Origin of the sequence: Citrobacter sp. CK181, from assembly GCF_030333595.1 — a bacterium.
Taxonomy (GTDB): domain Bacteria; phylum Pseudomonadota; class Gammaproteobacteria; order Enterobacterales; family Enterobacteriaceae; genus Citrobacter_B; species Citrobacter_B koseri.
The window spans coordinates 227236-427202 of record NZ_JAOWFN010000012.1 but is presented as its reverse complement, the minus strand read 5'-3'; the positions used below and the strand labels follow the sequence as shown (position 1 = coordinate 427202).

General features: G+C 53.6%; 186 protein-coding genes and 2 tRNA genes (1 of these 188 running past the window's edge). 121 read left to right on the top strand and 67 right to left on the bottom strand.

Features of this window, described 5'->3' with window-relative positions:
• Window positions 1-37 precede the first annotated feature (37 nt).
• Window positions 38-664 carry an isochorismate family cysteine hydrolase YcaC gene (ycaC, locus tag OGW17_RS11365; protein WP_071258295.1) on the bottom strand — a complete coding sequence of 209 codons (627 nt, stop codon included), beginning with the start codon at window positions 662-664 and terminating at the stop codon, window positions 38-40.
• A 313-nt stretch (window positions 665-977) separates the two neighbouring features.
• Between ycaC and OGW17_RS11360 the strand changes: the two genes are divergently transcribed.
• Window positions 978-2126: an MFS transporter gene (locus OGW17_RS11360; RefSeq protein ID WP_012133025.1), complete on the top strand. Its 1149-nt coding sequence runs from the start codon at window positions 978-980 to the stop codon at window positions 2124-2126.
• A 78-nt stretch (window positions 2127-2204) separates the two neighbouring features.
• Here the strand turns inward: OGW17_RS11360 and pflA are convergent, their stop codons facing one another.
• The 4 genes from pflA to ycaO form a co-directional block, all read right to left on the bottom strand.
• Window positions 2205-2945, bottom strand: a complete 741-nt coding sequence (gene pflA / locus OGW17_RS11355) for a pyruvate formate lyase 1-activating protein (protein WP_024130479.1) — start codon at window positions 2943-2945, stop codon at window positions 2205-2207.
• 191 nt (window positions 2946-3136) lie between these two features.
• Complete coding sequence (gene pflB, locus OGW17_RS11350) at window positions 3137-5419, bottom strand: formate C-acetyltransferase (protein ID WP_012133023.1); 2283 nt, start codon at window positions 5417-5419, stop codon at window positions 3137-3139.
• A gap of 51 nt (window positions 5420-5470) precedes the next feature.
• The gene (focA, locus tag OGW17_RS11345) at window positions 5471-6331 is read right to left on the bottom strand and encodes a formate transporter FocA (protein WP_024130478.1); all 861 of its coding nucleotides are present in this window, start codon (window positions 6329-6331) and stop codon (window positions 5471-5473) included.
• A 405-nt stretch (window positions 6332-6736) separates the two neighbouring features.
• Window positions 6737-8497, bottom strand: coding sequence for a 30S ribosomal protein S12 methylthiotransferase accessory factor YcaO (gene ycaO / locus OGW17_RS11340; protein ID WP_024130477.1), 1761 nt, complete (start codon window positions 8495-8497; stop codon window positions 6737-6739).
• A 409-nt stretch (window positions 8498-8906) separates the two neighbouring features.
• Here ycaO and serC point away from each other — a divergent pair, with 409 nt between their 5' ends.
• The 12 genes from serC (at window position 8907) to OGW17_RS11280 (ending at window position 23163) form a co-directional block, all read left to right on the top strand.
• The gene (gene serC, locus OGW17_RS11335) at window positions 8907-9995 is read left to right on the top strand and encodes a 3-phosphoserine/phosphohydroxythreonine transaminase (RefSeq protein ID WP_071258293.1); all 1089 of its coding nucleotides are present in this window, start codon (window positions 8907-8909) and stop codon (window positions 9993-9995) included.
• A 70-nt stretch (window positions 9996-10065) separates the two neighbouring features.
• Window positions 10066-11349: a 3-phosphoshikimate 1-carboxyvinyltransferase gene (gene aroA / locus OGW17_RS11330; RefSeq protein ID WP_114647423.1), complete on the top strand. Its 1284-nt coding sequence runs from the start codon at window positions 10066-10068 to the stop codon at window positions 11347-11349.
• Between the two features lie 181 nt (window positions 11350-11530).
• Window positions 11531-12214, top strand: coding sequence for a (d)CMP kinase (gene cmk, locus OGW17_RS11325; RefSeq protein ID WP_012133018.1), 684 nt, complete (start codon window positions 11531-11533; stop codon window positions 12212-12214).
• A 113-nt stretch (window positions 12215-12327) separates the two neighbouring features.
• Window positions 12328-14001: a 30S ribosomal protein S1 gene (gene rpsA / locus OGW17_RS11320; RefSeq protein WP_012133016.1), complete on the top strand. Its 1674-nt coding sequence runs from the start codon at window positions 12328-12330 to the stop codon at window positions 13999-14001.
• Between the two features lie 157 nt (window positions 14002-14158).
• A complete protein-coding gene (ihfB, locus tag OGW17_RS11315) occupies window positions 14159-14443 on the top strand; it encodes an integration host factor subunit beta (protein ID WP_000167332.1) in 285 nt (94 codons plus the stop codon).
• A gap of 395 nt (window positions 14444-14838) precedes the next feature.
• Entirely contained in the window at window positions 14839-17103 is a 2265-nt protein-coding gene (locus tag OGW17_RS11310; RefSeq protein WP_286452195.1) for a ComEC family protein, read from the top strand.
• A 36-nt stretch (window positions 17104-17139) separates the two neighbouring features.
• Complete coding sequence (msbA, locus tag OGW17_RS11305) at window positions 17140-18888, top strand: lipid A ABC transporter ATP-binding protein/permease MsbA (RefSeq protein ID WP_012133012.1); 1749 nt, start codon at window positions 17140-17142, stop codon at window positions 18886-18888.
• On the top strand, window positions 18885-19862 hold the full coding sequence (gene lpxK / locus OGW17_RS11300; protein WP_012133011.1) for a tetraacyldisaccharide 4'-kinase: 978 nt from the start codon (window positions 18885-18887) through the stop codon (window positions 19860-19862). The genes msbA and lpxK overlap by 4 nt, the downstream gene beginning before the upstream one ends.
• Window positions 19863-19905: 43 nt before the next feature.
• Complete coding sequence (locus OGW17_RS11295; RefSeq protein WP_071258289.1) at window positions 19906-21138, top strand: winged helix-turn-helix domain-containing protein; 1233 nt, start codon at window positions 19906-19908, stop codon at window positions 21136-21138.
• 51 nt (window positions 21139-21189) lie between these two features.
• Window positions 21190-21372 carry a protein YcaR gene (gene ycaR, locus OGW17_RS11290; protein WP_012133009.1) on the top strand — a complete coding sequence of 61 codons (183 nt, stop codon included), beginning with the start codon at window positions 21190-21192 and terminating at the stop codon, window positions 21370-21372.
• On the top strand, window positions 21369-22115 hold the full coding sequence (gene kdsB / locus OGW17_RS11285) for a 3-deoxy-manno-octulosonate cytidylyltransferase (RefSeq protein ID WP_012133008.1): 747 nt from the start codon (window positions 21369-21371) through the stop codon (window positions 22113-22115). The genes ycaR and kdsB overlap by 4 nt, the downstream gene beginning before the upstream one ends.
• Before the next feature lie 154 nt (window positions 22116-22269).
• The gene (locus OGW17_RS11280; RefSeq protein WP_012133006.1) at window positions 22270-23163 is read left to right on the top strand and encodes a YcbJ family phosphotransferase; all 894 of its coding nucleotides are present in this window, start codon (window positions 22270-22272) and stop codon (window positions 23161-23163) included.
• On the opposite strand, the gene elyC is transcribed toward OGW17_RS11280, so the two are convergent.
• On the bottom strand, window positions 23140-23919 hold the full coding sequence (gene elyC, locus OGW17_RS11275; protein ID WP_071258287.1) for an envelope biogenesis factor ElyC: 780 nt from the start codon (window positions 23917-23919) through the stop codon (window positions 23140-23142). The genes OGW17_RS11280 and elyC overlap by 24 nt on opposite strands.
• A gap of 135 nt (window positions 23920-24054) precedes the next feature.
• On the opposite strand from elyC, the gene cmoM reads away from it, so the two are divergent.
• The 7 genes from cmoM to OGW17_RS11240 all read left to right on the top strand — a co-directional run bounded on the left by cmoM (window position 24055) and on the right by OGW17_RS11240 (window position 34854).
• On the top strand, window positions 24055-24834 hold the full coding sequence (gene cmoM / locus OGW17_RS11270) for a tRNA uridine 5-oxyacetic acid(34) methyltransferase CmoM (protein WP_071258284.1): 780 nt from the start codon (window positions 24055-24057) through the stop codon (window positions 24832-24834).
• 3 nt (window positions 24835-24837) lie between these two features.
• The gene (mukF, locus tag OGW17_RS11265) at window positions 24838-26160 is read left to right on the top strand and encodes a chromosome partition protein MukF (protein WP_058668967.1); all 1323 of its coding nucleotides are present in this window, start codon (window positions 24838-24840) and stop codon (window positions 26158-26160) included.
• Window positions 26141-26845, top strand: coding sequence for a chromosome partition protein MukE (gene mukE / locus OGW17_RS11260; RefSeq protein WP_024130476.1), 705 nt, complete (start codon window positions 26141-26143; stop codon window positions 26843-26845). The genes mukF and mukE overlap by 20 nt, the downstream gene beginning before the upstream one ends.
• A complete protein-coding gene (mukB, locus tag OGW17_RS11255) occupies window positions 26845-31314 on the top strand; it encodes a chromosome partition protein MukB (protein ID WP_071258283.1) in 4470 nt (1489 codons plus the stop codon). The genes mukE and mukB overlap by 1 nt, the downstream gene beginning before the upstream one ends.
• Window positions 31315-31586: 272 nt before the next feature.
• Window positions 31587-33449: a L,D-transpeptidase gene (gene ldtD, locus OGW17_RS11250; RefSeq protein WP_071258280.1), complete on the top strand. Its 1863-nt coding sequence runs from the start codon at window positions 31587-31589 to the stop codon at window positions 33447-33449.
• A gap of 180 nt (window positions 33450-33629) precedes the next feature.
• Window positions 33630-34178 carry a peptidoglycan L,D-endopeptidase MepK gene (gene mepK / locus OGW17_RS11245; protein WP_012132998.1) on the top strand — a complete coding sequence of 183 codons (549 nt, stop codon included), beginning with the start codon at window positions 33630-33632 and terminating at the stop codon, window positions 34176-34178.
• A 28-nt stretch (window positions 34179-34206) separates the two neighbouring features.
• Window positions 34207-34854, top strand: a complete 648-nt coding sequence (locus tag OGW17_RS11240) for an MBL fold metallo-hydrolase (protein ID WP_012132997.1) — start codon at window positions 34207-34209, stop codon at window positions 34852-34854.
• Between the two features lie 72 nt (window positions 34855-34926).
• Here OGW17_RS11240 and aspC read toward each other — a convergent pair whose 3' ends face one another.
• The 4 genes from aspC to pncB form a co-directional block, all read right to left on the bottom strand.
• Window positions 34927-36117: an aspartate transaminase gene (gene aspC, locus OGW17_RS11235; protein ID WP_047457753.1), complete on the bottom strand. Its 1191-nt coding sequence runs from the start codon at window positions 36115-36117 to the stop codon at window positions 34927-34929.
• A gap of 184 nt (window positions 36118-36301) precedes the next feature.
• Window positions 36302-37420 (bottom strand): porin OmpF, encoded by a 1119-nt coding sequence (gene ompF / locus OGW17_RS11230; RefSeq protein WP_047457749.1) that lies wholly within the window; start codon window positions 37418-37420, stop codon window positions 36302-36304.
• A 595-nt stretch (window positions 37421-38015) separates the two neighbouring features.
• Window positions 38016-39416, bottom strand: coding sequence for an asparagine--tRNA ligase (gene asnS, locus OGW17_RS11225; RefSeq protein WP_071258279.1), 1401 nt, complete (start codon window positions 39414-39416; stop codon window positions 38016-38018).
• A gap of 215 nt (window positions 39417-39631) precedes the next feature.
• Window positions 39632-40834, bottom strand: a complete 1203-nt coding sequence (gene pncB / locus OGW17_RS11220) for a nicotinate phosphoribosyltransferase (RefSeq protein ID WP_071258278.1) — start codon at window positions 40832-40834, stop codon at window positions 39632-39634.
• A gap of 685 nt (window positions 40835-41519) precedes the next feature.
• On the opposite strand from pncB, the gene OGW17_RS11215 reads away from it, so the two are divergent.
• Window positions 41520-42527, top strand: coding sequence for a stealth family protein (locus OGW17_RS11215; protein WP_012132987.1), 1008 nt, complete (start codon window positions 41520-41522; stop codon window positions 42525-42527).
• A gap of 214 nt (window positions 42528-42741) precedes the next feature.
• Window positions 42742-45354, top strand: a complete 2613-nt coding sequence (gene pepN, locus OGW17_RS11210; protein ID WP_071258276.1) for an aminopeptidase N — start codon at window positions 42742-42744, stop codon at window positions 45352-45354.
• Between the two features lie 72 nt (window positions 45355-45426).
• Here pepN and ssuB read toward each other — a convergent pair whose 3' ends face one another.
• Genes ssuB through ssuE form a run of 5 tightly spaced genes read right to left on the bottom strand, consistent with a single transcriptional unit; the run spans window position 45427 to window position 49678 of the window.
• Entirely contained in the window at window positions 45427-46194 is a 768-nt protein-coding gene (gene ssuB / locus OGW17_RS11205) for an aliphatic sulfonates ABC transporter ATP-binding protein (protein ID WP_012132984.1), read from the bottom strand.
• Complete coding sequence (gene ssuC, locus OGW17_RS11200; protein ID WP_012132983.1) at window positions 46191-46982, bottom strand: aliphatic sulfonate ABC transporter permease SsuC; 792 nt, start codon at window positions 46980-46982, stop codon at window positions 46191-46193. Before ssuC ends, ssuB begins: the two co-directional genes overlap by 4 nt.
• An 11-nt stretch (window positions 46983-46993) precedes the next feature.
• Window positions 46994-48139, bottom strand: coding sequence for an FMNH2-dependent alkanesulfonate monooxygenase (gene ssuD / locus OGW17_RS11195; RefSeq protein ID WP_012132982.1), 1146 nt, complete (start codon window positions 48137-48139; stop codon window positions 46994-46996).
• Window positions 48136-49110: a sulfonate ABC transporter substrate-binding protein gene (locus OGW17_RS11190; protein WP_012132981.1), complete on the bottom strand. Its 975-nt coding sequence runs from the start codon at window positions 49108-49110 to the stop codon at window positions 48136-48138. The genes ssuD and OGW17_RS11190 overlap by 4 nt, the downstream gene beginning before the upstream one ends.
• On the bottom strand, window positions 49103-49678 hold the full coding sequence (ssuE, locus tag OGW17_RS11185) for an NADPH-dependent FMN reductase (protein WP_071258275.1): 576 nt from the start codon (window positions 49676-49678) through the stop codon (window positions 49103-49105). The genes OGW17_RS11190 and ssuE overlap by 8 nt, the downstream gene beginning before the upstream one ends.
• A gap of 243 nt (window positions 49679-49921) precedes the next feature.
• Here ssuE and pyrD point away from each other — a divergent pair, with 243 nt between their 5' ends.
• Both pyrD and zapC read left to right on the top strand, forming a co-directional pair.
• Complete coding sequence (gene pyrD, locus OGW17_RS11180) at window positions 49922-50932, top strand: quinone-dependent dihydroorotate dehydrogenase (protein WP_049009865.1); 1011 nt, start codon at window positions 49922-49924, stop codon at window positions 50930-50932.
• A 170-nt stretch (window positions 50933-51102) separates the two neighbouring features.
• Window positions 51103-51645 carry a cell division protein ZapC gene (zapC, locus tag OGW17_RS11175; protein WP_024130474.1) on the top strand — a complete coding sequence of 181 codons (543 nt, stop codon included), beginning with the start codon at window positions 51103-51105 and terminating at the stop codon, window positions 51643-51645.
• Here zapC and OGW17_RS11170 read toward each other — a convergent pair.
• Window positions 51642-52751, bottom strand: coding sequence for a YcbX family protein (locus OGW17_RS11170; RefSeq protein ID WP_049009867.1), 1110 nt, complete (start codon window positions 52749-52751; stop codon window positions 51642-51644). The genes zapC and OGW17_RS11170 overlap by 4 nt on opposite strands.
• A 153-nt stretch (window positions 52752-52904) precedes the next feature.
• On the opposite strand from OGW17_RS11170, the gene rlmKL reads away from it, so the two are divergent.
• The 6 genes from rlmKL (at window position 52905) to rmf (ending at window position 60830) form a co-directional block, all read left to right on the top strand.
• A complete protein-coding gene (rlmKL, locus tag OGW17_RS11165) occupies window positions 52905-55013 on the top strand; it encodes a bifunctional 23S rRNA (guanine(2069)-N(7))-methyltransferase RlmK/23S rRNA (guanine(2445)-N(2))-methyltransferase RlmL (RefSeq protein ID WP_012132976.1) in 2109 nt (702 codons plus the stop codon).
• Between the two features lie 12 nt (window positions 55014-55025).
• Complete coding sequence (locus OGW17_RS11160) at window positions 55026-56933, top strand: ABC transporter ATP-binding protein (protein ID WP_071258274.1); 1908 nt, start codon at window positions 55026-55028, stop codon at window positions 56931-56933.
• A 14-nt stretch (window positions 56934-56947) separates the two neighbouring features.
• Complete coding sequence (gene pqiA, locus OGW17_RS11155) at window positions 56948-58201, top strand: membrane integrity-associated transporter subunit PqiA (protein WP_047457723.1); 1254 nt, start codon at window positions 56948-56950, stop codon at window positions 58199-58201.
• Between the two features lie 4 nt (window positions 58202-58205).
• Window positions 58206-59846 carry an intermembrane transport protein PqiB gene (pqiB, locus tag OGW17_RS11150; RefSeq protein WP_047457720.1) on the top strand — a complete coding sequence of 547 codons (1641 nt, stop codon included), beginning with the start codon at window positions 58206-58208 and terminating at the stop codon, window positions 59844-59846.
• On the top strand, window positions 59843-60406 hold the full coding sequence (pqiC, locus tag OGW17_RS11145) for a membrane integrity-associated transporter subunit PqiC (protein WP_012132972.1): 564 nt from the start codon (window positions 59843-59845) through the stop codon (window positions 60404-60406). The genes pqiB and pqiC overlap by 4 nt, the downstream gene beginning before the upstream one ends.
• A gap of 256 nt (window positions 60407-60662) precedes the next feature.
• The gene (rmf, locus tag OGW17_RS11140; RefSeq protein ID WP_012905338.1) at window positions 60663-60830 is read left to right on the top strand and encodes a ribosome modulation factor; all 168 of its coding nucleotides are present in this window, start codon (window positions 60663-60665) and stop codon (window positions 60828-60830) included.
• Between the two features lie 142 nt (window positions 60831-60972).
• Here rmf and fabA read toward each other — a convergent pair whose 3' ends face one another.
• Together fabA and OGW17_RS11130 are read right to left on the bottom strand one after the other, a co-directional pair.
• The gene (fabA, locus tag OGW17_RS11135; protein WP_012132970.1) at window positions 60973-61491 is read right to left on the bottom strand and encodes a bifunctional 3-hydroxydecanoyl-ACP dehydratase/trans-2-decenoyl-ACP isomerase; all 519 of its coding nucleotides are present in this window, start codon (window positions 61489-61491) and stop codon (window positions 60973-60975) included.
• A 68-nt stretch (window positions 61492-61559) separates the two neighbouring features.
• Complete coding sequence (locus OGW17_RS11130) at window positions 61560-63320, bottom strand: AAA family ATPase (RefSeq protein WP_071258273.1); 1761 nt, start codon at window positions 63318-63320, stop codon at window positions 61560-61562.
• A gap of 185 nt (window positions 63321-63505) precedes the next feature.
• On the opposite strand from OGW17_RS11130, the gene matP reads away from it, so the two are divergent.
• Window positions 63506-63958: a macrodomain Ter protein MatP gene (gene matP / locus OGW17_RS11125; RefSeq protein WP_012132968.1), complete on the top strand. Its 453-nt coding sequence runs from the start codon at window positions 63506-63508 to the stop codon at window positions 63956-63958.
• A gap of 74 nt (window positions 63959-64032) precedes the next feature.
• Here the strand turns inward: matP and ompA are convergent, their stop codons facing one another.
• A complete protein-coding gene (gene ompA / locus OGW17_RS11120) occupies window positions 64033-65079 on the bottom strand; it encodes a porin OmpA (RefSeq protein WP_047463714.1) in 1047 nt (348 codons plus the stop codon).
• Window positions 65080-65434: 355 nt separating this feature from the next.
• Window positions 65435-65944: an SOS-induced cell division inhibitor SulA gene (gene sulA, locus OGW17_RS11115; protein ID WP_012132966.1), complete on the bottom strand. Its 510-nt coding sequence runs from the start codon at window positions 65942-65944 to the stop codon at window positions 65435-65437.
• 216 nt (window positions 65945-66160) lie between these two features.
• Between sulA and OGW17_RS11110 the strand changes: the two genes are divergently transcribed.
• Complete coding sequence (locus OGW17_RS11110) at window positions 66161-66784, top strand: TfoX/Sxy family DNA transformation protein (protein WP_071258272.1); 624 nt, start codon at window positions 66161-66163, stop codon at window positions 66782-66784.
• Here OGW17_RS11110 and yccS read toward each other — a convergent pair.
• Both yccS and OGW17_RS11100 read right to left on the bottom strand, forming a co-directional pair.
• On the bottom strand, window positions 66753-68900 hold the full coding sequence (gene yccS / locus OGW17_RS11105) for a YccS family putative transporter (protein WP_024130467.1): 2148 nt from the start codon (window positions 68898-68900) through the stop codon (window positions 66753-66755). The two genes, OGW17_RS11110 and yccS, sit on opposite strands and share 32 nt — an antisense overlap.
• An 18-nt stretch (window positions 68901-68918) precedes the next feature.
• The gene (locus tag OGW17_RS11100) at window positions 68919-69365 is read right to left on the bottom strand and encodes a YccF domain-containing protein (RefSeq protein WP_012132963.1); all 447 of its coding nucleotides are present in this window, start codon (window positions 69363-69365) and stop codon (window positions 68919-68921) included.
• A 123-nt stretch (window positions 69366-69488) separates the two neighbouring features.
• On the opposite strand from OGW17_RS11100, the gene helD reads away from it, so the two are divergent.
• Window positions 69489-71543, top strand: a complete 2055-nt coding sequence (helD, locus tag OGW17_RS11095) for a DNA helicase IV (protein ID WP_058668974.1) — start codon at window positions 69489-69491, stop codon at window positions 71541-71543.
• A gap of 31 nt (window positions 71544-71574) precedes the next feature.
• Here the strand turns inward: helD and mgsA are convergent, their stop codons facing one another.
• Window positions 71575-72033 (bottom strand): methylglyoxal synthase, encoded by a 459-nt coding sequence (gene mgsA, locus OGW17_RS11090; protein WP_012132960.1) that lies wholly within the window; start codon window positions 72031-72033, stop codon window positions 71575-71577.
• A 115-nt stretch (window positions 72034-72148) separates the two neighbouring features.
• Window positions 72149-72811, bottom strand: coding sequence for a DUF2057 family protein (locus tag OGW17_RS11085; RefSeq protein WP_012132958.1), 663 nt, complete (start codon window positions 72809-72811; stop codon window positions 72149-72151).
• A gap of 173 nt (window positions 72812-72984) precedes the next feature.
• On the opposite strand from OGW17_RS11085, the gene OGW17_RS11080 reads away from it, so the two are divergent.
• Entirely contained in the window at window positions 72985-73398 is a 414-nt protein-coding gene (locus OGW17_RS11080) for a CoA-binding protein (protein ID WP_049008447.1), read from the top strand.
• Between the two features lie 60 nt (window positions 73399-73458).
• On the opposite strand, the gene hspQ is transcribed toward OGW17_RS11080, so the two are convergent.
• Window positions 73459-73776, bottom strand: a complete 318-nt coding sequence (hspQ, locus tag OGW17_RS11075) for a heat shock protein HspQ (protein ID WP_012132956.1) — start codon at window positions 73774-73776, stop codon at window positions 73459-73461.
• Window positions 73777-73833: 57 nt separating this feature from the next.
• A complete protein-coding gene (rlmI, locus tag OGW17_RS11070) occupies window positions 73834-75024 on the bottom strand; it encodes a 23S rRNA (cytosine(1962)-C(5))-methyltransferase RlmI (protein WP_071258271.1) in 1191 nt (396 codons plus the stop codon).
• Between the two features lie 94 nt (window positions 75025-75118).
• On the opposite strand from rlmI, the gene yccX reads away from it, so the two are divergent.
• The gene (gene yccX, locus OGW17_RS11065; protein ID WP_058668976.1) at window positions 75119-75400 is read left to right on the top strand and encodes an acylphosphatase; all 282 of its coding nucleotides are present in this window, start codon (window positions 75119-75121) and stop codon (window positions 75398-75400) included.
• Here yccX and tusE read toward each other — a convergent pair.
• Both tusE and yccA read right to left on the bottom strand, forming a co-directional pair.
• A complete protein-coding gene (tusE, locus tag OGW17_RS11060) occupies window positions 75397-75726 on the bottom strand; it encodes a sulfurtransferase TusE (protein WP_071258270.1) in 330 nt (109 codons plus the stop codon). The two genes, yccX and tusE, sit on opposite strands and share 4 nt — an antisense overlap.
• 90 nt (window positions 75727-75816) lie before the next feature.
• Window positions 75817-76476 (bottom strand): FtsH protease modulator YccA, encoded by a 660-nt coding sequence (gene yccA, locus OGW17_RS11055; RefSeq protein WP_012132952.1) that lies wholly within the window; start codon window positions 76474-76476, stop codon window positions 75817-75819.
• 369 nt (window positions 76477-76845) lie between these two features.
• Here yccA and OGW17_RS11050 point away from each other — a divergent pair.
• Window positions 76846-76933, top strand: a tRNA-Ser gene (locus OGW17_RS11050).
• Between the two features lie 135 nt (window positions 76934-77068).
• On the opposite strand, the gene pgtP is transcribed toward OGW17_RS11050, so the two are convergent.
• Window positions 77069-78460, bottom strand: coding sequence for a phosphoglycerate transporter PgtP (gene pgtP / locus OGW17_RS11045; protein WP_024130464.1), 1392 nt, complete (start codon window positions 78458-78460; stop codon window positions 77069-77071).
• A gap of 394 nt (window positions 78461-78854) precedes the next feature.
• On the opposite strand from pgtP, the gene pgtC reads away from it, so the two are divergent.
• From pgtC to OGW17_RS11010, 7 genes are all read left to right on the top strand, one after another.
• Window positions 78855-80087, top strand: a complete 1233-nt coding sequence (gene pgtC, locus OGW17_RS11040) for a phosphoglycerate transport regulator PgtC (protein ID WP_175479746.1) — start codon at window positions 78855-78857, stop codon at window positions 80085-80087.
• An 11-nt stretch (window positions 80088-80098) separates the two neighbouring features.
• Window positions 80099-82093, top strand: a complete 1995-nt coding sequence (pgtB, locus tag OGW17_RS11035; protein WP_371320446.1) for a two-component system sensor histidine kinase PgtB — start codon at window positions 80099-80101, stop codon at window positions 82091-82093.
• Window positions 82083-83330, top strand: a complete 1248-nt coding sequence (gene pgtA / locus OGW17_RS11030; RefSeq protein ID WP_071258267.1) for a two-component system response regulator PgtA — start codon at window positions 82083-82085, stop codon at window positions 83328-83330. Before pgtB ends, pgtA begins: the two co-directional genes overlap by 11 nt.
• Window positions 83331-83455: 125 nt before the next feature.
• The gene (locus OGW17_RS11025) at window positions 83456-83896 is read left to right on the top strand and encodes a DUF2946 domain-containing protein (protein ID WP_047457698.1); all 441 of its coding nucleotides are present in this window, start codon (window positions 83456-83458) and stop codon (window positions 83894-83896) included.
• 84 nt (window positions 83897-83980) lie between these two features.
• On the top strand, window positions 83981-86023 hold the full coding sequence (locus OGW17_RS11020) for a TonB-dependent copper receptor (RefSeq protein WP_071258264.1): 2043 nt from the start codon (window positions 83981-83983) through the stop codon (window positions 86021-86023).
• A gap of 164 nt (window positions 86024-86187) precedes the next feature.
• On the top strand, window positions 86188-86766 hold the full coding sequence (locus OGW17_RS11015; protein ID WP_012132942.1) for a PhoP regulatory network YrbL family protein: 579 nt from the start codon (window positions 86188-86190) through the stop codon (window positions 86764-86766).
• 93 nt (window positions 86767-86859) lie between these two features.
• The gene (locus tag OGW17_RS11010; RefSeq protein ID WP_012132941.1) at window positions 86860-87966 is read left to right on the top strand and encodes an acyltransferase family protein; all 1107 of its coding nucleotides are present in this window, start codon (window positions 86860-86862) and stop codon (window positions 87964-87966) included.
• A 54-nt stretch (window positions 87967-88020) separates the two neighbouring features.
• Here the strand turns inward: OGW17_RS11010 and OGW17_RS11005 are convergent, their stop codons facing one another.
• From OGW17_RS11005 to OGW17_RS10995, 3 genes are read right to left on the bottom strand one after another with little or no spacing between them, the layout of a single operon-like run.
• Complete coding sequence (locus tag OGW17_RS11005) at window positions 88021-88887, bottom strand: ABC transporter permease (RefSeq protein ID WP_047457694.1); 867 nt, start codon at window positions 88885-88887, stop codon at window positions 88021-88023.
• Window positions 88859-89701, bottom strand: a complete 843-nt coding sequence (locus OGW17_RS11000; protein ID WP_058668979.1) for an ABC transporter ATP-binding protein — start codon at window positions 89699-89701, stop codon at window positions 88859-88861. Before OGW17_RS11000 ends, OGW17_RS11005 begins: the two co-directional genes overlap by 29 nt.
• A gap of 21 nt (window positions 89702-89722) precedes the next feature.
• Entirely contained in the window at window positions 89723-90730 is a 1008-nt protein-coding gene (locus OGW17_RS10995) for an ABC transporter substrate-binding protein (RefSeq protein WP_012132938.1), read from the bottom strand.
• 242 nt (window positions 90731-90972) lie between these two features.
• Between OGW17_RS10995 and OGW17_RS10990 the strand changes: the two genes are divergently transcribed.
• From OGW17_RS10990 to OGW17_RS10965, 6 genes are all read left to right on the top strand, one after another.
• Window positions 90973-91995 (top strand): malate/lactate/ureidoglycolate dehydrogenase, encoded by a 1023-nt coding sequence (locus OGW17_RS10990; protein WP_071258263.1) that lies wholly within the window; start codon window positions 90973-90975, stop codon window positions 91993-91995.
• 253 nt (window positions 91996-92248) lie between these two features.
• Window positions 92249-93262: a D-cysteate sulfo-lyase gene (gene cuyA, locus OGW17_RS10985; RefSeq protein ID WP_071258262.1), complete on the top strand. Its 1014-nt coding sequence runs from the start codon at window positions 92249-92251 to the stop codon at window positions 93260-93262.
• Complete coding sequence (gene cuyB / locus OGW17_RS10980; RefSeq protein ID WP_071258261.1) at window positions 93259-93978, top strand: cysteate racemase; 720 nt, start codon at window positions 93259-93261, stop codon at window positions 93976-93978. The genes cuyA and cuyB overlap by 4 nt, the downstream gene beginning before the upstream one ends.
• 28 nt (window positions 93979-94006) lie before the next feature.
• Complete coding sequence (locus tag OGW17_RS10975; RefSeq protein WP_012132932.1) at window positions 94007-95014, top strand: taurine ABC transporter substrate-binding protein; 1008 nt, start codon at window positions 94007-94009, stop codon at window positions 95012-95014.
• Window positions 95011-95781, top strand: a complete 771-nt coding sequence (locus OGW17_RS10970) for an ABC transporter permease (RefSeq protein ID WP_047457674.1) — start codon at window positions 95011-95013, stop codon at window positions 95779-95781. The genes OGW17_RS10975 and OGW17_RS10970 overlap by 4 nt, the downstream gene beginning before the upstream one ends.
• Complete coding sequence (locus tag OGW17_RS10965) at window positions 95781-96557, top strand: ABC transporter ATP-binding protein (RefSeq protein ID WP_012132930.1); 777 nt, start codon at window positions 95781-95783, stop codon at window positions 96555-96557. The genes OGW17_RS10970 and OGW17_RS10965 overlap by 1 nt, the downstream gene beginning before the upstream one ends.
• A 33-nt stretch (window positions 96558-96590) precedes the next feature.
• On the opposite strand, the gene OGW17_RS10960 is transcribed toward OGW17_RS10965, so the two are convergent.
• The 3 genes from OGW17_RS10960 to cbpA all read right to left on the bottom strand — a co-directional run bounded on the left by OGW17_RS10960 (window position 96591) and on the right by cbpA (window position 99157).
• The gene (locus OGW17_RS10960; protein WP_071258260.1) at window positions 96591-97697 is read right to left on the bottom strand and encodes a 4Fe-4S binding protein; all 1107 of its coding nucleotides are present in this window, start codon (window positions 97695-97697) and stop codon (window positions 96591-96593) included.
• A 234-nt stretch (window positions 97698-97931) separates the two neighbouring features.
• A complete protein-coding gene (cbpM, locus tag OGW17_RS10955; protein ID WP_047457663.1) occupies window positions 97932-98237 on the bottom strand; it encodes a chaperone modulator CbpM in 306 nt (101 codons plus the stop codon).
• A complete protein-coding gene (gene cbpA / locus OGW17_RS10950) occupies window positions 98237-99157 on the bottom strand; it encodes a curved DNA-binding protein (protein ID WP_047457661.1) in 921 nt (306 codons plus the stop codon). Before cbpA ends, cbpM begins: the two co-directional genes overlap by 1 nt.
• Window positions 99158-99386: 229 nt before the next feature.
• Here cbpA and OGW17_RS10945 point away from each other — a divergent pair, with 229 nt between their 5' ends.
• From OGW17_RS10945 to agp, 14 genes are all read left to right on the top strand, one after another.
• Window positions 99387-99752: a hypothetical protein gene (locus tag OGW17_RS10945; protein WP_047457658.1), complete on the top strand. Its 366-nt coding sequence runs from the start codon at window positions 99387-99389 to the stop codon at window positions 99750-99752.
• Window positions 99753-99800: 48 nt separating this feature from the next.
• Complete coding sequence (locus tag OGW17_RS10940) at window positions 99801-101687, top strand: cytochrome c biogenesis protein CcdA (RefSeq protein WP_071258259.1); 1887 nt, start codon at window positions 99801-99803, stop codon at window positions 101685-101687.
• Complete coding sequence (locus OGW17_RS10935) at window positions 101684-102307, top strand: DsbA family protein (protein ID WP_286452190.1); 624 nt, start codon at window positions 101684-101686, stop codon at window positions 102305-102307. The genes OGW17_RS10940 and OGW17_RS10935 overlap by 4 nt, the downstream gene beginning before the upstream one ends.
• A complete protein-coding gene (locus OGW17_RS10930) occupies window positions 102297-102803 on the top strand; it encodes a protein disulfide oxidoreductase (protein ID WP_012132917.1) in 507 nt (168 codons plus the stop codon). Before OGW17_RS10935 ends, OGW17_RS10930 begins: the two co-directional genes overlap by 11 nt.
• A gap of 182 nt (window positions 102804-102985) precedes the next feature.
• A complete protein-coding gene (locus tag OGW17_RS10925) occupies window positions 102986-103801 on the top strand; it encodes a Na(+)-translocating NADH-quinone reductase subunit C (protein WP_071818862.1) in 816 nt (271 codons plus the stop codon).
• Window positions 103802-104150: 349 nt separating this feature from the next.
• Window positions 104151-106037 carry an FTR1 family iron permease gene (locus tag OGW17_RS10920; RefSeq protein WP_012132915.1) on the top strand — a complete coding sequence of 629 codons (1887 nt, stop codon included), beginning with the start codon at window positions 104151-104153 and terminating at the stop codon, window positions 106035-106037.
• 40 nt (window positions 106038-106077) lie between these two features.
• The gene (locus OGW17_RS10915; protein WP_071258255.1) at window positions 106078-106605 is read left to right on the top strand and encodes an iron transporter; all 528 of its coding nucleotides are present in this window, start codon (window positions 106078-106080) and stop codon (window positions 106603-106605) included.
• 103 nt (window positions 106606-106708) lie between these two features.
• Window positions 106709-108088: a Fe-S-containing protein gene (locus tag OGW17_RS10910; protein ID WP_000119836.1), complete on the top strand. Its 1380-nt coding sequence runs from the start codon at window positions 106709-106711 to the stop codon at window positions 108086-108088.
• A gap of 2 nt (window positions 108089-108090) precedes the next feature.
• Window positions 108091-109374: an ABC transporter permease gene (locus tag OGW17_RS10905; protein WP_071258253.1), complete on the top strand. Its 1284-nt coding sequence runs from the start codon at window positions 108091-108093 to the stop codon at window positions 109372-109374.
• Entirely contained in the window at window positions 109364-110494 is a 1131-nt protein-coding gene (locus OGW17_RS10900; RefSeq protein ID WP_071258251.1) for an ABC transporter permease, read from the top strand. Before OGW17_RS10905 ends, OGW17_RS10900 begins: the two co-directional genes overlap by 11 nt.
• Window positions 110495-110498: 4 nt before the next feature.
• Window positions 110499-111194, top strand: a complete 696-nt coding sequence (locus OGW17_RS10895) for an ABC transporter ATP-binding protein (RefSeq protein WP_071258250.1) — start codon at window positions 110499-110501, stop codon at window positions 111192-111194.
• Window positions 111181-111666, top strand: coding sequence for a TlpA family protein disulfide reductase (locus OGW17_RS10890; RefSeq protein ID WP_071258248.1), 486 nt, complete (start codon window positions 111181-111183; stop codon window positions 111664-111666). Before OGW17_RS10895 ends, OGW17_RS10890 begins: the two co-directional genes overlap by 14 nt.
• Before the next feature lie 24 nt (window positions 111667-111690).
• Window positions 111691-112176 carry a hypothetical protein gene (locus OGW17_RS10885; RefSeq protein ID WP_000874189.1) on the top strand — a complete coding sequence of 162 codons (486 nt, stop codon included), beginning with the start codon at window positions 111691-111693 and terminating at the stop codon, window positions 112174-112176.
• A 121-nt stretch (window positions 112177-112297) separates the two neighbouring features.
• The gene (gene agp, locus OGW17_RS10880) at window positions 112298-113539 is read left to right on the top strand and encodes a bifunctional glucose-1-phosphatase/inositol phosphatase (protein WP_114647418.1); all 1242 of its coding nucleotides are present in this window, start codon (window positions 112298-112300) and stop codon (window positions 113537-113539) included.
• A 36-nt stretch (window positions 113540-113575) separates the two neighbouring features.
• Here the strand turns inward: agp and OGW17_RS10875 are convergent, their stop codons facing one another.
• Window positions 113576-113803 (bottom strand): YccJ family protein, encoded by a 228-nt coding sequence (locus tag OGW17_RS10875; protein ID WP_047457633.1) that lies wholly within the window; start codon window positions 113801-113803, stop codon window positions 113576-113578.
• A gap of 20 nt (window positions 113804-113823) precedes the next feature.
• The gene (wrbA, locus tag OGW17_RS10870; RefSeq protein WP_047457630.1) at window positions 113824-114420 is read right to left on the bottom strand and encodes an NAD(P)H:quinone oxidoreductase; all 597 of its coding nucleotides are present in this window, start codon (window positions 114418-114420) and stop codon (window positions 113824-113826) included.
• Between the two features lie 385 nt (window positions 114421-114805).
• Here wrbA and OGW17_RS10865 point away from each other — a divergent pair, with 385 nt between their 5' ends.
• Both OGW17_RS10865 and rutR read left to right on the top strand, forming a co-directional pair.
• Window positions 114806-114979 (top strand): con-10 family general stress protein, encoded by a 174-nt coding sequence (locus OGW17_RS10865; RefSeq protein WP_012132907.1) that lies wholly within the window; start codon window positions 114806-114808, stop codon window positions 114977-114979.
• A 201-nt stretch (window positions 114980-115180) separates the two neighbouring features.
• Complete coding sequence (gene rutR / locus OGW17_RS10860) at window positions 115181-115819, top strand: HTH-type transcriptional regulator RutR (protein ID WP_012132906.1); 639 nt, start codon at window positions 115181-115183, stop codon at window positions 115817-115819.
• On the opposite strand, the gene OGW17_RS10855 is transcribed toward rutR, so the two are convergent.
• Both OGW17_RS10855 and putA read right to left on the bottom strand, forming a co-directional pair.
• The gene (locus tag OGW17_RS10855; protein ID WP_071258246.1) at window positions 115816-116211 is read right to left on the bottom strand and encodes a lysozyme inhibitor LprI family protein; all 396 of its coding nucleotides are present in this window, start codon (window positions 116209-116211) and stop codon (window positions 115816-115818) included. The two genes, rutR and OGW17_RS10855, sit on opposite strands and share 4 nt — an antisense overlap.
• Before the next feature lie 127 nt (window positions 116212-116338).
• Window positions 116339-120301 carry a trifunctional transcriptional regulator/proline dehydrogenase/L-glutamate gamma-semialdehyde dehydrogenase gene (gene putA / locus OGW17_RS10850; RefSeq protein ID WP_058668989.1) on the bottom strand — a complete coding sequence of 1321 codons (3963 nt, stop codon included), beginning with the start codon at window positions 120299-120301 and terminating at the stop codon, window positions 116339-116341.
• On the opposite strand from putA, the gene OGW17_RS10845 reads away from it, so the two are divergent.
• The 3 genes from OGW17_RS10845 (at window position 120300) to phoH (ending at window position 123583) form a co-directional block, all read left to right on the top strand.
• Window positions 120300-120566, top strand: a complete 267-nt coding sequence (locus tag OGW17_RS10845; RefSeq protein ID WP_123907508.1) for a hypothetical protein — start codon at window positions 120300-120302, stop codon at window positions 120564-120566. The two genes, putA and OGW17_RS10845, sit on opposite strands and share 2 nt — an antisense overlap.
• A 157-nt stretch (window positions 120567-120723) precedes the next feature.
• Window positions 120724-122232 (top strand): sodium/proline symporter PutP, encoded by a 1509-nt coding sequence (gene putP / locus OGW17_RS10840; RefSeq protein ID WP_024130454.1) that lies wholly within the window; start codon window positions 120724-120726, stop codon window positions 122230-122232.
• A gap of 562 nt (window positions 122233-122794) precedes the next feature.
• On the top strand, window positions 122795-123583 hold the full coding sequence (gene phoH, locus OGW17_RS10835; RefSeq protein ID WP_012132901.1) for a phosphate starvation-inducible protein PhoH: 789 nt from the start codon (window positions 122795-122797) through the stop codon (window positions 123581-123583).
• A gap of 727 nt (window positions 123584-124310) precedes the next feature.
• On the opposite strand, the gene OGW17_RS10830 is transcribed toward phoH, so the two are convergent.
• Window positions 124311-124398 (bottom strand) — tRNA-Ser (locus OGW17_RS10830).
• Window positions 124399-124633: 235 nt separating this feature from the next.
• Between OGW17_RS10830 and ghrA the strand changes: the two genes are divergently transcribed.
• The 4 genes from ghrA to OGW17_RS10810 all read left to right on the top strand — a co-directional run bounded on the left by ghrA (window position 124634) and on the right by OGW17_RS10810 (window position 127558).
• Window positions 124634-125572 carry a glyoxylate/hydroxypyruvate reductase GhrA gene (ghrA, locus tag OGW17_RS10825; RefSeq protein ID WP_071258245.1) on the top strand — a complete coding sequence of 313 codons (939 nt, stop codon included), beginning with the start codon at window positions 124634-124636 and terminating at the stop codon, window positions 125570-125572.
• Between the two features lie 86 nt (window positions 125573-125658).
• A complete protein-coding gene (locus tag OGW17_RS10820) occupies window positions 125659-126396 on the top strand; it encodes a phosphatase (protein ID WP_012132897.1) in 738 nt (245 codons plus the stop codon).
• 23 nt (window positions 126397-126419) lie between these two features.
• Window positions 126420-126974, top strand: a complete 555-nt coding sequence (locus OGW17_RS10815) for a TorD/DmsD family molecular chaperone (RefSeq protein ID WP_012132896.1) — start codon at window positions 126420-126422, stop codon at window positions 126972-126974.
• A 101-nt stretch (window positions 126975-127075) separates the two neighbouring features.
• Window positions 127076-127558 carry a DUF1097 domain-containing protein gene (locus OGW17_RS10810; protein ID WP_065422796.1) on the top strand — a complete coding sequence of 161 codons (483 nt, stop codon included), beginning with the start codon at window positions 127076-127078 and terminating at the stop codon, window positions 127556-127558.
• A 117-nt stretch (window positions 127559-127675) separates the two neighbouring features.
• Here OGW17_RS10810 and csgG read toward each other — a convergent pair whose 3' ends face one another.
• From csgG to csgD, 4 genes are read right to left on the bottom strand one after another with little or no spacing between them, the layout of a single operon-like run.
• Entirely contained in the window at window positions 127676-128509 is an 834-nt protein-coding gene (gene csgG, locus OGW17_RS10805) for a curli production assembly/transport protein CsgG (protein ID WP_024130452.1), read from the bottom strand.
• A 26-nt stretch (window positions 128510-128535) separates the two neighbouring features.
• The gene (csgF, locus tag OGW17_RS10800; protein WP_012132893.1) at window positions 128536-128952 is read right to left on the bottom strand and encodes a curli production assembly/transport protein CsgF; all 417 of its coding nucleotides are present in this window, start codon (window positions 128950-128952) and stop codon (window positions 128536-128538) included.
• A gap of 25 nt (window positions 128953-128977) precedes the next feature.
• A complete protein-coding gene (gene csgE, locus OGW17_RS10795; protein ID WP_286452188.1) occupies window positions 128978-129373 on the bottom strand; it encodes a curli production assembly/transport protein CsgE in 396 nt (131 codons plus the stop codon).
• Window positions 129374-129377: 4 nt separating this feature from the next.
• Window positions 129378-130028, bottom strand: coding sequence for a biofilm master transcriptional regulator CsgD (gene csgD / locus OGW17_RS10790; RefSeq protein ID WP_012132891.1), 651 nt, complete (start codon window positions 130026-130028; stop codon window positions 129378-129380).
• A gap of 769 nt (window positions 130029-130797) precedes the next feature.
• Here csgD and csgB point away from each other — a divergent pair.
• The 6 genes from csgB to OGW17_RS10760 all read left to right on the top strand — a co-directional run bounded on the left by csgB (window position 130798) and on the right by OGW17_RS10760 (window position 134676).
• The gene (gene csgB, locus OGW17_RS10785; protein ID WP_047457584.1) at window positions 130798-131253 is read left to right on the top strand and encodes a curli minor subunit CsgB; all 456 of its coding nucleotides are present in this window, start codon (window positions 130798-130800) and stop codon (window positions 131251-131253) included.
• A gap of 40 nt (window positions 131254-131293) precedes the next feature.
• On the top strand, window positions 131294-131749 hold the full coding sequence (csgA, locus tag OGW17_RS10780; RefSeq protein WP_024130450.1) for a curli major subunit CsgA: 456 nt from the start codon (window positions 131294-131296) through the stop codon (window positions 131747-131749).
• A gap of 60 nt (window positions 131750-131809) precedes the next feature.
• Window positions 131810-132142, top strand: coding sequence for a curli assembly chaperone CsgC (gene csgC / locus OGW17_RS10775; RefSeq protein WP_024130449.1), 333 nt, complete (start codon window positions 131810-131812; stop codon window positions 132140-132142).
• A 156-nt stretch (window positions 132143-132298) separates the two neighbouring features.
• Window positions 132299-132622, top strand: a complete 324-nt coding sequence (locus OGW17_RS10770) for a YmdA family protein (protein WP_047457582.1) — start codon at window positions 132299-132301, stop codon at window positions 132620-132622.
• Window positions 132623-132719: 97 nt separating this feature from the next.
• Window positions 132720-133253, top strand: a complete 534-nt coding sequence (gene ymdB / locus OGW17_RS10765) for an O-acetyl-ADP-ribose deacetylase (protein WP_047457580.1) — start codon at window positions 132720-132722, stop codon at window positions 133251-133253.
• On the top strand, window positions 133246-134676 hold the full coding sequence (locus OGW17_RS10760; RefSeq protein WP_080975442.1) for a phospholipase D family protein: 1431 nt from the start codon (window positions 133246-133248) through the stop codon (window positions 134674-134676). The genes ymdB and OGW17_RS10760 overlap by 8 nt, the downstream gene beginning before the upstream one ends.
• Window positions 134677-134694: 18 nt before the next feature.
• Here the strand turns inward: OGW17_RS10760 and mdoC are convergent, their stop codons facing one another.
• Window positions 134695-135855: a glucans biosynthesis protein MdoC gene (mdoC, locus tag OGW17_RS10755; protein ID WP_071258244.1), complete on the bottom strand. Its 1161-nt coding sequence runs from the start codon at window positions 135853-135855 to the stop codon at window positions 134695-134697.
• A 271-nt stretch (window positions 135856-136126) separates the two neighbouring features.
• Between mdoC and mdoG the strand changes: the two genes are divergently transcribed.
• From mdoG to OGW17_RS10740, 3 genes are all read left to right on the top strand, one after another.
• Window positions 136127-137662, top strand: coding sequence for a glucans biosynthesis protein MdoG (mdoG, locus tag OGW17_RS10750; RefSeq protein ID WP_077956924.1), 1536 nt, complete (start codon window positions 136127-136129; stop codon window positions 137660-137662).
• Window positions 137655-140183 (top strand): glucans biosynthesis glucosyltransferase MdoH, encoded by a 2529-nt coding sequence (gene mdoH, locus OGW17_RS10745; protein WP_047457577.1) that lies wholly within the window; start codon window positions 137655-137657, stop codon window positions 140181-140183. Before mdoG ends, mdoH begins: the two co-directional genes overlap by 8 nt.
• A gap of 124 nt (window positions 140184-140307) precedes the next feature.
• The gene (locus OGW17_RS10740) at window positions 140308-140535 is read left to right on the top strand and encodes a YceK/YidQ family lipoprotein (RefSeq protein WP_024130446.1); all 228 of its coding nucleotides are present in this window, start codon (window positions 140308-140310) and stop codon (window positions 140533-140535) included.
• Here the strand turns inward: OGW17_RS10740 and OGW17_RS10735 are convergent, their stop codons facing one another.
• The 3 genes from OGW17_RS10735 to OGW17_RS10725 all read right to left on the bottom strand — a co-directional run bounded on the left by OGW17_RS10735 (window position 140536) and on the right by OGW17_RS10725 (window position 143297).
• Window positions 140536-140910, bottom strand: a complete 375-nt coding sequence (locus OGW17_RS10735) for a MysB family protein (RefSeq protein WP_012132878.1) — start codon at window positions 140908-140910, stop codon at window positions 140536-140538. It lies immediately after the preceding gene.
• 81 nt (window positions 140911-140991) lie between these two features.
• Window positions 140992-142212, bottom strand: a complete 1221-nt coding sequence (gene mdtG / locus OGW17_RS10730; protein WP_071258243.1) for a multidrug efflux MFS transporter MdtG — start codon at window positions 142210-142212, stop codon at window positions 140992-140994.
• Between the two features lie 164 nt (window positions 142213-142376).
• Entirely contained in the window at window positions 142377-143297 is a 921-nt protein-coding gene (locus OGW17_RS10725) for a Kdo(2)-lipid IV(A) acyltransferase (protein ID WP_047457570.1), read from the bottom strand.
• Window positions 143298-143515: 218 nt separating this feature from the next.
• Between OGW17_RS10725 and trhO the strand changes: the two genes are divergently transcribed.
• Entirely contained in the window at window positions 143516-144568 is a 1053-nt protein-coding gene (gene trhO / locus OGW17_RS10720; RefSeq protein WP_071258242.1) for an oxygen-dependent tRNA uridine(34) hydroxylase TrhO, read from the top strand.
• A gap of 186 nt (window positions 144569-144754) precedes the next feature.
• On the opposite strand, the gene OGW17_RS10715 is transcribed toward trhO, so the two are convergent.
• The 10 genes from OGW17_RS10715 to mdtH all read right to left on the bottom strand — a co-directional run bounded on the left by OGW17_RS10715 (window position 144755) and on the right by mdtH (window position 152257).
• Complete coding sequence (locus OGW17_RS10715; RefSeq protein ID WP_012132872.1) at window positions 144755-145330, bottom strand: YceI family protein; 576 nt, start codon at window positions 145328-145330, stop codon at window positions 144755-144757.
• Window positions 145327-145899, bottom strand: a complete 573-nt coding sequence (locus tag OGW17_RS10710; RefSeq protein WP_012132871.1) for a cytochrome b — start codon at window positions 145897-145899, stop codon at window positions 145327-145329. Before OGW17_RS10710 ends, OGW17_RS10715 begins: the two co-directional genes overlap by 4 nt.
• Window positions 145900-146161: 262 nt before the next feature.
• Complete coding sequence (locus OGW17_RS10705) at window positions 146162-146275, bottom strand: YceO family protein (RefSeq protein ID WP_047457560.1); 114 nt, start codon at window positions 146273-146275, stop codon at window positions 146162-146164.
• Between the two features lie 50 nt (window positions 146276-146325).
• Complete coding sequence (gene solA, locus OGW17_RS10700; RefSeq protein WP_071258240.1) at window positions 146326-147444, bottom strand: N-methyl-L-tryptophan oxidase; 1119 nt, start codon at window positions 147442-147444, stop codon at window positions 146326-146328.
• Window positions 147445-147638: 194 nt separating this feature from the next.
• A complete protein-coding gene (gene bssS, locus OGW17_RS10695) occupies window positions 147639-147893 on the bottom strand; it encodes a biofilm formation regulator BssS (RefSeq protein ID WP_012132867.1) in 255 nt (84 codons plus the stop codon).
• A 289-nt stretch (window positions 147894-148182) separates the two neighbouring features.
• Entirely contained in the window at window positions 148183-148428 is a 246-nt protein-coding gene (dinI, locus tag OGW17_RS10690) for a DNA damage-inducible protein I (RefSeq protein WP_012132864.1), read from the bottom strand.
• A gap of 78 nt (window positions 148429-148506) precedes the next feature.
• Window positions 148507-149550 (bottom strand): dihydroorotase, encoded by a 1044-nt coding sequence (gene pyrC / locus OGW17_RS10685; protein ID WP_058668995.1) that lies wholly within the window; start codon window positions 149548-149550, stop codon window positions 148507-148509.
• 104 nt (window positions 149551-149654) lie between these two features.
• Complete coding sequence (locus OGW17_RS10680) at window positions 149655-150215, bottom strand: lipoprotein (protein ID WP_024130445.1); 561 nt, start codon at window positions 150213-150215, stop codon at window positions 149655-149657.
• 122 nt (window positions 150216-150337) lie between these two features.
• Window positions 150338-150985 (bottom strand): glutaredoxin 2, encoded by a 648-nt coding sequence (gene grxB, locus OGW17_RS10675; RefSeq protein ID WP_024130444.1) that lies wholly within the window; start codon window positions 150983-150985, stop codon window positions 150338-150340.
• A gap of 63 nt (window positions 150986-151048) precedes the next feature.
• Window positions 151049-152257, bottom strand: coding sequence for a multidrug efflux MFS transporter MdtH (gene mdtH, locus OGW17_RS10670; RefSeq protein WP_071258238.1), 1209 nt, complete (start codon window positions 152255-152257; stop codon window positions 151049-151051).
• A 360-nt stretch (window positions 152258-152617) separates the two neighbouring features.
• Here mdtH and rimJ point away from each other — a divergent pair, with 360 nt between their 5' ends.
• The 4 genes from rimJ (at window position 152618) to murJ (ending at window position 156561) form a co-directional block, all read left to right on the top strand.
• Window positions 152618-153202 (top strand): ribosomal protein S5-alanine N-acetyltransferase, encoded by a 585-nt coding sequence (gene rimJ, locus OGW17_RS10665; protein WP_024130443.1) that lies wholly within the window; start codon window positions 152618-152620, stop codon window positions 153200-153202.
• 10 nt (window positions 153203-153212) lie between these two features.
• Complete coding sequence (locus OGW17_RS10660) at window positions 153213-153860, top strand: YceH family protein (protein ID WP_071258235.1); 648 nt, start codon at window positions 153213-153215, stop codon at window positions 153858-153860.
• Between the two features lies 1 nt (window position 153861).
• Window positions 153862-154785, top strand: coding sequence for a Gfo/Idh/MocA family protein (locus OGW17_RS10655; protein ID WP_071258234.1), 924 nt, complete (start codon window positions 153862-153864; stop codon window positions 154783-154785).
• A gap of 240 nt (window positions 154786-155025) precedes the next feature.
• Complete coding sequence (murJ, locus tag OGW17_RS10650) at window positions 155026-156561, top strand: murein biosynthesis integral membrane protein MurJ (protein ID WP_024130442.1); 1536 nt, start codon at window positions 155026-155028, stop codon at window positions 156559-156561.
• Window positions 156562-157021: 460 nt separating this feature from the next.
• Here the strand turns inward: murJ and flgN are convergent, their stop codons facing one another.
• From flgN to flgA, 3 genes are all read right to left on the bottom strand, one after another.
• A complete protein-coding gene (gene flgN, locus OGW17_RS10645) occupies window positions 157022-157444 on the bottom strand; it encodes a flagella biosynthesis chaperone FlgN (RefSeq protein WP_012132851.1) in 423 nt (140 codons plus the stop codon).
• Between the two features lie 4 nt (window positions 157445-157448).
• Window positions 157449-157742: a flagellar biosynthesis anti-sigma factor FlgM gene (gene flgM / locus OGW17_RS10640; RefSeq protein WP_049010762.1), complete on the bottom strand. Its 294-nt coding sequence runs from the start codon at window positions 157740-157742 to the stop codon at window positions 157449-157451.
• A 92-nt stretch (window positions 157743-157834) separates the two neighbouring features.
• Window positions 157835-158494: a flagellar basal body P-ring formation chaperone FlgA gene (flgA, locus tag OGW17_RS10635; protein ID WP_058668999.1), complete on the bottom strand. Its 660-nt coding sequence runs from the start codon at window positions 158492-158494 to the stop codon at window positions 157835-157837.
• A gap of 157 nt (window positions 158495-158651) precedes the next feature.
• On the opposite strand from flgA, the gene flgB reads away from it, so the two are divergent.
• The 11 genes from flgB (at window position 158652) to flgL (ending at window position 168471) form a co-directional block, all read left to right on the top strand.
• A complete protein-coding gene (gene flgB, locus OGW17_RS10630; RefSeq protein WP_012132848.1) occupies window positions 158652-159068 on the top strand; it encodes a flagellar basal body rod protein FlgB in 417 nt (138 codons plus the stop codon).
• A gap of 3 nt (window positions 159069-159071) precedes the next feature.
• Complete coding sequence (gene flgC, locus OGW17_RS10625) at window positions 159072-159476, top strand: flagellar basal body rod protein FlgC (RefSeq protein WP_012132847.1); 405 nt, start codon at window positions 159072-159074, stop codon at window positions 159474-159476.
• An 11-nt stretch (window positions 159477-159487) separates the two neighbouring features.
• Window positions 159488-160186 (top strand): flagellar hook assembly protein FlgD, encoded by a 699-nt coding sequence (flgD, locus tag OGW17_RS10620; protein ID WP_012132846.1) that lies wholly within the window; start codon window positions 159488-159490, stop codon window positions 160184-160186.
• A gap of 26 nt (window positions 160187-160212) precedes the next feature.
• Window positions 160213-161418, top strand: coding sequence for a flagellar hook protein FlgE (gene flgE / locus OGW17_RS10615; protein WP_012132845.1), 1206 nt, complete (start codon window positions 160213-160215; stop codon window positions 161416-161418).
• 20 nt (window positions 161419-161438) lie between these two features.
• Entirely contained in the window at window positions 161439-162194 is a 756-nt protein-coding gene (flgF, locus tag OGW17_RS10610) for a flagellar basal-body rod protein FlgF (protein WP_012132844.1), read from the top strand.
• Window positions 162195-162207: 13 nt separating this feature from the next.
• A complete protein-coding gene (flgG, locus tag OGW17_RS10605) occupies window positions 162208-162990 on the top strand; it encodes a flagellar basal-body rod protein FlgG (protein WP_012132843.1) in 783 nt (260 codons plus the stop codon).
• A 54-nt stretch (window positions 162991-163044) separates the two neighbouring features.
• The gene (gene flgH / locus OGW17_RS10600; RefSeq protein ID WP_024130441.1) at window positions 163045-163743 is read left to right on the top strand and encodes a flagellar basal body L-ring protein FlgH; all 699 of its coding nucleotides are present in this window, start codon (window positions 163045-163047) and stop codon (window positions 163741-163743) included.
• 12 nt (window positions 163744-163755) lie between these two features.
• A complete protein-coding gene (locus tag OGW17_RS10595; protein ID WP_012132841.1) occupies window positions 163756-164853 on the top strand; it encodes a flagellar basal body P-ring protein FlgI in 1098 nt (365 codons plus the stop codon).
• Window positions 164853-165803, top strand: a complete 951-nt coding sequence (gene flgJ / locus OGW17_RS10590; RefSeq protein ID WP_047457531.1) for a flagellar assembly peptidoglycan hydrolase FlgJ — start codon at window positions 164853-164855, stop codon at window positions 165801-165803. Before OGW17_RS10595 ends, flgJ begins: the two co-directional genes overlap by 1 nt.
• Before the next feature lie 64 nt (window positions 165804-165867).
• Window positions 165868-167502 (top strand): flagellar hook-associated protein FlgK, encoded by a 1635-nt coding sequence (gene flgK, locus OGW17_RS10585; protein ID WP_012132839.1) that lies wholly within the window; start codon window positions 165868-165870, stop codon window positions 167500-167502.
• A 15-nt stretch (window positions 167503-167517) separates the two neighbouring features.
• The gene (gene flgL, locus OGW17_RS10580) at window positions 167518-168471 is read left to right on the top strand and encodes a flagellar hook-associated protein FlgL (RefSeq protein ID WP_058669000.1); all 954 of its coding nucleotides are present in this window, start codon (window positions 167518-167520) and stop codon (window positions 168469-168471) included.
• A gap of 162 nt (window positions 168472-168633) precedes the next feature.
• On the opposite strand, the gene rne is transcribed toward flgL, so the two are convergent.
• Window positions 168634-171837 (bottom strand): ribonuclease E, encoded by a 3204-nt coding sequence (rne, locus tag OGW17_RS10575; RefSeq protein WP_071258233.1) that lies wholly within the window; start codon window positions 171835-171837, stop codon window positions 168634-168636.
• A 687-nt stretch (window positions 171838-172524) separates the two neighbouring features.
• On the opposite strand from rne, the gene rluC reads away from it, so the two are divergent.
• Window positions 172525-173478, top strand: a complete 954-nt coding sequence (gene rluC, locus OGW17_RS10570; protein ID WP_012132836.1) for a 23S rRNA pseudouridine(955/2504/2580) synthase RluC — start codon at window positions 172525-172527, stop codon at window positions 173476-173478.
• A gap of 151 nt (window positions 173479-173629) precedes the next feature.
• Here rluC and OGW17_RS10565 read toward each other — a convergent pair whose 3' ends face one another.
• Complete coding sequence (locus OGW17_RS10565; protein ID WP_012132833.1) at window positions 173630-174214, bottom strand: Maf family protein; 585 nt, start codon at window positions 174212-174214, stop codon at window positions 173630-173632.
• A 198-nt stretch (window positions 174215-174412) separates the two neighbouring features.
• Between OGW17_RS10565 and yceD the strand changes: the two genes are divergently transcribed.
• The 14 genes from yceD to ptsG all read left to right on the top strand — a co-directional run bounded on the left by yceD (window position 174413) and on the right by ptsG (window position 186961).
• Window positions 174413-174934 (top strand): 23S rRNA accumulation protein YceD, encoded by a 522-nt coding sequence (gene yceD, locus OGW17_RS10560; RefSeq protein ID WP_012132832.1) that lies wholly within the window; start codon window positions 174413-174415, stop codon window positions 174932-174934.
• 16 nt (window positions 174935-174950) lie between these two features.
• The gene (gene rpmF, locus OGW17_RS10555; protein ID WP_000290727.1) at window positions 174951-175124 is read left to right on the top strand and encodes a 50S ribosomal protein L32; all 174 of its coding nucleotides are present in this window, start codon (window positions 174951-174953) and stop codon (window positions 175122-175124) included.
• A gap of 79 nt (window positions 175125-175203) precedes the next feature.
• On the top strand, window positions 175204-176283 hold the full coding sequence (gene plsX / locus OGW17_RS10550; RefSeq protein ID WP_071818860.1) for a phosphate acyltransferase PlsX: 1080 nt from the start codon (window positions 175204-175206) through the stop codon (window positions 176281-176283).
• Between the two features lie 76 nt (window positions 176284-176359).
• Window positions 176360-177313 carry a beta-ketoacyl-ACP synthase III gene (fabH, locus tag OGW17_RS10545; RefSeq protein ID WP_012132830.1) on the top strand — a complete coding sequence of 318 codons (954 nt, stop codon included), beginning with the start codon at window positions 176360-176362 and terminating at the stop codon, window positions 177311-177313.
• 15 nt (window positions 177314-177328) lie between these two features.
• Window positions 177329-178258 (top strand): ACP S-malonyltransferase, encoded by a 930-nt coding sequence (gene fabD / locus OGW17_RS10540; protein WP_058669003.1) that lies wholly within the window; start codon window positions 177329-177331, stop codon window positions 178256-178258.
• A 12-nt stretch (window positions 178259-178270) separates the two neighbouring features.
• Complete coding sequence (gene fabG, locus OGW17_RS10535) at window positions 178271-179005, top strand: 3-oxoacyl-ACP reductase FabG (RefSeq protein ID WP_012132828.1); 735 nt, start codon at window positions 178271-178273, stop codon at window positions 179003-179005.
• A gap of 151 nt (window positions 179006-179156) precedes the next feature.
• On the top strand, window positions 179157-179393 hold the full coding sequence (acpP, locus tag OGW17_RS10530; protein ID WP_000103754.1) for an acyl carrier protein: 237 nt from the start codon (window positions 179157-179159) through the stop codon (window positions 179391-179393).
• Window positions 179394-179478: 85 nt separating this feature from the next.
• A complete protein-coding gene (fabF, locus tag OGW17_RS10525; protein WP_058669004.1) occupies window positions 179479-180720 on the top strand; it encodes a beta-ketoacyl-ACP synthase II in 1242 nt (413 codons plus the stop codon).
• Between the two features lie 116 nt (window positions 180721-180836).
• The gene (gene pabC, locus OGW17_RS10520) at window positions 180837-181646 is read left to right on the top strand and encodes an aminodeoxychorismate lyase (RefSeq protein ID WP_071258232.1); all 810 of its coding nucleotides are present in this window, start codon (window positions 180837-180839) and stop codon (window positions 181644-181646) included.
• 2 nt (window positions 181647-181648) lie between these two features.
• Window positions 181649-182671, top strand: a complete 1023-nt coding sequence (gene yceG / locus OGW17_RS10515; RefSeq protein WP_049008934.1) for a cell division protein YceG — start codon at window positions 181649-181651, stop codon at window positions 182669-182671.
• Complete coding sequence (gene tmk, locus OGW17_RS10510; RefSeq protein ID WP_012132824.1) at window positions 182661-183302, top strand: dTMP kinase; 642 nt, start codon at window positions 182661-182663, stop codon at window positions 183300-183302. The genes yceG and tmk overlap by 11 nt, the downstream gene beginning before the upstream one ends.
• Window positions 183299-184303, top strand: a complete 1005-nt coding sequence (gene holB, locus OGW17_RS10505; protein ID WP_071258231.1) for a DNA polymerase III subunit delta' — start codon at window positions 183299-183301, stop codon at window positions 184301-184303. Before tmk ends, holB begins: the two co-directional genes overlap by 4 nt.
• Before the next feature lie 10 nt (window positions 184304-184313).
• Window positions 184314-185111, top strand: a complete 798-nt coding sequence (locus tag OGW17_RS10500) for a metal-dependent hydrolase (protein ID WP_071258230.1) — start codon at window positions 184314-184316, stop codon at window positions 185109-185111.
• A gap of 416 nt (window positions 185112-185527) precedes the next feature.
• A complete protein-coding gene (gene ptsG / locus OGW17_RS10495; RefSeq protein WP_024130440.1) occupies window positions 185528-186961 on the top strand; it encodes a PTS glucose transporter subunit IIBC in 1434 nt (477 codons plus the stop codon).
• 192 nt (window positions 186962-187153) lie between these two features.
• Here ptsG and fhuE read toward each other — a convergent pair whose 3' ends face one another.
• Window positions 187154-189352, bottom strand: a complete 2199-nt coding sequence (fhuE, locus tag OGW17_RS10490; protein ID WP_071258300.1) for a ferric-rhodotorulic acid/ferric-coprogen receptor FhuE — start codon at window positions 189350-189352, stop codon at window positions 187154-187156.
• 354 nt (window positions 189353-189706) lie between these two features.
• Here fhuE and hinT point away from each other — a divergent pair, with 354 nt between their 5' ends.
• The 8 genes from hinT (at window position 189707) to OGW17_RS10450 (ending at window position 195833) form a co-directional block, all read left to right on the top strand.
• Entirely contained in the window at window positions 189707-190066 is a 360-nt protein-coding gene (hinT, locus tag OGW17_RS10485) for a purine nucleoside phosphoramidase (RefSeq protein WP_047463701.1), read from the top strand.
• Window positions 190067-190068: 2 nt separating this feature from the next.
• Complete coding sequence (locus OGW17_RS10480) at window positions 190069-190443, top strand: YcfL family putative periplasmic lipoprotein (protein ID WP_071258229.1); 375 nt, start codon at window positions 190069-190071, stop codon at window positions 190441-190443.
• A gap of 13 nt (window positions 190444-190456) precedes the next feature.
• The gene (gene lpoB / locus OGW17_RS10475) at window positions 190457-191098 is read left to right on the top strand and encodes a penicillin-binding protein activator LpoB (RefSeq protein ID WP_012132815.1); all 642 of its coding nucleotides are present in this window, start codon (window positions 190457-190459) and stop codon (window positions 191096-191098) included.
• The gene (gene thiK / locus OGW17_RS10470; protein ID WP_071258227.1) at window positions 191079-191903 is read left to right on the top strand and encodes a thiamine kinase; all 825 of its coding nucleotides are present in this window, start codon (window positions 191079-191081) and stop codon (window positions 191901-191903) included. The genes lpoB and thiK overlap by 20 nt, the downstream gene beginning before the upstream one ends.
• Before the next feature lie 10 nt (window positions 191904-191913).
• A complete protein-coding gene (gene nagZ, locus OGW17_RS10465; RefSeq protein ID WP_024130435.1) occupies window positions 191914-192939 on the top strand; it encodes a beta-N-acetylhexosaminidase in 1026 nt (341 codons plus the stop codon).
• 23 nt (window positions 192940-192962) lie between these two features.
• Window positions 192963-193505: an alpha/beta hydrolase YcfP gene (gene ycfP / locus OGW17_RS10460; protein ID WP_012132812.1), complete on the top strand. Its 543-nt coding sequence runs from the start codon at window positions 192963-192965 to the stop codon at window positions 193503-193505.
• A 248-nt stretch (window positions 193506-193753) separates the two neighbouring features.
• Window positions 193754-195058 (top strand): NADH-quinone dehydrogenase, encoded by a 1305-nt coding sequence (ndh, locus tag OGW17_RS10455; protein WP_024130434.1) that lies wholly within the window; start codon window positions 193754-193756, stop codon window positions 195056-195058.
• Window positions 195059-195293: 235 nt separating this feature from the next.
• Window positions 195294-195833, top strand: a complete 540-nt coding sequence (locus OGW17_RS10450; RefSeq protein WP_024130433.1) for a glycine zipper 2TM domain-containing protein — start codon at window positions 195294-195296, stop codon at window positions 195831-195833.
• Between the two features lie 73 nt (window positions 195834-195906).
• Here OGW17_RS10450 and comR read toward each other — a convergent pair whose 3' ends face one another.
• A complete protein-coding gene (comR, locus tag OGW17_RS10445) occupies window positions 195907-196542 on the bottom strand; it encodes a TetR family copper-responsive transcriptional repressor ComR (RefSeq protein ID WP_024130432.1) in 636 nt (211 codons plus the stop codon).
• Between the two features lie 240 nt (window positions 196543-196782).
• Between comR and bhsA the strand changes: the two genes are divergently transcribed.
• Window positions 196783-197040, top strand: a complete 258-nt coding sequence (bhsA, locus tag OGW17_RS10440; RefSeq protein WP_047457498.1) for a multiple stress resistance protein BhsA — start codon at window positions 196783-196785, stop codon at window positions 197038-197040.
• Window positions 197041-197119: 79 nt separating this feature from the next.
• Here the strand turns inward: bhsA and ldtC are convergent, their stop codons facing one another.
• Complete coding sequence (ldtC, locus tag OGW17_RS10435; protein ID WP_024130431.1) at window positions 197120-198085, bottom strand: L,D-transpeptidase LdtC; 966 nt, start codon at window positions 198083-198085, stop codon at window positions 197120-197122.
• 217 nt (window positions 198086-198302) lie between these two features.
• Window positions 198303-199967: the 3' end of a transcription-repair coupling factor gene (gene mfd / locus OGW17_RS10430; RefSeq protein WP_071258226.1), read on the bottom strand. Its footprint extends 1782 nt past the window's final position; 1665 of the gene's 3447 nt are visible here — the last part of the coding sequence; the start codon falls outside the window, past its right edge; it ends in the stop codon at window positions 198303-198305.

The window sequence follows — 199967 nt, the reverse complement described above, 5'->3', positions numbered from 1 at the left end:
GGCGCGAGCCGCCATCAGGCAATATGTCCCTGGTTTTTTACTCCTGCTTAGTTAACGTGTCGTAGCTGGTCATCAGATTGCGATAATCAGGAATGTGATTAGAGAACAGCGTCGCCAGACCTTCGATATCATTACGCCAGTCGCGGTGTAACTCACACGCCACGCCAAACCATGTCATTAATTGTGCGCCAGCCTGCGACATGCGATCCCAGGCGGAGTGACGGGTAATTTCATTAAAGGTGCCTGACGCATCGGTCACGACAAACACATCGAACCCTTCTTCAATCGCAGAGAGGGCGGGGAAGGCCACGCACACTTCCGTGACAACCCCCGCAATGATGAGCTGCTTCTTACCTGTCGCCTTAACAGCTTTCACGAAATCTTCATTGTCCCACGCGTTGATGTTTCCGGGGCGTGCAATGTAGGGGGCATCGGGGAACTGTGCTTTCAATTCCGGCACCAACGGCCCGTTTGGCCCCGTTTCGAAACTGGTGGTAAGGATAGTGGGGAGGTTGAAGTATTTGGCTAAATCGCCAAGTGCGAGAACGTTATTTTTGAATTTGTCAGGATCGATGTCTCGTACAAGAGACAGCAGCCCCGCCTGGTGATCAACTAAAAGAACCGCAGCATCATTTTTATCGAGACGAACGTAAGGCTTAGTCATTATCTTCTCCTGATGAGAGTTAGCGTTACATCAAAAGCCATTCCGGTGTGTTGTCTTCCCCAAAAGCATAGACCGGAAAAATGATGTTGCAGGAACCATGAAATTTTTCGACTGAACGAAACGCGGCAGTTTTGTTTTAGGTCAATTAAAACAATAACATGATGTTTATCGGATGCTGCTCTTTCATGCCATGAATCAGTATTTCAAATCGAAGGGCGGGAAAGCGCGTAATGCCGCGATTCGGGTAGATTGACAATGTTTTTGTTGGTGGCATGATGCGCATGAAATTTGAACTTCCTCACGGTTTTTATCCATGTCCATCTATACCCGGCCCGTCATGCTTTTGCTGTGCGGCCTGCTTTTGTTGACTCTGGCGATCGCAGTATTAAACACGCTCGTCCCCTTGTGGCTTGCCCAGGAAAGCCTGGCAACCTGGCAGGTCGGTATGGTCAGTTCGTCCTACTTTACCGGGAATCTGGTTGGGACGTTGCTTACCGGGTATTTAATCAAGCGCCTGGGATTTAACCGCAGCTACTATATTGCCTCGCTCATTTTTGCGGCGGGTTGCGTAGGGCTGGGCATGATGATTGGTTTCTGGAGCTGGCTGGCCTGGCGCTTTGTTGCCGGCGTGGGCTGCGCCATGATTTGGGTCGTGGTGGAAAGCGCTTTGATGTGCAGCGGAACATCCCGTAATCGTGGGCGGTTACTGGCTGCGTACATGATGGTCTATTACGTGGGAACGTTTTTGGGGCAACTGCTGGTCAGTAAAGTTCCGACAGAATTAATGAGCGTTCTGCCGTGGGTAACCGGCATGATTCTGGCGGGCATTTTGCCGCTGCTCTTTACCCGTATCCTGAACCAGCAGTCGGAAGAACACGATACGACGCCGATTACGTCAATGCTGAGACTGCGTCAGGCGCGGTTAGGTGTAAACGGATGCATTATTTCCGGGATTGTACTGGGATCGCTGTATGGCCTGATGCCGCTGTACCTTAATCATCAGGGGATTAGCAATGCGAGCATCGGTTTCTGGATGGCCGTGCTGGTGAGCGCCGGTATTTTAGGCCAATGGCCGATTGGTCGTCTGGCCGATAAGTTTGGCCGTCTTCTGGTGCTGCGTGTACAGGTCTTTGTGGTGATCCTCGGCAGTATTGCCATGCTGACTCAGGCTGCGATGGCGCCCGCCTTATTCATTCTGGGGGCGGCAGGCTTTACGCTCTATCCCGTCGCGATGGCCTGGGCTTGTGAAAAGGTAGAACGTCATCAGCTTGTGGCAATGAACCAGGCGTTGCTGCTCAGCTATACCGTAGGCAGCCTGCTGGGGCCGTCATTTACCGCGATGCTGATGCAGAATTACTCTGATAATCTGTTGTTTATTATGATTGCCAGCGTCTCGTTTGTTTATTTGCTTATGCTGCTGCGCAACGCAGGACATACGCCGACCCCTGTGGCGCACGTTTAATTTATGTGATCAGGTATGAAGTCTGTAGGCCGGATAAGACGTTTTCGCGTCACCATCCGGCGATACCGACAAAATAACTCAGTACATCACTTTATGACCGTACTGCTCAAGAATACCTTTTACGCGCTCCATGGTTTCTTTCTTCGGCGGTTTAACGCCATCAAGCTTGTATTCTTCGCCCATTGCGACCCATTTGTGTTTGCCTAACTCGTGATAGGGCAGCAGTTCGATTTTTTCAACGTTGCCCATATCGCGGGTGAATTCGCCCAGACGGTGTGCTGAGTCGTCATCGTCAGACCAGCCCGGCACCACAACGTAGCGAATCCAGGTCTTAATGCCCTTTGCGGAGATGTATTTGGCGAACTCCAGCGTGCGATGGTTGGATACGCCAACCAGATTCTGATGAATCTCGTCATTCATCTGCTTCAGGTCAAGCATCACCAGGTCGGTGACTTCCAGCAGTTCATCGATGACCGGATCGTAGCGGCGAACAAAGCCGTTGGTATCAAGACAGGTATGGATGCTTTCTTTCTTACAGGCGCGGAACCAGTCGCGAACAAACTCTGCCTGTAAGATCGCTTCGCCGCCGGAAGCCGTTACGCCGCCGCCGGATGCGTTCATAAAGTGGCGGTAGGTGACGACCTCTTTCATCAGATCTTCAACGGTAACTTCTTTGCCGCCATGCGTATCCCAGGTGTCGCGGTTATGGCAATACAGGCATCGCATCAGACAGCCCTGGAAGAACGTAATAAAGCGGATGCCCGGGCCGTCAACGGTACCACAGGATTCAAAGGAGTGAATGCGACCAATAACTGACATTGCGGTGTTTCTCCAGATGTGGCCCATCCGGGGCCGTGTTAGTGCACAGTTATTAACTGTGTCGAGTCTGTTTTGGCAGTCATCCATTGAGTATAGATAGCTGGCGAAAGAGACTTAGTTGTTAAAAAGGCCCCACTTACGTGGAGCCTTTATTGTACGCTTTTTACAGTACGATTTCAGTCAAAACCCAATTACATGGTCTGAGTGAAGGTACGAGTAATAACGTCCTGCTGTTGTTCTTTAGTCAGGGAGTTAAAACGTACTGCGTAACCTGATACACGGATGGTCAGCTGCGGATATTTTTCCGGGTGTTCCATCGCGTCCAGCAGCATTTCACGGTTCATCACGTTCACGTTCAGGTGCTGACCACCTTCGATGGACGCTTCGTGGTGGAAGTAACCATCCATCAGACCCGCCAGGTTGGTTTTACGTACTTCGTCGTCTTTACCCAGTGCATTCGGAACGATAGAGAAGGTGTAAGAGATACCATCTTTAGCGTAAGCAAACGGCAGTTTTGCAACGGAGGTCAGAGAGGCAACAGCACCTTTCTGGTCACGGCCGTGCATTGGGTTAGCACCCGGTCCGAACGGCGCGCCAGCACGACGACCGTCTGGGGTGTTACCGGTTTTCTTACCATACACAACGTTAGAAGTGATGGTCAGAACAGACTGAGTCGGGATAGCGCCACGGTAAGTGGTCAGTTTCTGAATTTTCTTCATGAAACGTTCTACCAGGTCAACCGCCATGTCATCAACGCGAGAGTCGTTGTTACCAAACTGCGGGTATTCGCCTTCGATTTCGAAGTCTACAGCCAGGCCGTCTTCGTCACGAATCGGTTTAACTTTCGCATATTTGATTGCAGACAGGGAGTCAGCAGCAACGGACAGACCTGCGATACCACACGCCATAGTGCGGATAACGTCACGGTCGTGCAGCGCCATCAGAGAGGCTTCGTAGCTGTACTTGTCGTGCATGTAGTGGATCACGTTCAGCGCGGTGACATACTGTTTAGCCAGCCAGTCCATGAAGTGATCCATGCGGTCCATCACTTCGTCGAAGTTCAGAACGTCGCCTTTGATCGGTTCAGATTTAGGACCAACCTGCATTTTCAGTTTTTCATCAACGCCGCCGTTGATTGCGTACAGCATGGTTTTCGCCAGGTTTGCACGCGCACCGAAGAACTGCATTTGTTTACCAACAACCATCGGGCTTACGCAGCAAGCAATAGCGTAGTCATCGTTGTTGAAGTCTGGACGCATCAGGTCATCGTTCTCGTATTGCAGAGAAGAGGTGTCGATGGACACTTTAGCGGCGAATTTCTTGAAGTTCAGCGGCAGTTTTTCAGACCACAGAACGGTGATGTTCGGCTCAGGAGACGGACCCATGGTGTACAGGGTGTTCAGGAAGCGGAAGCTGTTTTTGGTAACCAGAGTACGGCCGTCAACGCCCATACCGCCGATAGATTCAGTTGCCCAAATCGGGTCGCCAGAGAACAGTTCATCGTATTCCGGCGTACGCAGGAAGCGAACCATACGCAGTTTCATGACCAGGTGGTCAATCATTTCCTGTGCGTCTTGTTCGGTGATTTTGCCTGCTTTGATATCACGTTCGATGTACGCATCCAGGAAGGTGGATACGCGACCGAAGGACATTGCTGCGCCGTTCTGAGACTTAACAGCGGCCAGGTAGCCGAAGTAGGTCCACTGGATAGCTTCCTGAGCGTTGGTAGCCGGACCAGAGATATCGCAGCCGTATTTAGCCGCCATCTCTTTGATCTGACCCAGCGCGCGGTGCTGTTCAGCAATTTCTTCACGCAGACGGATAGTCGCTTCCAGGTTTACGCCGTTTTCCAGGTCAGACTGCAAAGAGACGAACTGGGCGTATTTGTCTTTCATCAGGAAGTCGATACCGTACAGCGCAACGCGACGGTAGTCACCGATGATACGGCCACGGCCATACGCATCTGGCAGACCAGTCAGAACACCGGATTTACGGCAGTTCAGAATGTCTTTGGTATAAACATCGAATACGCCCTGGTTGTGGGTTTTGCGGTATTCGGTGAAGATTTTTTTCAGCATCGGGTCCAGCTCGCGATTGTACGCTTTGCAGGAACCTTCAACCATTTTGATACCACCGAACGGGATGATCGCACGTTTCAGCGGAGCTTCAGTTTGCAGACCAACGATTTTCTCAAGCGCTTTATTGATGTAGCCAGCGTCGTGAGAAGTGATGGTAGAAGCAACGGAGGTGTCAAAGTCAACAGGCGCGTGAGTGCGGTTTTCCTGTTTAACGCCTTCCATTACGCTGTCCCACAGTGCAGTGGTCGCATTCGTCGCGCCAGCCAGGAAGGACTCATCACCCTCGTACGGAGTGTAGTTTTTCTGAATGAAGTCACGGACGTTTACTTCATTCTGCCAGTCACCTTTGGTAAAACCTTCCCAGGCTGTGGCTAACTTTTCATTAAGCTCGGACATGTAACACCTACCTTCTTAAGTGGATTTTTTATTTACTGCGTATAACGCTCATCAGCAATGATGATCGTCGCCACGCAGGTAAATGACCCAGTATGTCAACCCGACCAATAAACCGCCGCCGATAATGTTACCGATTGTGACCGGAATCAGGTTATCGGTGATGAAATTCATCACGGTCAGGTGAGAAAAACTTTCCGGACTGGAGCCCACTGCGGCCCAGAATTCCGGTGTGGCGAAGTCACGGATTACAATCCCCATCGGAATCATAAACATGTTTGCGATGCTGTGCTCAAAACCGCTGGCAACAAACATGGCGACGGGCAATACCATGATAAACGCTTTGTCCATCAGGCTACGACCCGAGTAGCTCATCCACACGGCCAGGCAAACCATCAGGTTAGCCAGGATACCCAGGCAGACAGCTTCAATAAAAGTATGATGCATCTTGTGGTCGGCGGTTTGCAGGACGTTAAGCCCCCATCCGCCGTTGGCGGTCATATACTCGCCGGAAAGCCACATCAACAACACAAAGAGCAGACAACCGATCAGGTTACCAAAATAAACGTTGAGCCAGTTTTTTGCCAGTTGGCCCCATGTGATTCGGCCGCTCGCTTTCGCGACAACAATCAGCACTGTTGATGTGAAAAGATCTGCGCCGCAGATAACACAGAGAATCAGCCCCAGCGAGAAGCAGATGCCTCCAACCAGTTTCGCCATACCAAAAGGCATTGTGCCTGTACCGGTTGTGGCGGTGATATAGAAAACAAAGGCAATGGAAATGAACACACCCGCGGTAATCGCCAGATAGAAAGTCTTCAGCGGATGTTTCGTTGCTTTATAGACACCTGCCTCTTCGGCCACTTTGGCCATTGCAGCAGGGAGTAATAGATCAAAAGGGTTGTCAGCTTTCACACTAACTCTCTCTTTATTAAGTCGGCGACGAGATACTAACAAAGCATTATAGATGAGAATTTGATATAGATCATATCTCGCCTGGCTTATAGGCCCGCAAGATGCGTGGTTTTTACGCGATTGCGGTGTAAATATTTGATTATCCAAATAAAAATAAATTTTAAAAATTATAAAGTGAGTTGAATTTTTTCGCTGAGCCTCCCCGGTGGCAGTTAATTAAAATGGAGTAATTGGCAAATAAAGTAACACCAGCACATTAATATCTGTAATATCAACTACCAATATTTAACCTTGTTATTACATTTATTTTCGTTTGCCAAAAAAATAAAAAAACAGGGCGCATAAAGCGCCCCGTAATATAGCTCAGTCGATTGTTTAAACCTACCTATAGTGGGTTATTCGCTTCTATTTTGACCAGTGAGCGGCCTTGGCGCGCTGCAATTTCTCATAGGCTTTCAGCAGGGACTGATGTGATGCGAAAGCATGCAGATCGCTATCAACCGCTTGCAGCCCATAAAATGCCGCTTCGCCGCTCAGTGCCGCGCTGGCCGCTTCAACAGCTTCGGCGCCATACATCCGAACGAAAGCATTCAGGTATTGCAGCGGTTCGCGGTCTTCTTCCTGCGCCAGAAGCAGCAGCGTTTGCAGACAGCGGTAGTAGTTCGCACGTTCAGCGCTAAAGATGGAGGCGTTGAATTCCATCGTCCACTCTGTCCAGATCAGCGCCTGCTCCAGATCGCCGCCAGCCAGCGCCAGCATTGCTTTAAGCTCACCGATGCGCAGGGTATACCAGCCATTATCCGGGCCTGTCGCCAGGCCAAGTAACTCGCGCACGCGGGTAAAGTCATCAAAGCCTTCTTCATCTAATTGTTCAATCAGATTGAGGTAAGCCTCTTTCTCCCATGCGCTGCCCGGCAGGGCAAGGAGGGTTTCGCGCAGATGGCTTCCCATGCTGTTGTTGGCGAGCCACAGATCTTCTGCCGGATAAATATCAGACATGCCCGGTACAATAATGCGGCAGGCATAAACGCCGAGGTGCTCATAGTCGGCAATATAGACCTCTTTATCTTCCGCATTGAAGATTGCCATCAGCGTGGCGAACTCTTCTTCCGTGGTGCCGGAGAAACTCCAGTCAGCAAACGGATAGTCGGCATCCTGCTTGAACAGATCCCAGGAGATCAAACCGCTGGAGTCAATGAAGTGCGTCTCAAGGTTAGTATGTTCAGCCACTTCTTCGTCGTCGAACGTTGGCGGGGTAAAGACATCAAGATCTTTCAGTCCACGGCCCTGCAACAGCTCGGTGACGGTACGCTCCAGCGCAACGCCGAAATCAGGATGCGCGCCGAAGGAGGCGAAGCAGGTGCCGTTGGCCGGGTTGAACAGGACGACGCAGATAACCGGATACTGACCGCCCAGCGAGCCGTCATAAGCGAAGATTGGGAAACCTTCCGCCTCCAGCTTAGCGATGGCCTCTACCACTGCCGGGTAGCGTGCCAGCACATCGGCTGGAATTTCCGGCAGGCTAATGCTTTCGGCGATGATGCGGTTTTTAACATGACGTTCGAACACTTCAGACAAACCCTGCACACGCGCTTCGTTGCGGGTGTTACCGGCCGACATCCCGTTGGAAACGTACAGGTTGCCGATAATGTTCATCGGAATATACACGGTGTGATTATCAGACTGGCGGGTAAACGGCAGGCCGCAGATACCGCGATCTTCGTTACCGGATTGCAGGTCTATAAGCATGCTTCCGGCCAGCTCGTTTTCCGGGTCGTAGAACGCGCGCAGACGGTCATCCAGTAACCCTTCCGGCAGGGCGTCGTCATCGGTTAGCGGGAACCATTTTTCATTCGGATAATGCACGAACGGGCCATTGGCGATGGTTTCACCCAGCCAGAAATCGGCGAAGAAATAGTTGGTGGACAGACGCTCAAAATATTCACCCAGCGCGGAAGCCAGTGCGGCTTTTTTGGTTGCGCCTTTGCCGTTGGTAAAGCACAACGCGCACTCTTTGTCGCGAATATGCACAGACCAGACGTTAGGCACCGGATTCAGCCAGGAGGCCTCTTCAATATGAAAACCGAGGTCGAGCAGTTTTTGCTGGAAGCGAGCGATGGAATCTTCCAGGGCGGCGTCTTTGCCGGGGATAAATGTTTGCGTCATGAAAATCACTTTTGTCGTACGGAAAGCGCGCAATGATACGGGTTTTATGTTGACGGCGCTATCGCCGCCGCCCCGGCAGCGTAAATAAAAGTGCGTAGTAGCGTCGTTCCTGTGAATGCCGGGGATCGTCAATGACGCCCGCGCGGCGCAAATCCAGAATGGTCGAAGGCCAGCCGGGTAAAACGGGCTACCTGACAGCGAATCTATCGGTTTTATGTCGTCAATCCGATAGATTCTGTTGTGTGACGTAGCGCGCATTTTTGGCCTGATGAGTTTTACCCATTGCGGCGCGTGTCACTGAATGATAAAACCGATATCCACAGGAATAACTTATACCCAATATCCGTCGTCCTGCCTTGCGCAGACGTCCGGGTGCTGAGGCGATAATAACGCAACGTGGTGAGGGGAAATGGCTCAGGTCTTCAATTTTAGTTCAGGTCCGGCAATGCTACCGGCGGAAGTGCTTAAACTGGCTCAACAGGATCTGCGTGACTGGCACGGTCTTGGCACGTCAGTAATGGAAATTAGCCACCGCGGCAAAGAATTTATCCAGGTCGCAGAGGAAGCGGAACAGGATTTTCGCGATCTCCTTAGCATCCCCTCCAACTACAAAGTATTGTTCTGCCACGGCGGCGGCCGTGGGCAGTTTGCGGCAATTCCGTTAAATATTCTGGGCGATAAAACGTCGGCGGATTACGTTGATGCCGGTTACTGGGCGGCCAGCGCCATCAAAGAAGCGAAAAAATACTGTTCGCCAAACGTGATTGACGCCAAAGTCACGGTTGACGGTCTGCGTGCGGTCAAACCGATGAGCGAGTGGCAGCTTTCTGATAACGCCGCTTACGTTCATTATTGCCCGAACGAGACTATCGACGGCATCGCAATTGATGAAACGCCGAATTTTGGTTCGGATGTCGTTGTGGCTGCGGATTTCTCATCCACAATTCTTTCCGCGCCGCTGGATGTGTCGCGTTATGGCGTGATCTACGCCGGGGCGCAGAAAAACATCGGCCCGGCGGGGCTGACAATTGTGATCGTGCGTGAAGATCTGTTAGGTAAAGCGAACATCGCTTGCCCGTCTATCCTTGATTACACCGTGCTGAACGACAACGACTCGATGTTCAATACCCCGCCGACCTTTGCCTGGTATCTTTCTGGCCTGGTGTTCAAATGGCTGAAAGCGCAGGGCGGCGTTGCGGCGATGAACAAAATCAATCAGCAAAAAGCGGAACTGCTGTATGGCGTGATTGATAACAGTGATTTCTACCGTAACGATGTGGCGAAATCGAATCGTTCACGTATGAACGTGCCTTTCCAGCTAGCGGACAGCGCGCTTGATAAAGTCTTCCTGGGGGAATCTTTCGCTGCGGGTCTGCATGCGCTGAAAGGTCATCGCGTGGTGGGCGGAATGCGCGCCTCTATCTATAACGCAATGCCGCTTGAAGGCGTGAAGGCGTTGACGGATTTCATGGTCGATTTCGAGCGTCGCCACGGCTAATTCGTTTTCTTTTTTCATCCCCACAGCCAGCCTGTGGGGTTTTTATTTCTGTTTTTGAGAGTTGAGTTTCATGGAATCCCTGACGTTACAACCCATCGCGCGGGTCGATGGCACCATCAATCTGCCTGGCTCCAAGAGTGTTTCGAATCGCGCTTTGTTACTGGCGGCATTAGCAAGCGGCACCACTGTTCTGACAAACCTGCTGGACAGCGATGATGTTCGCCATATGCTGAACGCGCTGAGTGCGTTGGGGGTCAGTTATACCCTTTCCGCCGACCGTACCCGTTGTGAAATTACCGGGCTGGGCGGCGTATTACATGCCGAAGGCGCGCTGGAACTGTTCCTGGGCAATGCGGGAACGGCGATGCGTCCGCTTGCCGCCGCGCTGTGCCTGGGGGCAAATGATATCGTGCTGACCGGTGAGCCTCGCATGAAAGAGCGCCCGATCGGTCATCTGGTCGATGCGCTGCGTCAGGGCGGTGCGAAGATTGATTATCTGGAGCAGGAAAACTATCCGCCTCTGCGTCTGCGCGGCGGTTTTAGCGGCGGTCACGTTGAGGTTGATGGCAGCGTCTCCAGTCAGTTCCTCACCGCGCTGCTGATGACCGCGCCGCTTGCGCCGCAGGATACGACGATCGTAATTAAAGGCGATCTGGTGTCCAAACCGTATATCGACATCACGCTGAACCTGATGAAAACATTCGGCGTTGAGGTTGAGAACCAGAATTACCAGCGTTTTGTGGTGAAAGGGGAGCAGCAGTATCGTTCACCGGGTCAATATCTGGTGGAAGGCGACGCGTCATCCGCTTCTTATTTCCTTGCCGCTGGCGCCATTAAAGGCGGAACGGTAAAAGTGACGGGGATTGGGCGCAACAGTATGCAGGGCGATATCCGCTTTGCCGACGTACTGGAGAAGATGGGCGCCACTATCACCTGGGGCGATGACTTCATTGCCTGTACGCGCGGTGAACTGAACGCTGTGGATATGGACATGAACCATATCCCGGATGCGGCGATGACCATCGCCACGGCGGCGTTGTTTGCTAAAGGCACCACCACGCTGCGTAATATCTATAACTGGCGTGTGAAAGAGACTGACCGCCTGTTTGCGATGGCGACGGAACTGCGTAAAGTCGGCGCTGAAGTGGAAGAGGGGCATGATTTCATTCGTATCACGCCACCGGCTCAGTTGCAGTTTGCCGAAATCGGCACCTATAACGATCACCGTATGGCGATGTGTTTCTCGCTGGTCGCGTTGTCGGATACGCCGGTGACGATTCTCGATCCGAAATGTACCGCTAAAACCTTCCCGGATTACTTCGAACAACTGGCGCGTATTAGTACGCCTGCCTGATAAAAGTAAAACATTGTCATCTTTTGGGCTGGCTCTTCGCCAGCCCGCTATAATTGCGCAAATCTTCCTCATCTGATGACAGACAAAATGGGTTTTTGCATACAAAGATAACGATTGTGAGCGTTGGCGCGTATAATGCGCGGCGTTCACGTTAACGGTATGCCTGTTTAAGGAGAAAAAGATGACGGCAATTGCCCCGGTAATTACCATTGATGGCCCAAGCGGTGCAGGTAAAGGCACCTTGTGCAAGGCAATGGCGGAAGCATTGCAATGGCATCTGCTGGACTCGGGCGCGATTTATCGTGTACTGGCGCTGGCGGCCTTACATCATCATGTTGATGTCACCTCTGAAGACGCTCTTGTACCGCTTGCGTCTCATCTGGATGTTCGTTTTGTCTCAACCAATGGCAATCTGGAAGTCATTCTGGAAGGGGAAGATGTGAGCGGGGAAATCCGCACGCAAGAAGTCGCGAACGCGGCATCTCAGGTCGCTGCGTTCCCGCGCGTGCGCGAAGCGCTTTTGCGCCGCCAGCGTGCGTTTCGCGATGCGCCAGGGTTGATTGCCGATGGCCGCGACATGGGAACGGTGGTATTCCCTGATGCGCCAGTAAAAATTTTCCTGGATGCGTCTTCTGAAGAACGCGCTCACCGCCGTATGCTACAGTTGCAGGAGAAGGGCTTTAGTGTTAACTTTGAACGCCTTTTGGCCGAGATAAAGGAACGTGACGACCGCGATCGTAATCGCGCTGTCGCGCCACTGGTTCCTGCTGCCGATGCTTTAGTTCTGGATTCTACCCGATTAAGCATTGAGCAAGTGATTGAAAAAGCGTTACAATACGCGCGCCAAAAACTGGCACTCGCTTAAGTGCGACCGAATTTGTAGTACCCCCGCTGCAATGGATTGACAGTGGGTATGTGAAACAACCCCATCCGGCATGGAGCCAGGTGGACGTTAAATATGAAACCTGAAGATTAAACATGACTGAATCTTTTGCTCAACTCTTTGAAGAGTCCTTAAAAGAAATCGAAACCCGCCCGGGTTCCATCGTTCGCGGCGTTGTTGTTGCTATTGATAAAGATATCGTACTGGTTGACGCTGGTCTGAAATCTGAATCCGCCATTCCGGCTGAGCAGTTCAAAAACGCCCAGGGCGAACTGGAAATCCAGGTTGGCGACGAAGTTGACGTTGCTCTGGATGCAGTAGAAGACGGCTTCGGCGAAACCCTGCTGTCCCGTGAAAAAGCGAAACGTCACGAAGCCTGGATCACGCTGGAAAAAGCTTACGAAGATGCTGAAACTGTTACCGGTGTTATCAACGGCAAAGTTAAGGGCGGCTTCACTGTTGAGCTGAACGGTATTCGTGCGTTCCTGCCAGGTTCCCTGGTAGACGTTCGTCCGGTGCGCGACACGCTGCACCTGGAAGGCAAAGAGCTTGAATTCAAAGTCATCAAGCTGGATCAGAAGCGCAACAACGTTGTGGTTTCCCGTCGTGCCGTTATCGAATCCGAAAACAGCGCAGAACGCGATCAGCTGCTGGAAAACCTGCAAGAAGGCATGGAAGTTAAAGGTATCGTTAAGAACCTCACTGACTACGGTGCATTCGTTGATCTGGGTGGCGTTGACGGCCTGCTGCACATCACCGACATGGCATGGAAACGCGTTAAGCATCCGAGCGAAATCGTAAACGTTGGCGACGAAATCACTGTTAAAGTGCTGAAGTTCGACCGCGAGCGTACTCGTGTATCTCTGGGCCTGAAACAGCTGGGCGAAGATCCGTGGGTAGCTATCGCTAAGCGTTATCCAGAAGGTACCAAACTGACTGGTCGCGTGACCAACCTGACCGACTACGGCTGCTTCGTTGAAATCGAAGAAGGCGTTGAAGGCCTGGTTCACGTTTCCGAAATGGATTGGACCAACAAAAACATCCACCCGTCCAAAGTTGTTAACGTTGGCGATGTAGTGGAAGTTATGGTTCTGGATATCGACGAAGAACGTCGTCGTATCTCCCTGGGTCTGAAACAGTGCAAATCCAACCCGTGGCAGCAGTTTGCGGAAACCCACAACAAGGGCGACCGTGTTGAAGGTAAAATCAAGTCTATCACTGACTTCGGTATCTTCATCGGCCTGGACGGCGGCATCGACGGCCTGGTTCACCTGTCTGACATCTCCTGGAACGTTGCAGGCGAAGAAGCAGTTCGTGAATACAAAAAAGGCGACGAAATCGCAGCAGTTGTTCTGCAAGTTGACGCAGAGCGTGAGCGTATCTCCCTGGGCGTTAAACAGCTCGCAGAAGATCCGTTCAACAACTGGGTTGCTCTGAACAAGAAAGGCGCTATCGTAACCGGTAAAGTCACTGCTGTTGACGCTAAAGGCGCAACCGTAGAACTGGCTGACGGCGTTGAAGGTTACCTGCGTGCTTCTGAAGCATCCCGTGACCGCGTTGAGGATGCGACTCTGGTTCTGAGCGTTGGCGACGAAGTTGAAGCTAAATTCACTGGCGTTGATCGTAAAAACCGCGCAATCAGCCTGTCTGTTCGTGCGAAAGACGAAGCTGACGAGAAAGATGCAATCGCAACTGTTAACAAACAGGAAGATGCAAACTTCTCCAACAACGCAATGGCTGAAGCTTTCAAAGCAGCTAAAGGCGAGTAATTCTCTGAAACTTCGGGTGTTTTATCCCGAAGTTTGATGAGTTTACTTGACAGATTACAAGATTCGTCCTGTAATCAAGCACTAAGGGCGGCTACGGCCGCCCTTAATCAATGCAATAACAGCAGCAGCCAATTTGCTTACAGGAACCGGAGGAATCATGACCAAGTCAGAATTGATTGAAAGACTTGCAACCCAGCAATCTCACATTCCCGCGAAAGCGGTTGAAGATGCAGTAAAAGAGATGCTGGAACATATGGCCTCGACTCTTGCGCAGGGCGAGCGTATTGAAATCCGCGGTTTCGGCAGCTTTTCTTTGCACTACCGCGCACCTCGTACCGGACGTAACCCGAAGACTGGCGATAAAGTAGAACTGGAAGGAAAGTATGTTCCGCACTTTAAGCCGGGTAAAGAACTGCGCGATCGCGCCAATATTTACGGTTAAGTTTTAACGAAAAACTTGATCCAGAAAAAAGCACCTGAACGGTGCTTTTTTCATTTCTGAGTTCCGACCGGAAAAGAGACTTTAACGCCGCCATCAGGCATAAACCTATGCCTGATGGCGCTACGCTTATCAGGCCTACAGATATGCTCCCGTGACTCCCGTAGGCCGGATAAGACGCTTTGCGTCGCCATCCGGCACAAAGCAGCGCCTGATGGCGCTACACTCATCAGATCTACAGATGCGTTCTCGTAGGCGTAACTGGAAAGCCTCTCGCATTTTTATGTGCATCTTGCATTCCCAACGCGAAAACCACGGAATTTGCGCTGAATAACCACAAATTGTCGCCAGACAAACGTTAGCTAAATCTGCACACTTCCTGTAACAGGGAGGTGTCTATGAAAATAACAACGGTCAGCGTGTGTGCATTATGCGGAATTCTTCCGCTAATATTCTTACCTGTACTTCCCGGTTCGTTGTGTCTCATTGGCATATTTTGTTTTGCCTGCGCGCTGTCCTTTGTTCCATATAAATATACGCAGTACGCCAGCTTGACCCTGCTGTTTTTTCTCTGGGGAATACTTGCTGCAAAGCAAGCTGTCTGGCCGGGTAATACCTTGCCTGGCGCAACACAAGAAGCCGTGGTGCAAATTACGGCGACCGATCATGCCACCACACATTACGGGCAAATTACCCATGTACAGGGGAAACGCCTGTTTCCCTCGGTGGGCGTTGTTCTTTATGGGCAATATTTGCCCGGCGAACTGTGTGCAGGTCAACGTTGGGCGATGAAACTAAAAGTCCGTGCCGTGCATGGTCAGCTTAATGAGGGGGGATTTGATAGCCAGCGTTATGCGCTCGCGCAACATCAGCCTCTGAGCGGCCGGTTTCTGCATGCGACGGTCATCGAATCGTCATGTAGTTTACGCGCGCGTTATCTTGCTTCCCTCAATACCACGCTGGCGCACTACCCCTGGCAGCAGGTTATCCTGGCATTAGGCATGGGCGAGCGTTTATCAGTATCGCAAGAAGTCAAAAATATTATGCGTGATACTGGTACGGCGCACCTGATGGCCATTTCAGGGTTGCATATCGCCTTTGCCGCACTGCTGGCGGGAGGATTGATTCGTGGCGCGCAATTTTTACTTCCCACCCGCTGGATTCACTGGCAAACGCCGTTAGTGGGAGGGATTGTGTGCGCGACGTTTTACGCCTGGCTCACGGGGTTACAACCACCCGCGTTACGTACGGTTATGGCGCTGGTAGTGTGGGGGTTACTGAAGCTGAGCGGTCGACAATGGAGCGGTTGGGAGGTCTGGTTCTGCTGTCTGGCGGCAATAGTGATTGCCGATCCGATTGCTGTTCTGTCGCAAAGTCTGTGGCTTTCGGCCTTTGCTGTCGCTGCGCTTATTTTCTGGTATCAGTGGTTTCCTGTACCGGCCTGGGCGTTGCCTCGGGCAGGGAAAGTCGTGTTGGATCTCGTTCACTTACAGTTGGGCATTACGCTTCTGCTCTTACCTGTGCAAATAGCGCTTTTTCATGGCGTAAGTGTGACCTCTTTTCTGGCGAATCTGTTTGCTGTTCCTTTGGTTACATTTATCTCTGTACCACTGATACTGGCGGGAATGATCGGCCATTTGACCGGTCCGCTGATGGCTGAAGAAGGCCTCTGGGCGCTGGCTGACGCCTCTCTGGACGTGTTGTTCCGGGCGCTGAAAAGTCTGCCGGAAGGGTGGATTAATATTGATTATCGCTGGCAATACCTGTCTTTGGCTCCCTGGTTAACGCTTATGGCATGGCGATTGAATGCCTGGCGAACTTACCCGGTGATCTGTTTGTCTGGCGTGTTGCTGTTGAGCTGGCCGTTATGGCGTACGCCGCGCACGGAGGCGTGGCAGGTTCATATGCTGGATGTCGGACAGGGGCTGGCGATGGTTATCGCGCATAATGGGAAAGCGATACTTTATGATACGGGACGCGCCTGGCCGGATGGCGATAGCGCACAGCAGCTCATCATTCCCTGGCTACGCTGGCACAATCTGGAACCTGAGGGGATTATCCTGAGCCATGAACATCTGGATCATCGGGGTGGCCTGTCATCATTACAGAAGACGTGGCCTTCGCTCTGGATACGAAGCCCATTAGGCTGGAAGGGCCATCTGCCGTGCTTTCGTGCGGAGCAGTGGACGTGGCAGGGGCTATCCTTCAGCGCACACTGGCCGATTAAAGGAAACAGGGAAAAGGGCAACAACCATTCCTGCGTGGTTAAAGTGGATGACGGAAAGCAGAGTATTTTGCTGACGGGCGATATTGAATCTCCGGCTGAACAAAAAATGCTAAGTCGTTATTGGCGTCATTTGCAGGCGACAATCATTCAGGTTCCGCATCATGGCAGTAATACATCGTCGTCATTAGCGTTAATTCAACGGGTTGAGGGCCTGGCCGCGCTGGCGTCGGCATCGCGCTACAACGCCTGGCGTCTGCCTTCCTGGAAGGTAAAACAGCGCTATCAACAGCAAGGTTATCAGTGGCTGGATACCCCGCATCAGGGGCAAATTTCGGTGGATTTTTCCCCGCAAGGCTGGCGCATACGAGGTTTACGGGAGCAAATTTTACCTCGTTGGTATCATCAGTGGTTTGGCGTGTCAGAGGATAACGGGTAGAATATGCGGCTATTTCAACAAATGCTGGTTTTTTGAATGCATAACGATAAAGATCTCTCTACGTGGCAGACGTTCCGCCGACTGTGGCCTACCATTGCGCCTTTCAAAACTGGGCTGATCGTGGCGGGTGTCGCGTTGATCCTCAATGCGGCCAGCGATGCTTTTATGTTATCGCTCCTCAAACCATTGCTGGACGATGGTTTTGGTAAAACAGATCGATCGGTGCTGCTTTGGATGCCGCTGGTGGTTATTGGCCTGATGATATTACGTGGTATCACCAGCTATATTTCCAGCTACTGTATTTCATGGGTATCGGGCAAAGTGGTGATGACCATGCGCCGTCGTCTGTTTGGTCATATGATGGGGATGCCTGTTGCATTCTTTGATAAACAATCAACGGGGACACTGCTTTCTCGTATTACCTATGACTCAGAACAGGTTGCGTCATCGTCTTCCGGGGCGTTGATTACGGTCGTGCGTGAAGGTGCATCGATCATCGCTTTGTTTATCATGATGTTCTATAACAGCTGGCAACTGTCGATCATTCTGGTCATTTTGGCGCCTGTTGTGTCTATTGCGATTCGCGTGGTATCGAAGCGTTTTCGTAGCATCAGTAAAAACATGCAGAACACGATGGGGCAGGTGACCACCAGTGCAGAGCAGATGCTGAAAGGCCACAAAGAAGTGCTTATCTTTGGCGGTCAGGAAGTTGAAACGAAGCGTTTTGACAAAGTCAGCAATAAAATGCGTCTGCAAGGGATGAAAATGGTGTCTGCATCATCCATCTCTGATCCGATCATTCAGCTGATCGCGTCTCTGGCGCTGGCCTTTGTTCTCTATGCGGCTAGCTTCCCGAGCGTAATGGACAGCCTGACTGCGGGTACGATTACCGTCGTATTCTCATCAATGATTGCCCTGATGCGTCCTCTGAAATCGCTGACCAACGTCAATGCGCAGTTCCAGCGTGGTATGGCGGCATGCCAGACGCTGTTTGCTATTCTGGATAGCGAGCAAGAGAAAGACGAAGGCAAACGCGTAATTGAACGTTCGACGGGCGATCTGGAATTCCGCAATGTGACCTTTACCTATCCGGGGCGTGAAACGCCTGCGCTGCGCAATATCAATCTGCATATTCCGGCGGGTAAGACGGTTGCACTGGTCGGGCGTTCCGGTTCAGGTAAATCAACCATTGCCAGTCTGATCACGCGCTTCTACGACATCAATGAAGGGAATATCCTGATGGATGGACACGATCTGCGTGAATATACCCTGTCTTCATTGCGTAATCAGGTCGCGCTGGTTTCGCAGAATGTGCACCTGTTTAACGATACGGTTGCGAACAACATCGCCTATGCGCGTACTGAAGAGTACAGCCGCGAGCAAATTGAAGAAGCGGCGCGTATGGCGTATGCCATGGACTTTATCAGCAAGATGGATGACGGTCTGGATACGGTTATCGGCGAGAACGGCGTACTGCTTTCCGGTGGTCAGCGTCAGCGTATCGCGATTGCCCGTGCGTTGCTGCGTGACAGCCCAATCCTGATTCTGGATGAAGCCACTTCTGCGCTGGACACCGAATCCGAACGCGCGATTCAGTCCGCGCTGGATGAGTTGCAGAAAAACCGTACTTCGCTGGTTATCGCGCACCGCCTCTCAACGATTGAACAAGCTGATGAAATTGTCGTGGTGGAAGACGGGATTATTGTTGAGCGTGGAACCCATCGCGAATTGCTGGAGCAGCGCGGTGTGTATTCGCAACTGCATAAAATGCAATTTGGCCAATGATCGCCCGCATCTGGTCTGGTGAATCGCCCCTGTGGCGTCTGTTGCTCCCACTCTCCTGGCTGTATGGCCTGGTGAGTGGGGGGATTCGCTTGTGCTACCGGCTGGGAATTAAACGCGCCTGGCGTGCGCCGGTGCCAGTTGTTGTCGTCGGTAACCTTACGGCGGGGGGCAACGGAAAAACGCCGGTCGTTATCTGGCTGGTCGAGCAACTGCAACAGCGCGGCATTCGCGTAGGGGTTGTTTCGCGGGGGTATGGCGGTAAAGCGGCGTCTTATCCGCTGTTGCTTACTCCACAAACGTCCTCTGCGGAAGCGGGCGATGAGCCGGTACTGATCTATCAACGAACCGGCGCGCCTGTTGCTGTCTCGCCGGTTCGCTCAGACGCAGTAAAAGCGATTCTCGCGCGTCACGATGTACAAATTATCGTAACGGATGACGGGCTACAGCATTATCGTCTGGCGCGCGATATTGAAATCGTTGTCATCGACGGCGTGCGCCGGTTTGGCAATGGCTGGTGGCTGCCCGCAGGGCCGATGCGTGAGCGCGCCAGCCGACTTAAATCGGTAGATGCGGTGATCGTCAACGGCGGCGTTGCCAGACCAGGAGAAATTCCGATGCAGCTGGCGCCAGGGCTGGCGGTCAATTTATGCACCGGTGAGCGCCGTCATGTCGCGGAGTTAAGCAACATTGTCGCGATGGCGGGGATTGGCCATCCTCCACGTTTCTTTGCTACGCTCGAAGCGTGTGGGGCATCGCTACAGAAATGCGTTCCGTTGGCCGATCATCAGTCTCTCGCCTTTAACGATGTGAAGGCGTTAGTAACCGACGGGCAAACGCTGGTCATGACGGAAAAAGATGCCGTTAAATGCCGGGGATTTGCCGAGGACAACTGGTGGTATTTACCTGTAGACGCGCGTTTGTCGGGTGAACAACCTGACGCACTGCTTGAACAACTCATCTCGCTGGCTCGCTAGCACAAATTGATGTGGCGGCAGCGAACGATTCCCGGAGTTATACATGTCGTTGCCGCATCTCTCTCTTACGGATGTTCGTCATCTCCATCTTGCTGCGCAAGGTTTGCTGAAAAAGCCCCGCCGTCAGGCATTGCCTGCGGATATTCTCGCGACGATTTCGCGCATGTCTTTATTGCAAATCGATACGATCAACGTTGTGGCGCGCAGCCCCTATCTGGTGCTGTTTAGCCGTCTGGGCCACTACCCGCAACAGTGGCTGGACGACTCGTTGTCGCGTGGCGAACTCATGGAATACTGGGCGCATGAGGCCTGTTTCTTACCGCGTAGCGACTTTACGCTAATTCGTCACCGTATGCTGGCGCCTGAGAAGATGGGCTGGAAGTACAAAGCATCGTGGATGCAGGAACATGCCGATGAGATCGCGCAGTTGATCCAGCATATTCATCATAACGGCCCTGTGCGCTCAGCGGATTTTGCGCATCCACGCAAAGGCGCCAGTGGATGGTGGGAATGGAAGCCGCATAAGCGCCATCTTGAAGGATTGTTCACTGCCGGGAAAGTCATGGTTGTAGAACGGCGCAACTTTCAGCGCGTGTATGACCTGACGCAACGCGTGATGCCGCACTGGGACGATAAACGCGATTTACTGTCGCAGGCAGAAGCAGAAATCGCCATGCTGGATAATAGCGCGCGCAGTCTGGGGATTTTTCGCGAGCAGTGGCTGGCGGATTACTATCGCCTGCGGCGACCTGAAGTGAAAACGTGGCGTGATATCCGCGTTGAACAAGGGCAACTGGTTCCCGTTCAGGCCGACAGGCTGGGGGCAATGTGGCTACACGCCGATCTGTTGCCGCTACTGGAGCAGGCGCTGAACAATAAGCTCACCGCTACGCATAGCGCGGTTTTATCCCCTTTTGATCCCGTCGTCTGGGACCGGAAACGGGCAGAGCAGTTGTTCGATTTTAGCTACCGCCTGGAGTGCTATACCCCGGCGCCTAAACGCCAGTACGGCTATTTTGTTTTGCCGCTGCTGTATCGGGGGCAGTTGGTTGGGCGCATGGATGCCAAAATGCATCGCAAAACGGGCGTACTGGAAGTCATATCGCTCTGGTTGCAGGAGGGGGTTAAACCGGGCCCGACGCTGCAAAAAGGGTTGTTACAGGCGATTAATGCGTTCGCTCGCTGGCAACAGGCCAGTCGCGTCACGCTAGGGAGCTGCCCATCCGGCTTGTTTGCAGAAAATCGTCATGGCTGGGAAATAGACGCGGTCTCATAAACGATTATGTTAATATTGATGGATTCACAATCCGGTCCATCTGGAGGAACTATGGATCATCGTCTACTTGAAATCATTGCCTGCCCGGTATGCAACGGCAAACTCTGGTATAACCAGGAAAAACAAGAACTGATTTGCAAACTGGATAACCTGGCTTTCCCATTGCGCGATGGCATTCCGGTATTGCTGGAAACGGAAGCGCGTTCCATTACTGCTGATGAGAGTAAATCATGAGTTTTGTGGTCATTATTCCCGCTCGTTTTTCGTCCACGCGTCTGCCCGGTAAGCCTTTACTGGATATCAACGGCAAACCGATGATCGTGCATGTTCTGGAACGCGCGCGCGAATCTGGCGCTGAACGCATTATTGTCGCGACGGACCATGAAGATGTCGCTCGCGCGGTAGAAGCGGCGGGTGGAGAAGTTTGCATGACGCGCGCTGACCATCAGTCCGGGACGGAGCGTCTGGCGGAAGTCGTTGAAAAATGCGGTTTTAGCGACGATACCGTTATTGTGAACGTACAGGGTGATGAGCCGATGATCCCGGCGGTGATTATTCGTCAGGTGGCGGAAAACCTGGCGCAGCGCCAGGTTGGTATGGCGACGCTGGCGGCGCCGATTCACGGTGCTGAAGAAGCCTTTAATCCTAATGCAGTGAAAGTTGTGCTGGACGCTGAAGGCTATGCGCTTTATTTCTCGCGTGCGACGATCCCCTGGGATCGCGATCGTTTTGCGAAAAGCCTTGAGACCGTGGGCGACACGTTCCTGCGCCATCTGGGAATTTACGGCTATCGCGCCGGGTTTATTCGCCGCTACGTGAACTGGCAGCCCAGCCCGCTTGAGCATATTGAGATGCTGGAGCAGCTTCGTGTGCTGTGGTATGGCGAAAAAATCCATGTTGCCGTCGCCAAAGAAGTCCCGGGAACGGGCGTTGATACAGCCGAAGATCTTGAGCGCGTTCGCGCCGAAATGCGCTGATATCCGCTATCGCACTCCTCTCACAAATGGGAGGAGTGTCGTATCGTTACGATTTTCCCTTCATTTTTCTTTTCATCAATTGATCTCATCCGGGTGACATCTGTCCATACGGCGCTCATTATAAAAGCAGTGGCGTTTATGAGGGCAATCTGAAATGGAACAGCTGCGAGCCGAACTGAGTCATCTGCTGGGCGAAAAACTCAGCCGTATAGAGTGCGTGAGTGAAAAGGCGGATACGGCCTTGTGGTCGCTGTACGACAGTCAGGGAAACCCGATGCCGCTAATGGCGAGAAGTTTTACGACCCCTGGCGTGGCGCAGCAACTGGCATGGAAAACGACCATGCTGGCGCGTAGCGGCACGGTACGCATGCCGGTTGTCTATGGCGTGATGACGCATGAGGAACACCCCGGGCCTGATGTCCTGCTGCTGGAGCGTCTGCGTGGCGTCTCTGTGGAAGCGCCCGCCCGCACGCCTGAGCGCTGGGAGCAGTTGAAGGATCAGATTGTAGAAGGGTTGTTAGCCTGGCATCGGCAGGACAGCCGGGGTTGCGTGGGCGCGGTGGATCATACGCAGGAAAATATCTGGCCGTCCTGGTATCGCCAGCGTGTTGAAGTGCTATGGACGACGTTAAACCAGTTCAACAACACCGGGTTAACCATGCAGGATAAACGCATTCTGTTTCGTACCCGGGAGTGCCTGCCTGCGCTGTTTGAAGGATTTAATGATAATTGCGTGCTCATCCACGGCAATTTTAGCCTGCGCAGTATGCTGAAAGACGCCCGCAGCGATCAGCTTCTGGCGATGGTGGGGCCTGGCGTTATGCTGTGGGCGCCACGAGAGTATGAACTGTTCCGGCTGATGGACAATGCGCTGGCGGAAGGGTTGCTCTGGCATTATCTGCAACACGCGCCAGTGGCGGAATCGTTCATCTGGCGGCGTTGGCTTTATGTGTTATGGGACGAAGTCGCGCAGCTGGTCAATACCGGGCGTTTTAGCCGCTCCAACTTTGACCTCGCGACAAAATCACTGCTGCCCTGGCTCGCCTGACGCGCCTTTCAGCCACTGCCAGATGCGCCCCAGCGTTTCATAACCGACGCGATCGCTATGCATCAACCATACCGGGGAGGGAATTGCTCGCTCCCACGGATTTAACGGTGAATCTATCGCCAGTTGATTGGCTGGCGCAGGCAGCGGATGTAACCCAACATGCTGGAAGAAGATCATGGCGCGCGGTAAGTGGGAGGCGGAAGTGACCAGCAGGAAAGGGGCATCGCCGATGGCCTGTTTCACCGCTTCCGCCTCTTCTTCGGTATCTTTTGGCTGATCCAGCGTGATGATATCGCTGCGCGGCACACCCAGCGATTGTGCCACTCTTGCGCCCGCTTCTGCCGTACTCACGCGATTGGTTTTTGCCGCCGCGCCCGTAAAGATCAGTTTCGATCCCGGATTGGCCAGCCAGAGGCGTACGCCTTCGTTCAGACGTGGGAGGCTGTTATTGATCAGATTCGAACTGGGCGCCCACTGGGGGTTCCAGGTGTAGCCGCCGCCCAGCACCACGATATAGTCTACTTTTTGCGTTCCCTGCCAGGTGGGGTAACTGTCTTCAATCGGTTTGAGTAAACGGTCAGCAACAGGTTGCAGGCTTAACAGAAATATTGCCAGCCATCCCAGGCTGATAAACGCCTTCCCGGTTTTCTGAAAGTGGCTAAACCATACCAGCGCCAGCCCCACGCCCATGATGAGCAGCATAAAGGGAAGCGGCAGCAACAGACCGCCAGTCACTTTCTTCAGAGTAAAAAGCATCCTTTTTGGTTCCTTTTTTGACCATACAGCAGGGGATCAGCAGGGATATTACACCAGACAGGTTAAATATCGCCGCGACTATGACAAAATAGCTTCTTTTTAAAAGCACACCTGAGCCAGCCTGTGGAGAGTCCGATGCGGGACCGCAATTTTGATGACATTGCTGAAAAGTTTTCCCGTAACATCTACGGAACCACCAAAGGACAGCTGCGACAGGCGATTCTGTGGCAGGATCTTGATCGGTTGCTGGCGGAATTCGGCGAGCAAAAACTGCACATCCTGGATGCTGGCGGCGGAGAGGGGCAAACGGCCATCAAAATGGCGGAGCGTGGGCATCAGGTTACATTGTGCGATCTGTCCGGCGAGATGATCGCGCGTGCGCAGCAGGCGGCAGAAGCAAAAGGTGTGAGCGGAAACATGCATTTTATACAATGCGCCGTTCAGGATGTCGCTTCGCATTTGGAAACCTCCGCTGATCTGATATTGTTTCATGCTGTGCTGGAGTGGGTGGCGGAACCGGTCGGCGTGTTAGAGGCGCTTTGGTCAGTTTTGCGCCCCGGCGGAGCACTGTCGTTAATGTTCTACAATGCTAACGGCCTGTTGATGCATAACATGGTGGCAGGGAACTTTGACTATGTGCAGGTGGGGATGCCAAAACGCAAAAAGCGTACGCTTTCGCCAGACTATCCACGTAAACCCGAGCAGGTTTATCAGTGGCTGGAAGATATTGGCTGGCAGATTACCGGTAAGACCGGCGTACGCGTATTTCATGATTATCTGCGTGAGAAGCATCAACAGCGTGACTGCTATGAGATGTTAGTTGAATTAGAAACGCGTTATTGCCGCCAGGAGCCGTATATTAGCCTCGGCCGCTACATTCATGTCACCGCGCGCAAACCGCAGATGCAAGGATAACTTATGAGTGAATTTTCCCAGACAGTCCCCGAACTGGTTGCCTGGGCCAGAAAAAATGACTTTTCCATCTCTCTGCCGGTAGACCGACTTTCGTTCCTGCTGGCGGTAGCCACGCTGAACGGCGAGCGCCTGGACGGGGAGATGAGTGAAGGCGAACTGGTGGATGCGTTCCGCCATGTCAGTGATGCGTTTGAGCAAACCAGCGAAACCATCGGCGTGCGCGCCAACAACGCGATCAACGATATGGTACGTCAACGTCTGCTGAACCGCTTTACCAGCGAGCAAGCGGAAGGCAACGCCATTTATCGCCTGACGCCGCTCGGGATTGGCATTACCGATTACTACATCCGCCAGCGTGAGTTTTCCACGCTGCGCCTCTCCATGCAGCTATCCATTGTCGCGGGTGAACTGAAGCGGGCGGCGGATGCGGCAGATGAGGGCGGCGACGAGTTTCACTGGCATCGCAACGTTTATGCGCCGCTGAAATATTCGGTCGCGGAAATTTTCGACAGCATCGACCTGACCCAGCGCATCATGGATGAGCAGCAGCAGCAGGTAAAAGACGACATTGCGCAGTTGCTGAACAAAGACTGGCGCGCGGCGATTTCGAGTTGCGAACTGCTGCTTTCTGAAACATCCGGCACGCTGCGTGAGTTGCAGGATACGCTTGAAGCGGCTGGCGATAAATTACAGGCTAATCTGTTACGCATCCAGGACGCCACGATGGCGCATGACGACCTGCATTTTGTGGATCGTCTGGTGTTCGATCTGCAAAGCAAACTCGACCGCATTATTAGCTGGGGTCAGCAATCCATCGACCTGTGGATTGGCTATGACCGACACGTACACAAATTTATCCGTACCGCGATTGATATGGATAAAAACCGCGTCTTTGCCCAGCGACTGCGCCAGTCCATCCAGAGCTATTTTGATGAGCCGTGGGCGCTGACCTATGCCAACGCCGATCGTCTGCTGGATATGCGCGATGAAGAGATGGCGCTGCGCGATGAAGAGGTGACCGGCGAACTGCCGCCGGACCTGGAATATGAAGAATTTAACGAGATCCGCGAACAACTGGCGGCGATCATCGAAGAACAGCTGGCTATCTATAAATCCAGACAAGCCCCACTGGATCTCGGCCTGGTAGTGCGCGAATATCTGGCGCAATACCCACGAGCGCGTCACTTCGACGTGGCGCGTATTGTTATCGATCAGGCGGTACGTCTTGGCGTAGCGCAAGCAGACTTCACCGGACTGCCAGCCAAATGGCAGCCGATTAATGATTACGGAGCCAAGGTACAGGCGCATGTCATTGACAAATATTGAACAAGTGATGCCGGTTAAGCTGGCGCAGGCGCTGGCAAACCCGTTATTTCCGGCGCTGGATAGCGCATTACGCTCCGGCAGACATATCGGTCTGGATGAGCTGGATAATCATGCCTTCCTGATGGATTTCCAGGAGTATCTGGAAGAGTTTTACAGTCGCTATAACGTCGAACTGATTCGCGCGCCGGAGGGTTTTTTCTACCTGCGCCCGCGTTCCACGACGATTATCCCGCGCTCCGTCTTGTCTGAACTGGACATGATGGTGGGTAAAATCCTCTGTTACCTCTATCTCAGCCCGGAGCGGTTGGCAAATGAGGGGATTTTTACCCAGCAGGAACTGTACGATGAGCTGCTCGCCCTGACAGACGAAGCCAAATTGCTGAAACTGGTCAACAACCGCTCAACGGGGTCTGACGTGGATCGTCAGAAACTACAGGAGAAGGTGCGCTCGTCGTTAAACCGTCTGCGTCGCTTAGGGATGGTGTGGTTTATGGGCCATGACAGCAGCAAATTCCGCATCACGGAATCGGTGTTCCGCTTTGGCGCGGATGTGCGTACCGGTGACGATCCGCGTGAAGCGCAGCGTCGCTTAATCCGCGATGGGGAAGCCATGCCGGTTGAAAATCACCTGCAACTCAACGATGAGACCGAAGAGAATCAGCCGGACAGTGGAGAGGAAGAATAATGATTGAACGCGGTAAATTTCGCTCACTAACGCTGATTAACTGGAACGGCTTTTTTGCCCGCACCTTTGACCTCGATGAGCTGGTCACCACGCTGTCCGGCGGGAACGGCGCCGGTAAATCCACCACGATGGCGGCGTTCGTCACGGCGCTGATCCCGGACTTAACCTTACTGCATTTCCGTAACACCACGGAAGCCGGGGCCACCAGCGGATCGCGCGATAAAGGCCTGCACGGTAAGCTGAAAGCGGGCGTCTGTTATTCCATGCTCGACGTCCTCAATTCCCGCCATCAGCGTGTTGTGGTGGGCGTACGTTTGCAGCAGGTCGCCGGACGCGATCGCAAAGTTGATATCAAACCGTTTGCCATTCAGGGCTTGCCGATGTCGGTGCAGCCGACGCAGCTGGTGACCGAAACGCTGAACGAGCGCCAGGCGCGCGTGTTGACCCTCGCGGAGCTGAAAGAGAAGCTCGATGCGATGGAAGGCGTGCAGTTTAAGCAGTTTAACTCGATCACCGATTATCACTCGCTGATGTTCGATCTGGGCATCATTGCCCGCCGTCTGCGTTCTGCGTCCGATCGCAGCAAGTTCTATCGTCTGATTGAAGCCTCGCTGTACGGCGGGATCTCCAGCGCGATTACCCGTTCCCTGCGTGACTACCTGCTGCCGGAAAATAGCGGCGTGCGTAAAGCGTTCCAGGATATGGAAGCCGCGCTGCGTGAAAACCGTATGACGCTGGAAGCGATCCGCGTAACCCAGTCGGATCGTGACCTGTTCAAGCATTTGATTAGCGAAGCCACTAACTACGTGGCGGCGGACTACATGCGCCACGCCAACGAACGCCGGGTTCATCTGGATAAAGCGCTGGAGTTTCGTCGCGAGCTGTACACATCGCGTAAGCAACTGGCGGCGGAACAGTACAAACACGTCGACATGGCGCGTGAACTGGGCGAGCACAACGGTGCGGAAGGGGATCTGGAAGCGGATTACCAGGCCGCCAGCGACCACCTGAACCTTGTGCAGACCGCGCTGCGCCAGCAGGAGAAGATCGAGCGCTACGAAGCGGATCTCGATGAGCTGCAAATTCGTCTCGAAGAGCAAAATGAAGTGGTGGCTGAAGCCGCCGACATGCAGGAAGAGAACGAAGCCCGTGCGGAAGCCGCCGAGCTGGAAGTGGATGAACTGAAAAGCCAACTGGCGGACTATCAGCAGGCGCTGGATGTGCAGCAGACGCGCGCGATTCAGTACAACCAGGCGATCCAGGCGCTCGACCGCGCCAAAGCGCTTTGTCATCTGCCTGACCTGACGGCGGACAGCGCCGCAGAATGGCTGGAAACGTTCCAGGCGAAAGAGCAGGAAGCAACGGAAAAACTGCTTTCGCTGGAACAGAAAATGAGCGTGGCGCAAACCGCGCACAGTCAGTTTGAACAGGCATATCAGCTGGTGGCCGCCATTAATGGCCCGCTGGCGCGTAATGAAGCCTGGAGTGTGGCGCGCGACCTGCTGCGCGAAGGTGTGGAACAGCGTCACCTGGCGGAGCAGGTTCAGCCGCTGCGTATGCGTCTGAGTGAACTGGAACAGCGCTTGCGCGAACAGCAGGAAGCTGAACGCCTGCTGGCGGAATTCTGTAAACGTCAGGGCAAACATTTCGACATTGATGAGCTGGAAGCGCTGCACCAGGAGCTGGAAGCCCGCATCGCCGCCCTGTCGGATAGCGTTTCTAACGCCCATGAACAGCGTATGACGCTGCGTCAGGAGCAGGAGCAACTCCAGTCCCGCATTCAGCACTTAATGCAGCGCGCCCCGATCTGGCTGGCGGCGCAAAACAGTCTGAATCAGCTGTGCGAACAGAGCGGCGAAGAGTTTACCTCCAGCCAGGAGGTAACCGAGTATCTGCAACAGTTGCTGGAGCGCGAGCGTGAAGCGATTGTAGAGCGTGACGAAGTTGGCGCGCGTAAGAACGCGGTTGACGAAGAGATTGAACGCTTAAGCCAGCCGGGTGGCTCGGAAGACTCGCGTCTGAACGCGCTGGCGGAGCGTTTTGGCGGCGTGTTGCTGTCGGAAATCTATGATGACGTCAGCTTCGAAGACGCGCCGTACTTCTCCGCGCTGTACGGCCCGTCCCGTCATGCTATCGTGGTGCCGGATCTGTCGCTGATCGCCGAACAGCTTGAAGGGCTGACGGATTGCCCGGAAGATCTCTATTTCATCGAAGGGGACCCGCAGTCGTTCGATGACAGCGTCTTCAGCGTTGATGAGCTGGAAAACGCGGTGGTGGTGAAAACCGCCGAGCGTCAGTGGCGTTATTCCCGTTTCCCGACGGTGCCGATCTTTGGTCGCGCCGCGCGTGAAAACCGTATTGAAAGTCTGCATGCTGAGCGCGAAGGGCTGTCTGAACGCTTTGCGACGTTGTCCTTCGACGTGCAGAAAACTCAGCGTCTGCATCAGGCGTTCAGTCGTTTTATCGGCAGCCATCTGGCGGTCGCGTTTGAGGCCGACCCGGAAGCGGAAATTCGCCAATTGAATGGCCGTCGCGTTGAACTGGAACGCGCGCTGGCTACGCATGAAAACGACAACCAGCAGCAGCGTATTCAGTTTGAACAGGCGAAAGAGGGCGTCTCCGCTCTGAACCGCTTACTGCCGCGCCTGAACCTGCTGGCGGACGACACGCTGGCTGACCGCGTGGATGAAATTCAGGAACGTCTGGATGATGCGCAGGAAGCGGCGCGTTTTATACAGCAACACGGTAATCAGTTAGCCAAACTGGAGCCGATCGTCTCGGTTCTGCAAAACGATCCCGAACAGTTTGAGCAACTGAAAGAAGATTACGCATACTCCCAGCAAACGCAGCGGGATGCGCGTCAGCAGGCTTTTGCGCTGACCGAGGTCGTACAGCGTCGGGCGCACTTCAGCTATTCCGACTCGGCCGAAATGCTGAGCGGCAACAGCGATCTGAACGAAAAACTGCGTCAGCGTCTGGAACAGGCGGAAGCCGAGCGTACCCGTGCCCGTGAAGCGTTACGCGGTCATGCCGCGCAACTCAGCCAGTACAATCAGGTTCTGGCCTCACTGAAAAGCTCGTATGACACCAAGAAAGAGCTGCTGGGCGACCTGCAACGTGAATTACAGGATATCGGCGTGCGTGCCGACAGCGGTTCGGAAGAGCGCGCGCGTATCCGCCGTGACGAACTGCATACGCAACTGAGCAATAACCGCTCACGTCGTAACCAGCTGGAAAAAGCGCTGACCTTCTGTGAAGCGGAGATGGATAACCTGACCCGCAGACTGCGCAAACTGGAACGCGATTATCATGAAATGCGCGAGCAGGTGGTCACCGCGAAAGCCGGGTGGTGCGCGGTGATGCGGATGGTGAAAGATAACGGGGTAGAGCGCCGTTTACATCGTCGCGAGTTGGCTTATCTGTCGGCAGATGAACTTCGCTCCATGTCGGATAAGGCGTTGGGTGCGTTGCGTCTGGCGGTGGCGGATAACGAACACCTGCGTGATGTATTACGTATGTCGGAAGATCCAAAACGACCGGAACGTAAGATCCAGTTCTTCGTGGCGGTTTACCAGCATCTGCGGGAGCGTATTCGCCAGGATATCATCCGTACCGATGACCCGGTTGAGGCCATCGAACAGATGGAAATTGAGTTGAGTCGCCTGACGGAAGAGTTGACCTCCCGCGAACAGAAGCTGGCGATCAGCTCGCGCAGCGTGGCGAACATTATTCGTAAGACGATTCAGCGCGAACAAAATCGTATTCGTATGCTGAACCAGGGACTGCAAAACGTCTCATTTGGTCAGGTGAACAGCGTGCGTCTCAACGTCAACGTGCGGGAAACGCATGCGACCTTGCTGGATGTTCTTTCCGAACAGCATGAGCAGCATCAGGATCTGTTTAACAGCAACCGCCTGACCTTCTCTGAAGCGCTGGCGAAGCTGTATCAGCGCCTGAATCCGCAGATTGATATGGGGCAGCGTACGCCGCAGACCATTGGCGAGGAGCTGCTGGATTACCGTAACTATCTGGAGATGGAAGTCGAGGTCAACCGCGGTTCAGACGGCTGGCTGCGTGCGGAGTCCGGCGCGCTGTCTACCGGTGAAGCGATTGGTACCGGGATGTCCATTCTGGTGATGGTAGTGCAAAGCTGGGAAGACGAAGGCCGCCGCTTGCGCGGAAAAGATATCTCCCCATGCCGCCTGCTGTTCCTTGATGAGGCTGCGCGTCTGGATGCGCGTTCCATCGCGACGCTGTTCGAACTGTGCGAACGTCTGCAAATGCAGCTTATCATCGCAGCGCCGGAAAACATCAGCCCTGAGAAAGGCACCACCTATAAGCTGGTGCGTAAGGTTTTCCACAATACCGAACACGTTCATGTGGTCGGACTGCGTGGCTTCGCCCCACAACTGCCGGAGACCCTACCTGGCACTGGCACCGAAGATGCCTCGTCGCAGGCCGCCGGGTAAGTAAGATGAAGACGGCCTTCGCGCCGTCTTTTTTCATCATAAAATCGATCAATAGAAGTCTGAAAAGCACCTTACACCAGGTGCTTTTTCTTTAAACTTCTTTACATTAGGTTAGGCAAAACCTTTTTGATGTTTATATACTGAAGGTAAGCCTGACGAGTAAGCAGGCTTGCTCGTCATACTTCAGAAGGTATTGGCGTTTTCAGGTTTTTACCCAATGTGAGCGGGCAACCTGGCTATTCAAAGTATGATAAAGAAACAGGGGGCAAGGGATGTTGCTTAACAAAATTTGTAGTCGTCGGCTGTCGGCAATCAGTTTATGCCTGGCCGTAACATTTGCTCCACTGTTCAGTGTGCAGGCCGATGAGCCTGAAATGATTCCTGGCGACAGCTCAGCGACCGTCAGCGAACAGCCTACCGCGTTGTCACAGCCGCAAGCGCAATCGCCTGCGACAGCGGTAATGGCGGGGATTCAGCCGCTGCCGGAGGGGATCTCTGCGGAGAAAGCCCGGGCTGAATTACAATCGCAACTTCCTTCTGGTTATACGCCGGTTTATCTGAATCAACTGGAACTGCTGTATGCCGCCCGCGATATGCAACCAATGTGGGAAAATCGCGATGCGGTGAAAGCGTTTCAGCAGCAGCTGGCGGAAGTGGCCATCGCCGGGTTCCAGCCGCAATTCACCACCTGGGTCGCGCTGCTGACCGACCCGTCAGTCACCGGTCTGGCGCGAGATGCTGTTTTATCCGACGCCATGATGGGCTATCTCCATTTCATCGCCAATATTCCCGTAAAAGGGACGCGCTGGCTGTACAGCGACAAACCTTATGCGCTGGCAACACCGCCGCTTTCGGTGATCAACCAGTGGCAGGTTGCGCTGGACAACGGTCAACTGATGACGTTTGTCGCCAGCCTTGCGCCACAGCATCCGCAATACGCCGCGCTGCATGATTCACTGAAAAAGCTGGTTAGCGACGCTCGTCCCTGGCCGCAGTTGACCAGTACCGCGACGTTGCGTCCTGGTCAGTGGAGCAATGATGTGCCTGCGCTGCGTGAGATTTTACAGCGCACCGGTATGCTGGAAGGCGGGCCTAAGATAGCGCTCCCGGGGGATGACGTGGCGGCCGATGTGGTTGTCAGCCCTTCCGCCGTCGCAGTGGAGCCTGCCGCCGTGAAACCTGTCGCCCGGCAATCCACTCAGCGCAGCCAACCCGCTCCGGCAGTCCGTGCGGCTTATGATCGTGAGCTTGTTGATGCGGTGAAACGTTTTCAGACCTGGCAAGGACTGGGAGCGGATGGCGCTGTCGGCCCGGCGACGCGCGAATGGTTGAATGTGACGCCTGCGCAACGTGCGGGGGTGCTGGCGCTGAATATTCAGCGTTTGCGTTTACTGCCAGGAGAATTATCAACGGGCATTATGGTCAATATTCCGGCCTATTCGCTGGTTTATTACCAGAACGGCAACCAGGTGTTGGCTTCCCGGGTGATTGTTGGCCGCCCCGATCGGAAAACGCCAATGATGAGCAGCGCGCTTAATAACGTGGTGGTGAATCCGCCCTGGAATGTGCCGCCAACGCTGGCCCGAAAAGATATTCTGCCCAAAGTCTGGAATGATCCGGGGTATCTGGAACGCCACGGTTATACCGTTATGCGCGGCTGGAACAGCAAAGAGACGATTAACCCGTGGCAGGTGGACTGGTCGACCATTACGCCATCGAACCTGCCGTTCCGCTTCCAGCAGGCGCCGGGCGCGCACAACTCTCTGGGGCGTTACAAATTTAATATGCCAAGTTCAGACGCGATTTATCTGCACGATACGCCGAATCACAATCTGTTCCAGAAAGATACGCGAGCGCTCAGCTCCGGCTGCGTGCGTGTGAATAAGGCCTCTGAGCTGGCAAATATGCTGCTTCAGGATGCAGGCTGGAACGATACGCGGATTTCGGATGCGCTGAAGCAAGGTGATACCCGGTACGTCAACATCCGTCAGAATATTCCGGTGAATCTTTATTACCTGACGGCGTTTGTGGGAGCAGACGGACGCACTCAGTATCGTACAGATATTTACAATTATGATCTGACTGCGCGATCCAGCGCACAAATTGTGTCAAAAGCAGAACAATTAATCAGGTAAATGAAGAAGTTCTGATAAATCTGTTGTCGTAATATTGGTCATCGGCAGGGCTGATTCGCTGCAAGCCCCGCCGTTGCTGGGGATGGGCCACCTTGACGTCGGCTTTTTTGCCAGTTAAGGTGCCCCTCGTGCGCCAGAAGTGCATATTAACGAAAACATTTACCTGTAGACCTGATTATCATGGACAAATTTGACGCTAATCGCCGCAAGTTGCTGGCGTTTGGTGGCGTTGCTCTCGGAGCCGCCATCTTGCCTACGCCAGCATTTGCCACACTCTCCACCCCACGTCCGCGTATTTTGACACTGAACAACCTCCATACCGGAGAGTCAATTAAAGCGGAGTTTTTCGACGGAAGAGCCTATATTCAGGATGAATTAGCAAAACTAAACCATTTTTTCCGTGATTTTCGCGCGAATAAAGTGAAAGCCATCGACCCAGGATTGTTCGACCAGCTCTTCCGCCTGCAAGGCCTTTTAGGCACCCGTAAGCCCGTACAGCTCATCTCGGGTTACCGCTCACTGGATACCAATAACGAACTGCGTGCGCACAGTCGTGGAGTGGCGAAAAAAAGCTACCACACGAAAGGGCAGGCGATGGATTTCCATATTGAAGGCGTTTCGTTAAGTAATATTCGCAAAGCTGCGTTATCTATGCGCGCAGGTGGTGTAGGATACTACCCACGCAGTAACTTTGTGCATATTGACACCGGGCCGGCACGGCACTGGTGATCCGCAGACTTAACGAAACAGGAGCAGTATGAACTATCGTATTATTCCGGTCACCGCATTCTCCCAGAACTGTTCATTGATCTGGTGTGAGCAAACCCGTCTGGCCGCGCTGGTCGATCCCGGCGGCGACGCACAGACCATCAAACAGGAAGTGGACGCCAGCGGCGTGACGTTGATGCAGATCCTGCTTACGCACGGTCATCTCGATCATGTTGGCGCGGCGGCGGAACTGGCGAAGCATTATGGCGTGCCAGTGATCGGCCCGGAAAAAGAAGATGAGTTCTGGCTACAGGGTTTACCGGCGCAAAGTCGCATGTTTGGTCTGGAAGAGTGTCAGCCGCTGACGCCTGACCGTTGGCTGAATGAGGGAGATCGTATTAGCGTGGGGAATGTGACTTTACAGGTGTTGCATTGTCCTGGGCATACGCCGGGCCATATCGTCTTCTTTGATGAGTCTTCACGGCTACTGATTTCCGGTGACGTGATCTTCAAAGGCGGCGTTGGGCGCAGCGATTTCCCGCGTGGCGATCACGCTCAGCTGATTGATTCGATCAAGCGTAAATTATTGCCGTTGGGCGATGATGTGACGTTTATTTCGGGTCATGGGCCGATGTCGACGCTTGGCCATGAGCGGCTGCATAACCCGTTCCTGCAAGATGAAATGCCGGTCTGGTAATTCTTGTCCGGTCTGCAATGGGAAACCACTGTAGGCCGGGTAAGCGCCAGGCACTACCTGGCGCTATGATACTTACAGTACGGCGACAATGGCTTCGCACAGCGGAGCCATGTTATCCGGCGTCATTCCAGCCACGTTGACGCGACCAGAAGCCACCGCATATACGCCAAACTCTTCACGCAGACGCAGTACCTGCTCTTTCGTCAGGCCGCTGAATGAGAACATGCCATTCTGTTTGGTGATAAAGCTGAAATCGCGATCTGCGCCTTTTTCCTGCAACGTATTGACGAACAACAGACGCATGCGCTGAATACGCTGGCGCATATCGGTCAGTTCCTGTTCCCAGATAGCACGCAGGGCATCGTTGCTCAGGATAGTCGCTACAACGGATGCGCCGTGTGCCGGAGGGTTAGAGTAGTTGGCGCGAATGGCGGATTTCATCTGGCTGAATGCGCGGTCAACGGTTTCCGCATCTGCGGCAACCAGCGTACAGGCACCGACACGCTCGTTATACAGGCCAAAGTTTTTAGAGTAGGAACTGGCGACGATCAGCTCTTTATGCAGCGCTGCGAACGCACGCAGACCTTCCGCGTCCTCTTCCAGACCGCGAGCAAAACCCTGATAGGCGAAGTCAAACAGCGGCAGCCAGCCCTTTTCGACAGAAAGCTGAGCCAGCGTTTGCCACTGTTCCAGCGTAGGATCGATACCGGTTGGGTTATGGCAGCAGCCATGGAACAGAACGACGTCACCAGCCTGCGCGTTATTGAGGCTTGCCAGCAAGGCATCGAAATCAAGCGCGTGATTTTCTGCATCGTAATAAGCGTATTCGCACACTTCCAGACCGGCGGAATTAAATACGCCCTTATGGTTTGGCCAGCTTGGATTACTTACCCACACGCGTTTTACCGCCGTATTTTTTGCCAGGAAGTCCGCGGCAACACGGAGCGCGCCAGTACCGCCTGGCGTTTGCGCGGTGCGAGCGCGTTTGTCATTGATCAGCGCGCTACCTTTGCCAAACAGTAATTCCTGCGTGCAACGGCCGAATTCTGGAATACCATCAATACCGAGATAGTTTTTGGTGGTTTCATTTTCCAGTAAATACTGTTCGGCTTTTTTAACGCTGGTTAACACCGGCGTTTTGCCTGTCTCATCTTTATAAACGCCGATACCAAGGTTAATTTTTCCGGGACGGTCATCGACACGAAACAGATCGGCCAGGCCCAGAATAGGGTCGGCAGGGGCGGCGGTAATGTTCTCAAACATGACGAGGTTCCATTGTGGTTACAGAAGGGAAATCCGTAATCAGGTTAACGGCAGATTTACAAAATGCCAACTGTTAGTGACAAAAAGGCTGAGTGTTTTTTTAAGACGCCAGATTTTGCTGGCAGACATAAAAAAACAGGACCGAAGTCCTGTTTTTTAGGCATTTAACAAAGAGGTCTGCTGATTAGAACTGGTAAACGATACCTACAGCAACCGTGTCGTCAGAGCCTACGCCCAGTTTGTTGTCAGAATCAATCTGGTTGATGATGTAGTCAACATAGGTGGACATGTTTTTGTTGAAGTAGTAAGTCGCGCCAACTTCTACGTAGTTGACCAGATCTTCGCTACCCACGCCTTCAACGTTTTTGGCTTTGGACTTGGTGTAAGCGATGGACGGACGCAGACCGAAGTCGAACTGATACTGAGCAACTAACAGGATGTCCTGAGTTTTGTTGGCGAAGCCGCCGTCGATAGCCGTGGCGTTACGGGTTTCACCGTAGTTGGCTGCCAGGTAGATATTGTTGGCGTCGTATTTCAGACCAGTAGCCCACTGCTCAGCGGTTTTACCACGACCAGCAAGGCGAGAATCTTGCTGAGCGTTGGTGCGGTCAGCGGCACCGTAAGCACCAACGATACCAAAGCCTTCGAATTCATAGCTCAGAGATGCACCCCAGCCGTCGCCGTTAGAGCGCTGTACGTCGCTGAAGTTACTGGAATCGTCTGCGTTAACAACGTAGTTGCTTGCGCGCTCGTTTTTGCCCAGATACTGAACGCCGAAGTTCAGGCCGTCAACCAGACCGAAGAAGTTGGAGTTACGGTAGGTTGCCACACCGCCAACACGGCCAACGAAGAAGTTATCGCTGTATGCGGTGTCACCACCAAATTCTGGCAGCATATCGGTGTAGCCCAGTGCATCGTAAACGATACCGTAGTTACGACCGTAGTCCAGAGAACCCGCATCGCCGAGTTTCAGACCTGCGAATGCCAGACGGGTTTTGTTGCCTTTCTGAGAGTCAGAACCACCTTCGGATCTGTTACCGCTGAACTGGTATTCCCACTGGCCGTAACCGGTCAGTTGATCGTTGATCTGGGTTTCACCTTTAAAACCCAGACGTGCATAGGTCTGGTCGCCATCACCGCCGTAGCTGTTTTTGCCGTTGTCTTTAGAGAAGTAGTGCAGACCTACCGCTTTACCGTAGAGGTCCAGTTTATTGCCATCTTTATTGTACACTTCGGCTGCGTTTGCGGCGCCAGCTGCCAGCAGGGCAGGGATTACCACTGCCAGGATATTACGCTTCATCATTATTTATTACCCTCATTGGTTTTTATATGACACCTGCCACTGCCGCCAATAAATTCTGTCAATAAAAATTTACGGAACTATTGATGAGAGTTTGGTGTCTTTATGTGTCTGACAAGCATCTTTCCATTCAAACCACCGTTTCGCTACCGTGAAAGTGCTACAAAGATAAAGAATTGGTTTCAAAAAGAAAAAATGTGTAACTAAATGTTTTATTTTTGGCGCTTTGTGAACGACTTCAAATTTCGGGCCAATTTCAGCCACCATTTCCCATTTTTATTTCTATTTATATGATTTCCTTATGTTTAATTTTTCTAAACATAGCACTTACTGCAAATGTGATTGAACGAGGGTGTGATTGATAACTTTTTTCAGACGTCTGGAATGCCGTGCGATTGATTAAAAATTATGCTATCAGGTGAGGAAAAACTAATCCGCAATAACCGGAGGGATTATTTTTTGTACTGAGATGTTGCAATGAAATATCAGGTAACAGGAAGGGAGAACTGAGGGTCTTGTTTTTAGATTTGTTTACTTCTTATCCATAAAACTTGACATTCTGAGAGAGAAAAAGGCCAGCAAAGCTGGCCTTTTAAAATCAGAAACTGGCGTTACGTGGAGTACGCGGGAACGGAATCACATCACGAACGTTTTGCACGCCGGTGACATAAGCGATCAGACGTTCGAAGCCGAGACCGAAACCTGAATGCGGAACAGTACCGTAGCGGCGCAGATCGCGATACCACCAGTAATCTTCTTTATTCAGGCCCATTTCCGCCATACGGGCATCCAGTACCTCCAGACGCTCTTCACGCTGGGAACCCCCAATGATTTCACCAATGCCCGGCGCCAGAACATCCATTGCCGCCACGGTTTTACCGTCTTCGTTAAGGCGCATATAAAACGCTTTAATGTCTTTCGGGTAGTTTTTCACTACCACTGGCGCTTTAAAGTGCTCTTCTGCCAGATAGCGTTCGTGCTCAGAGGAGAGATCCACACCCCAGTAAACCGGGTTTTCGAATTTCCTACCGCAGTTTTCCAGAATTGTGACCGCATCGGTGTAATCAACCTGGGCGAAGTCTGCATCAATAAAATGTTCCAGACGAGAAATCGCATCTTTATCGACACGCTCGGCGAAGAATTTCATATCATCCGCGCGTTCATCCAGTACGGCTTTGAAGACGTATTTCAGCATCGCTTCGGCAAGGCCAGCTACGTCATTCAGGTTGGCAAAGGCGACTTCCGGCTCCAGCATCCAGAACTCAGCCAGGTGGCGGCTGGTGTTGGAGTTTTCTGCACGGAATGTAGGGCCAAAGGTATAGATTTTGGACAGGGCGCACGCATAGGTTTCGCCGTTCAACTGGCCGGATACGGTCAGGAAAGATTCTTTACCAAAGAAGTCTTTATCAAAATCGACTTTGCCCTGGTCGTTACGCGGCAGGTTTTCCAGATCCAATGTTGATACACGGAACATTTCACCCGCGCCTTCGGTATCGGAGGCGGTAATCAGCGGCGTCGAAACCCAGAAGAAACCCTGCTCGTCAAAGAAACGGTGCAGCGCTTGCGCCAGCGTATGGCGCACGCGCGCGACTGCGCCAATCATATTGGTGCGCGGACGCAGGTGCGCGACTTCACGCAGATATTCGATACTGTGGCGTTTCGCCGCCATCGGATAGGTATCAGGATCTTCAACCCAACCGGTTACTTCAACCGTGGTGGCCTGAATTTCAAAACTTTGCCCTTGTCCTGGAGACGCAACGACTTTACCCGTGACGATAACTGAGCAGCCGGTTGTCAGACGCAATACGTCTTCATTGTAATTGGGCAGAGAATTATTAATGACAGCCTGTACAGGATCAAAGCAGGAACCGTCATAAACGGCGAGGAAGGAGATGCCAGCTTTTGAATCTCGGCGGGTACGCACCCATCCGCGCACGGTGACTTCGCTGTCAACGGCTACGCGGCCCTGGAGTACGTCGGCTACAGGCACAACGCTCATAATATTCTCTCTGTTAATAGTCGGAAAAAATAAACACTTGTCCACCCTGCTTGGGGGGATACCTATGTTACCTGGCATCTGCAATCAGACAAGCAGAATTCGCAGCTGGAGCGAAAGATTTCGGAAATAAACATGAAAAGGGAAGCAAAGTCGCGATAAGACGCACTTTCTGTAGACCGGATAGCGGCGCAAGCGCGTTATCCGGCCAACAATGATTAACTGGCTTTCTTTATATGAGGAAGGTCAAAAGCTTTACGTAATGCACGCACAAAAGCTTTGTCATGACAGATTGTTTTCCCCGGGCTGTCTGACAATTTGGCGACCGGTTTGCCGTTACATTCCACCAGCTTGATGACAATATTGAGCGGCTTCACCTGCGGGATATCGCAGGTCAGACGGGTGCCAATACCAAAGCTCAACTGCACGCGTGAAGAGAAGTGACGATAGAGATCGACTGCTTTCTTCAGATCGAGGTTATCTGAGAAGACCAGCGTCTTACTCAGCGGGTCAATGCCCAGCTTCTGGTAATGGGCGATGGCTTTTTCACCCCATTCAACCGGATCGCCAGAATCGTGGCGTAAACCCTGATAACGCGTGGCAAATTCGGTGCCGAAGTCGCGTAAGAAAGCATCCATCGTGATGCAGTCCGTCAGCGCGATACCGAGCTGGTTAGGGTATTCATTCAGCCAGGCGGCGAGAGCTGCGCGCTGACTGGTTGCCAGATCCGGGCTGATTTGCTGATGTGCCTGGAACCATTCATGCGCCTGTGTGCCCATAGGCGTAAGCGACAGCCGACGGGCGAGATCGTAGTTACTGGTGCCGACAAACCATGGTTCCTGCTGAAGGCGTTTGACGATGGCCTGCTGCACTTCGCGAGAGAAACGGCGACGGGTGCCGAAATCCATCAGATGGAAGCGGGACATATCGAGATCGGCGGTTAATGCAGAGAAATCGACGAGTTTACTTTCCAGCGCATCAAGCGCCTGCGCCACACCCATTTCCGGCGAGCGGTAACGGTGCACCAGTTCGCTGATCACCGCCAACAGCGGGACTTCCCACATGATGACTTCGCGCCACGGACCGGTTAAGCGGATGTTTAGCTTCCCGTTATCGTTGGTCACGCAGACCTGTTCCGGGTTATAGCGGAAGTCACGTAACCAGTTGAGATAATCAGCTTTAAAGAAGGGCAGGCCGGAGAGCCACTGGAACTCGTCCTCCTGAAGTTGCAGGTGTTGCATTGCATTCACCTGCTCGCGAATAGCGTCGGCGTAAATACCGAGCAGGTCGTCACCACGGCAACGAAATTCAGCCGCTACATGCACATCATAGTAGTGGTGAAAAACGGCTTGCTGCATATGCAACTTATAAGCGTCTGTATCCAGCAACGAGTGCAGAACAGGAGAAGCGAATTGTGTCATAGGTGCGCAGTAGCATCCTCTCACGGGAGCGTTTAGTACAATAAACAACTAAGAAAACCGCTGGAGTATACCTTGTTTAGCGATTTATTGAACCCCGATCACAACATAAGCTGTCTTTGCGGTCGAGTGCATTTCGTGCCGCGTGTTATGAAAATGTAGAACGTATGCTATTAACTCTTTGAATTTAATCACTGTTAGCCCCCGATGCCGCGCCCCGAGGGGCTGGTGGAGACAATGTTCATCCCGCCCCCAATAATCAAATTGATCAGATCGTGAAATATCGACGCGTAAGAATCATCTTATCGTTTATTTTTTCTTCAAAAATCATTCTGCATTACCGGATAACAGGGCGATTCTATGACTTCTGTCCTTGATTTCATCTGAATCCGTCATGTATCATTTTCGCGATAAAGTATCGCAGAGCCTGTTCGAACCCAGGAAAACCCTCTATTACCTGGGCTTATCAATATTGAATCTTTATTCTCAAAGGCTTAAAGGGTATGAAAACGTGCCCGGCTGATGCTTTTATTACCTGATTATTTATGCGCGACTCACCGCTCCGGCGGGTTCATCGTCAGGCAATTTAACCATGCTCATCTTGTTTGCCTTTGCCTTGATGGGGTTAAAAATAGCCTTTCGGACTTGTTATATTTTATGAGCGCAATGATTATTTGAGATAAAAACGATGAGTGATATTGATTTTGTTGTTTTATGGGTTGATTCAACCGATGTAGCCTGGCAAGAAAAGTTTACTGAGTTCAAAGGAAAAGGTAGCCACGGTGAGAGAGCCGTCCACCCTGCGCGGTTCAGGGATATGGGTATCTTTAAATATTGGTTCAGATGTGTCGAAAAATATGCGCCATGGGTAAGAAAAGTACATTTGGTTACCTGTGGACAAATTCCGTCATGGATCAATGTAGAACATGAAAAATTAAATATTGTCTTTCATGATGAGTTTATTCCGTCGGAATATTTACCAACGTTCAACTCTAATACGATAGAGCTAAATCTTCATCGGATAAAAGATCTCAGTAATAAATTCGTTTTATTTAATGACGATACGTTCATTACCTCTCCTTTGCGGGAAGATTTTTATTTTGATAATGGCTATCCTAATGACTTCCTCATCATAAAAAAACAATCACCTAAAAATAAAGACGAGATCATAATGAGGTCGTCAGAATTTCTTAATGTCAGTGTTTTAAATACGCATATTAATAAAAAAACAATAATCAAAGAAAACAGACGTAAATACTATAGCTTACGTTATAAAAAAGGTCTGTTGAAAAATTTTATGAACCGCCGTGCAAGTTATTTTGAAGGCTTCTACGGTAAGCATCTTCCGCAGCCATTCCTGAAAAGTACATTCACTGAGATATGGCAGGCCGAAGAGGAGTTGTTGAAAAAATCATCAAGCAAAAGGTTCAGAGAGCCATTATGTTTAACGCAGTATTTATTCAGGTACTGGCAACTGGCCCACGGTAACTTTAATCCTAAGAACCCGGAAGGGCGTGGAGTATATTTCAATTTGTCGTCCAGTAACATAAACGAGGCCATCAAGACGCTGTCAAATGGCACCGCGCAGGCCTGTTTTAATGACACTGAAAAGTTACACGATTTTGAAAAGGTAACGACTACGCTAAGAAATGCCTTTGAAATGAGGCTTGGTCATAAATCAAGTTTTGAGATTTAAGCCTGTGGTTCTCATTGTACTGGCGATGTGACGTTTTCATTTGGCTGGCGGGCGCCTGAACGGCCTCCGTGATTTTAAACGTGATGCCTTTATGTTATAAAAATGTAGCAAAAAGAGTGTTTGTGTCTGAAAAGATGAACATTCTGCATAGCGCGATTTCGACAACAGGAATAGACTGGAGTCGGGACTCTACAAAAGATGCTAAAGGTTTTTTATGACACAACAGCCACAAGCCAAATACCGTCACGACTACCGTGCCCCGGATTACCAAATTACTGACATTGATTTGACCTTTGACCTGGATGCTGAGAAAACCGTCGTTACAGCACTGAGTCAGGCTGTCCGTCATGGCGCATCTGACGCGCCCCTTCGCCTGAACGGTGAAGATCTGCGACTGGTATCCCTCCATGTAAACGATGCGCCGTGGACCAACTACAAAGAAGAAGAGGGCGAGCTGGTGATCGGCAGCCTGCCCGAGCGCTTTACTCTGCGCATTGTGAATGAGATCAGCCCGGCGGCGAACACGGCGCTGGAAGGCCTGTACCAGTCAGGCGACGCGCTGTGTACGCAGTGTGAAGCGGAAGGTTTCCGCCACATAACCTGGTATCTCGACCGCCCGGATGTGCTGGCGCGTTTTACCACCAAAATCATCGCCGATAAATCCAGATATCCGTTCCTGCTTTCCAACGGCAACCGTATTGCGCAGGATGAACTGGATAATGGCCGTCACTGGGTGCAGTGGCAGGACCCGTTCCCGAAACCCTGCTACCTGTTTGCGCTGGTGGCGGGCGATTTCGATGTACTGCGCGATACCTTCATCACGCGTTCTGGCCGGGAGGTGGCGCTGGAACTGTACGTTGATCGCGGCAATCTGGACCGTGCGCCGTGGGCGATGACTTCGCTGAAAAACTCCATGAAATGGGATGAAGAGCGTTTCGGCCTGGAGTATGACCTCGACATCTACATGATCGTGGCGGTGGACTTCTTCAATATGGGCGCGATGGAGAATAAAGGTTTGAACGTCTTTAACTCCAAATATGTGCTGGCCCGCACCGATACGGCGACCGACAAAGATTATCTCGACATTGAGCGCGTTATTGGTCACGAATATTTCCACAACTGGACGGGTAACCGCGTTACCTGCCGCGACTGGTTCCAGTTGAGTCTGAAAGAAGGCCTGACCGTTTTCCGCGACCAGGAATTCAGTTCCGATCTCGGCTCCCGCGCGGTGAACCGCATCAGCAACGTGCGCACCATGCGCGGTCTGCAATTTGCTGAGGACGCCAGCCCAATGGCGCATCCTATCCGCCCGGATAAGGTCATTGAGATGAACAACTTCTACACCCTGACCGTCTACGAGAAGGGCGCGGAAGTGATTCGCATGATCCACACGCTGCTGGGCGAAACGAATTTCCAGAAAGGGATGCAGCTTTATTTTGAGCGTCATGACGGCAGCGCCGCTACCTGTGATGACTTTGTGCAGGCAATGGAGGATGCGTCGAATGTCGATTTGTCTCACTTCCGCCGCTGGTACAGCCAGTCCGGCACGCCGGTTGTCAGCGTACGGGACGACTATAACCCGGAAACGGAACAGTACACGTTGACCATTAGTCAGCGTACGCCTGCGACGGCGGATCAGGCAGAAAAGCAAGCGCTGCATATTCCGTTCGCGATTGAGCTGTACGACAACGAAGGCAACGTTATTCCGTTGCAGAAGGGCGGTCATCCGGTCAATTCCGTGTTGAACGTGACCCAGGCGGATCAAACCTTTGTCTTTGACAATGTGTATTTCCAGCCGGTGCCAGCACTGCTGTGCGAATTCTCCGCGCCGGTGAAACTGGAGTACAAATGGAGCGATCAACAACTGACGTTCCTGATGCGTCATTCGCGCAATGACTTCTCACGTTGGGACGCGGCGCAAAGCCTGTTGGCGACGTATATTAAGCTGAACGTTGCGCGCCACCAGCAGGGGCAGCCGCTGTCGCTGCCGGTACATGTGGCGGATGCCTTCCGGGCGGTTCTGCTGGATGAGAAAATCGATCCGGCGCTGGCGGCGGAAATTCTGACGTTGCCTTCGGTGAATGAGATCGCGGAACTGTTCGAGATCATCGATCCGCTGGCGATTGCCGAAGTCCGCGAAGCGTTGACCCGCACGCTGGCGGCGGAACTGGCAGACGAGTTCCTGGCAATCTATAACGCGAATCATCTTGATGAGTACCGCGTTGAACACACCGACATTGGCAAGCGTACGCTACGCAATGCCTGCCTGCGCTTCCTGGCCTTTGGTGAAACCCACCTGGCGGATACGCTGGTGAGCAAGCAGTACCATGAAGCCAATAATATGACCGATGCGCTGGCGGCGCTGTCGGCGGCGGTCGCGGCGCAATTGCCGTGCCGTGACGCGTTGATGCAGGAGTATGATGATAAGTGGCATCAGGACGGACTGGTCATGGATAAATGGTTTATCCTGCAATCCACCAGCCCGGCGGATAACGTGCTGGAAACGGTGCGTGGCCTCCTGAAGCATCGTTCTTTCAGTATGAGCAACCCGAACCGTATTCGTTCGTTGATTGGCGCATTTGCCGGGAGCAATCCGGCGGCGTTTCATGCTGAAGACGGCAGCGGCTATCAGTTCCTGGTCGAAATGCTGACGGACCTCAACAGCCGTAACCCACAGGTGGCATCACGCCTGATTGAACCGCTGATTCGTCTGAAACGTTACGATGCGAAGCGCCAGGAAAAAATGCGCGCCGCGCTGGAGCAACTGAAAGGGCTGGAAAACCTCTCTGGCGATCTGTTCGAGAAGATTACCAAAGCGTTAGCCTGATAATATTGCCGGATGCGTCCGGCCTACCATTTACGTGTAGGCCGGATAAGCAACAGCGCCATCCGGCATTTTTTAACCGTGCTTGCGTAGCGGAGCCTCATTTTCGCCACGTTGCATCACCCGACCCAACACTTCTGCTTCCAGTTCCGCTAAACGTACCGTCCCCAGACGGCGCGGCCTCGCGATATCCACCGTCAAGTCCAGACCAATTTTCCCGTCCTCGATCAACAGAACCCGATCGGCCATTGCCACGGCCTCGCTGACGTCATGCGTGACCAGCAGCACTGTAAAACCGTGCTCTTGCCATAACGAGACGATCAAATCCTGCATCTCCAGCCGGGTCAGGGCATCCAGCGCGCCGAGAGGTTCATCCAGCAGCAATAATCCAGGCCGGTGGATCAGCGCGCGGGCCAGCGCGACACGCTGTTTCTGCCCGCCGGACAGCGCCGCAGGCCACTCCGTCGCCCGGTTTTCGAGACCGACCGCCGCCAGCGCCTGACGCGCCGCATCCCGCCAGCCGCCTTTCAGACCCAATCCAACATTATCGATCACCGACTTCCACGGCAGCAGGCGCGCATCCTGGAACATCATACGCGTGTCGTCCTGGATCTCGGCCAGCGGCGTTGTTCCGGCAAGCAATTCGCCAGCTGTAGGGGATTCCAGACCGGCCAGCAGACGCAGCAGTGTACTTTTCCCGCCACCGCTGCGTCCAACCACCGCCACAAATTGCCCGGCGGGAATATGCAGATCCAACTGGTTCAGCACCGTGTTGTCAGCATATTGTTTGGTTACCGCGTTGAGCAGTAGCGGCGTTCCCTGATTAAGACGAGCGGTATTCATACGGTTGCCTCTTTCGTGTAATAAGCAGGATTCCAGCGCAGCCAGACGCGCTCTAACAGCTGCGCGCTGACGTCGGCGAGTTTACCGAGCAGGGCATACAAAATAATCGCGACCACGACGATGTCCGTTTGCAGGAATTCCCTGGCGTTCATCGCCAGATAGCCGATCCCGGCGTTCGCCGAAATGGTTTCCGCCACAATCAGCGTCAGCCACATCAACCCGAGCGCAAAACGGACGCCAACCATAATAGAGGGCAGGGCGCCGGGGAGGATCACATGCACAAACAGCGGGAAGCCGGATAAGCCATAGCTGCGAGCCATCTCCACCAGACCCCGATCGATATTACGAATCCCATGCCAGGTATTGATATAAATCGGAAACAGCGTTCCCAGCGCCACGAGAAAAATCTTCGCGCTTTCATCAATCCCGAACCATAAAATCACCAACGGGATCAGCGCCAGGTGCGGCACGTTACGCAGCATTTGTACTGAAGTATCCAGCAGACGTTCTCCCCACCGCGACAAACCGCTGATCAGCCCCAGCGTCAGACCGATAGAACCGCCAATTGAAAAGCCGATGAAAGCGCGCCACGAACTAATGGCCAGATGCTGCCAGAGTTCGCCGCTGGCGGAGAGTGTCCAGAATGCCGCGATCACCCCTTCAGGAGAGGGTAGTATGCGGGTTGATAACCAGCCCATCGAAGAGGCTATTTGCCAGACCGCCACGATGCCCACCGGTAAAAACCAGGGGGCAACGCGCAATAACCATTTGTTTGTGGGCGTTGCCATTGGCGTACTCCTTAACTCTGCGCGGCTTTACGGGGGATAAATTCATTGGCAACCGCTTCGCCTTGCTGATGCAGAGGCTGCGGCTGTGGAATTTCCGGGATGGCGACGTCCAGATGCGGGAACAGCAGTTCGCCTACGTTGTAGGCCTCTTCCAGATGCGGATAACCGGAGAGCACAAAACTGTCGATACCCAGCGCCGCGTACTCATTAATACGTGCGGCGACGGTCGGGCCATCACCCACCAGGGCGGTTCCCGCGCCGCCGCGCACCAGCCCGACGCCAGCCCACAAGTTAGGGCTGATCTCCAGTTGATCACGCTTACCGTTATGCAGCGCGGCCATCCGGTGCTGACCGACAGAATCCGTTCTGGCGAATGCGGCTTGTGCCTTGGCGATCGTATCGTCATCCAGGTGAGCAATCAGGCGATCGGCCGCACGCCAGGCCTCTTCATTGGTTTCACGCACAATGACGTGCAGGCGGATGCCGAAACGGATTTTACGCCCGCGAGCCGCCGCTTTGGCGCGTACCTGTTCAATTTTCTCTTTTACCTGCGCAGGCGGTTCGCCCCAGGTGAGATAGAGATCGACCTGCTCAGCGGCGAGATCCTGTGCGACATCCGATGAACCGCCAAAATAGAGCGGTGGATACGGTTGCTGAATGGCAGGGAAGAACAATTTTGCGCCACGAACATGAATATGTTTACCGTTGAAGTCCACCGTCTCGCCTTGCAGCAGGCGTCGCCATACCTGCGTAAACTCGGATGAGGCTTCATAGCGTTCGGTGTGGTCAAGGAAGACGCCGTCACCGGCCAGCTCCTGCGGATCGCTACCGGTAACCAGATTAAACAGCGCGCGGCCATTGGAGAGTCTGTCCAGCGTTGCAGCCTGACGGGCGGCAACCGTTGGCGACGTGACGCTTGGGCGCAGGGCGACCAGGAATTTCAGTCGCTGTGTGACCGGAATCATTGAGGCGGCAACCAGCCAGGCGTCTTCGCAGGAACGCCCGGTTGGGATCAATACGCCCGTAAAGCCCAGGCGGTCCGCCGTTTGCGCGATTTGTTGCAGGTAACCGTGATCGACCGGGCGCGAGCCTGCTTCGGTTCCCAGATAATGCCCGTCACCGTGGGTAGGTAAAAACCAGAACATATTCAGGCTCATAATTTTGCTCCTTCTTGTTGAGTGGGCTGCCAGATACGCTGGCGAATATCAATTTTTTTCGGCACCAGACGGTTGTCGTAAAACAGATCGGCGGTTTGCTGCTGCAAGGTAGCGACAGAGGCGCTCACCGGCGTAATGGTGGTTGGCGGGCGGTGATCCAGATAGGTGGCAATCACCGGTTCAGGCAATCCCATCGTTTTCGCCAGCAGGGTGATACTTTGTTCACGCTGGCTTATCGTTAACGCATCGGCCTGGCTGAAGGTGTCCAGAACGCCCTGAATGAAGCTGCCGTTCTTTTCGGCATAAGGGCGCGCCGCCAGATAGAACGAACCGGTTTGTTTCAGGTCGGTCCCGTCTTTCAGGACGCGAACGCCACCCTGTAACAGCGCAGCGGAATAGTAAGGATCCCAGATTGCCCACGCATCGACATTCCCCTGCTGGAACGCGGCGCGGGCGTCTGCTGGCGTCAGGTATGTGGCCTGGATATCGGTAAATTTAAGTCCGGCCTGTTGCAGTGCGCGCAACAGCAGATTGTGCGAACTGGAACCTTTCTGGAAGGCGACTTTGTGTCCTTTCAGATCTGCGACGGTTTTTATCGGACTGTTTTCAGGGACGAGAATGACCTCGGCTTTTGGTTTGGGAGGCTCAACGCCAACATAAACCAGGTCCGCCCCGGCAGCCTGCGCAAAAATAGGGGGGATATCTCCGGTACTGCCGAGATCGATACTGCCGACATTCAATGCCTCCAGCATTTGCGGGCCCGCCGGGAACTCAACCCAGGAGATTTTGGTTTGCGGGTAACGCTTCTCCAGCAGTTGGTGGCTTTTCGCCAGCACCATACTGATGCTGCCTTTCTGATAGCCGATACGCAGTGCGTCAGGCGCTGACTCTGCCGCGTGTGACCAGGCAGAAAGCGAGAGCAATCCGGCCAGCGCCAGCCATTGAGGACGATGTCTGAAAAATTTAAACATGGGCAACGCCTCGTGGTGAATGAATGACGGGAACCGGCACATCGCGGCGGTGCAACGCTTGCCAGAATGTTTCAAGCGCGCTGTCAAGGCGATGTTGTAAATTGGGGGTGAACTGCGGTTTATGCTGGTAATCAATCACCTGGGAATCGTCGGCAAACACGCCGTGCAGGATCTCTTGTGATTTCAGCGCGCTCAGCACCGGCTTGAGCGCGTAGTCAACGGCCAGTAAATGGGCGACAGTACCGCCGGTTGCCAGCGGTAATACGGCTTTGCCTTCCAGCGCTCGTTCAGGAAGCAGGTCGAGCAGCGTTTTTAACGCCCCGGAATAGGCGGCTTTATAAACCGGCGTTGCGACGATCAGCCCGTCTGCATCCTGCAATTGTTCAATAAATGTTTTTAACGCCGGGCTGTCGAAACGCGCATATAGCAAGTCTTCGGGGTCAAAGTTATGCAAATTCCAGTGGCTGACTTCGACATCCAGACTGTTCAGTTTTTCCCGGGAATATTCCAGTAACGCACTGGAACGAGAGGGAAAGCGTGGGCTTCCCGCCAGAGTGATGACGCGCATAATCTCAATCTCCCCTTATAACTAATTATTCGATTTTCATTAACATTGATAACAATTTGTGCAGTCTGACAGAGAGATTTTGTTTACCGAAATGATTTATGCGGGATAGAAAAGTTGGAAATTGAATAAAAAGAGGACAACAAGGAAAACGATTGCTATTTATTGCCGCAAGTCAATTCCCTTTTCGCTGGATATCGCACATAATACGCCCCCGGTCTGCACACCGGGAATCCAGGAGAGTTCATGTACTACCCCTTCGTTCGTAAAGCCCTTTTTCAGCTCGATCCAGAGCGCGCTCATGAATTTACGTTTCAGCAATTACGCCGTGTAACAGGCACGCCGCTGGAAGCGCTTGTCCGACAGAAAGTCCCTGCGAAGCCAGTAAGCTGCATGGGGCTGACATTTAAGAATCCGCTCGGCCTTGCTGCGGGTCTGGATAAGGACGGAGAGTGCATCGACGCTCTGGGCGCAATGGGATTCGGATCGATTGAGATCGGAACCGTGACGCCGCGCCCTCAGCCTGGTAACGATAAGCCGCGCCTTTTCCGCCTGGTTGATGCCGAAGGGTTGATCAACCGGATGGGCTTTAATAATTTGGGCGTTGATAACCTGGTAGAGAATGTCAAAAAAGCGCATTTCGACGGTATCCTCGGAATTAATATCGGCAAAAATAAAGATACGCCGGTAGAGAATGGCAAAGATGACTATCTGATTTGTATGGAAAAAATCTATGCATATGCCGGTTATATCGCCATTAATATCTCTTCGCCAAATACCCCAGGGTTACGTACGCTACAATATGGCGAGGCGCTGGATGATTTGCTGACGGCAATTAAAAATAAGCAAAATGATCTCCAGACGATCCACCATAAATATGTTCCGATCGCGGTAAAGATCGCCCCGGATCTTTCTGAGGACGAATTGATCCAGGTGGCCGACAGTTTAGTTCGCCATAATATTGATGGTGTGATTGCGACAAATACGACGCTCGATCGTTCTCTGGTTCAGGGAATGAAAAATTGCGATGAAACGGGTGGTTTAAGCGGTCGACCATTACAGTTAAAAAGTACAGAAATTATTCGCAGACTGTCCCAGGAATTGAAAGGACAGTTACCGATTATTGGCGTCGGCGGGATAGATTCTGTCATCGCGGCGCGTGAGAAGATGGCTGCTGGCGCTACGCTGGTACAAATTTATTCCGGCTTTATTTTTAAAGGCCCGCAACTGATTAAAGAAATCGTTACCCATATTTGATTCTTTTCTCTCATTATCAGACAACCAGGGCTTTATTTCCGGCCCTGGTTGTTTTATATTCCTTCATTGTTGCTTATTTAAACATTTTAGGCTTTGCTTATTAAGGTAATAAACGAAGCGGTGAAAAAGGACATTTTTGCAACAGGGTGATAGAAACGGGAGAGAGTACAATGCGAATTAAACCTGACGATAACTGGCGCTGGTATTATGATGAAGAGCATGACCGAATGATGCTCGATTTAGCCAATGGCATGTTATTTCGCTCGCGCTTTGCTCGCAAAATGCTCACGCCGGATGCATTTTCGCCGTCTGGTTTTTGTGTCGATGATGCCGCGCTCTATTTCTCTTTTGAAGAAAAATGTCGCGATCTCGAATTATCGAAAGAACAAAAAGCGGAACTGGTGCTCAATGCGCTGGTGGCGATCCGTTATCTGAAACCACAGATGCCAAAAAGCTGGCATTTTGTCGCACACGGCGAGATCTGGACGCCAACGGTGGGTGATGCCGCCTGCGTGTGGCTTAGCGATACCGAAGAGCAGGTGAATTTACTGGTGGTTGAGCCGGGTGAAAACGCGGCGCTGTGCCTGCTGGCCCAGCCCGGTGTCGTCGTGGCTGGACGCACTATGCAGCTTGGCGATGCGATTAAGATCATGAACGACAGACTGAAGCCGCAACAGCGACTCGCCAGCTTCAGCCTTGAACAAGCGGTTTAATTTCCCAGCCTGAGCGCGGTTTTTGGCACGCAGCTACAGCTAAGAATCGTTCCGTCATCGTTAATCGCTGATTTTTTCAGCGGACTCACTTCGCCTTCCAGCAGCGTTATCCGGCAACTGCCGCAGATCCCGGCCCGACATGAATAAGGGATGCGGATACCCTGATTCTCCAGTTGTTCAAGCAGCACCTGTTGGTTATTCCCACGAAAGGTTTGCCCCTGCCAGTCGATAGTGACTGTTGTATCAGGCTGTTTTTCCGGCGCCACCGCATCATCAGAATTTGCGGCGCCATAAGGTTTGGCGGGGGCGGTTGCGAGAATGTCAACCTCATCGCCTACGCGAATGACGCCGCTGTTACGCGCAATCAGGTTCTGCCCGAAATCAACATCGCCGTTGTCCTGCGCCGTGCGAAAGGTTTGCAAGGTTGCCAGCGGCTCACCCGTTGGGTGCTTTTGCCCTTTCTCAGGGCTGACGGTGGTGAAAATACAACGGCTGCACGGTTTTGCGACATCAAAGATGACGTCGCCGATACGAATGACTTTCCAGGTGTCTTCTTCCCAGGGCGCCGCGCCGGAAACGACCAGATTGGGACGAAACTGTTCTATTTTCACGCCAGCCGGGCAACGCTGCTGTAAGTCGCGCAGTGAGGCTTCGTTGGCCAGCAGAAAGGGATAACCATCGGCAAATGACAACGGCACGTCGTCGCGGCGTTTGACTCTACGCGTAAGTTGGGGGCCGACCCAGCGTAATTGCACGTCACGGGAAAAGAATCCGCTTAACCACTGATTTATCGCGTCCGGGGCGATACGGGCAGTAAAATGGTTTCCCCAGACTTCGGTTGGCGCATCCTGCGCGGCGAAATCAGCAAAGCGCACCACCACGCTGCTGCCATCCGGGGCGCTAAGATGTAATCCGTCGTGTAGCGGAGAAGGCGTAAAGCGCACCATTTGCGGAAACTGGCGGGCGGTAATAAAGGTGCCATCAGGTTCAGTAACCATAAAGATACGATCGAAAGCCAGGCCACTGATGTCTGCCAGCGCATGCGTCAGGCCGATGCCGCGCATCGATTTGACCGGATGAATAAAAAGCCGGGTTAACGTCACCACTGTACAGCCCTCGAACGGAAATAAGCCTTCAATCTTATGACATGAGCGCCAGATTAGCTATATAAGCCCCATCCTTCACGCTTGTCGCTGCGAGGCAACGCGAAAGATTTTGTGTATAATGCGCAGCAATTTTCTTAGAGTAAAAGTGACAATATGAATTCTCTGTTTGCCAGTACGGCCCGCGGGCTGGAAGAGCTGTTAAAAACTGAACTTGAAAACCTGGGCGCTGCGGATTGCCAGGTGGTTCAGGGTGGTGTCCATTTTCAGGGCGACACGCGGCTTGTGTACCAGAGTTTAATGTGGAGCCGCCTGGCCTCGCGCATTATGCTGCCGATGGGAGAGTGCAAAGTCTACAGCGATTTAGACCTGTACCTCGGCGTGCAGGCAATCAACTGGACAGAGATTTTTAATCCAGATGCCACCTTTGCCGTGCATTTTAGTGGGCTGAACGACACCATTCGCAACAGCCAGTATGGTGCAATGAAAGTAAAGGATGCGATTGTTGATGCGTTCACGCGTAAAAACCTGCCGCGTCCTAATGTCGATCGTGAATCTCCAGATATTCGCGTTAACGTCTGGCTGAACAAAGACACTGCCAGCATTGCCCTCGATCTGAGCGGCGATGGTCTGCACCTGCGCGGCTATCGCGATCGTACCGGTCTGGCACCAATTAAAGAGACGCTGGCGGCGGCCATCGTGATGCGTTCCGGCTGGCAGCCGGGAACGCCGCTGCTCGACCCGATGTGTGGTTCCGGTACGCTGCTGATCGAGGCCGCAATGTGGGCGACCGATCGCGCGCCGGGTCTACATCGTGGTCACTGGGGCTTCAGCGGCTGGGCGCAGCATGATGAGGCTATCTGGCAGGAAGTCAAAGCAGAAGCGCAAACCCGCGCCCGTAAAGGGCTTGCGGAATATAGCTCGCATTTTTATGGTTCTGACAGCGATGCCCGCGTGATTGAACGTGCGCGTAGCAACGCCCGTCGCGCAGGCATCGGTGAGTTGATTACCTTCGAGGTAAAAGATGTCGCTCAACTGAGCAACCCGCTGCCGAAAGGGCCGTACGGTACGGTAATCAGCAACCCGCCGTATGGTGAGCGTCTGGACAGCGAACCGGCGCTGATTGCGCTGCACAGCCTGCTGGGGCGCACCATGAAAAATCAGTTCGGCGGCTGGAGCCTGTCGCTGTTCAGCGCCTCGCCGGATCTGCTGAACTGCCTGCAACTGCGCGCGGATAAGCAATTCAAAGCCAAAAACGGCCCGCTGGACTGCGTGCAGAAAAACTATCATCTGGCGGAAAAAACGCCAGACAGCAAGCCTGCGACGGTGGCGGAAGATTACGCCAACCGCCTGCGCAAAAATATTAAGAAGCTGGAGAAATGGGCGCGCCAGGAAGGGATCGAATGCTATCGCCTGTATGATGCCGATCTGCCGGAATACAATGTGGCGGTCGATCGCTACGGCGAGTGGGTGGTGATTCAGGAATATGCGCCGCCGAAAACGGTTGATGCGCAGAAAGCGCGTCAGCGTCTGTTCGACATCATCGCCGCCACGCTGTTGGTACTGGAGATTGCGCCGAATAAACTGGTGTTAAAAACCCGTGAGCGCCAGAAAGGCAAAAGCCAGTATCAAAAGATGAACGAGAAAGGTGAGTTCATTGAAGTCAGCGAATATAACGCGCGTTTATGGGTTAACCTGACCGACTATCTTGATACCGGTCTGTTCCTCGATCACCGTATTGCGCGCCGGATGCTGGGTCAGATGAGCAAAGGCAAAGATTTCCTTAACCTGTTCTCCTATACCGGTAGCGCCAGCGTACATGCTGGGCTGGGCGGCGCACGCAGCACCACTACGGTGGACATGTCGCGTACCTATCTGGAGTGGGCTGAACGCAACCTGCGTCTGAACGGGCTGAGCGGCCGTGCGCACCGCCTGATTCAGGCCGATTGCCTGGGCTGGCTGCGTGAGGCGAATGAACAGTTCGATCTGATTTTTATCGATCCGCCGACGTTCTCCAACTCAAAACGGATGGACGAGTCGTTTGATGTGCAGCGCGATCACCTGGTGTTAATGAAAGATCTGAAACGTCTGCTGCGCAAAGGGGGCACGATCATGTTCTCCAACAACAAACGCGGATTCCGTATGGATCTGGACGGCCTGGCGGCGCTGGGACTGAAAGCACAAGAAATTACGCAAAAAACGCTTTCTCAGGACTTTGCCCGTAATCGTCAGATCCACAACTGCTGGCTGATTACCGCAGCCTGAAAGGAAAAGTAAATGTCATTAATCAGTATGCATGGCGCATGGCTGTCGTTTAGCGACGCGCCGCTTCTCGATAACGCAGAGCTGCATATCGAGGATAACGAACGCGTGTGCCTGGTGGGCCGTAATGGCGCCGGGAAGTCAACGCTGATGAAGATCCTCAACCGCGAACAGGGACTGGATGACGGACGCATCATTTACGAGCAGGATTTGATCGTCGCGCGTCTGCAACAGGATCCGCCGCGTAATGTCGAAGGCAGCGTTTATGATTTCGTTGCGGAAGGGATCGAGGAGCAGGCTGAATACCTGAAACGTTACCACGATATTTCCCGCCTGGTGATGACCGACCCCAGCGATAAAAATCTCAATGAGATGGCGCGAGTGCAGGAACAGCTCGACCACCACAACCTGTGGCAACTGGAAAACCGTATTAATGAAGTGCTGGCGCAGCTTGGGCTCGATCCTAACGCGGCGCTCTCTTCGCTTTCCGGCGGCTGGCTGCGTAAAGCGGCGCTGGGCAGGGCGTTGGTCAGCAACCCTCGCGTATTGTTGCTGGATGAGCCGACCAACCACCTGGATATTGAAACGATCGACTGGCTGGAAACGTTCCTGAAATCTTTCAACGGGACGATTATTTTCATTTCCCACGACCGTTCGTTTATCCGCAATATGGCTACCCGCATCGTCGATCTCGATCGCGGGAAACTGGTTTCTTATCCGGGAGATTACGATCAGTATCTGCTGGAGAAAGAAGAAGCCCTGCGCGTGGAAGAGTTACAGAATGCCGAGTTCGATCGCAAACTGGCGCAGGAAGAAGTCTGGATCCGCCAGGGTATTAAAGCGCGCCGTACCCGCAATGAAGGTCGCGTACGTGCCCTGAAAGCGATGCGCCGCGAGCGTAGCGAACGCCGTGAAGTGATGGGGACGGCGAAGATGCAGGTCGAAGAAGCGGCCCGCTCCGGCAAGATTGTTTTCGAAATGGAAAACGTCAGCTATCAGGTTGACGGCAAGCAGCTGGTAAACGATTTCTCCGCGCAGGTGCAGCGTGCCGACAAGATTGCTTTAATTGGCCCTAACGGCTGCGGGAAAACCACGTTGCTGAAACTGATGCTGGGCCAGCTTCAGGCGGACAGCGGACGTATTCATGTCGGCACGAAGTTGGAAGTGGCTTATTTCGATCAGCATCGCGCGGAACTGGATCCCGATAAAACCGTGATGGATAACCTTGCTGAAGGTAAGCAAGAGGTGCTGGTTAACGGTAAGCCGCGTCATGTGCTGGGCTATCTTCAGGACTTCCTGTTCCATCCCAAGCGCGCCATGACGCCGGTTCGCGCCCTGTCTGGCGGAGAACGTAACCGCCTCTTACTGGCGCGTTTGTTCCTGAAACCCAGCAATTTGCTGATTCTCGATGAACCGACCAACGATCTGGACGTTGAAACGCTGGAACTGCTGGAAGAGTTGATTGACGGCTATCAGGGAACTGTCCTGCTGGTGAGCCATGACCGTCAGTTTGTGGATAACACCGTGACCGAGTGCTGGATCTTCGAAGGCGGCGGTAAGATTGGTCGCTATGTCGGCGGATATCATGATGCGCGTGGTCAGCAGGAACAGCATCTGGCGTTTAAACAACCCGTCGTCAAGAAAACTGAGGAAGTGGTTGCCCCGAAAGCAGAAATTGTAAAGCGCGGCAGTAACAAACTAAGCTATAAACTGCAACGCGAACTGGAACAGCTCCCCCAGTTACTGGAAGAGCTGGAGGCCAAACTGGAAGCGTTGCAGGCGCAGGTGGCGGATGCCGCCTTTTTCAGCCAACCGCATGATCATACGCAAAAAGTTCTGACCGATTTGAGTCACGCAGAGCAGGAACTTGAACAAGCCTTTGAGCGCTGGGAGTATCTTGAAGCCTTGAAGAATGGCGCATAATTAAAGGAGCGCATATGTGCGAACATCATCATGCTGCGAAGCACATTTTATGCTCGCAATGTGACATGCTGGTGGCGTTGCCCCACCTTGAGCATGGGCAGAAAGCGGCATGTCCAAGATGTGGCACAACGCTGACGACCGAGTGGGACGCGCCAAGGCAGCGTCCTACCGCCTATTCGTTAGTGGCGTTGTTTATGCTGCTGCTTTCCAATCTTTTCCCTTTCGTAAATATGAACGTCGCGGGTGTGAGGAGCGAAGTTACGCTGCTTGAAATCCCCGGCGTCATGTTTTCGGAAAATTACGCCAGCCTTGGCACCTTCTTTTTGCTGTTTGTCCAGCTGGTTCCGGCTTTTTGTCTGGTAACGATATTATTGCTTGTGAATCGCGTCGAATTGCCGCTACGTGTGAAAAAGGTTCTGGCGCGCGTGCTGTTTCAGCTAAAAACCTGGGGGATGGCGGAGATCTTCCTCGCAGGCGTGCTGGTCAGTTTTGTTAAGCTGATGGCTTACGGGGATATCGGGGTTGGAAGCAGTTTTATTCCGTGGTGCTTCTTCTGCATCCTGCAATTGCGCGCGTTTCAGTGCGTCGATCGCCGTTGGTTATGGGACGATATTACGCCGATGCCTGTGCTGGCGCAGCCGCTGAAACCTGGCGTTACCGGCATCCGCCAGGGACTGCGTTCCTGCTCCTGCTGTACGGCCATTCTCCCGGAGAATGAATTAGTGTGTCCGCGCTGTCATGCAAAGGGTCATGTGCGACGCAAAAACAGCCTGCAATGGACGCTGGCCCTGTTATTTACGTCGATCATGCTTTATCTGCCCGCGAATATCATGCCGATCATGATTACCGATTTATTGGGATCGAAGATGCCTTCTACGATCCTCGCCGGGGTCGTTTTGCTCTGGAGTGAAGGGTCTTATCCGGTGGCGGCGGTTATTTTTATTGCCAGTATTATGGTGCCAACGCTAAAAATGATTGCGATTGCCTGGCTGTGCTGGGATGCGAAAGGGCATGGCACACGCGACAGTGAAAGAATGCACCTGATTTATGAGGTGGTGGAATTTGTTGGTCGTTGGTCAATGATTGATGTGTTTGTAATTGCCGTACTCTCTGCGCTGGTGCGCATGGGGGGGTTAATGAATATTTATCCAGCGATGGGTGCATTGATGTTTGCTTTAGTCGTCATTATGACAATGTTTTCTGCGATGACCTTTGATCCGCGTCTGTCGTGGGATCGTGAACCTGAACCAGGCCATGAGGAGTCCTGACAGTATGGAATCTAAAAATGGGGAAGCCAAAGTGCAGAAGGTAAAAAACTGGTCTCCCGTGTGGATATTCCCTATCGTCACTGCGCTGATTGGGGCATGGGTGCTGTTTTATCACTACAGCCATCAGGGGCCTGAAGTCACCTTGATCACCACGAATGCCGAAGGTATTGAAGGCGGTAAGACCACCATCAAGAGCCGTAGCGTGGATGTGGGGGTGGTGGAAAGCGCGACGCTGACCGACGATCTTACGCATGTAGAGATCAAGGCCAGATTGCATTCCGGTATGGAAAAACTGCTGCACAAAGATTCGGTCTTTTGGGTGGTGAAACCGCAGGTCGGGCGTGAAGGGATCAGCGGCTTAGGCACGTTGCTGTCCGGGGCTTATATTGAGTTGCAGCCGGGGACGAAAGGTAACAGGCTGGAGGATTACCAGTTGCTGGATTCCCCACCTCTGGCGCCGCCAGATGCGAAAGGCATCCGCGTTATTCTTGACAGCAAAAAAGCCGGGCAGCTCAGTCCGGGCGATCCGGTGCTTTTCCGTGGCTACCGCGTTGGCTCGGTTGAAACCAGCACCTTCGATCCGCAAAAACGCTCCATCAGCTATCAACTCTTCATTAATGCGCCAAACGATCGGCTGGTGACCAGCAACGTCCGTTTCTGGAAGGATAGCGGTATTGCGGTGGATCTGACTTCCGCCGGTATGCGGGTTGAAATGGGATCGCTAAGCACGCTGTTTGGCGGTGGCGTGAGCTTTGACGTGCCGGAAGGGCTTGAACTGGGGCAGCCGGTTGCGGAAAAAACCGCTTTCAGCCTGTATGACGATCAGCGAAGCATTCAGGATTCGCTGTATACCGACCACATCGACTATCTGATGTTCTTTAAAGATTCGATTCGCGGCCTGCAACCGGGCGCACCGCTGGAGTTTCGCGGGATTCGCCTGGGGACGGTCAGCAAAGTGCCTTTCTTTGCGCCGAATATGCGTCAGGTGTTTAACACTGACTACCGTATTCCGGTGCTGGTACGCATTGAACCGGAACGCCTGAAAGCACAATTGGGCGAAGAGACGGATGTCGGCGCGCATTTGGCCGAACTGCTCAAACGCGGCCTGCGCGGTTCACTGAAAACGGGCAATCTGGTGACCGGCGCGCTGTATGTTGATCTGGACTTCTATCCGAAAGAGCCGCCAATTACGGGCATTCATGAGTTTAATGGTTATCAGATCATCCCGACGGTAAGCGGTGGTCTGGCGCAAATCCAGCAGCGTCTGATGGAAGCGCTGGATAAAATTAATAACCTGCCGCTGAATCCGATGATTCAACAGGCGACCAATACGCTGTCGGAAAGCCAGCGGACGATGAAGCATCTGCAAACCACGCTGGATAATATGAACAAGATTACCTCCAGCCAGTCGATGCAGCAGCTTCCGGCGGATATGCAGAACACCTTGCGCGAACTGAACCGCAGCATGCAGGGCTTCCAGCCAGGCTCCGCGGCGTATAACAAGATGGTGGCGGATATGCAGCGTCTTGATCAGGTTCTCCGTGAACTGCAACCGGTATTGAAAACGCTGAACGAAAAGAGCAACGCGCTGGTATTTGAAGCGAAGGACAAGAAAGATCCAGAGCCGAAGAGGGCGAAACAATGAAAAAGTGGCTAGTGGTGATGATGGCGTTCTGGTTAACGTCATGTAGCAGTAGCGGAGAAAACAAGAGCTACTACCAGCTACCCGTCGCGCAAGGGGGCGTACAGAGTACGGCAAGCCAGGGAAACCGCTTATTGTGGGTGGAACAGGTTTCGGTGCCGGACTACCTGGCGGGCAACGGCGTGGTGTATCAAACCAGTGATGTGCAGTACGTGATTGCGAGTAACAATCTTTGGGCCAGCCCGCTGGACCAGCAGTTGCGCAATACGCTGGTGGCGAATCTGAGCGCCCAGCTTCCGGGCTGGGTGGTTGCCTCACAGCCGCTGGGCAGCGTGCAGGATACGCTTAACGTGACGGTGACGGGATTTCATGGCCGTTACGATGGCAAAGTTATCGTAAGTGGGGAGTGGCTACTGAACCATCAGGGGCAGTTGATTAAGCGCCCATTCCACATCGAAACCGCGCAGCAGCAGGACGGGTATGACGAAATGGTCAAGGTGCTGGCAGCCGCCTGGAATCAGGAAGCCGCCGCTATCGCTCAGGCGCTGAAGCAAATACCATAAGTTAAAAATATTGTAAATTTAACCGCTTTCGGCACGTCGCCGGGGGCGGTTTTTTTGTTTTTCTGCCCGGTGAAAATAGCTGTTCTGGCTCACAATTTTTGTACAAATGATTTATTGAGTAGCTCACAAATATGACAATGGCGTGAATTTTGCGCATTGACGGGACAACTTTTTCGCGGTATTCGTTTACTGTGATTGCACATTTCGTAATCACTGTTTTCTTTTCCACCAGACATGAAGATGAGGGAAACGAGGCATGAAGAGACAAAAACGAGATCGCCTGGAACGGGCACATCAACGTGGATATCAGGCCGGCATTGCCGGACGCTCAAAAGAAATGTGTCCCTATCAGACGCTGAATCAGAGGTCGCACTGGCTGGGAGGTTGGCGAGAAGCCATGGCGGACAGGGTAGTAATGGCCTGATTCTGTCTCTTTAGAAAAAAGAAACCTCCGCAGTGCGGAGGTTTCGCCTTTTTACAGGCAGGTCAGATAACGTGGTTATGCTGCCATCCGGCAATGACGCCGCGCTTGTGGCAACGCTTATCAGACCTGGAGATGTCCGCGATCAGAACGCTGACGTGTCCTGGAACAGACCTACTTTCAGGTCGTTGGCGGTGTAGATCAGACGGCCATCAACCAGAACTTCGCCATCCGCCAGACCCATGATCAGACGACGGTTAACGATACGTTTGAAGTGAATACGGTAGGTCACTTTCTTCGCGCTTGGCAGAACCTGACCGGTAAATTTCACTTCACCTACGCCCAGCGCACGGCCTTTACCTTCGCCGCCCAGCCAGCCGAGATAGAATCCAACCAACTGCCACATTGCGTCCAGACCCAGGCAGCCCGGCATAACCGGATCGCCGATAAAGTGGCATCCGAAGAACCAGAGATCTGGATTGATATCCAGCTCAGCTTCAACATAACCTTTGTCGAAGTTACCGCCAGTCTCTGTCATTTTGATGACACGGTCCATCATCAGCATGTTTGGTGCCGGCAGTTGTGGGCCTTTAGCGCCAAACAGTTCACCGCGACCAGAGGCAAGAAGGTCTTCTTTTGTATAGGATTCGCGTTTATCTACCATGTTCTCTGTAAGCCTTATTTTATTGAAGCACGCAGGATAGCTAACACGTGTACGCTGAACAAGTCCGATCAGTTCGGTATAAACCAGTTTAGCCAACGTAGCGGCCAGGGAAAACGATGACGTCCTTCCTGTTGTGTAGCCTGGGCAATACGTTCCTGGATGGTCTGCATCAATGTTGTCTGACCTTCGCCATCCCACACCAGATTAAGCAGAAGCGGCAGTGCGTCTGTTACGTCGTCTACCGCCCAGATGCTGAATTTCTCTTCTTCCACGGCCTGCAACAGCGCAGGCTGGAGGCTGAGGTGTCTCACGTTAGCCGCCGGAATAATAACGCCTTGTTTACCCGTCAGTTCACGCTGCTGACAAATTGTGAAAAAGCCTTCAATTTTTTCGTTCAGGCCGCCAACAGGCTGGGCGCGTCCAAACTGATCGACGGAGCCGGTAATTGCGATATTTTGATTAACCGGCACATTGGACAGAGCGCTGATCAATGCGCACAGTTCTGCCATTGAGGCGCTGTCGCCATCCACTTCACTATAGGACTGTTCAAAGGTCAGCGAGGCGGAGAATGGAATTTGCTGTTCAAGCTGTAGTTCCGACATCAGGAAAGCCTGCATGATCATCATCCCCTTGGCATGAATGTTACCGCCAAGCTCGGCTTTTCGCTCGATGTCCGTGAATTCACCGTCGCCAATATGAACGACGCAGCTGATGCGTGAAGGCTCGCCAAACGCGCGCGGATGGCCGGGAAATTCAATGACGGAAAGGGCGTTAATCTGACCAATGCGCTCGCCTTCCGTTTCAATCAGGATCTGCTCTTGCAGGATTTCGTCCTGCATGCGCTCTGCAAGATAGCCTTCACGCCATTCGCGTTGGGCAAGCATCAGGGCGAGCTGTTCGGCGCTGCATGTCCTGTCCTGGCACAGCGGCGCGGCTTCTCTGAACTGGCGGGAAATCCATAGCGGACACAGTGGAAGCGTGTCCTGTTCTCCCGTGTAGCGAACGGCTTCGCGTACCAGCACTTGCCAGGCATCAGGCGTTGGCGAGGGCAGATTATTGCGTTTAAGCGTGTGCTGAACCCACTGACACCACTGGGTCATGGTTTCGGCATCCACTATTTGCAGATTGTCTTCAAATTCGCTGTAAATCGCCTGTTCAGCCAGTTCCGGCTCCATTTCCTGGAAGTCAGCTAACGATTCACGCTCGCCGACCAACACGACTTTCAGCTTGAGCGGCATAGACGGCACAGAGACCGGCAACGGACGCGACTCGTCAAACGCGACCCAGTCGAATCGGTTATGGCTGACAATTGCCTTCAGACGCATCCACAGCAACGGCTGCGCCAGAAGGGTGCGTAAGGAAATCACCAGAACGCCGCCGTTAGCCTGATGCACCAGACCCGGTTGCAGCGTAATTTCGCCGTTAAACTGGCGCAGACAGCCAAACAGCTGTTCGGCTTCAACCCAGTCAGCGCTAACAACCTGCGCCGACGTGGCAAAATTGTCTTCTGCTTTTTCTGCTGCGCGATAACGGATGGTATGGCCCGAAATTTCGTAATGGCCCCCGGTCAACTGACCGGCATCGGCTTGTAACGTTCTGGCCGCATCAGAAAGGAGAGTGAGATACTCGGGCTCTTCCGGCGCTTTCGCCAGCATAAAAGAGGACGACGCCCAGGGCTGGAGAAGTTGTTCCAGCGCAAATTGCAGTCGTGGTTGAGTATCGCTGAGTAGGGTGGCGCTTTCGTCAGTAAAGTGTGGCTGTGCAAATATTTCCTGATAACTGTCGGTATCAGGAACCAGATCACGCCATGCAAGTTTCGTAATGGTCAAAGTTGAGGTTTTTTAGTCTGTTGTAAAAAACGCGATTATACCGTAACAGGCAACGCTGCACACGCGGAAAGCGAATGTAAACGTGCGGGATGACGCGTGAGAGTTCACAGGCTGGATATTCTTTTCTTCAGATGCCCAAAAAACTGATATTCTGATAGGAGTTACACGGTAACGTTGAGAGCGCAATGAAATATCAACAACTTGAAAACCTTGAAAGCGGCTGGAAATGGAAGTATCTGGTGAAGAAGCACCGCGAAGGGGAGTTGATTACCCGGTACGTGGAAGCCAGTGCTGCCAAAGAAGCCGTTGATTTGTTGCTAACCCTCGAAAATGAACCGGTTCGGGTAAATGCCTGGATTGAAGAGCATATGAATCCTGCGCTGTTAAACCGTATGAAGCAGACCATACGAGCACGGCGTAAACGACACTTTAATGCCGAGCATCAACATACGCGCAAGAAGTCTATCGATCTGGAGTTTATTGTCTGGCAGCGTCTGGCGGGACTCGCGCAGCGACGTGGCAAAACGCTTTCAGAAACGATTGTGCAGTTGATTGAAGATGCGGAACATAAAGAGAAATACGCCAGCAAGATGTCGACCCTGAAGCAGGATTTGCAGGCATTACTGGGGAAAGAGTAGCGGTTCGTTTCTTCTTTCTTCTGGTTCCAAACGAAAAAAACCCCGCAGCGCGGGGTTTTTTATTAGACGGGAACTTAAGCCTGCGGCTGAGTTACAACGTCTTTAACGCCTTTAACTTCGATCTCAACGCGACGATCCGGGGCCAGGCAGTCGATCAGTGCAGCGCGAGCTTTCACGTTGTCACAGGTGTTGCCAGTAACCGGGTTGGATTCGCCCATACCGCGTGCGGAGATTTTGTCAGCCGGGATACCTTTGGAGATCAGGTAATCAACAACAGACTGAGCACGTTTTTCGGACAGACCCTGGTTGTAAGCGTCGGAACCGATACGGTCAGTGAAGCCCAGAACCACGACGGAACCGTCTTTCGGGTCCAGGTTGCTCAGCTGGCTGTACATCTGATCCAGAGCCTGCTGGCCTTCTGGTTTCAGCGTTGCTTTGTTGAAGTTGAACAGAACGTCAGACTTCAGAGTGAAGTGCTTGGTCTGTACTTCTGGAGCCGGTGCCGGAGCTGGAGCAACCGGAGCTGCTTCTTCCTGCTGGCCGAAACGGTAGGAAACACCAACGCTCAGCAGGCCGTTATCTGGACGACCGCCAACGGTGTTTGCGTCGCCGATGTTGTTAGTCCACTGGTATTCCAGACGGGTAGCGATGTCACGCGTTACAGCGTACTCTACGCCACCAGCGAATACTGGGGAAACACCGGTATCGTGATCTTTGAAGCCAGTGTTGTTCTGAGCGTCTGCGCGCCAAACCATACCACCCAGACGGGTGTAGACATCCAGATCGTCAGTGATCGGATAACCCAGTTTAGCAGTCAGCTGAACGCCCTGAGCTTTGAATGCACCGTTTTGAGTGTTGCCTTTGTATGGCATACGACCTAACCAGTCGTAACCCATTTCAAAACCAACGTACGGGTTTACCTGATAACCACCGAACGCACCGGCACCCAGTTGGCTTTCATGGGTCGGGCCGTTGTTGTCGATCTGGTTGTTGCCAACATCATGGAACTGAGACCAGCCCAGTTTGGCACCAGTGTACCAGGTGTTATCTTTCGGAGCGGCCTGCGCTACGGTAGCGAAACCAGCCAGTGCCACTGCAATCGCGATAGCTGTCTTTTTCATTTTTTGCGCCTCGTTATCATCCAAAATACGCCATGAATATCTCCAACGAGATAACACGGTTAAATCCTTCACCGGGGGATCAGCTCAATAGTTACTCTACCGATATCTGCGGCTTATGCCGAGCACCCCTGGCGATGTAAAGTCTACAACGTAGTTGAAAACTTACAAGTGTGAACTCCGTCAGGCATATGAAAAAAAAAGGCTTGTATACATAATATTTAACATTTCCTGCTGAGAAATCGCTCAGCGAAAATCGCGGAAACCGCTTCTGACAAGCATTCACACACAAAAAGTATTAAGCTTCAGAGCAGATGAAAGAGCAGAAAAAAAATTCCAGGATAAATCCTAATTTCACTCAATGATATAAATTTGAGTGAATTTTTAGCCCGGAATGGTGTCTCGTGGCATGAGCGTGTGCGCTCACAGGACGCATGATAAATCCCATCGCATTTCCCTCATCTGCCGCTTGCGCAAGCCGGGTGTGTTCTTCTTCGCTGAGCTCATCCGCCAGCCAACCGATAACGACGCTGTAGTTGCCCGTCCGCAATGCGCGAATCATCGACTCCAGCGTATGGCATGGAGAAAGTTGGCTAATCTGCATCACTTTTGTTAAAGGCAGCCCCGCAGATTGAACCCATTCCCGGCTCAGCTTTTGTTGCGGCGTCAGCCAGAGTTGCCAGCGTGATTGCTGACCTAACTGTTGCAGCAGCGGTAAAAGCAGTAATTGCGTCATCATGGGCTGGTCCTCGCGATAGACCACTTCGCTAATAAGCCCGGCGGTGGTGTTCTCTGAAGAGACGCGCGCAATGCTGCCCGCAGTGGAAGAGAACAACGAAGAACGATTTGCATAGCCTGAAGTGTACATAATCAATCCAGCCCTGTGAGTTACTGTATGGATATACAGTAACCCTGCCGCCAATAAAGATCAACCCTATTTTCGGAAACAGACTCGCAATTTTTATCTGTTGTCGCCGTAAAAATGAAATTCATCTTGCTCACTGAGAATAAGTTGCCTATTTTCGTCATTAACGGATCTGTTACTGCAAATCATTCTTTTACTTTATGATTTAAAAGGGATTTTATGAAATTACGTTCCTATGACAAGATCTATAAATCACAAGAATATTTAGCCTCTCTGGGCACGGTTCACTATCGTTCGCTGTTTGGTAGCTACAGCCTGACAATCGAGGATACGGTGTTTGCGATGGTGGCTGAGGGAGAGCTATACCTGCGCGCCTGTGAGCAAAGCGTCGCGTACTGCGTGAAGCATTCCCCTGTCTGGTTAACATTTATGAAACGTGGCCGTCCCGTTATGTTGAATTATTACCGGGTGGATGAAAGCTTATGGCGCGATCAACAACAGCTGGTGCTTTTATCGCAGTATTCGCTGGATGCAGCCATAAAAGAAAAACGTACCCGTTTTTCACAACGTCGATTGAAGAATCTGCCAAACGTAACGTTTCATCTGGAGAACCTTCTGCATGAGGCCGGAATTAATGATGAAAACACATTGCGAATACTCGGCGCAAAAATGTGTTGGCTGCGGCTAAGAGAGAGCAATAAGCTGCTGACGGTGAAAACTCTCTATGCGTTAGAAGGGGCGATTGCTGGCGTACATGAAGCGGCGCTCCCGGCGGTGCGCCGCCAGGAGCTTGCTGAGTGGGCGCAGTCGCTTACGCCGGAGCACCAGAAGGCGACGGCGTGATTTGCCGCTGTAAACGACCAATCTCAGGCAGTAATGCAATGAGCAGGCCGACTTGTTGCACCACCAGGGGTTCTTTACTGTCTGGTTTTGGCTCCAGGTGCTGAATCCGCTCTTTCAGGCTTGCCAGCTCCTGGTGAACGCGCTGTTCATCGGCGGGTTGATGGTGAAGCGCATCATCGACATAACACACTGCATCATCCAGCAGCGCCAGGACATCCGGGTTGGTGAGCTGTTCGCGATGCGCGCCCAGAGCAGAGATATAGCTGGTAAAGGTATGATTGAGGCAGAGTAACCGGAACGCAGCCTCACGAGTTTCGGCAGTGACGTCGGGTTCGCTGGACATATTCGACACCACCGAGGCCAGCTCGGCATCGCGGTTGTGGGCGTCACGGCGGGCAATGCGGTAGGCCAGCCGGTTATCCCGCCCCTGATGATACTGCTCAAGGATCGCGTCCAGGTAGCGGCAGTTCGCATCCGTGGCCCGTTGCAGGACGCACGGCAGGTTACGAAAGCGCCAGTCGGGCCAGATAAAGCTGACGGCGGCCCACGCGATCGCACAGCCGATCAGCGTATCGATCACGCGCGGCAAGGCAACTTCGAAGCCTTCACCCAGCAGGTTAAAACAGAGTAGCACCAGCAGGGTGATGAACATCGTCGCATGGGCATACTGTACGTTTCGAAAAGCAAAAAACAGTACGCCGGTGATAACCAGCAGTATCAACTGGCCTTCAAGCGAGGGGACAAACCACAAGATTGGTATACCAATGGCGACGCCGACCAGCGTCCCGATGACCCTCAGCGCCAGCCGGTGCCGCGTGGCGTTATAGTTCGGCTGGCAGACGAACAGGCTGGTGAGCAGGATCCAGTAACCGTGAGTCATGCCGGTAATCTGGATCAGCGCGTAACCGACGCAGAGCACCAGCGACATACGCACCGCGTGGCGAAATAGCGCTGAATCGGGAGTGAAGTTACGGCTCAGGCGTAGCCAGATATCACTGAATCCGTGAGGGCTGTCGTCGGCAAGCAGGTTTTCTGATTCGCTACGCGGCATTGCCTGCGCCTGCTCGGATTCAATCGTCGCCAGTTGCGCATCAATCGCCCGCAGATTGGACAACAAAAAGCCCAGTGTTTTGAGTAAGTCAGCGGATGCTCCAGCGGCGCGCATACGTTCGAGCGCCGCATCAATATGGGTAAACGCGCGCTCAAAGTGTGGATCATGCTGATAAGGCGTACGCAGTAATATACAGCGTGAGAGCTGCATACAGGCTTGCCCCTGCATCGACATCAGGCGCTGGAAACGGAACATCACGTCGCTGTGGCGGAAATGATCGCGCAACGTCTGATACTGAATATGCGATGAGCTTGCACGCTCGTGAATATCCTGCGCGACAAAATAGTAGTGCAGCGTGCGACGGGTTCCCCGTTGCCCCCGGTCGCCGCGTAAGCGGGTAAGAAGAGAGACTTTCGTCTGATTCAGCGTCGCCATCAGTTGTCCGTTGGCCAGCGCTAAATCATACAGCGGCGCCTGGCTTTCATCCTCGATATCCGGGTCAAACAAGCGCGACTTTAACTCCAGGTAGCGTGCAAGCTGTTCGTAGCTGCGCGCCAGATTATCCTGTAGGGGGCGAATCGGGAAGAGCAGATGCCCGGTCAGCGTCAGCAGATTGTACCATACGGCGCCAGCAAGGAGCAGAATGGGCTGTTGATACCACTGGTCGTAAAGCGAGGTGCCCAGCATCGTGTAAATAGCGATAAGCAGCGCCCCGAAAGCAATGGTGGCGTAACGCTGCCCTAAACCGCCGAGCAGAATGAATCCGCTGGTAGAGAGCGTTAATCCAATCGCGAACAGCCACGGCCAGGGAAAGAGCAGTTCCACGGAAGCGGAGGCGATAAAAAAACAGATTAATGTGATGATTAAATTGCGCAGACGTCCGGTGAGACGATCATCCAGATCGGTCAGGGCGGCGGCGACCATACCGAGCGTTAACGGTATGGTGAGTTTGACATCGCCCAACCACCAGGGCAGGGCCGTTGTGCCGCATAGCGCGATAAAAATGCGAACGTAATACAGCCAGGTGCTGTTCCAGGTATAGCGTTTGAGCAAGGGACTTAACATAAAGGCCATCAGTCCTGATTACTCAAAGCGGCGACGCGCACTGGCTTCACGCGCCGCGCGAGCTGTCTCTACGGAAACCACGCGACGCCCTACCGGCCAGAGCGCAATGGCGGCGATTTTAAAATTCGCGATGCCGACGGGAATGCCGATGATCGTAATGCATTGCGCAATGCCGGAGGCGATGTGCATCAGGCAGAGCCACCAGCCAAAGACGATCAGCCAGAAAACGTTGAGTACCGTACCGCCGGTATTCAACAGCGTGCTTTTCCCTGCCGGGTTCAGCTCGTCAACATGAACGGCCTCATTGCCGTAGGGAAGCAGCGAAAGTTTTGTAATCTCCCAGCATGAGCGGGTTAACGGTAATGTGAAAATGAGCACGATGCTGACGAGCGTCGCCAGCAGCCAGGCCAGAGTGGTGGCAAAACCACCCAATACAAAATTTAAAATATTCAGAACAGTACGCATAAACCCTCGGCTAACTCTGGTTTTCTGTGATTGCAGGCAATTGTAACGTTTTTTTGGGCTGGAGCACGTTTTCTCTGGCGGTTACACTGACAAGAAATACTCTTCGTCTGGATTCGCTGAGTCATGGAACTGAAAGCAACTTCTCTTGGAAAACGTCTGGCGCAACACCCGTACGATCGGGCCGTTATTCTCAATGCCGGTATTAAAGTCTCGGGCGATCGCCACGAGTATCTTATTCCATTCAATCAGTTACTGGCTATTCATTGTAAACGGGGACTGGTGTGGGGGGAGCTTGAGTTTGTCCTCCCGGATGACAAAGTGGTGCGTCTGCACGGTACTGAATGGGCAGAGACGCAGCGTTTTCATCACTACCTGGATGCGCACTGGCAGCGCTGGAGCCAGGAGATGAGCGAGGTGGCGGCCCGGGTTTTACAGGAACAACGGGATCTTATTGCCGAGCGAACCGGAGAAAAACGGTGGTTAACGCGCGAGCAAACGTCAGGATTACAGCAACACATTCGCCGCGCTTTTGCTGCATTACCGCTGCCGGTTAATCGCCTGGAGGAGTTTGAGAACTGCCGCGATGCCTGGCGTAGCTGTCTGGCATGGTTGAACGATATCGAGGGATGCCGCCAGCAGCATAATCAGGCCTATACCGAGGTGATGCTGACGGAATATGCCGACTTCTTCCAGAACATTGAGTCCTCGCCGCTGAATCCGGCGCAGGCCAGAGCCGTGGTCAATGGTGAACATTCTTTGCTGGTGCTTGCGGGAGCCGGGAGCGGTAAGACGTCTGTGCTGGTCGCGCGCGCAGGCTGGCTGTTAGCCAGGGGAGAAGCGGCGGCTGAGCAAATTCTGCTGCTGGCCTTTGGCCGCAAGGCCGCAGAAGAGATGGACGAACGCATTCGTGAAAGATTGCATACGGACGCGATCGCCGCCCGTACGTTCCACGCCCTGGCGCTGCATATCATTCAGCAGGGGAGTAAGAAAGTCCCGACCATCAGCAAACTGGAAAACGACGCTGCCGCGAGACATAAACTGTTTATCAAAACCTGGCGTCAGCAGTGCAGCGAGAAAAAAGCGCAGGCGAAAGGGTGGCGGCAGTGGCTGGAAGAGGAAATGCAATGGCCGCTGCCTGAGGGCAATTTCTGGGATGATGAAAAGCTACAGCGCCGTCTGGCCTCCCGGCTGGACCGTTGGGTGAGCCTGATGCGAATGCATGGCGGCGCTCAGTCTGAGATGATCGCCAGTGCGCCTGAGGAGATTCGCGATCTGTTCAGTAAGCGCATCAAATTGATGGCGCCGTTGCTGAAAGCGTGGAAAGGCGCGCTGAAAGAGGAGAACGCCGTCGATTTCTCCGGGCTTATCCACCAGGCGATCGTTATCCTGGAAAAGGGGCGTTTTATCAGTCCCTGGAAACATATTCTGGTGGACGAATTTCAGGATATCTCCCCGCAGCGTGCGGCGTTGCTGGCGGCGCTGCGCAAACAAAATTCGCATACCACGCTGTTTGCCGTTGGCGATGACTGGCAGGCGATTTACCGTTTCAGTGGGGCGCAGCTCTCTTTAACGACCGCGTTTCATCACTCTTTTGGCGAGGGCGATCGCTGTGACCTCGATACAACCTACCGTTTTAACGGGCGCATTGGCGAAATCGCCAATCGTTTTATCCAACAAAATCCGCATCAGCTCAAAAAGCCGCTTAACAGTCTGACGGCGGGCGATAAGAAAGCGGTAACGTTACTGGATGAAAACCAGCTGGATGCCTTGCTGGATAAGCTTTCAGGATATGCGAAAGAGGATGAGCGCATTCTGGTGCTGGCGCGCTACCACCATCTGAAGCCAGCCAGTCTTGAAAAAGCGGCGACCCGCTGGCCTAAGCTGCAACTGGATTTTATGACCATCCATGCCAGTAAGGGCCAGCAGGCTGACTATGTGATTATTGTCGGGCTACAGGAAGGCAGTGATGGTTTCCCGGCGCCTGCGCGCGAGTCGATTATGGAAGAAGCATTACTGCCGCAGGTGGAGGATTTCCCGGATGCGGAAGAGCGGCGACTGCTGTATGTGGCGCTGACGCGCGCCCGGCATCGGGTCTGGTTGTTATTTAACAAAGAGAATCCGTCGCGCTTTGTGGACGATCTTAAGCATCTGGATGTGCCGGTGGCGAGGAAGCCTTAAGAGCAGGCGGCTTGTGCCGCCTGTGGGAGCGTTATTTCAGGCGTTCAGCCAGGTAACGTTGATAATCCGGGATCAGGATATCCACGGCATCGTTAAAATGGGGAGACTGGACAATAAAGTCAGCCGTAGACGCGTTGGTGGCGACCGGAATGTTCCACACCGTAGCCAGACGCAGGAGCGCCTTCACATCTGGATCGTGCGGAACGGCATTGAGCGGGTCCCAGAAGAAAATCAGCACATCAATCTTCCCTTCAGAGATCAGGGCGCCGACCTGCTGATCGCCGCCCATCGGGCCGCTCAGCATCGCGTTAACGTTCATACCCGTGGCGCGTTGAATTAAGTTTCCGGTTGTGCCTGTGGCATAAAGCTCGTGCTTTTCCAGCAGCGGCTGGTGGCGTTCCACCCAGCTCATTAACATCTGTTTGCAGTGGTCGTGCGCCACCAGAGCAATGTGTTTGCGCGCAGGCAAGGTGCGAGTCGTCAGTTCCATAGTTCAATTCCGTAGTTAACCTTGCTACAGAGTACTGGAAGCGCTTGACGCTGCAAGAGAAAGACGAAAAAAATGCGCGCCGACTCGTCATACTCGCCAGCGTCGACATAAAATGTCAGGAGGGCGGTTGTTTTTCCGCCCATTGCAGGAAGTTATTACGCGTTTGCGGATCGGCTTGTTTGAACCAGTATTTGAGTCGTTGCTCCGTGAGCGCCTGAGACTGTGGCGGAACGGCGTCCAGCTCAGAGATCCCGGAAAGCAGCGTGCTGTCATCGGCCATCATCGTGGCGAACTGCGGCAAGGAGGCGCGTTTATCGGCTTTGTTGTAGCGCTCGGTTTCGGTTTCGTAATCAATGATTTTGGCGGTCGAGGTGATTGCCAGAATATCCAGTTTGACCGGAATAGGCATTGCGTCGCCGTCCAGCAGTTCCAGACGCGGCGTGGTGGAAAAATGCGCGGCTTCTCGTTCGGTTTCCAGATGCGGAAGATGAAAATTGACCTGGCTGATGAGTTGCGTGTTAAAGCTGATCACCAGCGGGGGAGAAATGTAGAGTCGTTCCTCGTGGCTGGACAGGCGAATGGTTTTCTCAACGCGAAACACAAGCTGATGCGGGCCATTGTCCAGTTCGATGCTGTCCGCGCCGCGCAGCAATGAACTGGAGACTTTTTTGCCGTCTAACACTAAAAGGTCAATGTCATTTGAAAGACGAAGGGTCGTGGCAAAGGCGGTTACCGGCAAATACAGAACGAATAACATGGTTATAATGCCGGTTTTCATAGGGTTCTCCTGTCCAAAAACCGCCCGGTTAATAATGTATCAAAATTTTTCGCTAATCATGTTTACTAACATATAGACATATTTTTAGCTTTTGCTCTCATACGTCCGTATGGGATGAATGGTTGCAATGTCAGGTTTGTCGTACACTTTGCAAAACAGCCTGGAGAAAGATGATGAAAGAGACCGATATCGCTGGCATTTTGACGTCCACGCGTACCATCGCGCTGGTGGGGGCAAGTGATAAGCCCGAGCGCCCAAGTTACCGTGTGATGAAATATTTACTCGACCAGGGCTACCACGTTATTCCTGTCTCGCCGAAGGTGGCCGGAACCACGTTGTTGGGGCAGAAAGGCTATGCGAAGCTGACGGACATACCGGAAAGGGTCGATATGGTTGATGTCTTCCGTAATTCAGAAGCCGCATGGGGCGTCGCGCAGGAAGCTATCGCCATTGGCGCGAGGACCTTATGGATGCAACTGGGCGTAATTAATGAGCAGGCCGCCGTGCTGGCGCGAAATGCGGGATTGAAAGTCGTGATGGATCGCTGTCCGGCAATAGAGATTCCGCGTTTAGGGCTGGCGAAATAAGGGCTCAGACATAGCGTGTAAGCCCGATAAGCGTCGCGCTATCGGGCATTTTACGTTGAATCAGTTGCGCAGACGCGGCGCTTGCAGCTGTTTGCGAATAGTGCGCGCCAGTTCATCCATCGAGGGTTGCTCGGGATGCTCATCTTGCGTTTCACTGCTTAACTGGGCTTCAGCCAGATAGGTATGTACAGGCTGGCCTTCATCATCTTCCATCACCACGTGATACCAGGGAGCGGCGCGAAGTTCGTCGTTAACCGCCAGCTCATCAGGTGACGGTTCATCAAGCGAATATTCCGGGTCGATATCCACGACCACTCCGAGGTAACCTAACAGGGAATGGCGGACCTGCTGGCCGATACCGAATTTGCTGGCAATCATAGTCACCTCCCGGGAAATAGATACTCTCAATATGAGGGTAACATTCCACTTTTCAAGTTACATGACGCGACAGGCAAACCCTTTCAGATACAGCCCTTCCGGGTAGGTAGCGATCACCGGATGATCGGCGGCCTGACGGAACTGCTCTATAAATTGTACATCACGACCGGCATCTATTGCGGCATCTGCAATGATTTTCTGAAATAAATCTGTGGTCATCAGGCCGGAACAGGAGAACGTCAACAGCACGCCGCCCGGATTCAACAACTGGATAGCCAGCATGTTGATATCTTTATAGCCGCGACAGGCCCCCATCAACTGGCTTTTATTTTCGACGAACTTCGGCGGGTCCATCACGATGACGTCGAATTTCTCTCCACGATCGCGATAGGCGCGCAGCAGTTTGAACACATCGTCACGCACAAACTCGGCTTTGCTCAGATCCAGTTTGTTCAGCTCAACGTTTTGCTTCGCGATATCCAGCGCTTCCTGCGATGTATCAACGCTCACCACCTGACGGCAACCGCCCATCAGTGCCGACACGGCAAATCCGCCGGTATAGGAGAAGCAGTTCAGCACGCGCTGGTTTTCCACATAGCGACGCGTCGCCAGGCGGCTGTCACGCTGATCGAGGTAATAGCCTGTCTTATGACCCCCCTGAATATCTACCAGCAGCTTCATGCCATGCTCTTCAATGGGCAGCAGGGCCGGCGGCAGTTCGCCGGTGACGGACCCCTGGGTGAGTTCCATTCCCTCTTTTTTACGCACGGCGACGTCGCTGCGGTCGTAGATCGCACATTCGGGATACTGCGTTTGCAACGCGCTGATCAGCGCGGCGCGTTGATATTCCGCACCTGCGCTCAATAGTTGCAGAACCAGGAAGTTACCGAAGCGGTCGATAGTGATGCCCGGCAAGCCATCGGATTCACCGGCGATCAGACGGTAGCTGTCCAGCCCGTCTTTTTTCGCCAGCCAGTCGCGCCACTGTTGCGCCTGGTGCAGACGACGAGTGAAGAACGCAATGTCGATGGATTCCGCCTGATCAAATGTCCAGACGCGTGCACGAATTTGCGAGGCGGGAGAATAGGCGCCGCGCGCTAACCATTTACCCTGATGGTCAACAATATCGATGGTTTCACCGAGGCTGGCTTTACCTTCCATTCGGGCTACGGCACCGGAAAAGACCCACGGATGGCGACGAAGTAAAGATTTTTCGCGCCCTTTGGCTAACACTAAACGTACACTCATAATTTGCTATTCTGTCGAATCAAAGAAATGGGCGCCATTGTCCTGAGTTTTGCGAGGATTTGCAACGCGCCCCGCGATGATAAGGAGCACAACAATGTCGAAAGTTTGCATAATCGCCTGGGTACACGGTCGGGTTCAGGGCGTTGGTTTTCGCTATACCACGCAGCATGAAGCGCAGCGCCTGGGGCTGACGGGCTATGCGCGCAATCTGGATGATGGAAGCGTGGAGGTGGTGGCCTGTGGCGAAAGTGAACAGGTGGACAAACTGATGAAGTGGCTGAAGGATGGCGGGCCACGTAGCGCCAGGGTAGAAAGGGTTCTGAGTGAGCCACATCGCCCTGGCGAGGAGTTAACAGGTTTCCGTATCCGCTATTAAATACATTTCACCGGTTTAGGCAGGCCAGCAATCTTCGTTGCCTGCTTTGCCGGGCCTTTCGGAAACAGGCGATACAGGTAGCGGCTGTTGCCTTTTTCTTCGCCAAACTTATTCGCCATTGCTTTCACCAGCATACGGATGGCCGGAGACGTATTAAACTCCAGGTAGAAATCACGCACAAAACGTACCACTTCCCAGTGTTCAGGAGAGAGGGTAATACCTTCCTTTTCAGCAATCGTGACTGCCAGAGGCTCGCTCCATTCCGCAGTTTCTTTTAAATAGCCTTCGCTATCCGTACTGATTTCTTTGCCTTCAAAGATCAACATAAATTCTTCACAGCGTTAGTCAAACTGGCGCCAGTTTACCAAAAAACAAAGCCCCGCATAAGCGGGGCCTGGTTAATGCGTTCTTATATCTTAATCGCGGCTGGCGAAGCCCAGAATGCTCAGCAGGCTGACGAAGATATTGTACAGCGAGACATACAGGCTGACCGTTGCGCGAATGTAGTTCGTCTCACCGCCACGGATGATGTTGCTGGTCTCGAACAGGATTGCCCCGGAAGAGATCAGGATAAACACCGCGCTGATGGCCAGATGCAGCGCAGGCAGTTGCAGGAAGATATTCGCAACCATGCCAATCAGCACCACAACGATACCCGCCATCAGCATACCGCCCAGGAAGGACATGTCTTTACGCGTTGTCAGTACATAAGCGGAGCAGCAGAAGAAGACCAGTGCCGTACCGCCCAGCGCCATGCCGATAACATCGCCCATACCCGCTGAGAGGTAGGCGTTGAGAATCGGGCCAAGAATGTAGCCCAGGAAGCCGGTAAAGGCGAACGCCGACAGGATACCGGTGGGTTTATTCGCCGTTTTATAGGTCAGGAACATCAGACCGTACATGCCTACCAGCGTCAGAATGAGACCCGGAGACGGCAGCATCAGTACCGTACTGGCGGTGGCGGTGATCGCAGAGAACGCCAGCGTCAGGCTCAGCAGGAAATAGGTATTGCGCAGCACTTTATGGGTGCTGAGTAGCGATGTGCGGTCGCGTGAAGAAGTAATAATACGATCCATGAGTCACTCTCTTATGACAGATGTAATTAGCGAAAGAGGATAATAAAACCGCTGATAATCACACAGCGGTTTTACCCATCTTTACGCATTTGATCTCTAACAGGTTAAGCATGTTATTTCAGGCGTTGTCGCGAAACTCACCCGACATAAAACGTGACGGGGGAGAAGAGGCGGCAGTAAAGGTTGATGATGAGCGCATAATAAAAGAGGCGCAACGGAACATTTGCCGCCGGGCCTCTTTTTATGCTGAATAAATGGTCAATCTGCTGTTATTTCAGGCTATTAACAGCTTTTTGCCTGTTTTTCAGGCAAACGAACACATTCGGGCTTTACACGGCGCATCGGGATGTTTATAGTGCGCCTCATTCAGGAAGTGTGGCCGAGCGGTTGAAGGCACCGGTCTTGAAAACCGGCGACCCGAAAGGGTTCCAGAGTTCGAATCTCTGCGCTTCCGCCAGATTAAACAAGGGGTTACCGAAAGGTAGCCCCTTTGTTTTTATGGCGAAGAATATCGTATCCCGCTTCTTTCAGATCATGCCGAACCCCGGATAACAAAAGCTATCCGGGGTTTTCTTTTCCCTGGTGTGGGCGATTATTGTGCGTCGGCCAGTGTTAAAGAGGCGTCTTCCTGCTGAGTGTTCTTACGCTGTTGCTCAAGTTCCAGCGCGCCGCGATGAGAGAGATAGCAGAACAGAATGCAGCAGACGATCCCGCCCATCAGCAGATAGAAACCGCCGTGCCAGCCCATTTTATCCACCATCACGCCAAACAGGCTGGTGCCTAACGAGGCGCCAAAGATGTAGCTCATAAATCCGCGTAAGCCAACGGCTGAACCTACGGCAAAGCTGGGAACAATTTCCATCGTCTGGACAGAGGCCAGAAACTGCGGGACGTAAATCAGGCAGCCAACAATCGCCGCGAAAACCGTCACCATCAGCAGAGATTCACTTTTCCAGTAACCGATCAGGCAGACGAAGATCAGCGCCATACAGATCATGGCTAACGGCATCCGACGACCTTTGAACAGTTTGTCGGAGAGCCAGCCGGCCAGCAGGGTAGAAGGAATGGCCGCCCATTCAAAAAACAGGAAGGCGACGCTCATCTGTTCCTTGGAAAAATGTTTCACCGTCAGCAGGTAGATAGGCAACCAGCTGATCATGCCGAAGCGCACCATATAGACGAACACGTCCACAAGGGAGACATACCAGGCGTTTTTGTTACGCAGCACGTACGTGCAGAAGATCTGGAATGCGCTCATGTTCTCCGGCGCTTTTACGGCGTGTCTGGTCTTCAGCACCACTTTCTCTTCCGGCATCATCTCTTCCAGCGCAGGCAGGCCCTCCTCACGCGGCGAGCCTTTACCAAGCAGCAGTACAATCAGGGCGAAAACCACCGCCACGCAGGCCGGAACAATGTAGCTGGCGCTCTGCCAGTGTTCACTGCCGAGGATTGCAAATGCGGCACCTACGATCGGGGCGACAATCCCGCCGCCAACGTTATGCGAAATGTTCCAGAACGCCCCCACACGTCCACGCTCCCGACGCGGGAACCAGTTAGCGATAGTGATAAAAGAGGGGCCGACACCCATCCCCTGAAACAGGCCGTTCAGGACAACCAGCGCAGCGAAGATCCAGAATGCGGTACTGAACCCCAATCCGACGTTTACGATAGCGCACAGCACCAGGCCGCAGGCCATAAAGACTTTCGGGCTGGCTTTATCTGCGAGGCTGCTCATGACACCTTTGCTGATTCCATACGCAATGAGCATACAGCTACTGAGCAAACCGATCTGCGTGGCGCTCAGGTCTAACTGTTCTTTCAGGTAAGGCGTGGATAATGTGAAGTTATTGCGCACAATATAGTACGCCAGATAGCCCAGAAATACGCTAAGCAGCGCCTGCATACGGTATCGACCATAAGTTGCCTGAATTTTCTCAGCAGGAACTTTATTCGCCGATGGCCCTGTTTTAAATATTGATAACATGTCGTCACCTGTATTTTATATTGGTATGAACATCAGGAGTATTCGGCATGAAGAGTGAAATAAGCGGCCATGAAACTCAAGTCGATGAAATGTGTCAAAATTGACTCAAAATGATGAATTGAAAGGTTATTTTTGACACGTTTTGAATGAGTGAAATGCGGCGTAATTAATCAGGCGCTGATTTTATGCCTGGCTTGTGCGGATATTAACAAATTCCACATTCATTATCTGGTAATCTTTGCTGGTATTTTCGGATGCCAGCACGAATATTTTTACGATAGTGGTTATTCATCCGCTAATCGTCATAAACGGGTAAGTTTTGTCTCAACGCTATTTTTTCGATATCTCAATATTTATGAACGGGATCACAAACATGTTTCTTCGTCGGGGCGGGATGGTTCGCAAAACGTTCGCGTTGCTGCTGCTGACCGCGTTGTTCAGACCCTGTGCGGCGCAAAGCAATGAACTGGTGATGGCGACAACATTTTCCCCCAGCGCCACCGCGTGGATTATCCAGCGCTGGCAGACGGAGTCGGGGTCGGTGATGATTCGCACGCTCAATCGCACCAGCGCCTCGCTGGAACAGTTGCTTGATACGGCAAATGCGGAAAACGTTGATCTGATTCTGACCTCGTCGCCGATGTTGCTTCAGCATCTTCAGGAACATCAAAAACTGGCGCCGTTCAACGGTGCGCCGTCAGTCAGTCAACATCTGGTGCCGGAATCGATCCGTTCAACCTCCGTTGCTGTGGCTATCTCGGGATTCGGTTTGCTGATTAATCGCTCGGCGCTGACTGCACGGCATCTGCCTTCGCCAACGGGCTGGGACGACCTGACCGACCCCAGATATCAGGGGGCGCTGCTGATGAGCAGCCCATCGCGCTCGGATACCAACCACCTGATGGTGGAGGCGCTGTTGCAACAAAAAGGCTGGGCGCAGGGATGGGAAACGTTGTTGGCGAGTGCGGGAAACCTCGTGACGATTTCATCACGCAGCTTTGGCGTGGCGGATAAAATAAAAAGCGGGCTGGGCGTGGCTGGCCCGGTGATTGATAACTATGCCAATCTGTTGCTGAACGATCCTCATCTGGCCTTTACCTACTTTCCGCAGTCGGCCGTTTCGCCCACCTATGTCGCGGTACTCAAAAACAGCCAGCATGCCAGCGAAGCGCGACGTTTTATTCGCTATCTGCTAAGCCTGGAAGGGCAGCGGATCCTCGCTGACGCCAATACGGGGAAATATCCGGTTACGCCGCTGGCGGCAGGAAACCCACGGGCAGCGCAACAGGCGGTGCTGATGAATCAACCGCCGTTAAATTATCGGTTGATCCTGAAACGTCAGCGTCTGGTTCAGCGTATGTTTGATACGGCAATCAGCTTTCGTCTCGCCCAGTTGAAAGATGCCTGGCGAGCGCTGCACAGCGCGGAAGCCCGTCTTAAGCGTCCGTTGCCTGAAATACGCGCGCTGTTAACCCGAGTGCCGGTCGATCCGGCAAGCAGTGAAGATGAAGCCTGGCTGGCGCAGTTCGACAATAAGAGCTTTGCTGAGCAGCAAATGATGGAGTGGCAGATCTGGTTTCTCAACAACCAGCGTCAGGCTATCAATAAACTGGAAGAACTGAAATGAAGGGCGGGTCAATGCTGCAACGTCTGCGGCAAATCAGCATCAGCAGCAGTTTACGGGGCGCTTTCCTGATGGGCGCGCTGCTGACGCTGATAGTCAGCAGCGTCAGCCTCTATTCATGGCATGAGCAAAGCTCGCAAATACGCTATTCGCTGGATGAGTATTTTCCCCGCATCCATTCTGCTTTTCTGATTGAAGGGAATCTCAATCTGGTGGTGGATCAGTTGAATGAGTTTTTGCTGGCGCCCAACACTACGGTGCGCCTGCAACTGCGCAACCAGATTATTCAGCATCTGGATAAAATCGAGCGGCTGAGCCAGGGGCTGTCACCCGCAGAACGCCAGCAGCTGGCGGTGATTTTGCAGGACAGCCGCGCGCTGCTGTCGGAACTGGATCGCGTGCTCTACAACATGTTTCTGGTACGTGAAAAGGTGGGTGAGCTGTCTGCGCGTATTGACTGGCTTCACGACGATTTCACCACCGAACTGAATTCTCTGGTGCAGGATTTCACCTGGCAACAGGGAACGCTGCTGGATCAGATTGAAGCCCGGCAAGGCGATGCGGCGCAGTATCTGAAACGCTCCCGTGAAGTACAGAACGAGCAGCAGCAGGTCTATACGCTGGCGCGCATCGAGAATCAAATTGTTGACGACCTGCGCGACAGGCTCAATGAACTGAAGTCTGGAAATGATGATGGCATGCTGGTTGAGACGCATATCCGCTATCTCGAAAACCTGAAAAAAACGGCGGATGAAAATATTCGTGCGCTGAATGACTGGCCGAGTACGATCACCCTGCGGCAAACCATTGATGAGCTGCTGGAAATTGGCATGGTGAAAAATAAAATGCCGGACACCATGCGCGACTATGTCGCCGCGCAAAAAGCGTTAGTGGATGCCAGCCGCGCCAGAGAAGCGACGCTGGGGCGCTTCAGGACGCTGCTTGAGGCCCAGCTTGGCAGCAGTCACCAGCAAATGCAGATGTTTAATCAGCGTATGGAGCAGATTGTCCGCGTTAGCGGCGGGTTGATTCTGGTGGCGACGCTGCTGGCGCTGCTGCTGGCGTGGGTGTTGAACCATTATTTTATCCGTTCGCGGCTGGTGAAACGCTTTACCGCGCTGAATCAGGCGGTGGTGCAGATTGGTTTAGGGCGGACGGATGCCACGATTCCGGTGTATGGGCGGGATGAGCTGGGGCGTATTGCGGGTTTGCTTCGCCACACGCTGGGTCAGCTTAACGCGCAAAAACAGCAACTTGAGCAGGAGATCGCCGAACGAAAAGCGATTGAGGCCGATCTGCGCGCCACCCAGGACGAGCTGATCCAGACGGCAAAACTGGCGGTGGTCGGGCAGACGATGACCACGCTGGCGCATGAGATCAACCAGCCGCTGAATGCGCTGTCGATGTATCTGTTTACGGCAGGGCGGGCGATTGAACAGGGGCAGACGGAACAGGCGCGAACGACGTTAAGCAAAGCGGAAGGGCTGATTAACCGCATTGACGCGATTATCCGCTCGCTGCGCCAGTTTACCCGTCGTGCTGAACTGGAAACGCCGCTGCATCCGGTTGATTTACGCCAGACGTTTACGGCGGCGTGGGAACTGCTGGCGATGCGCCATAAGCCTCAGCAGGGGGCGCTCGCGATACCGGATGAAACCGTTTGGGTCAGCGGTGATGAAGTACGCATCCAGCAGGTGCTGGTGAACGTGCTGGCGAATGCGCTCGACGCCTGCCCGAACGCGGCGGCAATTACGGTGAGCTGGCAAATTCAGGGCGACACGCTGTGCGTGTTGATTGCCGACAATGGCCCCGGCTGGCCTGCGGCCTTGCTACCCTCATTACTGAAGCCGTTTACGACCAGTAAAGATGTGGGGCTGGGCATTGGGCTTTCGATTTGTGTTTCGCTGATGACGCAAATGGAAGGCGCGTTGCGCCTGGCGTCCACGTTGACGCGAAATGCCTGCGTGGTGCTGCAATTCAATGTGACGGATGTAAAAGATGTTGAGTAATGAATGTTCGATTCTGCTGATTGATGATGATGCCGATGTGCTTGATGCCTATACACAGCTGCTTGAGCAGGCAGGTTATCACGTCTGTGTCTGCAATAATCCCTTTGATGCGCGGGAGTGGGTGCAGAAGGACTGGCCCGGTATCGTGTTGAGTGATGTCTGCATGCCTGGCTGCTCCGGCATCGATTTGATGACGTTGTTTCATCAGGATGACGAGCAACTGCCGATTCTGCTTATCACCGGACATGGCGACGTGCCTATGGCGGTGGATGCGGTGAAAAAAGGGGCCTGGGATTTCCTGCAAAAGCCGGTAGACCCGGGCAAGTTACTCTCGCTGGTTGAGGCGGCGTTACGCCATAGGCAATCGGTGATAGCGCGTCGCCAGTACTGCCAGCAGAAGTTGCAGGTTGAGCTAATTGGGCGCAGCCAATGGACGCATCAGTATCGTCAGCGCTTACAGCAACTGGCAGAAACGGATATTGCGGTCTGGCTTTACGGCGAACCGGGAACCGGCCGCATGACCGGCGCGCGCTATTTGCACCAACTGGGGCGTAACGCCGGGGGCCCTTTTATTTACTGCGAACTGACCCCTGACAGTGCCCAAAAACTTAATGAGCTTATCGCGCAGGTTCAGGGCGGGACGCTGGTATTAAGTCACCCGGAGAATCTGACCCGTGAACAGCAGCATCAACTGGTGCAGTTGCAGAGTCTGGAGCGGCGGCCTTTTCGCCTGATCGGTATCGGCAACGCTTCGCTGGTGGAGCTGGCGGCCAGCAACCAGATTGTAGCGGAGCTTTATTACTGTTTTGCCATGACGCAAATCGCCTGTCAGCCCCTGTCACAGCGACCTGATGATATCGGGCCGTTGTTCCATCACTATTTGCAGAAAGCCTGTCAACGGCTGAATCATCCGGTGCCGGAGGTGGATAACGACCTGCTGAAGGGGATGATGCGCCGGGTGTGGCCGAACAACGTCCGTGAACTGGCGAACGCCGCCGAACTGTTTGCCGTGGGGGTATTGCCGCTCGCGGAAACGGCGAATCCACAGATGCACGTCGGTGAGCCGACGCCGCTTGACCAGCGGGTCGAAGACGTTGAACGGCAGATCATCACCGAAGCGCTGAATATCCATCAGGGGCGCATTAACGAAGTGGCAGAGTACCTGCAAATTCCCCGTAAAAAGCTCTATCTCAGAATGAAGAAATATGGCCTGAGTAAAGAGCACTATAAGTTTTAGCGCAGGTCAGGGAAGCGAGATGTGATGTGTGGGGCTATGAATCAGCTGTTCCCCTGTAATTAGTTGTGATATTGCGAATGTAAATCAGTTACAATCTGACAAACACCTCAACTCCGGGTAACGTTTTGCACGGGCGAACGCGAATCAACCGAATAACAGCATGGCTGGCATTATTTGCCGTCGCCATGTTGTTTATTGCGCCCGTTATTTCAAAATCAATTGCCCGCCAGGCCGACTGTGAGCACTCGTCGCACTCAATGGTGATGATGTCGTCAGACTCGCACCATGACATGGCGGCTTCTGCGCCGTGTGAGCCTTCTCTTTCGGTCGCTCACCAGATGATGTCCGGCAAAGCGATGTCGCCCGTGGAAGAGATCGTCTGCGGGTACTGCCAGTTGCTGGTACATCTGCCGTTTGTCCAGTTTGCGCTGGTGTTCTTGCTCTGGCTGTTGCTGCTGTTTGTTATCTGTTGTTCGGTACGGCCATTACACCTTTCCGTTATCTTCCGCCCGTGGGCGCCTCAGCGCGCTCGCGCGCCGCCTGCTGTATTTCCGTTTTCGTTTTAAACAATAAAAAAACAGACATTGCGTAGCGTTTTGCCCTTTTGACGGGCAATGCGTCGTTGCGCCTGAAAAACAGTAAGGAATGTTATGAAACGGCAATACTTCGGGCTTACTCCTCTGGCCTCTCTGATTCTGATCGCGTTGACCGCAAAGGCAGCGTGGGCAAGCGAACAGCACGATCATGCAAAAATGGCGGATGATTCGGTAATGATTGTGACCGCGCCGGTCGCTTCTCCGCTGGAAATCGTCACGTCGCCAAAAACGCCTCGTCAGCCCGTTCCCGCCAGCGATGGCTCTGATTATCTGAAAACGATCCCTGGGTTCTCGCAAATTCGCAATGGCGGGACAAACGGCGATCCGGTCTTTCGCGGGATGTTTGGCTCTCGTCTGCGAATTTTGACCGATAACGGCGAAATGCCGGGAGCCTGCCCGGCACGTATGGATGCGCCGAGTTCTTATATCTCCCCGGAAAGTTTTGATGTGCTAACCCTGATAAAGGGGCCGGAAACCGTGCTCTGGGGGCCGGGCAACTCTGCGGGAACCCTCCGCTTTGACCGGGAACAGCCGCGTTTTGATAAACCCGGTATTCAGGGGACGGCCAGCGTCCTTGCCGCCTCGAATAACCGCTGGGATGAAAATGCGGACATCAGCCTGGGAAGTGAGGACGGCTATTTGCGGCTTATCGGCAACAAATCCCGGGCGGGTGACTACAAAGATGGCAATGGCGACCGCGTGCCGTCGAAATGGGATAAATGGAACGGCGATATGGCGCTGGGCTGGACGCCAGACAAAGACACGCTGCTGGAAATGACGGCGGGTAAAGGCGACGGTGAAGCCCGCTATGCCGGGCGCAGTATGGACGGCTCCCGGTTCAGGCGTGAAAGCCTGGGGATGCGGTTTGAGAAATCCGGCATCGGCGAGGTATTTGATAAGTTAGAAGCGAATATCTACTACAACTATGCGAATCACGTTATGGATAACTACTCGCTGCGCGCTCCCGGCATGAATATGTCAGGAAGCATGGGTTCGGCGATGGAACACAGTTCTGCCATGCATTCGATGAGTATGCCAATGGCAATGCAGCTGGATCGCCGTACCGTTGGCGGACGGATGATGGGAACGTGGTTGTGGTCAGACTATGAGTTACGCAGCGGCGTTGATACGCAACTGAGCACGCATCGCAGTAAAGACGATGACCGCTGGGACAAAGACGCCCGTTTTCACGACTATGGTTTATTCAGTGAATTGACCTGGCTTGCGACGGAGCAAAGCAAAGTGACAGGCGGCGCGCGTCTTGATCGCGTGCTGGTGGACAATTTCACTGACACCGGCTCCTCGCAGCGCACGGATCTACTACCGGCCGGGTTTGTGCGCGTTGAGCATAACCTGACGGAGATGCCCGTGATGTTTTACGCGGGGATCGGCTATACCGAGCGTTTCCCCGACTACTGGGAGCTTTTTTCTCCCACCTATGGCCCTGACGGGTCGGCAGATGTTTTCGATAACGTCAAAACGGAAAAGACGACTCAGCTTGATATTGGCGCGCAGTATACCGGTAAGCGTCTTAACGGCTGGGTTTCTGCCTATATTGGCCGGGTTAATGATTTTATTCTGTTCCGTTACGACCCTCATCATCCCCGTATAAGTCAGGTTGATAACGTCAATGCGACCATCATGGGGGGAGAAGCGGGCATCGGCTATCAATTGACCGAAACATGGAAAACCGATGCCAGCGTTGCTTATTCCTGGGGGCGAAATACCGACGACCATCAGCCATTGCCGCAGATTCCGCCGCTTGAAGCGCGCCTGGGTCTGACATGGGAACGCGGCGACTGGAGCAGTACCGGTCTGCTGCGTCTGGTCAGCAGCCAGCATCGCGTCGCGATTAACGAAGGGAACGTCGTGGGTAAAGATTTTGATAGCAGCGCGGGGTTCGCCATATTCTCCGCGAATGCGGCCTACCGGCTGAACAAGTCTGTGAAACTCAGCGCGGGCGTTGATAACCTGTTTGATAAAGCCTACAGCGAACATCTGAACCTTGCCGGTAACAGCAGCTTTGGTTACTCCGCGAATACGTCGGTGAATGAACCGGGAAGAACATTCTGGGGAAAAGTGAACGTGACGTTTTGATAGCCTTCCGGCGGACGTGAACCGTCCGCCGACTTCATGACTCATTGACCTGCCGTTTAGGTTATTAACATTAAACTGTCTCGGCTGTAACCAGGATATGACGTAACGCCATTTCTTCGTTTGCATGGGCCAGTCTGTTTTTTTCTTTTATGAGTCAACACTGTATGAAAAAGCTTACCTTGACCGAAAATGATTTACTGGCCAGAGGGAACGATCGTTACGTCTTTCAGCATCCGCACAATCATCAACTACTGATCAAAGTCGTCATCCCGAGCATTCCCAAATATAAAAGTAAACTTCGTGAAGTCTATCGGGACGTCAAAGAGTGCAAGCCGCGCGACGAAACCGACTCGCTCTTCATCCAGAAAATTGAAGGGCTAGTGGAGACAGATAAAGGGATTGGGCAGGTTATCGTCAAAGAGCATGACCAACAGGGCAACATTGCCAGAACATTGTATGACCTTGCAAAGCACAACGAACTGGACGCGGAGAAATTCAGTAAGCTCAACGCTTTTTTAGCGTGGTTTATTCATACAGACGTCATTATCAACTCGCTGCATTGCAAAAATATTGTTTATGCCTGGGATGATGCTCGTCAGGAGTACCGCTTCAAAGTTATTGACGGCTTTGGGGATAAGACGCTCTTTCAGTTGAGCAAGTTCTGGAGCGTTATACGGGATAAAAACAAACTTAAGTGCCTCAGAAGGATGCTGAGGGATCTGCAAAGTATCACGCAAGCGTAATCTACACGTTATCCTTGAACAGGCCTGGTCATTTTCCCAGTATGCAACCGGACCTTTGTCATGTTGTCTGCTGGCTTGTTAACAAGAAAGAGTATGCAAACAACACGTAATTATTTTTTTGATATTCTCCGCATTCTGGCTGTACTGCTGGTTGTTACTTCGCATTACAGCTACATGTTCGATACCAGTACCGTGTTGACGTTCCCGCGCGAATACCTGACCGGAGGAATAGGGCGGCTGGGCGTCTCTTTCTTCTTCATGATATCCGGCGCGCTGGCTTACCTGTCGCTGCGTAAATACTCTGTACAGGAGTATTACCTGAAACGCGTCTATTCGATCCTGCTTCCCTACAACATCGCTTATTTCTCAATGGCGATCCTGTTCCTCATCCTGAGCGTGTTTTTCCTCTATCCAGGCAATCCGCTGGCTGACGTGCTCGCCGGGAAGCGTGCATTTCACTCGCTGCTGCCTTCCGTTCTCGGGTTTGACCATTATCTGCACGGTGTCTACGACATCAATACCGCGTACTTCACCGGAGAGTGGTTTATTGGCTGTATTATCCTGCTGTACGCCGTTTCTCCGGTGATCTACTGGGCCATTGTCCGTTTTCCTGTCTGTACGATGCTGGCGGCGGTCGTCGTTACGCTACTGGCATATGATAAAAGCATCGTGAACCCTTACTGGTCAGCACAGGTTCGGGTGAGTGATTTTACCTTCGGGATGCTGTTCATACACTTTCAGCCGTGGTTCACGCGCTACCGTCTTCAGGCGGCGTCAGTCAGCCTGCTGCTGGTGGTGACCGGGGTGATTGTGGCGCATATCGATCAGCTACCGGTTCGGGAAGTGCTGTTTCCTCTGAAACCCTCAAGCCTGCTGTTTGCTGCGGCCTTCCTCTTCATTCTGCTGGCGGGATACCCGCTGATTCATCCCCTGTTTAATCTGGATCGCTTCCGGCAGGGGTTATCCAGCCTGGCGTCGCGGGCCTACATTATTATGCTGTTGCAGCATGTGGTGGTGATATTTGTCAGCGCCAATATCGATATGTCGGTACTGAATGCGACCCAGGCGGTGATGCTGTATTTTGGGATTCTGATTTGCATCGAAAGGCTGTCGTCTTTCATGAAACCGCTATCGGTAAAGTGTGAGCAGGTCTTGATCGCCAGAACGCCGTGGCTACGTGAAAAGCAAAAAGGGAACTAAGACCATTTCGCGCTAAGCCGGACAACGTCCGGCTGCAAAGAACGCGGGGAGGGGTTAACGCTGCATCCCCCAGCGTTTCACCGTGATCTTTTCCAGACTGGCGAATACCACGCCTTCCACCAGCAGGCCAATCGCGATTACCGTTAACAGTCCTGCAAATACCCGGTCGGTGAACAGCTCATTGCGATTCTGGAAGATATACCAGCCCAGGCCTCCTTCGCCGCTGGACGCGCCAAATACCAGTTCGGCGGCAATCAACGTGCGCCAGGCGAACGCCCAGCCGATCTTGAGCCCGGACAGGATAGCGGGCAACGATGCCGGAATAAGAATCGTGATCACATAGCGTGGCCCGCTGAGGCCGTAGTTGCGCCCCGCCATGCGTAGCGTTTCCGGTACGCTGCTAAAGCCGGACCAGGTATTCAGCGCGATTGGCCACATCACTGAATGTATCAGCACAAATATCAGGCTGGCATTCCCCAGACCAAACCACAGCAAAGCCAGCGGCAGCAGCGCAATTGCCGGCAGCGGATTTAGCATCGCGGTTAATGTGCTGAGCAGATCGCGGCCAAACTGGGTGGTCACGGCCAGCGCGCTGGCAATCAGCGCCAGCGCACTGCCTGCCAGATACCCTTTCAACAGGGTACTGAGTGAGTTGACGATTTTTTCCGGCAGTTCGCCATTGCGCATGTCTTCGCTAAACGCCTGTAACGTCTGAAGTACTCCGGGCAACATCAGATCGTTTTGCTGGATTCGCGCGGCGATCTCCCATAGCGCCAGCACCAGGGCGACAATCAGACACTTGCGCAGCCACGTCTGATTCCACAGGCGCTGGCTTAAAGGTAGCGGCGTTTCCACCGGCAGATTGCGCAGCGGCGGTAATTCGCGTTCGAATTCAGGACGAATGTACGGTGGCTGGGACATACTCTGGCTCCTCGCCGGATGAGTGAGACGGACTGTTCCCGATTGTCGGGAATAACAGACGGTGAATATGACGCGCAGCGTGCTGAAACGCCTCGCTGCCGAAATCATTAAGCGTGAACTGATGACAGTTAAGCTCCGCCCTGACGCGCCCTGGATGCGGCGAAAGCACCAGGATACGGCTGCCCACCACCAGCGCTTCTTCAATCGAATGGGTGACGAACAGCAGGGTAAAGCGCTCTTCTTCCCAGAGCGCAAGCAGTTCCTCCTGCATTGTGCGTCGGGTCAGCGCATCCAGCGCGGCAAAGGGCTCGTCCATCAGCAGGATGCGTGGTTTCATCGCCAGCGCCCGCGCAATGGCGACGCGCTGCTTCATCCCGCCGGAGAGCATATGGGGCATAGCGTCGGCAAATTCTGCCAGCCCGACTTTGTGGAGAAAATGCAGCGCCGTCTCTTTTGCTTGTGAACGACTGGCTTTCCGGCTGGCCAGCAGAGGAAACATGACGTTTTCCAGCACGGTTTTCCACGGCGGCAGTTGGTCGAACTCCTGGAATACCATCATGCGTTCCGGGCCGGGAGCGCTAACCGGCGTTCCCGCAAGCGAAATGTGGCCGCTGCGCGGGGCGAGAAAACCGCCTGTGGCTTTCAGCAGGCTTGATTTCCCGCAGCCTGACGGCCCAAGCAAAATAAAGCGGTCGCCAGGCCAGACATCAAAACTGACATCATGCGTCGCGCGCACTTGCCGTTCACGGGTACGGTATTCAATATCAACATTGCTGACCTGTAGCAGCGGGCCGTCGATTTGCTGAGTGACCATCAGAGCCTCCGGTGTCGCGGTTTAACTGCCTGGGTTTTCCCATGCTTCGTTAAAGAAATAGTCTTTCCAGGAGTCGGCCTTATTTTTCAGTACGCCAAGCTCATGGAGTTTTTCGGCATATACGCCAGTACGCTCAGGGAAAACCGTAAAGCTGATTTCTGGATCGTTAACAATTTTTTGTACCAGCGGTAAGGGCAGCCGTGATTTCTCGACGCGAATATACGTTTCGGCAGCCGCATTTTTGTCACGGTTAATGATATTTGCGGCTTCACTGAGGGCGCGATAAAACGCTTTATAGGTTTTTGGATTTTCATCATGGAATTTCTGGGTGGTATAGAGAACATTAAATGTCGCCTGCCCACCCAGCACATCATAGGAACTGAGCACTTTATGCACGTTGCTGTGCTCCAGCGCCTGATACTGAAACGGCGGGCTGGAAAAATGCGTGGTAATTTCCGAGCCACCAGCAATTAAGGCCGCGCTGGCGTCCGGGTGCGGTAAACTGACGCTAATCTTATCGAAGCGTTTGAAGTCCTGGTCGCCATATAATTTCGCCGTCTCGATTTGTAATGTACGAGACTGAAAACCGACCCCAGCCGCCGGAACGGCAATACGGTCTTTTTCGGTCAGATCTTTAATGCTTTTTACCGCCGGGTTATTACTCAATAAATAATTGGGCATCGATCCCAGCGAGGCTATCGCTTTCACATTTTGCTTACCTTTGGTGCGATCCCATAGGGTGAGTACCGGGGGAACTCCTGCTGACGCAACGTCCAGAGCGCCAGAGAGCAACGCTTCATTCATCCCGGTTGCGCCTGAAATCGTGCGCCACTCTACCTTGATATCCAGCCCCTCTTTTTGCCCCTCTTTTTCGATAAGCTGCTGGTCTCGCACCACATCAAGAATTAAATAACCGATGCCAAATTGCTGCGCGATACTAATGTTCCCTTCCGCAAATGCCGACTGGCTGACTCCGCCAAGGGCGGAAAACGCCAGCGTCCAGGCAAATACCCTGTTTCTTTTATTCATATCTGTTCCCCAGAAAGGTGTTTCTCAGCAAAAAATCATGGGCAGAGGCGAGAGGGAAAGGAAATGATTTAAATGGCAATGAATATCAGGAAAATGAATAACGATATTCATGGCGTGTTAGTTAATAAGCGGAAAAGCTTAGTTATTATTCATGGTTATGTAACAAATACATCCTCGCTATAGTCGGACTCACCTCTTTAATAGCCCTTGCCATTGCAGGGGCAATGTCCGTGAGTAGAATCATGCCATTATTTTCACATCATCACTTACGTTCGCTTTTAAAACGCCATCTGGTACGGGCGGGTACGGGATCTGATATCGCGCAAAAAGTAGCGGATAACCTGGTCGAATCCTCATTAAAAGGCCACGACTCGCATGGTGTGACCCTGTTGCCTCGCTATATTCGGGCCATTCTGGCGGGAGATTTGAACCCTGGCGCCACGCTGACCACCTTGTCTGATGCCGGGCCGATTGTCTCTTTTGATGGGGGACATGGCTTCGGCCAGGCGTTGGGCGAACAGGCCATGAGCGTGGGTATTGAGCGTGTGCGCCAGTTTGGGGTGGCAATAATTGGCTTGTCTAATACCCACCATCTCGGGCGGATCGGCGCATGGGCAGAGCAGGTGGCGAGCGCCGGGCTGGTCTCGATCCATTTTGCTAACGTGGCGGCGCCGTCGGCCGTGTTGCCGTTCGATGGGCTGCGCGCCAGGCTTGGTACAAACCCCTTTTGCGTGGGTGTACCGATACAGAACCGCCCTCCGGTTATCCTTGATTTCGCGACCAGCGCCATTGCGGGCAATAAAGCGCGCATCGCCTGGAATGAAGGGCGCGCCATCCCGGCAGGATGCGCGGTAGATGCGAACGGGCAACCCACGACCGACCCTGCCGTATTAATGACTGAGCCGCTCGGCGCTTTGCTGCCTTTTGGCGGCCATAAAGGCGCGGGATTGTCGCTAATATGTAGCTTACTTGGCGCTGCGCTGACCGGCGGCGAGACCGAAAGCCAGCAAATTCCGCCGCGTGCCGGAATCATCAACAATATGTTGTCGATTCTATTTGACCCCGCGCGGCTGGGCGCGGAGGAGCGTTACTCACAGGCGCTGTTAGCGCAGGTGGACTGGGTTCGTAGCGGGCAGGAAGGGCGCGATGTGCAGATCCCCGGAGAACCGGAATTGCGCGCGTATGCCCGGCGCCAGGAAGAGGGCATCTGGATTGATGACGTCAACTGGCAGGCGTTTGTCGCCCTGGAAGCATTAAATACCTGAGCGTGCCTGTGCACCAAAAGACATATTTGGTTATTTGTTTAAACGGATCGGCATGATGGTCAGTTAATGAATGCTGGCGAATAAATAAAGCGATCGTTTTTTGTTTTATCTTTTTTCCTCATATCCATAGCTGAAAAACTTGGTAAGCCGTGAGTGAGAAAATCAATATAGTCATTCTTATATTCCACGAACCTTTCTTACTCTCGCTGCCGAATTTTAATGTGCAGCGTCGTTATTCTTTACAGGAGTTATTATGCATCTGGCGCGTTTTCCCCGGCTTCATTTTGGCCATTTCCCGACTCCACTGGAGCCCCTCACTCAACTTTCACGCTTGCTGGGGGGGCCAAATATCTGGATAAAACGAGACGATTGCACCGGCCTTGCCACTGGCGGCAATAAAACCCGCAAACTTGAGTTTTTGCTCGGCGACGCCCAGGCAAAACAGGCGGATATTATCATTACCCAGGGCGCCACGCAGTCTAACCATGTGCGTCAGACCGTCGCGGCGGCGGCCAGACTGGGTCTGGAAGCGCATATTTTTCTCGAACAACGCGTCACGACGCTGGGTGATGAGTATCAGCAATCCGGCAATGTGCTGCTGGACGGTTTGCTCGGCGGCAAAGTTATTGCCCATTTGCCTGGCGGTACGGATATGCAGCAGGCAATGGAGCATCATGCGGAAAGCCTGCGTGCGCAGGGCCATACCCCTTATGTCATCCCCGGTGGCGGTTCGAACGCAATCGGGGCGCTGGGTTACGTATCCTGCGCGGAAGAGTTGCTTTGGCAGTCCAGCCAGTTACGGCTGCGTATCGATCATATCGTCCATGCCACCGGCAGCGCAGGCACGCAGGCTGGCCTGATTGCGGGTTTAACCGCCACGCACAGCGGCATTCCTCTCCTCGGGATTAGCGTACGCGCCCCGCGTGATAAACAGGAACACAACGTCTGGCGTCTGGCGCAGCAGACCCGGGAACTGCTCGGCGTGCCGGGTGAATTGCCGCGTGAGGCGGTGGTCGCCAACAGTGATTATGTGGGCGAAGGCTATGGTCTGCCCACCGAGGGGATGCTTGAAGCGCTGCAACTGCTGGCGCAGCACGAGGGGATTCTGCTCGACCCTGTCTATTCCGGTAAAGGTATGGCCGGATTGATTGATCTGATCCGTCAAGGCCATTTCCGCAAGGATGAGAATGTGGTGTTTATCCATACGGGAGGAAGCGCAGGTCTGTTTGGCTATCGTCAGGTCATCGCAGATTCTTTGTCATCATGAGCACACCTTTTCTGCTGGGGATTCTTGGCGGCATGGGGCCGCTGGCGACGCTTGATTTGATGCATAAATTGCTGCGCGCAACGCCCGCCAGCAGCGATCAACAGCAAATTCCCCATGTGGTGTGGAATGTGCCGCAAATTGCGGATCGCCAACAGGCGCTGGCGGGAACAGGGCCTTCGCCGTTGCCGCAGCTCTTGCACGGTGTGGAACAGCTGAACCGCGCGGGCGCCAGCCACATTGTGATCGCCTGTAATACGGCGCACCACTGGTATGAGGCGCTGGCGCAGCACAGCGACGCGCCGTTGCTGCATATTGTGGACGCCACGCTGGCGGTATTTGAAGGGAAAGAGAAGCCCCGCCGGGTCGGGCTTATCGCCACGCAGGGCACGCTGGATGCCGGTTGGTTCCAGCACGGTTTCGCCTCTATGGGGATTGAAAGCGTGCAGCCGACGCCAGAGGAGCTACGGCAGTGGTTTGTGCCGGGGTGCTATGCGGTAAAACGCGGCGAACTGCGTACCGGCGGTGAGCTGCTGAGTTTACAGGCTCAGGCATTGTGCGATCGCGGCGCAGAGAGGCTGGTGCTGGCCTGCACGGAAGTGCCGGTTGCGCTGGCGGAGGTGACATCCCCGCATTTAGCCGTGTCGATTGATCCCGCAGAAGCGCTGGCGCAGCAGTGTGCCCGGTTATGGCTAACGCAGCGCGAAGCATGGCATTAATAACGTTATTATTTAAAGGATAAATTAAATGAAAAAAAGTCTCTGCGTATTACTTGCAGCGGGTGGCCTGTGGGTCAATACCAGCGTTGCCGAAACACCCGCAGAAGTCCGCGTGGCATACAGCGGTGGTTCTCAGGTGCTGATGCTGGCAAAAGCCGATGGTTCTCTGGATAACGCTTTACACAGCAAGGTCAAATGGGTGCAATTTGCGTCCGGTGCGGATGCGTTAAATTATTTTGCCAGCAACGCGATTGATATTGCCAATTTCGGCTCCAGCCCGGCAACGGCAGGCATTGTCAGAAAACTGCCGGTGGAGATTGTCGGTGTCTCCGGGGTGATTGCCAGCTACGAGCGTTTAATTGGTAAAGACGGCATTACCCGTATTAACGATATTGAAGGTAAACGCGTAGCCTATCCGCCAAACTCGACGGCGCAATATGCGCTTGAAGCCGCCATCAGCGTTAACCATCTCGATCGCAGCAAAATAACCTTATTGCCGCTGCGTCCGGCGGAAATGGTCGCGGCCTGGAAACGCGGCGATATCGACGCGGGCTATGTCTGGGCGCCGTTTGCTCAGGAACTTGAAGCCTCCGGCGGGCATCAGGTATTCGCGACCAAAGATCTGCAAAAGGACGGCTACCTGATTTACAACAACTACGTCGTGCGTAAAGCCTTTGCCGAGCAGTATCCGCAAACCGTCAGCGCGTTCCTGCGCGTTCATCAGGAAAAAGTTGATGAGTTTAAGAAAGACCCGGAACGCGCGGCGGCGATTGTGGCGAAAGAGGTGGGCGCGCCGGTGACGACTGCCGTGAATACGTTGGGTGGGCTGGAATACCCAACCCTGACGCAGCAGGGTACGGCGGACTGGCTTGGCAATGGAACCCAGACGACTGACAGCGGTATTGGCAAAGCGCTGACCAAGACCTCTGACTTCCTGGCGGGGATTGGCGAGATCCGCAAACGTGATATCCCGGCGAACTGGGACAGCGCCATTAACTCCCGCTACATCCGTGACGCGGCGGTAGCAGCGCAATGAGATTGAGTTATCACATCGCCATCAGCGTCGTTTCGGTGGCTATTTTCTTTATCGTCTGGCAAGTGGCGACGATGCGGCAATGGGTGGACCCGCTGCTGCTGCCGTCGCTACAGGATATCGGTCTGACCACCGAAGAGCTGTTGGCTGATGGTTATCGTCAGGTGCCGTTGTGGGAGCATGTCGCAGTCAGCCTGGCCCGGGCCTTAAGCGCTTTTTCTGTGGCAATTATCATCGGCATCCCCCTGGGGTTGCTGATGGGGTTGTCGGAAGGTCTGGCGGCGGTACTGAATCCGTTCGTGCAGTTTTTGCGCCCGCTACCCAAGATTGCGCTTATTCCGCTGGCGGTCGTCTGGCTGGGGATCGGTGAGGCGTCGAAGTTCTTTCTGATCTTCATCGCCACCTTCCTGAGCGTGGTCGTGGGGGCATCTGCTGCGGTCGATCGTATTGGCCGCTCGCGCATTCGTGTGGCGCAAACGCTCGGCGCGTCGCGCAAACAGATTTTTCTGCGCGTGGTGTTGCCGGATGCGCTGCCGGAACTGTTTACCACGGTCAGGCTGTCGATAGGGATCGGCTGGACATCGCTCATCGCGGCGGAAATGGTGGCGGCCAGTTCGGGTCTCGGCTGGATGGTGATTAACGCCAGCTCGTATCTGCGAACCGATATCGTGATGCTGGGGATTCTGCTGCTCGGCGGTATCGGCTATTTACTGGATTTATTGCTGCTGGGGCTGCAACGCTTTTTTGTGCCCTGGGCGGGGAAAGAGTAATGAGTGCCATCACACTGGAAAACGTATCGCTCTCTTTTGCGGCAAAACCGCAGCCGTTCACGGTGCTGGACGATATCAGCTTGTCTCTGGAGAAAGGGGAGTTTGTTGTTCTGTTGGGGCCGTCCGGCTGCGGGAAGTCCACGATCCTGAATCTGGTCGCCGGATTCAACAAGCCGGATCGCGGGCGCGTAGCGGCAGGCGGAAAGACAGTGAAGCTGCCAGGGCCAGACCGGGGAATGATCTTCCAGCAGCCAAATTTGTTTCCCTGGCTGTCGGTTCTGGAAAACGTCACCTTTGGCCCACGGCTGGGGAAATACCACAAAGATGAGGTCAACGCCCAGGCGCTGGACTGGCTGACGCGGGTAGGGCTGAAAGGCTTTGAACATCATGCGCCCTGGCAACTCTCCGGCGGGATGAAACAACGCGTGGCGCTGGCCCGCGCCTGGCTGCCGGAGCCGGAGGTGTTGCTACTCGATGAACCGTTCGGCGCGCTGGATGCGCAAACGCGTCTGATGATGCAGGAACTCCTGCGCGATGCCTGGCTTGCCACCGGCACCACGCTGCTGTTTGTGACTCACGACGTAGAAGAGGCGCTGTTCCTGGCCGATCGTATTCTGATTATGTCGGCGAAGCCTGGAAAAATCGTTGAGGAGGTCATACTGCCTTTTGGCCGCGAACGCGATATCGAAACCCTGGCTGAACACCCGGCTTACAGTGGGATCAAACATCACGTACTGCACCGGGTGCGCCAGGAGGCAAAGCGCCATTTAGGATGAAAACACCGCCAGCGTGGGCGCGTTATTTCTTAACTAATGCCCAATCATCCTCGCCTGGGGAATTAAGCGGAAGTAAAGATGCTCCGGCACCGGGCTATCCCAGGCGCCGGCATACATCGCAATCGCGACAGCGGCAAAAAGTATCCCGAGTATCAATATTGTCATGGCGACGCCCGAAAGCGCGGCCTGTCGCCATAACGGTTTTATCGCCTCGCGTTTTCCTTCCGGCGCGCCAGAAGGCGTGCGTAGTGAAAAGTTGAGCGTTGAGGCAACCGGGCAGGACTCCACGCAGGTCATGCAGCCTGTGCATTCAACGGTTCTGACCTGAATCAGCGTGTCTACCGGGATACGGGAGGGACAATTTTGAGCGCACTTTCCACAATCAATACAGCTGTCGGCATTGCGGCGGATTTTAAAGGGAGAAAAAAACGAAAACAGACCAAGCAGAGCGCCGTAAGGGCACAGATAACGACACCAGAAATGACGAATAAATAAGCTGGCGACGGCGAAAAATATGACGCAGATAAGCGTGGTTGTTCCAATATTGCGGAAAAAATCGAGCATTTTAACGTCGATAATAATGCCATAAGCTGACATCAGGAACATCTGAATACCCTGTGCAGGCATGGATAACGCGATATAAAGAAAAAAGCTCAATAACAGATATTTCAGACCGCGCAGGGGAATATCGAGCCAGCGGGGCAGGGCAATCGACGGCCCAAAGAGCGTTTCTCCGAGTTTGCCGATCAGCTCTGACAACGCGCCAACAGGACACAGCCATGAGCAAAAAGATTTTTTTAGCAGCAGGCTGATGACGATAAATGCAACCAGAAGCAGCATGGAGGCGGCGTGAACAGGAGGGAGCAGACCGGTTTCCCAGGTGTATCGGATGTTCATCAAACCGGCGACAGGAAGCCAGCCTTCAATACCACCGGGTCTGGGGACGTAAACGCTGGCGGCGGCAGTTTCGTAATACCGGACCCAAAAATAGAATGTGATGCCAATATAAATATTGATCAGCAGGAGCAGAAATTGTGTCGCCCTGCGCCAGGTCGATGCATTTCGCCAGTCATTCCACGGCAATTTACCGCCGATGGTGCCTGGTCGACGCTGCCAGCGCGTTCTTTTCATCCCACCCATGATCTTTATTTCCCTGTGAACATGTATTCAGAATGCCACTATGCTACGGCGGTTCCCGGGGGCAGGATTTGATTTATATCGGATTAACGGCTTTTGCCACGGAATAATAATGACGATGGATGTCGAAGTACCTATAAAGGATTATATTAAGGAGCGTGAAGGTGAAATGTTTTTTACCGTATCGCGGTGATAAAAATAAGGGGACGGGCAGTGTGCCAACCCCCGTTTATTATTTTATGGGTGTTTGATAAAGCGGGAAAGACGCTGTATCAGCAAGCGGTTTTCCTGGCGTAGTCGGTCATTTTCTTCCAGCAAGGTCAGCGTCATTGCGATGCCCGGCCAGTCCAGCGCCAGCTCCTGGCGCAAACGTAAAGCACGCTGCACGACGATCGCCGCATGATCGTCAAATAACCAGGATGCGGTTTCGTTCTCGCAGGGCTCGATCACCCCAAGCCCGACAATTTCGTTAAGCTCTTCCTCCGAAACCCCGGTATGCAGGCAAAATTCGGTAATTGTAAAGGTGACGGTTACGTTAGCCATTATGCTTTCCCCCACTCTTTGCGTGGATCAAAGGAGGACTGCGCGTCCGCCAGTTGCTGCCACAGGGCTGTGGCACTGTCGTCGGGTTTCGGCGGCATCACGATTTTGATCACAGCGTACAGATCGCCCGTGTGTTTTTTGCTGACCAGGCCTTTGCCTCTGATGCGCAGGCGCTGCCCGGCCTGACTGCCTGGCGGGATGGTCAGCAGAATCTTCTCTTTTAGCGTTGGTACGGCGACCTTCGCGCCCAGCGCGGCCTCCCACGGGGCGAGAGGAACCACAATCTCCAGATCCTGATTGACGATATCAAACAGAGGATGCGGCGCGATATGAATCACTAACCACAGATCGCCATTCGGCCCGCCGTTTTCCCCCGGCGTTCCCTGGCCTTTCAGACGAATACGCTGTCCGTTGCCAACGCCTGCGGGAATTTTCACATTCAGCGTTTTAGGGATCTCACGCTCCACAAGACCGAACGCGTTATACACCGGCAAGTTATAGCTGATTGTACGGCTGTGTTCGGCAAGGGTTTCCTCCAGGAACACCGCCACTTCAATCTCAATATCGTGGCCGCGCGTCGCCTGACGCTGGCGGGATTGTCGGCCGTGTTGCCCAAAGATGGACGAGAAAATGTCGTCAAAATCTTCGGCGTTATAACTCTGGCCTTCGCCCTGCTGGAACTGTCGGTTGAACTGCGGATCGTTGCGGTGTTGCCACAACTGGTCGTATTCGGCGCGGCGCTGTTCATCACTCAGCACTTCCCATGCTTCCGCCACTTCTTTAAAGCGGGCTTCGGCATCAGGCTCTTTGCTGACATCAGGATGGTATTTGCGGGCCAATCGGCGGTAGGCGGTCTTGATAGTCTTGAGATCGTCCGTCGGTTTCACGCCCATAATGGCGTAATAATCCTTTAATTCCATAGCGTTATCTCGCGTAAATCAATACATACGGCAGGGAATCCCCGGAAAAGTCATCGTTGTTAAGTGTAGGGTAAACCCGAAAGATGCGTATGAAAACAGCAAAATCATTATTAAAACTAATGCGTTTCGCCTGTAATGAGCGGGGCGACGCCGACATAACTTTACAGCGCAAAGGTTGCTAAAACCTTGTCAGTGGCTAAGATAACTCGCGTCAATCAGTGAGGATGTCATGGCGAAACGTCAACAACTGGGATGGTGGTTCCTCTGCCTGGCATGTGTTGTGGTGATAGTTTGCACCGCGCAGCGCATGGCGGGTCTGCACGCCTTGCAGATGGCGCCAGCCGCGACGGCGGTCGTCACTCAGGCGGATAGCTCGTCTGCTGATGATGCCTCGCCCGTGACGCCATGCGAACTCAGCGCGAAATCATTGCTTGCCGCGCCGCCCGTGTTGTTTGAAGGGGCGATTCTCGCGCTGTGTCTGTTGTTGTCCCTGCTGGCGCCCGTACGCGCCGTACGCCTGCCATTCTTTCCACCGCGAGCAATCTCGCCTCCCACACTCAGAGTCCATCTACGCTTCTGCGTATTCCGTGAATGACAGTCTGGCCGTTGCTGACTGTTAATTACCTGTTCACGGAGAAAAAATATGATCACTGTTTTCAGGCAGACTTTGTGCTGTCTGTTATTGCTATGGCTGCCCGTCTCGTGGGCGGCAGAAAGCGGCTGGCTGCGCTCGCCGGATAACGACCATGCCAGCGTCCGCCTGCGCGCGGACACGTCCCCGGAAGGCGAAACCCGGCTACTGTTGGATGTAAAACTGGAAAACGGCTGGAAAACCTACTGGCGTTCGCCGGGGGAAGGGGGCGTGGCGCCCGCCATTGCCTGGAAAGAAAATATACCTGCGGTTGACTGGTTCTGGCCGACGCCGTCGCGCTTTGACGTCGCCGGTATGACCACTCAGGGTTATCACCACCGCGTGACCTTCCCGATGGCGGTTCGCGGTCCGTCACCCGCGATGCTCAGCGGCGTGCTGACCTTGTCTACTTGCAGCAATGTCTGCCTGTTGACCGATTACCCCTTTACCCTCAAACCTTCGGCGCATGACCCGGCGTTCGCGCATGACTATGCCCAGGCGATGGGGCAGATCCCGCTCTCCCGGGGGCTGACGCAGACGCTCAGCGTGGGCGCTCGTCCTGGTGCGCTGGTGGTTGAAGCCACGCGTGTCGGAGGCTGGTCATCGCCAGCATTGTTTCTCGACGCCGTTGATAACGCTGATTTTGGCAAGCCGCAACTGCGTGTTGAGGGCGAAAAACTGCTGGTGACGGTTCCTGTCAGCGATGGCTGGGGAGAAGGGGCGCCCGATTTGCGTGGTCAAACGGTCACGCTGGTACTGGCGAATGACGGCGTGGCTCAGGAAAGTACCCTGGCGATCGGCAGTACGACGGCAAAAATGGCCGATAGCGCCGAACTGCCGCTCTGGCAGGTGATGTTGATGGCGCTGGCGGGTGGGTTAATTCTCAACCTGATGCCCTGCGTGCTGCCCGTGCTGGGGATGAAGCTCGGCTCGATTCTGCTCGTCGAAGAGAAAAGTCGTCAGCGGATACGGCGGCAGTTTCTGGCGTCGGTTGCCGGGATTATTGCCTCTTTTATGGCGCTGGCGATGCTAATGACCGTTCTGCGGCTGACCCATCAGGCGCTCGGGTGGGGCATTCAGTTCCAGAGCCCGTGGTTTATCGGGTTTATGGTGCTGGTGATGTTGATCTTCAGCGCCAGCCTGTTCGGGCTGTTTGAATTCCGTCTGCCTTCCGCGATGACGACCCGACTTGCCACCCACGGCGGCAACGGGATGGCCGGTCATTTCTGGCAGGGCGCGTTTGCCACGCTGCTGGCGACGCCGTGCAGCGCGCCGTTTCTCGGGACGGCCGTTGCGGTGGCGTTGACGGCCTCCTTCCCGGTGTTATGGGGGCTGTTTCTGGCGCTCGGGGTGGGGATGAGCCTGCCGTGGCTGTTTGTCGCGCTACGCCCTGGTCTGGCGCTGCGCCTGCCGCGTCCCGGACGCTGGATGAACGGATTGCGGCGCGTACTGGGCGTTATGATGCTCGGTTCGGCAATCTGGCTGGCGACGCTCCTGCTGCCGCATCTGGGATACGCGACAAGCAGCCCGGCGAAAGAGCGCGTCGTCTGGCAGCCGTTGAGCGAACAGGCGATCCAGGATGCGCTTGCGCAGCACAAACGCGTATTCATTGACGTTACCGCTGAGTGGTGCATTACCTGCAAGGTCAATAAGTACAACGTGTTACAGCGAGAAGAGATACAGGATGCGCTGCAACAGCCGGATGTTGTCGCATTGCGCGGCGACTGGACGCTACCTGCGGATGACATCACCAACTTTTTGAAAAAACGCGGCCAGGTGGCTGTGCCGTTTAACCAGATTTATGGCCCCGGTTTACCGCAGGGTCAGTCATTGCCCACGCTGCTGACGCGCGATGCGGTGCTGCAAACGTTGCGCGATGCGAAAGGAGTTACGCCATGAAATATCTGATGATTATGCTGTTAGCGCTGTTTACCGGTCTGAGCATGGCGAAAGAACCCGCGCCGTTTACGCCGGAGCAGGAAAAGCAAATTGAAGCGCTGATCCAGGAAGCGCTGTTTAACGATCCTGCCAGCCCACGGATAGGCGCGGAGAAGGCGACGCTGACGCTCGTCAACTTTACGGACTACAACTGCCCGTACTGCAAGCAGCTCGATCCGTTGCTGGAGAAGATCGTGCAAAAGTATCCGCAGGTCGCGGTAGTGATTAAGCCGCTGCCGTTTAAGGGCGAAAGCTCGGTACTGTCGGCGTGTACCGCGTTAACCACCTGGCGTGAGCACCCGCAGCAGTTTTTAGCGCTGCATGAGAAACTGATGCAGAAAAAGGGCTACCACACCGCCGCCAGTATTAAACAGGCGCAGGAAAAGTCCGCCGCCACGCCGGTTACGCTGGATGAGAAAAGCATGGAGACGTTGAGCACCAATCTGCAACTCGCCCGGCTGGTTGGCGTTCAGGGGACGCCGGCAACCATCATTGGCGACGAGATGATCCCCGGCGCGGTATCGTGGGAGACCCTTGAGGCGGTGGTGAAAGAAAAACTGGCGGTGGCTCATGCTCAGTAAACTGCGCCGCTGGCTGCGTGAAGGCGCGATCTTACTGGTTCTGCTGGCAGGCGTGATAATCCTGCTGGATGTCTGGCGTTCTCCGCAGATGCCGGCCATGTTTGACAGCACGCCGCTGCATACGCTGGACGGGGAAACTGTAACGCTGGCGTCGATCAGTGAAGAACGCCCGGTGCTGCTCTACTTCTGGGCGAGCTGGTGCGGTATCTGCCGTTTCACTACGCCGGATGTCGCCCGTTTGCAGTCGGAAGGAGAGAACGTCATGACCATCGCGCTGCGTTCCGGTAATGACGGGGAGGTTTCTCGCTGGTTATCGCGTAAAGGGGTGACGTTCCCCGTCGTGAATGATAGCGGCGGTGAGATATCACGAAACTGGGAAATCAGCGTCACGCCAACGTTGGTAGTGGTGTCGAAGGGGCAGGTGGTAACCACGACCAGCGGCTGGACCAGCTACTGGGGCATGAAGTTACGTCTGTGGCGGGCAGCCATGTTTTGATAGTGTGCCGGGGAAACCCGGCATTTTTTAACCCATTGTCAGGATGTGTAAAACGAGCGGAGAGCGTGTTTTTTGTTATTTTTACTGCTTTTTTACTGATGCCAGTTATTATTTTTTACCGCTGCCTGACGTTGCAAACCTGAATTGATAATGGCATATCTGTTTTAATTGAATGAAAGTCTGTGATACGTTCAGGCGATTTTTTCGATTTCCATTTTGACAGGGATAACAATTCAATGCGCAAGGGTAAAATTATTGTTGCATCAATGATGGTGCTTTGTGTCCTTATTTTTGTTGCGGCGGCAGCATGGTTTATGCTGTTCCAGGGAGAAATGACGGAGCCGACAGGGGAGGAAAAACAGGCGGCGATTTTACACGCTGCGGGCCTGATGAAATCAGAGGCCCAGGATAAAAAATCAGTCGAAACGCTCTATCATCGTTATATTATTCAACGCCATGTTAATTTAGATTCCGGCGAGCTGGTGGCTGAAAGCAGCACGGACGCCGCGCGCCAGAAGTGTGAAAAACTCGCCCCTGAACGCGACCCAGCGCAGGTTCGTCAGCGCTGTACGGTGGCGGATGTGTTCTTCGTGAAAGATAAAAATAATGAAATTCAGCAGGTTATCATTCCAGTTACCGGTAAGGGCGCGAAATCCATGATGCATGCGTTTCTTGCTCTGGGGCTGGACGGTCGTACGGTGAGAAATCTGTATTATTATCAGCAACGGGAAACGCCGTTTCTGGGGGCTAGGGTGGAAGACGCCAGCTGGCGCAAACAGTGGCCAGGGAAACGATTATTAGATAACAGCGGACATCCTGCATTGAAAATAGTACAGGATAAACCTGAACATGCCGATGAATATACCGTTGACGGTATTTCCGGTGCGACGTTGACATCAACCGGCGTTGAGAAAAGTATTAACTACTGGATGGGGCCGCAGGGATATGGTCAATTCTTACAGCGCCTTGCCAGCGATCGAAATAACCTTAATCTTTGAATATTGCTGTACGCAATAACGCGTTTTATTTCTGCCTGCCGACAATGAATAACATCACTGTCGGCAGGGGGATTTATTCCTCTGTTACCGCGCCTGCCTTGCCGTTAATTCCATGAGAAAAACAGGGAGATAACGTCCCTTTTATCAACGCATAATGTGTGTGTTCATCACGATTTGATGAAATAAGTTTACATAACTTGTCGTCTGCTGACATTTTTATGATCCAGGTCATGTACAACGCGACAAAAAGATATAATGATAATAATTATCATTTGTATTCTTTGGCGGTGTGCACGTGCGTAACTTCCGTAACTCTTTGTTGGTTACTCTCTTTGGCTTGTTTATAAGCATGAGTGTCTGGGCGTCGACGAATTATGCGCCTTTGATTGAAGATATCGAGCAACGTCTTGATAAAACAGCGGAACTTTATCAGCAACAGCATACCGACGAGGCGCGCCGCACGGTACAAATGGCCTATTTCGAGGTGTTCGAGAACCTGGAAGGGCCGATCCGCATCAACATTTCCGCGCGCAAAAGTTACGAGATGGAGAGCGCATTCGGCGAGATCCGTCGAATGATTGGCGAGAAAAAACCGCTCGCTGACGTTCAGGCGCGCATTGACTGGCTGAAAGCCGCACTGCGCGAAGTGGAACCGGTGCTGGATGGCGGACATCGTCTGGTGGCCGAAGAGCAGCACAACGCGCTGTCCAGGGACGACATTGCCGTTCACTGGCAGGAGAGTTTCAGGACGATCGACGATCTGCTGGCGCAGGCGGTCACTGAATATCAGGCCGGGAACTACAGCGTTGCCAGTCAGCACGTTCAACAGGCGCACTATCAGGGCTTTAAGAACTCTGAGATGGAGATGTCCCTCAGACAAAACCGTTCTGCAAAAGATGCCGCCGCCATTAACCAACAATTCTCATCCCTGATTGCGCTGACCGCGCAACCTGACCATCTCAACGATGTCTCTTATCAGGTCACTACGCTGCTACAGGATATCGAGGATATCTTACCCGGCTTGCCAACCACCCGTGACGATCAGCAGGTTGCCGCAGCGCAAAGCGCAGACAACATTCCGGCGGCGGACGAGGGAAATAACCGTACCGACTGGGCTGAGGTGACGACGGGAATTAACCAGAGCATTCAGGACGCGATAGCGCGCTATCAGGGCGGCGATGCGAAGAATGCGATTCTGGATATCCAGGATACCTACTTCGACCGCTTCGAAGCCAGCGGCATGGAAAACAAAATCGGCTCTCGCGATTCGGCATTTAAAACCACGCTGGAGGCGTATTTTACCCGCCTGGTCAGTCTGATGAAGGCCGGTCAGCCGGTTGAGCGCCTGAATGCGGAGGCCAGCGCGCTGGCGCAGGATCTGCAAAAAGCCGTGACGATGCTGGGCGAAGGCGAAGAAACCCAGTGGAGTCTGCTACTCTATAGTCTGATGATCATCGTGCGCGAGGGGCTGGAAGCGCTGCTGATTGTGGCGGCAATCGTGGCTTACATGGTGAAAAACAACCATCAGGATAAGCTGCCGCTTATTCGTCAGTCGGTAATTGTGGCGCTGATCGCCAGCGTCATCACCGCCGCTATCTTCCAGATGCTGTTTACTAACTCCGGCGCCAGCCGTGAACTGCTGGAAGGCATAACGATGCTGATTGCCGTTGTGATGCTGTTCTTTATGAGTTACTGGCTGCTGTCCAAAGTGGAAGCGCGCCACTGGAAAGCCTGGCTGGAAGGCAAGCTGTCTCATTCCCTGTCGCGAGGCTCCCTGGTCGGACTATGGCTGACCAGCTTCCTGGCGGTGTACCGCGAAGGGGCGGAAACGGTGCTGTTCTATTACGCTCTGATTGGCGATGCAAACACGGTATCCGGCCATATGGCGATTGGCGCCGGTTTTGTGATTGGCTGCGTGGTGCTGCTGCTCGCCTGGCTGGTGATGCGTTACTCAGTGGTGCGCCTGCCGCTGAAACCCTTCTTTATGTTTACCGGCAGTTTCATGTATCTGATGGCCTTCGTCTTTGCGGGCAAAGGCGTTCTGGAACTGGTGGAAGGCAAACTGTTCCAGCCTACGTTGATTAACGGCTTCCCTGAAATCAGCTGGCTGGGGATTTATCCCTACGTGGAAACGTTGTTACCGCAGGTCGTATTGCTGCTCGCGGCGCTGGTGGCGCTGTGGGTGATGCGGCGCAAAAGCGCGGTTCCCGGGGAGACGATAAAAAATAACCCATAATCGTTGTATAGCCGTTGTTTTAGACGAGAGGATACGTTTGATGACCATGAAGAAAACCCTGATTGCCAGCGCAGTGATGGCCGGCATTTTCACTGCGCCAGCCGCGTTTGCTTTTAAAGAGTACCCGGCAGGCGAGCCTGTCACCATGAATGAAATGGAGCTGGCGGCCGTTTACCTGCAACCGATTGATATGGAACCGCGCGGCATGGGCTTACCGGCAGCAAAAGCCGATGTTCACCTTGAAGCGGATATCCACGCTGTAGAAGGCAATAAAAACGGCTTTGGCGCAGGGGAATGGATCCCGTACCTGACCATCAGCTACACCCTAGTCAACAACGACACGGGCGAAAAACAGGAAGGCACCTTCATGCCGATGGTTGCCAGCGATGGCCCGCACTATGGCGCGAACATCAAAATGATGGGCGTGGGCAACTATAAAGTGACCTACCACATTGAACCGCCGTCAAAAGCCGGGATGCATCGCCATACTGACAGCGAAACAGGCGTAGGCCGCTGGTGGAAACCGTTTGATGTGAGCTACGAGTTTAAATATGTCGGTCTGAACTAAAACCGACTAACCAACGCGCCAGGAGGATTCCCCCTTCTGGCGCGTTGGTCAGACCGATCATATGCCCGTCGCTTAATTCAACCCGCCGTACAGAGTCGAAGTTATGAGTTACTTTTTCGTCACGACGCTACAGGTCTTTTTCTGCATTGCGCTTCTTTCCGGTGTTCTCTGGAGTCGAAACGATCCTCCCTCTTTACGTCCACTGACCTGGACGCTGCTGACCGGGCTGATTGCCGGCGTACTGGCGGGACTGTTTATTCACGGCAGCCAACCGGTACAACTGCTACTGGTTGGGGCGGAGGTCATGGTATCGCTGCTGTTTGTCCTCAGTTTCTGGTGGGCTTCAACGCGTATCCGCTATCTGTGGCAGGGGATTCTGATTTTCGGCGCTGCCCGCCATTGGGCGTTGGACCCTAATCTGGGCGGGCTGACCAGTACGCATGTGCTGAATACTGACCTGCTGTTAAACCTGACGGCCGTCGTTCTCGCTTTTGCGATCCTCTGTCTGGCGGGCGTACTCTGCGCGATGCTGCTGCGGCGTATTCGCGGCCTGTACTGGCCGTTAACGCTGATTCTGCTGGTGATGATCTGGCTGCCGCTGAGCGGCAACCTGCTGTTGTTGCTGATGAAATTACAGGTTGTTCCGCTGGGAAAATCACTGCTGAGCTTCGTGGCGAAAGTCACAAATAACACGGCGCTGTATAACTGGGCGGGAGCCGCGCTGCTGCTGGCCCTGGCGCTGTGCTGGCTTCCTGCGCTGTTGCGGGCTTTTCGACAGACGCGGGAAACCGAAGAACCGATCGCTCACCGTCTGGCGCTGGCGCAGCGTCGCAACGCTTTGCGGCTGTGGCTGGTCACAATCGGCTGCGCGGTGGTCGTTATCGCGGGCCAGCTGTGGTGGGATAAAGTGGCCTCGCAGCCGCCGCAACTCTCTGAAGCCGTGCCCGTAACGCTGGGGAGCGATGGCATGGTGCGCCTGCCGGTCGAACAGCTTCGTGACGGTAAACTGCATCGTTTCGTCTGGGTGGCGGACGATGGCAAAGCGGTGCGCTTCTTCGTGATTAACCGCTATCCCGACAAGCTGCGTTTTGGCGTGGTGTTCGACGCCTGCCTGCTGTGCGGCGATCAGGGTTATGTCATGGAGGGCAATCAGGTCATCTGCGTCGCCTGCGGAGTGCATATTTTTATTCCGTCTATCGGCAAGGCCGGTGGCTGTAACCCGGTGCCGATTGAAAACTGGCACAATGATGAAAAAGAGCTGGTGATCCCCGGTAAAGAACTGGCGACAGGGGTGAACTACTTCTCGACGGTCATGACCATTAAAGTGACCGATCCGGTCGATGGTTCAACGTTGACCAATACCTCAGCCGATTACAAATACAGCTATGGCGGCAAGACCTGGTTCTTCTCGTCAGAGGCTAACTATGAACGCTTCCGTGAAACGCCGGAGCAGTTTGTTCCTGCCGACATGAGGGAGGAATAATCATGCTGTGGCGGATGTTACGACAATCCTGGGGGCGCAATTTACGCCGCAAAGTGCTGGCGATAATCACCGTTTTTCTGGCCTCCAGCCTGATCTCGGCGCTGCTGGCGGTGTCCATTGATATCGGCGACAAAATGTCCAGAGAGCTGAAGTCTTATGGCGCGAACATTTTGATAGAACCCGCCGGACAGGCTGCGCTGCCCGCGCTGTTTAGTGAGAGCAGTAATCCGCTTTCCGGTCAGGATTTTCTTGATGAAGCCGAACTGCCGAACATCAAAGATATCTTCTGGCGAAACAACATTGTCGGGTTTGCGCCGATGCTCGGCGGCGAAGCCAGCGTGGAGGGAGAACCGGTGCGGATTCTGGGCACCTTCTTCAGTCAGTCAGTGGATATTCCTGATGAAGAGGGATATGAGACGGGGCAGAAAACGGTCAGCCCTTACTGGCAGGTGACCGGCGACTGGCCGCAGGAACCCGCAGGCGCAGAGCCGCAGACCTTAGTCGGGCACGCGCTGGCGCGGCAAATGGGCTGGAAACCCGGTGATAAGCTGACATTACGTACCGAAGGCGAAGCGGTGCAGGTTACCGTCAGCGGTATCCTCTCCAGCGGCGGCGATGAAGATAACCAACTGGTGATGCCGCTAAGTACGGTACAGCACCTGCTGGGGTTACCCGGAAAAGTGCAGGCGATTCGCGTCTCGGCGCTGACGGTGCCGGAAAACGAGCTGTCCCGCCGCGCGCGGGAAAACCTGGACGCGCTCAATGCCGAAGAGTACGACCTCTGGTATTGCACGGCCTATGTGTCGTCGATCGCGCATCAGCTGGAAGAGGCGATTTCCGGCGCGGAAGTGCGCCCGGTATGGCAGGTCGCGGCGTCCGAAGGGGTGGTGATCGATAAAATTCAGCTGCTGATGGCGGTCGTTACCGTCGCGGCGCTGGCGGCTTCCTCAATGGGGATCGCCTCGCTGATGACCAGCACCATTATGGAACGCGCCAAAGAGATCGGTTTGATGAAGGCGCTGGGTGCGCGACAGTGGCAAATCATGCTGCTGTTCTACCTGGAAGCGGCGTCCAGCGGGCTGGCTGGCGGCGCGCTGGGATGTATTGCCGGGTGGGGGCTGGCGAAAGCGATTGGCGTCATGCTCTTCGACGCGCCGCTTAATTTTGCCTGGATTGTGGTGCCGTGCGTACTGGTGATTGCGGTACTGATTGCGTTGATCGGCACCTGGTTCCCGGCCCGGCGGATCGCCCGACTGTATCCTGTGGAGGTGCTGTATGGTCGCTAAACGTACCATGCTCTGGCTGCTGGTGTGGCGGGCGCTGCGTCTGCGTTTTCAACGGGTCAGCGTGGTGTTTGCCGCGCTGATGGTGGGGGCGACCATCGTGACGGCGCTTTCTGCCGTCTGGTTCGACATTAACACCAAAATGAGCGAAGAACTGCGCACCTTCGGCGCGAATTTTTACATCGGGCCGGGGCACGGTTCCAGTATGCCGCAGCAGGAGTTGCAGAGCATTCTCGATCAGGCGCCGCAGGGGCTGGTGCATGGCGCCAGTCCGTGGTTGTACGGCATGGCGCGCACCGAGCTGGAAAAAGTGGTGATGGTTGGCGTGTGGTTTGAGTCGCTACAAAAACTGGTGCCGTACTGGCAGGTCACCGGTAGCTGGATTGGCGTTAGTTTTGACGACCGTAATGCAATGATCGGCGTCAAACTGGCGGAGCGCCTTAACGTGCAGCCGGGCGACAGCATCACGCTGGTGGATCACAATCAGCGTAAGAATTTGCAGATTAAAGGCATTGTGGAGTCTGGCGATGCGACGGACAACATGCTGATCGTCAGCCTCGACGTGGCGCAGGCCTGGCTGCATCAGCCGGGCAAAATCAGCCACGGTTTGCTGAGCGTCAGTAATGACGTCGGCCAGGTGGAGAACTACGCCAGCCGGTTGCAGGCGCAGTATCCTGACCTGGAGATTCGTCCGGTGCGTAAGGTCTCTGCTTCCGAAGGGCAGGTGCTGGATAAAATTAAAGGTCTGATGGGGCTGGTCTCGATCGTGATTCTGGCGCTCTCTTCGCTGTGTGTGAATACCACGCTGATGGCGATTGTTGGCGAGCGGGCGCGCGAGTTTGCGCTGCAAAAAGCGCTTGGTTCCAGCAACGGCGATATTGTGCGGCAAATTCTGCTGGAAACCAGCATCATCGCGCTGGCGGCGGTGGCGTGCGGCTGGGTGCTGGGATATTTGCTGGCGCAACTGTTGGGATTAACGGTGTTTAATGCCGCCATTTCGCTGCGTCTGCCGGTATTGCCCATAACTCTGGTGTTGTCTTTACTGGTCGCCATTCTGGCGGCGATTGTTCCGGTGCGACGCGCGGTAAGCGTCGAGCCTGCTAAAGTGCTGAAAGGAGAGTAGCGCCATGTCCGTTACGCATATCCCTCAGGTGGCGATCGAAACCCGCCACTTATACAAACGGTTCGGTGACGTTACCGCCCTGGATGACATTAATCTGCGCATTGCGCAGGGTGAATTTGTCGCCATTATGGGCGCTTCTGGTTCTGGTAAAACCACGCTGATGAATATTCTGACGTGCCTTGATACGGCGACGGAAGGGCAGGTGTTTCTTGACGGCACCGATGCCGCCGCGCTGGATGAAGAGGGGCGCCGTCGCTTTCGCGCCGAGAAAATCGGCCTGGTATTTCAGCAGTTCCATTTGATCCCGTTCTTAACTGCGCTGGAAAACATCATGCTCGCCCAGCATTACCACAGCGTGGTGGATGAAGCGGCGGCGAGGAGGGTGCTGGAGCAGGTAGGGCTAGGGCATCGTGTGACGCACCTGCCGAGCCAGCTTTCCGGTGGTGAGCAGCAGCGTGTGTGTATCGCCCGGGCGCTGGTCAACGAACCGCCGGTTATTTTCGCGGATGAACCGACGGGCAACCTGGATGAAGAGAATGAGCAGCGGGTGCTGGATCTGCTCACCGATCTGCATCGTCAGGGGCGCACGATTGTGATGGTGACGCACAACCCTGCGCTTGGGCAGTTTGCCGATCGTATTCTGCGGCTGCAACACGGTAAATATCTGGGTGAGGAGGCCAATCAACATGCGCTGGCATAATGTGCTGCTACTCGCGGCGGCGATCCTGATAAGCGGGTGTAAAGAAGAAAAGCTGGCGGTCGGGGCACCGGCCCCGACGCTGGCGGCGTTTGATCTGCAAGGCCAGGAGTCAGGCCTTGAACGCTGGCAAGGAAAGGCGGTGTACCTGAATTTTTGGTCTGCGGGATGCGGGGGGTGTCTGGCGGAAATGGACACGCTGGAAGCGCTGAGCAAAAAATGGGGCGATAAAGTGGTGGTTGTGGCGGTCAATACCGACCCTGAAACGGTCAGGATTAACGATCTGCTGGCAAAGCATCAGATAACCTATCCGGTGGTGCGCGATCAGCTCAACATTACCCAGGAACGTTATCAGGTGATCGGCACGCCGACCTCCGTACTGATTGACCCCGAAGGACGCGTTCTGGAGCTACACCAGGGTATGCGTAAGCCGCCTGAGTTAGAGGCCACGTTTGCGCGCCTGGCGACGCGATGAACGACGCGTACGGAGAGATACCCAATGGCATTTATCTGGAACGACGAAAGCCTTGCGATTCTGCGGGAAAACGCGGGCATCCTCACGACAGAGCAGATAGCGCAACTGCTTCACACTAATATTACCGCCGTGCGGAATATGGCCTATCGGCTGAAACTGAGCCTTCGGGTGACGGCGTATAATCACCGACGCATAGCGCAGGTTCAGGCGCTTTATGCCTCTGAGACGTTGAGTCTCAAAGAGATCGCGGCGAAAACGGGGCTGACGGCCAGTACCGTGCAATATATCGTGTACGTGAAATCAAAAAATAAGCCCTACGCCACCACGGAATATGTCTCTTTTGAAACGGAGAACGCCGTTCATTACCGCGTGCAAAAAGAATTTGTCGATACGGAGCGTTCCCTGCTGGACAACATCTCTGATAACACGCGATTTCGTGAACTGTATCTGACGGACGGCACTTTTTATTGCGCCCGCAATATTAAGTATGAGGTTTTTATCTCGGAATAACCGGAACATGCTGACCTGCCGGTTATCTTCTGGAATCTCCCGTTTTGCGAAACCGTTCCCGGAAAAATGTCATATTTCTGTCACACTCTATGAGGATTGATAACAACAAGAGGTTGTAGGGATGAAAAAATCGATACTCGCCGCCGCTGTGGCAGGGGCTGTTTTATTGTCGTCCGCCGCGCAAGCGCAGACAACGCCGGAAGGTTATCAACTGCAACAAGTGTTGATGATGAGCCGACACAACTTGCGCGCGCCGTTGGCCAATAATGGCAGCGTGCTGGAGCAGTCCACGCCGAATCAGTGGCCGGAGTGGGATGTGCCCGGCGGGCAGCTCACCACGAAAGGCGGTGTGCTGGAAATTTATATGGGCCACTACATGCGAGAATGGCTGGCGGAGCAGGGGATGGTCACGTCAGGCGAATGCCCGACGCCGGACACGGTATATACCTATGCCAACAGTCTGCAACGCACCGTCGCGACGGCACAATTCTTTATCACCGGCGCTTTCCCTGGGTGCGATATTCCGGTACATCATCAGGAAAAAATGGGCACGATGGACCCAACGTTTAATCCGGTGATCACCGATGACTCTGCGGCGTTTAGTCAGAAAGCGGTGCAGGCGATGGAAAAAGAGCGCAGCCAGATGCAGCTTGACGACAGCTATCAACTGCTGGCGCAGATGACGGACTACAAAGATTCACCGTCCTGCAAAGAAAAACAGCAGTGTTCGCTGACCGAAGCCAAAGACGCCTTTAGCGCGAAGTATCAGGAGGAGCCTGGCGTTTCGGGGCCGCTGAAAGTCGGCAACTCGCTGGTGGATGCGTTTACGCTGCAATACTACGAAGGCTTCCCGATGGATCAGGTCGCCTGGGGCGAGATTAAATCCGATCAGCAGTGGAAAGTTCTGTCAAAGCTGAAGAACGGGTATCAGGACAGCCTGTTTACCTCGGGTGAAGTGGCGCGCAACGTCGCCAAACCGTTGGTCAAATATATTGATAAAGCGCTGGTGACTGACCGTAGCAGCGCGCCGAAAATTACCGTTCTGGTGGGGCATGACTCGAATATTGCTTCGCTGCTGACGGCGCTGGATTTCAAACCTTACCAGCTGCACGATCAGTACGAACGCACCCCGATTGGCGGCAAGATTGTGTTCCAGCGCTGGCATGACAGCAAAGGCAATCGCGACCTGATGAAAATCGAATATGTGTATCAGAGCTCGCAGCAGTTGCGTAACGCGGACGTCCTGACGCTGAAATCACCGGCGCAGCGCGTCACGCTGGAACTGGCGGGATGCCCGATAGACGCAAACGGCTTCTGTCCTCTTGATAAGTTCGATAACGTGTTGAACAGCGCGGCAAAATAGCAGAGGTTCTCCCCCGCGCAGGCGGGGGAGAAAAGGTCAGACATTTTTACGTTCGATGGTTTGTTCGCCCCAAAATAGCGAATCTTTATCCGTCTTCTCAAAGGCTTTAAGCAACACTTCGTCGCTGCCTTCCTCCCAAATTTTTTCAGCCAGTTTCTCGTCATACTTCGCGACTTCAAAAATGGCTTCGGCTATTTCTGGTGATGTATTACGCAGACTTGCCCATTCGCCGACGTGATGAGCCTTCGCTTCTTGAGTTGGCATTCGAATCCTCCTGTTGAAGATTAGCCGTTGAGTTTTACTGCCAGACCTGCAACATATTCACCCTGATAGCGAGCGATAGAAAGTTCTTCCTGGCTTGGCTGGCGTGAACCATCGCCCCCGGCAATTGTGGTGGCGCCGTATGGCGTACCGCCGCGAACCTGCGAGACGTCAAACAGTTCCTGCGCGGCGTAACCGATAGGGACAATCACCATGCCGTGGTGAGCCAGCGTGGTCCAGGTTGAGGTAATGGTTTGTTCCTGACCGCCGCCGGTGCCTGTCGAGCTGAATACGCTGGCGAGTTTTCCATACAGCGCGCCGGATGCCCACAAACCGCCCGTCTGGTCCAGGAAGGTGCGCATCTGGCCTGACATATTGCCAAAGCGCGTCGGCGTACCAAAAATGATGGCGTCGTAATCAGGCAGTTCCTGTGGGGTTGCGACTGGTGCGTTTTGTGTTTTACCTCCGGCCTTTGCGAAGATTTCAGGCTGCATCGTTTCCGGTACGCGTTTGATAATGACTTCTGCGCCGTCCACTTTGTTTGCCCCTTCCGCCACCGCATGCGCCATAGTTTCGATGTGTCCGTACATGGAATAATAAAGCACCAGAATTTTTGCCATTTTGCACTACTCCTCGAGTTAACCGTGTCCGTAGCGATTCGCTACCTCTATTTAAAGATATGACGTCCTGGAGAGAGTGCAAATATCACAACCATTTCTTTGATTTATAACAAGATTTATCAGCGTCGTTTTTGTTGCAAAATGATACATTTTTCGCCGTTCGGATTTCTTTAACCATAAGAGAGGCTTATTGATTTCCTGGGGGGATTATTCCTGTCCCCCTGACGAACCTGTTGCAGAATATTACGATTTACTGGTCAGCCGGGGTAACTTCGCTAAGCTTAGTTCCGCGTGGCAATAATTGTGGCGTCTGCCATATGCCGCGTGAGGAGATCTTCCTCAACACCGATGCAATATGATGTCTAATCTATGACGGAGGTCAGTAATGGCAAACCATCGGGGCGGTTCCGGTAATTTTGCGGAAGACCGCGAAAGAGCATCAGAAGCAGGTCGTAAAGGTGGCCAGCACAGCGGGGGCAACTTTAAGAATGACCCGCAGCGTGCATCAGAAGCAGGCAAAAAAGGGGGCAAAAGCAGTCACGGTAACCGTAACAGCTAGCCTGTAAGTTAACGCCATAATGTTTAGCGCATACCGCTGGTAAACGTTATGATGCCACCGCCGCCGGTTCCTCCGGCGGTTTTTTTGTCCGTAAGATTGAAGTGTCGCCGCAGGCGACGCAAACTAAGCGTCCTGACGTTCAAAAAGAAAAAAGCGCCGTTGCCACGGTATCCTGGCGGCAATAAAACAAGGAGAGGGCGCATGGTTCAACGCGCAGAGAAAAAAACAGGTAAACGTTCACAGGCCGTCAGCGCCAAGCGCCAGGCGATTTTAACCGCTGCATTAAACACGTTTTCCCAGTACGGTATTCATGGTTCACGTCTGGAGCAGGTGGCTGAGCAGGCGGGAGTGTCCAAAACCAATTTGCTCTATTATTACCCGTCGAAAGAGGCGCTTTATGTCGCCGTACTGCGGCAAATCCTTGATATCTGGCTGGCGCCGTTAAAGGCTTTTCGCGAGGATTTCGCGCCGCTGGTAGCGATCAAAGAGTACATTCGTCTTAAACTGGAGGTCTCCCGTGATTATCCGCAGGCTTCCCGGCTTTTTTGCATGGAGATGCTGGCGGGCGCGCCGTTGCTGATGGAAGAACTGACCGGGGATTTGAAGGCGCTGATTGACGAAAAATCGGCATTGATTGCCGGATGGGTAAACAGTGGAAAACTGGCGCCCGTCGATCCGCATCACCTGATCTTTATGATTTGGGCTTCAACGCAGCATTACGCCGATTTTGCGCCTCAGGTCGAAGCGGTAACGGGCGCAACGCTGCGTGATGAAGCCTTTTTCAATCAAACGGTCGAAAGCGTACAGCGGATGATTATTGAAGGCATTCGCGTACGTTAACCGGCAGGCGGCAACGGACAGCTCAAATCACCTTCCTCACATTGCAGCAGCGAAGCTAAAAACGCTTCGCGTTCGTCCGTTTTGTCCGTCATGCACTGGCTGGCGATCATCGGCTGTATACTGCCGCCTTCCGTGCCGGAACTGACCAGCGCACAGTCGGCGTCCCGCAGGGCAATCCAGGCGATTTGCGCTTTTTTCAGCAAGTCACGCTGCGGCGGTTCGGCGCGTTTTAGCGCATTCTGGTACGTCTCATTGAGTTTTTTATCGGCGGTTTGAAATTGCGCGGCGGCGCAGGTGTTCATCTCCATTTGCGTGCTGGCGTTGGCGCAGTCATCGGCCAGTGCCGGAGCGCTGAGTAGCAGCGCAGCGCATGTGAATATAATTCGCTTCATACTTCCCTCTGGCTCTAAAACATTGCCGGATGGCGGCTTTGCCTGATCCGGCCTACAAATGTGTTTTGTAGGCCCGGTGAGCCGTAGCGCCACCGGGCATTTTCCAAAGCCTTAATTAACCACAGCCTTAACCAATTGTCATCAGGCTGGCGTTACCACCTGCCGCAGCGGTGTTAACGCTGAGCGAGCGTTCGATATACAGACGCTCCAGCAGGATATTGGTTTCACCACGGGCAAAGCCCTGTACCGACACGATCGCGCCGTCACGGGCGGCTACCGCCTCGCACAGCGCCCGTAGCTGATCGGAATCGCCGTGGAAGATCACCGCATCGAACGGCTGCGAAGTCAGCGTGTCCGCTTTCGCAAACTGAATACGTTCACAAACCGCAGCAGGCAGGCGCTTCGCCAGTTCGCGATGGAAGGCATCGTCCGGCCACAAAATCAGACTCCCGACCGCTGTCACGGCGGCGACCTGCACCAGAGCGTCCTGCTCGTCATCAGCCAGACACAATACGCGTTCACGCGGCAGTAACGTCCAGGTATTGCGCTCACCGGTAGGGCCAGGCAGCAAACGCTGGGTTCCGGCCTGCGCCAGCTCGCTAAACTGCTGACAGAGCGTATGCAAAGCCGGGCGATCCGCCGCCCACCCGGTCAGCGCGTCAAGCGGCTGAGTCAGTGCGGCTTTAAGCTGGGCATCTACCGGGTAGTCCGCATCCTGACGGGCAAGCGTAATGCCCAGCGCGTTTTCCGGGCGATTTGCCAACAGACGGTAGAGATAGAGCGGACCGCCCGCTTTCGGCCCGGTGCCGGACAAGCCTTCGCCGCCGAATGGCTGGACGCCCACGACCGCGCCGACCATATTACGGTTGACGTACAGGTTGCCTGCGTGCGCTGAACCGGTGACCTGCGCAATGGTCTCGTCAATTCGGGTATGTACGCCCAGCGTCAGACCGTAGCCGGAGGCGTTGATCTGCGCAATCAGTTCGGGAAGGTGGTTGCGTGTGTAACGCACCACATGCAGCACCGGCCCGAAGATCTCTTTTTGCAGCTCATCAAAACTTTCCAGCTCAATCAGCGTTGGCGGAACAAAGGTGCCGGTTTGCCATTCGCGCGCATCATCGCTGTTCTCACGTACGGCCTGGAATACCGGACGACCTTTCGTACGCATCGCCTGAATATGGCGCTCGATATTGGTTTTGGCTTCGTTATCGATAACCGGGCCAATGTCGGTGGTCAGACGGCCCGGATTACCCATGCGGCATTCCGCCATTGCCCCGCGCAGCATTTTCAGGGTGTGGTCGGCGATATCATCCTGCAAGCACAGTATGCGCAGCGCCGAGCAGCGCTGCCCGGCACTGTCAAACGCAGATGCCAGCACATCCACAACCACCTGTTCGGTAAGGGCGGAGGAGTCCACGATCATGGCGTTCATCCCGCCGGTTTCCGCAATCAGCGGAATCGGGCGACCCTGCGCATCCAGACGGGTGGCGATGTTACGCTGCAATAAGCTGGCGACTTCGGTCGAGCCGGTAAACATCACGCCGCGTACGCGCTCATCGGAGGTTAACTGCGCCCCAACGGTTTCCCCCTGGCCGGGCAGCAACTGCACTACGCCCGGCGGAACACCGGCTTCCAGTAAGATGGCGATGCCCTGGGCGGCAATCAGCGGCGTTTGTTCCGCCGGTTTCGCCAGGACGCTGTTGCCCGCCGCCAGCGCAGCGGCAATTTGTCCGGTGAAGATGGCCAGCGGGAAGTTCCACGGGCTGATACAGACGACCGGGCCTAAAGGACGATGCGTTTCGTTATCAAAGTCATCGCGTACCTGCCCGGCGTAGTAGTGGAGGAAATCCACCGCTTCGCGTACTTCTGCAATGGCATTACTGAAGGTTTTCCCGGCTTCGCGTACCAGAATGCCAATCAGCTGCTGCATTTGGCCTTCCATTAATACTGCCGCGCGTTGCAGGATGGCGGCGCGTTCCTGCGGTGGCGTGGCGAACCAGATAGGGGCGTTGTTAACCGCGTTTTGCAGCGCTTGTTCAACGTCCGCAGCGCTGGCTTCGCGCACGTAGCCGACGATGTCTTTCGGCTCTGCCGGGTTGATCACCGGCGTCATCTCTCCGTCAGCGACCGGCTGTTCCAGCATCGGTTTGGCCTGCCATTTTTGCAGCGCATTGTTCAACAGGGCGGAGGAGAGGGAAGCCAGACGGTGTTCGTTCGCCAGATCCAACCCGCCGGAGTTTTCCCGGCCTTGTCCGTAGAGGTCGCGAGGCAGCGGGATTTTCGGATGCGGTAAGCCGGTTTGCCCTTCTTGCTGCGCCAGTTTTTCCACGGCTTCCACCGGGTCAGCGACCAGTTCATCCAGCGGCAGCGTGGCGTCGGCAATACGGTTAACGAAGGAGGTGTTGGCGCCGTTTTCCAGCAGGCGGCGCACCAGATATGCCAGCAGCGTTTCATGTGTGCCGACCGGGGCATAAATACGACACGGACGGTTGAGTTTGCCATCCGCCACTTTACCGGTGACCTGCTCGTACAGCGGTTCGCCCATGCCGTGCAGACACTGGAATTCATACTGGCCCGGATAGTAGTTCTGCCCCGCCAGTTGATAAATCGCCGCCAGAGTATGGGCGTTATGGGTCGCAAACTGCGGGTAAATCAGATTCGGTACGGCGAGCAGTTTTTTCGCGCAGGCCAGATAAGACACGTCGGTATAGACCTTGCGGGTGTAAACCGGGTATCCCTCCAGTCCGTCCATTTGGGCGCGTTTGATTTCACTGTCCCAGTATGCGCCTTTCACCAGGCGGATCATCAGGCGGCGACGGCTGCGCGTGGCGAGATCAATCAGATAATCAATCACAAACGGGCAGCGTTTCTGATAAGCCTGAATCACGAAACCGATGCCGTTCCAGCCAGCCAGTTCCGGCTCAAAACAAAGTTTTTCCAGCAGGTCGAGGGAGATTTCCAGACGGTCGGCTTCTTCGGCGTCGATGTTGATGCCGATATCGTACTGACGCGCCAGCAGCGTCAGGGATTTCAGGCGCGGATACAGCTCCTCCATCACGCGGTCATACTGCGCGCGGCTGTAGCGTGGGTGCAGGGCGGAAAGCTTGATGGAGATCCCCGGTCCTTCATAAATTCCGCGTCCGTTAGACGCTTTGCCAATGGCGTGAATAGCCTGCTGATACGAGACCATATAAGCCTGCGCATCGGCAGCGGTCAGCGCCGCTTCGCCTAACATATCGTAGGAGTAGCGAAAGCCCTTGTCTTCCAGCTTACGCGCATTTGCCAGCGCTTCGGCGATGGTTTCGCCGGTGACGAACTGCTCGCCCATCAGGCGCATTGCCATGTCCACGCCTTTGCGGATCAGCGGCTCGCCGCTCTTACCGATAATCCGGTTCAGCGAGCGAGAGAGACTGGCTTCGTTATGGGTAGAGACCAGCTTGCCGGTAAACAACAGACCCCAGGTGGCGGCATTAACAAACAGCGACGGGCTGCGGCCAATATGCGACTGCCAGTTGCCGTTGCTGATTTTGTCGCGGATGAGCGCGTCACGCGTCGCTTTATCCGGGATACGCAGCAGCGCTTCCGCAAGGCACATCAGCGCGACGCCTTCCTGCGAGGAGAGGGAGAACTCCTGCAACAGCCCCTGCACCATCCCGGCGCGGCCGCTGGCCGTTTTCTGGTTACGCAGTTTCTCCGCCAGTTGATAGGCCAGCTTGTGGGCCTGTTCGGCCACCGGTTGCGGCAGACGCGCCTGCTCCATTAACATCGGCACCGCATCGGTTTCGGCGCGACGGTAAGCTGCGGTAATCGCGGCGCGGGAGACCGACTGAGGCAGGATCTGCTCGGCAAACTCAAGGAAAGGCTGGTGGTTTTCTTCCTGCTGTGCGGTTGACTCATCGCCTTCATTGGCGGCGCCAGCCAGCAGGGCGGGCAACTCCGGTAACGCCTCGTCGCTTTCCAGTTTTTCCAGATAATTAAAGATTGCCTGTTTGATCAGCCAGTGTGGGGTGCGATCAATTCGTGTTGCTGCTGTTTTAATACGCTCGCGCGTCGCGTCGTCCAGCTTAACCCCCATCGTGGTGGTTCCCATGCCGTCTACTCCTGTTGTTCTGATATGTGCTGCTGATAGTTATCGAGAAATATCCACCATGTTGCAACTTTGTGCAACCTCGTTAAATGTGACCTGCCTTGCAAGCTTAAAAATGAATGAAATGTTAAAAGAAGAGACGCTTCTGGATGGGATAAAAACAATAACCAAATCTTTTTCTCTGCGGCAGTTAACACTTTTGAAAGGTGCAACCTTAAAAAATGTGAGAGAGTGCAACCTGGAGAAAAATAGTATCCCACCCGAATAAAATTTGATGTAAATGATGTGTTAAATCGATTGTGAATGACCACCGCTTCCGGCAGGATACGGTCGCCCTGGTAAACATAAACACCATTGCCACGTTCCGGCAGGGTATAAAACGGCAGCTTTTATTATTGTCGGCACATAAAATCTGGAGACTTTTGATGGCTATTAGCACACCGATGTTGGTGACGTTTTGTGTCTATATCTTTGGCATGATATTGATAGGGTTTATTGCATGGCGTTCGACCAAAAACTTTGATGACTATATTCTCGGCGGCCGCAGCCTTGGGCCGTTTGTGACGGCATTATCCGCTGGCGCATCTGATATGAGCGGCTGGCTGCTGATGGGTCTGCCGGGGGCGATTTTCCTGTCGGGGATTTCTGAAAGCTGGATCGCGATTGGTCTGACGTTAGGGGCATGGATTAACTGGAAACTGGTGGCGGGACGTTTACGCGTCCACACTGAATTCAATGATAACGCCCTGACTCTGCCGGATTATTTTACCGGGCGTTTTGAAGATAAAAGTCGCGTTCTGCGCATTATCTCTGCCCTGGTTATCCTGCTGTTTTTCACCATTTATTGCGCATCGGGGATTGTGGCAGGGGCGCGTCTGTTTGAAAGCACCTTTGGCATGAGCTATGAAACCGCGCTGTGGGCGGGAGCGGCAGCCACCATTATCTACACCTTTATTGGCGGCTTTCTGGCCGTGAGCTGGACCGACACCGTCCAGGCCAGCCTGATGATTTTCGCCCTGATTCTGACGCCTGTTATGGTGATCATCAGCGTTGGCGGTTTTGGTGACTCCCTGGAAGTGATTAAACAAAAGAGTATTGAGAATGTGGATATGCTCAAGGGACTGAACTTTGTCGCCATTATCTCCCTGATGGGCTGGGGGCTGGGCTACTTTGGTCAACCGCATATTCTGGCGCGCTTTATGGCGGCGGATTCTCACCACAGCATCGTGCACGCGCGTCGCATCAGTATGAGCTGGATGATCCTGTGTCTGGCGGGGGCGGTGGCTGTCGGCTTCTTCGGTATTGCTTACTTTAACAATAACCCGGCACTGGCCGGAGCGGTGAACCAGAACTCGGAGCGCGTGTTCATTGAACTGGCGCAAATCCTGTTCAACCCGTGGATTGCCGGTATTCTGCTGTCCGCTATTCTCGCGGCGGTGATGTCGACGTTAAGCTGCCAGCTGCTGGTGTGCTCCAGCGCGATTACCGAAGATTTGTACAAAGCCTTCTTGCGTAAAGGCGCGAGCCAGAAAGAGCTGGTATGGGTAGGGCGCATTATGGTGCTGGTGGTTGCGCTGGTGTCTATCGCGCTGGCTGCTAACCCTGAAAACCGCGTGCTCGGTCTGGTGAGCTATGCGTGGGCGGGCTTCGGCGCGGCGTTTGGCCCGGTCGTGCTGTTCTCGGTGATGTGGTCGCGTATGACCCGTAACGGCGCGCTGGCCGGAATGGTTATCGGGGCGCTGACGGTTATTGTCTGGAAGCAGTTTGGCTGGCTGGATCTGTACGAAATCATCCCTGGCTTCATCTTCGGCAGCATCGGGATTGTGGTCTTTAGCCTGCTGGGCAAAGCGCCGTCGTCAGCTATGCAAGAACGTTTTGCGAAAGCGGATGCGTATTACCACTCCGCACCGCCGTCGCGTTTACAGGCAGAGTAATCTGACCGCTGCCCGTTTACTTTCATCGCCCGCCATGCGCGGGCTTTTTATTCAGAATTGTGGCGTGTTTCTCTGTATGTCGATGAATGAAAGTATTAATTTTTACTATGAGCGTTCGGGTGAAATAATTTTGTAATATCTCTGTAAGAGACTATTGCCAGTGCAAAGGGGAACTTTAGTTAATGCATGGTAAATATGTTGTTGCATTAATGATAAATTATGTTGTACTAATACGTAATAGCGGTAGTTCCCGGCAGTGATGACACTTTTCACTATGGAGATCGCGAATGGTAAGGTCCTGTACTGGACACGTTTTTCACAGTAACAGCAATAACTTATGCGGATGCCTCTCCTCCGGTAGCCCTGTCGTCACCGCTAAATTCCTCTCACTTCCTCTTTTTATCCCTGTTACTGACGCCGTATTCGGTGCGCGTAGCCGTGTAGGGCGTCTTTTCAAAAAGCAAGCAATGGCTTACAAGGAAGCCAACCCTCAGATGTTTGTGCGCATAATCGTGCCGCCAACGGCGCGTGTGATGTATACCAACAACTCAAGGTGCTATCCATGGGAAGACAAAAAGCAGTGATCAAAGCTCGTCGTGAAGCAAAACGTGTGCTGAGACGGGATTCGCGTAGCCACAAACAACGTGAAGAAGAATCGGTCACCTCGCTTGTGCAGATGAGCGGCGTAGAAGCGATAGGCATGGCGCGTGATAGCCGTGACGCCACACCAATCGTAGCGCGAAATGAGGCTCAGGAGCACTACCTGAATGCTATCGAGAGTAAACAACTGATCTTCGCCACTGGCGAAGCCGGGTGTGGAAAAACCTGGATCAGTGCGGCAAAAGCAGCAGAGGCCCTGATACATAAAGATGTAGACAGGATTATTGTTACCCGTCCGGTTTTGCAGGCCGATGAAGATCTCGGCTTCTTACCAGGCGATATATCCGAGAAGTTCGCGCCTTATTTCCGGCCCGTCTATGACGTGCTGGTGAAACGCCTGGGCGCGTCTTTTATGCAATACTGCCTGCGGCCTGAGATTGGTAAGGTGGAAATCGCGCCGTTCGCCTATATGCGCGGACGTACATTTGAAAATGCAGTCGTCATTCTTGACGAGGCTCAGAATGTGACTGCTGCGCAAATGAAGATGTTCTTAACGCGCCTCGGGGAGAACGTGACGGTTATCGTAAATGGCGACATTACCCAGTGCGATTTACCGGCTCATGTTCAATCGGGGTTAAGTGATGCGTTAGCTCGCTTTGAAGAAGATGAGATGATAGGTATTGTCCGTTTCCATAAAGACGACTGCGTGCGTTCGGCATTGTGCCAACGAACCCTTCATGCCTACAACTGAAGCGTCGTCAGATCTCATAGCCCGGGAAACCGGGCTTTGTTTTTTGTAGGCCGGATAAGGCGCTTGCGCTGCCATCCGGCGATGTGCAGGCGCCCGGTGGCGCTAACGCTTACCGGTCCTGGGGTGTCCTTGTAGGCCGGATAAGGCGCTTGCGCCGCCATCCGGCGATGTGCGAGCGCCCGGTGGCGCTAACGCTTACCGGTCCTGGGATGTTTTTGTAGGCCGGATAAGGCGCTTGCGCTGCCATCCGGCGATGTGCGAGCGCCCGGTGGCGCTAACGCTTACCGGTCCTGGGGTGTTCTTGTAGGCCGGATAAGGCGCTTGCGCCGCCATCCGGCGATGTGCGGGTGCCCGATGGTGTTAACGCATATCGGTCCTGGGATGTTTTTGTAGGCCGGATAAGGCGCTTGCGCTGCCATCCGGCGATGTGCGAGCGCCCGGTGGCGCTAACGCTTACCGGGCCTACGGTGTTCTTGTCAGCCGGATAGCGCGTGTAATAGGCGAAAAAAAATCCCGTACTTTTGTACGCGCTCTTTTTCTGAATATGGCGGTGAGGGGGGGATTGACTCGCTTCGCTCGCCCTGCGGGCAGCCCGCTCTCTGCGTTCGCGGTCTGTCCAACTGGCTGCCGCCAGTTGTCGAACCCCGGTCGTGGGTTCTCATCCCCCCACAGCGCGTGCAACATGCAAAAAAAAGCCCGTACTTTCGTACGAGCTCTTTCTTGAATATGGCGGTGAGGGGGGGATTCGAACCCCCGATACGTTGCCGTATACACACTTTCCAGGCGTGCTCCTTCAGCCACTCGGACACCTCACCATATTGTCGTTCCAGTGTTGCTGGAACGGGCGCTAATTTAGGGAAATACGCCCCCGGCGTCAATCACCTTTTCTAAAAAATCGTGCAATTACACAAACTTCAATCAACATGCAGTTTAAATAAGCGGAAACTGCTTTTTTTGCCAGCATCTCTAAATTTGTTATGCTGATGATCCCTATGAAAATGATGATAATAAGTGCGAGTAAATTCCGCACAACAACACTCAGGAGTCAACATGGAGATAATGTTCTATCACCCGACCTTCGATACGGACTGGTGGCTTAACGCTTTGGCAAAGGCGATTCCCGGCGCGAATATTCGTGAATGGAAACCCGGTGATAACGAACCTGCGGATTATGCGCTCGTGTGGCATCCGCCGGTGGAGATGCTCGAAGGACGGAAGCTAAAAGCCGTATTTGCGCTTGGCGCAGGTGTGGATTCCATTCTGAGTAAGCTCAAAGCGCACCCGGAAATGCTGGATGCCTCTATCCCGCTGTTCCGCCTGGAAGATACCGGCATGGGCCTGCAAATGCAGGAGTATGCCGTGAGCCAGGTGCTGCATTGGTTCCGCCGTTTCGATGATTATCAGGCGCTGAAAAACCAGTCAACATGGCAGCCGCTGCCGGAATATGATCGCGATGAGTTCACCGTCGGTATTATGGGGGCAGGGGTGCTGGGCGCCAAAGTCGCTGAAGCGCTCCAGGCATGGGGATTCCCGCTTCGCTGCTGGAGCCGTAGCCGTAAATCCTGGCCTGGCGTAGAGAGTTTTGCGGGAGCTGAGGAGTTAGGCGCATTCCTGAATCAAACAAGGGTGCTGATCAACCTGCTGCCAAATACGGCGGAGACGGTGGGCATTATTAATTCCGGCTTGCTCAATCAGTTACGGGATGGCGCTTACCTGCTTAACCTGGCGCGTGGCGTGCATGTTAATGAGGACGATCTGCTTGCCGCGTTGAATAGCGAAAAACTCAAAGGGGCGATGCTGGATGTTTTCAGCCGCGAGCCGTTGCCAAAAGAGAGTCCGCTCTGGCAACACCCTCGCGTGGCGATGACGCCGCACATTGCCGCCGTCACCCGCCCGGCGGAAGCCGTGGACTATATTTCGCGCACCATTACGCATCTGGAACGCGGCGAATCCGTGACGGGTCAGGTCGATCGCGTTCGCGGCTACTGATGACAACCCGGTTAGCGCCGGGTTTCGACTAATAAATGGCGACGATACCTGCTATCCTTGTCGGAAAACGACTACAGGAGTGAGTTATGTATCCCGTTGACTTGCATATGCATACCGTCGCCAGCACCCACGCATACAGTACCTTGCACGATTATATTGCCGAAGCGAAACGCAAAGGTATTAAGCTCTTTGCCATTACCGATCACGGCCCGGATATGGCCGATGCTCCGCATCACTGGCACTTTATCAACATGCGTATCTGGCCGCGTCTGGTTGACGGGGTGGGCATTCTTCGCGGTATTGAAGCCAACATCAAGAATATCGATGGCGAGATTGACTGCACGGGCCCGATGCTGAACTCGCTGGATGTGATTATCGCCGGTTTCCATGAACCGGTTTTCGCGCCGCACGATAAAGAGACCAATACCCAGGCGATGATTGCCGCGATGGCCAGCGGAAATGTGCATATTATCAGCCATCCGGGCAACCCAAAGTATCCTGTCGATATCACCGCGATTGCGCAGGCGGCGGCTAAATACCAGGTGGCGCTGGAAATCAATAACTCGTCATTCCTGCATTCGCGCAAAGGCAGTGAAGATAATTGCCGCGCGGTGGCCGCGGCCGTGCGTGACGCTGGCGGATGGGTAGCGTTAGGGTCAGATTCCCATACTGCGTTTACACTCGGTGAATTTGCCGAATGCCGGAAGATCCTGGATGAAGTGGATTTCCCGGAAGAACGCGTTTTAAACGTTTCGCCAGGACGCTTACTGAGATTTCTGGAATCGCGCGGTATGGCGCCGATCCCGGAGTTTGCTGAACTTTAATTGCTGATAACTGGAATATATCAATGAATGAGTTTTCTATCCTGTGTCGTGTGCTGGGATCGCTGTATTACCGCCAACCGCAGGACCCTCTGCTGGTTCCTCTGTTTACGCTGATCCGCGAGGGTAAATTGTCGGCAAGCTGGCCGTTGGAGCAGGATGAGCTTCTGGCGCGGTTGCAGAAAAGTTGCGACATGACCCAACTGGCGGCGGACTACAATGCGCTGTTTGTCGGCGACGAGTGCGCCGTGTCGCCTTATCGCAGCGCTTGGGTGGAAGGGGCGAAGGAGTCCGATGTTCGCGCGTTTCTTTCCGCTCGCGGTATGCCGTTGGCGGATACCCCTGCCGACCATATCGGTACGCTGCTGCTGGCCGCCTCCTGGCTGGAGGATCAGTCTGCTGAAGATGAGAGCGAAGCGCTGGAAACGCTGTTTATTGAATACCTGCTTCCCTGGTGCGGTACTTTCCTTGGCAAAGTGGAAGCCCATGCCGCGACGCCATTCTGGCGTACGATGGCGCCGTTGACGCGCGATGCGATCGGCGCAATGTGGGATGAGTTACAGGAAGGCGCTGAAGAGTAAATGTGATCATGGTCACTTTGTTATGCAACGTGATTAATTGTCTTGCATAAAATGTGTGCGCGATCTCATTCGTATGCCGCTTTTCTGCTATGATGCGCGGCATGAACATACTTATCTCCATTGCAATCACAACGGGCATTCTCTCCGGTATCTGGGGATGGGTGGCCGTTTCCTTTGGCCTGCTCAGCTGGGCGGGTTTTCTGGGCTGTACGGCCTATTTCGCCTGCCCGCAGGGCGGCCTGAAAGGGTTATTGATTTCTGCATGTACGCTCCTGAGCGGCGTGGTGTGGGCGCTGGTGATTATTCACGGCAGCGCGCTGGCTCCGCATCTGGAGATCGTCAGTTACGTCATGACGGGAATCGTCGCGTTTTTGATGTGCGTTCAGGCGAAGCAGCTGTTGCTTTCTTTTGTGCCTGGCACCTTTATCGGCGCATGCGCGACGTTTGCAGGGCAGGGGGACTGGCGACTGGTTCTGCCTTCGCTGGCGCTGGGACTCGTGTTTGGCTATGCGATGAAAAATAGCGGGCTGTGGCTGGCGTCTCGTCGGGTAAGAGATTCTTCGCCGACGGCGGTCAGCAAATAAAAAAACGTGAGGTTTCCCCCACGTTCATATGATGTCAATCCTGATGGCGCAAACTTATCCTGCCTGCTGTAGGCCCGATAAGCCTGCGCCATCGGGCATTCTACGGTTGGTGAAATATCAGGATTCCGGCGGTACGGACATGTGGCGGTATTTCACCAGAATGTCGTTCTGACGCTCCGCTTTGTTCTGCAAATCCCACAGGCCGCGATCGATCCCGTCGTTAATCAGGAAGATAACGCCCGTTTCAATCGCTGACATCAGACACAGCATCACCGGTTCATTAGAGGTGTAGCCGATTTCACCTTCCAGCAGTCGCTGGTAATCAATAAAGCGGAACACCCCGGCCTGCACTTCATAGGAAAGGATGGTCTTGCTGGTATTGACCGAAGAGAGGATCTCGCCGGTGCTGACGTTAACCACGCGCAGGTTTACCGCAATCTGGTCAAGCTGATACTGCGTATCCGCACCGATACCGAAGTACCGCGCACCGACCCCGCCTGACTTCACGTTGCTTTCGTAACCGATAATCGACCCTTCCACCATGATATTCGCGGCGGTGAGGGACTGAAGCGGGATTCGGTTATTGATAGCCACCGTGCCGTTTTCCTGCGCTGCACGAATAATTTTGCGTTCGTTCAGCAGGTTTTGCAGTCCCTGACGCTCCAGCGGGATAAACCAGCGGGAGTCTTTCAGCGCGGTCACCAGCATCGCGGTGGCGCTCTGCGGAACAGCAGTCGAGAAGTTACTCGCCGGATAAGGCTTAAACTGGCCCGTTTCATCCTGAATATTATAAACCGAGACAAAAATCTTACCCGTTGGCATCGGCAGGTGCGTCAAATCTTTATAGCTTTGCGCACGAGGCATTAATGTCGGTTTCGCGGCTTCTTTAGGCGGGGCGGTTAAGCATCCGCTCAGTAAACATACTGCAACCAAAATAAGTAAGCGCTGCATGATTATTGTCCTTTGGTAGCTGGGGCTTAGAAATCGGTTGACTGTGTTTGCAAACCTGACACTTCAATCGTCGAGGTTTTCCCGGTTTTCCTGTCCGTGACATTAAGTCGCAGTTGCCCATCCCGGTTGGCGATATCAATGATAAAATCATTGGTCACCATTCTGCCTGGTTTGCCGGTGTTAATATTCGTCAGCAATCCGCCAAGGATTTGCGATTGAATAGCCTGCGTAAAGTTATCCAGGGCAGACGGGGTTTCAATCCCGAAGTCGTCGTAATAACTTGGGTCCTTATAAGAGTTTTGTGCCTGAGCGCTATTTAATAAAAATGCGCCGTTATTTGGGTTTCCACCAAAATTAGGATTTCGGAACTGGAATGTCATATTTCCGGCCCAACTTAATGGTGAAATAAGCATGAGCATAACTACTGCATGTTTGACACGCATGGCAGCCTCCAGACTAAATCATATTTTAGAATTCATCGCGCGCTAAATCACTCGTGCTTAATAGCGTTTGATCTATTTGCCGACGATTTAATGCTTCTTCAGTTTGCGCCAGCGCGAAGTCAACGGTTCGCTCGAAGTCTCTTTTCGTTGGGAATAAAAAAGTCTGGAATATAACGTCCTGATTTACCGTTATCGTGATCCAACTTCCCCAACGCGCACTGGGTCTTTCATTGATGGTCAAATTGCCTGTGTACTCACTTTCCCATTTGTCGCTGAAGGCGCGATAAAAATTGTGGCCGACTGATGAGACGGTATGGTCAGTTAAGAGTCCGGGAACTTCCACTTCAACTTCCGCAGCGTAAAGATTCCCTGCGGCAAGCAGTAATTCTGCTGCCACAATCCAGGTCAGATAGCGTTTCATGGCTTTATCGCCTGAGGTTATCGTTTGCCCACGAGACCGCCTGAGTACGGTTTTTAACAGCTATCTTTTTGAAAAGATTATAAAGATGTGTTTTTACCGTATTCTCGCTGATAAAAAGCGAGCGGGCGATTTCAATGTTTGAGGCGCCGATTCGCAGTTTATTGAGGATCTCTTTTTCACGATGAGTGAGAAGCGCTGATTCCGTGCTGTTGTAACGGTAGTTCCCTGAATGAGTGATCAGGTAACTGGCCAGCTTTTGCGAAAAATAGCATTCGCCTCGCAGGATCCCCTGCAAGCCGTTAACGACACGTTCTTCATCCTCCGTTGCGTAAAACACGCCATTGATATGTGGCCAGTTTTCAATATCACGGAAGGGATAGTCGTCGGGAGTATTCAACAATAACGTCTTGATATTGTTGTTTTTCCGACTCAAATTGTCTTGCCAGTAATGGATAATTTTTTTATCCGCTTCCATCATATCCAGTAAAACAATGCAGCTGGCGGATATATCATCCAGAGAACGTTGAATATTATGTAGTTTTCCGGTAACAGCCAGTGATTGCTTTAAATGCTGCAATAATGCAGTGGCCTGCAAAGATGGTTTTGTGATCAACAATAATGTATGACCATGAATACTATGGACTTCATTAAACATGATGAAACCCCACTTTTTTTAGTCGCACATCTGACAGCTGCCTCAGCTAAAATACGAGGCACCAGAAGTACTGACAGATGTTGCACTGCTGTGTGTAGAAATAAAACATCGACCCAAAAAGGGTAAAAATATTAAAACAGATGGACTACAACTGATTTCAATCTAGTCATTACAAACCTTAAAGCAAGTGTTAAACTTGTAACAAAATGTAAAATTATATATTCATATGTTAATGTGTGGATTTTTTAGAGATTAGATTTGATAGAAAAGTTGTACATGTTGCTGTTATTGCATAGATTTAAAAAATCATACAAATTATAATAACTTATTGATTTTAAATAATAATTTAAAATTATTTTTGAGTTTGTCTGACAAGTTAATTTTAAAACGTTCGACTCAGGGCGGCCTGGACATTTTTAGTGAGAAAAAAATGATGTTTGTCACGAGTTGTGACGGCGATGCAGTGTGATGCCCGGAGAAACGCATAATGATATGCAGAAAACGGTTTTTCCCTCTCACTGGCAGAAATGTTTAGCCCGCTACAGATAAGAAAATAAATTTTTCGTAAATAACAGTGGAGTCAACAGTGAATTAGCACTTTGGTGTGACGCTGAATATCAAAATACCACTCGCGGGTGAGTTATTTAAAATGTTTCCACGGACATACTCTTCATCGTAACGCGGCGTTAACAAAAAACGAATCGCGTTAACAGTCAAATTGAAATGCTTTTAAATTAACGTAATGTACGACCAGGTCCAGGGTGACAACATGAAAAACAAATTGTTATTTATGATGTTAACAATACTGGGTGCGCCTGGGATTGCAGCCGCGACAAGTTATGATCTGGCAAATGCGGAATATAATTTTGCGGTAAATGAATTAAGCAAGTCTTCATTTAATCAGGCAGCCATTATTGGTCAAAAGGGCACTTATAATAGTGCAAAAACACGCCAGGACGGCTCAAAACTTTTATCTGTTATTTCACAAGAAGGCGGAAATAACCGAGCGAAGATTGACCAGTCAGGAGCTTATAACCTTGCATATATTGATCAGGCGGGTTACGCCAATGATGCAAGTATATCACAAGGCTCTTATGGTAATACTGCAATGATTATTCAGAAAGGTTCTGGTAATAAAGCAGATATTACGCAGTACGGTACGCAAAAAACAGCAGTTGTAGTGCAGAGACAGTCGCGCATGGCTATTCGCGTTACGCAACGTTAATACCATGACGACTTTTAAATCAATCCGATGGGGGTTTACCATGAAACTTTTAAAAGTGGCAGCATTCGCAGCAATCGTAGTTTCTGGCAGTGCTCTGGCAGGTGTTGTTCCGCAGTGGGGCGGTGGCGGCGGTCATAATAATGGCGGTAATAATTCCGGCCCTGAATCCACCCTGAGTATTTTCCAGTACGGTAGCGCAAACTCTGCTCTTGCTCTGCAAAGCGATGCTCGTAAATCAGATCTGTCCATCAAACAATATGGTCATGGTAACGGCGCAGACGTAGGCCAGGGCGCTGACAACAGCGGCATTGACCTGACCCAGAATGGGTACAGAAACAGCGCGACTATCGATCAGTGGAATGCCAAAAACTCTGATATCGTTGTGAGCCAGTTTGGTGGCCGCAACGGCGCGCTGGTTAACCAGACTGCGTCCGACTCCCAGGTATCGGTTACTCAGGTCGGCTTCGGCAACAACGCCACGGCTAACCAGTACTGATTCAGGTCGGGTACTCATAATAAACAGGGCGAAAGCCCTGTTTTTTTTCGTGAGGATATGATGAATACGCTATTACTCCTTGCCGCACTCTCCAGCCAGATTACATTTAATACCACGCAACAAGGTGAAATTTACACCATTGTCCCCCAGGTTACGCTCAGTAAACCCTGCGTGTGCGAAGTCCAAATTTTTGCCGTTCGTGATGGGAAGGGAGGGCAAAGCCGTACACAGCAGAAAACAACCCTTTCTTTGCCCGCTAATCAACCCATTGATTTAACGAAACTCAGTTTAAATATTTCCCCGGAGGACTCGGTAAAAATTATCGTTACCGTTTCCGACGGGCAGTCGTTGCATTTGTCGCAGCAATGGCCATCTCCTGAGAAGTCATCTTAATCATTTGATTTATTTAGTGATTGTTTGTGGCAGGGGATGGATTACTGTTCTATGAATTATAGAGAGGCAACAACGTCGTTTCCGTTCACCGCGAGCGTCGCAGTGGAAGGAAAACTCCGATCCTTCAAGTATGATTGATCATTGAGGAGCTATTGTATGTTTGCGTTGTGTTCGAAAAATATCCTCGGAGCAGGCCTTGGCGTCTGCATTCTCTTTTCTTCCTCTGTTACAGCTCAACAAATCACTACCGGCGGCGTTATTCATTTTCGTGGTCAGATTGTCGAACCTCCCTGTGAGGTCAGTGCCCGGCAGCAAAATATTGACATGACATGCGTGAATAATGGCCAGATGAAAACTAACCGTTTTACCCTGCAACAGGTTACAACCGCCCCGCAAAGCCTTCGACAAATTGCATCCGTGAGAGTCAACTATCTCGATCCGCAACAACGTCTGGCAATTATGAGTATTGAATACCAATAAACGCATCTGTCAGAGATAAAATCGTTCGATTAAAAAACGCGATTTCATTGAAAGCCCTGCTGTACACTTAGGCTATAGGTTAAGGTAAGGGGGATCTATGAAATCGCGTATTCATGTACAACATGGCGACATAACCCAACTCACGGTAGATGTGATTGTTAATGCCGCCAACGCTTCATTACTGGGGGGCGGTGGCGTTGACGGCGCGATTCATCGTGCAGCGGGTCCGGCGCTACTGGAAGCCTGCAAAAAAGTCAGGCAGCAGCAGGGCGAGTGCCCGGCAGGACACGCGGTCATTACTCTGGCAGGCAATCTGCCGGCGAAAGCGGTGATCCATACGGTGGGGCCCGTCTGGCGTGGCGGCGATCACAACGAATCCCAGCTCCTGGAAGATGCCTATTTCAACAGTTTGCAACTGGTGCTGGCCAATGGCTACCGGTCTGTCGCGTTTCCGGCGATCAGCACCGGCGCTTACGGCTACCCACGCCCCGCCGCAGCAGAGATCGCGGTCAATACGGTTGCGGATTTTCTTGCCCGCCACGCGCTACCTGAGCAGGTATACTTTGTCTGTTATGATGAAGAAACTGCCCGACTTTACGAGCGATTACTGACCCAACAAGGTGATGAGTGAGTTGACCCGACTTGAGCGCGCTGTTACCCCGCTGTGTGAACGTCATCCCGGCGAATGCGGCATTCTCGCCCTGGATGACAGCCTGGATGCCTTTGCCGCACGCTATCGATTAACGGAAATGGCTGAGCGCACCCTGGATGTGCAGTATTACATCTGGGAGGACGACATGTCCGGGCGTCTGCTGTTTTCGATATTATTGGCGGCGGCAAAACGCGGCGTTCATGTTCGCCTGCTGCTGGATGATAACAACACGCCGGGGCTTGATGATACGTTGCAACTGCTGGATAGCCACCCCAATATCGAAGTGCGCCTGTTTAATCCTTTCTCTTTTCGTATGCTGCGTGCGCTGGGGTATTTAACCGACTTTGCCCGGCTTAATCGGCGTATGCATAATAAAAGCTATACGGCAGATGGCGCAGTCACCATTGTCGGCGGGCGGAATATTGGCGATGCCTATTTTGGCGCAGGTGAAGAGCCGCTGTTTTCCGATCTCGACGTGATGGCGATTGGCCCTGTCGTAAAAGACGTGGCGGATGATTTTGAACGTTACTGGCATTGCAAATCGGTTTCAACGCTGCAAAAAGTGTTGTCGCTGTCTGAGCAGGAAATCACCCGACGCATTGACTTACCGGATTCCTGGTACAACGACGACATTACGCGCCGCTATTTGCATAAGCTGAAAACCAGCCACTTTATGTCCCATCTTGATCGCGGCGCTTTACCGCTGATATGGGCGAAAACCCGTCTGCTCAGCGACGATCCTTTAAAAGGCGAGGGGAAAGCGCAGCGTCATTCGCTTCTGCCGCAACGCCTGTTCGATGTGATGGGGTCGCCAACGGAACGTATCGACATTATTTCCGCCTATTTTGTTCCCACCCGGGCGGGCGTCGCGCAACTGCTGCAACTGGTGAGAAAAGGGGTCAGGATCGCGATTCTTACCAATTCACTGGCGGCGAACGATGTGGCGGTCGTCCATGCGGGCTATGCGCGGTGGCGTAAAAAACTTCTGCGCTACGGCATTGAGCTCTATGAGCTTAAACCCACTAACGGGCATGCGGCTGAACTTCACGATCGTGGTTTAACCGGTAACTCAGGCTCCAGCCTGCATGCGAAGACCTTCAGCATTGACGGGAATAAGGTTTTTATCGGTTCGCTCAATTTCGATCCCCGATCGACGTTACTCAATACCGAAATGGGGTTTGTGATTGAAAGCGAAACGCTGGCAACGCTGATTCATAACCGTTTTATGCAGAGCCAGCGTGATGACGCCTGGCAACTGCGGCTGGATCGTTGGGGAAGGATTAACTGGGTTGATCGCCACCTGCGTGACGAGGTGGTACTGAAAAAAGAACCCGCCACAGGATTCTGGAAGCGGGTTCTGGTGCGACTGGCGTCTGTCTTGCCCGTCGAATGGCTGCTTTAACGCCCTTCAGCGGGTAGCTTAACTGGCGACAGCCTTGCTGTTATCACGTTTAACCGCGGGTTTGCCCGAAAATAAGAATTTCAGTACGGGAATCCGTAAATGCAGTTCATACAGGACCAGCGCAATACCGATAACAAAGACCAGCCCGCATAAAAAGCCCAGCAGATTCGACGTAATATGCGGCGTAATATACGCGCCGAAAAACAGCGTTAGTGGATGATGCACCAGATAGATGAAAAGCGATGCATTCACAAAATAGGTGACGCGAGCGGACTGGAAATTAAGTAAACGATGGCCCAGCGAAAAGACCACGTTAACCATCCACAATCCCATTAGCATAGTAATGACGTATTCTGTCTCATACATCCAGGCATCGCCGCTGCCATAACGCTGGTTCAGCAGGTAGGCAACGAAGGCGAGCGCCGCAGCCAGCGTGCATCCGCGTGACGGTACGGTAAACAGCGCTTTCAGCGCCGGGTTGATGAATGCCAGCGCGCCCAGGATAAAGAAAGGGAGATAAAACAGCGTTTGCATGACGACAAAATTGAACATGCCATCGCTAAGAATAGAGGGATAAATGATAAAAATGGCGCGTCTCAGCGCGGCGTAACCGACGCCAAGGATAAAGAAGATAAGCGTCAATTTGGTCATCGAAACGGCGGCGAATAACGGCTTTGTTGTGCGTTCCGCGCTTTTTTTGATTTGGCTGAATGCCCACATGCTCAGGGTTGTTAATACAACAAGCACTAATAAAAACCACAGATGAGAAATTAATTCCCAGGCCAGCGTATTGTATTTCTCATACAAAGAAAGCGTGTGCCAGTTCTCGGTTTTTCCTTTGACAAATTGCAGCATGATAAATTGCGGCAAGGTGAGTAAAGGAATGGCCGTCAGCATAGGAATACCTACGCGTTCAACACGCACTTTCCACCAGCGTTTTAATGGATAACGCAGGAATAACATGTACGAAAAATAACCGGAAATAACAAAAAAGACCTGCATGCGAAATGCGTGGACAAAATCGTTAAACAGGGTCAGCCACCATGAGGGCTCTGCGCTGTTGATATGCCAGGTATGGCTTGAATAGATCAACGAGATATGAAAGGGGATCCCCAACAACATCAGCCAGGCGCGGATGGAGTCAAGAAAATATTCACGCTGTGGAGGTACTGGATTCATAGATAGATACATATTCTCAGACTTTTCGTCTTATCCCTGGGACGAATAATGTTTACATTCGGGGGCAACCCTACACGAAGTCCAACAACCTGTCTCCAGGATAAGCACGCAAAGTGAAAACAGGAGCAAAACCTGCTTAATCCATGAGCCAGCGCGCTGAACAAAGCCGGGATTCAGTTGTCGGATTGCCTGATTATCCATTAAAATGGATCGGATCGATATAAGCACACAAAGGGGGAAGTGCTTACTTATTATGAAACATAAACGACAAATGATGAAAATGCGTTGGTTGGGCGCGGCGGTAATGTTAACGCTGTACACATCGTCGAGTTGGGCGTTCACCATCGATGATGTTGCAAAACAAGCTCAATCCTTAGCCGGTAAAGGCTATGAGGCGCCGAAAAGTAACTTGCCCTCCGTTTTCCGCGACATGAAATATGCGGACTATCAGCAGATCCAGTTTAACCGTGATAAAGCGTACTGGAGCAATATCAAGACCCCATTCAAACTCGAGTTCTACCACCAGGGTATGTACTTCGACACACCGGTCAGGATCAACGAAGTTACCGCGACGACGGTAAAAAGAATCAAATACAACCCGGACTATTTCAATTTTGGCGATGTTCAGCATGATAAAGACACCGTCAAAGACCTCGGCTTCGCCGGGTTCAAAGTGCTGTACCCGATCAACAGCAAAGACAAAAATGATGAAATCGTCAGCATGCTCGGTGCCAGCTATTTCCGCGTCATTGGCGCAGGCCAGGTCTATGGTCTTTCCGCGCGTGGTCTGGCGATTGATACCGCGCTGCCTTCCGGTGAGGAATTTCCCCGCTTTCGCGAGTTCTGGATTGAGCGTCCAAAACCGACTGACAAACGTTTGACCATCTATGCGTTGCTCGATTCCCCGCGTGCGACCGGGGCATACCGCTTCGTCATCATCCCTGGGCGTGACACCGTGGTGGACGTTCAGTCGAAAGTCTACCTGCGTGATAAAGTCGGTAAACTGGGCGTTGCGCCGTTAACCAGCATGTTCCTGTTTGGGCCGAACCAGCCGTCTCCGGCAACCAACTATCGCCCGGAATTGCACGACTCTAACGGGTTGTCTATCCATGCGGGCAACGGTGAATGGATCTGGCGCCCGCTGAATAACCCGAAACATCTTGCGGTGAGCAGCTATGCGATGGAAAACCCACAAGGGTTCGGTTTGCTGCAACGCGGCCGCCAGTTTTCGCGCTTTGAAGATTTAGACGATCGCTACGACCTGCGCCCAAGCGCCTGGATCACGCCGAAAGGCGAGTGGGGCAAAGGGAAAATCGAACTGGTGGAAATTCCGACCAACGATGAAACTAACGATAACATCGTGGCCTACTGGACGCCGGATCAACTGCCTGAAGCAGGCAAAGAGATGAACTTCAAGTACACCATGACGTTTACCCGCGATGAAGAGAAACTTCATGCGCCGGAGAATGCCTGGGTTCAGCAGACGCGTCGCTCTACGGGCGATGTCAAACAGTCTAACCTGATTCGCCAGCCTGACGGCACCATCGCCTTCGTCGTGGATTTTGTCGGCACAGATATGAAAAAACTGCCGCAGGATACCCCTGTCACGGCGCAAACCAGTATTGGCGATAACGGTGAAATCGTTGAGAACTCAGTGCGTTATAACCCGGTGACGAAAGGCTGGCGTTTGACGCTGCGCGTAAAAGTGAAAGACGCGAAGAAAACCACTGAAATGCGTGCTGCGTTGGTGAATGCCGATCAGCCGTTGAGTGAAACCTGGAGCTACCAGTTACCTGCCAATGAATAAGACAACTGAGTATATTGACGCAATGCCGCTTTCAGACATTGAGAAAGCGGCGCTGCCGAAAACGGACATCCGCGCCGTCCATGAGGCGCTGGATGTTGAGCATCGAGCTTACTCGCGAGAAGACGATTCACCGCAGGGATCTGTTAAAGCGCGCCTTGAGCAGGCCTGGCCGGATTCGCTGGCCGAAGGGCAACTGATTAAGGATGATGAGGGACGCGATCAGTTGCAGGCAATGCCGAAAGCGACGCGTTCTTCTATGTTCCCCGATCCCTGGCGCACCAACCCGCTGGGTCGTTTCTGGGACCGCTTGCGCGGCCGGGACGTGACGCCGCGTTATCTCTCCCGCCTGACGAAAGAAGAGCAGGAGAACGAGCAAAAATGGCGTACCGTCGGGACAATCCGCCGTTACATCCTGTTGCTGCTGACGCTGGCGCAGACGGTGGTTGCGACCTGGTATATGAAGACCATTCTTCCTTACCAGGGCTGGGCGCTCATCAATCCCGCCGACATGATCGGGCAGGATCTGTGGGTCTCCTTTATGCAACTGCTGCCGTATGTGCTGCAAACCGGCATCCTGATCCTGTTCGCCGTGCTGTTCTGCTGGGTGTCTGCGGGGTTCTGGACCGCGCTTATGGGCTTCCTGCAACTGCTGATTGGCCGCGATAAATACAGTATTTCAGCGTCAACGGTGGGAAATGAGCCGCTGAATCCAGAGCACCGTACCGCGTTGATTATGCCTATCTGCAACGAGGACGTTGACCGCGTGTTCGCGGGGCTACGCGCTACGTGGGAATCGGTTAAAGCCACCGGCAACGCAGCACATTTCGACGTCTATATCCTGAGCGATAGCTACAACCCCGATATCTGCGTGGCGGAACAAAAAGCGTGGATGGAGCTGATTGCTGAAGTGCAGGGCGAAGGACAGATTTTCTATCGCCGTCGCCGCCGTCGTGTGAAGCGCAAAAGCGGCAATATCGATGACTTCTGCCGTCGCTGGGGCAACCAGTACAGCTACATGGTGGTGCTGGACGCTGACTCGGTGATGACCGGCGAGTGTCTGAGCGGCCTGGTGCGTCTGATGGAAGCGAACCCGAATGCCGGGATCATTCAGTCGTCGCCGAAAGCGTCCGGTATGGATACGCTGTATGCGCGTTGCCAGCAGTTTGCTACCCGCGTGTACGGCCCGCTGTTTACCGCCGGGCTGCACTTCTGGCAGCTAGGCGAGTCGCATTACTGGGGCCACAACGCGATTATTCGCGTGAAGCCATTCATCGAACACTGTGCGCTTGCGCCGCTGCCGGGCGAAGGATCGTTCGCGGGTTCCATCCTCTCGCATGACTTCGTGGAAGCGGCGTTAATGCGTCGTGCAGGGTGGGGCGTCTGGATTGCCTACGACCTGCCGGGTTCGTATGAAGAACTGCCGCCGAACCTGCTGGATGAACTTAAGCGTGACCGCCGCTGGTGTCATGGCAACCTGATGAACTTCCGCCTGTTCCTGGTGAAAGGGATGCACCCGGTTCACCGTGCGGTGTTCCTGACGGGGGTCATGTCTTACCTGTCGGCACCGCTGTGGTTCATGTTCCTGGCGCTTTCCACCGCCTTGCAGGTGGTTCATGCGTTGACCGAACCGCAATACTTCCTGCAACCGCGCCAGCTGTTCCCGGTCTGGCCGCAGTGGCGCCCCGAGCTGGCGATTGCGCTGTTTGCATCCACGATGGTGCTGCTGTTCCTGCCGAAGCTGCTGAGTATTATGCTCATCTGGTGTAAGGGCACAAAAGAGTATGGCGGATTTGTGCGCGTAACGCTGTCGCTGCTGTTGGAAGTGCTGTTCTCTGTGCTGCTGGCGCCGGTACGCATGTTGTTCCACACGGTGTTTGTGGTGAGCGCATTCCTCGGCTGGGAAGTGGTCTGGAATTCACCGCAGCGTGACGATGACTCTACCCCGTGGGGTGAAGCCTTCATGCGTCACGGTTCCCAGCTGCTGCTCGGCCTGGTATGGGCGGTTGGCATGGCCTGGCTGGATTTACGTTTCCTGTTCTGGCTGGCGCCGATTGTCTTCTCGCTGATCCTGTCGCCGTTTGTGTCCGTGGTTTCCAGCCGTTCAACGGTAGGCTTGCGCACCAAACGCTGGAAGCTGTTCCTCATCCCGGAAGAGTATTCCCCGCCGCAGGTGCTGGTGGATACTGACAAATACCTGGCGATGAACCGCAATCGCACGCTGGATGATGGTTTTATGCACGCGGTGTTTAATCCGTCGTTTAACGCGCTGGCTACGGCGATGGCTACGGCCCGTCACCGCGCCAGTAAGGTGCTGGAGATTGCGCGCGACCGCCATGTGGAGCAGGCGCTGAATGAAACGCCGGAAAAACTGAATCGCGACCGCCGTCTGGTGTTGTTGAGCGATCCGGTGACGATGGCGCGTTTACACTATCGCGTCTGGAATTCACCGGAAAGATACTCATCGTGGGTTAACTACTATCAGGGTATCAATCTGAACCCACTGGCGTTACAGAAGAAGTAAGCCGTAGCGGCCTGATAAACGTGGCGTTTATCAGGCCGACAAATATGCGCTGACAATTATCTGAAAATACCGGCCTGCTGCCGGTATTTTTTTATACTGAACAAAACGACGAATGAGGTATCCGGTGCGAATAATCGTGGTTGGCGTAATGGCACTACTTCTGAGCGGGTGCGGCAGCATCATTAGCAGGACGATCCCCGGACAAGGGCACGGCAATCAATACTATCCCGGCGTGCAGTGGGATGTCCGGGATTCCGCGTGGCGCTATGTCACGGTTCTCGATCTGCCGTTTTCACTGGTTTTTGATACGCTGCTGCTGCCGCTGGATATACACCACGGCCCTTATGAGTAGTTAACGCTCATCCCACTCATCCGCCGCAGTCTGGCCTTCTTCGGTATCCAGAGGCGGCTCGAGCTGAAATTCACCGTCATCCCACTCATGCAGAGTGTTCTCTTCCAGCCACTCCTGACGAATCTCTATCTCATCATAATCGCCGTCAAAGACGCTTTGCGCCGCTTCGCCACTCAGCATTGGCAGACATTCGCCTTCTTCGCCCTCATCGGCAAAAAACTCGGCTTGCCACATGATGTCGCCATCCTGTAGCACGTATTTCTGGATATTGAGTTGTTGAACATTGGCTTCATCTTGTTCGAGTTCCGGGTTGTCAGCCAGAAACTCTTCACGGGCTGCATCAATGGCTTCTTCCAGCGTGGCGTACATAGTCATCACTGTCTCCCTTTGATTTGATGAGGTATTCAGGGAAAGAATAGCTGATTCTCCGGTTTTGCAAGTATGAAAGCGCAAAAATCATTTTGCCGCGAGGGTCTCTCTGCGCCGCCGCAGGCTGTTCCACGAATAAATTGCGTTGAACAACACGACGCCTGCGGTGACGCAAAACACGGCGCGAAAACCGTAGCTGGCAGAAATAGCCGCCCCCATTAACGGGCCTGTGACGTTGCCAATATCGCGAAATGACTGGTTGTAACTGAAGATGCGCCCGGCGATCTGATTGCTGGCGTTATAGACCAGCAGAGTCTGTACGGCAGGGAGCAGGGCGCCGTCCGCCGCGCCAAGTAAAAAGCGCAGCACGCCAAGCTGCCAGGGCGTTTGTACGAATGACATCGGGATCAGCAGCAGGACAGAGATAATCAGGGCGGTAATCAGGATCTTTTCGGGGCCAATGCGATCGCCCAGTTTGCCGAGCCGGGGCGCGCTGAGCAACGCCGCAACGCCGGGCACCGAGGCGATCATTCCGCTGATAAATGCGATATTGCTGACGTTACCGGCTAGCTCTCTCACATATAACGTCAGAATAGGCGCGATCGATCCGGTTGCAACCTGAATGATCAGCGTGGTGACGAACAGACTCAAAACCAGCTTTGGGTTTTTTAGTGAGCCAACGACCTCCCGGACGTGCAACATCTCCTTTTTGCTGACAGGCTGAAAACGCTCGCGAATAAAAAAGAGCGTCAGTAAGAAACAGACCAACAGCACGCTGGCGGTGATGAAAAAGACAGGGCGTAATCCGTACTGGTCGGCAAGTAATCCGCCCGCCAGAGGGCCGAGCAATGCGCCGCTGACGCCGCCAGTAGAAAGCGTTCCTAACGCCCAGCCGCTCTTATTACGCGGCACCTGAGTGGCGATAAGCGCATTTGCGTTTGGCACAAATCCGCCGAGCAGACCTAACAATGCGCGCAGGATCAGAAACTGCCAGATGTTCTGCGCCAGCCCCATCAGCAGCATAACCATCGCCATGCCGAGGGCTGAGCGCAGCAGCATGATCTTTCGCCCTTTGCGATCGGCCAGCCCGCCCCAAAAAGGCGAGGCAATAGCGGAAAACAGGAAGGTGATACTGAAAACCAGCCCCGACCACATATTCAGCGCGCTGTGGCCCGTTACGCCGAGCTGCTCAACGTAGAGGGGTAAAAATGGCATCACCAGGCTAAACGCCGCGCCGGTCAAAAAACAGCCCAGCCAGGCTACGGTGAGATTGCGTTTCCAGTTTATGGGGACATCAGAGGGTGACATAGCGATCCGCAGTGTGATGCGCTGTTTGCGCTATCATCAGAATAAAAATAAGGCAATACTCTCTTATTATGCGCCTGCCTGCTGAGGGCGGCAATGTGAGTAGCTTTTAAAGCTAAAAGAGGCGATTGAGAAGGTGCAACCGTCGCCCGGCTGCACCTGATGAATCAGTAACGGGAAGGCATACCTTCAGGACGCGTTTTGAAACGGCGGTGCAACCACATGTATTGCTCGGGCGCCATCATGATGCATTTCTCTACGATCGTGTTCATCCAGGCTGCGGTGGTTTCGGCGTCATCCAGCGGTGGTGAGCATTCCGGCGGCAGGAGAATCAGCTCATAGCCTTTGCCATCGGGTTTACGACGCGGAACAAACGGCACCAGACAGGCGTTGGACATTCGGGAGAGCATCCAGGTTCCTGACGTGGTGGCGGCCTGTTCCACGGCAAACAGCGGGACAAACACGCTGGCGCGCGGGCCATAGTCATGATCCGGCGCATACCAGACCACTTCACCTTTTTTCAGCGCTTTGATCATGCCTTTCAGGTCTTTGCGATCGAGCATCGATTTGTTGGAGCGCATACGTCCCCAGGTCTGTAGCCAGTCGAGCAACGGATTGTCATTCGGACGATAAACGCCAATGCCAGGCTGTTGCAAACCAAACTGGCGCGCGCCCAGCTCCAGCGTCAGAAAGTGCAGGCCAACCAGCAGAATCCCTCGCTCCCGGGCCTGAACGTCGCGGATATGCTCAACGCCGCTGACATCTGTCCAGCGTGAAATACGGCGGTCGGACCAGAACCAGGCCATGCCGGTTTCCATCACGCCCATCCCGACAGACTCGAAGTTCTTCACCACCATCTGGTGGCGTTCTTGCTCGCTCATCTGCGGAAAACACAATTCAAGATTACGATAGGCGATGCGGGCGCGGCGCTTCATAAAACGCAACGCCAGGCGTCCCATTGCACAACCCAGTTTGTAAATCACCGGGTAGGGCAATTGCACGACCAACCAAAGAGCACCAATACCCAGCCAGGTTAACCAATAACGTGGATGCAGTAGCGCAACGGAGAACTTAGGTAAATTCGTCATCTCTATCCTGTCTGTAAACGAGCAATTCCCTGTATTGTCGCATTTTTTCGTGTACAGCAAAAATTTGTGGTTGGAGAACGACGATAAAAGCGGCAATTGTTGTTAATTTCTTAGTATGAAGAATGAAATGTAGCGCAAAATGTGTGGATGTAAATTGGCGATGTTTGCTTTATGATGCCGCCCGATTTCATTTTTACTGATTGCAGGATACGTACACCATGCCAGTGTTACACAACCGCATTTCGAACGATGCGCTTAAAGCCCGGATGTTAGCTGAAACGGAGCCGCGCACGACCATCTCTTTTTATAAATATTTCACGATCGTCGATCCGCAGAGCACGCGCGACGCGTTGTACCAGATGTTTACCTCGCTGAATGTTTTTGGTCGCGTTTATCTGGCGCGTGAAGGCATTAACGCACAGATCAGCGTGCCGCAAAGTCAGGTCGCGACGTTTCGTGAGCAGCTGTATGCGTTTGATCCCGCATTAAACGGCTTGCGTCTGAATATTGCGCTGGACGATGACGGTAAGTCCTTCTGGGTGCTGCGTATGAAAGTACGCGAGCGGATTGTGGCCGATGGTATCGACGATCCGAATTTTGATGCCAGCGACGTTGGCGAGTACCTGAAAGCGGCGGAAGTGAACGCCATGCTGGACGATCCTGATGCCGTGTTTATCGACATGCGTAACCACTACGAATATGAAGTGGGGCATTTCGAAAATGCGCTGGAAATTCCGGCTGACACGTTCCGCGAACAGTTGCCGAAAGCTGTTGAAATGATGCAGGAGCATAGAGACAAGAAAATCGTCATGTACTGTACGGGCGGTATTCGTTGTGAAAAAGCCAGCGCCTGGATGAAGCATAACGGTTTTAACAAAGTGTGGCACATTGAGGGCGGCATCATTGAGTACGCGCGTAAGGCGCGCGAGCAGGGACTGCCGGTGCGTTTCATTGGTAAGAACTTTGTGTTTGATGAGCGCATGGGAGAGCGGATCTCTGATGAGGTTATCGCGCATTGTCACCAGTGCGGCGCTCCGTGCGACAGCCATACCAACTGTAAAAATGATGGTTGCCATCTGCTGTTTATTCAGTGCCCGGCTTGCGCCGAGAAGTTTAAAGGCTGCTGTAGCGAGCTGTGCTGTGAAGAGAGCAGTTTGCCGGAAGAGGAACAGCGCCGTCGCCGCGCTGGCCGTGAGAATGGCAATAAAATCTTCAATAAATCGCGTGGCCGTCTGAATACCCAACTGGGCATTCCCGACCCGACGGAATAACGTAGCGCCATCCGGCATTACGCCCGGTGGCGCTCCGCTTACCGGGCCTACAATATGTGCTGCTGTAGGCCGGATAAGGCGATGCCGCTATCCGCCATTGTGCCCGGTGGCGCTCCGCTTACCGGGCCTACAATACAATATGTGTTGCTGTAGGCCGGATAAGGCGAAGCCGTCATCCGGCATTCGTTACTTCTGCTGTACGCCTTCCACCGAGATAATCAGATCGACTTCCTGCGATGCAGGGCCGAGGTCGGTGGTGATGTTGAAGTCTTTCAGCTTAATTTTACCTTCCGCTTCAAAGCCCGCGCGCTTCCCGCCCCACGGATCGTCACCCTGGCCGATCAGCTTCGCTTCCAGCGTGACCGGTTTGGTGACGCCATTGAGCGTCAGGTCGCCGGTGATATCCAGCTCGTCGCCATCTTTTTTCACGCTGGTCGAGGTAAACGTCGCCTGCGGGAATTTCGCCACGTTCAGGAAATCAGCGCTACGCAGGTGCTTATCACGCTCCGCATGGTTGGTATCAACACTGTTGGTGTTAATGGTGACGTTCACTTTATCCGCTGCCGGATTTTTTTCATCGAAGGTAAATGTCCCGTCGAAATCTTTGAACGTCCCGTACAGCCAGCTGTAACCCAGGTGCTGGATACGGAAGTTAACGAAGGCGTGTTGTCCCTCTTTATCAATTTTATAGTCTGCCGCGATTGCAGAACCAGTGGTGAATAACAGGGAAGCAAAAGTCAGTCCCAGCAGGCTTTTTTTCATTTTTCAACTCCATAGTCAGGTGACGATCTCCCCAGCATACGCTTCAGGGTGTCGTCTTTATCGATGAAATGGTGCTTCAGGGCCATTAGCCCATGCAGAACAGACAAAATCACAACGCTCCAGGCCAGCCACAGGTGCAGGCTACCGGCAAGATCGGCCTGAGCGCCCGCGTCGGCCAGCGTGGCGGGCACGTCAAACCACCCAAACACGCTGATCGGTTTGCCGTCGGCGGTTGAGATCAGATAGCCGCTGATCACAATGGCGAAGAGCAGAAGATACAGCGCAAGGTGGCCCACCGCCGCACCCAGACGGGTCAGGCGTGAATAGCTTTTCAGCGCCTTTGGCGGTGGTGAGACGAAACGCCAGAAAACACGTATAACCAGCCCCATCATTAGCAGGATGCCGATACTTTTATGCAATTCCGGCGCCTGGTGATACCAGCCATCGTAATAGCTGAGCGTCACCATCCATAAACCCAGGGCAAACATGCCGTATACAACAATGGCGACCAGCCAGTGAAGCAATACAGAAATGGCGCCATAGCGCTGAGGAGTATTTTTGAATTGCATAAACACACCAATGGATATTTCAGGAGAGAATGAAAATGACCTGTTAGAGACATTAATGCAACTAATAAATAACAATCCTGGCGATATTTGTTTTTATTTCAATAAAATTGATTGAATTTGTCATTCTGCGTCAGAAGATTCGAGGTGATTAGCGGTTTTATCTATATAGGGCAGGAGGGCGGGAGGTTTCTTATTGGTCAAATTATTACAATGAAAGTTAGAGTAATCTCAGGTTTTGTCAATTTTTGTCAGCTGAAATAAATTAAAAGAACATGATATAAATAATGTCCATGATGGCCAGCAGCGACCATAAAATAACGTAGAGCATAAAATGCTCACGAATATTATTGATCAGATAGTGAAAAATACGACGCACAGCCTGACTCCTCAAAAAGAAACGGCCCCGTTTGCGAGGCCATTGGGTCATTATTGCGTAAAGCGGTTCAGTTTGAATGGCGTCAGGTCAAAAGCCGGCGATTTACCCTGTGCGAAATCGGCGGCAATCTCGCCCAATACCGAGGCGAACTTAAAGCCGTGGCCGCTCAGACCGGTGACGATCAGCGTATTATCATGTCCAGGTAATGTATCGATAATAAAATCTTCATCCGGGGAATTATCATAGGTACAGGCGGCGCCGTTCAGGCAGCAGCCAATGCCGGGCAGGATAGTGCGCAGGAAGGGGAACGCTTCGGAACCATCGCTGGCGACGGCGGCAAACGGCTTGCGCTCTTCCGGTGAGTGAATCAACTGACCACCGTTGTGTTTTCCTATTTTTAATGCGTCGTTTTCGGCGGGAAAACCGTAATACTGATCGCCGTTCGGGAGTTCTCCAGTGAACGCCGGGAAGTTATTTTTCATGCTGTAGCGCCCGTCAGCCTGATACCAGGCAAAAACTTTACGAACGGGTTGGATGGGGAGTTCCGGCACCAGCGCCTGTACCCATGTACCGGCACTGATCAGCACTTTCTTCGCGCGGTATTCGCCGTCAGCGGTTTCAACGGTAACGCCGTCGTTATCGTGGTGAAGGGCGGTGACGGGGCAGTTAAAGAGCTGCGCGCAGCCAGCCTCTTCGGCAAGGCGAACCCAGGTTTTGATCGCCAGTTCACTGCGCAGAAAACCGGAGTCCGTTTCGAACAGGCCAATGTAGTTGTCAGGGACGCGAATTTCAGGCCAGCGCGCCATGATGGCGGCGGCATCCAGTTGCTCAACGTTCAACTGCCATTGCTGTGCGCTATGCACCACGTTCGCCAGAAATGGCGAGTCCGCCGGGCCGAGGTTTATGACGCCGGAGCGGACGAAGATGGGATCTTCATTATGCGTTGAAAGCTCTTCCCATAACGTTTGCGCACGCAGCACCAGAGGAACGTATTTCTCACCCTCGCCATAAGCGTGACGGATTAACCGGGTATCGCCGTGATGGCTGCCCTGTTGATGTGGCGGCATATGGGCATCTGTCATCAGAACCTTCAGTCCGGCGCGAGTGGCATAATATCCGGCTGCGGCGCCGACGGAACCGCTGCCAATAATGATTAAGTCGTATTTCATCAGCTTCTCTCTGCTATCGCGATTATTGCAGGGTAAATAAGTGAATTGAGATATACAAGTTATACTCGTCATGCTTTCGGATTGCCGTCGCGTCGGCGCGTTTGTCGGCCGACTTTCTGTCAGTGGAATTATTGAGAGTATGAAACGATAAAGGCACCTTTTAAGGTGCCTTTGGGTGGAGGGGTCGCGTCACGTTAATGACGGCGATACTCATTTTCCTGGTAATCGCCAGATTCAATTTTGGCGATGCCTGCTTCTAATATCGAAATAAATTGTCTGGCAACATCGGTGGTTAACCAGAGCGTCTGACCAACTTCAGTCCCATCAGGGTCAGGGCGATTCGGGGTCTGGTAGTGCAAACGCAACATCAGCGCATCATAGCTGTCAACGGTGCTGATGTCCCATCCTACAAGCGGATGAGTCTGAATGACTTCATTATTCTTTTCCATTATGCCCCCTAATACGTGTTACAAGACAACGGTTTTCGAGGTTCAATGCGTGTTTTTTTCTGAAGCAACTTCAGTATATCAATAAATAAGGCTATTCACTGGAAATTTAAAGGGTGACAGAATAAATTTCTTCTTTTTAAGAATTATGTGCACAATAAAACAGCATGTTATTCATATTTTTTTGGCATGTTGTGCAGTTATTTTGAGTAATGGATTAAAAAGCGACCAGTTGCGCAAATAAAAAAGCCGGGGCGACCCGGCAAAAACGAACATTACTGCATATCATTTTTTATTCATTGACGAACCAGTCATCCGCGCTTTCCCAGGTTTCCTGTAGGATTTCGCTGATGCGTTCTTTATCCTCTTTTGTCGCGCCAATGACCGACAGATTGTTGGCTGCGGCATAACGGACGACAACATTGCCCGCGTTATCTGGAAAAGAGTGATGGATACGGCGGGAGAGTTCACCGGCCAGCGCGTCAATCGCGCCAGCAGGCAAAGGTGACGTTTTCGCTATAGTGACTTCAATACGCATAATGGCCCCCTGTTGAATATACTGTGTATTTATACAGTTAACCTTTCCGGCTTACAACAGTTGGCCACATTTTTTTTATTATTTTACTGACCAGCGTACGCGCTCGCCGCCCAGGAAGGGCACCAGTGAGTCATCGGCAAGCGTAATGCTTTCCGGGACGAGCTGCTCTTCGCGTACCAGTTCAACGTAGGTTTCATTGACCGGCAGGCCGTAGAACCGTGGCCCATTGAGTGAGCAGAACGCTTCAAAATGCGCGAGGGCGTTCATCTCTTCAAAGACCGTAGCGTAGCTGCCAAGCGCCGTCGGGGCATTAAAGCAGCCTGCGCAGCCGCAGCTGGTTTCTTTCCGATGACGGGCGTGCGGCGCGGAGTCGGTACCGAGGAAGGCACGGCTAAATCCGCTGGCGACCAGTTCACGCAAGGCCTGCTGGTGGACGTTACGTTTGAGGATCGGCAGGCAATACAGATGCGGGCGAATGCCGCCGACCAGCATATGGTTGCGATTAAACAGCAGATGCTGTGGCGTGATGGTGGCGGCTAACAGCTCGTTGCCGTCGCGAACGTACTCTGCGGCATCTTTGGTGGTAATGTGCTCAAACACAACCTTCAACGCCGTCAGACGCTGGCGCAGCGGCTCCATCACCGTTTCAATAAACCGTGCTTCGCGGTCAAAAATATCGATATCAGCATGGGTAACTTCGCCGTGTACCAGCAACGGCATGCCGAGTTTTTCCATGCGTTCCAGTACCGGCATGATCGTATCGACAGAGGTGACGCCGTGGCTGGAGTTGGTGGTCGCGTTGGCCGGATAGAGTTTTGCTGCGGTAAAGACGCCTTCGCGGAATCCGCGCTCAAGCTCATCAGGATCAAGCGTATCCGTTAAGTAGCAGGTCATCAGTGGGGTAAAGTCATGCCCGGCAGGAACGGCATCAAGAATGCGCTGGCGGTATGCGATGGCCGCATCGACCGTCGTAACAGGCGGCGCCAGGTTCGGCATCACTATCGCGCGGCCATAAATTTCACTGGTGTAAGGCACGACAGTTTTTAACATGTCGCCATCGCGAAGGTGAACGTGCCAGTCGTCTGGGCGGCGGATCTTTAAAACCTGGGATGGTGCAGTCATTAATATGCTCCGGCTGGGGGATAGTCATTTTTGCCGGAAACCAAGGATAAGCGGAAACGTTTTCGTTTGCACGAAAAAAAAGGGCGCAAATGCGCCCTGGTGCGTTAGTCGGTGAACGGGATGATGATTTCGCCCGGTTTAACCTCTATGCCTTTGGCATATTTTTTCGCCAGCGCTTCGCCTTTGCTGCTGTCTTCACGCAAAACGTAGGCCGGTTGTTGATTAAAATAATTACGCAACGACTGATTCAGGTAAGGCATCAGCGTTTGCAGCACCGATTGCATTTTTTCCGGCGTTACGGTTGCATCCACCACTTCCATTTCTTGCAGATAAATCGCGCCTTTTTCTTTGTTAAAGACCGGTAGCGCTTTCAGCTTCAGTTTCATGGTGGCTTTCTGGCTGCCAAACAGGGAGCTCATATCCAGGTTCGCATCACCGGTTAGCGTGACTTTGTTGGGCTCTTCCCGGCCAATCTGGCTGCTGAGATTCGTCAGTACAATATGCGCATCCGCGATGCCCGGTAAGCCAATGTCTTTGGAAAAATTATTCCGTTTTTCAAGCGCCTGATTAATTTCTTGCTCGCTTACCGTGTACTGCGTGAGTTGGTTGCAGCCAACCAACAGGCCGCTAACCAACAATGCAGCGGCAAAGACAATCTTTTTCATGGGGTTCCTCAACATGATGCCCGTGTCGTAATCCTGACACAAAGCAGCATGTGGCACCAGCACGCCGCGCACCAGCAGAAAAAACTGAAAGGGTGGCGGCATGGCGCCTCCACCCACAAGCATTAGAGGGCCATAGACGATAACAGGTTGATTTGCGTCTGTTTTGCCATGTTATCACGGTAATCAGCGACCCGGGTTGGCCAGTTTATGCCTGCGACCAGCGTCAGGTTACGTAATAACGGGAACAAATGAATATCGTCTTCAGACAGTTCACCGTTCACGGCATTGGGCTGCACAATCAATTTATCCAGCGCGCGCAGATCGTCGCTGATGTTTTTGATGAGCCCACTGGAATGCGCCAGATTTTCGCCAAAATCGCCAATCATGGCCTCTTTTTTCTCGGTGAAGTATTTCCGCGCCGACGGCGTGGAGAACTCATCAAATGCCGATTTTGCGAAACGCGGAAGGAGCAGGCGATTGGCGTAACCGTTAACTTTGCGTAGCCACTCATCAATCGCGGGGTTCTGTTTTCCGATCAGCAAGGGTTTGCCGTCAAGGTTGTCCACATAATGGACGATATCCATACTTTCGGGCAGATAACGGCTGTCGTCCTTTTGCAGAATGGGCGCCATTTTTTTGCCGATCATGCGGGTGGGCGTTGCGTCGTCGTCGTTTGCCAGGACGTTTAGCTCAACGGGAATATTTTTCAGGCCGAAGATCATGCGGGCTTTGATGCAGAAAGGGCAGTGATCGTAAATATAAAGCTTCACGTTTCTCCTCCATTTAACTGTCGGTTCTCTTTCAGTATGGAGGAGATGAAAGCAGGTATCAAATCAGGCGCCTGGCTCCAGCATGCCGCGTGGCGTCCGTTTGTGGCTGAATTGCCAGCCGAGCGCAAGAAAGGTCATGATTCCGATTACCCCAAGCATCATCCAGGGCAGTTCAGGCTGTTGCAGCGCTTTCCCCATATCGAACAACCATCCTCCGCCGATATACCCTATCGCGCCGCCAATGGCTAAACCCAGTCGACTGAAGCCCATATAGCTGCCGCGCGCCCGCGCATCGGACAGCGAGGCGCTGAGCGTTTCACGCGCCGGTTCTGCAATGACCGAACCGATATAGAACGTGCAAATGAGCGTGAAGAGCTGCTGTAAATTACCGACCAGCCCGACAGGCAACATACTGAGCGACATCAGCAGCAGTCCGGCCATCAGGCGGTGCTCCAGGCGAAAACGTTTCTCGCTCCAGCGGGCGATCGGGTAGAGCAGCGTCAGCGAGAGGCAGGCTTCGATCGCATACATCCACTTGACGGCGGCCGGTGAGCCCGCGATGTCATTGACCATGATGGGCAGCATCAGCATTACCTGTACGGCCAGCATGTAGTATCCCGCCAGGGTCAGTACGTAAGTCACGAACCGTTTGTCCGCCATGACGCGCCCCATGCCCTCGCGTACCGGGATTTTCACCGTTGACAGCTTCCACGCCGGAAGCAGCCAGGCGTTAAACGCGGCGCACAAAACGAACAGTACCGCCCCCGTCGCGCATACCAGACGAAAGTCATACTGCAACAACCAGCTACCCAATAGCGCGCCAGTCACGGCGCCCGCGCTGTCCTGCATCATCAACAGCGAAAAGAAACGACCGCGTTGTTCAGGGCGAATCAGCTTGACGACCAGCGCAGAGCGCGGCGGATCGAAAAGGGTGCCGCCAAGCCCGGAAAGAAAGCAGGAAAACCAGAGCAGCCAGGGCTCATGGGCGATCCCCATCGTCGCAAATCCGGCTGCGCGCATAAGCATCCCGGTAACAATCATTGGCTTCGCGCCAAAACGGTCGGCAATCGCGCCGCCAAAAATGCCCAGCCCTTGCTGGATGAACTGGCGCAGGCCGAGCGCAATGCCGACCATCAATGCCGCCCAGCCCATCTGGTCGACAAAGCGAATGGAGATCAGTGGAAACACCACGAAAAAGCCTAATACGACCAGCATATTATCGATGAGCAGGAAATATTTACCCAGGTTCCTGGCCTGCGAGACACGCGACATTTCCCCTCCCGGGAAAGACACTCGTCATCCTTCACGTCGCAGGCGCGTCGGCGGCGTTCGCGCTCCCCGGCCACGTATTTCTGTGCGCTTTCAGGGAGTGACTCGCTTGCCGCCGTCCTGCAACTCGAATTCTGTTGAGTTTAAAAGGTGAGCACCTTCTATTCTGCGGTGTCGGCGCGTTTTTTCCCACCTTTGCCGGGACAATATTTTTTTATCAAAAGTCCATCTTGATAGAGAGTTTTCATCAAAATGTGTGAATAAGCCAAAAAATGACGATTTGCACTTTTCACAGAGCGTACAGGCGCAGGTATAGTAACGTTATCAGGGTGTGAAGACGTTACGGGAAGGAGTAGGTATAGAATGTTTGGCTATCGCAGTAACGTGCCAAAAGTACGCTTAACAACCGACCGTCTGGTTGTGCGTTTAGTACATGAGCGTGATGCCTGGCGTCTGGCCGATTATTACGCGGAAAATCGTCATTTTTTAAAACCCTGGGAACCCGTTCGTGATGAAAGCCACTGCTATCCTTCGGGCTGGCAGGCGCGTCTGAGCATGATCGCCGAGTTTCATAAACAGGGTTCAGCGTTCTATTTCGCGCTGCTCGACCCGGAAGAAAAAGAGATCATCGGCGTGGCCAATTTTTCTAACGTGGTGCGTGGCTCATTCCACGCCTGTTATCTGGGATACTCCATCGCACAAAAGTGGCAGGGGCAGGGGCTGATGTATGAGGCCTTAACCTCGGCGATTCGCTATATGCAGCGTACGCAACATATTCACCGTATTATGGCGAACTATATGCCGCATAATAAGCGCAGCGGCGACTTACTGGCGCGACTCGGCTTTGAAAAAGAAGGGTATGCGAAAGATTACCTGTTGATTGACGGACAGTGGCGCGATCATGTGCTGACGGCGTTGACGACGACTGAATGGACCCCCGGTCGCTAAGGAGAGGACGATGAAATACGAACTAACCGCCACTGAAGCGCGAGTGATTGGCTGCCTGCTGGAAAAACAGGTGACAACGCCGGAGCAGTACCCGCTCTCGGTTAACGGCGTGGTTACCGCCTGCAATCAAAAAACCAACCGTGAACCGGTAATGAACTTATCGGAACATGAGGTGCAGGAACAGCTTGATAACTTAGTGAAACGCCATTTTCTGCGAACGGTGAGCGGCTTCGGCAATCGCGTCACCAAATATGAACAGCGCTTCTGCAACTCCGAGTTTGGCAATCTTAAACTGAGTCCGGCGGAGGTGGCGCTGATCGCTACGCTGCTGCTGCGCGGCGCCCAGACGCCAGGTGAACTGCGCAGCCGTGCATCCCGCATGTATGAATTCAGCGATATGGCGGAAGTGGAATCGACGCTGGAACAGCTTGCCGCCCGTGACGATGGCCCTTACGTAGTGCGCCTGGCGCGCGAAGCGGGTAAGCGTGAAAGCCGGTATATGCACCTGTTTTGCGGCGAAGTCGATGAGCCGGTGAGTTCAGATGACGCGCCGCAGGCGGCGTCGGGCGATCTGCATGCGCGCGTTGAGGCGCTGGAAGGCGAAGTCGCGGAGCTGAAACAGCGCCTTGATTCGCTCCTGGCGCACCTGGGAGACTAACGTGAAAAAATTACGTATCGGTGTTGTTGGGTTAGGGGGGATCGCCCAAAAAGCCTGGTTGCCCGTGCTGGGCGCATCCGGCGACTGGACGCTACAGGGGGCCTGGTCTCCTTCGCGGGATAAGGCGCTGCGCATTTGTGAAAGCTGGCGGATGCCGTACGTTGAGTCGTTGCCAGCGCTGGCGTCAACCTGTGACGCCATTTTCGTCCACTCCAGTACGGCGACGCATTATGAGGTGGTGAGCGAACTGCTCAATGCCGGGATTCATGTCTGCGTCGATAAACCACTGGCGGAAAACCTGCGCGATGCGGAACGGCTGGTGGCGTTGGCCGCGCGCAAAAATTTGACGCTAATGGTCGGGTTTAACCGACGCTTCGCTCCGCTCTACCGTGATCTGAAAGCGCAACTGGGCGCCGCCGCTTCTGTCCGTATGGATAAACACCGGACGGACAGCGTCGGGCCGCATGATTTGCGTTTCACGCTGCTGGATGACTACCTGCACGTTGTGGACACCGCGCTGTGGCTGACGGACGGCAAGGCGCAACTGAACGGCGGCACGTTGCAGACCAACGATCTTGGCGAGATGCTGTATGCCGAACACCATTTTTCGACGGATCAGTTGCAAATCACCACCAGTATGCACCGTCGCGCCGGGAGTCAGCGTGAATGTGTGCGGGCGGTGACGGACGGCGGCCTGTTTGATGTAACGGATATGCGCGAATGGCGCGAGGAACGCGGCCAGGGCGTGGTGCATAAACCCATTCCGGGCTGGCAGACAACCCAGGAACAACGTGGATTTGCCGGATGCGCCCGTCATTTTATTGAATGCGTGCAAAATCAGACGGTTCCTGAAACGGCGGGCGAACAGGCGATTCTGGCGCAGCGCGTCGTAGAGAAACTCTGGCGCGAGGCAATGAGCGAATAACGCCCTGTAACATCTGGCTGTAGTAATTCATCATAATCCAGGTACTATATGCCAACTCAAAATAACACCTCTTTCTGACAGAGAATGATGGCAAACCGTGGATCGTTCTGTCGGCCTGATAAGACGTTTTTACGTGGTTATCAGGCACAACGATATTGCCGGATGGCGGCGTAAACGCCTTTATCCGGCCTGCGGTCGGCCATGCAAGGGTTTTGCTCCAGGGTCTGGAATACAACACTGATGAATTTATTAAAATCGCTGGCTGCCGTCAGCTCGATGACCATGTTTTCGCGCGTGCTTGGTTTTGCGCGTGACGCGATTGTCGCCAGAATTTTTGGCGCAGGGATGGCGACCGACGCCTTTTTCGTGGCATTCAAGTTACCGAATCTGTTGCGGCGCATTTTTGCCGAAGGGGCATTTTCCCAGGCGTTTGTGCCGATCCTTGCAGAATACAAGAGCAAGCAGGGCGAAGAGGCGACCCGGGTTTTTGTCGCCTATGTCTCCGGCCTGCTGACCTTGGCGTTAGCCGTGGTGACGGTGGCCGGTATGCTCGCCGCGCCGTGGGTGATCATGGTAACCGCGCCGGGTTTTGCCGATACCGCCGATAAATTCGCCCTGACCACCAAACTGCTGCAAATTACCTTTCCGTATATTCTGCTGATTTCGCTGGCCTCGCTGGCGGGCGCGATCCTCAACACCTGGAACCGTTTCTCGATTCCTGCGTTTGCGCCCACATTTCTGAACATCAGTATGATCGGCTTTGCGCTGTTTGCCGCGCCGTATTTTAATCCTCCCGTACTGGCGCTGGCCTGGGCGGTGACGGTGGGCGGCGTGCTGCAACTGGTTTACCAGCTTCCTCATCTGAAGAAAATTGGGATGCTGGTATTGCCGCGCATCAATTTTCGTGACGCAGGCGCGATGCGCGTTGTGAAGCAAATGGGCCCGGCGATCCTCGGCGTTTCGGTAAGCCAGATATCTCTGATCATCAACACCATTTTCGCCTCGTTTCTGGCTTCCGGTTCGGTCTCCTGGATGTATTATGCTGACCGACTGATGGAGTTTCCGTCAGGGGTTCTGGGCGTGGCGCTGGGCACCATTTTGCTGCCTTCGCTGTCTAAAAGTTTTGCCAGCGGCAATCATGATGAGTATTGCCGTCTGATGGACTGGGGGCTGCGTCTGTGTTTTCTGCTGGCGTTGCCGAGCGCCGTCGCGCTGGGCATTCTGGCCAAACCGCTGACGGTATCGCTGTTCCAGTACGGCAAATTCACCGCCTTTGATGCGTCGATGACCCAGCGCGCGCTGGTGGCCTATTCCGTTGGTCTGATCGGCTTAATCGTGGTGAAAGTTTTGGCTCCGGGATTTTACTCGCGCCAGGATATCAAAACGCCGGTCAGAATCGCCATTGTGACGCTGATCATGACTCAGTTGATGAACCTGGCGTTTATCGGGCCGTTGAAGCATGCCGGTCTGTCGCTGTCTATTGGTCTGGCGGCGTGTCTGAATGCGTCGCTGCTGTACTGGCAACTGCGCAAACAGAAAATCTTTACTCCGCAGCCGGGCTGGACGTGGTTCCTGACCCGCCTGGTGATTTCCGTGCTGGTGATGTCCGCCGCGCTGGTTGGCATGTTGCATATTATGCCTGAGTGGTCAGAAGGGACGATGCTGTGGCGTCTGGCCCGGCTGATGGCGGTTGTGGTTGTGGGGATTGCCGCCTATTTCGCCGCGCTGGCGGTGTTGGGCTTTAAAGTGAAGGAATTTACTCGCCGGACGGCATAGAGCCTCTATCCGGCCAATCGCCCGGTGGCGCTGCCGCTTACCGGGCCTACGAGTTGTTCTGTGATTGTGTCGGCCGGATTACGGCCAATCGCCCGGTGGCGCTGTCGCTTACCGGGCCTACAGGGTTGTTCTGTGATTGTGTCGGCCGGATTACGGTCAATCGCCCGGTGGCGCTGTCGCTTACCGGGCCTACAGAGTTGTTCTGTGATTGTGTCGGCCGGATTACGGCAATTGCCCGGTGGTGCTGCCGCTTACCGGGCCTACAGGGTTGTTCTGTGATTGTGTCGGCTGGATTACGGCCAATCGCCCGGTGGCGCTGCCGCTTACCGGGCCTACAGAGTTGTTCTGTGATTGTGTCGGCCGGATTACGGCCAATTGCCCGGTGGCGCTGTCGCTTACCGGGCCTACAAGTTGTTCTGTAATCGTGTAGGCCGGATAAGGCGTAGCCGCCATCCGGCAATCAGATAGAGATTTTTTTCCCGCCACGGTGGGGAGAGGCGGTTTGACCGTTCGCGCCATACAGCGTCGGTTCCTGATGCGGTTTCAGCATGTCGAGCGCCTGATGATTCCGTTCAATCTGCCCTTCCAGCAGCCAACCATTATGTTGGTTGAGATCGCGTAAATGCTGCGTTTTTTCCGTAATTGCCTGCCAGCGTCTGGCGACATCATCATTAACGTTACGCTGCGCATCTTGTTCAAGACGGCGCTGCTGCTCCAGATAATCCAGCGTCGCCAGTAAAGAGCTTTTTTCTTCTGTAATACGCTGTAACTGGCTACCGTTAATGTGACCTACGGAGAGCTGCTGCTGCTCGGCATCCATCACCTTTTTCAGGTCATTGAGGACAGCCGTCATATGATCCAGAATTTCTGACAGACGAGTCATACGCTTATTTACTCTGTAAGTAGCTCTGCGCCTCGCGGATCAGCGAGTCTGCAATTTTACCGGTGTCCATCTTCAACTCACCGTTACGAATCGCCGTTTTCAGGGTTTCCACGCGCTCCATATTGATGTCGCTGGTGCCGGGTTGCATCAGTTTCGCCTGAGCATCGCTTAACTTCACACTGGTACTGGTCGTGGTTGACGCTTTTTCCTGACGCGCTTTTTGTACCGGCGCATCGCTGGTTTCGCGCGGTTGGACAGTGCTAACGGGCTTCAAAGGTGAGGTACGGTCAATGCTCATTTATTTATCCTCATCGAGGGGTTACGCTGTAGCAGCCAGCTATCATCATTGGTTGATTATTTATCGGCAGCCACTACAAAATCTTTAACTCATTATAGATTAATAAGAATATTCCCATCAGGATCGACGGTTCCACTCACGACCTGGCCTGACAACATGCGTACGCGCGCGTTTTGCGCGACGGCGGCATTGTTCAATGCCTGGCCTTCCGCATTGACGCTAAATCCGTCGCCGCTCGCCACCACCAGAACGCGCTGACCAGCTTTTATCCGCCATGCCTGGCGCAACATACTGAGCTGTATTGGCTGCCCGGGAACGAGGTCGCGCAAGCTGACGGCGTCCTGAATCTGGTTGATGTCCAGGACGGTTCGCGGGGGAAGCTGATCCAGCCGTCCGCGTTTTAGTGTGATGTTAGCCGGGCCAAGCGTACCGCCACGGGCGACGGGGGCCGCGGCAACAACGTAATTCCCCGTTGCCTGTACATTTACCTGTAGGTAGCGCTTTTCGTTCGCGCAGCGCGCCAGTACGTTCACATGCCCCCATAACTTCGCACTTCCGGTTACGCTCAGCGCGGGCTGTTCGCAATTCGGCAACAGATTGGGCGACGTGCGGATCGTGACGACGACGTCATCGCTGAACCCTGCCAGACGCTGAGAAAACCAGTCCGTTAACTGGGCATTCAGATCCTGAGCCATCGTCAGGGGGCTGAACAGCAGCGCCAGCAGCGCTATTCCACGTTTTAACGTTTGCATCGTCACTTCCCGCCAGTTTAAGCAATGACAGGATTCTACCTGCGTACCACAAGCATCAACGCAACAAATAGCGACGCATTTTGCGTTTATTCCGGCGATAACGCGCGCGTGATGAGATTTAAGCTGTCGGCTGAATTTTGTCATTTGCGGAGGAGATATGCTCGATAAGCTCGATGCCGCCTTACGTTTTCAACAGGAAGCGCTGAATCTGCGCGCTCAACGCCAGGAGGTGTTGGCCGCCAATATCGCTAACGCCGACACCCCTGGGTATCAGGCGCGTGATATGGATTTCGCCAGCGAACTCAAAAAAGTCATGGTGCGTGGCCGGGAAGAAACCGGCGGAATCGCGTTGAAGCTCACCTCTGCACAACACATTCCGGCCCAGACCGTCGCGTCTCCTTCGGTGGATCTGCTCTACCGTATTCCTGACCAGCCGTCCCTTGATGGCAATACCGTCGATATGGACCGCGAGCGTACGCAGTTTGCGGATAACAGTCTGAAATACCAGACGGGCCTCACCGTGTTGGGTGGACAAATCAAAGGCATGATGAATGTGCTACAGGGAGGAAACTAATTCGTGGCGCTGTTAAACATTTTTGATATTGCCGGGTCGGCGCTCACCGCGCAGTCCAAACGTCTTAACGTGGCGGCCAGTAACCTGGCGAACGCCGATAGCGTCACCGGGCCGGACGGTCAACCGTATCGCGCTAAACAGGTGGTCTTTCAGGTAGACGCGGCGCCAGGGGCGGCAACCGGTGGGGTAAAAGTGGCGGACGTCATTGAAAGTCAGGCGCCGGATAAACTGGTGTATGAGCCTGGCAACCCGCTGGCGGACGCCAATGGGTACGTAAAAATGCCTAATGTGGACGTGGTCGGTGAAATGGTCAACACCATGTCAGCCTCGCGCAGCTATCAGGCAAACGTCGAAGTTCTTAATACCGTGAAAAGCATGATGCTTAAAACGCTGACATTAGGCCAGTAAAGGAGGCGCGTATGTCTATTGCCGTAAATATGAATGACTCGACCAACTCGGGAGTCGCATCCACCAGCAGTGGCAGTTCGCTGACGGGAAGCAGCGCGAGTGATTTGCAAAGCAGCTTCCTGACATTGCTGGTCGCGCAGTTGAAAAATCAGGACCCGACCAACCCACTGCAAAATAACGAGCTGACCACGCAACTGGCGCAGATCAGCACCGTTAGCGGAATTGAAAAACTGAACACCACGCTGGGCGCGATTTCCGGGCAGATTGACAACAGCCAGTCGCTACAGGCCAGCACCCTGATTGGTCATGGCGTCATGATCCCCGGCACCACCATTCTGGCCGGTACGGGCACCGAAGAGGGCGCGACCATCACCACGACGCCGTTTGGCGTGGAGTTGCAGCAGGCAGCGGATAAAGTCACCGCCACCATTACCGACAAAGACGGCAAGGTGGTGCGCACGATCAATATCGGCGAGCTGAAGGCTGGCGTTCATACCTTTACCTGGGACGGTACGTTGGAGGATGGCACAAGCGCGCCAAACGGTTCCTATAACGTCGCGATCGCCGCCAGCAACGGCAGTACGCAGCTTGTGGCGCAACCGCTTCAGTTTGCGCTGGTTCAGGGGGTTATCCGCAACAGTAGCGGTAATACCCTGGATTTAGGGACCTACGGAACCACCACACTCGACGAAGTACGGCAGATCATTTAAGCCTTTACACTTATCAGGAGTAAGTCATGGCCTTTTCTCAAGCGGTCAGCGGTCTGAACGCAGCAGCGACCAACCTCGATGTTATTGGTAATAACATCGCCAACTCCGCCACCTACGGGTTTAAATCCGGTACGGCGTCTTTTGCTGATATGTTCGCGGGCTCCAAAGTGGGCCTGGGCGTTAAAGTCGCCGGGATTACCCAGGACTTTACCGACGGCACTACCACCAACACCGGGCGTGGTCTGGATGTTGCGATTAGCCAGAACGGTTTCTTCCGTCTGGTTGACAGCAACGGCTCCGTTTTCTACAGCCGTAACGGCCAGTTCAAACTGGATGAGAACCGCAATCTGGTTAACATGCAGGGGCTGCAACTGACCGGCTATCCGGCAACCGGAACGCCGCCGACGATCCAGCAGGGGGCGAACCCAGGCCCGATCACCATCCCGAACACCCTGATGGCCGCGAAGGCAACCACCACGGCGTCTATGCAGATCAACCTTAACTCCAGCGATGAACTGCCGTCGAAAACGCCGTTTGATCCGAGCGATGCGGATTCCTACAACAAAAAGGGTACCGTTACCGTTTTTGACAGTCAGGGTAACGCCCATGATGTGAATGTGTTCTTTGTTAAGACGCAGGACAACACCTGGGAAGTTCACACCATGGACAGCAGCGATCCAACCGCGACGCCGACGTTGTCTACCACGATGGAATTCAATGAAAACGGGATGCTGGTTTCTGGCGGTTCCGCCAATATCGTCACTGGCGCAATTAATGGTGCGGACCCAGCCTCTTTCTCCCTGAGCTTCCTGAACTCCATGCAGCAGAACACCGGTGCGAACAATATCGTCGCGACCAACCAGAACGGCTATAAGCCGGGCGATCTGGTGAGCTATCAGATCAATGATGACGGCACCGTAGTGGGTAACTATTCCAACGAACAAACGCAGGTTCTGGGGCAGATCGTGCTGGCTAACTTCGCCAACAATGAAGGTCTGGCTTCTCAGGGCGATAACGTCTGGGCGGCGACGCAGGCTTCAGGCGTTGCGCTGCTTGGTACGGCGGGTACGGGTAACTTCGGTAAGTTGACCAACGGCGCGCTGGAATCCTCAAACGTGGATTTGAGTAAAGAGCTGGTGAATATGATCGTCGCGCAGCGTAACTATCAGTCAAACGCGCAGACCATCAAAACCCAGGATCAGATCCTCAACACCCTGGTTAACCTGCGCTAAGCGCCTGACGGGATGGCTTAATGGATCACGCAATATATACCGCCATGGGCGCGGCCAGTCAGACGCTTAATCAACAAGCGGTGACGGCCAGCAACCTGGCGAACGCCTCCACGCCGGGTTTTCGTGCGCAACTTAATGCGTTGCGCGCGGTGCCGGTGGAAGGTCTCTCTTTACCGACGCGTACGCTGGTGGCCGCGTCCACGCCGGGAGCCGATATGACGCCCGGGCAGATGGATTACACCTCGCGCCCGCTGGATGTGGCGCTGCAACAGGATGGCTGGCTGGTTGTTCAGACCGCTGATGGTAACGAGGGATACACCCGTAACGGCAGCATTCAGGTGGACCCGACCGGGCAACTGACAATTCAGGGGCATCCGGTTATCGGTGAAGCCGGGCCGATTGCCGTTCCTGAAGGTTCAGAAATCACTATCGCGGCAGACGGGACTATCTCTGCGCTTAACCCTGGCGATCCGGCCAATACCGTCGCACCGGTAGGACGTCTGAAGCTGGTGAAAGCGCTTGGCAGCGAAGTGCAACGCGGCGATGACGGTATGTTCCGTTTAAGCGCGGCGACACAGGCTGCGCGTGGCCCGGTGTTGCAGGCTGACCCGTCCATTCGCGTGATGTCTGGCGTACTGGAGGGCAGTAACGTGAATGCGGTGTCCGCCATGAGCGATATGATCGCTAACGCCCGCCGTTTTGAAATGCAGATGAAGGTTATCAGCAGCGTGGATGACAATGCCGGGCGCGCTAACCAACTGCTGTCGATGAGTTAATACAGGACATTTTATGATCAGTTCATTATGGATCGCCAAAACCGGCCTGGACGCGCAGCAAACCAACATGGATGTGATTGCCAACAACCTGGCAAACGTCAGCACCAATGGTTTTAAGCGTCAACGCGCGGTGTTTGAAGACCTGCTGTACCAGACGATTCGTCAGCCTGGCGCGCAGTCGTCAGAACAGACGACCTTACCTTCTGGTCTGCAAATCGGTACGGGCGTTCGCCCGGTCGCCACCGAGCGTCTGCATAGTCAGGGCAACCTGTCTCAGACCAACAACAGTAAAGATGTCGCCATCAAAGGGCAGGGCTTCTTCCAGGTGATGTTGCCGGATGGCACTTCTGCTTATACCCGTGACGGTTCTTTCCAGGTGGATCAGAACGGTCAACTGGTCACGGCGGGCGGCTTCCAGGTACAGCCAGCGATCACCATTCCGGCGAACTCGCTGAGCATCACCGTGGGTCGCGATGGCGTGGTAAGCGTAACTCAGCAGGGGCAGGCCGCGCCGGTACAGGTGGGGCAGCTTAACCTGACCACGTTCATGAACGATACGGGGCTGGAAAGCATTGGTGAAAACCTGTACACCGAAACGCAATCCTCGGGTGCGCCGAATGAGAGTACGCCAGGGCTTAACGGTGCGGGTCTGCTGTATCAGGGCTATGTCGAAACCTCTAACGTAAACGTGGCGGAAGAACTGGTGAATATGATCCAGGTTCAGCGCGCTTACGAAATTAACAGCAAAGCGGTATCGACTACCGATCAGATGCTGCAAAAACTGACGCAACTCTAAGTGTCGTCCGGTGAGGGAAACCTCACCGGCACACTGATTTTGAAGATGAAGGCAATGCAAAAATACGCTGCGCACCATTACCCGATTATGGCCCTGCTGGTGGTTTCACTGACAGGATGTGCCTGGATACCTTCCACACCGCTCGTGCAGGGCGCGACCACTGCACAGCCCATACCGGGCCCGACTCCGGTGGCGAATGGTTCCATTTTTCAGTCTGCGCAGCCGATCAACTATGGCTATCAGCCGCTGTTTGAAGACCGACGTCCACGCAATATCGGCGATACGCTGACGATTGTATTGCAGGAAAACGTCAGCGCCAGTAAGAGCTCCTCCGCCAATGCCAGCCGTGACGGTAAAACCAACTTCGGCTTTGATACGGTTCCTCGTTATTTGCAGGGATTGTTCGGCAACGCGCGTGCAGATATGGAAGCCTCTGGCGGGAACTCCTTCAACGGTAAAGGCGGCGCGAACGCCAGCAATACCTTTAGCGGCACGCTGACCGTAACCGTCGATCAGGTACTGGCAAATGGCAATTTACACGTCGTGGGTGAAAAACAGATCGCCATTAATCAGGGCACTGAGTTCATCCGCTTCTCCGGGGTCGTGAACCCACGCACCATCAGCGGCAGCAACTCCGTTCCGTCAACACAGGTTGCGGATGCGCGCATTGAATATGTCGGCAACGGCTATATCAACGAGGCGCAAAATATGGGTTGGCTGCAACGTTTCTTCCTTAACTTGTCGCCGATGTAAGCGAGGTCTCCAGTGTTTAAATCTCTTGTTGGAATTGTACTGATACTGGCAACCACCCTGGCGCATGCCGATCGTATTCGGGATCTGACCAGCGTGCAGGGGGTGCGGGAAAACTCGCTGATTGGTTACGGGCTGGTGGTCGGCCTGGACGGGACGGGCGACCAGACGACCCAGACGCCCTTTACCACCCAGACGCTGAATAACATGCTGTCTCAGTTGGGGATCACCGTCCCGACGGGCACCAATATGCAGTTGAAAAACGTTGCGGCGGTAATGGTCACTGCACAATTTCCGGCATTCGGTCGCCAGGGGCAAACGATCGACGTGGTGGTGTCCTCAATGGGGAACGCGAAAAGTCTGCGCGGCGGTACATTGCTGATGACGCCGCTGAAAGGGGTCGATAGCCAGGTGTATGCCCTGGCGCAGGGAAATATTTTAGTCGGCGGCGCAGGGGCGTCTGCGGGCGGCAGCAGCGTGCAGGTTAACCAGCTCAATGGCGGGCGTATCACCAATGGCGCAATTATTGAACGCGAACTGCCCAGCCAGTTTGGCGGCGGAAATACCCTCAATCTGCAACTGAACAACGAAGACTTCGCAATGGCGCAGCAGATCACTGACACCATCAACCGCGCCCGTGGCTATGGCAGTGCGACCGCGCTGGATGCGCGCACGATTCAGGTTCGCGTACCCAGCGGCAACAGCTCGCAGGTCCGTTTCCTGGCGGATATCCAGAATCTGGAGGTGAACGTCACACCACAGGACGCGAAGGTGGTGATTAACTCCCGTACCGGTTCCGTGGTGATGAACCGTGAAGTGACGCTGGACAGCTGCGCCGTCGCGCAAGGCAATTTGTCCGTAACGGTGAATCGCCAGGCGAACGTCAGCCAGCCGGACACGCCGTTTGGCGGGGGGCAGACGGTCGTCACGCCACAAACGCAGATTGATTTACGTCAGAGCGGCGGTTCGCTGCAAAGCGTCCGTTCCAGCGCCAACCTGAACAACGTCGTCCGCGCGCTGAATGCGCTGGGCGCCACGCCGATGGATCTGATGTCCATCCTGCAATCCATGCAGAGCGCGGGTTGTCTGCGCGCCAAACTGGAAATTATCTGATGATTGGTGACAGCAAACTGTTGGCCAGCGCGGCCTGGGATGCGCAATCGCTCAATGAGCTGAAAGCCAAAGCGGGGCAAGATCCGGCGGCGAATATCCGCCCGGTCGCTCGTCAGGTTGAAGGGATGTTTGTGCAGATGATGCTGAAAAGTATGCGGGAAGCGCTGCCGAAAGACGGCATATTCAGCAGCGATCAAACGCGACTGTACACCAGCATGTATGACCAGCAGATTGCGCAGCAGATGACCGCCGGTAAAGGGTTGGGACTGGCGGAGATGATGGTCAGGCAGATGACCGAGGGGCAGACGCAGCCTGCGGAAGAAGCGCCGCAGGTACCAATGAAGTTCCCTCTGGAAACGGTGACCAGCTATCAAAATCAGGCGCTGACGCAACTGGTGCGTAAGGCGATGCCAAAAGCGCCGGAAAATAATGATGAGCCGCTGTCCGGCGACAGCAAAGACTTCCTGGCCCAGCTTTCGCTTCCGGCACGCCTGGCGAGTGAACAAAGCGGCGTGCCGCATCATCTGATTCTGGCGCAGGCGGCGCTGGAGTCGGGATGGGGTCAGCGACAGATCCGCCGTGAAAATGGTGAGCCGAGCTTTAACCTGTTTGGCATTAAGGCCTCGTCCAACTGGAAGGGGCCGGTAACAGAGATCACCACCACCGAATATGAGAACGGCGAAGCGAAGAAGGTAAAAGCGAAATTCCGTGTTTACAGCTCCTATCTGGAGGCGCTATCGGATTATGTGGGGCTGCTGACCCGTAACCCGCGCTATGCCGCGGTGACCGCCGCGTCTACCGCTGAACAGGGCGCACAGGCGTTACAAAATGCCGGTTATGCGACCGATCCTGACTATGCGCGTAAATTAACCAGCATGATTCAACAGCTGAAATCCATGAGCGACAAGGTGAGCAAAACGTACAGCGCGAATCTCGACAATCTCTTTTAAATAGCTCAAGTCCAGGAACCCGCTGCCGATAATAACCAGTATTGAAGGATTACAAGGAACCTCCATGTCCAGCTTAATTAACAACGCCATGAGCGGACTTAGCGCAGCCCAGGCTGCGTTAAATACTGCCAGTAATAACATCTCCAGCTATAACGTTGCCGGGTATACCCGACAGACGACGATTATGGCGCAGGCCAACAGTACGCTGGGAGCGGGCGGTTGGGTCGGTAATGGCGTCTACGTTTCTGGCGTACAGCGTGAGTATGATTCTTTTATTACCAATCAGTTACGCGCGGCGCAGAATCAGAGCAGTGGTTTGACCGTGCGGTATGAGCAAATGTCGAAAATTGATAACCTGCTCTCCAGTACCACCAGCTCGATTTCGACCTCTCTGCAAGGTTTCTTCACCAGCCTGCAAACGCTGGTCAGCAACGCGGAAGACCCGGCAGCGCGTCAGGCGCTTATCGGTAAAGCCGACGGCCTGGTAAACCAGTTTAAAACGACCGATCAGTACCTGCGCGATCAGGATAAGCAGGTCAATATCGCCATTGGCTCCAGCGTTGAACAGATCAACAATTACGCGAAGCAAATCGCCAGCCTGAACGATCAGATTTCCCGTCTGACCGGGGTGGGCGCGGGCGCTTCACCGAACGATCTTCTCGACCAACGCGACCAACTGGTGAGTGAGCTGAACCAGATTGTCGGTGTGGAAGTTAGCGTCCAGGACGGCGGCACCTATAACCTGACGATGGCGAATGGCTATACCCTCGTGCAGGGCAGCAGCGCCCGTCAACTGGCCGCGGTGCCGTCCAGCGCCGATCCGTCACGCACCACGGTCGCCTATGTTGATGCGACTGCCGGAAACATTGAAATCCCGGAAAAATTGCTCAATAGCGGCTCGCTTGGCGGGTTGCTGACGTTCCGCTCTCAGGATCTGGATCAGACTCGCAATACCCTCAACCAGCTGGCGCTGGCCTTTGCCGAAGCGTTTAATGCCCAGCATAAACAGGGATATGATGCCAATGGCGATCAGGGCGAGGACTTCTTTTCCATCGGTAAACCGTCCGTATTGAGTAATGCGAAAAATACGGGTAGCGGAACCTTGTCTGCGGAAGTCACCGACAGTTCCGCGGTACAGGCTACCAATTATAAGCTGGTATTTGATGGTCAGGACTGGCAGGTCACGCGCTTGTCAGACAACACCAGCTTTAAGGCGGTTGAAACCAACGGGAAACTGACGTTTGACGGGCTGGAAGTGACGGTCGGGGCAGGGGCAAATGCGAATGACAGCTTTACCCTGAAACCGGTCAGCGATGCCATTGTGAACATGAACGTGCTGGTGACCGATGAATCCAAAATTGCGATGGCTTCCGATCCCGATGCGGGTGGGAGCGATAACCGTAACGGTCAGGCGCTGCTGGATTTACAAACCCAGAAAACGGTAGGCAATAAGTCCTTTAATGATGCTTATGCGACGATGGTCAGTGATGTGGGGAACAAAACCGCCACGTTGAAAACCAGCAGCACGGCGCAGGGCAATGTCGTGACGCAGTTGTACAACCAGCAGCAATCGATTTCCGGCGTTAACCTTGATGAAGAATACGGCAACCTGCAACGCTACCAACAGTATTACCTGGCGAACGCCCAGGTGCTGCAAACCGCGAATACGCTGTTTGATGCGCTGTTGGGCATTCGCTAAGGGAGAGGAGGATAAATGCGTATCAGTACCCAGATGATGTACCAGCAGAATATGCGTGGTATCACCAATTCCCAGGCTGAATGGATGAAGTACGGTGAGCAGATGTCCACCGGTAAGCGCGTGATTAATCCGTCCGACGATCCTATTGCCGCTTCTCAGGCTATCGTACTCGCTCAGGCCCAGGCTCAGAACAGTCAGTATGCGCTGGCACGTACCTTTGCAACTCAGAAAGTGTCGCTGGAAGAAAACGTGCTAAGTCAGGTGACAGCTGCAATTCAAACTGCGCAGGAAAAAATCGTTTACGCCGCTAACGGCACCTTAAGCGATGATGACCGCGCCTCGCTGGCGAGCGATCTACAGGGGATTCGCGATCAGTTAATGAACCTGGCCAACAGTACCGACGGCAACGGTCGTTACATTTTCGCAGGCTATAAAACTGAAAAAGCGCCGTTTGATCAGGCAAATGGCGACTATAGCGGTGGCACTGAAAACATCACCCAGCAGGTTGATGCTTCGCGTACGATGGTGATTGGTCATACGGGCGATCAGATTTTTAATCGTATTACCAGTAATGCCGTACCGGAACCCGACAACAGCGCTTCAGAAACCAGCCTGTTTGCGATGCTGGATACAGCCATTGCAGCGCTGAAAACGCCGGTTGCTGACGATGATGTGAAGAAGGCGGAAGCTGCTGCGGCGATTGATAAAACAAACCGTGGCCTGAAAAACTCCCTTAATAACGTCCTGACCGTTCGTGCGGAACTGGGAACGCAATTGAGTGAGCTGGATTCCCTGGATTCATTGGGAAGCGAGCGCGCGCTGGGTCAGGCACAGCAGATGAGTAATCTGGTCGATGTGGACTGGAACGCGGCTATCTCGTCGTATGTAATGCAACAGGCTGCGTTACAGGCGTCCTATAAAGCGTTTAGCGATATGCAAGGAATGTCTCTGTTTCAGTTGAACAGATAGCACATGTTTTGAAACATATCATGAAACTGGGTATGTTTTGTCTGCCCGCTCCCTTCACCCCGGAGCGGGCATTTTTTTGCCCGGAAAACAGATAACGGGCACCGATTGCAGGTACAAAAAAGCCGACCCGCAGGTCGGCTTATCTTTAACATTGCGTTCAGCTTATTCTACAGGCTGCGGGCGCGTGGCTGGTGCGGCGGCCTGATGCGTTGCGCTATGACCACCTGCCGCACCTTTACCTTCAAAGATGAAGGCAGGGCGCTGCCAGTCGCTGTGATGTGGCGCTTCCGGGACATATTCCGGCGCAGGCGCGCGGGTCATCGGCGCACTGGCGTGGCTGACGGGTTTCTCCCCGGTGGTTACCGCGCTTTCTGACACGGTTTCAGCAACGGCAATGGCAACGGCGACAGGCGCAGCGACAATCTCTTCCGGTTCAGCGGCAACCACGACAGGTTCAACCGTTTCTTTAACGATCTCTTCCGGTTCGGCGATGACAACGTCAGCGGATTCTTCAGCCGTCGTGGTTTCCTGAACGTCAGCGACAGGTTCCGCTTGTGCAGCGACTTCCTGCGCAACAGGGACGTCAGCCTCTGCAATCACCTGAGGTTGTTCTTCAACCGGGGTGGCAATTACTTCAGGATGCGTTGTTTCCACAGTAGCGGGCTGAGGTTCAGCGACAACGGTTTCAGTTTGAACCGGTGCGTCTACAACCTGTTCAGCTGCGGCAGCGACGACCTGCGGCTCTACTGCAACCGGCTGAGCTTGTACGGTCTCTTCTTCGTGCTGTGCTTCAACCTGCGTATCCTGAGGACGGGCGACAGGGTAGCGAATCCACACTTTGCCAGACGCCATTTCCGGTGAAGCGCAAGCGACGGTTAACGGCATTGGCGATTGAAGCGGATAACGCTCATCGCGGTAGCGACGACGACGCTGGCCGCTGACGCGTAGGTGGCGAGGAGAACGACGGGAGCGACGCGGCATTCCTGTGTTATCACGCGCTTCGCCGTTTTCTTCCTGCTCTGCTGGCGCAACGTCTGCGATCGCTGGCAGGTCGACTTTCGCCAGTTCAGTACGCTGAGCAGGCGCGCTTTGCGTAGCAGGCTGGGCGGCGACAGCGTCTTCGACGACTGGCGTTGCGACAGCTTCTGCTTCAGAGGTTGCAGAGTCTGTGTAACGAACTTTCTGGCTCAGTTGACGCTGTTTGCGGCGAGGCTGCGCCTGACGAACGCGTTCTTCCTGTTCTGTTTCCTGAGCCGGTTGCTCATCCAGATTCAGCGCCTTGACTTCTTGCTGTGCCTGACGTTTTTCATCGTTGCGACGACGGTTGCGTTCACGACGCGGCGTCTGCTGCTCGTCACCGGACTTCGCCTTATCGGCAACGTCGTTAGACTGCTGGCGGTTGTCACGCGCTTCTGCGTTCTGCTGCTGCGCCTGACGACGGTTACGACGGTTGTCATCACGGTTTTCACCGCCTTCAGCGCGGTTGTCGCGATTATCACGGTTGTCACGGCGATCGTTACGGTCGCGGCGATTATTCTGGCGAGACTTACGACGATCCTGCTGACGCTCCGGTTTTTCCTCTGCTTTCGGTGCAGGTTGTTCAACCGGCTTGGCGACTTCGCTGCCGCTGAACATGTTTTTCAGCGCGCCGAAGAAGCGGGTAAGCAGACCTGGCTGTACAGGCGCAGTGGCAACGGCTTTCGGTGCTGCCGTCGCTGCTTTCACCGCAGGTTCTGCTGGCGTCGGCGCAGGCGGCACTTCCGGCATTGCGAAGGTCGCCAGTGCTGGCTGTTCAGGGCGTTTACGCTCGGCGTACTCTTCTTCAGAAGGCAACGCCATCGCTTCTTCATGCAGTTTCGGCAGCATGTAGCTCAGGGTTGGCGTTTCTTCCCCTTTACGTACGCGCAGAACGGAGTAGTGCGGCGTTTCCATCTGATCGTTTGGTACGATCACGCAGCGCACGCCATCCTGACGAGTCTCAATAGCATTAACCGCGGTGCGCTTTTCGTTAAGCAGGTAAGAGGCGATCGGGACCGGAACAATGGCGTGAACTTCCTGGGTATTCTCTTTCAGCGCTTCTTCTTCAATCAGACGCAGAATAGACAGGGAGAGCGATTCGTTGTCGCGGACGGTGCCGGTGCCGCTACAGCGTGGGCAGACGTGATGGCTGGACTCGCCCAGAGACGGGCTGAGACGCTGGCGGGACATCTCCAGCAGGCCAAAACGAGAAATATGGCTAATCTGGATACGCGCACGATCCTGACGTACCGCTTCGCGCAGACGGTTTTCCACCGCGCGCTGGTGGCGTACTGGCGTCATGTCGATGAAGTCGATAACGATCAGGCCGCCGAGGTCGCGCAAGCGCAACTGGCGAGCAATTTCATCGGCTGCTTCCAGGTTTGTGTTAAACGCGGTTTCTTCGATATCGCCGCCGCGTGTGGCACGCGCGGAGTTAATATCAATCGCGGTTAACGCTTCGGTTGTGTCAATAACGATAGAGCCGCCGGAAGGCAGACGCACTTCACGCTGGAAGGCGGATTCAATTTGCGACTCGATCTGGTAGTGGCTGAACAGCGGAATCTCGCCGGTATAAAGCTTAATCTTGCTGCTGAAATCCGGGCGACCCAACGCCGCGATGTGCTGGCGCGCCAGCTCAAGCACTTTCGGATTATCGATAAGAATTTCGCCGATATCCTGACGTAAGTAGTCACGGAATGCGCGGACGATAACGTTGCTTTCCTGATGGATCAGGAATGGAGCAGGGCGGCTTTCAGCGGCTTTCTGAATCGCTTCCCAATGTTTCAGGCGGAAGCTCAGGTCCCACTGCAACGCTTCGGCGGATTTGCCGACGCCTGCGGTACGCACGATAAGCCCCATGCCGTCAGGCAGTTCGAGGCTTGCCAGCGCTTCTTTTAATTCGGTGCGATCGTCGCCTTCAATGCGACGGGAGATGCCGCCCGCGCGCGGGTTGTTCGGCATTAAAACCAGATAGCTCCCTGCCAGACTGATAAACGTCGTCAGCGCAGCGCCTTTGTTGCCGCGTTCTTCTTTATCAATCTGAACAATCACTTCCTGACCTTCGCGCAACACGTCTTTAATGTTTGGACGGCCGTGGGCGTTGTAGTTGGCGGGGAAATATTCGCGGGCAATTTCTTTTAACGGGAGGAAACCGTGACGTTCAGCGCCGTAATCAACAAAAGCCGCTTCCAGACTCGGTTCGATACGGGTAATTTTGCCTTTATAGATGTTCGCTTTTTTCTGCTCGTGCCCTGGACTCTCAATGTCCAGGTCGTACAGGCGCTGCCCATCTACAAGGGCAACACGCAACTCTTCCTGCTGAGTTGCGTTGATTAACATTCTTTTCATCGTAACTTACTCATTATTCTTACATTGACGACTAAGCTGCGGGCATAGTAATGCCTTTCCGGGTGTGAACCGATGGCCTCGTGTCTATTCGCGTCGCCAACCTCACGGTTATCGTCTGCTCAAAGAGGCGCAGAGTGTCGGTTGCCTGTATTTCATACGGAAATACAGCGCAATTATCAGGGGAACAGCCTGGGAGTTACTCTCCAGAGAAGATTCCATTATGTTCATCGTCTTTCACGCCGCAGATGCGTTGGCTTTATCTGCTCACCCGGGCATAAGCTCCTGGGGATTCCCAGATTTGCCGCCTTTCTGCAACGCGTAGTACATAGAACATATACCGGTAAGGACTGCAACCCGCAGCCCGCTAACTGCCTGAAAAATCAATACGTCTTACGCCATTGCTGCGTTGATGATCTGTCTGGCAAAATGGGTCATTCCGTAAAATTTCTTGTTTTAACAAGGTTGGACACGGAAACGGTTACATTATTCCACTGCTAACCTTGTTATAGCAAGATGACTTTTACCATTTATCACCCGGTTACTCACAGTTTTTTCACTTCCTCATGGCGATTGGTTTAATAACCAGCAAATTGGTCATGTTGAACGTGAGTAACAGGATATAGAAGTAAATATAAGCATAGAAAAATGAGTGGCGCTAATCCTTATGGCTATTTAGAATCGGCCCCCATGAAAACTGAGACTCCATCCGTAAAAATAGTTGCCATTACTGCCGACGAAGCGGGGCAACGCATCGATAACTTTTTGCGCACGCAACTCAAAGGCGTACCGAAAAGCATGATTTACCGCATTTTGCGTAAAGGCGAAGTGCGGGTGAACAAAAAACGCATCAAACCGGAATATAAGCTCGAAGCCGGGGATGAAGTGCGTATTCCGCCGGTGCGCGTCGCCGAACGCGAAGAAGAGGCCGTTTCGCCGCATCTGCAAAAAGTGGCGGCGCTGGCCGATGTCATTTTGTATGAAGATGACCATATCCTGGTGCTGAACAAACCTTCCGGCACGGCGGTGCATGGCGGAAGCGGGTTGAGCTTCGGCGTTATTGAGGGGCTGCGCGCGTTGCGGCCAGAAGCGCGTTTCCTGGAACTGGTGCATCGTCTTGACCGCGATACCTCTGGCGTACTGCTGGTTGCGAAAAAACGCTCAGCGCTGCGTTCTTTGCATGAGCAACTGCGTGAGAAGGGGATGCAGAAAGATTATCTGGCGCTGGTTCGCGGCCAGTGGCAGTCGCATGTTAAATCGGTACAGGCGCCTTTATTAAAGAATATTCTGCAAAGCGGCGAACGTATTGTACGTGTGAGTCAGGAAGGAAAACCCTCCGAAACGCGCTTTAAAGTTGAAGAGCGCTATGCGTTTGCGACGCTGGTGCGCTGTAGCCCGGTGACGGGACGTACGCATCAGATTCGTGTGCATACGCTGCATGCGGGCCATCCGATCGCGTTTGACGATCGTTACGGCGATCGCGAATTTGATAAGCAGCTTGCGGGAACGGGGTTGTCACGGCTTTTTCTGCACGCGGCAGCGCTGAAGTTTACCCATCCGGGGACTGGCGAGGTGATGCGTATCGAAGCGCCGATGGATAACCAACTCAAGCATTGCCTTCAGGTGTTACGTAACAAAGCCTGATGCGCGTTGCGATATTATCGCGCTAAACCTGTAGGCCGGATAAGACGTTTACGTCGTTATCCGGCTGATGACGCTGTGCTTATCAGGCCTACGGGCATTGCTCCGCTGTGGGCCTGATAAGATGTTTTAGCGTCGCCACCAGACGCGTCTACTATGCCATCAGCGGGTTCATCTCCTCCCGGCGCAGCATCTGGCACAGCGCAATCAGCGGTAGCCCAATAAGCGTATTGGGATCTCGCCCCTCCAGGCGTTCGAAAAGGGCAATGCCAAGACCTTCGCTTTTAAAACTTCCGGCACAATGCAATGGACGCTCTTTGCGGACATAGTCCTCTATTTCCGTTTCGCTTAAATGGCGGAAATGCACATCAAACGGTTCGACTTCCGTTTGTAAATGTCCGGTTGCAGAATTATAAAGCGCCAGTCCGGTATAAAACGTCACAATATTACCGCTGGCTTTGGTTAATTGCTGGCGCGCTTTTTCTTCGGTTAACGGTTTGCCGGTAATTTCGCCATCCAGAACGCAAATTTGATCGGAGCCAATAATCAGATGATCGGGGAAACGGTGGGCGAGCGATTGCGCTTTCGCCTGTGCGAGGCGAGAGACCAAATGGCGCGGCGCTTCGCCAGACATGGGCGTTTCGTCAACCTCGGGAGCCGCGCACTCGAAAGGGATCGCCAGTTTTTCGAGCAGCGCGCGACGCCAGGGAGAGGTAGAAGCAAGGATGAGACGGGGCATATTTTTTTCCCTCAGATATAGCGTATTAATGAGAGCCATCTTAAACTATGCTCTTCGTCCTTCAAGCATGACATACAGTCACGGTTTGAGCGAAAATAAGTCTGTAACCCGCAATGTGTGCGAATTATTGGCAAAAGGCAACCGCAGGCTGCCTTTTTCTTTGACTCTATGACGTTACAAAGTTAATATGCGCGCCCTATGCAAAAGGTAAAATTACCCCTGACTCTTGATCCGGTTCGTACGGCTCAAAAACGCCTCGATTATGAAGGTATCTATACTTCTGATCTGGTAGAGCGCGTCGCCGATTCTGTAGTCAGTGTGGACAGTGATGTGGAATGCTCCATGTCGTTCGCTATCGATAACCAACGTCTTGCCGTTATTACGGGTGATGCGAAGGTGACGGTATCGCTCGAATGCCAGCGTTGCGGGAAGCCGTTTACCCATCAGGTTCACACAACGTATTGTTTTAGTCCGGTTCGTTCTGACGAACAGGCTGAAGCACTCCCGGAAGCGTATGAGCCGATTGAGGTTAACGAATTCGGTGAAATCGATCTGCTTGCAATGGTTGAAGATGAAATCATCCTCTCCTTGCCGGTAGTTCCGGTGCATGATTCTGAACACTGTGAAGTGTCCGAGGCGGACATGGTCTTTGGTGAATTGCCTGATGAAGCGCAAAAACCAAACCCATTTGCCGTATTAGCCAGCTTAAAGCGTAAGTAATTGAGGAGTAAGGTCCATGGCCGTACAACAGAATAAACCAACCCGTTCCAAACGTGGCATGCGTCGTTCTCATGACGCTCTGACCGCAGTCACCAGCCTGTCTGTAGACAAAACTTCTGGTGAAAAACACCTGCGTCACCACATCACTGCCGACGGTTACTACCGCGGCCGTAAGGTCATCGCTAAGTAATCACGCGCAAGCGTGATGAAGCTTAGTGAGGATTTCCCCGCGTAAGCGGGGAAACACCAAACCAGGCAGCGACGATACCTTGACACGTCTAACCCTGGCGTTAGATGTCATGGGGGGAGATTTTGGCCCTTCCGTGACAGTGCCTGCAGCACTGCAGGCACTGAATTCTAATTCGCAACTCACACTTCTTTTAGTCGGGGATCCCGATACCATCACGCCATTACTTGCCAAAGCTGACTTTGAACAACGTTCGCGTCTGCAGATTATCCCTGCACAGTCAGTTATTGCCAGTGATGCCCGGCCTTCGCAGGCTATCCGCGCCAGTCGCGGCAGCTCAATGCGTGTGGCCCTGGAGCTCGTGAAAGAAGGTCGAGCCGAAGCCTGTGTGAGCGCCGGTAATACGGGCGCGCTCATGGGACTTGCGAAATTATTGCTCAAACCCCTTGAGGGCATTGAGCGTCCTGCGTTGATGACGGTTTTACCGCATCAGCAGAAAGGAAAAACGGTGGTGCTGGATTTAGGCGCCAACGTCGATTGTGACAGTACCATGTTGGTGCAGTTTGCCGTGATGGGGTCCGTGATGGCGGAAGAGGTGATTGGGATAACCAATCCCCGCGTGGCGTTGCTCAATATTGGTGAAGAAGAAACCAAAGGTCTCGACAGTATTCGTGATGCCTCTGCGTTGCTCAAAACAGTCCCTTCCATCAATTACATTGGTTATCTTGAAGCCAATGAATTATTGACGGGAAAAACTGATGTGCTGGTATGTGACGGATTTACAGGTAATGTCACATTAAAGACAATGGAAGGGGTTGTCAGGATGTTCCTTTCACTGCTGAAATCTCAGGGTGAGAGTAAAAAACGGTCGTGGTGGCTGCTGTTATTAAAACGTTGGTTACAAAAAAGCCTGACGAGGCGATTCAGTCACCTCAACCCCGACCAGTATAATGGCGCCTGTCTGTTAGGATTGCGTGGCACGGTGATTAAAAGTCATGGTGCGGCCAATCAGCGAGCATTTGCCGTCGCGATTGAACAGGCAGTGCAGGCGGTGCAGCGACAAGTTCCTCAGCGAATTGCCGCTCGCCTGGAATCTGTATACCCAGCCGGATTCGAACTGTTGGAAGGTGGCAAAAACGGACACTCACGGGTGCACAATTAACGGTGTAACCTGAGCGCAACCAACATACCAGCAGTTTGCACGCGGTGGTATATAACCGAAAAGTGACTGAGCGTACATGTATACAAAGATTATTGGTACTGGCAGCTATCTGCCTGAACAAGTGCGTACTAACGCCGATTTGGAAAAGATGGTAGAGACGTCTGACGAGTGGATTGTCACGCGTACAGGCATCCGTGAACGCCATATTGCAGCGCCAAACGAAACAGTCGCGACGATGGGCTATACAGCCGCAAACCGCGCGCTTGAAATGGCGGGCATCGATAAAGACCAGATTGGCTTGATTGTGGTTGCGACCACGTCAGCAACACATGCTTTCCCAAGCGCAGCATGCCAGATTCAGAGTATGTTGGGCATTAAAGGCTGCCCGGCGTTTGACGTTGCAGCGGCCTGCGCCGGTTTTACCTACGCGTTAAGCGTTGCCGATCAGTATGTAAAATCAGGCGCCGTTAAATATGCGCTGGTCATCGGTTCCGATGTCCTGGCGCGCACCTGCGATCCCACCGATCGCGGGACGATCATTATCTTTGGTGACGGCGCGGGCGCAGCGGTTCTGAGCGCATCCGAAGAGCCAGGCATTATTTCGACGCATCTTCATGCAGACGGCAGCTATGGTGAGTTGCTGACGCTGCCAAACGCCGATCGCGTCAATCCAGAAAATCCGATTTATCTGACGATGGCGGGCAACGAGGTGTTTAAAGTGGCGGTAACTGAACTGGCACACATCGTTGACGAGACGCTGGCGGCGAATAATCTGGATCGTTCCGCTCTGGACTGGCTGGTTCCGCACCAGGCTAACCTGCGCATCATCAGCGCGACAGCGAAAAAGCTGGGTATGTCGATGGATAATGTGGTGGTTACGCTGGACAGACACGGCAACACCTCTGCGGCCTCTGTGCCGTGCGCGCTGGATGAAGCCGTGCGCGACGGGCGGATTAAAGCCGGGCAGTTGGTATTGCTTGAGGCCTTCGGGGGTGGATTCACCTGGGGCTCCGCGCTGGTTCGTTTCTAGTATAAGGATTTAAACATGACGCAATTTGCTTTTGTGTTCCCGGGGCAGGGTTCCCAGACGGTTGGGATGTTGTCTGAAATGGCAGCCAGCTACCCGATCGTAGAAGAAACCTTTGCTGAAGCTTCTGCGGCGCTGGGTTATGATCTGTGGGCGCTGACGCAGCAAGGGCCTGCGGAAGAACTGAATAAGACCTGGCAGACTCAGCCAGCATTGCTGGCCGCTTCCGTTGCGCTGTATCGCGTATGGCAGCAGCAGGGCGGTAAAGCGCCTGCGCTGATGGCGGGACACAGCCTGGGGGAATACTCCGCGCTGGTATGTGCTGGCGTCATCGATTTCGCCGACGCGGTTCGTCTGGTTGAACTGCGCGGCAAGTTCATGCAGGAAGCTGTGCCGGAAGGCACCGGCGCAATGGCGGCGATCATCGGTCTGGATGATGCATCCATCGCCAAAGCGTGTGAAGAGGCGGCTGAAGGCCAGGTGGTTTCTCCGGTGAACTTTAACTCTCCGGGCCAGGTGGTTATCGCCGGGCATAAAGATGCGGTTGAACGTGCGGGCGCAGCCTGTAAAGCCGCTGGCGCAAAACGTGCGCTGCCGCTGCCGGTAAGTGTGCCGTCACACTGTGCGCTGATGAAACCTGCGGCAGATAAGCTGGCGGTTGAATTAGCGAAAATCACCTTCAATGCCCCGACCGTACCGGTTGTGAATAACGTTGACGTGAAGTGTGAAACCGACGCTAACGCTATCCGTGATGCGCTGGTACGCCAGCTGTACAACCCGGTGCAGTGGACGAAGAGTGTAGAATTTATCGCAGCACAAGGTGTTGAACACCTTTATGAAGTGGGTCCAGGTAAAGTCCTCACTGGTCTGACTAAACGTATTGTTGACACCCTGACGGCCTCGGCGCTAAACGAACCGGCGGCACTGTCAGCGGCGCTTGAGCAATAAAAGAGGAAAACCATGAGTTTTGAAGGAAAAGTCGCGCTGGTTACCGGTGCAAGCCGTGGCATTGGCCGCGCAATTGCTGAGACGCTCGTTGCCCGTGGCGCGAAAGTCATCGGTACTGCTACCAGCGAAAATGGCGCTCAGGCCATTAGCGAATACTTAGGTGCGAACGGTAAAGGTCTGATGTTGAATGTGACCGATCCGGCATCTATTGAATCTGTTCTGGAAAATATTCGCGCAGAATTTGGTGAAGTTGATATCCTGGTCAATAATGCCGGTATCACTCGCGATAATCTGCTGATGCGAATGAAAGATGATGAGTGGAACGACATTCTCGAAACCAATCTGTCATCTGTTTTCCGTCTGTCAAAAGCGGTAATGCGCGCTATGATGAAAAAACGTCATGGACGTATTATCACTATCGGTTCTGTGGTTGGTACCATGGGAAATGCGGGTCAGGCCAACTACGCTGCGGCGAAAGCGGGTCTGATTGGCTTCAGTAAATCACTGGCGCGTGAAGTTGCGTCGCGTGGGATTACTGTCAATGTTGTGGCTCCGGGCTTTATTGAAACGGACATGACGCGTGCGCTGTCTGATGATCAGCGTGCGGGTATTCTGGCGCAGGTTCCTGCGGGCCGCCTCGGCGGCGCTCAGGAAATCGCCAGTGCGGTTGCATTTTTAGCCTCTGACGAAGCAAGTTACATCACTGGTGAGACTCTGCACGTCAACGGCGGAATGTATATGGTTTAACCACGAAAAATATTTGCGTTATTGTAGGTCTTGGCCTCAAAATAACGTAAAATCGTGGTAAGAACTGCCGGGATTTAGTTGCAAATTTTTCAACATTTTATACACTACGAAAACCATCGCGAAAGCGAGTTTTGATAGGAAATTTAAGAGTATGAGCACTATCGAAGAACGCGTTAAGAAAATTATCGGCGAGCAGCTGGGCGTTAAGCAGGAAGAAGTTACCAACAATGCTTCTTTCGTTGAAGACCTGGGCGCAGATTCTCTTGACACCGTTGAGCTGGTAATGGCTCTGGAAGAAGAGTTTGATACTGAGATTCCGGACGAAGAAGCTGAGAAAATCACCACCGTTCAGGCTGCCATTGATTATATCAACGGCCACCAGGCGTAAGTGAACATCTCCAGGCGGTCATTCGACCGCCTGAGTTTTATCTTTTTGTCCCACTAGAATCATTTTCCCTCCCTGGAGGACAAACGTGTCTAAGCGTCGTGTAGTTGTGACCGGACTGGGCATGTTGTCTCCTGTCGGCAATACCGTAGAGTCTACCTGGAAAGCTCTCCTTGCCGGTCAGAGTGGCATCAGCCTGATCGACCATTTCGATACTAGCGCCTATGCAACGAAATTTGCTGGCTTAGTAAAGGATTTTAACTGTGACGACATCATATCGCGCAAAGAACAGCGCAAGATGGATGCCTTCATTCAATATGGAATTGTCGCTGGCGTTCAGGCCATGCAGGATTCTGGCCTTGAAGTAACGGAAGAGAACGCAGCCCGTATTGGCGCCGCTATCGGCTCTGGTATCGGCGGTCTCGGACTGATCGAAGAAAACCACAGTTCCCTGGTGAACGGTGGGCCGCGTAAGATCAGCCCGTTCTTTGTTCCGTCGACGATTGTTAACATGGTGGCAGGTCACCTGACCATCATGTACGGCCTGCGTGGGCCAAGCATCTCTATCGCTACCGCCTGCACCTCAGGCGTACATAACATCGGTCATGCCGCGCGTATCATTGCATACGGCGATGCGGACGCGATGGTAGCGGGTGGTGCGGAAAAAGCCAGTACGCCGCTGGGTGTCGGTGGCTTTGGCGCAGCGCGTGCGCTGTCTACACGTAATGATAACCCGCAAGCGGCCAGCCGCCCGTGGGATAAAGAGCGTGACGGCTTTGTTCTCGGCGATGGCGCGGGCATGGTGGTACTGGAAGAGTACGAACATGCAAAAGCGCGCGGCGCGAAAATTTATGCCGAAATCGTTGGCTTCGGGATGAGCAGCGATGCTTATCACATGACGTCACCGCCGGAAAACGGCGCGGGTGCCGCGCTGGCGATGGTCAATGCGCTGCGTGATGCGGCCATTGAGCCGGGTCAGATTGGTTACGTCAACGCCCACGGTACGTCTACGCCGGCAGGCGATAAAGCGGAAACTCAGGCGGTGAAATCTGTCTTTGGCGATGCGGCAAGCCGTGTGCTGGTCAGCTCGACGAAATCCATGACGGGTCACCTGCTGGGTGCTGCGGGCGCGGTAGAGTCCATTTTCTCTATTCTGGCGCTGCGCGACCAGGCTGTTCCGCCAACCATCAACCTGGATAACCCGGATGAAGGTTGCGACCTGGACTTTGTGCCTCACGAAGCTCGTCAGGTTAACGGAATGGAGTATACGCTGTGTAACTCCTTCGGCTTTGGCGGTACTAACGGCTCGTTGATCTTCAAAAAGGTCTAAGTCGTTCCACCAGAGAGTAAAAAGGTCCGCTTGTCGGGCCTTTTTTATTCAGCTTTCTTCCCTTGTCCTGCGTTAACCATCCTGCCACACTAATCGACCACGAATAAGGAGCCACTATGTTCTTAATTAATGGCCGTGAACAGGATTCTCTTGCCGCCAGCGATCGCGCGACGCAGTTTGGCGATGGCTGTTTCACTACTGCGCGAATCCGTGACGGTAGAATTTGCCTCCTGCCCGCACACCTTCGCCGTTTGCAGGATGCCTGCGAAAAACTGCTGCTTCCCTTCAGTCAATGGACGGAACTGCAACACGAAATGACGGCGATGGCAGCAGGCCAGAACAGTGGCGTACTGAAAGTTATTCTGAGTCGTGGCAGCGGCGGCAGGGGCTACAGCCCGTCAAACTGCCGTGAGGCCACGCGAATTTTATCCGTTTCTCCTTATCCCACTCATTATGAACGCTGGCGTACGGAAGGTATTACGCTGGCGCTAAGCCCCGTACGGCTGGGGCGTAACCCTATGCTTGCGGGTATAAAACACCTTAACCGACTGGAACAGGTACTGATCCGGTCTCATCTTGAGCAGACAAACGCCGATGAAGCGCTGGTTCTTGACAGCGAGGGATGGGTTACGGAATGCTGTGCGGCTAATTTGTTCTGGCGTAAAGAGAATGTGGTGTATACGCCGCGCCTGGATCAGGCGGGGGTAAACGGCATTATGCGACAATTTTGTTTACAGTCGCTGGCACAATCGCCTTTTCAGGTTGTCGAAGTGTATGCCAGGGAGGACGCGCTTATGCAGGCCGATGAGATGGTTATATGCAATGCGTTGATGCCCGTGATTCCCGTGCGCGCCTGTGGCGATAAACTGATGTTTGCACGTTCATTGTTCGATTTTTTAGCCCCACTTTGTGAGCACCCGAATTAGTCATGAAAAGAATGTTACGCTTTTTCCTTCTGCTGGTCGTTGTGTTGGGCATTGCCGCTGGCGCAGGAATGTGGAAAGTGCGCCAACTGGCCGACAGTCCCTTGTTAATAAAAGAAGAGACGATCTTTACCCTGAAGGCCGGAACCGGGCGTCTGGCATTAGGCGATCAACTCTACGCCGACAAAATTATCAATCGGCCGCGCGTGTTTCAGTGGTTGTTGCGCGTTGAACCTGAATTATCAAACTTTAAAGCGGGTACCTATCGTTTAACGCCTGATATGACCGTACGAGAGATGCTGAAACTGCTGGAAAGCGGTAAAGAAGCACAGTTCCCGCTACGTCTGGTCGAAGGGATGCGCCTGAGCGATTACCTGAATCAGTTGCGAAATGCGCCTTATATTCAGCATACGCTTAGCGATGACCGTTACGAAACCGTCGCGCAGGCGCTGAAGCTGGAGAACCCGGAGTGGCTTGAAGGCTGGTTCTGGCCGGACACCTGGATGTATACCGCCAATACCACCGACGTCGCGCTTCTGAAGCGTGCGCATCAAAAGATGGTTAAAGCGGTAGATGACGTCTGGGAAGGGCGCGCGGAAGGGCTGCCTTATAAAGATAAGAATCAACTGGTGACGATGGCGTCTATTATCGAGAAAGAGACGGCCGTCGCCAGCGAACGCGATCAGGTGGCATCGGTCTTTATTAACCGTCTGCGTATTGGTATGCGTTTGCAGACCGATCCGACCGTGATTTACGGCATGGGGGCGAGTTATAATGGTAAGCTGTCGCGCGCGGCGCTGGAAACGCCGACGGCGTATAACACCTATACCATCACCGGGTTGCCGCCAGGTCCTATCGCCATGCCTGGCGAAGCCTCTTTGAAAGCCGCCGCGCATCCGGCGAAAACGCCGTACCTCTATTTTGTGGCTGACGGAAAGGGCGGTCACACGTTTAACACCAATCTTGCCAGCCATAACCGGTCAGTGCAGGACTACCTGAAAGTGCTTAAGGAAAAAAATGGGCAGTAACTATATCGTCATCGAAGGCCTGGAAGGCGCCGGAAAAACCACCGCGCGTAACGTGGTGGTGGAGACACTTGAGCAACTGGGTATTCACGACATGATTTTTACGCGTGAGCCGGGCGGCACCCAGCTTGCAGAGAAATTAAGAAGTCTGGTGCTGGACATCAAATCGGTGGGTGATGAAACGATCACGGATAAAGCTGAAGTGCTGATGTTTTATGCCGCGCGAGTGCAACTGGTGGAAACCGTTATCAAGCCAGCGCTGGCGAAAGGAACGTGGGTCATTGGCGATCGCCATGACCTGTCCACTCAGGCCTACCAGGGTGGCGGCCGTGGGATCGATCAGACAATGCTGGCGACGCTGCGTGATGCTGTATTGGGCGACTTCCGTCCTGACCTGACTCTGTATCTGGATGTGACGCCGGAGGTTGGCTTAAAACGCGCGCGCGCGCGCGGCGAACTTGACCGCATTGAGCAGGAGTCTCTGGATTTCTTCAATCGCACGCGTGCCCGCTACCTTGAGCTGGCCGCCAGCGATGCCAGCATTCGCACCATTGATGCGACTCAGCCGCTGGAGGCTGTGATGAACGATATTCGCACAACCGTGACGGCCTGGATCAAGGAGCAAGGTGCATGAAATGGTATCCGTGGTTACGGCCAGACTTTGAAAAACTGGTAGCAAGCTATCAGGCGGGTCGGGGCCACCATGCGTTACTGATTCAGGCGTTGCCCGGAATGGGGGATGATGCGCTGATTTATGCCCTCAGTCGTTATTTGCTGTGCCAGCAACCGGAAGGGCATAAAAGCTGCGGGCGCTGTCGTGGCTGCCAGTTAATGCAGGCGGGTACGCATCCTGACTATTATTCGCTGTTGCCGGAAAAGGGGAAAAGCACCCTTGGCGTGGACGCGGTACGCGATGTGGGCGAGAAGCTGTACGAACATTCTCGACTTGGCGGCGCGAAAGTCGTATTGATCCCGGATGCGGCCCTGCTGACTGATGCCGCGGCGAATGCCTTATTAAAGACGCTCGAAGAGCCGCCGGAGCAAACCTGGTTCTTCCTTGCCAGCCGTGAACCGGCACGCCTGCTGGCGACTTTACGCAGCCGCTGCCGTCTGCATCATCTTGCGCCGCCATCTGAACAATACGCTGTTTCATGGCTTTCTCGTGAAGTGACAATGTCACAAGAGACGTTGCTGGCGGCGCTGCGCCTGAGCGCAGGGGCTCCCGGCGCCGCTCTGGCGTTGTTGCAGGCCGACAGCTGGGCGCATCGTAACGCGCTTTGCGAAGCGCTGGCGAATACGCTGCAATCCGGCGACTGGTATATCCTTCTGTCGGTGTTGAATCACGAACAGGCCGCCGTACGTTTACACTGGCTGGCGACGCTGCTTATGGATGCCCTTAAATACCGGTATGGCGCTTCCAGCCTGACAAATCAGGATGCCGGAACGCTGGTGGCGTCGATAGCTGAACGGTTATCCGTCGCACGCATCCAGGCCATACTCAGCGATGTCTGCCATTGTCGCGAACAGCTGATTAACGTGACCGGATTAAACCGCGAACTGGTATTAACCGATCTTATTCTCCGCATAGAGCATTACCTGCAACCAGGCGCCATGTTGCCTGTTTCCCATCTTTGAGAGAGACATTATGTTTTTAGTCGACTCACACTGCCATCTTGATGGCCTGGATTATCAATCTCTGCATAAGGACGTGGATGACGTGCTGGCAAAAGCCGCCGCGCGCGAGGTGAAGTTCTGCCTGGCGGTGGCGACAACCCTGCCCGGATACCGGAATATGCGCGAACTGGTTGGCGAGCGGGATAACGTTGTGTTTTCCTGCGGCGTACACCCGTTAAACCAGGATGAAACATACGATGCGGAAGACCTGCGTCGCTTTGCCGCTGAAGAAGGCGTGGTGGCCATGGGGGAGACCGGGCTGGATTATTTTTATACGCCGGAAACAAAAGTTCGCCAGCAAGAATCCTTCATTAACCATATTCAGATTGGCCGTGAATTAAATAAACCCGTGATTGTGCATACCCGTGACGCACGCGCCGATACGCTGGCGATTTTGCGCGAAGAAAAAGTGACGGATTGCGGTGGCGTACTACACTGTTTTACAGAGGACAGGGAGACGGCGGGTAAATTATTGGATCTTGGGTTTTATATCTCTTTTTCCGGGATCGTGACCTTCCGCAACGCCGAGCAGTTACGTGATGCCGCCCGCTATGTTCCTCTGGATCGTCTGCTGGTTGAGACGGACTCTCCTTATCTTGCTCCGGTGCCGCATCGTGGTAAAGAGAACCAGCCTGCAATGGTTCGCGATGTCGCAGAGTATATGGCCGTATTGAAGGGTGTTGCCGTTGAAGAACTGGCGCAGGCAACCACTGAAAACTTTGCCCGCCTGTTCCACATCGACGCTTCTCGCCTGCAATCAACCCGTTAACTGAGTTTTTTTAAAGCTCGTAATTAATATTCAAAGCGAGTAAAGTTCACCGCCACAAAATGGGCGGTGAATGAGCAAATTGTAACATTCAGACACTCATTTTGTCAGAATGTGATGGTTTTATGGCTGTCTGGAGCTGAAACGTGATAGCCGTCAAACAAAACCGAGCTTATTTATTTTACTCTGTGTAATAAATAAAGGGCGCTTAGATGCCCTGTCCACGGCGAGGTTCTCCCCCCTCGCCAATGCGTGAAAACGTAGAATACACAAAATCATTCAGGCTGCATCAGGGCGGCAAGTGAGTAAATTGCAGGAGCTTACTTGAGTAAGTGACTGGGATGAACGAGCGCAGCCAACGCTGAGGCGGTTTGAAGGATGAAGTGTATAAGCACAAATACTCAGGAGCACTCCTAATTATGTTTAAGAATGCATTTGCTAACCTGCAAAAGGTCGGTAAATCGCTGATGCTACCGGTATCCGTACTGCCTATCGCAGGTATCCTGCTGGGCGTCGGTTCCGCTAACTTCAGCTGGCTGCCAGCCGTTGTGTCGCACGTTATGGCAGAAGCAGGCGGTTCTGTTTTTGCAAATATGCCGCTGATTTTCGCCATTGGTGTCGCACTGGGCTTCACCAACAACGACGGCGTTTCGGCTCTGGCCTCGGTTGTCGCTTACGGCATCATGGTCAAAACCATGGCCGTGGTTGCGCCGCTGGTTCTGCATTTACCTGCTGAAGAAATCGCAGCAAAACACCTGGCGGATACCGGTGTTCTCGGGGGGATTATCTCCGGTGCGATTGCAGCGTACATGTTCAACCGCTTCTACCGTATCAAATTGCCTGAGTATCTGGGCTTCTTTGCGGGTAAACGCTTTGTGCCGATCATTTCTGGTCTGGCTGCCATCTTCACCGGCGTGATCCTGTCCTTCATTTGGCCACCGATCGGGACGGCTATCCAGACGTTCTCTCAGTGGGCTGCTTACCAGAACCCGGTTGTGGCGTTCGGTATCTATGGCTTCATTGAACGCTGCCTGGTGCCGTTTGGTCTGCACCATATCTGGAACGTTCCTTTCCAGATGCAGATTGGTGAATACACCAACGCAGCAGGTCAGGTGTTCCACGGCGACATTCCTCGTTATATGGCGGGCGACCCGACTGCGGGCAAACTGTCCGGCGGCTTCCTGTTCAAAATGTACGGTCTGCCTGCTGCGGCTATCGCGATCTGGCACTCTGCTAAACCGGAAAACCGCGCGAAAGTGGGCGGTATCATGATCTCCGCAGCGCTGACCTCGTTCCTGACCGGTATCACCGAGCCGATCGAGTTCTCCTTCATGTTCGTTGCGCCGATCCTGTACGTTATCCACGCGATCCTGGCAGGTCTGGCATTCCCGATCTGTATCCTGCTGGGTATGCGTGACGGTACATCGTTCTCGCACGGTCTGATCGACTTCATCGTTCTGTCTGGCAACAGCAGCAAACTGTGGCTGTTCCCGATTGTTGGTGCAGGTTATGCGATTATTTACTACACCGTCTTCCGTGTGCTGATTAAAGCGCTGGATCTGAAAACGCCGGGTCGTGAAGACGCGAGCGAAGACAGCAAAGTGGGCGCAACCAGTGAAATGGCTCCGGCCCTGATCGCCGCGTTTGGTGGTAAAGAGAACATCACTAACCTCGACGCATGTATCACCCGTCTGCGCGTTAGCGTTGCTGACGTTGCTAAAGTGGATCAGGCTGGCCTGAAGACGCTTGGCGCAGCTGGTGTCGTCGTCGCAGGTTCCGGCGTTCAGGCTATTTTCGGTACGAAATCCGATAACCTGAAAACGGAAATGGATGAATACATCCGCAATAGCTAAGCAGTAAGACGTTGGGGAGAACTAAGGCAGCCAAATGGCTGCCTTTTTTACGCTGTGTTGCCGGATGGCGCGTGGCTTATCCGGCCTACGGTTATAGCACAGTTGTAGGCCTGATAAGGCGTTAGCCGCCATCAGGCTTGCGAGAACGTAAAAAAGGGAGCCAGATGGCTCCCTTTTCGTCAGTGACGTTTATCAGAACTGATAGCTTGCAGTAATGCTGACGTTACGTGGTTCGCCGTAGACAATAGAACCATCGATATTGGTGTCGTAGGTTTTGTCTAACAGGTTGTTGATGTTGCCCTGTACGGCGAAGTTTTTGGTTACCTGGTAGCGAGTGAACAGATCCACTAACGCATAGCTGCCTTGTTCCGCGCGCCATGTGCCGTATGGTGTGACAGTGTCGCTGCCGTGAACACGGTTCTGCCAGTTAACGCCACCGCCGACGGTCAACTCAGGCATGACTGGCAGACGGTAGCTGGTAAACAGCTTCACGGTTGTACGTGGCAAGTTCGGATTCACCGCATTTCCCTCGTTATCTTCCGCGATAAAGCGCGTTGCGCCGAAGGTCATCTGCCAGTTGTCGGTGATAGCGCCGTTAATTTCGAATTCAACGCCTTTGCTGACGGTTCCGTCTACCGCTTTATACGCGGTGTCGCCGTTACTACCTGAAATCGGTCTACCGGTCGACTGACCGACGTTATCCTGCTCAATACGGAAGACCGACAATGTGGTGGTCAGGCGGCTGTTCATCCAGTCAGATTTCAAGCCCACTTCATAGTTATTACCCGTAATAGGGGTGAGATATTTACCCGAGCTATCACGATAGTTCTGTGGCTGGAAGATGGAAGTATAGCTGGCGTAGGCAGACCAGTTATCATCAATGTCATACACCAGTCCGGCATATGGCGTGGTATGGTTTTTCTCCATCCGGTAGGTCAGCGTGTCGATACTCCAGTTGGTGTAGCGAGCGCCGATGATCAGATGCAACGGATCGGCCAGCGAAATGCGGGTCGCTGCATAGAGCGATTTCATGTGCGTGGTATCATCCTGGGCAACGGTTTGTTGACCCCAGTTTGTTTCCGGGAAGTTACCGTCGTAGTTGTAGAAATTGCCCAGTTCATCCGGGAATACGTTCGCCCAGGTATTCATATAGCGGTTATTCTGTTTACTGTAGCTTCCGCCGATCATCAGGTTATGCTGACGGCCAAACAGGTCGTAGCCCCCATCGGTGAAAAGATCGACAGCATCGACTTTACGTTTGCCGCTGTTCCAGCCCGTACCGCCAATGTAACCGTACTCTGGCCCATAGTTGGCGTAAGGGCCAACCAGCATACCGGTGTCTTTATTGACATAGGCATCCAGGTACATCATTTTACTGTCGAATTTGATTTCAGAATGCGTGGCGTTGAGCGTTGCCTGCCAGGTATCCGCAAAACGCTGCTTCAGCGTGACAAAGACCTTATTAAACTCTTTATCGTTGTAAGCCCAGTCTGGAGCGGTACTGCGCGAGCGGTCATATTTGTTGGTGCTGCCATCCGTATTCCAGCGAGGTAAACCGCCCCAGGTCGGGCTGTTAACGTCGATGCGTTGATATTCATACCCGGCGGAAAGGCTGGTTGTGCTCCCCAGATCGGCATCGATAATGCCGGAGAAGAATGTTTTCTCGCTGTTATAACGATCCAGCCATGAGTCATTGTTCTGATAACCCGCAACAATCCGCGCACGTACGTTACCGTCTTCTGTCAGCGGGCTTTGTAAATCGGTTACGTAACGCTGTTTGTTCCAGCTTCCATATTCCGCAGACACATTACCTTTGAATTCACGGCTGGTGGCATGTTTGCGGATCATATTGATAGACGCGGAAGGGTTGCCGGTTCCGGTCATTAATCCATTTGCGCCGCGTACGACTTCCACACGTTCAAACAGGGCCGTGTCAGAAAGGGCATCGCCAAGATTCCAGCGTGATTCAAAATAGGTGGGGATGCCATCGACCATGTAGTTGTCGATGAGGAAACCGCGTGAGTAGTAGAGGTTGCGGTCGGAGTCTGACTGGCTTCTGCTGATACCCAGCGTGCTGTCCATCACATCGCCAAGGGTTTGTAATTGCTGATCAGCCATGCGTTGCTGGCTGATGATACTGACAGACTGAGGAATATCGCGCTGCGCCATCTGCATTTTAGTGCCAGCGGTTGTCGTTTTAACGTTGTAGTCCTGTTCTTCATCGCTGGACGTGTCGGCTTGTGATGCGCTATCAACAATGATTGTTTCTTCTGTTGTGGTAGCGGCGAAGCTGGTGGAAGGCATCAATGCCATAGCGATGCAGGCTGCCAGCAGAGTGGGAACTGCGGCAGGCTGACGCTGCTCATCCTGGGTGTGTGTTGTGAAAGACATCGAAAAACCCCTAATAATGATGAACGTTAAGTTCAAACCATGAAATGGCATGGCGAACCCTTTTAATTTTCTAACCATCAAATGCGCATGAAAATGCAAATGCGAAATATACGCACTTGCATTAATGCTGTAAACAGATGTTACGGGTGAAAATGAAATCTTGTTTCAGTGCTATGAGGTGCAGAGAGAAGAGGGAAATGAGTATAAGCGCAGCAACTGACAGATTTTTTGCTTAATAAATCGTGGGTTAAAGTTGAAAGAGCGTGAGTAACTCGCTCATACTCTATACTCGCAGTGTGGCTCGGCGTAGCATGGCGCAACGTTATGGCTAATTTTGAAAAAAGGAAAAATGTCGTGGCAGAAGAAACTATATTCAGCAAAATTATCCGTCGTGAAATCCCCTCGGATATCGTTTACCAGGATGAACTGGTTACCGCATTTCGCGATATTTCGCCGCAGGCGCCCACGCACATTCTGATCATCCCGAATACCCTGATCCCAACGGTTAATGATGTCACGGCGGAGCACGAACAGGCGCTGGGCCGTATGATCACCGTCGCGGCAAAAATTGCCGGGCAGGAAGGCATTGCCGAAGACGGCTACCGCCTGATCATGAATACTAACCGTCATGGCGGGCAGGAGGTTTATCACATTCATATGCACCTGCTGGGCGGGCGTGCGCTGGGGCCGATGCTGGCGCATAAAGGCCTCTGACAATGACCAGAGGATGCCTTGCGATATCACTGGCCTTACTGTTGCTTGCGGGTTGTCGCTCACACCCTGAAATTCCGGTCAGTGATGAACAGACACTGGTGATGGAGTCAACGCTGCTGGCGGCCGGTATCACGGCGGAAGCGCCTGCGTTGACGACGTCCGATATTCAGCCTTCTGCATCCTCACGCCTCTATAACGAAAGGCAAGAACCCGTTACCGTGCATTATCGGTTTTACTGGTATGACGCCAGAGGGCTGGAAATGCATCCTCTGGAAGCGCCACGCAGTGTGACTATCCCGGCGCGTTCGTCGGTCACGCTGTATGGCAGCGCCAATTATCTGGGGGCGCATAAGGTTAGACTTTATCTTTATTTGTAAGGGGTGAATTTTGATGATGAAAATGAATCGCTACGCACTGGTGGCCGCGCTGGCGATATTCCTCTCCGGTTGTGTGGGGCAACGTGAACCCGCACCGGTTGATGAAGTCAAACCGGCGCCGGAACAGCCAGCCGAACCGCAGCAGCCTGTGCCGGTCGTGCCATCGGTGCCGACGATCCCGCAACAGCCGGGCCCGATTGAACACGAAGACCAGACCGCACAGCCTGCGCCGCGCGTGCGCCATTATGACTGGAACAGCGCGATGCAGCCGATGGTCGGAAAAATGCTTCAGGCTGATGGCGTAACGGCGGGTAACGTACTGCTGGTCGATAGCGTAAATAACCGCACCAACGGTTCGCTCAACGCGGGCGAGGCCACAGAGACTTTACGTAATGCGCTGGCGAATAACGGTAAATTTACGCTGGTTTCCGCGCAGCAACTGGCGATGGCGAAGCAGCAACTGGGTTTATCACCGCAGGACAGCCTCGGTACGCGCAGTAAAGCGATTGGCATCGCCCGTAACGTAGGGGCGCAATATGTGCTCTATTCCAGCGCGGCGGGTAACGTCAATGCGCCATCGCTGCAAATGCAGTTAATGCTGGTACAAACTGGCGAGATAATCTGGTCAGGTAAAGGTGCAGTCCAGCAACAATAATCTACTGACGCGCGACGACGTTTTGTCGCGCTACTTCCCGCAATATCATCCCGTCGCCGCCTGCCACAACGGATTAAGCGGCGGGAGTTGCATCATTGAACATGACGCCCGCCGTCTGGTGCTCCGTTGCCATCATGATCCCTTTGCGCCTGAATCTGATTTTTTGCGTCAGTATCACGCATTGTCACGTTTACCGGAAACCCTTGCCCCCAGACCGCGTTTTTATATTCCCGGCTGGATGGCGGTGGACTATTTGCAGGGAGAGGTAAAATCTGGATTACCGGATACCGACGAACTGGCGGGCTTACTGTATCATCTGCACCAACAACCGCGTTTTGGCTGGCGTATTTCGCTGTTATCGCTGCTTATGCGCTACTGGCAGGGGAGCGATCCGGCACGCAGGACGTCGTACTGGCTACGGATGCTAAAACGGCTGCGAGCGGCGCGGGAACCTCGTCCGCTGCGTCTGGCGCCTTTGCATATGGATGTCCACGGCGATAACCTGGTACAGACGGCATCGGGGCTACGGTTGATTGACTGGGAATACGCCGGGGATGGCGATATCGCTCTGGAACTGGCCGCCGTATGGGTAGAGGATGAGCGGCAGCATCAACGGCTGGTGGCATCCTATGCCGCCGTTGCGCATATCTGTCCGCAAACGCTATGGCGGCAGGTCAGGTTATGGCACCCCTGGGTAATGATGCTGAAAGCCGGATGGTTTGAATACCGCTGGCAGCAAACCGGCGAACAACAATTTATCAGGCTGGCCGACGACGCCTGGCGGCAGCTGAAAAAGAAAGGATAAGGAGAGCAGTGTGGGTCCAGTAATGTTGGATGTCGAAGGGTTTGAGCTGGACGCAGAAGAGCGCGAAATTCTGGCCCATCCGCTGGTGGGGGGGCTGATCCTCTTTACGCGTAATTATCATGACCCGGAGCAACTGCGCGAGTTAGTCCGCCAGATTCGGGCGGCTTCGCGCAATCATCTGGTGGTGGCGGTTGACCAGGAAGGCGGACGCGTACAGCGTTTTCGTGAAGGTTTTACCCGCCTGCCAGCCGCACAATCTTTTGCTGCGCTGCACGGGCTGGAAGAAGGGGGCAAACTGGCGCAGGATGCCGGGTGGCTAATGGCCAGCGAGATGATCGCGATGGACATTGATATCAGCTTCGCGCCGGTGCTGGATGTCGGGCATATCAGCGCAGCAATTGGCGAGCGTTCTTACCATGCCGATCCGCTTAAAGCTCTGGCAATGGCGACGCGTTTTATCGACGGGATGCATGCTGCCGGAATGAAAACCACCGGTAAGCACTTCCCCGGACACGGGGCAGTCACTGCCGATTCGCACAAAGAAACGCCAACCGATCCGCGTCCTGAGGCGGAAATTCGCGCCAGGGATATGTCGGTGTTCCGTTCGCTAATCACCGGGAACAAACTTGATGCGATTATGCCGGCGCACGTCATATACAGCGATGTCGATCCGCGTCCGGCGAGTGGTTCACCGCACTGGCTGAAAACGGTGCTGCGTGAGGAACTTGGTTTTGATGGCGTGATTTTCTCCGATGATCTGTCGATGGAAGGAGCGGCGATTATGGGGAGCTACGCAGAGCGCGGGCAGGCGTCGCTGGATGCGGGTTGCGATATGATCCTGGTCTGTAATAATCGTAAAGGAGCGGTCAGCGTGTTAGATAATCTGTCGCCGATCAATGCAGAACGTGTTACGCGTTTGTATCATAAAGGTTCATTTTCGCGTCAGGAGTTGATGGACTCCGCACGCTGGAAAACGGTCAGCGCCCAGCTTAACCAGTTGCATGAACGCTGGCAGGAAGAAAAAGCAGGTCATTAACCCGAGTTTTGTGTGAGGATGCGATGATTATCTATTTACACGGTTTTGACTCCAACAGTCCGGGTAACCACGAGAAAGTGTTGCAGCTACAGTTTATTGATTCGGATGTCAGACTGATCAGCTATAGCACACGGCATCCCAAACATGACATGCAGCATCTGCTGAAAGAAGTAGACAAAATGTTGCAACTGAATGTGGACGATCGGCCATTAATTTGTGGCGTAGGACTGGGTGGGTATTGGGCGGAGCGGATTGGCTTCCTGTGCGACATACGCCAGGTGGTATTCAACCCTAATCTGTTCCCCTATGAGAACATGGAAGGCAAAATCGACCGCCCGGAAGAGTATGCCGATATCGCAACGAAATGCGTCACCAATTTCCGCGAAAAAAACCGCGATCGCTGCCTGGTGATCCTGTCCCGGCATGATGAAGCGCTGGACAGCCATCGTTCGGCAAAAGAGCTGCATCATTTCTATGAAATTGTCTGGGACGAAGAGCAGACCCATAAATTTAAGAATATCTCTCCTCATTTACAGCGGATAAAAGCGTTTAAAACGTTAGGTTAAGCTGTTGTAACCCGATCACCCCCCTCAGAAACCAGCCTTCGGGCTGGTTTTTTTATGAGCATTCAGGCAGGGTTGTCTATCTTTTCAGCGAGAAAACTTGATGTACATCAATTTTGGTATGACCAATGCACCGTTCGTGTTATTCTCACTAGCGAAGTCACTTTGCATTACCGTAACTTGTTGTTAATTAAAGGCTATATTTATAACTTTTACTTAACAATTGGTTAATAAATTTAAGGGGGGTCACGTTGACTACACCATTGAAAAAGATCGTGATTGTCGGCGGCGGTGCTGGCGGGCTTGAAATGGCGACTCAGTTGGGTAAAAAACTGGGTCGTAAGAAAAAGGCAAAAATCACGCTGGTGGACAGAAACCACAGCCATCTGTGGAAGCCGTTGCTGCATGAAGTGGCGACCGGTTCACTGGACGAAGGCGTGGACGCTCTGAGCTACCTGGCGCATGCGCGTAATCATGGTTTCCAGTTCCAGTTGGGTTCGGTTATGGATATCGATCGTGAAGCGAAAACGATCACCATTGCGGAACTGCGTGACGAGAAAGGGGAACTGCTGGTTCCTGAGCGTAAAATCGCGTACGACACCCTGGTGATGGCGCTGGGCAGTACCTCTAACGACTTCAACACCCCTGGCGTTAAAGAACACTGTATTTTCCTGGACAACCCGCATCAGGCGCGTCGCTTCCATCAGGAAATGCTGAACCTGTTCCTGAAATACTCTTCCAGCATGGGTGTTAGCGGTAAGGTCAACATTGCGATTGTCGGTGGCGGCGCAACGGGCGTGGAGCTTTCTGCGGAACTGCATAACGCTGTGAAACAGCTGCACAGCTACGGCTACAAAGGCCTGACTAACGAAGCGCTGAACGTGACGCTGGTTGAAGCCGGTGAGCGCATTCTGCCTGCGCTGCCGCCGCGTATTTCCGCTGCGGCGCATAGCGAACTGACCAAACTGGGCGTACGCGTACTGACTCAGACGATGGTGACCAGCGCAGACGAAGGCGGTCTGCACACGAAAGATGGCGAACACATCAAAGCTGACCTGATGGTGTGGGCGGCAGGGATTAAAGCGCCTGATTTCCTGAAAGACATTGGCGGGTTGGAAACTAACCGCATCAACCAGTTAGTGGTTGAACCAACGCTGCAAACCACTCGTGACCCGGATGTTTATGCCATCGGCGACTGTGCTTCCTGCGCACGTCCTGAAGGGGGCTTTGTGCCGCCGCGCGCACAGGCCGCGCATCAGATGGCAAGCTGCGCACTGAATAATATTCTGGCGCAGATGAAAGGCAAACCGATGAAAGACTATGTTTATAAAGATCACGGTTCGCTGGTATCGCTCTCTAATTTCTCGACTGTCGGCAGCCTGATGGGGAACCTGATGCGCGGTTCAATGATGGTGGAAGGGCGTATTGCGCGTTTTGTTTACATTTCGCTTTACCGTATGCACCAGATTGCGCTGCACGGTTACTTTAAAACCGGGTTAATGATGTTAGTAGGCAGCATTAACCGTGTGATTCGCCCGCGTCTGAAACTGCATTAATCCTTACCGTATCGCCTGATGGCGCTTCGCTTATCAGGCCTACGGCTCGCACAGCATGTAGGCCGGATAAGGCCATCGGCCGCCATCCGGCAATTTAATCGCGCCATCTGCTTCAGAGTTCTCTGAATCGTGTCTGTTTGCCGCATAACCCCGCACTTTTCATCCTCTTTCTGATTTGCTTAACCCCACTGCTGGTTGCAAAATTGTTACTAATAGCAAAAAAGGAGGAATTCCCGTGAATAAATCAATGTTGGCGGGTATAGGGATTGGCGTAGCTGCTGCGCTGGGTGTGGCGGCGGTGGCCAGTCTGAACGTTTTTGACCGTAGCCCGAAATATGCGCAAGTCGTATCAGCCACACCCATAAAAGAAACCGTCAAAACACCGCGTCAGGAATGCCGCAACGTGACGGTCACGCACCGCAAACCTGTTCAGGACGAAAATCGCATTGCCGGTTCGGTGCTTGGCGCGGTTGCTGGCGGCGTGATTGGTCATCAGTTCGGCGGTGGCCGTGGTAAAGATGTGGCGACCGTCGTCGGGGCGCTGGGCGGAGGTTACGCCGGTAACCAAATCCAGGGATCAATGCAGGAAAATGACACCTACACCTCTACGCAGCAGCGTTGTAAAACGGTGTATGACAAGTCAGAGAAAATGCTGGGCTATGACGTCACTTACAAGATTGGCGATCAGCAGGGGAAAATCCGCATGGATAAAGATCCCGGAACGCAAATCCCGCTTGATAATAACGGTCAATTGATTCTGAATAACGACGCGTAAAAAAAGCTGTACTCTGCACGTTAGCCCCTCATTCGCTCAGGCTGAGGGGCTTTTTTTATCAGACGGTCAGGCGCTAAGCCTTCAGCATCTCCGGCCACAGCCGTAGGGTGGTGCGGGTTATCTGCATCAGCTTGTCAAACGTCGCGCCTTCACGCGCGCTGATCGACATTCCTTGTAAAATACAGTTCAGATATTCCGCCAGCGTTTGTGGATTGCAGTGCGCCGGAATTTCCCCGCGCTCCTGCCGCTGGCGCAAAAACTGGGTCAGCGTCTGCTCCTGCATCGCGTGGCGGGATTTCACCGTATGGGCGATTTCACGGGAGGAGGCGGCCAGTGTGGCGGACGTGTTGATCATAAAGCACCCGGCAGGGGTGTCTTTACTGGTGAAGCATGTCGCGACGGCGGTGAAATAGTCTTCCAGCGCGGACTCAACGCTTTTTTCTTCACAAAAGAGCTGGGCCTCATGTTTTGCCGCAAAGCGGCTGATATAGCGGTCCAGCACTGCGCGGAACAACCCTTCCTTGTTCGTAAATTCTGCGTACAGCGTGGGCGCTTTTGCGCCGGTCGCTTCCACGAGGTCGGCGAGCGATGTTGCTTCATAGCCGTGCTGCCAGAAGAGTGTCATGGCCTTATCAAGCGCGGCTTCCCTGTCGAACACTTTTGGTCGGCCACGGCTTTTTTTTACGCAACCTGTCGAGTCAGTTGTCATGATGCCGTTGTACCTTGTTGGGTTTGTTGAACAACCATTATAAAAATAATCCCGCTCAGTCTCCAGCGCATTCAGAAGAAAAATAATTCACCTGTATTGATATGAAAAATAAGTTCTTTTTAATTTATATAATGATCGTTATAAAAAAATGTTGACGTGTGACCTGGATCACATCTATGATTTACCTATCGATCGTTAAGTAAATATTTCGACACCGTTCATCTGCTAAAGGTCACTATCATGAAAAACGTAAAAACCCTCATTGCTGCCGCTGTACTGAGTTCACTCTCTTTCGCAAGTTTCGCTGCTGTTGAAGTTCAGGCGACGCCTGTAGATCAACAGAAAGTAGGCACCATTTCCGCAACCGCCGGGACTAACCTGGGATCTCTGGAAGATCAACTGGCGCAAAAAGCGGATGAAATGGGCGCGAAATCTTTCCGCATTACTTCGGTAACCGGTCCTAACACCCTCCACGGGACTGCGGTTATCTACAAATAAGCATTAACCCTCATTAATGCCACTGCTACTGCCACAAAAAAGCCCCGCTGTCTGAGCGGGGCTTTTTTATTATCCGACGTTACATCGACTGCTGCGTTATCCCGGGATGGCGGGTGACATCGACCGGCATTCCTGAACGCACTTCCATAACATGCTCCATAACGGCGGCATCGGTCTGTGCGGCATCTTTGAAAGCCTGCATTTGGCCGTTCAATACGATCGGCAATATCTGCGGATCGTCATCAATATTCTTCGATAACGGCTGGTGGACTTCTACCAGGCGCATGCCGCCAGGTTCAACGGACGCTTTGATCGGCGTATTAATAATGTTGACCTTCGTACCCGGCGTGACCTGACGGAACAGCGTCTCAATATCACCGTCGCGCAGGCGAATACAGCCGGAACTGACGCGCATCCCGATACCGAAATCAGCATTCGTGCCGTGCAGCAAATAGACGCCGCCATAAGCCGCTAAGCGGATCGCATGATGGCCCATTGGGTTATCCGGCCCGGCGGGAACCACGGCAGGGAGGTCTATCCCCTGAGCTTTGTAACGGGCGCGGATATTCGCCGTAGGCGTCCAGGTTGGATTCGCGCGCTTATCCGAGACGGTAGTGACCATCGTTGGCGTCAACGTATCGCCACCCAGTTGACCGATACCGATTGGATACACGGTCACCGAATTTTTTCCGGGAGGATAGTAATACAGACGCAATTCGGCGAGGTTAATCACAATACCTTCGCGCGGCGCATCCGGTAGTAAGGTTTGCAGAGGGATGGTCAGAACGCTGCCCGCGCGGGGAACGTAAGGATCAACGCCCGGGTTTGCCTGTAGCAACGCTAAAAAACCGACATTGTATTTTTTAGCAATCGCCTCCAGCGAGCCGCCGTTGTTTTCGACAACGTGAAATGTATTCTCGCCCACCAGTTTGCTGCCGGGAGGAGGAAGCGGCCATGTGTTCGCTTGCGCCGGTATCGCCAGCGCTACGGACGCGGCGAGCGTAAAAAACGCCAGCCAGCGGGAAAGTCGCATGTTATTCATTATCATCACAAATCAAATGGTTATTGTAATAAATTGAGTCAATGATCATTATGGCGGGTTGTCATGTCTTGAAGTGCAAGAGAAGTGCAAAGTGTTGTAAATGTGGGCGAAAACACGGGGGATGGCAGAGGGCATTACACCCGGTGGCGCTGCGCTTACCGGGCCTACAGGATCGTAGGCCGGATAAGGCGCTTGCGCCGCCATCCGGCGTCGTAGGGCGTTACGCCGCCGCGTTTTCTTCCAGTTGCGCCATAAACTGGCGCACCCAGTCCATACGCGTTTTACGCTCCGCCAGATCCTGAATAAACTTCAGGCGTGTCGGGCCGTCGAGGCGGAAGTGCTGCGGTTGTTTTTGCAACAGACCAATCAGCCAGGTTGGGTTTACGTGATTTTTCTCGGCAAACTCGATCGTACCGCCTTTCTCGTTGCCTTCCAGTTTTCGAATGCCCAGCTTCTGTGCCTGTTGGCGCAGACGCGCGATATCCAGCAGATTGCGCGCCGGGTCAGGCAGCAGTCCGAAACGGTCGATCAGCTCTACCTTGAGCTCCTCCAGCTCGTTTTCGTTTTTCGCACTGGCAATGCGTTTATAGAACGACAGACGCGTATTCACATCCGGGATAAAATCATCCGGCAACAGCGACGGCATACGCAGTTCGACTTCCGTCTGCTGGCTGGTGAGGTCTTCCAGCGACGGCTCACGTCCGGCTTTCAGCGCATCCACGGCGTTCTCCAGCAGCTCCATATACAGCGAGAAGCCGATGGTCTCCATCTGCCCGCTCTGATCTTCGCCAAGCAGCTCGCCAGCGCCGCGAATTTCGAGATCGTGAGTCGCCAGCGCAAAACCGGCGCCCAAATCTTCCAGCGAGGCAATGGCTTCCAGACGTTTTTGCGCGTCGGTCGTCATCGCTTTTGGATGCGGCGTCAGCAGCCAGGCATACGCCTGATGGTGCGAACGTCCAACACGACCACGTAGCTGGTGTAGCTGCGCCAGGCCGAAATGGTCGGCGCGCTCAATGATGATCGTGTTCGCGGTCGGAATATCAATACCGGTTTCGATAATGGTGGTACACACCAGAACGTTAAAGCGCTGGTGGTGGAAGTCGTTCATAACGCGCTCAAGTTCGCGCTCGCGCATCTGCCCGTGACCAATCGCGATGCGGGCTTCCGGCACCAGTTCCGCCAGTCGGTCCGCGGCTTTCTGGATATTCTCCACGTCGTTATACAGATAATACACCTGGCCGCCGCGCAGAACTTCACGCAGGATAGCCTCGCGCACCACCAGGTTGTCATATTCACGGACGAAGGTTTTTACCGCCAGACGACGGGCGGGCGGTGTGGCAATGATCGACAGATCGCGCATACCGCTCATCGCCATGTTGAGCGTACGAGGGATTGGCGTTGCCGTCAGCGTCAGAATATCAACGTCGGCGCGCATTGCCTTGATGCGCTCTTTATGCCGTACGCCGAAACGGTGCTCTTCATCGACAATCAGCAAGCCCAAATCTTTTAATTTCACATCGCTTTGCAGCAGCTTATGAGTGCCGATCAGAATGTCGATTTTCCCCTCAGCGACCTGCTCAAGGATCTGCGCTTGCTCTTTGGCGCTACGGAAACGGGAGAGCATTTCGATGCGCACCGGCCAGTTGGCGAAGCGGTCGCGGAAGTTATCGAAATGCTGTTGCGCCAGCAGGGTGGTAGGCACCAGCACCGCGACCTGTTTGTGGTTTTCCACCGCCAGGAACGCGGCGCGCATCGCCACTTCGGTTTTCCCGAAGCCGACGTCGCCGCACACCAGACGATCCATTGCCAGCGGTTGGCACATATCGCTCAGGACGGCGTTAATGGCCTGCGCCTGGTCTGGCGTGGTCTCGAACGGGAAGCTGTC

Excerpts from the sequence above, each read along its gene's own strand:
- ycaC (WP_071258295.1), bottom strand. The coding sequence starts at position 664 with ATGACTAAGCCTTACGTTCGTCTCGATAAAAATGATGCTGCGGTTCTT.
- OGW17_RS11360 (WP_012133025.1), top strand. The coding sequence starts at position 978 with ATGTCCATCTATACCCGGCCCGTCATGCTTTTGCTGTGCGGCCTGCTT.
- pflA (WP_024130479.1), bottom strand. The coding sequence starts at position 2,945 with ATGTCAGTTATTGGTCGCATTCACTCCTTTGAATCCTGTGGTACCGTT.
- pflB (WP_012133023.1), bottom strand. The coding sequence starts at position 5,419 with ATGTCCGAGCTTAATGAAAAGTTAGCCACAGCCTGGGAAGGTTTTACC.
- ycaO (WP_024130477.1), bottom strand. The coding sequence starts at position 8,497 with ATGACGCAAACATTTATCCCCGGCAAAGACGCCGCCCTGGAAGATTCC.
- serC (WP_071258293.1), top strand. The coding sequence starts at position 8,907 with ATGGCTCAGGTCTTCAATTTTAGTTCAGGTCCGGCAATGCTACCGGCG.
- aroA (WP_114647423.1), top strand. The coding sequence starts at position 10,066 with ATGGAATCCCTGACGTTACAACCCATCGCGCGGGTCGATGGCACCATC.
- cmk (WP_012133018.1), top strand. The coding sequence starts at position 11,531 with ATGACGGCAATTGCCCCGGTAATTACCATTGATGGCCCAAGCGGTGCA.
- rpsA (WP_012133016.1), top strand. The coding sequence starts at position 12,328 with ATGACTGAATCTTTTGCTCAACTCTTTGAAGAGTCCTTAAAAGAAATC.
- ihfB (WP_000167332.1), top strand. The coding sequence starts at position 14,159 with ATGACCAAGTCAGAATTGATTGAAAGACTTGCAACCCAGCAATCTCAC.
- OGW17_RS11310 (WP_286452195.1), top strand. The coding sequence starts at position 14,839 with ATGAAAATAACAACGGTCAGCGTGTGTGCATTATGCGGAATTCTTCCG.
- msbA (WP_012133012.1), top strand. The coding sequence starts at position 17,140 with ATGCATAACGATAAAGATCTCTCTACGTGGCAGACGTTCCGCCGACTG.
- lpxK (WP_012133011.1), top strand. The coding sequence starts at position 18,885 with ATGATCGCCCGCATCTGGTCTGGTGAATCGCCCCTGTGGCGTCTGTTG.
- OGW17_RS11295 (WP_071258289.1), top strand. The coding sequence starts at position 19,906 with ATGTCGTTGCCGCATCTCTCTCTTACGGATGTTCGTCATCTCCATCTT.
- ycaR (WP_012133009.1), top strand. The coding sequence starts at position 21,190 with ATGGATCATCGTCTACTTGAAATCATTGCCTGCCCGGTATGCAACGGC.
- kdsB (WP_012133008.1), top strand. The coding sequence starts at position 21,369 with ATGAGTTTTGTGGTCATTATTCCCGCTCGTTTTTCGTCCACGCGTCTG.
- OGW17_RS11280 (WP_012133006.1), top strand. The coding sequence starts at position 22,270 with ATGGAACAGCTGCGAGCCGAACTGAGTCATCTGCTGGGCGAAAAACTC.
- elyC (WP_071258287.1), bottom strand. The coding sequence starts at position 23,919 with ATGCTTTTTACTCTGAAGAAAGTGACTGGCGGTCTGTTGCTGCCGCTT.
- cmoM (WP_071258284.1), top strand. The coding sequence starts at position 24,055 with ATGCGGGACCGCAATTTTGATGACATTGCTGAAAAGTTTTCCCGTAAC.
- mukF (WP_058668967.1), top strand. The coding sequence starts at position 24,838 with ATGAGTGAATTTTCCCAGACAGTCCCCGAACTGGTTGCCTGGGCCAGA.
- mukE (WP_024130476.1), top strand. The coding sequence starts at position 26,141 with ATGTCATTGACAAATATTGAACAAGTGATGCCGGTTAAGCTGGCGCAG.
- mukB (WP_071258283.1), top strand. The coding sequence starts at position 26,845 with ATGATTGAACGCGGTAAATTTCGCTCACTAACGCTGATTAACTGGAAC.
- ldtD (WP_071258280.1), top strand. The coding sequence starts at position 31,587 with ATGTTGCTTAACAAAATTTGTAGTCGTCGGCTGTCGGCAATCAGTTTA.
- mepK (WP_012132998.1), top strand. The coding sequence starts at position 33,630 with ATGGACAAATTTGACGCTAATCGCCGCAAGTTGCTGGCGTTTGGTGGC.
- OGW17_RS11240 (WP_012132997.1), top strand. The coding sequence starts at position 34,207 with ATGAACTATCGTATTATTCCGGTCACCGCATTCTCCCAGAACTGTTCA.
- aspC (WP_047457753.1), bottom strand. The coding sequence starts at position 36,117 with ATGTTTGAGAACATTACCGCCGCCCCTGCCGACCCTATTCTGGGCCTG.
- ompF (WP_047457749.1), bottom strand. The coding sequence starts at position 37,420 with ATGATGAAGCGTAATATCCTGGCAGTGGTAATCCCTGCCCTGCTGGCA.
- asnS (WP_071258279.1), bottom strand. The coding sequence starts at position 39,416 with ATGAGCGTTGTGCCTGTAGCCGACGTACTCCAGGGCCGCGTAGCCGTT.
- pncB (WP_071258278.1), bottom strand. The coding sequence starts at position 40,834 with ATGACACAATTCGCTTCTCCTGTTCTGCACTCGTTGCTGGATACAGAC.
- OGW17_RS11215 (WP_012132987.1), top strand. The coding sequence starts at position 41,520 with ATGAGTGATATTGATTTTGTTGTTTTATGGGTTGATTCAACCGATGTA.
- pepN (WP_071258276.1), top strand. The coding sequence starts at position 42,742 with ATGACACAACAGCCACAAGCCAAATACCGTCACGACTACCGTGCCCCG.
- ssuB (WP_012132984.1), bottom strand. The coding sequence starts at position 46,194 with ATGAATACCGCTCGTCTTAATCAGGGAACGCCGCTACTGCTCAACGCG.
- ssuC (WP_012132983.1), bottom strand. The coding sequence starts at position 46,982 with ATGGCAACGCCCACAAACAAATGGTTATTGCGCGTTGCCCCCTGGTTT.
- ssuD (WP_012132982.1), bottom strand. The coding sequence starts at position 48,139 with ATGAGCCTGAATATGTTCTGGTTTTTACCTACCCACGGTGACGGGCAT.
- OGW17_RS11190 (WP_012132981.1), bottom strand. The coding sequence starts at position 49,110 with ATGTTTAAATTTTTCAGACATCGTCCTCAATGGCTGGCGCTGGCCGGA.
- ssuE (WP_071258275.1), bottom strand. The coding sequence starts at position 49,678 with ATGCGCGTCATCACTCTGGCGGGAAGCCCACGCTTTCCCTCTCGTTCC.
- pyrD (WP_049009865.1), top strand. The coding sequence starts at position 49,922 with ATGTACTACCCCTTCGTTCGTAAAGCCCTTTTTCAGCTCGATCCAGAG.
- zapC (WP_024130474.1), top strand. The coding sequence starts at position 51,103 with ATGCGAATTAAACCTGACGATAACTGGCGCTGGTATTATGATGAAGAG.
- rlmKL (WP_012132976.1), top strand. The coding sequence starts at position 52,905 with ATGAATTCTCTGTTTGCCAGTACGGCCCGCGGGCTGGAAGAGCTGTTA.
- OGW17_RS11160 (WP_071258274.1), top strand. The coding sequence starts at position 55,026 with ATGTCATTAATCAGTATGCATGGCGCATGGCTGTCGTTTAGCGACGCG.
- pqiA (WP_047457723.1), top strand. The coding sequence starts at position 56,948 with ATGTGCGAACATCATCATGCTGCGAAGCACATTTTATGCTCGCAATGT.
- pqiB (WP_047457720.1), top strand. The coding sequence starts at position 58,206 with ATGGAATCTAAAAATGGGGAAGCCAAAGTGCAGAAGGTAAAAAACTGG.
- pqiC (WP_012132972.1), top strand. The coding sequence starts at position 59,843 with ATGAAAAAGTGGCTAGTGGTGATGATGGCGTTCTGGTTAACGTCATGT.
- rmf (WP_012905338.1), top strand. The coding sequence starts at position 60,663 with ATGAAGAGACAAAAACGAGATCGCCTGGAACGGGCACATCAACGTGGA.
- fabA (WP_012132970.1), bottom strand. The coding sequence starts at position 61,491 with ATGGTAGATAAACGCGAATCCTATACAAAAGAAGACCTTCTTGCCTCT.
- matP (WP_012132968.1), top strand. The coding sequence starts at position 63,506 with ATGAAATATCAACAACTTGAAAACCTTGAAAGCGGCTGGAAATGGAAG.
- ompA (WP_047463714.1), bottom strand. The coding sequence starts at position 65,079 with ATGAAAAAGACAGCTATCGCGATTGCAGTGGCACTGGCTGGTTTCGCT.
- sulA (WP_012132966.1), bottom strand. The coding sequence starts at position 65,944 with ATGTACACTTCAGGCTATGCAAATCGTTCTTCGTTGTTCTCTTCCACT.
- OGW17_RS11110 (WP_071258272.1), top strand. The coding sequence starts at position 66,161 with ATGAAATTACGTTCCTATGACAAGATCTATAAATCACAAGAATATTTA.
- yccS (WP_024130467.1), bottom strand. The coding sequence starts at position 68,900 with ATGTTAAGTCCCTTGCTCAAACGCTATACCTGGAACAGCACCTGGCTG.
- OGW17_RS11100 (WP_012132963.1), bottom strand. The coding sequence starts at position 69,365 with ATGCGTACTGTTCTGAATATTTTAAATTTTGTATTGGGTGGTTTTGCC.
- helD (WP_058668974.1), top strand. The coding sequence starts at position 69,489 with ATGGAACTGAAAGCAACTTCTCTTGGAAAACGTCTGGCGCAACACCCG.
- mgsA (WP_012132960.1), bottom strand. The coding sequence starts at position 72,033 with ATGGAACTGACGACTCGCACCTTGCCTGCGCGCAAACACATTGCTCTG.
- OGW17_RS11085 (WP_012132958.1), bottom strand. The coding sequence starts at position 72,811 with ATGAAAACCGGCATTATAACCATGTTATTCGTTCTGTATTTGCCGGTA.
- OGW17_RS11080 (WP_049008447.1), top strand. The coding sequence starts at position 72,985 with ATGAAAGAGACCGATATCGCTGGCATTTTGACGTCCACGCGTACCATC.
- hspQ (WP_012132956.1), bottom strand. The coding sequence starts at position 73,776 with ATGATTGCCAGCAAATTCGGTATCGGCCAGCAGGTCCGCCATTCCCTG.
- rlmI (WP_071258271.1), bottom strand. The coding sequence starts at position 75,024 with ATGAGTGTACGTTTAGTGTTAGCCAAAGGGCGCGAAAAATCTTTACTT.
- yccX (WP_058668976.1), top strand. The coding sequence starts at position 75,119 with ATGTCGAAAGTTTGCATAATCGCCTGGGTACACGGTCGGGTTCAGGGC.
- tusE (WP_071258270.1), bottom strand. The coding sequence starts at position 75,726 with ATGTTGATCTTTGAAGGCAAAGAAATCAGTACGGATAGCGAAGGCTAT.
- yccA (WP_012132952.1), bottom strand. The coding sequence starts at position 76,476 with ATGGATCGTATTATTACTTCTTCACGCGACCGCACATCGCTACTCAGC.
- pgtP (WP_024130464.1), bottom strand. The coding sequence starts at position 78,460 with ATGTTATCAATATTTAAAACAGGGCCATCGGCGAATAAAGTTCCTGCT.
- pgtC (WP_175479746.1), top strand. The coding sequence starts at position 78,855 with ATGGTTCGCAAAACGTTCGCGTTGCTGCTGCTGACCGCGTTGTTCAGA.
- pgtB (WP_371320446.1), top strand. The coding sequence starts at position 80,099 with ATGCTGCAACGTCTGCGGCAAATCAGCATCAGCAGCAGTTTACGGGGC.
- pgtA (WP_071258267.1), top strand. The coding sequence starts at position 82,083 with ATGTTGAGTAATGAATGTTCGATTCTGCTGATTGATGATGATGCCGAT.
- OGW17_RS11020 (WP_071258264.1), top strand. The coding sequence starts at position 83,981 with ATGAAACGGCAATACTTCGGGCTTACTCCTCTGGCCTCTCTGATTCTG.
- OGW17_RS11015 (WP_012132942.1), top strand. The coding sequence starts at position 86,188 with ATGAAAAAGCTTACCTTGACCGAAAATGATTTACTGGCCAGAGGGAAC.
- OGW17_RS11010 (WP_012132941.1), top strand. The coding sequence starts at position 86,860 with ATGCAAACAACACGTAATTATTTTTTTGATATTCTCCGCATTCTGGCT.
- OGW17_RS11005 (WP_047457694.1), bottom strand. The coding sequence starts at position 88,887 with ATGTCCCAGCCACCGTACATTCGTCCTGAATTCGAACGCGAATTACCG.
- OGW17_RS11000 (WP_058668979.1), bottom strand. The coding sequence starts at position 89,701 with ATGGTCACTCAGCAAATCGACGGCCCGCTGCTACAGGTCAGCAATGTT.
- OGW17_RS10995 (WP_012132938.1), bottom strand. The coding sequence starts at position 90,730 with ATGAATAAAAGAAACAGGGTATTTGCCTGGACGCTGGCGTTTTCCGCC.
- OGW17_RS10990 (WP_071258263.1), top strand. The coding sequence starts at position 90,973 with ATGCCATTATTTTCACATCATCACTTACGTTCGCTTTTAAAACGCCAT.
- cuyA (WP_071258262.1), top strand. The coding sequence starts at position 92,249 with ATGCATCTGGCGCGTTTTCCCCGGCTTCATTTTGGCCATTTCCCGACT.
- cuyB (WP_071258261.1), top strand. The coding sequence starts at position 93,259 with ATGAGCACACCTTTTCTGCTGGGGATTCTTGGCGGCATGGGGCCGCTG.
- OGW17_RS10975 (WP_012132932.1), top strand. The coding sequence starts at position 94,007 with ATGAAAAAAAGTCTCTGCGTATTACTTGCAGCGGGTGGCCTGTGGGTC.
- OGW17_RS10970 (WP_047457674.1), top strand. The coding sequence starts at position 95,011 with ATGAGATTGAGTTATCACATCGCCATCAGCGTCGTTTCGGTGGCTATT.
- OGW17_RS10965 (WP_012132930.1), top strand. The coding sequence starts at position 95,781 with ATGAGTGCCATCACACTGGAAAACGTATCGCTCTCTTTTGCGGCAAAA.
- OGW17_RS10960 (WP_071258260.1), bottom strand. The coding sequence starts at position 97,697 with ATGGGTGGGATGAAAAGAACGCGCTGGCAGCGTCGACCAGGCACCATC.
- cbpM (WP_047457663.1), bottom strand. The coding sequence starts at position 98,237 with ATGGCTAACGTAACCGTCACCTTTACAATTACCGAATTTTGCCTGCAT.
- cbpA (WP_047457661.1), bottom strand. The coding sequence starts at position 99,157 with ATGGAATTAAAGGATTATTACGCCATTATGGGCGTGAAACCGACGGAC.
- OGW17_RS10945 (WP_047457658.1), top strand. The coding sequence starts at position 99,387 with ATGGCGAAACGTCAACAACTGGGATGGTGGTTCCTCTGCCTGGCATGT.
- OGW17_RS10940 (WP_071258259.1), top strand. The coding sequence starts at position 99,801 with ATGATCACTGTTTTCAGGCAGACTTTGTGCTGTCTGTTATTGCTATGG.
- OGW17_RS10935 (WP_286452190.1), top strand. The coding sequence starts at position 101,684 with ATGAAATATCTGATGATTATGCTGTTAGCGCTGTTTACCGGTCTGAGC.
- OGW17_RS10930 (WP_012132917.1), top strand. The coding sequence starts at position 102,297 with ATGCTCAGTAAACTGCGCCGCTGGCTGCGTGAAGGCGCGATCTTACTG.
- OGW17_RS10920 (WP_012132915.1), top strand. The coding sequence starts at position 104,151 with ATGAGTGTCTGGGCGTCGACGAATTATGCGCCTTTGATTGAAGATATC.
- OGW17_RS10915 (WP_071258255.1), top strand. The coding sequence starts at position 106,078 with ATGACCATGAAGAAAACCCTGATTGCCAGCGCAGTGATGGCCGGCATT.
- OGW17_RS10910 (WP_000119836.1), top strand. The coding sequence starts at position 106,709 with ATGAGTTACTTTTTCGTCACGACGCTACAGGTCTTTTTCTGCATTGCG.
- OGW17_RS10905 (WP_071258253.1), top strand. The coding sequence starts at position 108,091 with ATGCTGTGGCGGATGTTACGACAATCCTGGGGGCGCAATTTACGCCGC.
- OGW17_RS10900 (WP_071258251.1), top strand. The coding sequence starts at position 109,364 with ATGGTCGCTAAACGTACCATGCTCTGGCTGCTGGTGTGGCGGGCGCTG.
- OGW17_RS10895 (WP_071258250.1), top strand. The coding sequence starts at position 110,499 with ATGTCCGTTACGCATATCCCTCAGGTGGCGATCGAAACCCGCCACTTA.
- OGW17_RS10890 (WP_071258248.1), top strand. The coding sequence starts at position 111,181 with ATGCGCTGGCATAATGTGCTGCTACTCGCGGCGGCGATCCTGATAAGC.
- OGW17_RS10885 (WP_000874189.1), top strand. The coding sequence starts at position 111,691 with ATGGCATTTATCTGGAACGACGAAAGCCTTGCGATTCTGCGGGAAAAC.
- agp (WP_114647418.1), top strand. The coding sequence starts at position 112,298 with ATGAAAAAATCGATACTCGCCGCCGCTGTGGCAGGGGCTGTTTTATTG.
- OGW17_RS10875 (WP_047457633.1), bottom strand. The coding sequence starts at position 113,803 with ATGCCAACTCAAGAAGCGAAGGCTCATCACGTCGGCGAATGGGCAAGT.
- wrbA (WP_047457630.1), bottom strand. The coding sequence starts at position 114,420 with ATGGCAAAAATTCTGGTGCTTTATTATTCCATGTACGGACACATCGAA.
- OGW17_RS10865 (WP_012132907.1), top strand. The coding sequence starts at position 114,806 with ATGGCAAACCATCGGGGCGGTTCCGGTAATTTTGCGGAAGACCGCGAA.
- rutR (WP_012132906.1), top strand. The coding sequence starts at position 115,181 with ATGGTTCAACGCGCAGAGAAAAAAACAGGTAAACGTTCACAGGCCGTC.
- OGW17_RS10855 (WP_071258246.1), bottom strand. The coding sequence starts at position 116,211 with ATGAAGCGAATTATATTCACATGCGCTGCGCTGCTACTCAGCGCTCCG.
- OGW17_RS10845 (WP_123907508.1), top strand. The coding sequence starts at position 120,300 with ATGCCGTCTACTCCTGTTGTTCTGATATGTGCTGCTGATAGTTATCGA.
- putA (WP_058668989.1), bottom strand. The coding sequence starts at position 120,301 with ATGGGAACCACCACGATGGGGGTTAAGCTGGACGACGCGACGCGCGAG.
- putP (WP_024130454.1), top strand. The coding sequence starts at position 120,724 with ATGGCTATTAGCACACCGATGTTGGTGACGTTTTGTGTCTATATCTTT.
- phoH (WP_012132901.1), top strand. The coding sequence starts at position 122,795 with ATGGGAAGACAAAAAGCAGTGATCAAAGCTCGTCGTGAAGCAAAACGT.
- ghrA (WP_071258245.1), top strand. The coding sequence starts at position 124,634 with ATGGAGATAATGTTCTATCACCCGACCTTCGATACGGACTGGTGGCTT.
- OGW17_RS10820 (WP_012132897.1), top strand. The coding sequence starts at position 125,659 with ATGTATCCCGTTGACTTGCATATGCATACCGTCGCCAGCACCCACGCA.
- OGW17_RS10815 (WP_012132896.1), top strand. The coding sequence starts at position 126,420 with ATGAATGAGTTTTCTATCCTGTGTCGTGTGCTGGGATCGCTGTATTAC.
- OGW17_RS10810 (WP_065422796.1), top strand. The coding sequence starts at position 127,076 with ATGAACATACTTATCTCCATTGCAATCACAACGGGCATTCTCTCCGGT.
- csgG (WP_024130452.1), bottom strand. The coding sequence starts at position 128,509 with ATGCAGCGCTTACTTATTTTGGTTGCAGTATGTTTACTGAGCGGATGC.
- csgF (WP_012132893.1), bottom strand. The coding sequence starts at position 128,952 with ATGCGTGTCAAACATGCAGTAGTTATGCTCATGCTTATTTCACCATTA.
- csgE (WP_286452188.1), bottom strand. The coding sequence starts at position 129,373 with ATGAAACGCTATCTGACCTGGATTGTGGCAGCAGAATTACTGCTTGCC.
- csgD (WP_012132891.1), bottom strand. The coding sequence starts at position 130,028 with ATGTTTAATGAAGTCCATAGTATTCATGGTCATACATTATTGTTGATC.
- csgB (WP_047457584.1), top strand. The coding sequence starts at position 130,798 with ATGAAAAACAAATTGTTATTTATGATGTTAACAATACTGGGTGCGCCT.
- csgA (WP_024130450.1), top strand. The coding sequence starts at position 131,294 with ATGAAACTTTTAAAAGTGGCAGCATTCGCAGCAATCGTAGTTTCTGGC.
- csgC (WP_024130449.1), top strand. The coding sequence starts at position 131,810 with ATGAATACGCTATTACTCCTTGCCGCACTCTCCAGCCAGATTACATTT.
- OGW17_RS10770 (WP_047457582.1), top strand. The coding sequence starts at position 132,299 with ATGTTTGCGTTGTGTTCGAAAAATATCCTCGGAGCAGGCCTTGGCGTC.
- ymdB (WP_047457580.1), top strand. The coding sequence starts at position 132,720 with ATGAAATCGCGTATTCATGTACAACATGGCGACATAACCCAACTCACG.
- OGW17_RS10760 (WP_080975442.1), top strand. The coding sequence starts at position 133,246 with ATGAGTGAGTTGACCCGACTTGAGCGCGCTGTTACCCCGCTGTGTGAA.
- mdoC (WP_071258244.1), bottom strand. The coding sequence starts at position 135,855 with ATGAATCCAGTACCTCCACAGCGTGAATATTTTCTTGACTCCATCCGC.
- mdoG (WP_077956924.1), top strand. The coding sequence starts at position 136,127 with ATGATGAAAATGCGTTGGTTGGGCGCGGCGGTAATGTTAACGCTGTAC.
- mdoH (WP_047457577.1), top strand. The coding sequence starts at position 137,655 with ATGAATAAGACAACTGAGTATATTGACGCAATGCCGCTTTCAGACATT.
- OGW17_RS10735 (WP_012132878.1), bottom strand. The coding sequence starts at position 140,910 with ATGACTATGTACGCCACGCTGGAAGAAGCCATTGATGCAGCCCGTGAA.
- mdtG (WP_071258243.1), bottom strand. The coding sequence starts at position 142,212 with ATGTCACCCTCTGATGTCCCCATAAACTGGAAACGCAATCTCACCGTA.
- OGW17_RS10725 (WP_047457570.1), bottom strand. The coding sequence starts at position 143,297 with ATGACGAATTTACCTAAGTTCTCCGTTGCGCTACTGCATCCACGTTAT.
- trhO (WP_071258242.1), top strand. The coding sequence starts at position 143,516 with ATGCCAGTGTTACACAACCGCATTTCGAACGATGCGCTTAAAGCCCGG.
- OGW17_RS10715 (WP_012132872.1), bottom strand. The coding sequence starts at position 145,330 with ATGAAAAAAAGCCTGCTGGGACTGACTTTTGCTTCCCTGTTATTCACC.
- OGW17_RS10710 (WP_012132871.1), bottom strand. The coding sequence starts at position 145,899 with ATGCAATTCAAAAATACTCCTCAGCGCTATGGCGCCATTTCTGTATTG.
- solA (WP_071258240.1), bottom strand. The coding sequence starts at position 147,444 with ATGAAATACGACTTAATCATTATTGGCAGCGGTTCCGTCGGCGCCGCA.
- bssS (WP_012132867.1), bottom strand. The coding sequence starts at position 147,893 with ATGGAAAAGAATAATGAAGTCATTCAGACTCATCCGCTTGTAGGATGG.
- dinI (WP_012132864.1), bottom strand. The coding sequence starts at position 148,428 with ATGCGTATTGAAGTCACTATAGCGAAAACGTCACCTTTGCCTGCTGGC.
- pyrC (WP_058668995.1), bottom strand. The coding sequence starts at position 149,550 with ATGACTGCACCATCCCAGGTTTTAAAGATCCGCCGCCCAGACGACTGG.
- OGW17_RS10680 (WP_024130445.1), bottom strand. The coding sequence starts at position 150,215 with ATGAAAAAGATTGTCTTTGCCGCTGCATTGTTGGTTAGCGGCCTGTTG.
- mdtH (WP_071258238.1), bottom strand. The coding sequence starts at position 152,257 with ATGTCGCGTGTCTCGCAGGCCAGGAACCTGGGTAAATATTTCCTGCTC.
- rimJ (WP_024130443.1), top strand. The coding sequence starts at position 152,618 with ATGTTTGGCTATCGCAGTAACGTGCCAAAAGTACGCTTAACAACCGAC.
- OGW17_RS10660 (WP_071258235.1), top strand. The coding sequence starts at position 153,213 with ATGAAATACGAACTAACCGCCACTGAAGCGCGAGTGATTGGCTGCCTG.
- murJ (WP_024130442.1), top strand. The coding sequence starts at position 155,026 with ATGAATTTATTAAAATCGCTGGCTGCCGTCAGCTCGATGACCATGTTT.
- flgN (WP_012132851.1), bottom strand. The coding sequence starts at position 157,444 with ATGACTCGTCTGTCAGAAATTCTGGATCATATGACGGCTGTCCTCAAT.
- flgM (WP_049010762.1), bottom strand. The coding sequence starts at position 157,742 with ATGAGCATTGACCGTACCTCACCTTTGAAGCCCGTTAGCACTGTCCAA.
- flgA (WP_058668999.1), bottom strand. The coding sequence starts at position 158,494 with ATGCAAACGTTAAAACGTGGAATAGCGCTGCTGGCGCTGCTGTTCAGC.
- flgB (WP_012132848.1), top strand. The coding sequence starts at position 158,652 with ATGCTCGATAAGCTCGATGCCGCCTTACGTTTTCAACAGGAAGCGCTG.
- flgD (WP_012132846.1), top strand. The coding sequence starts at position 159,488 with ATGTCTATTGCCGTAAATATGAATGACTCGACCAACTCGGGAGTCGCA.
- flgE (WP_012132845.1), top strand. The coding sequence starts at position 160,213 with ATGGCCTTTTCTCAAGCGGTCAGCGGTCTGAACGCAGCAGCGACCAAC.
- flgF (WP_012132844.1), top strand. The coding sequence starts at position 161,439 with ATGGATCACGCAATATATACCGCCATGGGCGCGGCCAGTCAGACGCTT.
- flgG (WP_012132843.1), top strand. The coding sequence starts at position 162,208 with ATGATCAGTTCATTATGGATCGCCAAAACCGGCCTGGACGCGCAGCAA.
- flgH (WP_024130441.1), top strand. The coding sequence starts at position 163,045 with ATGCAAAAATACGCTGCGCACCATTACCCGATTATGGCCCTGCTGGTG.
- flgJ (WP_047457531.1), top strand. The coding sequence starts at position 164,853 with ATGATTGGTGACAGCAAACTGTTGGCCAGCGCGGCCTGGGATGCGCAA.
- flgK (WP_012132839.1), top strand. The coding sequence starts at position 165,868 with ATGTCCAGCTTAATTAACAACGCCATGAGCGGACTTAGCGCAGCCCAG.
- flgL (WP_058669000.1), top strand. The coding sequence starts at position 167,518 with ATGCGTATCAGTACCCAGATGATGTACCAGCAGAATATGCGTGGTATC.
- rne (WP_071258233.1), bottom strand. The coding sequence starts at position 171,837 with ATGAAAAGAATGTTAATCAACGCAACTCAGCAGGAAGAGTTGCGTGTT.
- rluC (WP_012132836.1), top strand. The coding sequence starts at position 172,525 with ATGAAAACTGAGACTCCATCCGTAAAAATAGTTGCCATTACTGCCGAC.
- OGW17_RS10565 (WP_012132833.1), bottom strand. The coding sequence starts at position 174,214 with ATGCCCCGTCTCATCCTTGCTTCTACCTCTCCCTGGCGTCGCGCGCTG.
- yceD (WP_012132832.1), top strand. The coding sequence starts at position 174,413 with ATGCAAAAGGTAAAATTACCCCTGACTCTTGATCCGGTTCGTACGGCT.
- rpmF (WP_000290727.1), top strand. The coding sequence starts at position 174,951 with ATGGCCGTACAACAGAATAAACCAACCCGTTCCAAACGTGGCATGCGT.
- fabH (WP_012132830.1), top strand. The coding sequence starts at position 176,360 with ATGTATACAAAGATTATTGGTACTGGCAGCTATCTGCCTGAACAAGTG.
- fabD (WP_058669003.1), top strand. The coding sequence starts at position 177,329 with ATGACGCAATTTGCTTTTGTGTTCCCGGGGCAGGGTTCCCAGACGGTT.
- fabG (WP_012132828.1), top strand. The coding sequence starts at position 178,271 with ATGAGTTTTGAAGGAAAAGTCGCGCTGGTTACCGGTGCAAGCCGTGGC.
- acpP (WP_000103754.1), top strand. The coding sequence starts at position 179,157 with ATGAGCACTATCGAAGAACGCGTTAAGAAAATTATCGGCGAGCAGCTG.
- pabC (WP_071258232.1), top strand. The coding sequence starts at position 180,837 with ATGTTCTTAATTAATGGCCGTGAACAGGATTCTCTTGCCGCCAGCGAT.
- yceG (WP_049008934.1), top strand. The coding sequence starts at position 181,649 with ATGAAAAGAATGTTACGCTTTTTCCTTCTGCTGGTCGTTGTGTTGGGC.
- tmk (WP_012132824.1), top strand. The coding sequence starts at position 182,661 with ATGGGCAGTAACTATATCGTCATCGAAGGCCTGGAAGGCGCCGGAAAA.
- holB (WP_071258231.1), top strand. The coding sequence starts at position 183,299 with ATGAAATGGTATCCGTGGTTACGGCCAGACTTTGAAAAACTGGTAGCA.
- OGW17_RS10500 (WP_071258230.1), top strand. The coding sequence starts at position 184,314 with ATGTTTTTAGTCGACTCACACTGCCATCTTGATGGCCTGGATTATCAA.
- ptsG (WP_024130440.1), top strand. The coding sequence starts at position 185,528 with ATGTTTAAGAATGCATTTGCTAACCTGCAAAAGGTCGGTAAATCGCTG.
- fhuE (WP_071258300.1), bottom strand. The coding sequence starts at position 189,352 with ATGTCTTTCACAACACACACCCAGGATGAGCAGCGTCAGCCTGCCGCA.
- OGW17_RS10480 (WP_071258229.1), top strand. The coding sequence starts at position 190,069 with ATGACCAGAGGATGCCTTGCGATATCACTGGCCTTACTGTTGCTTGCG.
- lpoB (WP_012132815.1), top strand. The coding sequence starts at position 190,457 with ATGATGAAAATGAATCGCTACGCACTGGTGGCCGCGCTGGCGATATTC.
- ycfP (WP_012132812.1), top strand. The coding sequence starts at position 192,963 with ATGATTATCTATTTACACGGTTTTGACTCCAACAGTCCGGGTAACCAC.
- comR (WP_024130432.1), bottom strand. The coding sequence starts at position 196,542 with ATGACAACTGACTCGACAGGTTGCGTAAAAAAAAGCCGTGGCCGACCA.
- bhsA (WP_047457498.1), top strand. The coding sequence starts at position 196,783 with ATGAAAAACGTAAAAACCCTCATTGCTGCCGCTGTACTGAGTTCACTC.